General features: G+C 36.3%; 156 protein-coding genes, 3 tRNA genes, 3 rRNA genes, 2 pseudogenes and 2 riboswitches (2 of these 166 cut by a window edge). Of the genes and pseudogenes, 122 read left to right on the top strand and 42 right to left on the bottom strand.

Going from position 1 to position 230,686, the window contains the following annotated elements; translation table 11 throughout:
* From EM308_RS01975 to EM308_RS01965, 3 genes are all read left to right on the top strand, one after another.
* On the top strand, positions 1-286 hold the 3' end of the coding sequence (locus EM308_RS01975; protein ID WP_035636496.1) for an electron transfer flavoprotein subunit alpha/FixB family protein. The gene continues 695 nt to the left of window position 1, outside the view; the window shows 286 of its 981 coding nt (coding positions 696-981); its start codon lies off the left edge, out of view; it ends in the stop codon at positions 284-286.
* A 163-nt stretch (positions 287-449) separates the two neighbouring features.
* Positions 450-1,067, top strand: coding sequence for a bifunctional nuclease family protein (locus EM308_RS01970; protein ID WP_035636500.1), 618 nt, complete (start codon positions 450-452; stop codon positions 1,065-1,067).
* A 117-nt stretch (positions 1,068-1,184) separates the two neighbouring features.
* Entirely contained in the window at positions 1,185-2,036 is an 852-nt protein-coding gene (locus EM308_RS01965; RefSeq protein WP_035636502.1) for a thymidylate synthase, read from the top strand.
* Positions 2,037-2,076: 40 nt separating this feature from the next.
* Here EM308_RS01965 and EM308_RS01960 read toward each other — a convergent pair whose 3' ends face one another.
* On the bottom strand, positions 2,077-2,373 hold the full coding sequence (locus tag EM308_RS01960; RefSeq protein ID WP_035636505.1) for an isoamylase early set domain-containing protein: 297 nt from the start codon (positions 2,371-2,373) through the stop codon (positions 2,077-2,079).
* Between the two features lie 233 nt (positions 2,374-2,606).
* On the opposite strand from EM308_RS01960, the gene EM308_RS01955 reads away from it, so the two are divergent.
* From EM308_RS01955 to EM308_RS01945, 3 genes are all read left to right on the top strand, one after another.
* Positions 2,607-2,936, top strand: a complete 330-nt coding sequence (locus EM308_RS01955) for a 2TM domain-containing protein (protein ID WP_035639641.1) — start codon at positions 2,607-2,609, stop codon at positions 2,934-2,936.
* A 14-nt stretch (positions 2,937-2,950) separates the two neighbouring features.
* Positions 2,951-3,433: a dihydrofolate reductase gene (locus tag EM308_RS01950; protein WP_035639643.1), complete on the top strand. Its 483-nt coding sequence runs from the start codon at positions 2,951-2,953 to the stop codon at positions 3,431-3,433.
* Positions 3,434-3,650: 217 nt separating this feature from the next.
* Positions 3,651-4,769, top strand: coding sequence for a pectate lyase family protein (locus tag EM308_RS01945; RefSeq protein ID WP_035639729.1), 1,119 nt, complete (start codon positions 3,651-3,653; stop codon positions 4,767-4,769).
* A 73-nt stretch (positions 4,770-4,842) separates the two neighbouring features.
* Here the strand turns inward: EM308_RS01945 and EM308_RS01940 are convergent, their stop codons facing one another.
* A complete protein-coding gene (locus tag EM308_RS01940; protein WP_035639732.1) occupies positions 4,843-5,142 on the bottom strand; it encodes a hypothetical protein in 300 nt (99 codons plus the stop codon).
* A 231-nt stretch (positions 5,143-5,373) separates the two neighbouring features.
* Here EM308_RS01940 and ubiE point away from each other — a divergent pair, with 231 nt between their 5' ends.
* Positions 5,374-6,105: a bifunctional demethylmenaquinone methyltransferase/2-methoxy-6-polyprenyl-1,4-benzoquinol methylase UbiE gene (gene ubiE, locus EM308_RS01935; RefSeq protein ID WP_035639646.1), complete on the top strand. Its 732-nt coding sequence runs from the start codon at positions 5,374-5,376 to the stop codon at positions 6,103-6,105.
* A gap of 23 nt (positions 6,106-6,128) precedes the next feature.
* Positions 6,129-6,860, top strand: a complete 732-nt coding sequence (gene porT, locus EM308_RS01930) for a type IX secretion/gliding motility protein PorT/SprT (RefSeq protein WP_035639649.1) — start codon at positions 6,129-6,131, stop codon at positions 6,858-6,860.
* A gap of 14 nt (positions 6,861-6,874) precedes the next feature.
* Here the strand turns inward: porT and EM308_RS01925 are convergent, their stop codons facing one another.
* On the bottom strand, positions 6,875-7,603 hold the full coding sequence (locus tag EM308_RS01925) for a TrmH family RNA methyltransferase (RefSeq protein WP_035639651.1): 729 nt from the start codon (positions 7,601-7,603) through the stop codon (positions 6,875-6,877).
* Between the two features lie 47 nt (positions 7,604-7,650).
* Here EM308_RS01925 and tamL point away from each other — a divergent pair, with 47 nt between their 5' ends.
* From tamL to accD, 3 genes are all read left to right on the top strand, one after another.
* Positions 7,651-10,275 (top strand): translocation and assembly module lipoprotein TamL, encoded by a 2,625-nt coding sequence (gene tamL / locus EM308_RS01920; RefSeq protein ID WP_081907350.1) that lies wholly within the window; start codon positions 7,651-7,653, stop codon positions 10,273-10,275.
* A 70-nt stretch (positions 10,276-10,345) separates the two neighbouring features.
* Positions 10,346-11,413, top strand: coding sequence for a class II fructose-bisphosphate aldolase (fbaA, locus tag EM308_RS01915; protein WP_035639653.1), 1,068 nt, complete (start codon positions 10,346-10,348; stop codon positions 11,411-11,413).
* Between the two features lie 71 nt (positions 11,414-11,484).
* Positions 11,485-12,339, top strand: a complete 855-nt coding sequence (gene accD, locus EM308_RS01910; protein ID WP_035639655.1) for an acetyl-CoA carboxylase, carboxyltransferase subunit beta — start codon at positions 11,485-11,487, stop codon at positions 12,337-12,339.
* A gap of 43 nt (positions 12,340-12,382) precedes the next feature.
* Here the strand turns inward: accD and EM308_RS01905 are convergent, their stop codons facing one another.
* Both EM308_RS01905 and EM308_RS01900 read right to left on the bottom strand, forming a co-directional pair.
* Positions 12,383-13,264: a cupin-like domain-containing protein gene (locus EM308_RS01905; protein ID WP_035639660.1), complete on the bottom strand. Its 882-nt coding sequence runs from the start codon at positions 13,262-13,264 to the stop codon at positions 12,383-12,385.
* Between the two features lie 480 nt (positions 13,265-13,744).
* Positions 13,745-14,992: an ABC transporter permease gene (locus EM308_RS01900; protein ID WP_035639663.1), complete on the bottom strand. Its 1,248-nt coding sequence runs from the start codon at positions 14,990-14,992 to the stop codon at positions 13,745-13,747.
* 243 nt (positions 14,993-15,235) lie between these two features.
* On the opposite strand from EM308_RS01900, the gene purH reads away from it, so the two are divergent.
* The 6 genes from purH (at position 15,236) to rodA (ending at position 22,451) form a co-directional block, all read left to right on the top strand.
* The gene (gene purH, locus EM308_RS01895; protein WP_035639665.1) at positions 15,236-16,762 is read left to right on the top strand and encodes a bifunctional phosphoribosylaminoimidazolecarboxamide formyltransferase/IMP cyclohydrolase; all 1,527 of its coding nucleotides are present in this window, start codon (positions 15,236-15,238) and stop codon (positions 16,760-16,762) included.
* Between the two features lie 54 nt (positions 16,763-16,816).
* Positions 16,817-17,845 carry a rod shape-determining protein gene (locus EM308_RS01890; protein WP_035639667.1) on the top strand — a complete coding sequence of 343 codons (1,029 nt, stop codon included), beginning with the start codon at positions 16,817-16,819 and terminating at the stop codon, positions 17,843-17,845.
* 92 nt (positions 17,846-17,937) lie between these two features.
* Positions 17,938-18,762 carry a rod shape-determining protein MreC gene (gene mreC / locus EM308_RS01885; protein ID WP_035639668.1) on the top strand — a complete coding sequence of 275 codons (825 nt, stop codon included), beginning with the start codon at positions 17,938-17,940 and terminating at the stop codon, positions 18,760-18,762.
* Positions 18,755-19,261: a rod shape-determining protein MreD gene (mreD, locus tag EM308_RS01880; RefSeq protein ID WP_035639670.1), complete on the top strand. Its 507-nt coding sequence runs from the start codon at positions 18,755-18,757 to the stop codon at positions 19,259-19,261. Before mreC ends, mreD begins: the two co-directional genes overlap by 8 nt.
* Positions 19,262-19,263: 2 nt before the next feature.
* A complete protein-coding gene (mrdA, locus tag EM308_RS01875; RefSeq protein WP_035639672.1) occupies positions 19,264-21,201 on the top strand; it encodes a penicillin-binding protein 2 in 1,938 nt (645 codons plus the stop codon).
* A gap of 14 nt (positions 21,202-21,215) precedes the next feature.
* A complete protein-coding gene (rodA, locus tag EM308_RS01870; protein WP_035639674.1) occupies positions 21,216-22,451 on the top strand; it encodes a rod shape-determining protein RodA in 1,236 nt (411 codons plus the stop codon).
* A gap of 90 nt (positions 22,452-22,541) precedes the next feature.
* On the opposite strand, the gene metK is transcribed toward rodA, so the two are convergent.
* Positions 22,542-23,792, bottom strand: a complete 1,251-nt coding sequence (gene metK / locus EM308_RS01865) for a methionine adenosyltransferase (RefSeq protein WP_035639677.1) — start codon at positions 23,790-23,792, stop codon at positions 22,542-22,544.
* Positions 23,793-24,495: 703 nt separating this feature from the next.
* Between metK and EM308_RS01860 the strand changes: the two genes are divergently transcribed.
* The 20 genes and pseudogenes from EM308_RS01860 (at position 24,496) to metF (ending at position 50,926) form a co-directional block, all read left to right on the top strand.
* Positions 24,496-25,788 (top strand): O-acetylhomoserine aminocarboxypropyltransferase/cysteine synthase family protein, encoded by a 1,293-nt coding sequence (locus tag EM308_RS01860; protein ID WP_035639679.1) that lies wholly within the window; start codon positions 24,496-24,498, stop codon positions 25,786-25,788.
* A gap of 92 nt (positions 25,789-25,880) precedes the next feature.
* Complete coding sequence (locus EM308_RS01855; RefSeq protein WP_035639682.1) at positions 25,881-26,882, top strand: alpha/beta fold hydrolase; 1,002 nt, start codon at positions 25,881-25,883, stop codon at positions 26,880-26,882.
* A 932-nt stretch (positions 26,883-27,814) separates the two neighbouring features.
* Positions 27,815-28,024, top strand: coding sequence for a hypothetical protein (locus EM308_RS01850; protein ID WP_035639686.1), 210 nt, complete (start codon positions 27,815-27,817; stop codon positions 28,022-28,024).
* Between the two features lie 236 nt (positions 28,025-28,260).
* Positions 28,261-28,368, top strand: a riboswitch (SAM riboswitch).
* A 76-nt stretch (positions 28,369-28,444) separates the two neighbouring features.
* On the top strand, positions 28,445-29,407 hold the full coding sequence (locus EM308_RS18355) for an alpha/beta fold hydrolase (RefSeq protein ID WP_316930232.1): 963 nt from the start codon (positions 28,445-28,447) through the stop codon (positions 29,405-29,407).
* A gap of 19 nt (positions 29,408-29,426) precedes the next feature.
* Positions 29,427-31,841 carry a bifunctional aspartate kinase/homoserine dehydrogenase I gene (gene thrA / locus EM308_RS01840; RefSeq protein ID WP_035639692.1) on the top strand — a complete coding sequence of 805 codons (2,415 nt, stop codon included), beginning with the start codon at positions 29,427-29,429 and terminating at the stop codon, positions 31,839-31,841.
* A gap of 173 nt (positions 31,842-32,014) precedes the next feature.
* Positions 32,015-32,449 carry an OsmC family protein gene (locus EM308_RS01835; protein ID WP_035639694.1) on the top strand — a complete coding sequence of 145 codons (435 nt, stop codon included), beginning with the start codon at positions 32,015-32,017 and terminating at the stop codon, positions 32,447-32,449.
* Between the two features lie 45 nt (positions 32,450-32,494).
* Positions 32,495-33,667: a trans-sulfuration enzyme family protein gene (locus EM308_RS01830; RefSeq protein WP_035639696.1), complete on the top strand. Its 1,173-nt coding sequence runs from the start codon at positions 32,495-32,497 to the stop codon at positions 33,665-33,667.
* 140 nt (positions 33,668-33,807) lie between these two features.
* Positions 33,808-34,656 carry a GIY-YIG nuclease family protein gene (locus tag EM308_RS01825; RefSeq protein WP_035639699.1) on the top strand — a complete coding sequence of 283 codons (849 nt, stop codon included), beginning with the start codon at positions 33,808-33,810 and terminating at the stop codon, positions 34,654-34,656.
* A gap of 127 nt (positions 34,657-34,783) precedes the next feature.
* Positions 34,784-35,194 (top strand): RrF2 family transcriptional regulator, encoded by a 411-nt coding sequence (locus EM308_RS01820; RefSeq protein WP_035639702.1) that lies wholly within the window; start codon positions 34,784-34,786, stop codon positions 35,192-35,194.
* Between the two features lie 340 nt (positions 35,195-35,534).
* The gene (locus EM308_RS01815; RefSeq protein WP_035639705.1) at positions 35,535-36,869 is read left to right on the top strand and encodes a porin; all 1,335 of its coding nucleotides are present in this window, start codon (positions 35,535-35,537) and stop codon (positions 36,867-36,869) included.
* Between the two features lie 621 nt (positions 36,870-37,490).
* Complete coding sequence (locus tag EM308_RS01810) at positions 37,491-38,192, top strand: phosphoadenylyl-sulfate reductase (protein ID WP_035639708.1); 702 nt, start codon at positions 37,491-37,493, stop codon at positions 38,190-38,192.
* Between the two features lie 80 nt (positions 38,193-38,272).
* Positions 38,273-39,172, top strand: coding sequence for a sulfate adenylyltransferase subunit CysD (gene cysD, locus EM308_RS01805; protein WP_035639709.1), 900 nt, complete (start codon positions 38,273-38,275; stop codon positions 39,170-39,172).
* A 76-nt stretch (positions 39,173-39,248) separates the two neighbouring features.
* Positions 39,249-40,493 (top strand): sulfate adenylyltransferase subunit 1, encoded by a 1,245-nt coding sequence (locus EM308_RS01800; RefSeq protein WP_035639712.1) that lies wholly within the window; start codon positions 39,249-39,251, stop codon positions 40,491-40,493.
* Positions 40,494-40,573: 80 nt separating this feature from the next.
* On the top strand, positions 40,574-42,667 hold the full coding sequence (locus tag EM308_RS01795; protein WP_035639715.1) for a nitrite/sulfite reductase: 2,094 nt from the start codon (positions 40,574-40,576) through the stop codon (positions 42,665-42,667).
* Positions 42,660-43,439, top strand: a complete 780-nt coding sequence (gene cobA / locus EM308_RS01790; RefSeq protein WP_035639718.1) for a uroporphyrinogen-III C-methyltransferase — start codon at positions 42,660-42,662, stop codon at positions 43,437-43,439. Before EM308_RS01795 ends, cobA begins: the two co-directional genes overlap by 8 nt.
* Complete coding sequence (locus EM308_RS01785) at positions 43,439-44,020, top strand: precorrin-2 dehydrogenase/sirohydrochlorin ferrochelatase family protein (protein WP_035639720.1); 582 nt, start codon at positions 43,439-43,441, stop codon at positions 44,018-44,020. The genes cobA and EM308_RS01785 overlap by 1 nt, the downstream gene beginning before the upstream one ends.
* Positions 44,021-44,127: 107 nt before the next feature.
* Complete coding sequence (locus EM308_RS01780; RefSeq protein WP_035639723.1) at positions 44,128-45,180, top strand: NAD(P)/FAD-dependent oxidoreductase; 1,053 nt, start codon at positions 44,128-44,130, stop codon at positions 45,178-45,180.
* 201 nt (positions 45,181-45,381) lie between these two features.
* A riboswitch (SAM riboswitch) is annotated at positions 45,382-45,489 on the top strand.
* Between the two features lie 281 nt (positions 45,490-45,770).
* The gene (locus tag EM308_RS01775) at positions 45,771-46,772 is read left to right on the top strand and encodes a homocysteine S-methyltransferase family protein (protein ID WP_035639726.1); all 1,002 of its coding nucleotides are present in this window, start codon (positions 45,771-45,773) and stop codon (positions 46,770-46,772) included.
* Positions 46,773-47,173: 401 nt separating this feature from the next.
* Positions 47,174-49,891 (top strand): annotated as a pseudogene (gene metH, locus EM308_RS01770) (methionine synthase); the annotation flags it as partial.
* Between the two features lie 78 nt (positions 49,892-49,969).
* Positions 49,970-50,926, top strand: coding sequence for a methylenetetrahydrofolate reductase [NAD(P)H] (gene metF / locus EM308_RS01765; protein WP_035636962.1), 957 nt, complete (start codon positions 49,970-49,972; stop codon positions 50,924-50,926).
* A gap of 123 nt (positions 50,927-51,049) precedes the next feature.
* Here the strand turns inward: metF and gldA are convergent, their stop codons facing one another.
* Positions 51,050-51,946: a gliding motility-associated ABC transporter ATP-binding subunit GldA gene (gene gldA / locus EM308_RS01760; RefSeq protein WP_035636963.1), complete on the bottom strand. Its 897-nt coding sequence runs from the start codon at positions 51,944-51,946 to the stop codon at positions 51,050-51,052.
* A 579-nt stretch (positions 51,947-52,525) separates the two neighbouring features.
* On the opposite strand from gldA, the gene EM308_RS01755 reads away from it, so the two are divergent.
* From EM308_RS01755 to EM308_RS01740, 4 genes are all read left to right on the top strand, one after another.
* On the top strand, positions 52,526-53,353 hold the full coding sequence (locus EM308_RS01755; RefSeq protein WP_035636966.1) for a prephenate dehydratase: 828 nt from the start codon (positions 52,526-52,528) through the stop codon (positions 53,351-53,353).
* 110 nt (positions 53,354-53,463) lie between these two features.
* Positions 53,464-54,609 carry a pyridoxal phosphate-dependent aminotransferase gene (locus tag EM308_RS01750; protein ID WP_035636967.1) on the top strand — a complete coding sequence of 382 codons (1,146 nt, stop codon included), beginning with the start codon at positions 53,464-53,466 and terminating at the stop codon, positions 54,607-54,609.
* Between the two features lie 182 nt (positions 54,610-54,791).
* On the top strand, positions 54,792-55,649 hold the full coding sequence (locus tag EM308_RS01745; RefSeq protein ID WP_035636968.1) for a prephenate dehydrogenase: 858 nt from the start codon (positions 54,792-54,794) through the stop codon (positions 55,647-55,649).
* A gap of 147 nt (positions 55,650-55,796) precedes the next feature.
* Positions 55,797-56,876, top strand: a complete 1,080-nt coding sequence (locus EM308_RS01740) for a bifunctional 3-deoxy-7-phosphoheptulonate synthase/chorismate mutase type II (RefSeq protein WP_035636969.1) — start codon at positions 55,797-55,799, stop codon at positions 56,874-56,876.
* Between the two features lie 105 nt (positions 56,877-56,981).
* On the opposite strand, the gene EM308_RS01735 is transcribed toward EM308_RS01740, so the two are convergent.
* Entirely contained in the window at positions 56,982-57,488 is a 507-nt protein-coding gene (locus EM308_RS01735) for a hypothetical protein (RefSeq protein ID WP_051877771.1), read from the bottom strand.
* Positions 57,489-57,740: 252 nt separating this feature from the next.
* Between EM308_RS01735 and rsgA the strand changes: the two genes are divergently transcribed.
* The 8 genes from rsgA to queA all read left to right on the top strand — a co-directional run bounded on the left by rsgA (position 57,741) and on the right by queA (position 68,103).
* Positions 57,741-58,718, top strand: coding sequence for a ribosome small subunit-dependent GTPase A (rsgA, locus tag EM308_RS01730; protein ID WP_035636970.1), 978 nt, complete (start codon positions 57,741-57,743; stop codon positions 58,716-58,718).
* An 83-nt stretch (positions 58,719-58,801) separates the two neighbouring features.
* Positions 58,802-59,254 carry a D-aminoacyl-tRNA deacylase gene (dtd, locus tag EM308_RS01725; protein ID WP_035636973.1) on the top strand — a complete coding sequence of 151 codons (453 nt, stop codon included), beginning with the start codon at positions 58,802-58,804 and terminating at the stop codon, positions 59,252-59,254.
* A 65-nt stretch (positions 59,255-59,319) separates the two neighbouring features.
* Positions 59,320-61,224 (top strand): DUF3857 domain-containing protein, encoded by a 1,905-nt coding sequence (locus tag EM308_RS01720; RefSeq protein WP_035636976.1) that lies wholly within the window; start codon positions 59,320-59,322, stop codon positions 61,222-61,224.
* A 7-nt stretch (positions 61,225-61,231) separates the two neighbouring features.
* The gene (locus tag EM308_RS01715) at positions 61,232-63,244 is read left to right on the top strand and encodes a DUF3857 domain-containing protein (protein ID WP_035636977.1); all 2,013 of its coding nucleotides are present in this window, start codon (positions 61,232-61,234) and stop codon (positions 63,242-63,244) included.
* A gap of 1 nt (position 63,245) precedes the next feature.
* The gene (locus EM308_RS01710; protein ID WP_035636978.1) at positions 63,246-65,237 is read left to right on the top strand and encodes a DUF3857 domain-containing protein; all 1,992 of its coding nucleotides are present in this window, start codon (positions 63,246-63,248) and stop codon (positions 65,235-65,237) included.
* A gap of 2 nt (positions 65,238-65,239) precedes the next feature.
* Complete coding sequence (locus EM308_RS01705; protein ID WP_035636980.1) at positions 65,240-65,566, top strand: nucleotide pyrophosphohydrolase; 327 nt, start codon at positions 65,240-65,242, stop codon at positions 65,564-65,566.
* An 80-nt stretch (positions 65,567-65,646) separates the two neighbouring features.
* Complete coding sequence (aroA, locus tag EM308_RS01700; RefSeq protein WP_035636982.1) at positions 65,647-66,885, top strand: 3-phosphoshikimate 1-carboxyvinyltransferase; 1,239 nt, start codon at positions 65,647-65,649, stop codon at positions 66,883-66,885.
* A gap of 168 nt (positions 66,886-67,053) precedes the next feature.
* A complete protein-coding gene (gene queA / locus EM308_RS01695; protein ID WP_035636983.1) occupies positions 67,054-68,103 on the top strand; it encodes a tRNA preQ1(34) S-adenosylmethionine ribosyltransferase-isomerase QueA in 1,050 nt (349 codons plus the stop codon).
* 169 nt (positions 68,104-68,272) lie between these two features.
* Here the strand turns inward: queA and EM308_RS01690 are convergent, their stop codons facing one another.
* The 4 genes from EM308_RS01690 to EM308_RS01675 form a co-directional block, all read right to left on the bottom strand.
* Positions 68,273-68,917, bottom strand: coding sequence for a flavin reductase family protein (locus EM308_RS01690; protein ID WP_035636985.1), 645 nt, complete (start codon positions 68,915-68,917; stop codon positions 68,273-68,275).
* Positions 68,918-68,969: 52 nt separating this feature from the next.
* Entirely contained in the window at positions 68,970-69,416 is a 447-nt protein-coding gene (locus EM308_RS01685; protein WP_035636987.1) for a YybH family protein, read from the bottom strand.
* 6 nt (positions 69,417-69,422) lie between these two features.
* Positions 69,423-69,791, bottom strand: coding sequence for a DMT family protein (locus tag EM308_RS01680; protein ID WP_035636990.1), 369 nt, complete (start codon positions 69,789-69,791; stop codon positions 69,423-69,425).
* Between the two features lie 77 nt (positions 69,792-69,868).
* On the bottom strand, positions 69,869-71,377 hold the full coding sequence (locus EM308_RS01675) for a helicase HerA-like domain-containing protein (protein ID WP_035636994.1): 1,509 nt from the start codon (positions 71,375-71,377) through the stop codon (positions 69,869-69,871).
* A 362-nt stretch (positions 71,378-71,739) separates the two neighbouring features.
* Here EM308_RS01675 and EM308_RS01670 point away from each other — a divergent pair, with 362 nt between their 5' ends.
* From EM308_RS01670 to EM308_RS01630, 8 genes are all read left to right on the top strand, one after another.
* The gene (locus tag EM308_RS01670) at positions 71,740-72,564 is read left to right on the top strand and encodes a MotA/TolQ/ExbB proton channel family protein (protein ID WP_035640854.1); all 825 of its coding nucleotides are present in this window, start codon (positions 71,740-71,742) and stop codon (positions 72,562-72,564) included.
* Between the two features lie 42 nt (positions 72,565-72,606).
* A complete protein-coding gene (locus EM308_RS01665; protein WP_035640857.1) occupies positions 72,607-73,230 on the top strand; it encodes an ExbD/TolR family protein in 624 nt (207 codons plus the stop codon).
* A gap of 19 nt (positions 73,231-73,249) precedes the next feature.
* The gene (locus EM308_RS01660) at positions 73,250-73,813 is read left to right on the top strand and encodes an ExbD/TolR family protein (protein WP_035640858.1); all 564 of its coding nucleotides are present in this window, start codon (positions 73,250-73,252) and stop codon (positions 73,811-73,813) included.
* Positions 73,814-73,853: 40 nt separating this feature from the next.
* Entirely contained in the window at positions 73,854-74,660 is an 807-nt protein-coding gene (locus EM308_RS01655; RefSeq protein ID WP_035640861.1) for an energy transducer TonB, read from the top strand.
* A gap of 232 nt (positions 74,661-74,892) precedes the next feature.
* On the top strand, positions 74,893-75,816 hold the full coding sequence (locus EM308_RS01645) for a PstS family phosphate ABC transporter substrate-binding protein (RefSeq protein WP_035640865.1): 924 nt from the start codon (positions 74,893-74,895) through the stop codon (positions 75,814-75,816).
* Between the two features lie 19 nt (positions 75,817-75,835).
* Complete coding sequence (locus EM308_RS01640) at positions 75,836-77,509, top strand: tetratricopeptide repeat protein (protein WP_035640868.1); 1,674 nt, start codon at positions 75,836-75,838, stop codon at positions 77,507-77,509.
* Between the two features lie 149 nt (positions 77,510-77,658).
* Positions 77,659-78,291 (top strand): 7-carboxy-7-deazaguanine synthase QueE, encoded by a 633-nt coding sequence (locus tag EM308_RS01635; protein ID WP_035641397.1) that lies wholly within the window; start codon positions 77,659-77,661, stop codon positions 78,289-78,291.
* A 411-nt stretch (positions 78,292-78,702) separates the two neighbouring features.
* A complete protein-coding gene (locus tag EM308_RS01630) occupies positions 78,703-79,101 on the top strand; it encodes an energy transducer TonB (protein WP_051877908.1) in 399 nt (132 codons plus the stop codon).
* Between the two features lie 88 nt (positions 79,102-79,189).
* Here the strand turns inward: EM308_RS01630 and EM308_RS01625 are convergent, their stop codons facing one another.
* A complete protein-coding gene (locus tag EM308_RS01625) occupies positions 79,190-79,897 on the bottom strand; it encodes a class I SAM-dependent methyltransferase (protein ID WP_035640551.1) in 708 nt (235 codons plus the stop codon).
* Between the two features lie 74 nt (positions 79,898-79,971).
* Between EM308_RS01625 and EM308_RS01620 the strand changes: the two genes are divergently transcribed.
* The 7 genes from EM308_RS01620 to rrf all read left to right on the top strand — a co-directional run bounded on the left by EM308_RS01620 (position 79,972) and on the right by rrf (position 87,939).
* The gene (locus tag EM308_RS01620; protein WP_035640558.1) at positions 79,972-80,466 is read left to right on the top strand and encodes a YkgJ family cysteine cluster protein; all 495 of its coding nucleotides are present in this window, start codon (positions 79,972-79,974) and stop codon (positions 80,464-80,466) included.
* Positions 80,467-80,530: 64 nt separating this feature from the next.
* A complete protein-coding gene (locus tag EM308_RS01615) occupies positions 80,531-81,766 on the top strand; it encodes an ABC transporter permease (protein WP_035640554.1) in 1,236 nt (411 codons plus the stop codon).
* Positions 81,767-82,612: 846 nt separating this feature from the next.
* Positions 82,613-84,126, top strand: a 16S ribosomal RNA gene (locus tag EM308_RS01610).
* 130 nt (positions 84,127-84,256) lie between these two features.
* Positions 84,257-84,330, top strand: a tRNA-Ile gene (locus EM308_RS01605).
* A 138-nt stretch (positions 84,331-84,468) separates the two neighbouring features.
* Positions 84,469-84,542, top strand: a tRNA-Ala gene (locus EM308_RS01600).
* A 205-nt stretch (positions 84,543-84,747) separates the two neighbouring features.
* A 23S ribosomal RNA gene (locus EM308_RS01595) occupies positions 84,748-87,632 on the top strand.
* A 197-nt stretch (positions 87,633-87,829) separates the two neighbouring features.
* A 5S ribosomal RNA gene (gene rrf, locus EM308_RS01590) occupies positions 87,830-87,939 on the top strand.
* The 16S, 23S and 5S rRNA genes sit together here with 2 tRNA genes alongside, the layout of an rRNA operon.
* 137 nt (positions 87,940-88,076) lie before the next feature.
* Here rrf and EM308_RS01585 read toward each other — a convergent pair.
* The 8 genes and pseudogenes from EM308_RS01585 to porU form a co-directional block, all read right to left on the bottom strand.
* On the bottom strand, positions 88,077-89,030 hold the full coding sequence (locus EM308_RS01585; protein ID WP_197516509.1) for an ISAon1 family transposase: 954 nt from the start codon (positions 89,028-89,030) through the stop codon (positions 88,077-88,079).
* 10 nt (positions 89,031-89,040) lie between these two features.
* Complete coding sequence (locus tag EM308_RS01580; RefSeq protein WP_035640510.1) at positions 89,041-89,406, bottom strand: ISAon1 family transposase N-terminal region protein; 366 nt, start codon at positions 89,404-89,406, stop codon at positions 89,041-89,043.
* Between the two features lie 66 nt (positions 89,407-89,472).
* Positions 89,473-89,562, bottom strand: a pseudogene (locus tag EM308_RS18440) (transposase); the annotation flags it as partial.
* A gap of 509 nt (positions 89,563-90,071) precedes the next feature.
* Entirely contained in the window at positions 90,072-91,700 is a 1,629-nt protein-coding gene (locus EM308_RS01575) for a pyruvate dehydrogenase complex dihydrolipoamide acetyltransferase (protein ID WP_035639636.1), read from the bottom strand.
* 7 nt (positions 91,701-91,707) lie between these two features.
* Positions 91,708-92,706: a pyruvate dehydrogenase (acetyl-transferring) E1 component subunit alpha gene (gene pdhA / locus EM308_RS01570; protein WP_035639634.1), complete on the bottom strand. Its 999-nt coding sequence runs from the start codon at positions 92,704-92,706 to the stop codon at positions 91,708-91,710.
* Between the two features lie 160 nt (positions 92,707-92,866).
* Entirely contained in the window at positions 92,867-93,349 is a 483-nt protein-coding gene (cdd, locus tag EM308_RS01565) for a cytidine deaminase (protein WP_035639629.1), read from the bottom strand.
* 105 nt (positions 93,350-93,454) lie between these two features.
* Positions 93,455-94,618 (bottom strand): type IX secretion system outer membrane channel protein PorV, encoded by a 1,164-nt coding sequence (porV, locus tag EM308_RS01560; RefSeq protein ID WP_035639626.1) that lies wholly within the window; start codon positions 94,616-94,618, stop codon positions 93,455-93,457.
* Between the two features lie 43 nt (positions 94,619-94,661).
* Entirely contained in the window at positions 94,662-98,489 is a 3,828-nt protein-coding gene (gene porU / locus EM308_RS01555) for a type IX secretion system sortase PorU (protein ID WP_035639624.1), read from the bottom strand.
* Between the two features lie 214 nt (positions 98,490-98,703).
* Between porU and gldJ the strand changes: the two genes are divergently transcribed.
* From gldJ to EM308_RS01335, 41 genes are all read left to right on the top strand, one after another.
* Positions 98,704-100,398, top strand: coding sequence for a gliding motility lipoprotein GldJ (gene gldJ / locus EM308_RS01550; protein ID WP_035639622.1), 1,695 nt, complete (start codon positions 98,704-98,706; stop codon positions 100,396-100,398).
* A gap of 65 nt (positions 100,399-100,463) precedes the next feature.
* Positions 100,464-101,750, top strand: a complete 1,287-nt coding sequence (locus tag EM308_RS01545; protein ID WP_035639621.1) for a UDP-N-acetylmuramoyl-tripeptide--D-alanyl-D-alanine ligase — start codon at positions 100,464-100,466, stop codon at positions 101,748-101,750.
* A gap of 134 nt (positions 101,751-101,884) precedes the next feature.
* Positions 101,885-103,036, top strand: coding sequence for an acyltransferase family protein (locus tag EM308_RS01540; RefSeq protein WP_035639619.1), 1,152 nt, complete (start codon positions 101,885-101,887; stop codon positions 103,034-103,036).
* A 91-nt stretch (positions 103,037-103,127) separates the two neighbouring features.
* A protein-coding gene (locus tag EM308_RS18370; RefSeq protein WP_394332816.1) for an IS3 family transposase occupies positions 103,128-104,488 on the top strand; the annotation gives its coding sequence in 2 pieces (ribosomal slippage) (positions 103,128-103,605 and positions 103,605-104,488; 1,362 coding nt in all).
* 475 nt (positions 104,489-104,963) lie between these two features.
* Positions 104,964-106,121, top strand: coding sequence for a glycoside hydrolase family 88/105 protein (locus EM308_RS01525; protein ID WP_231560044.1), 1,158 nt, complete (start codon positions 104,964-104,966; stop codon positions 106,119-106,121).
* A gap of 56 nt (positions 106,122-106,177) precedes the next feature.
* A complete protein-coding gene (locus tag EM308_RS01520; RefSeq protein ID WP_035640436.1) occupies positions 106,178-107,191 on the top strand; it encodes a zinc-binding alcohol dehydrogenase family protein in 1,014 nt (337 codons plus the stop codon).
* 18 nt (positions 107,192-107,209) lie between these two features.
* The gene (locus EM308_RS01515; RefSeq protein ID WP_035640434.1) at positions 107,210-108,010 is read left to right on the top strand and encodes an SDR family oxidoreductase; all 801 of its coding nucleotides are present in this window, start codon (positions 107,210-107,212) and stop codon (positions 108,008-108,010) included.
* Between the two features lie 556 nt (positions 108,011-108,566).
* The gene (locus tag EM308_RS01505; protein WP_070261768.1) at positions 108,567-110,693 is read left to right on the top strand and encodes a bifunctional aldolase/short-chain dehydrogenase; all 2,127 of its coding nucleotides are present in this window, start codon (positions 108,567-108,569) and stop codon (positions 110,691-110,693) included.
* Between the two features lie 383 nt (positions 110,694-111,076).
* Positions 111,077-113,578 (top strand): L-rhamnose mutarotase, encoded by a 2,502-nt coding sequence (locus tag EM308_RS01495; protein ID WP_035638855.1) that lies wholly within the window; start codon positions 111,077-111,079, stop codon positions 113,576-113,578.
* A gap of 140 nt (positions 113,579-113,718) precedes the next feature.
* Entirely contained in the window at positions 113,719-114,783 is a 1,065-nt protein-coding gene (locus EM308_RS01490; protein WP_035638859.1) for a Gfo/Idh/MocA family protein, read from the top strand.
* Positions 114,780-116,360, top strand: coding sequence for a sodium:solute symporter (locus EM308_RS01485; RefSeq protein ID WP_035638862.1), 1,581 nt, complete (start codon positions 114,780-114,782; stop codon positions 116,358-116,360). The genes EM308_RS01490 and EM308_RS01485 overlap by 4 nt, the downstream gene beginning before the upstream one ends.
* A gap of 4 nt (positions 116,361-116,364) precedes the next feature.
* On the top strand, positions 116,365-118,545 hold the full coding sequence (locus EM308_RS01480) for an alpha-L-rhamnosidase-related protein (protein ID WP_035638864.1): 2,181 nt from the start codon (positions 116,365-116,367) through the stop codon (positions 118,543-118,545).
* A 160-nt stretch (positions 118,546-118,705) separates the two neighbouring features.
* Complete coding sequence (locus EM308_RS01475) at positions 118,706-120,385, top strand: hypothetical protein (RefSeq protein ID WP_035638872.1); 1,680 nt, start codon at positions 118,706-118,708, stop codon at positions 120,383-120,385.
* Between the two features lie 153 nt (positions 120,386-120,538).
* Positions 120,539-121,666, top strand: a complete 1,128-nt coding sequence (locus EM308_RS01470) for a glycoside hydrolase family protein (protein WP_035638875.1) — start codon at positions 120,539-120,541, stop codon at positions 121,664-121,666.
* Between the two features lie 143 nt (positions 121,667-121,809).
* On the top strand, positions 121,810-125,121 hold the full coding sequence (locus tag EM308_RS01465) for a glycoside hydrolase family 2 TIM barrel-domain containing protein (protein ID WP_035638866.1): 3,312 nt from the start codon (positions 121,810-121,812) through the stop codon (positions 125,119-125,121).
* 146 nt (positions 125,122-125,267) lie between these two features.
* Positions 125,268-128,705 (top strand): glycosyl hydrolase, encoded by a 3,438-nt coding sequence (locus EM308_RS01460; RefSeq protein ID WP_081907326.1) that lies wholly within the window; start codon positions 125,268-125,270, stop codon positions 128,703-128,705.
* A gap of 150 nt (positions 128,706-128,855) precedes the next feature.
* A complete protein-coding gene (locus EM308_RS01455; RefSeq protein WP_035638868.1) occupies positions 128,856-130,289 on the top strand; it encodes a sialate O-acetylesterase in 1,434 nt (477 codons plus the stop codon).
* Positions 130,290-130,443: 154 nt separating this feature from the next.
* Positions 130,444-132,774 carry a DUF5703 domain-containing protein gene (locus tag EM308_RS01450; RefSeq protein ID WP_035638870.1) on the top strand — a complete coding sequence of 777 codons (2,331 nt, stop codon included), beginning with the start codon at positions 130,444-130,446 and terminating at the stop codon, positions 132,772-132,774.
* Between the two features lie 11 nt (positions 132,775-132,785).
* Positions 132,786-135,239 (top strand): pectate lyase family protein, encoded by a 2,454-nt coding sequence (locus tag EM308_RS01445; protein ID WP_051877845.1) that lies wholly within the window; start codon positions 132,786-132,788, stop codon positions 135,237-135,239.
* Between the two features lie 137 nt (positions 135,240-135,376).
* Complete coding sequence (locus EM308_RS01440; RefSeq protein WP_051877846.1) at positions 135,377-137,401, top strand: aceric acid hydrolase; 2,025 nt, start codon at positions 135,377-135,379, stop codon at positions 137,399-137,401.
* Between the two features lie 86 nt (positions 137,402-137,487).
* Positions 137,488-138,480, top strand: coding sequence for a pectinesterase family protein (locus tag EM308_RS01435; protein WP_035638886.1), 993 nt, complete (start codon positions 137,488-137,490; stop codon positions 138,478-138,480).
* Between the two features lie 977 nt (positions 138,481-139,457).
* A complete protein-coding gene (locus EM308_RS01430; RefSeq protein WP_035637108.1) occupies positions 139,458-142,814 on the top strand; it encodes a SusC/RagA family TonB-linked outer membrane protein in 3,357 nt (1,118 codons plus the stop codon).
* Between the two features lie 17 nt (positions 142,815-142,831).
* Positions 142,832-144,802 (top strand): RagB/SusD family nutrient uptake outer membrane protein, encoded by a 1,971-nt coding sequence (locus EM308_RS01425; RefSeq protein WP_035637110.1) that lies wholly within the window; start codon positions 142,832-142,834, stop codon positions 144,800-144,802.
* A gap of 101 nt (positions 144,803-144,903) precedes the next feature.
* Positions 144,904-146,613, top strand: a complete 1,710-nt coding sequence (locus tag EM308_RS01420; protein WP_035637112.1) for a pectate lyase family protein — start codon at positions 144,904-144,906, stop codon at positions 146,611-146,613.
* Positions 146,614-146,692: 79 nt separating this feature from the next.
* Positions 146,693-147,364, top strand: coding sequence for a DUF3826 domain-containing protein (locus EM308_RS01415; protein ID WP_231560010.1), 672 nt, complete (start codon positions 146,693-146,695; stop codon positions 147,362-147,364).
* A gap of 158 nt (positions 147,365-147,522) precedes the next feature.
* Positions 147,523-149,187, top strand: a complete 1,665-nt coding sequence (locus EM308_RS01410; protein ID WP_035637114.1) for a polysaccharide lyase — start codon at positions 147,523-147,525, stop codon at positions 149,185-149,187.
* Between the two features lie 254 nt (positions 149,188-149,441).
* Positions 149,442-152,597, top strand: a complete 3,156-nt coding sequence (locus EM308_RS01405) for a DUF6298 domain-containing protein (protein WP_051877776.1) — start codon at positions 149,442-149,444, stop codon at positions 152,595-152,597.
* Between the two features lie 81 nt (positions 152,598-152,678).
* Complete coding sequence (locus tag EM308_RS01400; RefSeq protein WP_035637157.1) at positions 152,679-154,073, top strand: glycoside hydrolase family 140 protein; 1,395 nt, start codon at positions 152,679-152,681, stop codon at positions 154,071-154,073.
* A 79-nt stretch (positions 154,074-154,152) separates the two neighbouring features.
* Complete coding sequence (locus EM308_RS01395) at positions 154,153-155,727, top strand: glycoside hydrolase family 28 protein (protein WP_035637115.1); 1,575 nt, start codon at positions 154,153-154,155, stop codon at positions 155,725-155,727.
* A gap of 263 nt (positions 155,728-155,990) precedes the next feature.
* Positions 155,991-156,908, top strand: a complete 918-nt coding sequence (locus EM308_RS01390; RefSeq protein WP_035637117.1) for a glycoside hydrolase family 43 protein — start codon at positions 155,991-155,993, stop codon at positions 156,906-156,908.
* 77 nt (positions 156,909-156,985) lie between these two features.
* The gene (locus EM308_RS01385) at positions 156,986-158,863 is read left to right on the top strand and encodes a six-hairpin glycosidase (RefSeq protein WP_035637119.1); all 1,878 of its coding nucleotides are present in this window, start codon (positions 156,986-156,988) and stop codon (positions 158,861-158,863) included.
* Between the two features lie 181 nt (positions 158,864-159,044).
* The gene (locus tag EM308_RS01380; RefSeq protein ID WP_231560011.1) at positions 159,045-161,873 is read left to right on the top strand and encodes a glycoside hydrolase family 78 protein; all 2,829 of its coding nucleotides are present in this window, start codon (positions 159,045-159,047) and stop codon (positions 161,871-161,873) included.
* A 145-nt stretch (positions 161,874-162,018) separates the two neighbouring features.
* Positions 162,019-163,446: a glucuronyl esterase domain-containing protein gene (locus tag EM308_RS01375; protein ID WP_035637121.1), complete on the top strand. Its 1,428-nt coding sequence runs from the start codon at positions 162,019-162,021 to the stop codon at positions 163,444-163,446.
* A gap of 210 nt (positions 163,447-163,656) precedes the next feature.
* Positions 163,657-166,122 carry a glycoside hydrolase family 95 protein gene (locus EM308_RS01370; RefSeq protein WP_035637123.1) on the top strand — a complete coding sequence of 822 codons (2,466 nt, stop codon included), beginning with the start codon at positions 163,657-163,659 and terminating at the stop codon, positions 166,120-166,122.
* A gap of 415 nt (positions 166,123-166,537) precedes the next feature.
* The gene (locus EM308_RS01365) at positions 166,538-168,100 is read left to right on the top strand and encodes an MGH1-like glycoside hydrolase domain-containing protein (protein ID WP_035637126.1); all 1,563 of its coding nucleotides are present in this window, start codon (positions 166,538-166,540) and stop codon (positions 168,098-168,100) included.
* Between the two features lie 166 nt (positions 168,101-168,266).
* Positions 168,267-171,020 (top strand): glycoside hydrolase family 78 protein, encoded by a 2,754-nt coding sequence (locus EM308_RS01360; RefSeq protein ID WP_035637130.1) that lies wholly within the window; start codon positions 168,267-168,269, stop codon positions 171,018-171,020.
* A gap of 186 nt (positions 171,021-171,206) precedes the next feature.
* The gene (locus tag EM308_RS01355; RefSeq protein ID WP_035637132.1) at positions 171,207-172,355 is read left to right on the top strand and encodes a sialidase family protein; all 1,149 of its coding nucleotides are present in this window, start codon (positions 171,207-171,209) and stop codon (positions 172,353-172,355) included.
* Positions 172,356-172,527: 172 nt separating this feature from the next.
* Positions 172,528-173,421 (top strand): sugar phosphate isomerase/epimerase family protein, encoded by an 894-nt coding sequence (locus EM308_RS01350; protein WP_035637135.1) that lies wholly within the window; start codon positions 172,528-172,530, stop codon positions 173,419-173,421.
* Positions 173,422-173,564: 143 nt separating this feature from the next.
* Complete coding sequence (locus tag EM308_RS01345) at positions 173,565-176,297, top strand: alpha-d-galacturonidase (protein WP_051877777.1); 2,733 nt, start codon at positions 173,565-173,567, stop codon at positions 176,295-176,297.
* Positions 176,298-176,520: 223 nt separating this feature from the next.
* Positions 176,521-180,045, top strand: a complete 3,525-nt coding sequence (locus tag EM308_RS01340; RefSeq protein ID WP_035637138.1) for a malectin domain-containing carbohydrate-binding protein — start codon at positions 176,521-176,523, stop codon at positions 180,043-180,045.
* Positions 180,046-180,229: 184 nt separating this feature from the next.
* Positions 180,230-182,644: a sugar-binding domain-containing protein gene (locus tag EM308_RS01335; protein ID WP_035637140.1), complete on the top strand. Its 2,415-nt coding sequence runs from the start codon at positions 180,230-180,232 to the stop codon at positions 182,642-182,644.
* Between the two features lie 107 nt (positions 182,645-182,751).
* On the opposite strand, the gene EM308_RS01330 is transcribed toward EM308_RS01335, so the two are convergent.
* From EM308_RS01330 to EM308_RS01320, 3 genes are all read right to left on the bottom strand, one after another.
* Positions 182,752-183,414, bottom strand: coding sequence for a DUF3826 domain-containing protein (locus tag EM308_RS01330; protein ID WP_156101346.1), 663 nt, complete (start codon positions 183,412-183,414; stop codon positions 182,752-182,754).
* Positions 183,415-183,589: 175 nt separating this feature from the next.
* A tRNA-Val gene (locus EM308_RS01325) sits at positions 183,590-183,664 on the bottom strand.
* Positions 183,665-183,888: 224 nt separating this feature from the next.
* Positions 183,889-185,145 carry a glycosyltransferase family 4 protein gene (locus tag EM308_RS01320; RefSeq protein ID WP_035637144.1) on the bottom strand — a complete coding sequence of 419 codons (1,257 nt, stop codon included), beginning with the start codon at positions 185,143-185,145 and terminating at the stop codon, positions 183,889-183,891.
* Positions 185,146-185,254: 109 nt separating this feature from the next.
* Between EM308_RS01320 and miaE the strand changes: the two genes are divergently transcribed.
* Together miaE and EM308_RS01310 are read left to right on the top strand one after the other, a co-directional pair.
* A complete protein-coding gene (gene miaE, locus EM308_RS01315; RefSeq protein ID WP_035637146.1) occupies positions 185,255-185,836 on the top strand; it encodes a tRNA-(ms[2]io[6]A)-hydroxylase in 582 nt (193 codons plus the stop codon).
* 39 nt (positions 185,837-185,875) lie between these two features.
* A complete protein-coding gene (locus EM308_RS01310; protein WP_035637148.1) occupies positions 185,876-188,641 on the top strand; it encodes an AsmA family protein in 2,766 nt (921 codons plus the stop codon).
* A 227-nt stretch (positions 188,642-188,868) separates the two neighbouring features.
* Here the strand turns inward: EM308_RS01310 and EM308_RS01305 are convergent, their stop codons facing one another.
* Positions 188,869-189,567 carry a hypothetical protein gene (locus EM308_RS01305; RefSeq protein WP_051877778.1) on the bottom strand — a complete coding sequence of 233 codons (699 nt, stop codon included), beginning with the start codon at positions 189,565-189,567 and terminating at the stop codon, positions 188,869-188,871.
* A gap of 231 nt (positions 189,568-189,798) precedes the next feature.
* A complete protein-coding gene (locus EM308_RS01300; protein WP_035637150.1) occupies positions 189,799-191,034 on the bottom strand; it encodes a bifunctional folylpolyglutamate synthase/dihydrofolate synthase in 1,236 nt (411 codons plus the stop codon).
* A 130-nt stretch (positions 191,035-191,164) separates the two neighbouring features.
* On the opposite strand from EM308_RS01300, the gene EM308_RS01295 reads away from it, so the two are divergent.
* Both EM308_RS01295 and EM308_RS01290 read left to right on the top strand, forming a co-directional pair.
* Positions 191,165-191,863 (top strand): MotA/TolQ/ExbB proton channel family protein, encoded by a 699-nt coding sequence (locus EM308_RS01295; protein WP_035637152.1) that lies wholly within the window; start codon positions 191,165-191,167, stop codon positions 191,861-191,863.
* Positions 191,864-191,866: 3 nt separating this feature from the next.
* The gene (locus tag EM308_RS01290; protein ID WP_035637154.1) at positions 191,867-192,262 is read left to right on the top strand and encodes an ExbD/TolR family protein; all 396 of its coding nucleotides are present in this window, start codon (positions 191,867-191,869) and stop codon (positions 192,260-192,262) included.
* Between the two features lie 750 nt (positions 192,263-193,012).
* Here the strand turns inward: EM308_RS01290 and EM308_RS01285 are convergent.
* The gene (locus EM308_RS01285; protein ID WP_035637177.1) at positions 193,013-193,915 is read right to left on the bottom strand and encodes a hypothetical protein; all 903 of its coding nucleotides are present in this window, start codon (positions 193,913-193,915) and stop codon (positions 193,013-193,015) included.
* Positions 193,916-194,213: 298 nt separating this feature from the next.
* A complete protein-coding gene (locus tag EM308_RS01280) occupies positions 194,214-195,281 on the bottom strand; it encodes an anhydro-N-acetylmuramic acid kinase (protein ID WP_035637180.1) in 1,068 nt (355 codons plus the stop codon).
* A 96-nt stretch (positions 195,282-195,377) separates the two neighbouring features.
* On the opposite strand from EM308_RS01280, the gene EM308_RS01275 reads away from it, so the two are divergent.
* From EM308_RS01275 to EM308_RS01255, 5 genes are all read left to right on the top strand, one after another.
* Positions 195,378-196,517, top strand: a complete 1,140-nt coding sequence (locus EM308_RS01275; RefSeq protein ID WP_035637182.1) for an acyl-CoA dehydrogenase family protein — start codon at positions 195,378-195,380, stop codon at positions 196,515-196,517.
* 243 nt (positions 196,518-196,760) lie between these two features.
* The gene (locus tag EM308_RS01270) at positions 196,761-197,291 is read left to right on the top strand and encodes a hypothetical protein (protein WP_231926275.1); all 531 of its coding nucleotides are present in this window, start codon (positions 196,761-196,763) and stop codon (positions 197,289-197,291) included.
* 23 nt (positions 197,292-197,314) lie between these two features.
* The gene (locus EM308_RS01265) at positions 197,315-197,989 is read left to right on the top strand and encodes an SDR family NAD(P)-dependent oxidoreductase (protein ID WP_035637184.1); all 675 of its coding nucleotides are present in this window, start codon (positions 197,315-197,317) and stop codon (positions 197,987-197,989) included.
* 19 nt (positions 197,990-198,008) lie between these two features.
* Positions 198,009-198,611, top strand: coding sequence for a SprT-like domain-containing protein (locus EM308_RS01260; protein ID WP_035637187.1), 603 nt, complete (start codon positions 198,009-198,011; stop codon positions 198,609-198,611).
* 36 nt (positions 198,612-198,647) lie between these two features.
* Entirely contained in the window at positions 198,648-199,706 is a 1,059-nt protein-coding gene (locus EM308_RS01255) for a mannose-1-phosphate guanylyltransferase (protein WP_035637190.1), read from the top strand.
* A gap of 73 nt (positions 199,707-199,779) precedes the next feature.
* Here EM308_RS01255 and EM308_RS01250 read toward each other — a convergent pair whose 3' ends face one another.
* From EM308_RS01250 to gcvP, 6 genes are all read right to left on the bottom strand, one after another.
* Positions 199,780-200,541 carry an ABC transporter ATP-binding protein gene (locus EM308_RS01250; protein ID WP_035637193.1) on the bottom strand — a complete coding sequence of 254 codons (762 nt, stop codon included), beginning with the start codon at positions 200,539-200,541 and terminating at the stop codon, positions 199,780-199,782.
* Positions 200,538-201,287, bottom strand: a complete 750-nt coding sequence (locus tag EM308_RS01245; RefSeq protein ID WP_035637196.1) for an MlaE family ABC transporter permease — start codon at positions 201,285-201,287, stop codon at positions 200,538-200,540. The genes EM308_RS01250 and EM308_RS01245 overlap by 4 nt, the downstream gene beginning before the upstream one ends.
* 69 nt (positions 201,288-201,356) lie before the next feature.
* Entirely contained in the window at positions 201,357-202,205 is an 849-nt protein-coding gene (locus tag EM308_RS01240) for a glycosyltransferase (protein WP_035637199.1), read from the bottom strand.
* An 85-nt stretch (positions 202,206-202,290) separates the two neighbouring features.
* The gene (locus EM308_RS01235; RefSeq protein WP_035637202.1) at positions 202,291-202,812 is read right to left on the bottom strand and encodes a class I SAM-dependent methyltransferase; all 522 of its coding nucleotides are present in this window, start codon (positions 202,810-202,812) and stop codon (positions 202,291-202,293) included.
* Positions 202,813-203,164: 352 nt separating this feature from the next.
* On the bottom strand, positions 203,165-204,223 hold the full coding sequence (locus tag EM308_RS01230) for a 3-oxoacyl-ACP synthase III family protein (protein WP_035637205.1): 1,059 nt from the start codon (positions 204,221-204,223) through the stop codon (positions 203,165-203,167).
* A gap of 548 nt (positions 204,224-204,771) precedes the next feature.
* A complete protein-coding gene (gene gcvP / locus EM308_RS01225) occupies positions 204,772-207,621 on the bottom strand; it encodes an aminomethyl-transferring glycine dehydrogenase (protein WP_035637207.1) in 2,850 nt (949 codons plus the stop codon).
* Between the two features lie 243 nt (positions 207,622-207,864).
* Between gcvP and EM308_RS01220 the strand changes: the two genes are divergently transcribed.
* Together EM308_RS01220 and EM308_RS01215 are read left to right on the top strand one after the other, a co-directional pair.
* Positions 207,865-208,677 carry a UbiA prenyltransferase family protein gene (locus EM308_RS01220; protein ID WP_035637210.1) on the top strand — a complete coding sequence of 271 codons (813 nt, stop codon included), beginning with the start codon at positions 207,865-207,867 and terminating at the stop codon, positions 208,675-208,677.
* Positions 208,678-208,798: 121 nt separating this feature from the next.
* Positions 208,799-208,972, top strand: coding sequence for a hypothetical protein (locus tag EM308_RS01215; RefSeq protein WP_156101348.1), 174 nt, complete (start codon positions 208,799-208,801; stop codon positions 208,970-208,972).
* A gap of 63 nt (positions 208,973-209,035) precedes the next feature.
* On the opposite strand, the gene EM308_RS01210 is transcribed toward EM308_RS01215, so the two are convergent.
* From EM308_RS01210 to EM308_RS01195, 4 genes are all read right to left on the bottom strand, one after another.
* Positions 209,036-211,063 carry a M3 family metallopeptidase gene (locus tag EM308_RS01210; RefSeq protein ID WP_035637216.1) on the bottom strand — a complete coding sequence of 676 codons (2,028 nt, stop codon included), beginning with the start codon at positions 211,061-211,063 and terminating at the stop codon, positions 209,036-209,038.
* A 303-nt stretch (positions 211,064-211,366) separates the two neighbouring features.
* Complete coding sequence (gene purE, locus EM308_RS01205) at positions 211,367-211,852, bottom strand: 5-(carboxyamino)imidazole ribonucleotide mutase (RefSeq protein WP_035637219.1); 486 nt, start codon at positions 211,850-211,852, stop codon at positions 211,367-211,369.
* Between the two features lie 87 nt (positions 211,853-211,939).
* Positions 211,940-213,085 carry a 5-(carboxyamino)imidazole ribonucleotide synthase gene (locus EM308_RS01200; protein WP_035637222.1) on the bottom strand — a complete coding sequence of 382 codons (1,146 nt, stop codon included), beginning with the start codon at positions 213,083-213,085 and terminating at the stop codon, positions 211,940-211,942.
* An 81-nt stretch (positions 213,086-213,166) separates the two neighbouring features.
* Positions 213,167-213,715 (bottom strand): hypothetical protein, encoded by a 549-nt coding sequence (locus tag EM308_RS01195; RefSeq protein ID WP_035637224.1) that lies wholly within the window; start codon positions 213,713-213,715, stop codon positions 213,167-213,169.
* Positions 213,716-213,804: 89 nt separating this feature from the next.
* On the opposite strand from EM308_RS01195, the gene hpt reads away from it, so the two are divergent.
* From hpt to EM308_RS01170, 5 genes are all read left to right on the top strand, one after another.
* Complete coding sequence (gene hpt, locus EM308_RS01190; protein ID WP_035637226.1) at positions 213,805-214,338, top strand: hypoxanthine phosphoribosyltransferase; 534 nt, start codon at positions 213,805-213,807, stop codon at positions 214,336-214,338.
* Positions 214,339-214,366: 28 nt separating this feature from the next.
* On the top strand, positions 214,367-214,939 hold the full coding sequence (locus EM308_RS01185; protein ID WP_035637228.1) for an adenylate kinase: 573 nt from the start codon (positions 214,367-214,369) through the stop codon (positions 214,937-214,939).
* 258 nt (positions 214,940-215,197) lie between these two features.
* A complete protein-coding gene (locus EM308_RS01180; RefSeq protein WP_035637230.1) occupies positions 215,198-216,421 on the top strand; it encodes a hemolysin family protein in 1,224 nt (407 codons plus the stop codon).
* Positions 216,422-216,551: 130 nt separating this feature from the next.
* A complete protein-coding gene (gene obgE, locus EM308_RS01175) occupies positions 216,552-217,553 on the top strand; it encodes a GTPase ObgE (protein WP_035637232.1) in 1,002 nt (333 codons plus the stop codon).
* 277 nt (positions 217,554-217,830) lie between these two features.
* On the top strand, positions 217,831-219,975 hold the full coding sequence (locus tag EM308_RS01170) for a S46 family peptidase (RefSeq protein WP_035637423.1): 2,145 nt from the start codon (positions 217,831-217,833) through the stop codon (positions 219,973-219,975).
* Positions 219,976-220,106: 131 nt separating this feature from the next.
* Here the strand turns inward: EM308_RS01170 and EM308_RS01165 are convergent, their stop codons facing one another.
* From EM308_RS01165 to EM308_RS01150, 4 genes are all read right to left on the bottom strand, one after another.
* The gene (locus tag EM308_RS01165; protein WP_035637235.1) at positions 220,107-221,099 is read right to left on the bottom strand and encodes a glycosyltransferase family protein; all 993 of its coding nucleotides are present in this window, start codon (positions 221,097-221,099) and stop codon (positions 220,107-220,109) included.
* Positions 221,100-221,198: 99 nt separating this feature from the next.
* Complete coding sequence (locus EM308_RS01160) at positions 221,199-222,014, bottom strand: UDP-2,3-diacylglucosamine diphosphatase (protein ID WP_035637237.1); 816 nt, start codon at positions 222,012-222,014, stop codon at positions 221,199-221,201.
* A 245-nt stretch (positions 222,015-222,259) separates the two neighbouring features.
* Entirely contained in the window at positions 222,260-222,853 is a 594-nt protein-coding gene (locus EM308_RS01155; protein ID WP_197056131.1) for a Uma2 family endonuclease, read from the bottom strand.
* A 117-nt stretch (positions 222,854-222,970) separates the two neighbouring features.
* Positions 222,971-229,429: an alpha-2-macroglobulin family protein gene (locus tag EM308_RS01150; RefSeq protein ID WP_051877780.1), complete on the bottom strand. Its 6,459-nt coding sequence runs from the start codon at positions 229,427-229,429 to the stop codon at positions 222,971-222,973.
* 370 nt (positions 229,430-229,799) lie between these two features.
* Here EM308_RS01150 and EM308_RS01145 point away from each other — a divergent pair, with 370 nt between their 5' ends.
* Positions 229,800-230,686, top strand: partial view of a DUF1624 domain-containing protein gene (locus EM308_RS01145; RefSeq protein ID WP_035637239.1) — the 5' portion only. It continues 286 nt past the right edge of the window; only the first 887 of its 1,173 coding nucleotides appear in the window; its start codon is at positions 229,800-229,802; its stop codon lies off the right edge, out of view.

The raw sequence follows: 230,686 nt of genomic DNA, 5'->3' as shown, positions 1-230,686 counted from the left end.
AACGGCTTGTTCAAAACCGGTTTCAGATTTGGGATGGAGACCTCACGGAGAACACGTAGGACAAACGGGAAAACCTGTAGCGACCAATCTGTACATTGCTATCGGAATCTCCGGAGCCATACAACATATAGCAGGGATTAACTCCTCAAAGGTAAAAGTGGTGATTAACAGTGATCCTGAAGCTCCTTTCTTTAAAGTTGCTGATTACGGTGTAGTTGGTGATGCATTTGAAATTGTACCGCAGCTAACGGCCAAACTTAAAGCTTTCAAAGAACACCAATCTTAGGATCTAATTTCTCTTGGTAATTAAGCTATCTAAAAATAAGATAATTGTATCTTTGTATTAGGTAGCTTTTTTGTTCCATATATTTTGATTAAAATTGCACTAAATTTAAAACAAGGAAAAAGACACAATTAATAGAGTACTTGGTACTTTCCATTATATCAACATGAGCTTAGTTAAACTATCTATAAAAGGAATTTCATACAGTCAAACTCAAAATGGCGCTTATGCTTTAATCTTGAATGAGGTTGACGGAGAAAGGAAATTACCTATTGTTATCGGGGCATTTGAAGCTCAATCTATTGCAATTGCTTTGGAGAAAGAAATTAAACCGCCTCGTCCTTTGACTCATGATTTGTTCAAGAATTTTGCTGAACGATTTGATATTGTAGTGAAACAAGTGATTATTCACAAATTGGTAGACGGCGTTTTTTATTCCAGTATTATTTGCGAAAGAGACAAAATCGAAGAGATAATTGATGCCAGAACTTCGGATGCTATCGCGTTGGCGATTCGATTTAATGCACCTATTTTTACTTACAAAAATATTTTGGACAAAGCTGGTATTTACTTAAAGGCAAATCCACTTGAAACAGATACACCAAATGAAATGGAGGATATTTTGAGTAATCCTGAGACCTTTGGGAATGCTGAAAGTAATGAATCTGGCAGTACTTATACGAATCATACTTTGCAGGAATTAAACGAATTGCTGGAACAGGCGGTAGAGCAGGAAGACTATGAAAAAGCGGCAAAAATCCGTGATGAAATTTCCAAAAGATAATCTTAAGGCAATAAGCCATAGGTATTAGGCTGTAAGCTTAAGCCTAAAATATAAAAAAAATCAAGCTTTGAGCATTAGGAAAACGCCTAAAGCTTAAAGCCTAAAGCTTAAAGCACTATGAAACAATACCTAGATTTAGTGCAACATGTTATGACAAACGGTTGCCAAAAAGGAGATCGTACTGGAACTGGGACAAAAAGTGTATTTGGATACCAAATGCGATTTGATTTGAGTGAAGGTTTTCCAATGTTAACTACCAAAAAGTTGCATCTGAAATCAATTATATATGAATTGCTTTGGTTCCTTAAAGGAGATACCAATATTAAATACCTACAGGAAAACGGAGTAAAAATCTGGGATGCTTGGGCAGACAGCAATGGTGATTTAGGGCCTGTTTATGGGCACCAATGGCGCAATTGGAATAGTGAGGAAATTGACCAAATTAGTGAACTTATCACCGAATTAAAAACCAATCCAAATAGTAGAAGAATGTTGGTTTCGGCATGGAATCCATCCGTATTGCCAGATACCACAAAGTCGTTTGAGGAAAATGTTGCCAATAACAAAGCAGCCTTGCCACCTTGTCACGCTTTTTTTCAGTTTTATGTAGCTTCACCAGATGAGTCCAAAGGAGAAACTAAAGGAAAGCTTTCATGTCAATTGTACCAGCGTAGTGCCGACATTTTTTTGGGAGTTCCCTTTAATATTGCTTCGTATGCATTATTAACCATGATGATTGCACAAGTTTGTGATCTCGAAGTAGGTGAATTTATTCACACTTTTGGAGATGCACACATATACAATAACCATTTTGAGCAACTCGAGTTACAACTTAGTCGCGAACCGAGACCATTGCCAAAAATGATTTTAAATCCAAATGTAAAAAACATCTTCGATTTCGATTATGATGATTTTACGTTAGAGGGATATGAGCCACATGCCCTAATCAAAGGGAGTGTTGCTGTATAGAATAAAAAAAATCCGCTCGAAAGCGGATTTTTTATAATTGTTATACTGCCAGTACACTATTTTCTGTTCCTGCAAAATCGTTCCATCTGAAAGAATCGGCTTCAGGTTCGTTTACGTATTCTCCGTCGATAAAATATTTGAACTCATATTCTGAATCTTTGGCTAACTCGAAAGTTCCTTTAAAAGTTCCGTTTTTCAATTTACTTAAAGTTCCTTCTTCTGTTTTCCAATCATTAAAATCACCAATTACAGATACTTGGTTAGCCTCTTTTGCATCTACTGAAAAAGTGACTTTACAAACAGGCTTGGTTTTTATAAATTGTTTTTTTATTGACATAACTATTTCATTTTTAAAGTTGTAGCAAAGTAAATGAAATATTTTGAAGTTTTTAATAAAATGCCTCATTTTTAGCACAATAGCAAAAAACAACACTATTTTTTATTTTAACCAAAAAAAAAGAATCATTTAAATTTTGATTTAAAAAAAGAAAACGATTTTCAATTAAATATTCAAGATGCAATTTATTGATTTTTAAAAATAAATTTTACCTTTATGATAAAAATTAGAGCATGGAAAAAGAATTTCACGAACAATATGAGTATGCTAGGAATAGAATAAAGCAAAAGAAAAGATTGTATTACCATTTTGTTTTTTTTATGTTGGCGAGTATATTTTTGATTACGGGAGCATATTTTTTTAACTCGGGATTAAATATTCACTGGTGTATTTGGGGGATAACTTTGTGGGCATTCTTTTTTGTTTTGCATTTTATTAAAGTGTTTATCACCGATCGATTTATGAATAAGAATTGGGAGAGAGATCAAATTGAACGATTGGTAGCTTTGCAACAAAAAAAGATAGCTAAGTTGCAATCCAAAATAGAAGAAACAGATTCTTAATAGACCTTGAAATTATGATTATAATGATTGCTGCAGTAGCAGAAAACAATGCCCTTGGAAAAAATAATGAATTAGTTTGGCATTTGCCCAATGATTTTAAAAGGTTCAAAGCCCTTACTACCGGACACTATATAATTATGGGAAGAAAAACTTTTGAAAGTTTCCCAAAACCGCTTCCCAATAGGACTCATGTTGTTGTAACTAGAAACAAAGATTACAATCCCGGGGGATGTATTGTTGCAGAAAGTATTGAAAAAGCAATAGCCATTTGTCCAGAAAATGAAACATCTTTTATAATAGGTGGAGGGGAAATTTATAGTTTAGGACTTCCTTATGCAGATAAACTTGAAATTACAAAAGTGCATCACAGTTTTGAGGCTGATGCTTTTTTCCCTGAAATAAATTCTGATGATTGGAAAGAAATAGAAACCGAGTTCAATCCAATTGACGATAAACACCAATATGCCTATACCTATCAGACTTTTGTTAAGGTATAGTTTTTGAAGGAAATCTTTTTTTGAAATTATAATCAAATGAGGCTGTTCTAAAAGTATGGTCTCATTTTATTTTTGAGCAGTTTTGTTTTGTTCAAAATTATTTCAATGATTTTAGGTAGATTTCTGTATATTTTGTTTTGATATTGATTCAAAACAACTACTTTCGTGCAATCGATTACACAGTTGTAATTGTCTCAAGATTAATTGCCCAAATTTTATGAAAAAGATCTTATTCTTACTAGTATGTTTACAAATGGCAGTAAACATTTCGGCGCAAAATTATTGTATGTCCAGCCCAGAAGGATTTGGAGCTGCTGCTACAGGAGGAGGTGTGCCAACGTCATCAAATACAATAACCGTTACGAACTATAGTGAGTTAAAAAAGGCACTGACATCTACAGCAGTTTCTAATTCGGTAATTTTAGTATCCGGAGTTATTGATTGTCCATACACCAGTGTTTTGTTGAACAATAAAACTATTATAGGTCTTCCGGGAGCCAAACTTAGAAATACTAAGATAACGGTAACTTCAAATCCTCCGTCAGCTTCTGATGCTGCAACGTCAGCGTCAAATTCTGGGATACTATATATAAAACCAAACTCGAAGAACGTAATTATCCGAAATCTAATTTTTGAAGGTCCGGGAGCTTTTGATGTTGATGGTAGGGACAATCTTACCTCGGAAGGTACTGATATTTGGGTAGACCATTGTGAGTTTCAAGATGGAATAGATGGTAATTTTGACATAAAAGGGGCTGCTGATAATATAACGATTTCCTGGTGTAAATTTGGTTACTTAAAAACGCCTACCGCCGGAGGAACAGGGGGTTCTCCTGATCACCGTTTTTCAGATTTAATAGGATCTAGTATTAAGGATTTTCCTGCGGATGGAAGATATAGCGTGACTTTTAAAAACTGCTATTGGGCTGAAGGTTGTAAAATGAGAATGCCTAGAGTGAGAAATGCTGAATTACACTTGGTAAACTGCTATTACAAAACTAGTGTTCTTGGGTCAACGGCTATTAGTTTGGGGGCAGGAAACAAAGGAACTACCTGTTATGTAGAGAAATGTAATTTTGAACAAGTAGGAACAATTTTGGGATCTAAGACTGAAGGTTCTGGAACTACAAGTGTGAAATTTGATAATTGTGTTAAGGGAGGAACATTAACCGCGGTAACTGGTTTGGATTTGGGTACTATTTCAAAACCTTCCTATTCTTACAAAGCTTCAAATGTCGAAAATGTAGCTCAATATCTGTCTAATGCTTCTTGTGGAGCAGGAGCAACACTTCAAGTTAGTCCTTCTGGGGTTATATCATCAGGTTGCAAAAATTAGTTTTGTGTCCTGTCCTTAAAAAAAAAGCATCCTAAAATTAGGATGCTTTTTTTTTAATGATTAGCGGGATGACCTATTCCTGTACTAAGATTTGATAACATAATATACAAATCACAAATATCAATATTATCCCAGAAAAGAAGACAATATAATTTGATGATTTTTGAGAGTACAACTCAAAAAAGCCTTTAGTACCAAATACCACAAAGGTACTAAAGGCAAAGAAAATTAAAATTTCCAAAAACAAATTTAATCCTAAGAACGTGTTTTGCGCTTTTAATGAAATACTGCCATCGCTGGCGGTACTTTCAAAAATTAATACAAGAACAAATGAAATAAATAGCGCAAGAAGCATCCATTTGATTTGGGTCATTAATTCCCGTTTAATCATTAAAAAAATATTTAAATTTTAAAGTACAAACTTCAGTAATAAAAACAGTTTCCACAATACCCACTTTTAGTGATATTTTGATTAATTTTTAATTTTATTTACGTTTTTTGTAAGGAGTTTATTCCAAAACAATTATTTGAATAAAATAAGCGTCAAAAATAAAAACACATTCATAGTTGATTCAGTTTGATTATATTTGTACAAATTAAAAAAATGCCAAAAGAAATCACACCTTATAAAGACTCCTCACTTAGTAAAAAGGAACAGGTTGCTAAAATGTTTGATAACATTTCTGGGAACTATGATAACCTTAACCGAGTTATATCGTTTGGTATCGATGTAAAATGGAGAAGAAAAGTATTGCAATTGGTGGCCAAAACCCAACCTGAAAATGTATTGGATATTGCAACAGGAACAGGAGATCTGGCTATCCTTATGACACAAACAGGAGCCAAAAAAATTATTGGACTGGACATTTCCGAGGGAATGCTCGAGATAGGAAAGAGTAAAATTGAAGAAAAAAAATTGTCTCAGACTATTGAAATGGTTTTGGGTGATTCTGAAAATATTCCTTTTGAAGATAATTTTTTTGATGCTATAACCGTAGCATTTGGAGTTCGGAATTTCGAGCATCTCGAGAAAGGATTGTCTGAAATTTTAAGAGTTTTGAAGCCTGGAGGAATTTTTGTGGTTTTGGAAACATCCGTGCCCGAAAAAACGCCTTATAAACAAGGGTATAATTTTTACAGCAAAAACATTTTGCCTTTAATAGGGAAGCTATTCTCAAAAGACAATGTTGCTTATGGCTATTTGTCTGAATCTGCGGCTTCTTTTCCTTATGGCGAAGCATTCAACAATATTTTGAGGAAAACTGGGTTTATAAGTGTGGAAGCCTTACCGCAAACTTTTGGAGTTGCGACCATTTACTCAGCTTCTAAGAAATAATACTGAAAATATTAGGCATAAGTATGAAAAAAATAATTGTATTAATCCTATTGAGTATTGCCATAAAGGGAACTGCACAAAATTCGAAAGGGATTTTCAGTAAAGACCCTATCATTAACTTGGAAAATTGGCAAAAGAAAAGACTTTATTTTGGTTTCTTTTTAGGATTTAATTCTTATGATTTCAAAATTGACTATAAATATATGGAAACCAATCCTATGTATTCGACAGATATTCAGATTGATAAATCGGTTGGATTCAATGTTGGATTGGTAACAAATCTGAGATTGATGGAATATCTGGATTTGCGTTTTGAGCCAGGTCTTTATTATGGAAGCAGAACGCTGCATTACCCTCCAACAGTTGGTTTTGACAGTCCAAGCGATGCTATTCGGGAGATAAACAGTACTTATATCAATTTTCCGTTATTGCTTAAATTTTCTTCACTTCGAACAGGAAATGTTCGCCCTTATTTATTGGGGGGAGTTTCTGCAAATTTGAATCTCTCCAGTAATGCAAAGTCCGTAGAAGATAATCTTGATGAACGATTTAGGGTAAAATCATGGACTGCCAATTATGAATTGGGTTTTGGAATTGATATTTTTTCAGAATACTTTATATTTTCACCTTCCATAAGAGGGCAATTTGGAATAAATGATGAATTAATCCGAGACAAAGATCCAAACAGTCCTTGGACAGGAAATATTGAATCGTTTAAATCAAGAGGGTTTTTAATTAATTTTACTTTTCATTAAAAAAAAAGATTTTCTTAATTTAATCTTCGGAATTCACTTAGGATAATTGCTGTGGCTGTTGCCACATTCAGGCTTTCGGTGATTTGAATATTTCCAAAACGAGGAATAGTAAGTCTTTGGTTGATTAATTTTTCTATGTTTTCGGAAATCCCATTGGCTTCATTTCCCATGACGATAATGCCTTCTTGTGGCAAAGTGGTTTTGTAAATGTTTTGACTGTCCATAAAGGTTCCAAAAACAGGTAATTTAGTTTCTTTTATGAAAGTTTCTAAATCAATATAATTGACATTTACTCTCGCAATCGAACCCATTGTGGCCTGAACTACTTTTGGGTTGTAAATATCAACAGTTTCTTTTGAGCATATTAATTGCTGGATTCCGAACCAATCGCATAATCGGAGTATTGTACCCAAATTGCCGGGATCACGGATGGAATCGAGGGCAAGAACTAGTCCGGATTCTATGATTTTGCTTTCCAAAGGAATTTTGAAAACCGCCAAACAAGTATTTGGAGTGGATAAGGCACTGATTTTATTTAATTCATTTTCCGTAATAACGATTCTTTTGTTTTGGGCTACATCGTTAAAATCTTCTTTGGTTGTGTAAAGATGTTCTAGTTCAAAATTTGATTTTACTAATTCTTGAATTACTTTTACGCCCTCGGCAAAAAACAATTGATTAGCTTGACGATGTTTTTTTTGGTGTAAACTAGATATAAGCTTTATTTGGTTTTTACTAAGCATAAAAAGATGTATTTTTGAATTTAATAGTTTATAACAAGAGTCGCCTCATGAATAATTTTTTTTCTTCCTTTAAAATAAAAAAGCAATTTGCTGAATTTTTTGGGCAATTGTTATTTTTAGTGAAGAAAAAGAATTTTGCAAAAATATCATTATTTATCCTAATTAGTATTCTTTTGTATGCCTGTAATGCAGAAAAGAGAGTGCCAGCGAGAAAACAACTTCTGGTTAAAAACGAAATTTTCGAAAACGGAAAGTTACTTAAGAATCCCACGGTATATGAGCAATTGTACCAACAGCCCAACAGTTCTGTGCTTGGGTACAGAATGTTGCTGAATATTTATAATTTGGCAAACCCAAATCCCGATTCAACTTTTAATTTAAAATATTTAAACAATAAAAAGAAATATGATAGGGAAGTAAAATGGCTTTCGGCAAAGCAGGTTCAAGGACTGCGGAAATCCTTTTGGTATCTTGGGATTCATAATTTTTTGAAAGAAACGGGAGAAGCTCCTGTAATTTTGGATACTGTAAAGGCAAGAAAGTCATTGGCACGGCTTAAAAGTTATTATTTTAACAAAGGTTATTTCAATGTCAATGCCACTTATGAAAAAGACTCTTTGACTCCCAAACGCGGAGAGTTGAAATATAATTTAACCACTGGTAATCCTTATTTTATTGATTCGCTAAGAACGGTTATACAAACACCAGTTTTGGATTCTATTTATAAAACGGCACCCTCTTTAATTGTTCCTGGAAAGCAGTATAAGACAGAAGATTTTGAAGGTGAAAAAAATAGAATAACAACGCTTTTTAGAAATAATGGTGCTTTTCGCTTTCAAGCAAATTATGTGACTTTTGATATTGATACAATTAATAAGAAAGACAAAGCCAGTGTAATATTGAATGTTGGTAATTATTCCTATCAGGAAAATGACTCGACAAAAACGGAACCTTTTAAGTTGTATAAAATTAGTGAGATAAAAATCTATACAGATTATAAGGCAGAGCGTCACGATTTGTCAATTAAAGACAGCGTTACCTATAATAATATGAATTTGTATGGATTTGAAAAAATAAAATACAATCCACATGCCATAACTGACGCAGTTTTTCTTTCAAAAGGGGGGCTTTTTAATGATAATAAAACGGTTCTGACAACTCGGTATCTGAATAATTTAAAGATATTCAATTACCCAACGGTGCAATATGTGGTTGACAAAAGAGATACTTTGAGGGAATCTTTGGTTGCCAAAATTTATTTGAGTCCAAGGAAAAAATACAGTTTTGGTTATACTTTGGATGTAACTCATTCCAATATAGAAGATTTTGGGATTACCGGTAGTGTTACAGAAACAGTACGAAATGTTTTTAATGGAGCAGAGACCTTAGAGCTTTCGGCAAGGGGGAATATTGGTGCTTCCAATGATATTGCAAAATCCAATGATAGTTTTTTTAATGTGTCGGAATATGGTGTAGATGCCAAATTAAATTTTCCCCGAATTCTATTTCCTGTAAAAACGGAAAAAATAATTCCGAAGAGTATGATACCATCCACGGTGGTTAGTTTAGGGCTTTCGAAGCAAACCAATATCGGATTGGATAAAGAAAATTTTACGGGATCATTCTCTTATAACTGGACACCAAAATTCAATACAACGACAAAATTTGACCTATTAAATTTTCAGTACGTACGTAATTTAAATCCCGAAAATTATTTTCATGTTTATACCAGTTCCTACGATGCGCTAAATGATATCGGGAAAACGTACAATACAAATCCGACATATATTGACGAACATAATAATTTGATTATCGAAAGTGGTACTTCGGGTTTTACCAAGGATGTTTTAACTGGAAAGACCGTTTTGAGACCAGATGATCAGGAGTATCAGGATGTAAGTAATATTGAACAGCAAAGAATAAGGCTTACCGATAATGACTTTATTCTGGCAACTAATTTTAGTTTTACTAAAACCAGTAAGAAAGACTTGCAGGACAATAGTTTTTATACTTTTAGAACCAAAATTGAATCGGCGGGAACTATGTTGTCCTTGATTTCGAATGTTTCAAACATTCCAAAAAATGCCAATGGGAACTATGAAATTTTCAATTTGGAATATTCAGAATATATAAAAACAGAATTTGATTTTATTAAACACTGGAGTGTTGGCAAAACCAGTGTTTTTGCCATGAGAACTTTCTTTGGTATTGCCATACCTTATGGTAATTCAAATACTATTCCTTTTTCAAAGAGTTATTATGCCGGAGGAGCCAATGATAACAGGGCGTGGCAACCTTATAATTTAGGACCCGGTAGTAGTTCGTTTTCCAATGATTTTAACGAGGCCAATATGAAAATTGCCATGAGTGGGGAATACCGATTTATCATTACAGGAAAATGGAATGGCGCCCTTTTTGTTGATGCAGGAAATATCTGGAATGCTTTTGATGCCGTAAAGTATGAACCGGCAAAGTTTAATTCGGTTGAAGATTTAAAAGAAATAGCTTTGGGATCCGGATTTGGTATTCGGTATGATTTAGGTTTTTTTGCGGTTAGAGCAGATGTGGGGTTCAAAACATACAATCCTGCCTTAGAAATTGATAAAAGATGGTTTACACAATATAATTTTGCAAATTCAGTATTTAATTTTGGTATCAATTACCCTTTCTAAGTGCTAATTAATTCTTATTTTTGCAAATCGAAATCTAGAAATTTAAAAAACAATTAAAATAGAAATTACTATGGCACACAATATTAAACCAGGAGTGGCTACAGGAGATCAAGTACAAGAGATTTTCAATTATGCAAAAGAAAAGGGATTTGCTCTTCCTGCAGTAAACGTTGTTGGATCAGATACTATTAATGGGGTATTGGAAACAGCAGCAAAATTAAAGGCACCAGTTATTATACAATTTTCAAACGGTGGAGCACAGTTTGTCGCTGGAAAAGGACTTTCAAATGCTGGAGAAAAAGCCGCTATCGCTGGTGGTATTGCAGGAGCAAAACATATTCATACATTAGCTGAAGCTTATGGAGCAACAGTTATTTTGCATACTGACCATTGTGCAAAAAAATTATTGCCTTGGATTGATGGACTATTAGACGCATCAGAAAAGCATTTTGCAGAAACAGGAAAACCATTGTTCTCTTCTCACATGATTGATTTATCTGAAGAACCAATCGAAGAAAATATCGAAATCTGTAAAGGTTACCTTGAAAGAATGAGCAAAATGGGAATGACCCTTGAAATCGAACTTGGAATCACTGGTGGTGAAGAGGACGGTGTAGACAACTCAGATGTAGACAGCTCAAAATTATACACTCAACCTTCTGAAGTATCTTATGCTTATGAAGAATTATCAAAAGTAAGCCCAAGATTTACAATTGCAGCTTCTTTTGGAAATGTTCATGGTGTTTACAAACCAGGAAACGTGAAGTTGACTCCAAAAATCTTAAAAAATTCTCAAGATTACGTACAAAATAAATTCAATACAGGACACAATCCAGTTGATTTTGTTTTTCACGGAGGATCAGGTTCTACTTTGGAAGAAATCAGAGAAGGAATTAGCTACGGAGTTGTAAAAATGAACATTGATACTGATTTGCAATTTGCATTTACAGAAGGTATTCGTGATTTTATGGTAGGTAACATTGATTACCTTAAAACACAAATTGGTAACCCTACTGGTGCCGATGCTCCAAACAAAAAATTCTATGATCCAAGAAAATGGTTGCGTGAAGGAGAAGTAACTTTCAATGCAAGATTGGAGCAGGCATTTGCTGATTTGAATAATGTGAATACACTATAAATTTCAAATTACGAATTATGAATTACAAGTTCAACTTGTAATTCATAATTTATAATTCATAATTATATAATATGGCTTGGTTTAAAAGAAAAGAAAAAGGAATCACGACGGCGACCGAAGATAAAATGGATATCCCGAAAGGGCTTTGGTACAAATCACCTACAGGGAAAATTATTGATGCCGAAGAATTGGCACGCAATCTGTTTGTAAGCCCTGAAGATGGTTTCCATGTCAGAATTGGAAGTGAAGCCTATTTTGATATTTTATTTGACAACAATGAGTTTGTTGAGTTGGACAAAAACATGACTTCCAAAGATCCATTGCATTTTGTTGACACCAAAAAATATTCAGACCGACTAAAAGAGGTAATGGATAAAACCCAGCTAAAAGATGCAGTTCGTACTGGAGTTGGTAAATCCAAAGGAAGAGAACTAGTAATTTGCTGTATGGATTTTGCCTTTATTGGTGGTTCTATGGGAGCAGTTGTTGGAGAAAAAATTGCCAGAGGAATTGACCATGCAATCAAGAACAGATTGCCTTTTGTTATGATTTCCAAATCCGGTGGTGCTAGAATGATGGAAGCGGCTTATTCGCTGATGCAATTGGCAAAAACATCTGTAAAATTGGCGCAATTGGCCGAGGCAAAACTTCCTTATATTTCGCTTTGTACTGATCCGACCACCGGAGGAACAACAGCTTCTTATGCAATGTTGGGAGATATCAATATATCTGAACCCGGAGCTTTGATTGGTTTTGCAGGACCTCGTGTGGTAAGAGATACTACAGGTAAGGATTTGCCGGAAGGGTTTCAAACTGCCGAATTCCTTTTAGAGCACGGTTTCTTGGATTTTATCACGCCTAGAAAAGAATTGAAAGATAAGATTAACTTATATATTGATTTGATTCAGAATAATGAAATTAGATAAACAAACAAAATCCCGAGTAAAATCGGGATTTTTTGTTTTAGTATTAATTCGGTCTGTTTTTCCGAAGTTCTTTTTCGGCTATTTTAAAAACCAATTTTTCGCGCCAATTGGCATAACGTTCCCTGAAGATAACTTTTATGCCACTATCAACAGCGCCATGCATGAATAGACTCCAAATACTTGCTGTTTTTCGGATTATGGATTTATCCCATGCGCGAAGTGTCAACGAGAAAGAACCGTCTATATAGCGCATCCAGTGCCACATCCCAGTTGGCATAAACAAGGTGTCTCCATGCTCCAGAAAAACTTCATATCCCTCAACTCCTTTTAGAGCGGGAAATTTCTCAAAATCAGGATTGGCAACATCATAATCTTCCAGGGCATAAGTTGTATTGGGAATGCAATACAGTCTTTTTTTCCATTTGTTGTCAAATAATATAATGTGTTTTCGGCCTCCAAAATGAGTATGAAAAAGATGTGGCAAGTCGATATCATAATGCAGAAATGTGATTGCATTTGAACCTCCAAAAAACATGGCAGGCATGCTCTCGATAAAACCTCCCATCAAGTCTTTGGGAACTTTTACATCATTGACCAGCTCAGGTCTGTGTTTGAAAAGATTGAAGAAAAAAATACGTAAATCTGTAGGCTCTCTTTTTATTAAATCAAGATACTCTCCAAATTTCATGCTGCCAACAGATGCATTGATTACTTTGCTTGGGTCGGCTTTGGAATTGTCAACCAGTTTTACCTCAATATCGCCGGCTATTTCTTTGAAATAATCGGTGGACCATTTTTCTCTTGCAGGCCAGTCTTTAGTCAAGCCTTTTATGATTAAAGGTTTTTTTTTGTCTAAATAATTTTTTTTAAAATCTTCTCTGGTGATAGATTCGACTGTATCGACATTTTTAAGGTTAAAGCTCATTTATTTATTTTTTAGTTAAATAGGTCTGCTAACCAAAAATACCTAATTATTTTTTGTTCTCAAAATTTACAATTAAATAACAAAAAAGTGCTTTCCTTAAATATGAAAAAGCATATAAGTCATGTTAGTTTTTTTAAAGTTAATTGTCAAATAAGTCGTAAAAAAGGAAATATAAGTTAAAAATGTTTAAATGACTTTGCTTACATGAACCATTTATTTTGCTTGATTTTATTCAAATGAAGAACTTATATGACTTAGTATGTTTAAGAATGTATTTGATAAAATGCTGTTGTTGATTTAACATATAAGTTATTTGAGTTTTTTTTAAGTTAGATTGTCAAATAAGTGGTGAAAAAAGAAAATATAAGTTGAAAACGTTTAAGCGACTTTACTTAAATGAACTATTTGTTTTGCTTTATTTTATTCAAATTAAAAGCTTATATGACTTATATGTTTAATGATTTATTTGAAAAAATGTTGTTACATCCCGGTTCTGATGGCTTCAACAGGATCTAATTTGGATGCACTAATGGCGGGAAGAATTCCAGAAATAAGTCCGATTATTGCGGCAAGTCCCGTTCCCAAAAGAATGTTTCCAAGTCCCAATACAAATTCAAAATCCAATACTTTGGATAAAATCATAGCAATTGCCCAAACCATAATTAAACCAATTATTCCTCCCAAAACTGAAAGTATTATCGCTTCGAATAAAAACTGCAATAATATGAAGCGATTTTTTGCGCCCAATGATTTTTGAATTCCAATTAAATTTGTTCTTTCTTTTACGGATACAAACATAATATTGGCAATACCAAATCCTCCAACTAATAAAGAAAATCCGCTGATAATCCATCCCACCATATTCATTTGGCCTATAATGTTGTCGATGAGGTCCAGGAATCCGCTGAAAACATTAATAAAGAAATTATCAATTTCGCCAGCTTTGAGGCCTCTGAAATTTCTCAGCTTTTGGGATATTTCACTTTTGTATTCTTCCATATCCACCCCTTTTTCGGGTTTGAATATGATAACGTTTGTCAAATTTGGATTGTTGTCGCCGTATAGTCTTCTCACAAAATTAACCGGTATAATTGCAGCAGTGTCATTAGTTTCCCCAATTGAAGAGCCCTCTTTTTTCAATACACCAATAACAATAAATTTTTGACCATACAATCTTACTTTTTTACCAAGTGGTTCTGAATCTCCAAAAAGAGATTTCGCAATTTCGTAACCAAGAACAATTACGGGTGCACCAGAATTGGCTTCGGATTCATTATAAAATCGTCCTTTCTCGAATTTCAATCCTTGAATATCAATAAACTCATGTGATATGGGAACAATATTTACATCGCTTACCGTGTTGGATTCGTATTTTATGGTTTCTCTTTTGGTAAATATTTGGTATCCCAATTGTTCAGTATGGGTCATTGTATTTTTCAGGTAAACATATTCAGTGTATTTTACATTAGGGAATTGTTCTCTTTTCCATTGGGGGATATCCGATGGGCCAAAAGAAAATTTCATTAAATAAATAGTGTTTTTGTCTAGACTGCTTAATTCATCAGAGATTTTTCTATCTAAAGAATCTACAGCTGCCAATACCGCGATGATAGAGAATATACCGATAGTAACACCCAATAACGAAAGCAACGTTCTTAATTTATTGCTGCGTAGAGCATTCATGGCAAAGCCAAAACTCTCTTTTAATAATCTTAGGTAAACAATCATATTTTCTGAATTTACGTTATTGTAAAATTATTCTTTTTATTTCTTCCGAAAAGTATTCAAAATTCGGTTGTCAGGAACCACTTTTTTTATTTTAACAAGAATTAATTTCGTTGTAGCGGTTTCAAAACTTAGAAAAGCAGATGTAACGATTGGTGTGTTTTTTTATGAGATTGTTACATAATTTTTTATTGAATTATATTGTCAAAAAAAACTATTTTTGCGCTTTAAAATTATAACTACTAAATGAGCACAACAAAAAAAATCCAATCAGCATTAATTTCAGTCTTTTCAAAAGATGGTCTTGAACCAATTGTAAGAAAACTACACGAACAGAATGTGGTTTTTTATTCGACAGGAGGAACCGAAGAATTTATTAAGAATTTAGGGATTCCAGTTATACCAGTTGAAGATGTTACTTCTTATCCGTCAATTTTGGGAGGTCGAGTAAAAACATTACATCCAAAGGTTTTTGGAGGAATTTTGAATCGTCAGGACAACGAAAGTGATGTACAGCAAATGCAAGAATACAATATTCCGCAAATTGATTTGGTAATTGTTGACTTATATCCATTTGAAAAAACTGTGGCTTCAGGAGCCAGTGAAGAAGATATTATCGAAAAAATTGACATCGGCGGAATTTCTTTGATTCGTGCTGCTGCCAAAAACTTTAAGGATACTGTAATCGTTCCGTCTATGGATCAATACAGCATGTTTTTGGATATTATTTCAGCTCAGGATGGAGCGACAACTTTGGCTGATAGAAAATTATTGGCAACCAAAGCTTTCCACGTATCATCGCACTATGATGGAGCTATCTTTAATTATTTCAATACAGATGAAACCATTTACAAAGCAAGTATTGATAATGGACAAGTTTTGAGATATGGAGAAAATCCACATCAAAAAGGATTTTTCTTTGGAGACTTTGACGCAATGTTTACCAAAGTTCACGGAAAAGAATTATCTTATAACAATTTACTTGATGTTGATGCAGCGGTAAACTTAATTCATGAATTTAAGACTGACGGACCAACATTCGCAATTTTGAAACACAATAATGCCTGTGGTTTAGCAACGAGAAAAACGATTTGCGAGGCTTATAATGTGGCTTTGGCCTGTGATCCTACATCTGCTTTTGGAGGAGTATTAATTGCCAATGCCAAAATAGATGTTGAAACAGCTACCGAAATAAACAAATTGTTCTGCGAGGTTGTGATTGCTCCAGCTTATGATGTAGAGGCAATTGCTATTTTACAGGAAAAGAAAAACAGAATTATTTTAATTCAAAATGAGGTTGAATTGCCTCAAAAACAGGTAAGAACTTGTTTGAACGGGTTGCTTATTCAAGAAAGAAATAACATTACGGATACTAAAGCAGACCTAAAAACCGTTACTACAAAAACACCAACGGAACAGGAAATTGAAGATTTGATTTTTGCTTCCAAAGTGTGTAAGAATACTAAGTCAAATACGATTGTTTTTGCAAAAAATGGAACTTTGATTTCTTCAGGAACAGGGCAAACATCTCGAGTAGATGCCCTGATGCAAGCTGTAGAGAAAGCGAAATCTTTTGGATTTAGTCTAGAAGGAGCTTCAATGGCCAGCGATGCATTTTTTCCTTTCCCGGATTGCGTACAACTTGCAAAAGAAGCTGGAGTGACAGCTGTAATTCAGCCTGGAGGATCTATCAAGGATGAATTGAGTATCAATTATTGCAACGAAAACAATCTTGCTATGGTATTTACAGGAACACGTCATTTTAAACATTAATTTGTTTAACTTTGTGCGTAATTTATTTATAACTTTTTAACCCTTAAGAGGAATATGGGATTTTTTGATTTCATGACCGAGGATATTGCGATAGACCTTGGTACAGCAAACACTTTAATCATCCACAATGACAAAGTCGTAATTGACAGTCCGTCTATAGTTGCGCGTGATAGAATATCTGGCAAAATTATCGCTGTAGGTAAGGAAGCCAATATGATGCAAGGAAAGACGCATGAAAATATTAAGACTATTAGACCTCTAAAGGATGGTGTAATCGCCGATTTCGATGCATCCGAGAAAATGATTAGTATGTTTATCAAGAGCATACCAGCATTGAAAAAGAAGATGTTTACACCTGCTTTGAGAATGGTAGTTTGTATTCCTTCTGGTATTACCGAAGTAGAGATGAGAGCGGTAAAAGAGTCTTGTGAGAGAGTAAACGGTAAAGAGGTTTACTTGATACACGAACCTATGGCGGCAGCAATTGGTATCGGTATTGATATTATGCAGCCAAAAGGAAATATGATTGTTGATATAGGTGGTGGAACTACAGAAATTGCAGTTATTGCCTTAGGCGGTATTGTTTGTGACAAATCTGTAAAAATTGCAGGAGATGTTTTTACCAATGATATCGTTTATTATATGCGTACCCAACATAATTTATTTGTTGGAGAAAGTACTGCCGAAAAAATAAAGATTCAAATTGGTGCAGCTATCGAAGATTTGGAAACTCCTCCAGATGATATGTCGGTTCAAGGTCGAGATTTATTGACTGGAAAACCAAAACAGGTTGAGGTATCTTACAGAGAAATTGCAAAAGCATTGGATAAATCCATCCAGCGAATTGAAGATGCGGTTATGGAGACGTTATCACAAACACCTCCAGAGTTGGCCGCCGATATTTATAATACCGGTATTTATCTTGCAGGTGGAGGTTCTATGTTGAGAGGACTTGATAAGAGAATTTCACAAAAGACCGATTTGCCAGTTTATATTGCCGAAGATCCTTTGAGAGCTGTAGTTAGAGGGACAGGGATGGCTCTTAAGAACATTTCGAAATTTAAAAATATCCTTATAAAATAATAAAACAAACAAATTCCAAATTCCGGCAAAAGTCCAAGTAATTTGGAATTTGGTTTTTTTAAATTTGATTTTTAAAATTTTAATTTTATACAATGCAGCAAATATTCTCATTTATAATAAAAAACAGTAATCGGTTACTGTTTTTGCTGCTTTTGGGTATTGCGTTGTCCTTAACTATACAGTCTCATTCTTTTCACAGGAGTAAAATTATCAGTTCTGCCAACTTTCTAAGTGGAGGTGTGTATGAAAGGATTAATTCTTTTGAAGAATATCTTCATTTGAAAGAACAAAACGATGAACTCGCTCGGGAAAATGCAAACCTGAAGAGTTTACTTTTCAAAACACAGGATACTTCCAAGATTCCTAATTTGGATAGTCTTAAAGGGGTTTTGCCAAAAGATATTGTTGTTTCCAAAGTGATTCACAACTCTTATAATGTATATGAGAATTATTTAACTTTGAATTCGGGAGCAAAACAAGGAGTTAAATCTGATATGGGAGTTATCAACAGTTTGGGAGTTGTCGGTATAATCGATAATGTATCAACTAATTATTCAACAGTAATCAGTATTCTGAATGTTAAATCACAGATAAACGCAAAGATTAAACATTCTGATCATTTCGGAACTTTAAGTTGGGATGGTAAAAATACAGGATTTGTTCAATTGACCGATGTTCCGCGATTGGCAGCTATTCGAAAAGGTGATACAATTGTTACAGGTGGACAATCAGTAATTTTTCCTGAAAATATTGGTATTGGAACAATCGACAAAATTTACATTTCAGAGAAGACACATTATTATACTATCAATGTTAAGCTATTTAATGATATGACTAATTTGGGTCATGTATACATTATTAAGACTGAAAACAGTGAAGAAATTAGAAATTTAGAAAATCGAGAAAAAGATGAATAGCACGTTATTGGTGAACATTTTTCGTTTTGTACTCTTATTGGCTTTACAAATTCTAGTTTTTAATAATATGAATTTTTGGGGTTATGTAAGTGCATTCCCTTACATTCTTTTTATCATTCTTTATCCAGTAAACGGAAATAAATCAAATTTACTTTTAGCTAGTTTTTTTCTTGGCTTAATCGTGGATTTATTTTGTAATTCGGGAGGTGTGCATGCGACAGCCTGTGTTCTTTTGGCTTATTTAAGACCTTATTTTTTCAAATTTTCATTTGGAGTCAGTTACGAATACCAGACGATTAAACTAAATGATGTATTGACTCCAGAACGATTTACGTTTATATTATTAGCCGTTTCAACTCATCATATCGCTTTATTCTTGTTAGAATCTTTTCAAATTACATTCTTTTTTGATGTTTTGCTTAGGACGCTTTTAAGTACAGTGTTTACAATTTTGGTCTGTATTATTCTTATTTATTTAATAAAGCCTAATAAAAGATAAAAATGAGAAAGATTTTGCTGCCGGCTTTAATTATTATTGGGGCATCTTTGTTAATCATACGTGTTTTTTATCTGCAGATTATCGATGATTCGTTTAAATTAAAATCTGAAAATAACGCTATAAAAATTGAATATGATTACCCAGAGAGGGGTTATATTTATGATAGGAATGGAGTGTTATTGGTTGCCAATCAACCTTCCTATGACATCATGGTGATTCCTCGGGAACTTCACAACACAGATACGCTTGAATTTTGTAAACTGTTGAATATTACTAAAGAGGATTTTATCAAAAGAATAGAAAAAGCCAAAGTGTACAGTCCGAGGTTGCCTTCTGTTTTTTTAGCGCAATTGAATAAAACCGAATTTGCGGCTTTTCAGGAAAAAATAAGAAAATTTGAAGGTTTCTATTTTCAAAAACGTTCCTTACGTGATTATGAAGTAGATTATGGAGCCAATGTTTTTGGATTTATAACGCAAGTAAATGATAAACTTATCGAGAAAAACCATTATTATAAAAGTGGGGATTTAATCGGGAAACAAGGAGTTGAGGAGAGTTATGAAAAGATTCTTCGTGGTATAAAAGGAGTTAAATACTTTCAGAAAGACAAATTCAATAGAGAAATAGGATCGTACAAAGATGGGAAATATGACACTATTGCTGTTCAAGGGGAAGATATAAATCTTACTATTGATGCTGAAATTCAAAAATACGGTGAACAATTAATGGTCAATAAGCGAGGTGGGATTGTTGCCATCGAGCCCAAAACTGGTGAAATTTTGGCTCTTGTTACCGCCCCGTCTTATGATCCGGGAATTTTAGTTGGAAGACAGCGATCTAGGAATTATACCAAATTGTATCATGATTCGATTGCGAAGCCACTTTATGATAGAGGATTACTAGCCGAGTATCCACCGGGTTCTCCATTTAAAATAATGACAGGTCTTGTCGGATTACAGGAAGGTGTCATTGGTGAAGAAACCACTTTTGCCTGTCATCATGGTTTTTATTATGCACCGGGTCGTTTTCAAAAATGTCATTGCGGTGGTGGTAATTTGGATTTGCATACGGGGATTTTCAAATCCTGTAATGCTTATTTTTCAAATGCGTATTTGAGAGAAATGGCGAGATATAAGAGTACACCTTACGCTGTAGATGTTTGGAGTAATCATGTTAAAAGTTTTGGACTCGGAGATTTTATGGGTTACGATTTGCCAACAGGTAGAAGAGGAAAGATTCCTACGTCAAAAACCTATAAACGAATGTATCCGGGATGGGGCTATAGCGGGAAAACGATTATATCCAATGCCATCGGTCAAGGAGAGGTGTTGGCTACTCCAATCCAATTGGCAAATATGATGTCTGCTGTTGCAAATCACGGTTATTATTATACGCCTCATATCATTAAAAAGATAAAAGGGGAGAAAATTGATTCCAAGTTTACAACAAAACATGTTACAACTATTGATCCAAAATATTTTCCTCCAATGATAAGCGGACTTTTTGACGTTTATAATAGGGGGACGGCTTTTGCATTACGGGTTGAAGGAATCGATATATGCGGTAAGACTGGAACTGCGGAAAATTTCACCAAAATCGATGGGAAACGTGTTAAGTTGAAAGATCACTCTATCTTTGTTGCTTTTGCTCCAAAAGATGATCCTAAAATTGCCATTGCAGTATTGGTAGAAAATGGAGGTTTTGGTGCTACAATTGCCGGTCCCATTGCGAGTTTAATGATTGAAAAATACCTAAGAAAAAAAATCACAAGAACCGATTTGGAAACGAGAGTGTTAAATACGAGTTTACAAAGCCGATACGCCATATTGGGGGGACTTTCTGATGAGGTAAAAAAACAATTGATACTTCAGGATTCTATTACGCAAAGCAAAGTTAAGGCGGCTGCAAAAAAAATCGATTCAACCAAAACGAAAATATAAATATTCATATTCAAATGAAAAATCAAAGTTTGTCAAACAATATTGATTGGGTATGTATCATTATCTATATAGCACTTGTGTTTTTAGGTTGGTTGAATATATATTCATCTTCATTGTCTTCTACAGAAGGTACTTATGAAAAGCAAGCCATTTTTATTGCTTTATCCGTTCCTTTGATTTTTGTTCTCTTATATATAGATGGCAAATTTTATGAAAAATACGCCAGTATTATATTTGTCATTTCTTTGGTATCCCTGTTGGGGTTATTTGCTTTTGGTAAAACTATTGCCGGACAACGTTGTTGGTACGCATTTGGGAGTTTTACATTGCAGCCTTCAGAGTTTGCAAAAGCAGCTACTTCTTTGGCTTTGGCAAAATATCTTAGTGATACTCAGATTAATTTAAAAGAAATGAATCGACAGGTGCAGGCGTTGGCAATTGTTTTCTTGCCAGTTATGCTCATCTTACCGCAACCCGACCCTGGAAGTGCCTTGATATACAGTATTTTTATTATTGTTTTGTTTAGAGAAGGATTGCCATCCTGGTATGTGTGGACAGGTTTTTTGACCATATTGATTTTTATGTTAACATTGGTTTTAGAGCCTGAGTATGTTATTTTAATAGCGCTGTTGGTTATAGTTTTGGTACATTACAGATCTAGAATTGGTGATAGAAATATAGTATTGAGTACCATGCTTTTTGCGATAATTTCTGGTTTTGTATTATCTGTAAATTATGTTTTTACCCATGTGTTCAAGCAACATCATCGTGATCGTTTTAATATATTACTCGGGAAAGAGGTTGATATGAAAGGGATAGGATACAATACCAATCAATCTGAAATTGCTATTGGATCCGGTGGGTGGTTAGGAAAAGGATTTCTTGAGGGGACTCAAACCAAAGGGGGGTTTGTGCCCGAGCAACATACCGATTATATTTTTACAACGGTTGGTGAAGAATGGGGTTTTGTTGGCTCATTAGTTGTAATTGCTTTGTTTACAGGTTTGTTTCTCCGAGTAATTTATTTAGCCGAAAGACAAAAAACAAAATTTAGCAGGGTATATGGTTATTGTGTTGCTGGTATATTGTTTACCCATTTTTTTGTAAATATAGCAATGGTTGTTGGTGTATTTCCAACCATTGGTGTGCCGTTGCCTTTCTTTTCCTATGGGGGGTCTGGTTTATGGGGATTTACTATTTTGCTGTTTATTTTTATTAAAATGGATGCGAATAAAGTAAATGAATGGTAATTTTCGGAGTTGATTAAATTTTTTCATTCAAAATAGCGCATAAAAAAACCATTCAGAACGAATGGTTTTTTTATGCTTGATTTTTGGTTTTTATAAACCGAAAGCAGTTTTTATTTGATCTACAAAGTCTAATTTCTCCCAGGTAAATAAATCAACAGTTACTGTTTTAGACAAACCACCAGGAGCAGAGAATGTTTTTGTCACTGTTTCTGGAGTACGTCCCATGTGGCCGTAAGCAGCAGTTTCGCTATAGATTGGGTTTCTTAGTTTTAAACGTTGTTCGATGAAGTAAGGACGCATATCAAAAATTGATTCTACTTTTTTGGCTATTTCACCGTTTGTCAAATTTACTTTTGAAGTTCCGTAGGTTTCAATGAAAATTCCCATTGGTTTTGCAACCCCGATTGCATAAGATACCTGTACCAAAACTTCGTCGGCAACTCCGGCTGCAACAAGGTTTTTTGCAATATGGCGTGTTGCATAAGCAGCACTTCTGTCTACTTTACTAGGGTCTTTTCCGGAGAAAGCACCACCACCGTGAGCTCCTTTACCACCGTAAGTGTCAACAATGATTTTTCTACCTGTCAATCCAGTATCTCCGTGTGGTCCTCCAATTACGAATTTACCAGTTGGGTTGATATGGTATTGGATTTTATCATTGAATAAATGAGCGTGCTCAGGATTTTTTGCAATGATTCTAGGAATCAATATTTCTACAATGTCTTTTTTGATTTTGGCAAGCATTGTATTCTCTTCGTCAAAATCATCATGTTGTGTCGAAATTACGATAGCATCAATACGTGTAGGTTTGTTATCATCGCTGTATTCTAGTGTAACCTGAGATTTTGCATCTGGACGTAAATAAGTGATTTCTTTGTTTTCTCTTCTCAAAATTGCTAATTCCTGCAATAATTTATGAGATAAATCAAGAGCCAAAGGCATATAGTTCTCAGTCTCATTGGTTGCGTAACCAAACATCATACCTTGGTCACCAGCACCTTGTTCTTCTTTGCTTGCTCTGTCAACACCTTGATTGATATCTGCAGATTGTTCATGGATAGCAGAAAGAATACCGCAAGAATTTGCTTCAAACATATATTCACTTTTTGTATATCCAATTTTGCGAATTACTTCACGAGCAATTTGTTGTACGTCTAGGTAGGTATTCGATTTAACTTCCCCTGCCAATATTACCTGACCTGTGGTAACCAAAGTTTCACAGGCTACTTTTGATTCAGCGTCAAATGCCAAAAAGTTATCGATTAACGCATCCGAGATTTGATCCGCAACTTTGTCTGGGTGTCCTTCACTTACAGATTCTGACGTAAATAAATAAGCCATAATAATTATAAATTTTAAATATTAATCGAGGAAGGAAATTGCAGGAAAAGGCTAAAGGAGAGTTTCTGCTTTAGCATTTTTTTTCTGCTGAAAAATTTTCAGCATCCATAATGAATCTAGTTCATTATGAAGAGGTTGCAATCAGTCCAAATTTTTCCTCTTGTTTTCGCGTGCAAAGGTATGAAACCATTTTGAATTGCAAATTATTCTTTTGTTTTTTTTGATTTAATTAAGAGGAATTTAACAAACACTACTAATTCTATAGAGTTTATAAAAAATAATTTGAATTTTGCTTGGTGGTTTAAAAAATAGTTTGCACTTTTGCTCCAACAAAAAAAACGAAGTGAAAAATATAATGTACAATATGTGTTGTATGATGTGGAAAATTTCCGCAGAGTAAACTATTGTGTAATTTCAAAAAATACATCAATAAGAACCTCTGCCAATGGTAGAGGTCTTTTTTTGTAAAATTATTAAGATAGAAATAAAATGAAAATAATGGTAACGATAATGATGTGTTGTTGTATGATGTCTATGTGCATCCCATATTGTTATTGCCAAAAGAGGAGGATTTAATTCCGTAATAGTTTAAACTATAAGCCCTTTTGGTAACCGTTCCAAAAGGGCTTTTTTCATTCTTTCGAATACATAAAATTTTAAAAACATCATAAAAAAAATTAATAACATTTAAAAATTTACAATCATGAGCACACAAAAATTTGCAACAAACGCTTTACACGCAGGACACGACGTAACTAAAACTGGAGGAACAAGAGCTGTACCAATTTATCAGACTTCTTCGTATGTGTTTAACAATTCAGATCATGCAGCCAATTTATTTGGACTTGCAGAAGCAGGGTTTATTTACACCAGGCTGAATAATCCAACCAATGATATTCTGGAACAACGATTGGCGGCACTCGAAGGTGGAATTGGAGCAGTGGTAACCGCTTCTGGAACAGCGGCAATTACAACAGCTTTGTTGGTGTTGTTAAAAGCTGGGGATCATATTGTTGCTTCAAATAGCTTGTACGGAGGAACGTATAATTTGTTGAAAGTTACATTACCAAGATTGGGTATCACAACTACATTTATTGATCCGACAGATCCTAAAAATTTCGCAAAAGCTGCCAAAGAAAATACTAGAGCTTTTTTTGTTGAAAGTTTGGGAAATCCAAAATTGGATGTACTTGACCTGAAAGCAATTTCTGAAGAAGCCAAAACTTTCAAAGTGCCTTTTATTGTAGACAATACTGTGGCATCTCCTTATTTATTGAATCCAATTGAATACGGAGCAGATATCGTGATTCATTCTTTAACTAAATATATTTCCGGTAACGGAACCTCGTTGGGAGGTGTTATTATTGATGCAGGAAAATTTGATTGGAGCAATGGAAAATTTCCGGAGTTTACGGAACCTTCAGCGGGATATCATGGTTTGGTTTACCATGAAGCATTGGGGAATGCCGCTTTTATTGCCAAAGCCCGAATTGAAGGATTGCGAGATTTTGGCGCCGCTTTGAGTCCGTTTAATGCTTTTCAAATCATTCAGGGATTAGAAACTTTAGAAGTTCGTATCAACAGACATAGTCAAAATGCGTTGGCTTTGTCACAGTGGCTGGAGCAACAGGAAGAAGTCGCTTGGGTCAATTATCCTGGTCTGAAATCCAGCAAATATAATGATTTGGTTCAAAAATATTTGCCAAAAGGACAAAGCGGCGTTGTTACTTTTGGTCTTAAAGCTGGTTTTGAAGCCGCCAAAAAAGTAGCTGATAACACCAAGTTGTTTTCTTTATTAGCCAATATTGGAGACACCAAATCATTAATCATCCATCCGGCGAGCACCACGCATCAACAGTTGTCAGATGAGGAACAAATTGCGACTGGGGTGACCAAAGATTTAATCAGACTTTCAGTAGGATTAGAAGATATTGAGGATTTAAAAGCTGATTTGAAATCAGTTTTTGAGACTATTAAGTCGCCTCATTTAGTATAAGTTAGTTTTTGGTTTTGTTAGTTAAACTGCCTTTGTGATTTGGTTAATTATCTAAGGCAGTTTTTAAAAAAATAACCTTAAAAATATTCGAAATGGAAAATTTACAAAAAATAGATCTCTTTAATTTTGATTTGGAAACCGGTAAGCAGAAGTCGTATCTTCCGTTGTTTTATCAGGTTTTTGGGCAGCCTCTCGGCAGTGCGCCAATCGTGGTTGTGAATCATTCTTTGACGGGGAATTCAAATGTTACCGCCAAAAATGGTTGGTGGAACGGAATTGTAGGAGAGAAAAAAGTAATTGATACTGATTATTTTACAGTCATCGCATTCAATATTCCCGGAAATGGATTTGATGGTGATCTAGATAATTTGATTGATAATTATAAAGATTATACAATTCGTGACATAGCCCGAATTTTTTGGGAAGGATTATTACATTTGAAAGTAAAACATGTTTTTGCGGTAATTGGAGGAAGTCTTGGTGGGGCAATAACGTGGGAAATGGCAGCTTTACATCCTGATAAAATTGATAATCTGATTCCAATTGCTACCGACTGGAAAGCCACAGATTGGGTTATTGCCAACGTTTTGATTCAGGATCAAATTTTGAATCACTCAGATGATCCTATTGTTGACGCGCGTTTGCACGCGACATTGCTGTACAGAACACCCGAATATGTGAATCAAAGGTTCAGGAGAAGCAAACTGGATGAATTGTCTACTTTGCAGATAGAAAATTGGTTGCTGGATCATGGGGTTAAATTAAAAAATAGATACCGCTTGGCCGCTTATAAGTTGATGAACCATTTGCTCAAAACAAATGACATCACACGAAACAGACCCGATTTTCTAACAGTGGCTAATGAGATTGAGGCAAATATTCATTTAATTACCGTCGATACCGATTATTTGTTTATTGCTGAAGAAACGCGCAAAACGTATAGGGAATTGAGCGCTAAAAAGTTAAATGTATTTTATCATCAAATTCAGTCTATTCACGGGCATGATGCCTATCTGATTGAATTCAATCAGCTATCTGATATTTTGAGACCAATTTTTAATTATTATGGAGAACAAAGTTCAGTTAGTGCTTAGTTTTGGGCGTTTTTTGTAGTGTAAAAAGTAAATTCTTAATTAAATTATATGTCAGATTGCTATTTCAGGTTTATTTTATTGTTTTTTTTCGACTGTTAAAGAATAATATTTTGTTGAACAAACACAACAATTTGTTAAATTTATAACTTTTAGTTTTGTAAATTATTGATAATTAGGTTTTTTGATTTTAAGTATTTGTATCTTTATCATTAAATTTATGTTTCGGATTAGGATTTTTGAAAAAAAGTTTCGATATTTGCTCAACAGAATTAGAAAAGACAAAAAAAATGAAATTTAACCTTTGCAATATGTCAAAAAAAGCCATTCAGGTGAAAACCTGTAGGGGAGGTGTATAGCTTTATTTTAAATTAAAAAATATATAGCAAAACCTCCCAACATAATGGGAGGTTTTTTTTTGATATTAAAATGTTAAAGAAACAATAAGAAGAAGTAAAATAAGAATTAAGATTAACAATGAAACAACACTACACAATTAAGGTTACCATTTGCAAGGCGAAACAGAAGATGAAGCGTGACTATGCCATGGTGTGTGTTTGTATTTGCTGATTCCAAAAGTATAAGTTTGTTATATAACTTGAACCCTTTTGGATGCGTATCTAAAAGGGTTTTTTGTTTTTCAGGCCTTTTTCAGAATGAAAGTAAGAGTATAAAAGTTGAATAGAATTAATAACAATTAAAAAAGAGAAATTATGAGTTCAAAAGCGCAAAAAAGAATGAACCAGAAATCAAGTATGATTCTCGCCAAGACAATGAAGTTTCAGTGCCGGTCGAAGTTTCATTATTGTCAGGTCAAATTATAAAGCGCACAATTGATTTTTTTAGACAAAACTCGTTGTGCATAAGAAAACAAAATGTTGTAAAACATTTAAGCTATAAGCCACAGAAAATATTAATTACAAAAAGAAAGTATCATGAAAACTATAACATATATCACAAGCAGAGTAGAGTTGTTAAAAAAATCAATTTTGAAACTAATAAAAATTGAAACTTTTAACCCTATCAAAGAATTGAATCACCCAAGATTTCATATCGACAAAAATTTCGATTTGAAAGGAAAAAAAGGTAAAGGATCTTTATTGTTTCACATGTACTCTAAAGAAAATGACACTCTTTTTATTTAAGTCATAATATAAGTACCATAAGAAATACAGGGTACAAATTATTTGCCACGAATTGCACGGAATAAAAACACGGAATATTCTCTTTTGAAAAGAAATAAACCCGTGAGAATTAGTGCAATTCTTGGCAATTTTTTAATTGATGAATAACTATTGTTTAAAGGTTGACTCAAATATTAATTTGGTTGTTTCATAAAATTGTAGTTAATTTGCACCTTTAAGTTCAGAAACGTATTGAAATGTTATAAAGAAAGGTAGAGGGATTAGACCCGATGAAGCCTTAGCAACCCTTCGATTTATCGAAGAAGGTGCTGCATTCTACCACGCCAAACGTGGAAAGATAACACAAAGAATTCATTCGAGTTTTCTAGCTTTCTTCATAATATTTCCAGGTACAAATCAAAAAATCAAAAAGATTTGAAATTGGAAAATAAACCAAGCACAATTACAATACAAAATTTCACTACCGAAAGTGGTGCTTTTTATGCTACGCTCAATTTGAGTTATGACGTTTTTGGTCCTGCATTACATTCTGCACCTATCGTTTTGGTAAATCACGCCTTGACAGGAAATTCTCAGGTCGTAGGATTAAAAGGATGGTGGAATGTTTTGATTGGAGAAAACAGAACAATAGATACCAATAAATACACCATACTTGCTTTTAACGTACCCGGAAATGGTTTTGACGGTACAATTATCGAAAACTATTTGGATTTTACAGCTCGTGATGTGGCACGACTTTTTCTAGAAGGATTAAAAGAACTTCATGTTAATCAATTGTATGCTATTATCGGAGGGTCTGTAGGAGGAGGAATTGCTTGGGAAATTGCTGCATTGGCTCCAAAACTGACCAAACATTTAATCCCGATTGCAACTGATTGGAAATCTACAGATTGGTTAATTGCCAACTGTTTTCTGCAAGAACAAATTTTGAATAATTCGGCAAAGCCAATTGAAGATGCCCGTATTCATGCCATGTTGTGCTATAGAACACCAGAGTCTTTCAAAGCGAGATTTGACCGAACTACCAATGAAGAATTGGCTGTTTTTAATATCGAAAGTTGGTTGAATCATCACGGCAAAAAATTGCAAAAACGTTTTCAGCTTTCGGCATACAAGTTGATGAATCAGTTGCTGAAAACAATAGATATAGCCAGAAACAGGGAATCTTTCCTTGCTGTGGCGTCACAAATCGAGGCCGATATTCATATTATTGGAATCAATTCGGATTTGTTTTTTACGATAAGTGAAAATAAAGAAACCTACGAAACATTAAAAGCACACAAAAAGAACATAACTTTTCAGGAAATTGATTCCATTCACGGACACGATGCTTTCCTGATTGAATATAAACAATTGGACAATTTGCTTGAAGGAATATTTTAAGCTAAAAAATATATTAGATATGAAAATATTAAAATTTGGAGGAAAGTCTTTGTCAAACGGAGACGGAATCAATAAGGTCGTAGCGATTATTGAAGGGAAAGTAACCAAAGGGGAGCAGATTGCAGTCGTAGTTTCGGCACGCGGAAATGCAACAAACGAATTGGAGGATATATTGGCTTTGGCAGCCAAAAACGAGGATTTTAGAACACCTTTTGGGAATTTTAAAAAATACCAGCAAGACGTTTATAATGATGTCGATTTATCAGAAGAGTTTAATAAACTAGAAAAACTTTTTGAGGGTGTTAGCTTGATTGGAGATTATAGCATAAAAATTAAAGACGAAGTGCTTTCCAAAGGAGAGTTGATTTCGGCTAAATTGCTTACGGCTATTTTGATAAAAAATGGTATCAAAGCCAATTTTGCCGACACGAGAGAATTGATAAAAACAGATTCTAATTATGGTGATGCACAGCCAGTTGAACAGCTTTCGAAGAAAAATGTAGTAGCTTATTTCAAGGAACATAATGGAGAAACGGTAAATATTGTTACTGGCTTTATTGGTTCCAATAGCAAAAATGAAGCAACAACATTGGGGAGAAACGGAAGTAATTACACGGCTTCGTTACTGGCAAATTATTTGGATGCGACGGAACTTCAAAATTACACACACGTCGACGGAATTTACACAGCCAACCCTGATTTGGTTTTGGATGCCAAAAAAATTGATCATTTGACATTTAATGAAGCGAATGAGTTGGCCAACTTTGGCGCAACTATTTTACATGCAAAGACAATTATTCCTTTGTTGGAAAAAAATATTCCGCTTCGTATTTTGAATACTTTCAATCACGAAAATCAAGGAACATTAATAACATCAAATCCAAATAAAGAAGGAATCAAAACACTTTCGGTTCTTGAAAACGTGGCTTTGGTAAATCTGGAAGGAAGAGGATTATTAGGAAAAACAGGCGTTGATGCCCGTATTTTTAAAGTGATGGGCGACAACGAAATTAGCGTTAGTATCATTTCGCAAGGTTCGTCCGAAAGAGGAATTGGGATTGTGGTTGATGCAGACAAAGCTACTCGCGCGATGATTGAATTGGAACGAGAATTTGAAAATGACTTTTATTCAAAAGACGTTAATAAAATTACGGTTACCGATAATGTTTCGGTGATTTCGATTATTGGCCAGGATTTGAGTACCTTTCATAAACCTTACACAGCGTTAATCAAAAATAAAATCGTTCCGATTCTTTTTAACAACACGGTTACGGGTAAAAACGTGAGTTTGGTGGTGAAAAAATCAGAGTTGCATAGAGCTTTAAATGTGATTCATGGCGAGATTTTTGGGGTTTCCAAGAAAATAAATATTGCAATTTTCGGTCACGGATTGGTAGGAGGAACGTTGATTAACCAAATATTGGAATCAGCAAATGCTATTGAAAAACGCAAAGGAATCAAACTGAATGTTTTTGCAATTGCCAATTCCAAAAATATTCTTTTGAATAAAGACGGAGTTTCTCCAAACTGGAAAAATGAAATTCAGACTAATGGAATTTCCTATACAATTGATGATGTTATCGCTTACGCAAATAATAATCATCTAGAGAATTTAATTGCGATTGATAACTCGGCAAGTACATCATTTGTTGAGAATTATATCAAATTGGCTGAGAATAGTTTCGATTTGATTTCGTCTAATAAAGTGGCGAATACTTTGAGTTATTCGTTTTACAAAGAGTTGAGAGAGGTATTAGAAGCCAATCAAAAGACTTATTTGTATGAAACCAATGTTGGTGCCGGTTTGCCATTAATTGACACTATAAAATTATTGCACCTTTCGGGTGAAAATATTACCAAGATAAAAGGAGTTTTCTCGGGAACTTTGAGTTATTTGTTCAATAATTTCTCTGCAAAAGATGTCCCTTTTAGCGTAATACTAAAAGAAGCCATCGACAACGGTTACACTGAACCGGATCCCAGAGAAGACCTTTGTGGAAATGATGTTGGAAGAAAATTATTGATATTGGCGAGAGAATTGGATTTACAGAATGAATTTGAAGAAATTTCGATTCAAAATCTTATTCCAGAGCATTTGCGTGAAGGAGATGTTTCTGATTTCTTAAATAAATTGAAAGAATTTGATCCTATTTATGATAAAATAAAAGCAGAGCAAGAACCAAATCATGTGTTACGATATATTGGAGAATTGTCAGGAGATTTACAAAATGACAAAGGAAATCTGGAAGTAAAACTGGTTTCGGTGCCAAAAGAAACTGCTTTGGGCGGATTGAAAGGTTCTGATTCGTTCTTCGAAATTTATACAGAATCTTATGGAGACAGACCAATCGTGATTCAAGGAGCTGGTGCGGGATCAGCAGTAACGGCGAGAGGTGTTTTTGGTGATATTTTGAGATTATCGGATAAAGGGTAGGGATTTAAGATTTCAGAATTTAGATTTTTGGAGCTATAAATTTTAACCGCAAAGTACACAAAGAATTACGCAAGGGACACAAAGCTTTGCGAACTTCGCGTAATTCTTTGTGTACTTTACGGTAAATAAGACATTTGATTTAATATTTTTGAATTAGATTAAAAAAACAAACCATGAAAATAACATTAGACAGAGTAAACGAAAATTTCCATTTTGAATTAAAAAACGAACGTGGACATATAGTAAATGTAGATGCGCGTCCAGATTTTGGAGGAAATGATATGGGGCCAAGCCCTATGGAATTGGTATTGATGGGAGTAGCAGGTTGCAGCGGAATCGACATGATTTCGATTTTAAAGAAACAGCGCCAGGAAATCACCTCTTTCAAAGCAGAGGTTGAAGGTGAACGCGTGCAAGTGGGCGAGGCAAAACCATTCAAAAATATTTATGTGGTTTTTTCTCTAGAAGGAAACATCAAGGAAGACAAAGCGGCAAAAGCAGCGCAATTATCATTTGATAAATATTGCTCGGTTTCCAAAACGGTAGAGCCAACAGCAACGATACATTATAAAGTAGTTTTGAATGGAGTAGAATTAGCCAAAATCTAAGAGACACCATAAACTAAAAACTAAAAACAACAAACAAAAAAGACAATGAGCGAACAAGAATGTGGTTTTGAAACCCAAGCCATCCGTAGTCAAATCGAGAGAACACAATATTTGGAGCATTCAGTGCCCTTGTACATAACATCGAGTTTTGTTTTTGAAGATGCCGAAGATATGCGCGCTTCTTTTGCTGACGAAAAAGACAGAAATATTTACAGCCGATACAGCAATCCAAACACCAACGAATTTATAGAAAAGATTTGCAAAATGGAAGGTGCCGAGGCAGGTTTTGCATTTGCATCGGGTATGGCGGCGATTTATTCTACTTTTGCGGCCTTGCTAAAATCAGGGGATCATATCGTTTCTGCAGGCAGTGTTTTTGGGGCGACTCATTCTTTGTTTATGAATTATTTTCCGAAGTGGGGTATCGAAACTTCTTATTTCGATCTTAACAAACCAGAAACGATTGAGAGTTTTATAAAACCAAATACGAAGATACTTTTTGCGGAATCGCCAACAAATCCAGCTGTTGATATTATTGATTTGGAATTGTTGGGAGCTATCGCCAAAAAACACAATCTGATTTTGATTATCGACAACTGTTTTGCGACTCCGTACATTCAGCAACCGATAAAATGGGGGGCGCATTTGGTAGTGCATTCTGCAACCAAATTGATTGACGGACAAGGAAGAGTGTTGGGAGGAATCACCGTTGGAAATGAAGATTTGATAAAAGATATTTACTTGTTTTCTAGACTTACAGGGCCTTCATTATCACCATTTAATGCTTGGGTATTATCGAAAAGTTTGGAGACTTTGGCAATCCGTGTCGAGAGACATTGCGAAAATGCATTGAAAGTTGCTGAATTTTTAGAAAATCATCCAAATGTAAACAGCGTGAAATATCCGTTCCTGAAATCGCATCCGCAATATGAAATTGCTAAAAAGCAAATGAAATTAGGAGGAAATATTGTTGCTTTTGAAATCAAGGGCGGAATCGAAGCGGGAAGAGCATTTTTGGATAAAATAAAATTATGTTCGCTTTCGCCAAATTTGGGTGATACAAGAACGATTGTAACACATCCAGCATCAACAACACACAGTAAATTGACTGTTGAAGAACGTTTGGCAGTAAGCATTACTGATGGTTTGGTGCGTGTTTCGGTAGGAATAGAAACTGTTGAAGATGTAATTGCCGATTTGAATCAAGCACTTTCTTAAAGATTTAGAATTTCAAAATAGCCCACGGTTTCAACCGTGGGTTTTGTTTTTGTTACTATAAAGATTCTTTAATGGATTTTAGTCAATAGATTAATCGGATAATAAATTAAAGTATTATCTTAGTTTTTTAAATTAATGGTATGGCACACGGAAAGACTATAAAAATTTTTTTAATTGATGGAGATTCAAATGGTCGAATGAGTTGTGAACTTTCTAATTGGACTGGGAAAGCTTATAAAATTCCTCGAATTAAAATTAAAGACTGTTCGGATAGGTATGATTTGAATAATACTGGTATTTATTTGCTTTTTGGTAAAGACGATGAGAATGACGATTTGGTTTATATTGGAGAAGCAGAATCTGTTTTTAATAGGTTAAAGCAGCATCTAAGTGGAAAAGAATTTTGGAATGAAGCAATTGTTTTTATTTCTAAAGATGATAATCTAAATAAGGCTCACATTAAATATCTAGAAAACCGATTACATGATATCGCTGTAAGCGCTAAAAGATATAAAGTTGAAAATTCAATAACTCCTACACAATCTTCAATTTCAGAATCTGATAGGGCTGAAATGGAAGAGTTTATAGGTTACGTGAAAATATTAGTGAATACTTTGGGGCATAAAGTATTTGATGAAAAAAGAGTATTTAAGACAAAGCAAAAGCAAGATTTTTTCTTTATAAAAGCTGTAAGAGGTGCGGATGGACAAGGAGAACCAACGTCAGATGGTTTTTTAGTGTTTAAGGGTTCAAAAGCAGCACATGTAACAACTAATTCTTTGAGTTCAAATCTTGTGAATAATAGACAAAAGCTTATTGATGCTAAAATTCTAGTTGATAAACAGGATTATTATGAATTTACAGAAGATTATATATTTAGTAGCCCATCTACAGCAGCTGCTATCGTGATGGGTAGAAGTGCTAATGGACAAACGGAATGGAAGCTTAAAGAAGGTAAAACACTAAAAGATTTTGAAATGAATCCATAATGGAATTATTATTTTATAGTTAATTAGGGTGTTTACTTTCATTCAATCAAAAAAAATATTTTTGTAATAATTTTCGATTCCTAAAAATCATAAATCTACAATCGTTAATCCAAAATCTAAAATCATAATGCTTTCAAAGAAAACAAAATACGGAATAAAAGCACTTACCTTTTTGGCTCGTCAAAAAGATAATACACCTGTTCAAATTGCTGAAATTGCTAAAAATGAACATATTTCGATCAAGTTTTTGGAAAGTATTTTGTTATTGCTCAGAAACTCAGGGTTTTTGGGTGCCAAAAAAGGAAAAGGCGGTGGTTATTATTTGATAAAAGACCCAAAAGACATCAATATGGCCAAAGTTTATCGCATCCTCGAGGGGCCAATCGCTTTGCTGCCGTGTGCGAGTCATAATTTTTATGAAAAATGTGATGATTGTGATGACGAAACTACCTGTGCCGCAAGACGCTTAATGACTGAGGTCAGAGATAATACACTCAAAGTTTTGGAAAGTAACACTCTTGCTGATATTGCTTTTTAACAAAAGAGGTAACCTTTTTGAAGAAGCGTTTTAAGTACTTCATTTAGATTATTTTATTTTTTATTAGAAAAAAAACATAAAAAAGACCATTTCATTGATTTAGTTCAGTGGAATCGTCTTTTTTGTATTTCTAAATGGTATTTTCTTCAATAAAAATCCTAATACAGAATCACGATTTGTAAGTTAGTATGTAAAAAAAAGTCTTAATATCTTGATTTGAAAATAAATACGTATATTTATTGCTATGTATTCTAAAAAAATAATTCTTACTATTTTATTTCTTGGTAATGTTGGTTTAAAGTAATGACAATTTTGAAAAAAATTAAATAACTGACTGAATATGAAAAAAGTGTTATTTACAAGTTTACTTCTTGTTTCCTTCGTCGTTAATGCTCAAGATATAAACAATGGGACTAATAGTGCCAAAAATAAGGAGGAAATTAAGAAAGAGGTCATTCGCATTATGGACTCTATTAATTCGAAAGATCAAGCGCAGCGGGAAAAAGTAGAAGCTGCTGAAAAAGTCGCTTGGTACCGAAAGATTTCCTTCAGAGGTTATGTTCAGGTAAGATACAACGGATTGTTTTCTACAAACGACAGAGTTTCTTGTGATCAATGCGACAAATCCTGGGGGACAACTTCAACTGATCCCGATGCAGAATCGAATAACGGTTTTTTTATACGCCGTGCCCGATTGGTATTTTCAGGTCAAATTTTGCCAAATTTATATTTTTATTTTCAACCTGATTTTGCTAGTTCACCTTCCAGCGGGGTCAATAATTTTGCCCAATTGAGAGATGCTTATTTTGATTTGTCTTTTGATAAAAAAAGAGAATATCGGGTTAGAGTCGGTCAAAGTAAAGTGCCTTATGGATTTGAGAATTTGCAATCAAGTCAAAACCGTTTGACATTGGATCGCAATGATGGTTTTAATAGTGCTGTGGCAAATGAAAGAGATTTGGGTGTGTTTTTCTATTGGGCTCCTAGCGAAATTAGAGAACGTTTTGACATGCTTGTAAAGGATGGATATAAAGGTTCGGGGGATTATGGTGCATTTGCTTTTGGGGTTTACAACGGTCAGACTTCAAATAAATCTGAAGGAAATAGGAATTTGCACGTAGTAACACGATTTACGTATCCATTTGTAATAGGTGACCAAATAATAGAACCCGGAATCCAGGCTTATACCGGTAAATGGGCTTTTACCAGTGAAATATCCCCGGGAGTAATCACTGATTTCAGTAATCCAAAATACGTAACCGATGAAAGAATTGGTGCTTCTTTTGTTTTATATCCAAAACCATTCGGAATCCAAACCGAATATAATTTTGGAAAAGGGCCACGGTATAATAAAAACGATAATACCATTGAAGTTACCGATTTGAATGGAGGTTATATCACTCTGAATTACAAATGGGATGTGAATTTAGCCAAGCATCATTTATTGTATCCTTTTGCTAAGTTTCAATATTATGACGGTGGAAAAAAATTCGAAAAAGATGCTCGAAGTTACGTGGTTAGAGATTACGAATTAGGCGTAGAGTGGCAACCTTTTAAAGCATTCGAATTTACTGCCGAATGGGTAATTGCCGACCGAACATTTGAAGACAGTGTGCTTCCGGATAATAGACAACAAGGAAATTTGTTGAGGTTGCAGGCACAGTTCAATTTCTAAATTAAGTTATAATCGGCTTATAAATCGGAGTTCGATTATTGTTTTTTGGAGCAGAAACATTTGGTTTTTCAGGAAACATTGTTCCCGCTATCCGTTGCAATCTTTTTGTTTTTAAAGAAAAAACAAAAAGGATTTCCACTATTATCGGGGCTAATGAGAGAGATTTGGCTTTTTTATAATCATAAAAAAAAACAGTAATAATCGAACTCAGGTTATTAGTTTGTCATTTCGAGGCACGAGAAATCGCATTTTGTGAATTTATTAGGTAGTTCGCTATTGCTCGTGTCTGGATCCTACTCTTGACCGTTTTCAACATTCCAATAATCCTCAAGCTTGTCATGCTGACGAAGAAAGTATCTAAGTAAGTAGCTCGACAAAGTATTCGACTCACTTTTTGGAATTACTAGTTGGGATTCCTCGTTCCTCGGAATGACAATATCAGACCTTGGAGTTGCGTAAAATTATCGTTATCGAAACTAACTCTCTGACAGACATTGTATTTTAACTATTAAATTTTATCTAAAAATAATTTTGAATTTAAAAAAAAGTATTATTTTTGCAAAGTAATCTAGTAACCCGATAGGGTAATGGATTTTGAAATCAAAAAGAGAAAGAAAATAAATGAGCACAGCGATAGCAAATAGTTTATTGGAAAAAACGGCAGGTTTCTCAATTGAAGAAACTTTGTCATTTTTGGCTAATGAATATCAGGGGAAGGTGGTTTTTTCGACTTCTTTTGGTCAGGAAGATCAGGTGATAACAGCTTTAATTGCCAAAAATGAGTTGCCAATTACCATTTTTACATTGGATACCGGCAGATTGTTTCAAGAAACTTATGATGTTTTTCATAAAACGGTTAAGAAATACAAAGTGGCAATTCAAGCCTATTTTCCAGATGCGAATGACGTGGAAAATTTGTTGAATAAAAAAGGACCGAACAGTTTTTACGAATCGGTGGAGAACAGAAAAGAATGTTGTTTCATTCGAAAAGTAGCTCCGTTGACAAAAGCCTTGAAAGGAAATGAAATTTGGATTACAGGTTTGCGAGCCGAACAATCGGAAAACAGAAATAGTTTAGCCGCCTTTGAATATGATGCTCATTTTAATATCATCAAATTCAATCCGTTGTTGAAATGGAGTTTGGAAGACGTTCAAAAATATATTGATGAGAATAATGTGCCACAAAATGCCTTACACAAAAAGGGATTTGTAAGCATTGGTTGTGCACCTTGTACCAGAGCTATTGTAGAAGGAGAAGACATCAGAGCAGGAAGATGGTGGTGGGAGTCCAGTCATAAAGAATGTGGATTGCACCAAAAGTGATTTTAAATTATGAATTATGAATTATAAATGATTGTTGGAATCTTTAAATTTTTCAATCATTTAATCTTTAAATTAAAAAAATGAGTTCAGTATTAAAAACAAATGCTTTAGAAAGCGAAGCAATTTACATATTCAGGGAAGTAATTTCTCAATTTGACAAACCCGTTTTGCTTTTCTCAGGCGGTAAAGATTCTATTACATTGGTGCGTTTGGCACAAAAAGCATTTTTTCCTGCCAAAATTCCTTTTCCATTATTGCACGTAGATACAGGACATAATTTTCCTGAAACAATTGAGTTTAGAGACAAATTGGTTGCCGAATTGGGATTGGAATTAATCGTTCGTAATGTGCAGGATGCGATAGACGAAGGAAAAGTGGTTGAAGAAACAGGAAAATATTCCAGTAGAAACACCTTGCAAACGACTACGTTATTGGATGCTATCGAAGAATTCAAATTTGATGCTTGTATTGGTGGAGCACGTCGTGATGAGGAAAAAGCAAGAGCCAAAGAACGTATTTTTTCTGTTCGTGATGATTTTGGTCAATGGGACGAAAAAAACCAACGTCCTGAATTATTTGATTTATTGAACGGAAAAATTGAAATTGGACAAAATGTTCGTGTTTTCCCAATTTCAAACTGGACAGAATTAGATGTTTGGAGTTATATTGAGCAAGAACAAATAGAAATTCCATCCATTTATTTTTCGCATAAACGTAAAGTTTTTTTGAGAGACGGTTTAATTTGGTCACACTCTCCTTTTGTGTACCAAGAAGAAGACGAACAAATCGAGGAACGAATTGTTCGCTTCAGAACCGTTGGAGATATGAGTTGTACTGCCGCTGTTGAATCGTATGCGGCTACTATCCAGGAAGTAGTTGGAGAAATTCGTTCTTCGACCATTTCTGAAAGAGGAGCCAGAATCGATGACAAACGTTCTGAGGCTGCTATGGAAAAAAGAAAACAACAAGGATACTTTTAAGAGTTGATGGTTTTTCGTTTATAGTTAATGGCTATAAACCACAAACAAATAACTACAAACAATAAACAAAAACAGAATGGAAGTTTTAAAAATAGCAACAGCAGGAAGCGTAGATGACGGGAAAAGTACTTTAATCGGAAGATTATTGTATGATACAAAATCATTGACTACAGATAAAATTGAAGCAATAGAAAAAAGCAGCAAACAAAAAGGATACGATTATCTTGATTTTTCTTTGGCTACTGATGGTTTGGTTGCCGAAAGAGAACAGGGAATTACGATAGATGTGGCGCACATTTATTTTTCGACTGCGAAAAAAAGTTACATCATTGCCGATACTCCAGGACACGTAGAATATACTCGTAACATGGTTACAGGAGCTTCGACTTCTCAAGTGTCTATCATTTTGATTGATGCTCGTAAAGGAGTGATTGAGCAAACGTACCGTCACTTTTTTATCAATAATTTATTGAGAGTAAAAGACGTGATTGTTGCGATTAACAAAATGGACTTGGTTGATTATTCGGAAGAAGTTTTCAATAAAATCAAAGCCGATTTCCAAGCATTGAATGCTAAAAGTGCTTACAAAGAACAAAACGTAAGTTATATTCCTTTGAGTGCTATCAATGGAGGAAACGTAGCCGATAAATCTGAGAATATGCCTTGGTACACAGGGCAAACGGTTTTGGAACACTTAGAAGCTTTGGAACCAAAAGATATTTACGAAAACGGAAAAGCGCGTTTCCCGGTTCAGACAGTTATTCGTCCAAAAACAGAAGTATATCACGATTTTAGAGGTTATGCCGGAAAATTATCCGGAAACAATATCAAAGTGGGAGATGCCGTTACAGTATTGCCTTCTTTGACAGAATCAAAAGTGACCAACATTCACTTTTTTGACAAACAGTTTGATGAAGCAACTGCAGGTTCGTCAATTACTATCGAATTGGAAAATGACATCAATGTGACTAGGGGAGATATGATTGTAAAATCAAACGAACTTCCTAAAGTTGAAAAAGAAATCGAAACAACAGTTTGCTGGATGGACAGCAAAAAATTAGTTGCTGGCGCAAAATATTTTGTACAACACAACACAAACAGAGTTTTGGCCAAAATTGACAGTGTGAAAAATGTTATTGCAACGGATTATTCAGGAACAACTCCAGCTTCTCAATTGGCTATTAATGAAATTGGAGAAGTGACTATTAAATTGAGTAAAGCTATCTATTTCGATGCCTACACAGAAAACAAGTCGAATGGAGCTTTTATATTAATAGATGCCGCTACCAACACGACGGCAGGGGTTGGATTTATTAAATAGTTGATAGTTTTTGGTTTTTAGTTGATAGTTAAAATGTCATCAAAAAACATAAACGAGCAACCTAAATTTTAGACAAAAAAATGGAAAGTTACAGAACAGGAATAGAAAACCCGATAGTTGAAAAAGAAATCATTGAATTAGCAAAAAAGATTCAGTTATTTCGTGGCGGGAATATCGATGAAGAGCGTTTTCGTAGTCTTCGTCTAGCACGTGGAATTTACGGTCAGCGTCAGGAAGGCGTGCAAATGATTCGTATCAAATTGCCTTATGGTAAAGTAAGCGGTGAGCAATTGAGACGAATCACAGATGTGTCTGAGGAATATTCTACAGGACGTTTGCACATCACAACACGTCAGGATATTCAGATTCACTATGTGAGTTTGGACAGAACTCCGGAACTTTGGGAACAATTGGCTAAGGACGATATTACTTTGCGTGAAGCTTGTGGTAACACCGTTAGAAATATTACAGGAAGTGAGTTGGCGGGAATCGATGTAAACGAACCGTTTGATGTTACGCCTTATGCTCACGCCATGTTTCAATATTTGTTAAGAAATCCTATCTGTCAGGAAATGGGACGTAAATTCAAAATTTCGTTCTCGTCTTCAGACGAAGATACTGCTTTGAGTTATTTGCACGATTTAGGATTTATCCCGAAAATTGTGGATGGTCAACGCGGATTCAAAGTAGTTTTTGGTGGAGGTTTGGGTTCACAACCTTCTCACGCCGAATTGCTTTCAGAATTTATTCCGGTTAATAAAATCATTCCAACGGCAGAAGGAATCATCCGTGTGTTTGACAGATACGGAGAGCGTGTTAAGAGAATGAAAGCACGTATGAAGTTTTTGGTAAAAGAACTTGGAAAAGATGCATTTTTAGAATTAGTTGAGCAAGAGCAAAAAGCAATCGCTTTTGAAACTTACGAAATAGATACGACAGCATTTGATGGCCCAATTCCGGAACCATTGCTGGAAGCTCCAAAAGTTACCATCGAAGATACTACGGCTTACGAAACCTGGAAAGAATCTAATGTTATTGCCCAAAAACAAAAAGGGTATTTTGCGATTGGAATTAAAATTCTTTTAGGAGATTTTTATATTGACAAAGCCAGACAATTAGCTGATTTAATCAAGAATTATGCTGCTAATGAATTGCGTTTTTCATTGCGTCAAAATATAGTGATTCGTCATGTAAAAGAAGAAAACTTACCTTTCTTCTACCAAGAATTAGCCAAATTAGGAATGGTTGATTTGGGATACAATTCAACTGCCGATATCACAGCTTGTCCGGGTACAGATACTTGTAACTTAGGAATCGCGAGCAGTACAGGTATCGCCGAAGAATTGGAAAGAGTAATCAATGCCGAATATCCTCAGTACAAAAACAATCGCGAAATCGAAATCAAAATCAGTGGTTGTATGAACGCTTGCGGACAACACAATATGTCTGCGATTGGTTTCCAAGGAATGTCTATTAACTCTGGAAAATTGGTAGCTCCAGCTTTGCAGGTTTTATTGGGTGGAGGAAGATTAGGAAACGGAGAAGGACGTTTTGCCGATAAGGTAATCAAAATTCCAAGCCGTAGAGGACCAGAAGCATTGCGTACTATTTTAAATGATTTTGATGCTAATGCCAACGGACAAAAATTCCTTGATTATTATGATGCGAAAGGAGAGAAATATTTCTACGAAATACTAAAACCGTTGTCTGATACAAACAATTTGACCGAAGCCGATTTTGTAGATTGGGGGAATGCTGATAATTACGTAAAAGCGGTTGGTGTTGGAGAATGTGCCGGAGTTGTAATTGATTTGGTAGCTTCTTTATTATTTGAGGCTAAAGAAAAATTAACTTTTGCTCAAGAAGCAATCGATGAAGGAAAATGGGCTAATGCAATTTATCATACTTACGCCGGATTTGTAAACGGTGCAAAAGCATTGTTGCTTTCTGAAAACGAAAAAACAAACACTCACGTTGGAATTATCGATTTGTTTGAAAATGTTTTCATAGCTACCAAAAAAATCGAGTTGAATACAGCTTCTTTCAAAGAATTGGTATATCAAATCAATCAAGTAGAGCCTTCAGAAGCTTTTGCAAAACAATATATTAAAGAAGGAATTTCCTTTTTTGAAGAAATAGAAAAATACAGAGCCAAAGATTTAGCTAATGCTTAATAATAACATACAACCCAAAGTAACTTTAGTGGGTGCAGGACCCGGCGACCCGGACTTGCTTACGCTCAAAGGCGTAAAAGCGCTCGCTGAAGCCAATGTGGTTTTGTATGATGCCTTGGCCAATGAGGAAATAATGAAGCATGCCTCGCAGGATTGTATAAAAATTTTTGTGGGGAAAAGAGCCGGATGTCATGAATATTCGCAAGATCAAATCAATCAATTGATTGTGGACAATGCGCTTACTTACGGTCATGTGGTTCGGTTAAAAGGAGGTGATCCATTTATTTTTGGAAGAGGAAGCGAAGAAATAGATTACGTAGAAAGTTTTGGAATCCCTACATTTGTGGTTCCCGGAATTTCATCGGCGATTGCAGTTCCCGCTTATCAGGGAATTTCATTGACCAAAAGAGGAATTTCCGAAAGTTTTTGGGTAATCACAGGAACCACTTCCAATCGCAATTTGTCTAATGATATTGCACTCGCAGCACAATCATCTGCAACAGTGGTGATTTTGATGGGAATGAACAAGCTGAAGCAAATTGTGGAGTTATTTCAAAAAGAATCCAAAGGAGAAACCCCCGTTGCGATTATTCAAAACGGAACAATGCCTAATGAAAAAATTGGTGTGGGAACTATTGATACGATTCAGGAAGTCGTTACCGAAAGTAAATTAGCATCTCCTGCAATTATTGTAATTGGAGAAGTCGTTAAAGAGAGCAATAAATTAAAAGGTTTTTACGAGGAATTTGTGACTGCCGAATTGAAATTGTAATGGAAAGAAACGAATTATACCCAATTTTTTTAAAACTGCATAACATCAATGTACTTATTGTTGGTGGTGGCAATGTAGGTTTGGAAAAGTTGTCGTTTATGTTGAAATCCAGTCCAAATGCCAATGTTGAGGTAGTGGCGACAAAGTTCATTCCTGAGTTGGAAGCATTAGTCGAAAAACATCCTTCGGTAAAACTGACCCAATCGAAGTTCAAGAAAAAAATGCTTAAGAAACGCAATATGGTTATTGCTTGTACAGATGATTTAGAAGTCAACAAAAGGGTGTATAAACTTGCTCGAGAGTGTTACTTGATTTGCAATATTGCCGATACACCAGATTTATGCGATTATTATTTGGGAGGTATTGTAACCAAAGGAAACGTAAAAATTGCCATTTCGACCAACGGAAAATCGCCCACAACAGCCAAAAGGCTCAGGGAATTTTTCGAAGAGGTAATTCCGGAAGACATCAATAAAATGGTCGAAAACCTGAATGAATACCGCAAAACCCTAAAAGGTAATTTTGAAGAAAAAGTCCAAAGGATGAACGAAATTACCAAAGGGCTAAAAAATAATGAATAAAACAATTAAGGATAAAATTCTCTGATAATAGTCATATTTAGAAATTGAAATCATTCCTTCATTTGCAGATTAAAAATAAATATTAAAGAAGTTAAAATTTATACATAATGGTTAAAACAGACATACTTATTATAGGAGCCGGGCCAACAGGTCTTTTCGCCGTTTTCGAAGCAGGATTATTAAAATTAAAATGTCATATTTTGGACGCCTTACCACAACCGGGAGGACAACTTTCAGAATTATATCCAAAGAAACCAATTTATGATATTCCGGGGTTCCCAGAAGTATTGGCTGGAGATTTGGTGGATAATTTAATGGAACAAATCAAGCAATTTGAACCAGGATTTACACTTGGTGAGCGTGCGGAGACTATAGAAAAACAAGAGGATGGTAGTTTTATTGTAACTTCAAATAAAGGAAAAAAATTCCATGCGCCTGTTATAGCTATTGCTGGAGGATTGGGAAGTTTTGAACCTAGAAAACCACTTATCGAGGATATCGAATTTTACGAAAATAAAGGAGTGAAATACTTTATCAAAAATCCAGAGAAATTCAGAGACAAAAGAGTTGTGATTTCCGGAGGTGGTGATTCTGCTTTGGACTGGACTATTTTCCTGGCCAACGTGGCATCAGAAGTAACTTTAATTCACCGCAGAAACGAATTCAGAGGAGCTTTAGACTCTGTAGAAAAAGTGCAGGAATTAAAATCAGCCGGAAAAATCAAGATGATTACTCCTGGAGAAGTTGTTGGATTAAACGGAGCCGAACATTTAGAGTCTGTTGATGTTGATGAAGACGGCGCACACCAAAATATCAAATGTGATTTCTTTATTCCTCTTTTTGGGTTGACACCAAAATTAGGCCCAATCGCACATTGGGGATTAGAAATCGAAAAAAATGCTATCAAAGTAAACAACGCTTTGGATTATCAAACGAACATTCCTGGGATTTTCGCCATTGGTGACGTAAACACCTACCCAGGAAAATTAAAATTGATTCTTTGCGGATTCCACGAAGCCACATTAATGTGTCAGGCGGCTTACCAAATCATCAACCCGGGTAAAAAATACGTAATGAAATACACCACCGTTTCCGGAGTAGATGGATTCGACGGTACCCGTAAAGAAGCACCAAAAGCAGTTGTGAAAGCGATTGTTTAGTTTAGGGTTTAAAAAAGTTTAAAGGTTTAAATTGTTTAAAAGTTTAGAAAGGTTTGGGTGTCGATAGAGTGACAATCTTCAACTTTTTTAAACAACCTTAAACAATTTAAACCTTTTTTTTAAACAAAATTTCAAACCTTCAAAAATACTTGCAAGTCGCAAGGCTATTTCATAACTTTGCGCCGTTCCTAATTTTATTGAAAGTTATCACGAAAGGCGGAGGGAAAAGACCCAATGAAACCTTAGCAACCTCTCGTCCTTACGAGAAAGGTGCTACATTCTACCACGCATCGCGGGGATAGATAACACAAGATACATCTGTATTTTTGCAACTCTTTTCCTGATAACATATAGATAATTTAGCATACTGAATTTATTTCAGCATCAAGAGCGAAAGATTGGCGCATTTTTGCCATCAACGTTCCCGCTGTGCGCTATATCTTTTATTCTGAACCCCAGAATAAAAGGATATCGCTTCCATCGGGGCTAAAGAATAAACAATTGTGATTTTTTGGAGTCAAATTGAGAAAATGATTTTGAAACAATAATAAAAGCCAAGCGTCTTTGCGTCTTTGGGAGAAATAAAAAATATGTCAAAAATTCAAGAAGAAATAAAAAAGAGAATTCTCGTGCTCGATGGAGCAATGGGAACCATGCTGCAACGATATAATTTCTCCGAAGAAGATTTTCGAGGCGAACGATTCAAAGATTTTGCGCATCCGTTAAAAGGGAATAACGATTTGTTATCCATAACACAGCCAAAAGCTATAAAGGAAGTTCATGCCGCCTATTTTGAGGCAGGAGCCGATATAGTGGAAACCAACACTTTCTCGGGAACCACAATCGGTATGGCCGATTATCACTTGGAGGATTTGGTTTATGAATTGAACTACGAATCGGCAAAAATAGCCCGTGAAGTAGCCGATGAATTCACTGCCAAAAATCCAAACAAACCTCGTTTTGTTGCTGGTTCAATAGGCCCAACAAACCGTACAGCCAGCATGTCGCCAGACGTAAACGACCCAGGTTACAGAGCAGTAACTTTTGACGATTTACGCATTGCCTACAAACAACAAGTAGAAGCATTAATCGACGGAGGTTGTGACTTACTTTTGGTAGAAACTATTTTTGATACGTTGAATGCCAAAGCAGCACTTTTCGCAATCGAAGAAGTAAAAGAAGAACGCAATCTTGACATTCCAATCATGGTTTCAGGAACGATTACCGATGCTTCGGGAAGAACGCTTTCGGGACAAACGGTCGAGGCTTTCTTGATTTCAGTTTCGCACATTCCGTTGTTGAGCGTAGGATTCAATTGCGCTCTAGGAGCCGATTTATTGAAACCATATTTGCAGACATTGTCTTCGCATACGTCTTTCAACATATCAGCACATCCAAATGCCGGATTGCCAAACGCCTTTGGAGAATACGACGAAACACCGGAAGAAATGCAAGCCCAAATTAAAAGTTATTTAGACGATAATTTAATAAACATCATAGGAGGTTGTTGTGGAACAACCCCAAATCATATCAAGTTGATTGCCGATATTGCAAAGGATTATAAACCGAGGGTTTCGGTGGCGGTAATGTAATTTCGGTAGAGACGCGATTTATCGCGGCTAATACAATATTTGTCCACAAAGAGAATAACCCCTGCTAGCGCGAGCGTCCCGCTCGTGCCCGCAAAGTAAGTCTTGGAAAATTTAATGATTATATAAATTGGAATGGGCACGAGCGGGACGCTCGCGCTAGCGAAGGAAATTATGAAAATGAAATCATTTTATTAAATAAAAATGATGTTGAATTGCACAATGCACGCGTGAGGGATAGAAGTGGAGCTCTTTTTTCTTGATTTTTCATCAAGAAAAAAAGCGGGAACGGATAGCCCGACCCGACTTTTTTGGAGGGGCACGCCCAAAATAATAATAGAAATGTCTACAGAGTTTTGGAGACCTTGCAGGAATTATAAATAGAATAAAAAAACTTAGAATCTAAGCTACTTAGAAACTTAGTAACTCAAAATAAAAAAATGGGACACAATAAAAGCAGAAGAAACCTTGTATTATCGGGATTGGAACCTTTGATCATTACGCCGGACAGCGTATTTGTGAATGTTGGGGAGAGAACCAACGTAACTGGTTCGAGAAAGTTCCTTCGATTAATCAAGGAGGAAAAATACGAGGAAGCGCTGGATATTGCGAGACAGCAGGTAGAAGGTGGTGCGCAAATCATCGATATCAATATGGATGAGGGAATGCTTGACGGCGTTTATGCGATGACCAAATTCCTGAATTTGATTGCTGCCGAGCCGGATATTTCCCGTGTGCCCATTATGATTGACAGCTCAAAATGGGAAATCATTGAGGCTGGTTTGAAAGTCGTGCAGGGAAAATGCGTCGTAAACTCGATTTCGTTGAAAGAAGGAGAAGAAGCATTCATTCACCACGCCAAATTAATCAAACGATACGGTGCGGCTGTTATTGTGATGGCTTTTGATGAGGTAGGACAAGCCGATAATTATGAACGAAGAGTTGAGATATGTCAACGCTCGTATGATATTTTGGTAAACAAAGTTGATTTTCCTCCACAGGATATCATCTTCGATTTGAATATATTTCCTGTTGCGACAGGGATGGAAGAACACCGCTTGAATGCTTTGGATTTCTTTAGAGGAACCAAATGGGTTCGCGAAAATTTACCGCACGCACACATCAGCGGTGGGGTGAGTAACGTTTCGTTTTCGTTCAGAGGAAATGATGTGGTGAGAGAAGCGATGCACTCGGTTTTCCTGTACCACGCCATTAAAAACGGAATGACAATGGGAATTGTAAATCCGGAAATGCTTTCGATTTATGATGAAATTCCAAAAGATTTGTTGGAACACGTAGAGGACGTAATCTTGGACAGACGTGACGATGCGACGGAACGTTTGTTGGATTTTGCAGAAAATGTGAAAGGCGATGTAAAGAACAACGAAAAAGCGGTTCAGGAATGGCGTTCGGGAACGGTTCAGGAAAGAATTACGCATTCGTTGGTAAAAGGGGTGGATGAATTTATAGAAATTGATGTTGAAGAAGCTCGTCAAGCTGCCACAAAACCTATCGAAGTAATCGAAATCAACCTGATGGCCGGAATGAATGTCGTTGGAGATTTGTTTGGTTCGGGGAAAATGTTTTTGCCACAGGTGGTAAAATCGGCAAGGGTGATGAAAAAAGCCGTGGCTTATCTGTTGCCTTTTATTGAAGCGGCTAAGCAGGTAGGCGACAAATCAGGGAACGGAAAAATCTTGTTGGCAACTGTAAAAGGCGATGTGCACGACATTGGAAAAAATATTGTTGGAGTAGTATTAGCCTGTAATAATTACGAAATCGTAGATTTGGGAGTTATGGTAGCTCCCGAAAAAATTGTTGCCGCAGCTTTAGAACACAATGTAGATATTATTGGGTTGAGCGGATTGATTACGCCGTCGTTGGACGAAATGGTGTATCTCGCAAAAGAATTGGATAAAAAAGATATAAAAATTCCGGTAATGATTGGGGGAGCAACCACATCACGTGCGCATACTGCCGTGAAAATTGCACCGCAATACAAGGCAACTGTGGTTCACGTGAATGATGCATCGAGAGCGGTTACGGTGGCTGGAAATTTATTGGACGACAATAGAGAAAAATATGCAACTGATATTCGAGCTGAATACGATGCGTTTCGTGAGACATTCTTGAATCGTTCGCGTGACAAGAATTTCTTGACTATTGAGCAAGCTCGAAAAAATAAATTGCAATTGGATTGGAGGCATTTTGAACCTGTAAAACCAAAAGTTATTGGTGAGCAAATTGTTGAAGTAGATTTGGATGTATTGGTTCCGTACATTGACTGGACGCCGTTTTTCAGAACGTGGGAATTGTTCGGGAAGTATCCGGCGATTTTGACGGATGAAGTTGTGGGTGAACAAGCGACTTCTGTTTTTGCGGATGCGCAGGCAATGTTGGAAGTAATTTTGAAAGAGAAAAAATTACAAGCGAAAGGAATCTACGGAATTTTTCCTGCGAACCAAATCAATGATGACGATATCGAGTTGACAGATGAAAACGGAAAACCATTGCAGACATTCTTGACTTTGCGTCAGCAATCACAAAAAACAAAAGGAGCTCCGAATATTGCGCTAGCCGATTTTATTGCTCCGAAAGATAGCGGGAAAGTTGATTATATGGGAGCTTTTTGCGTAACTACCGGTTTTGGCGTTGACGAATGGGCGGCAGAATTTGAAAAGAATTTAGACGATTACAATTCGATTATGGTTAAAGCGCTGGCTGACCGTTTCGCAGAAGCATTCGCTGAATATTTACACGAAAAAATACGAAAAGAAATTTGGGGTTATGCATCGGATGAGGTTTTGAGTAAAGAGGCACTTATCGACGAAGATTATAAAGGAATTCGTCCGGCGCCTGGTTATCCAGCATGTCCTGACCACTTGGAGAAACCAACCATCTGGAAGTTATTAAACGTTGAAGAAAAAATAGGAGTTACCTTGACCGAAAGTATGGCAATGTGGCCGGCTTCATCAGTTTCGGGATACTATTTTGGAAATCCGGAAAGCAGGTATTTTGGTCTCGGAAAAATAAAAGAAGACCAAGTTATTGACTACGCCAAAAGAAGAAACGTTTCAACAGATGTGGCCATGAAATGGCTGAATCCTAATATAGCAGATTAAAAAAAATGTTTCAAGTTTAAAGTTTCAAGTTGCTCGGGAGAACTTTAAACTTTAAACTTGAAACTTGAAACAAATAAAATGAAAGTAACAGAACATATAGAAAAAGCCAAAGGAGAAACATTATTCTCTTTCGAAATTATTCCACCTCAAAAAGGGAAAAGCATTCAGGAATTATACGATAATATCGATCCGCTGATGGAGTTCAAACCGCCGTTTATTGATGTAACCACTTCTCGTGAAGAATATATTTATGTGGATAAAGGCAATGGGTTGCTGGACAAAAAACTAACGAGAATGCGTCCGGGGACTTTGGGAATTTGTGCTTCTATTAAACATAAGTACCAAGTAGACACTGTGCCTCACTTGCTTTGCGGAGGATTTACTCAAGAGGAAACAGAATATATGTTGGTGGATTGCCATTATCTTGGAATCAACAACGTGATGGCGCTTCGAGGTGATGCGATGAAAGACGAACAATCTTTTGTGCCGAAAGTGGGAGGGAATAATTATGCTGTTGATTTGGTTGCACAAATCAATCAATTGAATCACGGAAAATATTTGCACGATGTTATGGATATCGATAACAAAGCGGATTTTTGCATTGGTGTTGCGGGTTATCCTGAGAAACATTTGGAAGCTCCCTCTTTACAAACTGATTTGAAACGATTAAAAGAAAAAGTAGATGCCGGTGCTGATTATATTGTAACCCAAATGTTTTTTGATAATTCTAAATTTTTTGAATTTGTAAAAAAAGCAAGGGAAATGGGAATTACAGTTCCTATTATTCCAGGGATTAAGCCTATTGCGGTTCAAAAACATTTACAGATTTTGCCTCAAATCTTTCGTATCGATTTACCGGAGGATTTGATAAATGCCGTAGAAAAGTGCAAGAATAATGCAGAAATTCGTCAAGTAGGTATTGAATGGGCCATTCAACAATCCATAGAACTGAAAGCAGCCGGAGTTCCCGTTTTGCATTATTATTCGATGGGAAAATCAGAGAATATAAGGCAAATAGCCAGCAAGGTTTTTTAAAATTTCACCCCGTAGAGACGTTGCACTGCAACGTCACTCTTGTTTTGTTCGGGTTGTTTAGAAGTTGCACTGCAACGTCTCTCTTATTTTGTTCAGGATTGTAGACGTTGCAGTGCAACGTCTCTACTTCGTAATCTCCCTAAAAACCGTTTCGAGATTTTTATTCTTTTGGTTGAGTTGTAAAGTTTTTAAACCATTATCGTAAGCGAAATCAAACACTGTGGATCGCATATCTTTTTCGGATACAAAAGTCAATTCCCAAAAACAATCATTAATTTTTAGCGAAGATTTTAAATGCGGGATTTGAGTAATCAGTTCTTCGTCAACTTTTAAGTCAAATTCAACTTCTATTACTTGTTCTTTATTGGAAGAAATTAAATTATTCAGTTTCTTGTCGGCAACAATTTGTCCTTTGTCAATAATAATAACACGGTCGCAAATTGCTTCCACTTCCTGCATAATGTGAGTCGAAAGAAAAACCGTTTTGTCTTTCCCCACGTTTTTGATCACATTCCTGATTTCGACCAATTGATTTGGGTCTAATCCTGTTGTTGGTTCGTCAAGAATTAGAACATCAGGATTATGCAATAAAGCGTTGGCCAATCCCACACGCTGGCGATAACCTTTGGATAATTGTCCAATTTTTTTATGGCTTTCGGTTTGTAGGCCTGTCAATTGAATCACTTCTTCGATTCTGTTTTTATTTACCTTATATACATCGGCGTTAAAAGCCAAATATTCCCTCACGTACAAATCTAGATACAATGGGTTGTGTTCCGGCAAATAACCAATAGAAAGCTGTACCTGTTTTTCCTGGGAGTTTACGTCAAAGCCATTAACAAGAGCGACGCCAGAATCAGCATTAAGATAAGTTGTTAAAATTTTCATCAGGGTTGATTTTCCTGCTCCATTGGGCCCCAAAAAACCAACAATCTCTCCTTTTGCGACAGCAAATGAAATGTTGTCCAAAGCCTTTTGAGTACCGTAACTTTTCGAAATATTTTTTACTTCTATTGACATACCTTGATTATTTAATGCAAAAGTAAATAGAAAAAACTTTTATTTATTGTTTTTTGATGGATTACGAACTCGTTAAAGTCAAAAAAGATTGTCGAAACGATTCTATTGTATAGTTTATTCTCTGACATTTGAGAGAATAATTATATTACTAAACCGAACAGGTTAGGTTTTTTTTTAGCTCAAAAATAGGTTTTTAACTTAAAAAATATACTGATTTTTGGTTGTTTTGTAGATTGTACATATTACTTATTGTTTATCTTGTTTTGAAATTAATAATTCTAACGACTTATAAAGTGTCTTTTTTGTGAAATAATCAATTTTAACCCCGTTTATCAAACGAATCTTTTTTTGTTGCATAAAAGATTATTTTTATTTTGTCGACTCAAAATATGTTTTTAAATTTGCAGTAAATAATTGAAAAACAAATATCACAATGTCTAATAACCGTTTTTATTTTAGCAACTCTTTTTATTTCTTCTTTGGGGAGTAAGGGATTGTGCTATGGTTATTTGAAAAATAGAAAAAACAAATAAAAATAATATACAATCCTGATGAAAATCAGGATTTTTTTTTGACCCAATGAGAACGAAAATTGCAATACAAGGAATTAAAGGATCTTTCCACCATCAAGTGGCTCAAGAGTATTTTTATCAAAATATCGAAGTAGATGAATGTCTGTCTTTTGAGGAATTGGTAGCTAGTCTGCTGTCTGGGAAATCAGATCAGGCCGTGATGGCGATAGAAAATTCTATTGCAGGTCCGATAATTCCAAATTATGCATTGATTGACAAAAACAACCTGCATATTATAGGAGAACATTATTTGGATATTCATCAAAATTTGATGGCGCTAAAAGGGCAAAAAATAGAAGATATTCAAGAAGTACATTCTCATCCGATGGCTTTGTTGCAATGTATGGAATTTTTGAAGCAATACCCACACATAAAGATAGTTGAAGATAAAGATACAGCCGAAACCGCTAGAAGAATTCATGAAAAACAACTGAAAGGTATTGCGGCCATTGCAAGTAAAACAGCATCTGAAATGTATGATTTGGAAATTCTGGCTCCAGAAATCCAAACGATAAACAACAACATGACCCGTTTTGTAATTATCAAAAAAGAAGAAGATTTTGCAGACGAAAAGGAAATTAATAGAGCTTCAATCAAATTTGAATTGGATCATAAGAGAGGAAGTTTGGCAGCGGTATTGAATGTGATGAGTGACTGTAAACTGAATTTGACCAAAATCCAGTCGTTGCCAAAAATTGAAACTCCTTGGAAATATTCTTTTTTTGTTGATGTTACTTTTGAAAAATATGAAGATTATGCCAAAGCCAAAACCTTGTTGGAAATAATGGCAAATTATTTTAAAGTATTGGGAGAATATAAAAACACCAAACCTTAATTAGTCATAAAGTTGCAAAGTCGAAAGTCTTAAAGTCAAAAAAGAATAAAGCAAAAATAAAAGTTAAAATGTGCCTAAAGCTTACAGCTTAAAGCCTAAAGCGGAAAAAAATGATTACAACAGCAAAACGTCTCGATATTATTGAAGAATACTATTTCTCATCAAAGTTGAGGGAAGTGAGACAACTGGCCGCGGCGGGAAAACCAATTATCAATATGGGAATTGGTAGTCCGGATTTAAAACCATCCAAAGCCGTTATAGATGCCGTTATTTCGTCGATGCATGATGAGAATGCACATCAATATCAAAGTTATCAGGGCTTGCCAGAACTTAGAAATGGGATGGCCGATTTTTATAAAAATAACTTTGCGGTAACTTTAGATCCTAATGTTGAAATTTTGCCATTAATTGGATCCAAAGAAGGAATCATGCATATTTCGATGGCTTTCCTGAATGAGGGAGACCACGTTTTGATTCCGAATCCTGGTTATCCTACCTATACTTCGGTGACCAATTTGGTTGGAGCTGTTCCGGTTTATTATGATTTGAAAGAAGCGAATAGTTGGGAACCTGATTTTGAAGCTTTGGAGAAACTGGATTTGGCAAAAGTAAAAATCATGTGGATTGGTTACCCACACATGCCTACGGGAGCAAGAGGAAGTTTGGAATTGTTTGAGAAATTAGTCGCATTTGCCAAGAAACACCATATATTATTGATTAATGACAATCCTTATAGTTTTGTTTTAAACGATAAACCGATGAGTTTGTTGCAGGTGGATGGAGCCAAAGAAGTGGCACTCGAACTGAACTCTTTGAGTAAAACTTTCAATATGGCAGGCTGGAGAGTTGGTATGGTTTTGGGAAGTGCAAAACTGATTGATTCGGTTCTAAAAGTAAAAAGTAACATGGACAGTGGAATGTTCTACGGAATCCAAAAAGGGGCTGTGGAAGCATTGAAGAGCGATAAATCTTGGTTTGATTCAATGAACGAAGTTTACAAAAAACGTCGTGTGCTTGTAGAACAATTGGCCGAAAAATTGGGATGCGAAGTTTATAAAGAAGGTGTTGGACTTTTTGTTTGGGCCAAATTGCCTGCAGGAATCACGTCGGCTGAGGATTTTATTGATAAAATATTATACGAAAAAAATATTTTTATAGCTCCGGGAACGATTTTTGGGAGCAACGGAGAAGGTTATATCCGATTTGCACTTTGTGTAAAAGAAGAGAAAGTACAAGAAGCGATAGATAGATTTTAGATTGCTGATTATCGATTTTAGATTTATGATTTTAAAAGGCGAGTAGGTTTTAAATAAATTTTCTGAAAAAACGAAATGCCCTAGCCCTGATAGAAGCGGCATCCTTTTATGGTCTCGTTTTTTTCTAACGAGACCATAAAAGATATAGCGGATAGCAGGATTAGCTCCAAAAAAAATAGAATATGAATATATATGTAATAGGTGTTGGATTAATTGGGGGATCAATAGCATTGGACGCTAAAGATTTGAATCCAGACGCAAAGATTTTTGGAATCGACAGTAATGAAAAGCATTTGCAGGAAGCAAAAAAGCTTGGAGTTATTGACGAAGCAGCAACATTTGAGGATTTATCCAAAGCAGATTTTGTGATTGTTTCGGTTCCAGTAGATACAGCGATTGTTGTTTTGCCGACAGTATTGGATTTAATTTCGGATTCGGCTATTGTTTTTGATGTGGGATCAACCAAGGCGCCTATTTGCGAAGCGGTTGCCGGTCATCCAAAAAGAAGGAATTTTATCGCCACGCATCCTATTGCGGGTACTGAATTTTCGGGGCCATCGGCTGCTATCAGAGGGTTGTTTCAGGGAAAGACAAATATCATTTGTGAGGTTGAGAAAACGACTTTCAAATTGCAGGAAAAAGCATTGGATTTGTTTAAGAACATCGGAATGAGAATCCGTTATATGGATCCAAAATCGCATGACAAACATATTGCCTATGTGTCGCATTTATCGCATATCAGTTCGTTTATGCTTGGAAAAACGGTAATTAATAAAGAAAAAGACGAGCAGGATATTTTTGACATGGCGGGTTCCGGTTTTGAAAGTACGGTTCGTTTGGCAAAAAGTTCGCCGGCGATGTGGACACCTATTTTTAAACAAAACAAAAAACAGGTGATTAAAACATTGGAAGAATATATTTCGAATTTATCCAAGTTTAAAGAACTTATGCTGAATGATGATTATGATGCGATATATCACGAAATGGAAAGCGTAAACAGAATTAAGGAAATATTGAATGGGATGAATGCCAAAAAATAGGCAGTTAATCCATTAACGATAAAAAAGAACAACATATAAATAGTAGTAAGCAATTAATAATAAAGATCTCTCTTGCTCCCTCCGGTTGTTTGGGGAGTTCCGATAACCATCGGGAGGAGAGAGGAAAAGTAAAAAAAAATAGAAAAGATGGAAAACAAGAAAGAAATGAGAGATTGGTTGAACGAATTCAAATTGTCTCACCCATTTGTAATTGCAGGTCCTTGTAGTGCAGAAACAGAAGAGCAAGTTTTGAAAATTGCTCATGAATTGAAAGATTCTGATGTAAGCGTTTTTAGAGCAGGTATTTGGAAGCCAAGAACACGTCCAGGAGGATTTGAAGGTGTTGGTGAAATTGGATTGAAATGGTTGCAAAAAGCGAAAGCTGAAACCGGTTTATTGATGGGAACTGAGGTTGCAACTGCAGCTCACTGTAAATTGGCTTTGGAACACGATATTGATGTTTTATGGGTTGGTGCTCGTACAACGGCAAATCCATTTGCTGTTCAGGAAATTGCTGATACATTGGCAGGAACAGATAAAATCGTTTTGATTAAAAACCCAGTGAACCCAGATATGGCTTTATGGTTGGGAGGAGTTGAGCGTTTGTATGCTGCCGGAATCAAAAAATTGGGTGTAATCCATAGAGGTTTTTCTACTTACGAAAAAACAAAATACAGAAACATTCCAGAATGGCAGATTGCTATCGAATTGCAAAATAAATTCCCTGATTTACCTTTAATCATCGATCCTTCGCATATTACAGGAAACCGCAATATGATTCTTGAAGTGACTCAAGAGGCTTTGGATTTGAATTATGACGGTATGATTATCGAAACGCATATTGATCCAGACAATGCTTGGAGTGATGCTGCACAACAAGTAACACCAGATGCTTTGAAACAAATTTTCAAAGATTTGAAAGTTAGAAAAACGAGCGGGGACAATGATTTTGAACAAAAAATGACAAAATTAAGAGCAAACATCGACGTTTTGGATGCTAATTTGTTGGATTTGTTAGGAAAACGTATGAAAGTAGCTGACGAAATTGGTCAAGTGAAAAAAGATAACAACGTGGCTATTTTGCAAAACAATCGTTGGAACGAAATCCAAGCAAAAATGATTGCTGAAGGTGCCAAAAAAGGATTGACAGAAGAATTTATCATTAAATTATTTAAAGGTATCCACCAAGAAAGTATCGAACACCAAGAGAGAATCTTGAATTCGTAATTTCTAGTTAAAGTTTTAAATCCCTGCATTTTTTAATGTGGGGATTTTTTTTGTTTCATTGGAAGAAACGAATCAATCGCATGAAGCAAGTTTTCTTTAATTCAATCAATTTTGTTCCAAAGAGCTTTTGGTTTGATATTCGCTCTTATCCAAATCATTTTTATTTATTTTACTGAAAACAAATTCCGGATTTTTGAAATCTATGGGATATTCAGGTGAAAAATGAATCAACCCAAACAAGGTTATAGGAACTCCTTTTCCTGTTATCAGCTTATCATTGTGTTTTAGAAAAATAACAGGAATTGTAGTTACTCCTCCACCATACGTTCTGTATTTGAATTTCCCACGCAAAGTATCTCCAGAAATCTCCCCGTCAACAACACCAGAGTCTTTGATGGCTCTGCTTCCGTGATAGATTTGGTAATTTCCAAAAAAGCGTTCTTTATTTGTTCCAATTATAAGTAAGGCAGTGTCTTTGCCATTAATGGCCCGATAAAATGTGCGGTATTCTTGGGGTTCTCTTTTTTTACAGCTCATTATAAGTGAAATTAAAAACATAGTGGTTATCCCTATGCCAATTAATTTACCTAAATCTATTTTTAAAATTTGCATTTAATATTCTTTTGGTAATGGTTTTATTTTGTTCCAATGATTATGAATTCCCAAAGAAAAAGATATTTAGGATAACTTATGAAACAAAACAAATCTAGCAAAATTACTTCTGTAATACTGGGAAATAGTTGTGTTTATCTGTATATGAAAGAAAAAATATGTTTAATCTTTAAACCTAAAACAAAACTTTATCTTTGCAAAAGATTTAGGATTTAAATTCAAAATCTGTAATCGGATATCTAAAATTCAAAAATGACAGGACTCGTATACAAATCGACAGGTAGTTGGTACACCGTAAAATCCGAAAATGGAGATTTTATCGAATGCCGTATGAAAGGGAAATTCCGAATAAAAGGAATTAAAAGTACCAATCCAATTGCTGTGGGCGATATTGTCGATTATGAATTGGATGAAACGTCGGATACCATTACTGGGATGATTCATACTATTCACGACAGAAAAAATTACATTGTTCGTAAGGCGGTGAATTTGTCTCATCAAATGCATATTATTGCGGCCAATATCGATTGTGTTTTTCTTTTGATAACAGTCAATAATCCACCAACGACTTTTAGTTTTATCGATCGTTTTTTAGTCACAGCCGAAGCTTACGGAATAGAAACAATTTTGGTTTTCAATAAAATTGATACGCTAGACGAGGTTACTCTGGACGACCAGTTGTATATGCAGCATGTCTATCAGGAAATAGGGTATAAATGCCTTCGGGTTTCTGCTGTCGAAATGAAAGGGATTGATGAGTTGAAAGAGATAATGATTGGAAAAGTCAGCATGTTTTCTGGGCATTCAGGAGTTGGGAAATCAACTTTGGTAAATGCTTTGGAACCTTCTTTGCAATTAAAAACCAAGAATATTTCAGAGCAAAGCAAACAAGGACAACATACAACAACTTTTGCCGAAATGTACGATTTGAGTTTTAATGCTCGAATTATTGATACACCGGGGATAAAAGGTTTTGGAATTGTTGACATGGAAAAGGAGGAAATCAGTGATTATTTTCCGGAATTCTTCAAATTGAAAGACCAATGTAAATTCAACAATTGCTTACATAAAGAAGAGCCTAATTGTGCCATAAAATCCGCATTGGAAAGAGACGAAATCGCTTGGTCACGTTATAACAGTTACCTCAAAATACTCGAAGGAGATGACGAACATTACCGAACCGACACTTATGATGAAGAGCGAAAAGCAAGTGATAAAACAAGGGAATAAGTACAAATGTCAATTCTTAAAGAATAATAAATGATCGTAGAGATGCATTGCTGTGCATCTTTTTGTTTTAATTGAATTTTTAAATGAAAACAGTTATTCAAAGAGTTTCTTCTGCATCGGTTACCATCGATTCAAAAATCGTGGCCGATATCCAAAAAGGGTTAGTCGTTTTGGTCGGAATAGAAGATGCAGATACTCAGGAAGATATCAATTGGCTTTGCCAAAAAACAATAAACCTTCGCATTTTTGGTGACGAAAATGATGTGATGAACCTTTCGGTAAAAGATATTGACGGCGATATAATTGTTGTTAGTCAATTTACGCTTCATGCTTCAACCAAAAAAGGCAACCGTCCGTCTTACATAAAAGCTTCAAAACCAGATTTTGCTATTCCAACGTATGAGAATTTTATAAAAACTTTGGAAAAGGACTTTGGAAAAGGGGTGCAAACCGGAATTTTTGGTGCAGATATGAAAGTTGCCCTTGTAAATGATGGGCCTGTTACGATTGTAATTGACAGCAAAAATAGAGAGTAAAAATTATACTAAATAAATGTTAAGTTTTTCGTAAAAAAAATTATATTTGACGAAATTACTTACCGATGAAGACCCCAATTTTCACCTTTTATTTTGTTCTAATAGCCTACTTTGCGACCGCACAAAAAACGGATTATTCTAGTTTTACTATTACCGATAGTCTCAAGCAAAATGCTGATGCTGTAGTTCGTTTGAACCAGTTTGATATTGTAATTGCTTCTCAGCGTAGTATGAATATCAAGACAAAGAGAGTAGTGACTGTCCTGAATGAAAATGGTTTAGAAGCCATTGAAGCCTATAGCAATTATGATAAATCGAGTCCTGTCAAAAGTATATTGGCAACGGTTTATGATGCTTTTGGGAAAGAAATAAAAAAAATAAAAAGAGGCGATTTTAAAGATGTAAGCGCCGTAAGCGGTAGTACACTTTTTTCGGAGAGCCGTTATATTTATCTGGATTATACACCCATCCAATATCCATTTACAGTTGTTTTTGATTGTGAAATAGAAACTTCTAATACGGCTTTTATTCCGCAATGGATGCCTTTGCACGATTATGCAGTAAGTATCGAACAAAGTGTCCTCAATGTAAATTATCCTTCAAACCTTGGATTCAAATACAAAGAATTCAATTTTTTTAATAGCATTAAAAAAACAATTGACACTCCAACTCAATTATCGTATACAGCAACCAATATTCTAGCTCAGAAATATGAGAGTTATAGTCCAAATATTAGTAATCTTTTCCCTAGGGTAATGATGGGATTAGAATTGTTCAATCTAGAAGGTGTTGATGGTAATGCTAAAAGCTGGACAGAATTCGGAAAATGGTATAACGAAAAAATTCTGAAGGGGACAACAGATTTGCCTGAAGAAACCAAAAACAAAATTAAAACTTTGGTAGGAACTGAAACCGATCCAATCAAGAAAGCCCAAATTATTTATAAATACGTTCAGGGAAAAACAAGATATGTTAGTATTCAGGTAGGGATAGGAGGTTGGAAACCGATGCTAGCCAGTGATGTAGACCGTTTGGGTTATGGAGATTGTAAGGCTTTGAGCAATTATACGAAAGCGCTTCTTAGTGTGGTAGATGTGCCGTCTTACAATGTGGTTTTATATGGTAACCCAAAAAAACGAGATATAGAATCTGATTTTGTTTCGATGCAGGGGAATCACATGATTTTGGCAATACCCAATAAGAATAAATATGTTTTTTTGGAGTGTACCAATCAAGTTGATCCATTTGGTTATCAGGGAACGTTTACCGATGACAGAAATGTTTTGGTGGTAAAACCTGAAGGAGCGGAGATTGTAAGAACCAATATTTATGAGGACACAACTAATACCCAAATTACCAGGGGTACATATTCCATTGCGGAAAACGGTGATTTTTCTGGGAAAATAGGAATTGTTTCCGAGGGATCTCAATACAATCAAAAATTCAATAACGAGAGACTTTCGCCAACCGAAATGGAGAAATTCTACAAAGAGTATTGGAGCACAATTAATAATTTGAAAATAAAAAAAATTACTTTCAAAAATGATTCTGATAAAATAAATTTTACAGAAAATGCCGAGATAAGCGCGGCGAATTATGGTAATATGTCTGCAAATAAAATGATGTTTGCCGTAAATGCCTTTAATCAATTAACCGAAAGTGTTAAACGAATTCGGAACCGAAAAAATCCGATGGAAATTCAAAGAGGGTCTATGGATATCGATGAAATAGAAATCGCTTTGCCCGTTAATTTTTCGATAGAATTCCTTCCGCAGAATGTTGAAATCAGTGGGAAATTCGGGGAGTATAAGACAGAGATTATAAAAAAGGACAATACTAATCTTATATACAAGCGAAAGTTCTTTTTGAAAAAAGGTTTGTACACTAATAAAGAATACGATGAGTTCCGCCTTTTTATGGAACAAATTTCAAGAAATGATAACGCCAAAATAATATTAACCAAAAGCTAATTAAAAAATGAAAACTAAACACTTTGTTCTTTTATTATTAGTACTATTTTATTTCGATGGAAGAGCCCAGGAATTTAAGCTGGGAAAAGTCTCCATTGCTGAATTGGAGCAAAAAGTTCATCCAAAAGATACAGCCGCCGTCGCAGCAATATTGTTCAAAAAGGGGGAAGACAGATTTGAATATTTATCTGGCGAAGGTTTTAGGGTGATAACTGAAGTATCCATGCGTATTAAAATTTATAAAAAAGAAGGTTATGATTGGTCAAATTATGCCGTAAGATTTATACCTGGTTCCGGTTCTATGAAAGAAAGCGTCTCGTTTGATAATGCGGTAACTTATAATTTGGTAGGAGGAAAAATTGAAAAAACTAAGTTAAAAAGTGAAGGCGAATTTGAAGAAAAGCTTAATCGCTATTGGAACAGAAAGAAGATCACTATGCCAAATGTGAAAGAAGGATCAATAGTAGAGTTCAGTTATAGAATTGTGTCAAATAGGATTGGAACGCTTAGGGAATTTTATTTTCAAGGTAGTATCCCAGTGAACTATGCAGAATATAGGACTTATATCCCAGAGTATTTTATTTACAATACTAAAATGAAAGGATTCATTTCGCCGAAAGTTGTTGTCGAAAAAAATCCAAAATCAATCATTATTAATAGTAAAGAAAGATCTAATGGCCTTGTTTCAAAAACTGAATTTTCAAATGACAAAATCGAATATCAGGAAACAAAGACTACTTATACTGCGGTTAATCTGCCAGCCATGAAAGAGGAAGCATTTGTTAACAACATCGATAATTACACATCAAGTGTAATACAGGAATTATCTATGACAAAATATCCAAATGAAGCCATAAAACCTTATTCCACAGACTGGAATGCGGTAGTGAGAACTATTTATGATGACGGTGATTTTGGTGCTGAGCTCAACAAAACTGGTTATTTCGAGGATGATTTGAAAGCGGTAGTTAACGGATTGGCAAGTCAGGACGAGATTATTTTGGCTATTTTCAATCATGTGAAATCCATTGTAAAATGGAATGGCTATAATGGTTATTCCTGTATTGATGGTGTAAAAAAGGCCTATAAAGATAAAACGGGTAACGTAGCAGAGATTAACCTCATGCTTACGGCGATGCTAAGAACAGTGGGTTTAAAAGCAAATCCTGTCTTGATTAGTACTCGTGCCAATGGTATTTCATTTTTCCCCAATCATAGTGCCTTCAATTATGTAATAGCAGCAGTAGAAACATCTGAAGGTTTGATATTACTGGATGCAACAAGTAAATTTTCAAATCCAAATGTTTTGCCGTTTAGAGACCTAAATTGGATTGGAAGGTTAATCAGAAAAGACGGTACATCGGAAGAAGTTGACTTAATGCCAAAGAAATCTTCTAATAATAATGTGACAATGATGTATTCAATTGATGCTACCGGTAAAATTTCAGGTAAATTGAGACATCAGAGAACGGATCATAGGGCGATGAATTTTAGATCTGAGATTGAAAATATAAAGGAAGAAGATTATTTGGAAAAGTTGGAAAATGAAAACAAAAAAATTGAAATAGCAGACTATAAGAGAGCGAACGAAAAGGATATTAAAATGCCTATCGTGGAAAGCTGTTCTTTTACGGGTACTAATTTATGTGAAATTATAGGCGAAAAAATTTATGTTAATCCATTATTGTTTTTTACTGATGAGCAAAATCCATTCAAACAAGAGGTAAGAGAATACCCAATAGATTATGGTTTTCCGTTTAAAGATAATTATACAATAAATATTGATATTCCTGATGGGTACCGAATTGAGGCACTGCCAAAATCAGCTATATTTAATATAGAAAATAATATAGGAGATTTTAAATTTATAGCTCAAGCTTCTGAAAAAGATATACAGATTTCAGTTTCCCATCAGATTAATGTTTCAATTGTTTCTTCAGAGTATTATTCAACGCTAAAGGATTTTTATAATGCCTTGATAGCAAAAGAAACTGAGAAAATTATTTTAAAGAAAATATAAAATGTCATTGTATAGAGTAATTATCACAATACTATTAGTTTGTGTATTTATAAAAAGCGAAGCACAAAATTATCAATTGGGAAAAGTTACCAAAGCAGAATTGGAACAAAAAGTGCATCCAAAAGATTCATCTGCGGCAGCTGCAATTTTATTTAAAAAGGGAAGAACATATTTTAGTTATAATAAGGACGCTGGTTTTACTGCAAATCATGTATGCGAAGTAAAAATCAAAATTTATAAAAAAGAAGGATTAAATTGGGCGAATCAAAAAGTTAAGTTTTATATTGGATATGAAAAATTAAATAGTGATCAGTTGGATTTTTCAGATGCGGTGACTTATAATTTGGAAAACGGATCGATAGTAAAGACCAAGCTAGAAAATCAGGGAACGTTTAAAAATAAAATTAATAATTATTGGAAAGAAAAAACAATCACGCTGCCCAATGTAAAAGTTGGTTCAATCATTGAGTATAGATATGTTTTAAAGTCCGAAAACATTGTGAAATTTCCTGATTTTGATATTCAATACGATATTCCTGTTGATTATTTTTATTATAAAACAGAATTGCCAGAATATTATGTCTATAAGCCCATCTTGGTTGGGTATATTCATGTAGATGCAGAGGCCAAAATGGTAAATGGATCTCAAACTTACGATAACCAATACGGTCAAACAGCTGGTTTTACATACAAACAAATTGACTCATTCTATTCTGGGAAAGATATTCCAGCTCTAAAGCAAGAGCCATTTGTTGATAATATGGAAAATTATCGGGGCTGTATTAAACATGAGTTGGAACGTGTTCGTTATCCGGAACAGCCAGTTAAAGATTATGCGATGACTTGGGAAGGTGTTGCCTCAACTATTTTCAAGGATGAAAAGTTTGCAAAAGAATTCAAAGACACAAAATTTTTAGTTGATGATATTAATCGATTATTGGCTAATGTTGAGTCTCCAAACGAAAGATTAAAGATTATTTTTGGGTACGTTCAAAACAGAATGAATTGGAACGAGATATGTGATTATTACCCTGAGAAAGGTGTTGTCAAAGCATATATTGATCAAACGGGGAATGTTGCCGAAATTAATTTTATTTTGATTGACATGCTCAGATTGGCCGGTATAGAAACCAATCCGGTTTTGGTCAGTACAATCGAAAACGGGCTTCCGGTTTACCCAACTAGAACAGGGTTTAATTATGTAATTGCTGCAGCAGAGATTGACGGAAAACAAATTCTGTTAGACGCGTCTCATAAATTTACATCTCCTAATATCCTGCCTTTGAATGTTTTGAATTGGAAAGGCAGACTTATAAAGAACGACGGGACTTCTCAGGAAATTAATTTAGACCCTCCTAATCAATCCAAAGAAATTTTTAATTTATTAGCAAAAATAGATGGAGCCGGAAAAATTGATGGACAGTTAAGAATTCAGCGTAGCGATTATGATGCCTATCATTTTAGAGTCGAAAATAATACTAAAACCCAAGATAAGTACCTTGAAAAGATTGAAGAACAATTGGGTAATCTTTCCATTTCAAATTACAAAATCGAAAATCAAAAGGCTAATATAAAAGATCCAATTGTAGAGACTTTTGACTTTACTTCAAATGGGCAATTGGAAATTATTGGAGGTAAAATTTTTGTAAATCCACTTTTGTTTTTTACCAGAAGAAAAAATCCTTTTAATCAGGAAGAAAGAAAAATGCCTCTATATTTCGGTTATAAAAATGCGGAGCGATTTAATTTGAATATACAAATTCCTGAAGGTTATGAAATTGAATCAATGCCGAAACCAGTCAAAATTAGTTCAGAAGACAAACAGATTGTCTATACATTAAATTGTTCGGTTGATGGAGATAAAGTTCAAATTATAAGTACAAAAGAAATAAACAATAGTATTTTTGCAGCTGAGGGTTACGAAATGCTGAAAGACTTTTTTCAGAAGATAATAGTAAACCAAAACCAAAAAATTGTTCTTAAAAAAAAATAACAATGAACATAAAAAACGCACAACTAGACGTAGACACCTGGATAAAAGAACATGGAGTTCGCTATTTTAATGAGTTGACTAATATGGCTCAGCTTACTGAAGAAGTAGGCGAGGTGGCTAGAATTATTGCCCGCAGATACGGTGAACAATCTGAAAAAGAAAGTGATAAAAGCAAAGACCTTGGCGAAGAATTGGCTGATGTGGTTTTTGTGGTTTTGTGTCTTGCCAACCAAACCGGAATTGATTTGCAGGCTGCATTTGACAAAAAAATGGATTTGAAATCGGTTCGGGACAAAGACCGCCACAAAAACAACGATAAACTAAAATAATGTTATAAGTGAAGGCAAAGTTTTGGTACATCCTTTTTTTAAAATAAATTTGCCCAAATACACTTTTGATCCCGAATAAAATGAATTTACTGGTACAGACTTCCCAACTCGACTTAAACGAACAAATTGCAATTACAGGTTCCAAAAGCGAAACAAATCGATTATTGTTGCTTCAGGCTTTGTTTCCAAATATAACTTTGGCCAATACATCAAACTCTGATGATAGTGAAGTAATGCAAAAAGCCTTGGTAGGGAATGACGAAATAGTAGATATTCATCATGCCGGAACTGCGATGCGTTTTCTTACGGCTTATTTTGCTGTAAACGAAGGTCGTGAAGTGGTTTTGACAGGTTCTCAAAGAATGACTGAAAGACCAATAAAAGTTTTGGTTGAAGCTTTGCTGCAGCTAGGAGCTCAGATAACCTACGAAAAAGAAGAAGGTTATCCGCCGATTCGTATCAAAGGACAGAAAATAACTGCTTCGAAAGTAAGCATTCCAGCCAATGTAAGCAGTCAATATATTTCGGCATTGCTTTTGATTGCACCAAAATTGGAGAACGGAATCGAATTGACTTTGGTCGGTGAAATTACTTCTGTTCCATATATCAAAATGACTTTGGCATTGCTCAACGAAATAGGTGTTGAAACTAATTTTGAAGGGAATACCATTACAGTTAAACCATTAACAACAAACCCAAAACAACAAACTTTAACCGTAGAGTCTGACTGGAGTTCGGCGTCTTATTATTTCAGTTTGGTTGCTTTGGCAGAAACAGCTACAGTTTCTTTGACCAGTTACAAAGAAAGTAGTTTGCAGGGAGATTCGGCTTTGGTCGAATTATACAAGGAAATGGGGGTAACTTCTCATTTTGAAGGAAACAAACTTACATTGACAAAACAAGAGAATTTCGATTATAAAGACATTCGTTTTGATTTGAATAATACTCCTGATATAGCACAAACCATTGTGGTTACATGTTTAGGATTAGGAATTGGCTGTCATCTTACCGGTTTGCATACTTTAAAAATTAAAGAAACCGACAGATTGGAAGCACTCCGAATAGAATTGACAAAACTCGGTGCCAACATCTCGGTGACAAATGATAGTTTGACTTTGGTCGCAACAAACAATATTAATAGAGAGGTGCGAATTGATACTTATAATGACCACAGAATGGCGATGGCATTTGCTCCATTGGGATTAAAAGTGCCAATTATCATCAATAATGCCGATGTGGTGTCAAAATCATATCCTGATTTTTGGGATGATTTAAAAAAAATAGGTTTTTTTATGGTTAATAAATGGTCGTTTACATAGGATTTTGTTGCGTTTTTGTTCCTTCTGGTTTGGAAAGGATTGGGGTTTGGTGAAAATAAACTGCTAAACACTTGACAACGCCTGTTTCACAATCGTATATTTGCAAACGATTTTAAATTTTGATTTCAAAACTTATAATTTATAAATCATAACTCATAACTTTATCAGATGAAATTATCTCATTTCAATTTTAATTTACCAAAAGAACTTCTTGCAGAATACCCAGCCGAAAACAGAGATGAGTCTCGCTTGATGGTTGTTGATCGCAAGAAACAAACGATTGAACATAAAATGTTCAAAGACCTTATCGATTATTTCGATGATGGTGATGTTTTAATTTTGAATAATACCAAAGTTTTTCCAGCCCGTTTGTACGGAAATAAGGAAAAAACAGGAGCTAGAATTGAAGTGTTTTTACTTAGAGAACTAAACGCAGAACAAAGACTTTGGGATGTTTTGGTCGATCCGGCGCGTAAAATCAGAATTGGAAATAAATTGTACTTCGGAGATGACGATTCATTAGTGGCCGAGGTAATCGACAATACCACTTCACGTGGTAGAACTTTACGTTTTCTTTATGACGGTTCTTATGAAGAATTCAGAAATAAATTGACAGAACTAGGAGAAACTCCTATTCCTAAATATATTAATCGTGATGTAACTCCAGAAGATGCAGAGCGTTACCAAACAATTTATGCCAAAGAAGAAGGAGCTGTTGCAGCACCAACTGCAGGTTTGCACTTTTCTAAGCATTTATTGAAAAGATTGGAAATCAAAGGTGTGAAATTTGCCGAAGTGACACTTCACGTTGGTTTGGGAACATTCAATCCAGTTGAGGTTGAAGATTTATCAAAGCACAAAATGGATTCCGAAGAGTTGAAAATCACTCAGGAAGCCTGTGATATTGTGAACGCTGCCAAAGTAGCAAAGAAAAGAATCTGTACAGTAGGAACGACTTCTATGCGTGCTGTAGAGAGTTCTGTTTCTTCGCAAAATACTTTAAATCCTTATGACGGATGGACAAACAAATTTGTTTTCCCTCCACATGATTTTGCTATACCAAATTGTATGATTACCAATTTTCATACACCAAAATCAACTTTGTTGATGATGGTTTCTGCTTTCTGCGGACACGATTTAATGAAAAGAGCCTACGAAGAAGCAATCAAAGAACAATATAGATTCTATTCTTACGGAGACGCTATGTTGATTATCTAAGAATTCAATTTACATAAAATTTAAAACTCGTCAGCAATGGCGAGTTTTTTTATGGACAAATGAGAATAAAGGATATCGGTAATTTATGATTTATTGAAAACTCGTACAGGAACAACTAAGGTATCATTTATTTGTGAATAAGTTTTATGAGGTAGTAATAGAACTCAGGTTATTGGTCTTTTTTGTAAGGTTTTGTGAGGATGTCTTGCTGAGCTGGCTGAAAACGATCAATAAGTTTTGGTAAAAAGTAGCCGTCAATTCCGCTCAATGTAACAATATTTCCTTTGTCCAGTTGTAGCCAGCCATCTTTGTGTTTTAAATCTTCATCAAAAAAGATATGCTCAATTGACGCTATAATATGTATTGAATCATTTTCTTTGATGAGGTATTCGTTGACAAATTTACAATAGATCTGCACCGGACTTCCTTTTACAAAAGGAATATTGAAGCCTTCTTTGTATTCTTCCTCTAAATTTGTTTTGTCAAATTCAGAGGTTCCAGAATCATAGTTGGCGGAAGTATGATGTGCATCGGCAATCATGTCAATTGTAATGTGATTTATTGTAAAATAGCCAGTTTCCATTATGTTTATGTAAGTGTCTCTGGGAGCATTTGTTGGGCGAACAATAAATCCTATTAGAGAGGGGCTGTTGCCCAAGTGTGTAACGCTGCTGAATATGGCAACATTTGTCTGGCCATCAATTGATTTTGTAGCTATTAAATTGGCAGATTTATACCCTGTACATGAGTTAATTAGATTTAGTTTTTCAATCTTATCCATTAGTGTAATGGTTTCTTTTGAAATATTTTTCATGAGTTTTAAGTTTAACAGGCTTTGTTTTTAGTTTATGAAAAAAAAAGGGATTCTAGTCCCAAATGTATTTCCATGAACCATCTTTTTGTTTTTTCCAAACCGTATGGAAAACGCCTTTTGAGATTTGTTCGCTTCCTGAAGCGTCTTTAATAATCCAATTGTATTTGCCATAACTGGACGCCATATCTCCGCCATCAGAAACAGTTACAGACTCGGGTGACCAAGTTACCGTTGCGTTTTGGTATCTTGGGTTTGAATAATATTTTTTAATATTGTTTTTGCCAATAATTAATGTGTCGTTTTCTCTTTTGATAACAGCATTGGAATCGGCAAATTGATAAAACCCTTCTGCTAGTCCTTTTTGAGCAACTAATTTTTCAAACTCTTTTTCAGTTTTAACAATTTCCAACTTGACGTAAGTTAAATTTCTTGTTTCAGATTTTGGCGAACAGCTATTTAGAATAAATAGGACAACAAAGAGTTTGAGAAGGTTTTTCATCGAAAATTATTTTTTGAATATAAAATAAACTGCCAAAACCAAACATAAAAAACCAACAAAATGATTCCATCTGAAGGTTTCATTTTTGAAAAATAATAATGAAAACAGCACAAAGATGACCAACGTAATTACTTCTTGGATGACTTTTAACTGCATTAGTGAAAAAGGACCGCCATTTCCTTCGTAGCCTATTCTGTTTGCAGGGACCTGAAAACAATATTCAAATAAGGCAAGTCCCCAACTGATTAAGACGATGGTTATTAAACCTGCGTTTTCAAACCATTTTAATTCTTTGAATTTGAGATGGCCATACCATGCCAATGTCATAAAGATATTTGATAGGATTAATAATCCTATGGTAGCGTATGCTTTCATGTCTTTTTTAAACTAAAAAATAATAATTTTTAATGTTTGGATTTGTTGCTTCCTTATATACAGGAAGAGAGTCGTTATTACTTTTTAAACATTTTTGATAATATTCCAAATGCTCCTCTGATAAAAGTGGCACTGGTAACGACCTTCAAAACAGATTTGGTTACTATGCTTGCAGTACTAGGTTCGTTGCTTGCTTTTCTTTCCTCCTCAGGAGCAACAGCATTTTCTTGAGCCGATTCAATTTTTTTGGTGAGCATTTCATAAGCGCTTTCTCGATCAAGGACTTCACTGTATTTTTTTACCAATTTGGAATTAGCATTAATTTCTTGAATTTCAGTATCGCTTAAAATATCCATTCGACTCATTGGAGCACGCATCATTGTGGCTACAAGAGGCGTTGGGATTCCTTTTTCATTTAAAGCAGTCACAAAAGCTTCGCCAATTCCTAAGCTTGTTAATACTTCGTCAGTTTTGTAATATTCGGTAGTTGGATAATTGTCTGCAGATTGTTTGATGGCTTGTCTATCATTGGCGGTAAAAGCTCTCAATGCGTGTTGGATTTTTAATCCTAGTTGTGCCAGGACGCCACTAGGAACATCCATAGGATTTTGGGTGATAAAATACACACCGATTCCTTTGGAACGAATTAATTTTACGATGGTTTCTATTTGTTCCAATAGGACTTTGCTAGCTTCATTAAAAATCAAATGAGCTTCGTCAATAAAAATGACTAATTCAGGTTGGTCGACATCACCTTTTTCAGGCATTTGATGATAAATTTCGGCAAGTAAACTCAACATGAAAGTAGAGAATAATTTGGGTTTGTCTTGAATGTCTGTTAATCGTATAATATTAATGTAGCCTTTCCCGTTTTCGTCAAGGCGAAACAAGTCGTCTATTTCAAAGGAAAGTTCTCCAAAAAACAAATCTCCTCCTTGTTGTTCCAGTTCTATTATTTTTCTTAAGATAGTGCCTGTTGTCGAGGTTGAAATTTTGCCGTAACTCTCTTCAACTTCATCTTTTCCTTCATCGGTAATATAATTGATGACTTTTTTGAAGTCTTTTAAATCCAATAAAGGCATTTTGTTGTCATCACAATATTTGAATATTATGGAAACAACACCTGCTTGTGTATCGTTTAAATCCAAAATCCTGGAGAAAAGTACAGGTCCAAATTCCGAAATAGTAGAGCGAAGACGAACCCCATTTTGTTGTGAAAGCGTAAGTAATTCTACAGGAAACGCAGATACAGAATAAGGAATATTTAATTTAGCATGACGTTGTTTTATAAAATCTTTTTCTTCGCCTTCTTTAGCTATTCCGCTAAAATCACCTTTTATATCCATCATTAGTACTGGGATGCCAAATGTGGACAATTGTTCCGAAAGAACTTGGATTGTTTTTGTTTTTCCTGTTCCTGTAGCGCCGGCAATTAGTCCGTGTCTATTTAATGTTTTTAGTGGAATTTTGACGAAAGTATTGGGTAATGTCTCGCTGTCAAGAATGGCTCCGCCTAGTGTTATACTCTCACCTTGTGACAGATAGCTATCGTTTATTAGTTGGATAAAGTTTTCTTTTTTACTCATTTCTTGAGGAATATTAAAGTATGTAGCTAAGGTATTGATTTTTTTTGAATGATTCTGAAAGTTTTTTCTTTAAAAAAAGATCATAAATAATGCTAGATTCTTATTTTTATTGCCTTTTGGGAATAATTATTTTTTTGAATTATAATTTTAAGAATAGCTTAAAACACTTTTTTTTAAATTAATTATAGTGATTCATTGAGTAAAATTTTCAATTATTCTTAAAAAACAATGTACTTATATTTTGTTAACAAAATAAATTGTGAGATTACTAAAAAAAAAGTTTTTTTATTTCAACTAAAAAATTAAATTTGCTCCTATACAAGTTTATTAAAACTAAAATAAATATTTAAAATTTAAAAAAAATGGCAAACGTTAAAGTTAAAAAAGAAAGCACTTCGAATGGAGGAGGAATGGTTTCAGGAATTATTATTGCATTATGCATTTTTGTAGGTTGGTTGATTTGGTCTCAGGTGATGGGAGATCCTTCGAATTTTGAAGGTGGAGATACTGAAAAGGGACATCCATTAAATACGTTAGGACAAGTTTACAAAGGAGGATTTATAGTACCAGTGTTATTAGGTATGTTATTAATGGTTATTGTGTTTTCTCTTGAAAGATTTTTCGTTATCGCAAAAGCTGCTGGAAAAGGGAATTTGGATAAATTTATGAAAGCAGTTCAAACAAGTATCAAATCTGGTGATATTGATGGTGCGATTGCTTCATGTGACAAACAACAAGGTTCTGTTGCAAATGCTATTAAATCAGCATTAGTTAAATATCAAGATGTTAAAAAAGAAGGATTCAACAGTGAAGAGGCTTCAGAAGTAATTCATAAAGAAATTGAAGAGGTTACTTCTCTTGAAATGCCAATGTTAGAGAAAAACATGACTATCATTTCTTCTTTGGTATCTTTGGGAACACTTGGAGGATTATTAGGAACTGTATCGGGGATGATTAAAGCGTTTGGTGCTTTGGCAACTGCAGGTACGCCAGACCAAGCTGCTCTTGCGGTTGGTATCTCTGAGGCTTTGATTAACACGGCTACAGGTATCTCTACATCTATTACTGCAATTGTTGCTTACAATTTCTTTACTTCAAAAATTGATGATTTAACTTACTCTATTGACGAAGCAGGTACTACAATTGTAAACACTTACAGACACTTCAGAGGAAGTTTAAGACAATAATTAATTTTTGATAAATTTTTATCAAAATAATAGACATAAATAATGGCTAAAATAAAAATGAAAAAAAAGTCCACGTCGACCGATATGACGGCGATGTGTGATGTTGCGTTTCTTTTGCTTACGTTCTTTATTTTGACTGCCACTGCTAAAGTTCCTGAAGTATTACCTGTTGATACACCACAATCTACTGTGCAAACAAAATTGCCAGCTGAGAATTTGTCAACTTTGACAATTGGTAAAGTGGACGGAAAAAATGCTGTATTCTTTGACTTGCAAGATAGAGAAGTTCGTAAAAGAACTCTTGAATTGATGGGTGAAAAATACGGTGTTCAATTTTCAGATGATGATAAAGAAAAATTTGCATTAATGGAAAGTTTTGGGGTGCCAATTCAAAGTTTAAAGCAAATTATCGATATGAAATCGGCAGACAGAAACAAAGCAGGACAGCCTGGAATACCTCAAGATTCGTTGGATAATCAATTGAAAGACTGGGTTTTAAATGCTCGCAGAGCAACTAGAGATATTAATGACAAAGATTTGCAATTTGCAATAAAAGGAGATTCGAAAGAACAATATCCAGCGATTAAAAAAGTAATGGATATGCTACAGGATCAGAAAGTTAATAATTTTAGCTTGGTAACTGGTTTAAGAGGTAAGAATTTTTAATTAAAAAAGAGACACTAAAATGGCTGAATTAAATACCGGCGACGGTGGTGGAGGCAAAGGTGGCAAGGTAAGAAGTAAAAAGCAAAACTCAAAGGTAGATTTAACTGCCATGGTGGATTTGGCTTTCTTATTGATCACGTTCTTTATGCTTACTACTACCTTGTCTAAACCTCAATCCATGGATTTAACATTACCGGATAAAGAGGACGATAATAAAGATAATAAAGATGTAAAAGTTGATGAGAATCGTACCATGACTATTTTACTTGGCGAAAATGGTAAATTGGTAAGATATGTAGGGGTTCTTGGTCCTACTGTGATTGAAGCACCTAAAGATTTTACATACGGGAAAGATGGTATCCGTAAGGAGTTGATTGCTAGAAAAGAAAAAGTGAAACAATATTCTATATCTCAAGGCAAGCCTAAAAACGGAATGATTGTAATCATTAAACCAAGCAACAAATCAACTTATCGTAATTTAGTTGATGTTTTGGATGAAATGGCTATCGTTGGAGTAGATACTTATGCTATCGTAAATGATTTTCTTCCTGAAGAGAAAGTATTGTTAGAAGCAAAAAAATAGAGTTGTCTATTTTTTTCTAATAACCTAATAATTATAAAAAATGAAATTAGATTTAATAAAAAATCAATGGATAGAGATCGTTTTTGAAGGGCGTAATAAACTCTACGGAGCGTATGAGCTTAGAAAATCGAATCGTAAGACTTCTGTGAGGGCTCTTATCATTGGTAGTATTGCTTTTAGTCTTGCAGTCAGTGCTCCGCTTATTGCGAGTTACTTGCCAAAAGGAGGTGAGGATGATGCTGCTTTAGACAAAAAGATTGTTACTGTGAAGTTGCCACCTAAGAAGAAAGTGGAAGAGATTAAAAATCTGCCACCACCACCACCACCTCCACCAAGAGTGGATCAGGTTAAATTTGTGAAACCTGTAGTTGCAAAGGCAGATGAAGTTACTGAGGAGCCTCCAAAAATCGAAGATATCAAAGACAAAAAAATTGGTTCTGAGAATATTAAGGGAGATCCAAATGCTAAAATCACTATTGATGAGCCTGTAGGTAATGGGCCTGTTGTTCAGGAAGTTATCGAGGAAGATACTAGTGTTCACTCTTTGGCAGGTATTGAGCAAAAACCGGAGTTTCCAGGTGGTATTGAGAAATTTTATGCTTTTGTAGGTAAAAATTATCAAGCTCCAGAGGAAGAAGGTCTGAAAGGTAAGGTTTATGTAACTTTCGTTGTTGAGAAAGATGGTTCGTTAACAGATATCAAAGTTGTAAGAGATATAGGTTACGGTACTGGAAAAGAAGCTATCAGAGTTTTGAATAAATGTCCAAAATGGATCCCAGGTGAGCAAAATGGTAAAAAAGTGAGAGTATTGTATTCTCTACCAATTACTATTCAATCTGCAGAATAATGTTAAATAATTTATTTAACAATTTGAAGAAGAAATCGCTTATTGAGCGATTTCTTCTTGTTATAACGGTTTTGGTTTTTTGTGCTTATTTCTTTTTGGGTGTAATGGTTATTTTTTGGAAAAAATTTCCTTTCCAAATGGAAATGAAATATAGAATTGCGCTTGGAATTATTTTAATTGCATATTCGATTATTCGTTTCTTTCGGGTTTATAACGCTAATAAGGATTAAATATGTCTGGATATAAAAACTTTTTGATTTTGATGTCGGTTGTTTTCATTTTTTTTAGCTGTAAAAAAAATGAAAATGAAGTTGCAGGCGTTGAAACAATTTTAAAAGGTAAAGCAACTATTTATGTTGATGAGACTGTATTGCCTATAGTTGAAGACGAAGTAATGGTTTTTGAAAGTAAATATGATGCGGAATTTTCATTAGTTTCAAAATCTGAAGCCGAAGTTTTGAACTCTTTGTATAACGAAAAAGCTAAAATTGCAGTTTTGGCTAGGGATTTAACAAAAAAAGAGTTAAAATTGTTTGAACAAAAAAAGATAGTTCCTAAAATAACTAAATTTGCTATAGATGGAATTGCTTTTGTTTCCAATAAATCAAATAATGATACTTTAATTGCGTTAAAAGATGTAATTGGTTTCATGAAAGGCGAAAGAAATTCGAAAATTAAAGGACTTGTGTTCGATAACCCTAATTCAAGTACTGTCAGTTATATGAATAATTTAGCCGGATTAGATGCATTGTCGGATAAGGATATATATAGCTTGAAAACTAATAATGAAGTTTTGAAGTTTGTTTCTGAAAACGATGGAATGATTGGTGTTGTTGGAGTGAATTGGTTGTCACAGCCTGAACCGTCAATGGAGTCTGTTATAAGCAAAATAAATGTACTAAGTGTTCAAGGTCTTAATAAACCTGGGTATTATTCACCGTCGCAAAATGATTTTGCTGAAGGTACTTATCCTTTGCTAAGAGATTTGTATATTGTGAACTGTCAAGGGACTTCTGGTTTGGGAATGGGGATTGCTTCTTTTGCTGCTGGAGATATCGGACAAAGGATAGTTTTAAAATCGGGATTGCTTCCGAATAAAGTGCCTTCAAGGAGATTAAATATAATTAGTGGTAAGTCGAATAAAGAAAAAGAATAAATAAATTAATTTTAAAAAAATGAACAAAGTTAAAGTTTTAAGTATTGCTTTATTGGCTGTTGTTTCAGCTAGCCAGGCGCAAGATCTTAATCAAGCAAAAAAAGCTATTGATGGCGAGCAATTTGAAAGCGCAAAAAAAATTTTAAAATCCATAATAAATGCAAAGCCAACAAATGGTACAGCTGATTTTTATTTAGGAAATGTTTATTTATTGCAGAATAATAGTGATTCTGCTAAAGTTTTTTACCAAAAAGGACTTGCTGGTAGCGAGGGGGCAAGACTGAATAACATTGGTTTAGGGTTAATTGATCTAGACAATGGGAATACTACTGGTGCCGAAGAAAAATTTGCTTTAGCAACAAAAGATTTAAAAAAGAAAGATATTGAAGAGTTAATCTATATTGGTCGTGCTTACACTATTTCGACTAAGCCAGATTATAAAAAAGCACTTGAATATTTGAATAAAGCAAAATTAGTTAATCCAGAAGATGCGCAATTAAACCTAGCTTTTGGTAACGCATATTTTGGAGATAAAAATCAAAACGAGGCCTACTCTGCTTATCGTAAGGCTTATAATACTGATAATACTTTGATTAGAGCAAAAATGCAACTTGGTGTTTTACTTAAAGGGGCAAAAGCATATACTGAAGCAATAAAAGCTTTTGATGAAGTTATTGCCATCAATGGAACTTACGGTCCTGTTTACCGTGAATTGGCAGAAACTTATTATTTGTGGGGAAGAAATGAACCTTCAAAATATAGAATTTATGTAGAAAAGGCTCTTACAAATTATGAGAAATATTTGTCATTGACAGATTACTCTATTAGTTCCAGAATGCGTCATGCAGACTTTTTGGTGTTAGCAGGAGAGTACAAAGCTCTAGAAGTTGAAGCTAATAAAATGGTTGAGTTAGATAAAGTGAATCCTAGAATTATGCGTTATTTAGGATATTCTGCTTACCAAAATGGTAATTATGATGTTGCTATTAAATCGTTGGAAAATTTCGTTTCTGTGCCTACAAATAAAGTGATTGGGTTAGATTATCAAACACTTGGTTTTGCTAAAATCAAAAAAGCCGTAAGTGAAGATGGTAAAACTATTGATAATGCATTATTTGACAGTGCAGTTTTAGATATAAAAAAATCTGCTGAGATGGATGCTAATGGATTGGCAATTAATATTAGTGAGGTTGGAAAGAAATTATATGAGCAGAAAGCATACAAACAAGCGGCTGCAATATATGAAATTGCAGTAGCCAATAAAGAGTCTAAAAATTATGTTTTAGACAATTTCTACTTAGGAAATTGTATCTACTTTGACAATACCAGAAAAGATGTTGTTAAGCCAGATGTAGTTGCTTTACAGAAAGCTGATTTGGCTTACGGAGCAGTAATTGAAGCTTCACCAAAAACTCAAGATGCTTATTTGTACAGAGCAAGAACAAATAGTTTGATGGAAAATGACGCTATGACTATTAAGTACTATGATGATTTTGTGAGAGTTGTTACAGAAAAAGGTCCTGAGGAATTAGCAAAACCAGCAACTGTTAAAAAGATGGTTGAAAGTTATAATACTTCGGCTGCTAGTTACGCCAACAGCGACAAAGCAAAAGCTATTGAATATTTCAATAAAACTTTAGCTATTGATCCAACAAATGAGTATGCTTTAAATTCAATCAAAGCGTTGAAATAAAAGATATTAATCAATAATTTGAAGAAGGTAATCAGAAATGATTACCTTTTTTTGTATTTCGTATTCATTAAGCTAAAAATAAATTGGACTGTTGTCTGCATTCTTGACTTCTCTTTTATTTGCGTACCTTTGTGGCTTAATTTTATATAATGTTATCTAAAGAAATTCAATTAGAAGTCAATAAAGGAATCATGCTTCCACTTATGGAAGAATTTTATACAATTCAGGGTGAAGGATTTCATACGGGTACAGCCGCTTATTTTATCAGAGTTGGAGGTTGTGATGTTGGTTGTCATTGGTGTGATGTCAAAGAGAGTTGGAATGCAGAGTCGCATCCGCCTACCAATATTGATTTAATTGTTGATAATGCTACTAAGTACGCAAACACAATTGTTGTTACAGGAGGCGAGCCTTTGATGTGGGATATGGGGCCTTTGACCCAAAAATTAAAGCAAAATAATTTAAAAGTACATATAGAAACTTCCGGAGCTTATCCGTTAAGTGGAACGTGGGATTGGATTTGTCTTTCTCCTAAAAAAAATAAATTGCCTACTCAAACTGCTTATGATAATGCAGATGAACTTAAGGTTATTATTTACAACAAGCATGATTTTATATTTGCAGAAGAGCAAGCTGAAAAAGTAAACTCTAAAGCAATTCTTTTTCTTCAACCTGAGTGGAGTAAAAAAGAAGAAATGACTCCTTTAATTGTCGATTATGTTATGAATAACCCAAAATGGCGTGTGTCACTTCAAACTCATAAGTATCTGAATATTCCATAAGTAATTGTAAATATTTTTCAAGTTGAGTGATTATTATAATTGTAGCCAGATAACTTTTCTAAGTTGTTCTGGCTGTTTTTTTTGTGTTTTTGTCTTGTTTGTTGAATGATGTACAATGCATAATTTTGATTTTCAGCCTTTTTAATTTTTTTGACGTAAAAAAAAACTTATTTCTTTTTTTTGACTTTTTATTGTTTTTTAGGTATTTTCTTTCTGATTATTAGCTTTGATTTTTTAGTTAATTTTGTAACAATTTGCGTTTCAATTAATTGTATTTTTATTCGTAAGTGTGTTAATATTGCTGACAGATTTTAATGTATTTAGCTTTTATACTTCTGTTTTTTTATATATTTACAAAATAACCTACCGTATTTTGTTTTTTAGATTATTAAATAATTAAAAAAATAGCTTATGAATAAAAATTTACTTTTATTATTTGTTTTGTTTGTTGTTAATTTTGCCTCTGCTCAGGCTACGGCAACAATGGTTGATGATGCCCCTTATAATTATCAAGATGTTGAAGTTCGTCCAGAATTCCCAGGTGGGTATACTCAATTAATGGCTTTTATTGGTAAAAATTTTAAACTTGCCGATTATGAAGGTTTCGGAGGAATCATTAAAGTGGCCTTCGTTATTGAAATTGATGGTTCAATTACTAATGTCAAAGTGGTAAAAGATCTTGGTGATGGAACTGGAACTGAAGCAAAAAGAGTTGTTTCGATGTTTCCAAAGTGGTCTTCGGGAGAATTTGGTGGTAAAAAAGTCAGGGTTCTGTATGAATTACCAATAAAAGTTGCCAGCCAAGGTTAGTTGGGTAACTAGCTTACGAATACTAAAGCCAGATGTTGGTAGACATTTGGCTTTTTTTTTAGAAAAAGATTGTAGCTTTTAAATTTTTTTAAACAGAAAGCTTTGCTAAATAATCATAATGTTCACCCTCAAGGATTAGTTCGCATTGAAGTCCATTGGCATGAGCTGCATTTTGTAAGGTGTTGTAATCCAAAAATAACCAATCAAAGGGAACTTCTTTTTCTCCTTTATAGGTAATGTTAAAAATGGTTTCTCCGTAATAGTCATTATCCGATGGAATCCATTTGCCTCCGTCTTCATCTTCGTCAAACATATATATAATATCCGAAGAATCAATCAGAATTTGTCCATTTGGATTTAAAAGACTTCTTAGCTTTTGCAAAAAAGCGGATGTTTTTTTTAGTGTTCCAAATATTCCTGTGCCATTCATTAGAAGTAAAATGGTATCGAATTTTTCATTTTCCAACGTCATTATGTCTTGAACTCTTGCGTTTTTCAATCCGAGAAGTTTGCAGGCTTGAATTGCATTTTCCGAAATATCAATCGAAACAACTTCTAGATTTCTGTCGTTTTGCAAACTCAAACTATGGCTTCCTGCTCCACATCCTACGTCGAGAATTTTTCCTTTTGCCAGTTGTAATGCTTTCTGTTCAATTCCTGGCATTTCGTTGTAGTTTCTAAAAAGATAGGCAACACTCATTGCATCTTCTTCAGAAATACTCGTTTCGGTAATTAAGTCTTCCGGTTGGTTGTTGGTTTGGTAATCGAGTATGGCTTTTCCGAAAAGGTCTTTCATAAAAATAAGTTTCAAGTTTAAATTTCCCTGTTTAAAGTTTAGTACTTTTGTCAAATCACAAACACATTTCGGATTTGAAACCAGCTTTAAACGAATTAGGAAAACTTGCCAAAGATAAGCATATCGAAAACAAAAAGTATTTTGATAAATTAAAAAAGAAGACACCCAAGAATTTGGATTACATAATGCAAGACATTCATGATGCCGAATTCAAAAAAACTGATTGTTTACAATGTGCCAATTGTTGCAAAACCACAGGGCCATTATTCACTTTAGCGGATATTGAGCGTATTTCAAAATTTTTGAAACAAAAACCGCAACAATTTATCGATCAATATCTGCGCATCGATGAGGATAAAGATTATGTGTTGCAAAGTGTGCCGTGTACTTTTTTGGATAATGACAATACTTGTTTTATCTATGAGGTACGGCCAAAAGCCTGCCGGGAATTTCCTCATACAGACAGAAAGAAGTTCCAGCAAATTGCTGATTTAACCCTTAAGAATGTTGCAATTTGTCCAGCAGCCTTCAATATTGTTGAAGAAATGAAAAAGAGATTGCCGTTATAATAGATTGGCAAAATCTTAAATGAAACTTTATGTATATTTGTTGAGCTTCTCAAAATAAATTAATTTGAATTTAGAATACTTTATTGCCAAACGACTTATCACTGCCAAAGATTATAAGAGCAGCATATCGGCGCCTATTATAAATATTGCAATAGCTGCAATTGCAATTGGTATGATTATGATGATTGTATCTGTTGCTACCGGGATTGGCTTACAAAATAAAATAAGGGAAAAGATTGCTGCTTTCAATGGTCATATCATAATTTCAAATTACGACAACAACCAATCCGAAATCACATTATCGCCCATTTCAAAAAATCAAGATTTTTACCCAAATTTCAATTCTGTTCCGGGAATCGATCATATTCAGGCGATAGCCAGTAAAGCAGGAATAATAAGAACCGAAACAGCATTTGAAGGAATAATTTTCAAAGGAGTAGGAAAAGATTATCAATGGGGAAATATTAAAGAATATATTGTCTCTGGCAAATTGCCCGATTTCTCCAAGAACGTCACTCAAGAAGTTGTGATTTCTCAGTTCCTTGCAAACAGACTCAGTTTAAAGGTGGGTGATTCTTTTAATACTTTTTTTATAAAGGAAGAGCAAAATAAATTGCCAAATGTTCGCCGATTCAAAATAGTGGGGATTTTCAATTCGGGGTTTCAACAATTCGATGCTACTTATATAATAGGGGATATTCGTCACATACAGAAAATCAATAAATGGGCTCCAAGCCAAATTGGAGCTTTTGAGGTTTTTGTGAAAGATTTCAATACTATAAAAGAAGTCGGCGATCAAGTCTATAAAAAAACATCTTCAACCCTAGACAGTAAAACAATCATAGAAAAATACAGTTACATATTTGAGTGGTTGCAACTTTTTGATTTCAATATCATTGTGATATTAGTTGTGATGATACTCGTGGCGACTATAAATATGGTTGTTGCGTTGTTGGTTCTTATTTTGGAGCGAACTCAAATGATTGGAATACTAAAGTCATTGGGGGCTAATAATTGGTCAGTTAGAAAAATTTTCCTTTACAACGCTTTTTATCTTATAGTAAGAGGATTGTTTTGGGGGAATTTAATAGGAATCTCGTTGTTGTTAATACAGCAACATTTCGGAGTCATAAAGCTCAATCCCGAAAATTACTATGTTAATCAGGCTCCAGTATATCTTAATCTTGGATATATTTTGGCTCTTAATCTCCTTACGATTGTGATCTGTACATTAGTATTGCTAATCCCTTCGTATATAATCACAAAAATTTCTCCCGTAAAGGCGCTTCGTTTCGATTAAATTCATCCAAATAATTAGGAGCTATTTCCCGCTATCCGCTACAATCTTGTGTGTCTCGTCCGAAAAAGACGAGGCCCACAAGGATTTTCGCTTCTATCGGGGCTAGGGCATGGGTTTTCATAAGAGAGAAATCCAAAACGACACCATATTATATATAGGAAGGAATTATTTAAATGTGATATCTGTTCAATTCGTCATATTCCTAAAATAATTTAATTGGATAATCTGTGCGTAGAGACGCACTGCAGTGCGTCTCCTTATTGTGTGTTACCCTATCGCAAAAAAAGTTTTGCCTTTGCGTTTTCGCGTCTCTGCTAGAAAAAAGCCCTAATATTATATTCAAAAGGGAAAGCTAAAAACATCCAAAGCGAAGGAAAGGCATCTATAAACTCCTAAATACCGAATAATCCGAATGTGTAAATTTGGGCATATCAGTCAGTTAAAAAATAAATATAAAAAACTTCAAAAAAGCCATTGTCAAAACGAATAAACGCACTACTTTTGCACCCGCAACAGCACAAAAGTTCTTTTAAATATTGGCAAGCATTTGAATTAGAGGAGAAAATAAAATTTTCAAAAAAAGATTCAAAAAAGCTTGTGGGTAAAGAAAAAGCATTGTACTTTTGCACCCGCTTTGAGAGAGATTGAAAAGCGAAAAGTAGAGACAGCGATTTATCGCGTTTCGGGCAAAACAAAAGAAGAACACGTTCCTAGACATATTGAATTGACAGCCGTCTCGTTGCTTGCAACGAGACAAATAAAATAAGAGTAATAGAATCGGAAGATTTGAGAATAACCACTAGAATCGGAGTCGAAAATAAGACAAGCAGTAATGCTTAACAATATACGATGAAGAGTTTGATCCTGGCTCAGGATGAACGCTAGCGGCAGGCTTAACACATGCAAGTCGAGGGGTATAGTTTTTCGGAACTAGAGACCGGCGCACGGGTGCGTAACGCGTATGCAATCTACCTTTTACAGGGGGATAGCCCAGAGAAATTTGGATTAATACCCCATGGTATATGGACTTCGCATGAAGTTTATATTAAAGTTCCAACGGTAAAAGATGAGCATGCGTCCCATTAGCTAGATGGTAAGGTAACGGCTTACCATGGCGACGATGGGTAGGGGTCCTGAGAGGGAGATCCCCCACACTGGTACTGAGACACGGACCAGACTCCTACGGGAGGCAGCAGTGAGGAATATTGGTCAATGGGCGCAAGCCTGAACCAGCCATGCCGCGTGCAGGATGACGGTCCTATGGATTGTAAACTGCTTTTGTACGAGAAGAAACACTCCTTCGTGAAGGAGCTTGACGGTATCGTAAGAATAAGGATCGGCTAACTCCGTGCCAGCAGCCGCGGTAATACGGAGGATCCAAGCGTTATCCGGAATCATTGGGTTTAAAGGGTCCGTAGGCGGTTTAGTAAGTCAGTGGTGAAAGCCCATCGCTCAACGGTGGAACGGCCATTGATACTGCTGAACTTGAATTACTGGGAAGTAACTAGAATATGTAGTGTAGCGGTGAAATGCTTAGAGATTACATGGAATACCAATTGCGAAGGCAGGTTACTACCAGTGGATTGACGCTGATGGACGAAAGCGTGGGTAGCGAACAGGATTAGATACCCTGGTAGTCCACGCCGTAAACGATGGATACTAGCTGTTGGGAGCAATTTCAGTGGCTAAGCGAAAGTGATAAGTATCCCACCTGGGGAGTACGGGCGCAAGCCTGAAACTCAAAGGAATTGACGGGGGCCCGCACAAGCGGTGGAGCATGTGGTTTAATTCGATGATACGCGAGGAACCTTACCAAGGCTTAAATGTAGATTGACCGATTTGGAAACAGATCTTTCGCAAGACAATTTACAAGGTGCTGCATGGTTGTCGTCAGCTCGTGCCGTGAGGTGTCAGGTTAAGTCCTATAACGAGCGCAACCCCTGTTGTTAGTTGCCAGCGAGTCATGTCGGGAACTCTAACGAGACTGCCAGTGCAAACTGTGAGGAAGGTGGGGATGACGTCAAATCATCACGGCCCTTACGCCTTGGGCTACACACGTGCTACAATGGCCGGTACAGAGAGCAGCCACTTCGTGAGGAGGAGCGAATCTATAAAACCGGTCACAGTTCGGATCGGAGTCTGCAACTCGACTCCGTGAAGCTGGAATCGCTAGTAATCGGATATCAGCCATGATCCGGTGAATACGTTCCCGGGCCTTGTACACACCGCCCGTCAAGCCATGGAAGCTGGGGGTGCCTGAAGTCGGTGACCGCAAGGAGCTGCCTAGGGTAAAACTGGTAACTAGGGCTAAGTCGTAACAAGGTAGCCGTACCGGAAGGTGCGGCTGGAACACCTCCTTTCTAGAGCTTTAGTGTTAGCTGCAAGGCACGCTAAAGAGAGAAGACGAAGAGACAATTGGTTTCAAGACCGAAGATTATATTACTCTTGCTGTTAATTTAAAAAAAAGAATTAAAAATAAGTAAAAAACAGAGTCTCGTAGCTCAGCTGGTTAGAGTACTACACTGATAATGTAGGGGTCGGCAGTTCGAGTCTGCCCGGGACTACTTTTTTAGAGTTATAAGTTATGAATTATAAGTTATAAATTAAAAAAGACTGTAGAAAGCTTAAAAAAAGGAAATTCTAGAGTTGAGAGGTTGTGAATAATCATTCATAATTCATAATTCACAATTCATAATTAGATTGGGGGATTAGCTCAGCTGGCTAGAGCGCCTGCCTTGCACGCAGGAGGTCAACGGTTCGACTCCGTTATTCTCCACAGATAGTATCAAGATGATAGTATCAAGAATTAAGACAAAATCTTAATACTTAATACAAGAATCTTAATACATATTAAAGTTCATTGACATATTGAGATAAGAAATAATAAAAAGTAGAAAGAACAAATGCGTTTGTTGTTGATAGTTTTTAGTTTGTAGTTACAAAACGATAAGCGATAAACAAAAAACAATAAACCGTAAGTACAATAAGCAAAATAAGGGCGTATGGGGGATGCCTAGGCTCTCAGAGGCGAAGAAGGACGTGATAAGCTGCGAAAAGCTGCGGGGACGGGCACACACCGATTGATCCGCAGGTATCCGAATGGGGCAACCCACTATGTTGAAGACATAGTACACCGATAGGTGGGCAAACCCGCTGAACTGAAACATCTAAGTAGGCGGAGGAGAAGAAAACAAAAGTGATTCCGTAAGTAGTGGCGAGCGAACGCGGATTAGCCCAAACCAATGTTGTTACGGCAATGTTGGGGTTGTAGGACCACGATATTTTATGCAAACAGAACCGGAAGTTACTGGAAAGTGACGCCATAGAGGGTGATAGCCCCGTATGGGTAATGAATGTAATAGATAGTGGTATCCTGAGTAGGGCGGGGCACGTGAAACCCTGTCTGAATTTGGCGGGACCATCCGCTAAGGCTAAATACTCCTGAGAGACCGATAGTGAACCAGTACCGTGAGGGAAAGGTGAAAAGAACCGTGAATAACGGAGTGAAATAGATCCTGAAACCATACGCTTACAAGCGGTCGGAGCCCATTAGTTGGGTGACGGCGTGCCTTTTGCATAATGAGCCTACGAGTTAACGTTGCTGGCAAGGATAAGTGGTTAAGCCATGGATCCGTAGCGAAAGCGAGTCTGAATAGGGCGCTTTAGTCAGTAGTGTTAGACGCGAAACCGTGTGATCTACCCATGGGCAGGATGAAGCGCTGGTAACACAGTGTGGAGGTCCGAACCGGTTGACGTTGAAAAGTCTTCGGATGACCTGTGGGTAGGGGTGAAAGGCCAATCAAACTCGGAAATAGCTCGTACTCCCCGAAATGCATTTAGGTGCAGCGCATATTATAAGTTATATAGAGGTAGAGCTACTGATTGGATGCGGGGGCTTCACCGCCTACCAATTCCTGACAAACTCCGAATGCTATATAATGTTTTTATGCAGTGAGGGCTTGGGTGCTAAGGTCCAAGTCCGAGAGGGAAAGAACCCAGACCATCAGCTAAGGTCCCCAAATATATGTTAAGTTGAAAGAACGCGGTTTGTCTGCCCAGACAGCTAGGATGTTGGCTTGGAAGCAGCCATTCATTTAAAGAGTGCGTAACAGCTCACTAGTCGAGCGGACGAGCATGGATAATAATCGGGCATAAACATATTACCGAAGCTATGGATTTGCAGGCAACTGCAAGTGGTAGGGGAGCATTCTGTCAGGGTTGAAGGTTTTTCGTAAGGAGAGCTGGACTGGACAGAAAAGAAAATGTAGGCATAAGTAACGATAATGCGGGCGAGAAACCCGCACACCGAAAGACTAAGGTTTCCACAGCTATGCTAATCAGCTGTGGGTTAGTCGGGACCTAAGGCGAACCCGAAAGGGACAGTCGATGGCCAACGGGTTAATATTCCCGTACTACTGATTACTGTGATGGGGTGACGGAGTGATGAAAGCGCCGCGAACTGACGGAATAGTTCGTTGAAGTACCTAGCTATAAGATCTATAGGCAAATCCGTAGATTTTGGTGAAATACGATAGTACTCGGAGTCTTCGGACAAAGAGATAGTGCGCCTAAGGGCTTCCAAGAAAAACCTCTAAACTTCAGGTAATTAGTACCCGTACCGCAAACCGACACAGGTAGTCGAGGAGAGAATCCTAAGGTGCTCGAGAGATTCATGGCTAAGGAATTAGGCAAAATAGACCCGTAACTTCGGGAGAAGGGTCGCCTCGTCGTAAGACGAGGCCGCAGTGAAGAGGTCCAGGCGACTGTTTATCAAAAACACAGGGCTCTGCAAAATCGTAAGATGAAGTATAGGGCCTGACACCTGCCCGGTGCTGGAAGGTTAAGAGGAGATGTTATCTTCGGAGAAGCATTGAATTGAAGCCCCAGTAAACGGCGGCCGTAACTATAACGGTCCTAAGGTAGCGAAATTCCTTGTCGGGTAAGTTCCGACCTGCACGAATGGTGTAACGATCTGGACACTGTCTCAGCCATGAGCTCGGTGAAATTGTAGTAACGGTGAAGATGCCGTTTACCCGCAGTGGGACGAAAAGACCCTGTGCACCTTTACTATAGCTTAGTATTGACCTTGGATAAATGATGTGTAGGATAGGTTGGAGACTGTGAAGTGGCGTCGCCAGGCGTTGTGGAGTCATTGTTGAAATACAACCCTTTGTTTATCTGAGGCCTAACCCCATATTGTGGGGGACATTGCTTGGTGGGTAGTTTGACTGGGGTGGTCGCCTCCAAAAGAGTAACGGAGGCTTCTAAAGGTTCCCTCAGTACGCTTGGTAACCGTGCGAAGAGTGCAATGGCATAAGGGAGCTTGACTGAGAGACATACAGGTCGATCAGGTACGAAAGTAGAGCATAGTGATCCGGTGGTTCCGCATGGAAGGGCCATCGCTCAAAGGATAAAAGGTACGCCGGGGATAACAGGCTGATCTCCCCCAAGAGCTCATATCGACGGGGGGGTTTGGCACCTCGATGTCGGCTCGTCACATCCTGGGGCTGGAGAAGGTCCCAAGGGTTGGGCTGTTCGCCCATTAAAGTGGCACGCGAGCTGGGTTCAGAACGTCGTGAGACAGTTCGGTCTCTATCTACTGTGGGCGTTAGAAATTTGAGTGGATCTGATTCTAGTACGAGAGGACCGAATTGGACAAACCTCTAGTGTATCTGTTGTCCCGCCAGGGGCACCGCAGAGTAGCTACGTTTGGAAGGGATAAGCGCTGAAAGCATATAAGCGCGAAACCCACCACAAGATGAGATTTCTTTTAAGGGTCGTGGAAGATGACCACGTTGATAGGCTATAGGTGTAAAGGCAGTAATGTCATAGCCGAGTAGTACTAATAACCCGTAAGCTTATGTACACCCTTTTCTCTCTCTGGTCTCGTTCTAAACGAGACGAGAGAGAGAAGAAACTTTCTAAAACACTTTTTATGTTCTTTATCTCAGTATGTTAAAATATTTACAGCGTAGCTGTATTGAAAGTTTAACGTTTAAAGTTTGAGGTTGTTGGTTAAACAACTTTAAACAAAATTAAACCTTAAACCCTCAAGCAAAACCTTAAGGTGGTTATTGCGGCGGGGCTCACCTCTTCCCATCCCGAACAGAGTAGTTAAGCCCGCCTGCGCAGATGGTACTGCAATTTTGTGGGAGAGTATGTCGCTGCCTTTCTTTTAAAAAACCCGTCTCGTTTTTATTTCGAGACGGGATTTTTTATAAAATAGTTAAATAATATTGGTACCTTAGCTCAGATGGTAGAGCAATGGACTGAAAATGGATCAATCCCAAAACCTGTGGGGAAGTAAAATTTATGCATAGATATTGGTTAGCCTGAAAAGGAAGAATCCAATGTTTCTAACCCCTCTAAATTGAGATCTAAACGCTTTTATTTTTGCATTAAAAGATTCAGCGGAAGCATTGGTACTTCTGTTATCAAAATAATTCAAGATTGTTTGATAGTGATTCTCTATTGATCGTGAGATTGTGTTAAAGGATTTAAATCCGGATTGATTTACTTTCTCGTGCCATTTAGCCAATCTTGAGAGTCCAATAATTTTATTCTGTGTATTCTCGAAGATGTTTCTTAAGTCTTGAGCTAATTCATATGCTTTTTGGATTTCAGGATATAAATCGAACAATATTATAGCTCTAATTATTTGGCTTTTTGACCATTTAGACTTGTTTTTGTTGAGAAAGTGCCGGCTTCTGGCTAATAATTGCTTATTGGTATCTCCATTTGATAACATTTGAGATTCGTACTTAATTTTACTGCTTTTAGCCTTCTCAATAGCTTCGTTTTCTAGGTCTATCGCTTGCCAACGGTATTTTACTCTGATTTCTTGTAAAGCGTCTAGTGCTAGTTTTTGAACATGGAAACGGTCGGTGACTTGAATTGCATTTGGAAAACATTTCTTGGCTATTAATCCCATATTTGCTGCCATATCCAAAGTAATTTCTTTGACTTGCTTGCGCTGTTTGATTGGGATTTGTTCAATGAAAGATATTACCGTTTCCGCTTTAGTTCCAGCAATCATAGCAACTATGGTTCCTTTTCTTCCTTTAGCCGCTTTGTTGGTTACAACGGTATATAGTTCGCCATTGGAAAGGGAAGTTTCATCTATTGACAAGCGTTTGCCTATGTTTTGGGGAAAGAGAAGCCATTTTTCCGCATGTTTGAGTTGATCCCAAGCTTTGAAATTACTTAAAAACTCTTTGTATTGATATTGTAAATTTCTACCTGAAACTCCATAGAAAGAGGCAATGGCATTACAATCATTTGGTTTGGAATCTATTGATCTCTTTTAAAAAAGACGCAAACTCTTGTGTTACTCGAGTGCCGTCCGCTACTAAATTCCAATCTCTAAACACCACTTTTCCAGTGTCTTGGTTAAGCCATCTTCTGCGAGTGATATGCAAATACACTTGGTGTCCTCGGATAGGAAAATCCTGCACCGTTATCTCATCAAAGAATCCTTTTGAACTTAATTTAGACGCCCTGTATTCTTTAGGAACTGAATTAATCTCTCTAAGGTACAGATGAAGTATCTCATCTCCTTTTTCATAAGAAGTAAGTTCAAAATAATCTACAATTATTTCAGGTAATAACAATTTAAGTAAGTCGATAAAGGAATCTTGCATTGCATATAATATGAAATGACAAATGTCTAGATTTTTAAATTTCTCCACAACTTTTCGTCTTGATCCGAAATCTATTTTCCTGACGCCTCTAAATTGGCTTCTAAAAGCTTTTATTTTTGCATTAAAAGATTCAGCCGAAGCATTGGTACTTCTATTGGATCAATCCTAAAATTGATGTTTGGATGATCAGAAATGAATGCTTTTTTTAGTGACTGTGCTCGCGTGAGTGATGGAAGCAAGTTACCGAAGTAACGCGTACAGCACGACAGCATTAGGGAAAGGGGGCGAATATGCGTTACAATAAGTTGCCCCCTTTTCCTAATGGTGGCACGCCCAAATGCTTTTGAAGTAAATAATCCCGATTTAAGTTATTATTTTTTGAAAATGCTGTCTTGTTAGAGGGGAATTGTAAATAGTATTGATTAATTAGTAGATAGGGGTTTATTGTATTGGTTTTATTAATAAAGACTGTCTGAAAGTCTAATTATAATTTTATTAAGTTAATTTTTTTATGAAGAAGCTTAGTTTGAAGGTTTTGTTTTGATTCTTAGTGCTCCCTAAATTTGAATTAATGTTTTTTTTTAAACTTAACCAGATATTCAAATTATTTTAAAAAAATCCCGTCTAGTTTTGCTAGACGGGATTAAGAATATTAAATGCAGTGTTTATGCAAGCATGGTTACTGGATTTTCAATATATTGTTTTAATGTTTGTAAAAACTGTGCTCCTGTTGCACCGTCGATTGTTCGGTGATCGCAGGCTAATGAAAGCATCATTGTGTTTCCAACTACAATTTGACCATTTTTTACTACTGGTTTTTCAACAATAGCTCCAACAGATAAAATAGCTGAATTTGGTTGGTTGATGATGGAGTTGAATTCTGTTATTCCGAACATTCCGAGGTTAGAAACAGTAAATGTACTTCCTTCCATCTCTGCAGGACCTAATTTTTTGTTTTTGGCTCTTCCAGCAAGATCTCTTACGCTTGCTCCAATTTGTGAAAGGCTCATCGCATCAGTAAATCTTAAAACAGGAACTACTAATCCATCTTCAACAGCTACAGCCACTCCGATGTTCACGTGATGGTTGATGGTTATTGCATCATCTTTCCATTGAGAATTGATTTTTGGATGTTTTTTTAGTGCCAATGCGCAAGCTTTGATAACCATATCATTGAACGATACTTTTGTATCAGGTACAGTATTAATAACTGCTCTTGATTGCATAGCATCATCCATTGAAACTTCGATTACGAGATTGTAATGAGGTGCTGTGAATAATGATTCTGATAAACGTTTCGCAATGATTTTACGCATTTGCGAGTTTTTGATTTCTTCAGTGAAAACTTCTCCTGCTGGTACAAATACTTTTGGAGCTTCTGTTTTTACAGCTTCTGGAGCTTTTGCTTCTGGAGCTGCTACTGTAGCAGAAGGAGTGAAATTTTCGATATCGCTTTTTACGATACGACCATTTTCACCAGATCCTTTAACTTGTGTTAATTGAATTCCTTTTTCGCTTGCTATTTTTTTAGCCAATGGAGAAGCCAAAATTCTTTTTCCGTCACTAACTACTTCAACTGGTTCTGCTGTTTTTTCTGCTGGTGCGGATTTAGCTTCCTCTTTTGCTTGAGAAGCTGCAGGAGCGGCTCCACCAACTTTATAATTTTCAGCTATTCCATTGATGTCAGTTCCAGCTGGTCCAATGATAGCTAAAAGACTATCTACTGGCGCTGTGTTTCCTTCTTGAATTCCAATATATAATAGAGTACCTTCATTGAAAGATTCGAATTCCATTGTAGCTTTGTCGGTTTCGATTTCGGCAAGAATATCTCCTTCTGCAACTGAGTCTCCAACTTTTTTCAACCAAGAAGCTACTGTACCTTCGGTCATGGTGTCGCTTAGACGCGGCATAGTTACCACAACAACTCCTTTTGGGAGTGCTGCTGCTGGCGCTGCTACTAGAGTTTCAGAAGTGCTAGTTTCAGCTACTACTGGAGCTGATTCTGCTACTGCTGGTGCAGATGCGCCTCCTGCGATTAATGCAGAAACATCTTCACCTTCTTTTCCGATAATTGCTAATAATGAATCTACTGGAGCAGTTTCGCCTTCTGGGATTCCAATATATAAAAGTGTCCCTTCGTTGAAGGATTCAAATTCCATAGTTGCTTTGTCGGTTTCGATTTCGGCTAAGATATCTCCTTCGCTTACTTTATCACCTACTTTTTTAAGCCAAGCTGCTACCGTCCCTTCTGTCATAGTATCGCTCAAGCGAGGCATTGTTACAATTGTTGCCATATTTGATTTATAATTTATGAGGTGTGAATGGATAGTTTTCTTGTTCGTACACTACATCGTACAATTGTTGAATTTCTGGGTAAGGTGATTCTTCAGCAAATTGAGCACATTCTTCAACGTGATCTTTTACTCTTTGATCAATTACTTCAACTTCTTCTTGTGTAGCATATTTTTGATCTAAAATCACATCTAAAACCTGGGTGATTGGATCTATTTTTTTGTATTCTTCAACCTCTTCTTTTGAACGGTATAATTGCGCATCAGACATAGAGTGTCCTCTGTATCGGTATGTTTTCATTTCTAGGAAGGTAGGTCCATCACCGCGTCTTGCTCTTTCAATTGCTTCAGTCATTGCTTCGGCAACTTTTACAGGATTCATTCCGTCAACCGGTCCGCAAGGCATTTCATAACCAAGACCTAATTTCCAAATATCTGTATGGTTTGCAGTTCTTTCAACAGAAGTTCCCATTGCATATCCGTTATTTTCAACTATAAAAACAACTGGAAGTTTCCATAACATAGCCATGTTGAAAGCTTCGTGTAAAGAACCTTGACGAGCAGCTCCATCTCCGAAATAAGTCAATGTAACTCCACCCGTTTCGTTGTATTTATCTCCAAATGCCAAACCAGCTCCCAATGGAATTTGTCCACCAACAATACCGTGTCCTCCGTAAAAACGGTGTTCTTTGGAAAAAATGTGCATTGATCCCCCCATCCCTTTTGATGTTCCGGTGGCTTTCCCCAATAGTTCGGCCATTACACGTCTAGGATCAACTCCCATACCAATAGGTTGAACGTGATTTCTATAGGCAGTAATCATTTTGTCTTTTGTCAAATCCATAGCGTGTAAAGCTCCCGCTAATACAGCTTCTTGACCGTTATATAGGTGTAGAAAACCTCTAACTTTTTGTTGAATGTATAATGCCGCAAGTTTGTCCTCAAACTTTCTCCAAAATAGCATGTCTTCATACCACTTTAAATAGACTTCTTTTGTAACTTCTTTCATAGAAATAATTCTTTTGCTTAAGTGTTATAGTATTATCAATTATGACCTAGTAACGCAAAATAGTTTCCTCACCACAAATTTGCGCCCCGAAGGCGTCGGGATGCAAAATTAAGACATTCCTACTAAGAACTAAAAATTTAAAAGATAAATTTTAGTTTTTTTAAAGTAATTTTTTTTCAAACATGAAAGGGAGTAGATTTTTTAAGGATGCAGAGTGGTGAATTTCACCTGTTTCTCCCGTATAATATATTTCAATAGGGCTTTCTTGTCGAATTTCATATTCTGCGATGGATTGTCTGCAGGCACCACATGGAGGAACCGGAGTGGTAGTTTGATTGCGTTCTGAAGTGCCAGAAATAGTAATTTTGAGTATTCTTGCTTCGGGGTAAATGCTTCCTGCCTGAAAAATAGCGACTCTTTCGGCACAAAGTCCTGAAGGATACGCGGCATTTTCCTGATTGGAGCCAACAACTATTTTACCATTATCTAAAAGAATTGCTGCTCCTACGTTAAACTTTGAATACGGAGCGTATGCATTTTTTCTGACTTCAATTGCTTTTAGCATTAAATTTTGCTCAACTAAGGGGAGTTCTTGAATGTTTTCAAAAACAGTGATTTTTGAAGATGTTGTTATTTCTTTCATTAGTTGAATTTTTTGATGTAAATATAAGGAAGGGTCTCGAATAAAATCAAAAAAAAATCAATGTTATGAAGTTTGGATCTTTTGCTTTGTGGAAAAGGAATAATGTTAGTAATTCTCGTATTTATTTCCAAAATTGAACGTCAAAGAAAAACGTAAAGTGTTTTCTAATGGGTTCTGTACTTTGGAGGCAGAGAATAAGTAGGAAACATCAATTTTTAGTGAAGTGTATTTGAATCCTGCGCCAAGAGAGAAAAATTCTCTTGCTCCTTTTTCAGGACTTTCATAGAAATATCCTGCACGAAACGAAAAGGAATCCTGATAAACATATTCTGACCCTACTGAATAGGTGACTTCTTTTAATTCTTCACTAAAACCGCCAGGGGCATCGGTAAATGATTTGAACATTCCAGAGAACCAACCTATGGATTGGTAGTTGTCGCTATTTTGTTGCGCTTCTTCAGGGGTGACTGTTCCGTCTCCATTTAAATCTGGATTTTGCGGAGTTGGTACCATTAATTTGCTTATTTCCAAATTCAAAGCGATTTTATTGTATTCATCCAAAATAAAATCAAAACCGCCTCCCAATCTCATGTTTGCGGGCAAAAAGTTATTGTTGATGTCATCGTTATCATAACTCATTTTGGGTCCCATATTTTGGAAATTAAATCCCGCTCTCCATCTACCGTTGAAATTGCTATATGCGATTTCATTTGATTGAAAAAAACCGGCTACATCAACTCCAAAACTGCTTGAAGAAGAAGAGTCGTTATTTTCTGTGGCTACTTTTAGGTTTGAATTTATGAAGCGACCTGCGACTGCCATCGAAAATTTATCACTTAGTTTTAGGGAATACGAAAGATCTAATGCAAATTCGTTTGGAGATACCGTAAGTGGTTGACTATCGAAATCCTGGCGCAATTCTATGTCGCCCAATCCAAAATAACGAAAACTGGTTGCAAAAGCACTTCTTTCACTATATCTATTATAATAGTTTACTTGGGCTAATGAAATATCATTTACTAAATCGGTCAAATAAGGAGTATAGCTTACGGAAAATCCTTGTTGATCTGTGGCAAATGCATATTTTGAAGGATTCCATTGTTGTGAAAAACTATCCGTGGATGAGGCAACACCATTGTCTCCCATACCTGCCGACCGGGCATCGGCTGCGACTAAAAGAAAAGGAACAGCAGTTGTGATCACGCTTTCCTGTGCATGAATAAAATTTAATGAATATAATAGGGTAATGAGTAAAGTCGTTCTTTTCATTATATTTTAATAAAAAATTAGCAGGTATAAAGATACGATATTATTAAAGAATCACAAGCTTTTCAAACTTTTCAGCCTTTTGATTGGATAGGGTTGCCTTTACTGTTAGTTTGTAAACATAAACTCCTTTACCAATTTTATTTCCAAAATCATCACGAGTGTCCCATGAGATATCTCGTGATAAAAAACCCGAGGTTGTGATGGTTTGGTTTTTTGTCCAAACTATCTTCCCTGTTATTGTTAATATTTGAACCTGAACGTCTAAAGGTTCATTTGGTTTGTTGTGTGAGAACCAGAATTCGGTATAATTTACGCACGGATTAGGGTAATTTAAAACATTTGTCAATGTAATCGATTCATCTCCAATCACCAAAAATTGAATTTCGGCTGTCGTAGCATTATTATAAACATCCCAAACTGTAAAAGTAAGGGTGTGCATTCCTGTTTTTAAATTTCTGAAAGGAAAATGTAGGCTACCTTTTGTGAAATTATCCAACTCGGTTTGATAATAATCATTTAGAATGAATGGATTGGCAAAATCTCCATCTAAAACAGCTACAATATCATGACCGATGCCGCCTGCTGTATTGATGCCGCTTTCGTCCTCCATATAAGCAATTAATATTGGGGAATCGTTGCTTATACCTCCCGAAACAAAAGTTTGGTCGTTCATATATAACTTCACTTTTGGACTATTATTGTCTGCAACTGCATTTTTATTAACACCTCCTATTTTGATAGAAGTGTCGTAACCTGTAACATCACCTGTAGATTCAATTTTTTGAGCATAAAAGCTAAGTTTTCCATTATCTAAAGGAATTCGAATATCTTTTGGTACAATAAAACTATATTCAAATTGACCGTTTGTAACGGAAGCATTTCCTCTAAAAATGGCTTCTCCCAAAGTGGTGAAATTTATAGGAGGACTGTAGCCATCGTTGTTTAAAGTGCTTTTTGTTATTTTTTTATCAAATAAAATAGTTGCCAAAATACCGTTGTAATCTGTTAAAATTTGATTGTTTTCGTCTGTTATTTCTCCTGATATTTTCATTTTATCCAATGACTTAAAATCTGGAATTGATTGAGTTACCGGAATGTCATTTACTTTGGTCAGAATTACTTTTGGTTTTGGTATAGCCAGAAATAAAGCGGGGTCACCAAGATAAAGAATTACGTTTGTTGCGCTGTTTGGATTTTCGTTTTTTGAAATTCTGAGCGCTTCGGCAATAGAAACATATTGGTTGGAACCGTATGATAAAAGATTTTTTGTAAAAGTATCATTAAAATTTTCGGCGCTGAATTGTTCAATCGAACGAATTGTGGATACCAAAGAAATAGCCCCGCCTTTTGGGTTCCAATAAATGTATTCGCCGGCTGTAGGTCTAGTGGGATTGTCAAAACGGGAAAAGTCGCATGTAATTGTTGTAAATAATGGATATTTGTACTGATTGGTGAGGCTTTGACTATCGGCTTTGTCCCAAATTCTTTCGCTCGCGAGGCCATCTTCTCCGCCGTGTCCCAAATAGTTGAAAACTAAAGCGCCTTTTTCAAATTGGGTATAAAAATCAGATTTTGCTTTTGGATATCTTTCTCCTCCCGCGGAGGCCTCTTGAGTGTAAGCGTCCAAAAATATTTTGGTCACATTGAGAAAAGGTTTTTGGGTTGTAATTTCATCTGCAAGAGTGTTTTGTCTTGATTGTAACGAAGCATCAGTTGATTTGTCTGAGTCGTCAGAAAGTGTGATGTAATTGTTTCTCCAATTACCATAAGCTTTTTTGTCGTGATACTCGATAATTTTATTAATCATTTCGTCTGCTTGTGCACTATTATTGATCAGCATTCTGCCTACGGCGATATCTGTTCCTCCATAATTTGTAGTTATATTTCCTTCGGAATCATCCATTAGACAATAAAAATCATCCGAGGCAAATGATGCTTCGCCAATAGTGTTGCTGGTCAATGACTCGTATATGGGGACAATATTGGAGTTGTTGGTTATTCTTTTTTTATAGTCAAATGAGGCATCGCCAAATAGATTGACATATCGTATTCGTTTGTCTGGGGAAGAAGCGTTATCGTAAATGTATTTTATGCAGTTTCTTATGGCTGCAATATCTTGTTTGCCTGATGAAAATTCCTGATAGATGGATTCGAGAGTAATTGTTTTTACATTCAGGTTGGAGTTTATTCGATGAAAATTGGCAAGTTTTTCCGCATGTTGTCTCAAAACTTCAGGAGTGATAATTACATAATCAATATCCTGAAATTGACCCTGTGAATTTTGGAAAACGGTACCTTTAATATTAGTGTTGATTATTTTTGATTTGTTTTCTTTGGACGGAGAATAATAATCATTTGGATCAATGGCTATGTATTTTCTAAGTTCTCCAAGATTTGCTTTAAGCGAAAATGTATTTAGATTGTTGTTTTCTTTTTTGAATACATTATATAGGTCTGTTATATCCCAAATTTGCGAAATATTGGCAGCATTTGAGAAATCATAGGATATAATTCCCAAGCTTGAACCTGATTGGTCGTATTGAAAATGAAATTGTTTGCCAAAACCCAGTAGCTTACTTTTTACTTTTAATTGGATGTAGTCCAGAAAGCCTTTAGATCCGGGAACTCCATTGTTATTGTAGGATAATTTGATTTTTATATTTGATGTTCCTGTAAATGTGGTGTTGGTTGGAAGTGAAGCGTTAAAGTATTGTGTGTCTGAACTGGTACTTAATGCGTTAAATGAAACATTGCCAATTTCTAGTCCATTGGCCAGAACCTTAAATGAAGTTGGTGTATAGGCTGCAGATGCCAATGATATATTTAGTTTAACTAGTGTTGAGGAATCAATATTTGGAAAATCAAAAGTGAATTCCTGATCCTGATTAATGTCGAATGATTCGCCAACCCACTGACGGCCTACCTGAGCAATATTTGTAAGATCGACTTCGTGAAATTGATAATCGTTATAAGTTGAAATATTCAAAGTACTTGCCGATGTTGGTTCAGGTATATTCTGTATTCTCTTACCGTTATCATTTCCTATTGTTATGTAATAATAGGATTTTGAATCGTATAAATTTAGATTGGTTAGACTTTCGTCATTCCAGTTATAAATTCCTTCACCGTAAAATAAAATATAATCTTCATTGTTGAAAACACCATCGCTTTCTCCTTGGATTTGAATTGCGTTTTCGGTAAGATCTGTCGGATAGGAAACATCGTTAGCCAGTGGTAGCATTTTACCGCCATTACCATATAATTTTATTCTTTTAGGGTCAATTCCGTTTAAATTAATGCCTAAATCCTGTAAAAAAGTTTTAGAAATCTTGTACACTCCTGATTTTTCAATATAAAATCGATACCAATCCCCTGTAGACAAAACAGAATTTGTAATGTTGATTTTGTTTTTAATAGAAATAGTTTTTTTTGTAGGACTGCTATTGATGGAGTATGAAAAAGATTTGATCCTTTTGTAGCCGGAAGCTTCTTTGATTATTGGAGATATTTGAAGATAATTTTGAATAGTATTTCTTGATTTGATTGTGCGAAGTGTGGTTTTTACAGTAGAAGGAATATGAGAAGTGTTTAAATTTCCAAGGGCAGCTGAAGATATAGTTTCATAAAGGATATTTGAAATCTCAATGCTTTTTTCGTCTAAATCAGATGAGTTTTTTAAATTTAAGCTGTAATATAGTGATTGGCTAAAAGAGTTATAAAAATAACTATCACCTTTAAAAGTTGGTATTTTCGGTTTATTGGTTGTGTTTGAGATATCATTTTGAATCCAGTCAATTGTAATGTCTCCTTTTATTTGAGCAAAAGTTAAAATTGGCAATAAAAAAATAAAAACAAGTAATTGGTTTTTCATTATAATTTTGGTAAAGTGCTCTTTATAAGAGCTAAAATTAAATAAAAAATATTAAATTCGTTTTCGTTGTTTTGTATAATAAAAAATATATTTTTGCGTTTTTAATGCGTCAGTTGTTAAAACATTACAAATTAAAGTTAAAAATGGTTTTGCGATTTAATGTTTAATTGTTACATTGCGCTACCTAAATTTTAATAATCACCTACTAGAAACTATGAAAGTAAACAAAACTATTCCCCTCCAGATAATACTAGCCCTCACATTAGTATTAGGATTAGCTAGTTGTAGCAAAAAAACTAAAACCGAAAGTACTTCGAGAGGTACCGGTTGGAATGTAAACAGTTCTAAAGGTGGTTTTACCAAAGGAATTGCTCATAAGACACAGGAAACAGGACCAGGTTTGGTATTTATAGAAGGAGGAACTTTTACAAGAGGATTAGTTCAGGATGACGTAATGCGTGATTGGAATAATATTCCAAATCAGCAGCACGTTATGTCTTTTTATATGGACGAAACTGAAGTTACGAACTTAATGTACCTTGAATATCTTGAATGGTTGAAAAAGGTATATCCACCAACAGAAGAAAATTATAAAAACATTTATGAAGGAGCTTCTCCTGATACACTTGTTTGGAGAAATAGATTAGGTTATAATGAAACAATGACCAATAACTATTTAAGACATCCAGCTTATGCAAACTATCCTGTTGTTGGGGTAAATTGGGTACAGGCTGTGGAGTTCAGCAAGTGGAGAACAGATCGTGTAAATGAAGCGGTTCTTGAAAAAAATGGTTATTTGAAGAAAAACGCTAAAACATTGGATGTTTCTGCAGATAATAACTTTAACACCGAAACTTATTTGGCTGCTCCTACATTGACTTATGGAGGAAACGAAGAAATTCTTTTGCATGGAAAAGGAGCTTCTAAAAAAGCGCCAAGACCAGATAAAAACGGTAATGTTGTAGAAGAGAAAAACGTTTATGCTCAAAGATCAAGTGGGATTTTATTGCCAGAATATAGACTTCCGACTGAATCAGAGTGGGAATATGCTGCTGCTGCTGATGTAGGTCAGAGAGAATACAATATTTACAAAGGACAAAAGAAATATCCTTGGTCAGGAAGTTACACTCGTTCTGGAAAAAGATCAAACAAAGGTTTCCAATTGGCTAACTTTAAACAGGGTAACGGAGATTACGGAGGAATTGCAGGTTGGTCTGATGACGGAGCTGATATTACAAATGCAGTAAAAAGCTATCCAGCAAATGACTTTGGATTGTATGATATGGCAGGAAACGTAGCCGAGTGGGTTGCGGATGTTTACAGACCTATTGTTGATGTTGAAACTAATGATTTTAACTATTTCAGAGGTAACGTTTACACTAAAAATAAAATCGGAAAAGACGGAAAAATTGAAGTTATTAATAATAAAAATGTTGCTTACGATACATTAAGTAATGGGAAATTAGTACCGATAGCTTTACCAGGTGAAATTGCTCAAGTTCCTGTAGATGATAATGAAACTTATTTGAGACAAAACTTCAGTACAAGTAATAATATAAACTACAGAGATGGTGATAAACAATCTAGTAAGTATTATAAATTTGCTTCTTCTGATGCTGATAAAACTTCAGACAAAGAGATTATGTATAATGCCCCAAAACACAATGTGAGAATTGACAGTTTGGGTAATTTGGAAAGAAAATATGATAAGTCTAACAAAAGAACCACTTTGATTAACGATGCAGTTCGTGTATACAAAGGAGGATCTTGGAGAGACAGAGCTTATTGGTTGGATCCTGCACAAAGAAGATTCTTCCCTCAGGATATGGCAACAGATTATATCGGATTTAGATGTGCTATGTCTAGAGTAGGTTCTAAGTCGAACACAAAAAAATCACCAAGAAATTAATTTTTTATTATATCATACAATAAAAGCCCTTTCATTAGGGCTTTTATTTTTTAAACTATTTTTATATGGATATTCAGTACATTCATAGTCAGTTTTTGAAATGCAGTTCGGTTTCAATCGACACTCGAAAAATTGATAAAAATTCGTTTTTTGTAGCAATAAAAGGAGATAACTTTGATGCTAATACTTTTGCTCAGGAAGCACTTGATAAAGGGGCGTCCTATGTGATAATAGATAATAAAGAATATTACATTGACGAAAGAACGATTTTGGTACAAAACAGTTTGGCTGCTCTTCAGGAACTGGCTAAATATCACCGAAGCTATTTGAAACTACCAATAATTGCTCTTACGGGAAGTAATGGTAAGACCACTACCAAAGAGTTAATCAACGTAGTACTTTCTAAAAAATTCAAAACAAAAGCAACTGTCGGGAATCTAAATAATCATATTGGAGTGCCTTTAACGCTGCTGTCATTTAACGAAGAAACAGAAATGGGGATTGTTGAGATGGGAGCGAATCATCAAAAAGAAATTGAATTTTTGTGTGGTATAGCACAACCGGATTATGGATATATAACCAATTTTGGAAAAGCACATCTTGAAGGGTTTGGAGGTGTTGAAGGAGTGATTAAAGGAAAAAGTGAAATGTATCAATACCTTTCTGATAACGACAAATTAGCTTTTGTTAATCTTGAGGATCCTATTCAAATTGAAAAAACTAAAGCAATGAAGGTTTATTCTTTTGGAGTTAATAAAGATTTTGCTAACGTAAATATTACCAGTATTGCTGCTAATCCATTTGTTGCTGTTTCGTATTCTCAAAATATAATTTCGACACATTTGATAGGTTTGTACAATGCAAATAATGTTAATGCCGCAATTGCGATAGGAACTTATTTTGGTGTGCAAGAAAGTGATATAAAAAGCGCATTGGAAGGCTATATTCCCGAAAATAACAGATCGCAATTAATGACTAAAGGAACAAACGAAATAATTCTGGATGCATACAATGCCAATCCGAGCAGTATGAAAGTGGCTATTGAGAATTTTATTCTTTTAGACAAAAAAAACAAAATTGCATTTCTGGGAGATATGTTTGAATTAGGAGAGGAGAGTTTGTTGGAGCATAAGGGAGTTGTAGATTTGTTGATTAATCAAAAGGAAATTATTTGCTATTTTGTTGGAAAAGATTTTTATCAGAATAAAATAAATCAATCCAATTTATTTTTCTTTGAAAACTTTGATGTTTTTTCGGATTCGATTAAAAATAAAAAGTTTGATAATAATATGATACTCATCAAAGGTTCCAGAGGAATGGCTTTGGAACGGACATTAGAGTTTATAGTGTAATAAATTAAAAAACTCCTTTGGGAAATCCTAAAGGAGTTTTTTATTAATTAGTAAACAATTAATAGAAATTCTTTGTATCTATGTGGTAAAAAACTCACTAATGAGTTGAAAATAATTAAAAATTAGTTACCAATATGAATTTACTAAACTCAAAACCCCATTATCAGATTTTGGATGGCCTTCGAGGTGTTGCGGCCTTGCTAGTTGTTGCTTTTCATGTACTTGAGGCAAGTGCAACCAGTCATTTGGATCAAATAATCAATCATGGTTATCTGGCTGTAGATTTTTTCTTTTTACTTTCTGGATTTGTTATTGGCTATGCCTATGACGACCGCTGGAACAACATGAGTGTAGGTGATTTTTTCAAGCGAAGGCTGGTCCGTTTACAGCCAATGGTAATTTTGGGGATGATTATTGGGGCAATATGTTTCTATTTTCAAGATTCTGTTCTGTGGCCAATGATTCATGAAGTGCCAGTATGGAAGATGTTATTGGTAATGTTGGTAGGATGTACACTTCTTCCGTTGCCAGTATCGATGGATATAAGAGGCTGGACAGAAATGCATCCGCTAAATGGTCCAGGATGGTCATTGTTTTTTGAATATCTTGCCAATATATTTTATGCGTTGTTCGTCCGCAAGTTTTCCAAACTACTGTTGTCAATTTTAGTTTTTCTTTCAGCAGTATTTCTGATTCATTTGGCTTTAACGAGCAAACATGGTGATATCATTGGTGGTTGGGCACTTCAGCCAGACCAATTACATATTGGTTTTGCCCGAATGACCTATCCGTTTTTTGCAGGCTTATTATTATTTAGAGTGAGCAAAATAGTTTCCATAAAAAATACTTTTTTCCTATGCAGTTTACTTTTGATAATTGTTCTTGCGATGCCTAGAATTGGTGGGAAAGAAATGTTATGGGCCAATGGACTTTACGATTCATTAATTGTGATTTTTATTTTTCCGCTCATCGTTTTCCTGGGTGCGGGAGGCAAACCCGAAAACAAGTTTGCTTATAAAGTTTGCAAATTTTTTGGAGACATATCTTATCCGATTTACATTACGCATTATCCCTTAATTTATATTTATACAGGTTGGGTAGCAACAAATAAAATCCCTTTACAAGAAGCTTTACCGGTTGGGGTGCTGGTATTCTTTTCTTCGATAGCATTAGCTTATGGTTCGCTGAAATTATATGATGAACCGACACGAAAATGGTTGAAAGACAAAGTGTTCAGAAATCAAAAAGTGGAAGTTTCCACTATTGGAGCAGTTTCAAAAAATTAAACTCAAAAAAATAATTATAAACTAAAACCTCGTTTACAGACTTGTAATTGCACTGCCCCCAAAAAGTTAGACACTATTTGGGGGTATTTTTATGGAAAGAAAATCAAAATATGATTATGCATTTAAGAAAGAATGTGTTGAGTTAGTTTTAAATAATGGCTATTCAAGTAGACATGTTTCTAAATTGAAAGGTCCAGATGAATCTAATATTCGTAAATGGGTTAGTTTTTATAAGATCTATGGTGAATCTGGGTTGATTAGTTATAAGAACAAAAAATACGCTTTAGATATTAAGTTAAAAGTATTGCAATCTATTTATAAAGAATCACTTTCATTGAAAGAAACTGCTTTAAGATTTAATATTTCCGATTCATCTATAATAATCAAATGGCAAAAAGATTTTAGTAATTTTGGATTGAAAGGATTATATACTAAACCCAGAGGCAGACCAAAATCTATGAGCAATAATAAACCTAAAAAGCATACATCAGATAAACCATTAACTAGAGAAGAAGAACTACTTTTAGAAAACGAAGCATTACGTTGTGAACTTGATTATTTAAAAAAGTTACAAGCCTTAATTCAAGCAGAAGAGAAAGCCAAAAAGCGCAAGTCATAATGGAATTAAGGCATAAATATGATTTAAAACCACTTTTAAATCATGCTAATATGGCACGAAGTACTTTTTATTATCATCAAAAACAACCTGAAATACCAGATAAATACAAAGTAATTAAAGAGTTAATAAAATCTATTTATCACAGACATAAAGGGCGTTATGGGTATAGACGAATAACAGATGAACTTCAAAACAAAGGAATCGTTATTAATCACAAAACCGTTTTACGATTAATGAATTTGTTAGGGTTAAAAAGTATTATCAGGGTAAAGAAATACAAATCCTATAAAGGAGAAAATGGTAAAATTGCACCGAATCTGTTAAATCGTAATTTTAAAGCTACAGCTCCCAATCAAAAATGGGCAACCGATATAACAGAGTTCAATGTCTTTGGAAAAAAATTGTATTTATCACCGATTATAGATTTATTTAATCAAGAAATAATTAGTTATGAACTAACAGAACGACCAGTGTTTAATCAAGTGGTAACTATGCTTAAAAAAGCATTTAAGAAAATACCAAATAACGCTAATTTAACTCTTCATTCTGATCAAGGTTGGCAATATCAAATGAAACAATATCAACACTTATTAAAAGAAAAAGGAATTATACAGAGCATGTCAAGAAAAGGAAATTGTTTAGATAATGCCATTATTGAAAACTTCTTTGGAACATTAAAATCTGAACTTTTTTATATAACAAAGTTTAGAACAATAGAAGAATTAAAAACTGAAATTAAACAGTATATTAACTATTACAATAACGATAGAATCAAATCAAATTTAAACAAAATGAGCCCGATAAAATATCGAGCTCACTATTATAAAAATTAATTATAAATTTGTCCAAACTTTTGGGTGCAGTCTAAAGCGAGGTTTTTTTGTTGTTTGTAGTCTATAGAAAAAGCAATTTGTATTAAGTTTTGGTTAATGACTTTGCTTTTTCAAATATTTCACATTGTGTACTATCAGATTGCAACCATTGGCAATATGCTTAGAGTTTGATTTCGTATTACTTTTTTAGTTTTGTCTTTTTTTTATTACTAAATAATTTATACTATAATGCCAAAAAAATAATAAATGTAAAAAATACAATTACAATTGTATCGATTAAGTTTGAAATATAAATATTTAAAATTACATTTGTGTAATCGATTACATTTTGTGGAATTTCGTGTCGAAAAATACATTTAAAAGTAAATAGATTTTAACAATATTATTTGAAATACAGATGAATTACTTTCAAAAAATCAATTTTTTTAAGAGATTAAGTTTGCTACTTATCTTGTTAATATACGGTAGTCAATCTATGGCTCAAATAGGACCAGAAATTGCGGAGAACAAACACAATAATTCAATTTCAAACAAGTTAAAATGGTCTGAACGAATGGCCTTGACCTTAATGCAGCGTCATCCGCAATCTTATATGATTGATGATGCAAAAGTGGCGCATTGGAGCTATGTGCATGGTTTGGTTATGTATGCTTTTCAGGAATTGGATAAACAAAAAAAGAATGGCAAATATGAAGCCTACATCAAACAATACGCCGATGAATTGATTGATGCTGATGGAAATATCAAAACCTTCAAGCTTGATTCTTATAATATTGACAATATTCCTGGGGGAAGAATTTTGTTTGATTTGTATGCAAAAACAAAAGACAAGTGTTATTTAACCGCCATGCAAACTCTTCGCACACAGCTCGAAAAACAGCCAAGAACACCAAGTGGAGGATTTTGGCATAAGCAAATTTATCCAAACCAAATGTGGCTGGATGGCTTATATATGGGGGAACCTTTTTATGCGCAATATACAGCTACTTTCGAAAAAGGAGCTAAATTTGATGATATCGCCAAACAATTTGAGTTAATTCAATTACATGCTACAGATCTCAAAACAGGATTGTTGTATCACGCTTGGGACGAAAGTAGACAGATGCCATGGGCTAATAAAGAAACCGGAAATTCACCTAATTTCTGGTCCAGATCGATTGGCTGGTATGTAATGGCTCTGGTAGATGTTCTGGATTATTTCCCGAAGAATCACCCGAAACGTAAGGAATTGATAAAATATCTGAATAACGTTTCAACAGCTTTGGTAAAATTTCAGGACAAATCAGGAATGTGGTATCAGGTTACAGATATGGGAGGCAGAGAAGGTAATTATTTAGAATCTTCGGGAACTTCGATGTTTGCTTACGCTTTCGCAAAAGGGGTAAACAAGGGATATTTGCCAAAAGAGTTTAAAAAAGCTGCCAACAAAGCTTTTGATGCATTGACTACCATATCGATGAAAATAGATAGCAATGGGGAAATTGAACTAACAAATGCCTGTGCTGTTGCGGGCTTGGGTGGAAATCCTTACCGAGACGGTTCTTATGAATATTACATCAACGAGAGAAAGAAAAATAATGACCCAAAAGCGACTGGACCTTTTATTTTGGCCGCTTTAGAATTGAATAGATAAGATTCTCAGAATCTTAGAGTCTTAGCATCTAAAATAATAACTAAAAAAATACAGTGATGAAATTTATTGTGTGTGAAAAGCCTCATGAGTTTTTATTAAAAGAAAAACCCATGCCGGAGCCAAAAGAAGGCGAGGTTTTATTAAAAATTAAAAGAATTGGTGTTTGTGGAACCGATATTCATGCTTACGGAGGAACTCAGCCGTATTTTGAATACCCGAGAGTTTTGGGTCACGAGCTTGCTGCCGAATATATAAAAGGAAATGCCAAAGGTTTTCAGCCGGGCGATAAAGTGACTTTTATTCCTTATTTTAATTGTGGTACGTGTGTGGCTTGCCGAAACGGATTGACGAATTGTTGTGCCAATATAAAAGTGTTTGGTGTACATATTGATGGTGGAATGGCCGAGTATATTACAATCCCTGAACAGTATTTATTGCATGGTCAAGGTTTGGATTATGACGAACTCGCTTTGGTTGAACCGCTTGCAATTGCTGCACACGGTGTTCGTAGAGCTGCTGTAACTTCTACTGATACCGTTTTGGTAATGGGAGCTGGACCAATTGGAATTGGACTAATTCAGTTTGCCAAAATTGCCGGAGCCAAAGTAATCGTGATGGATATTAACGATTACCGATTAGGTTTTTGTAAAAATGAATTAAATGCCGACGAAACCATAAATCCGCTTAACGAAGATGTAGCCCAAAGACTTGCTGAAATCACTAACGGAGATATGGCTAATGTGGTTATTGATGCGACAGGAAACCAAAAAGTGATGAACAGTGCTTTCAACTACATTTCACACGGCGGCCGATTTGTTTTGGTGGGACTTCAAAAAGGGGAATTGAGTTTCAGTCATCCCGATTTTCATAAAAGAGAATCTACTTTGATGAGTAGCCGAAATGCGACCATCGAGGATTTTGAATATGTGATGAAATGTCTAAAATCCGGAAAAATCGATCCGAAGAAATACATCACCCACAGAGCTGATTTTACGGAGATGATTAATGAATTTGACAGTTGGATTGATCCAAAGAATAATGTAATCAAAGCGTTGATAGAATTAAATTAAGCTTGAAATAATAAGACTATGGATTTAAGATTAAAAGGCAAAGTTGTAGCCGTTTCTGGTTCTGCAGGAAAAGAAGGAAGCATTGGGGAAACAATTATCAAGCGATTGGCTGATGAAGGGGCTATTCCTGCACTTGTGGATAGAAACAGCAGAGGATTTGGTTATGTAGAAGAACTTCAAAAAAGAGGCGTCGATGCATTGTTTGTTCAGACTGATGTGACCAGTCCTGAAGCCATGGAAAATGCCGTAAATAAGATTGTTGAAAAATACGGAAGAATCGATGCTGTCATCAATAATGTTGGTGTAAACGACGGAGCTGGTTTGGAGTCAAGTTATGAGGAATTCATGAATTCGTTGAAACTAAACGTGGTTAGTTATTTTTTATTGGCAAAATATGCGCTTCCTCATTTGAAAAAATCAAAAGGAAACATTCTTAATATAGGTTCCAAAGTGGCTTTGACCGGACAAGGCGGGACATCAGGTTACGCTGCCGCAAAAGGTGGAGTGCTTGGGTTAACCAGAGAATGGGCAGTCGATTTGATTCAGTACGGAATTCGTTCCAATGCCATCATTATTGCAGAAAGTTACACTCCGGCATACGAAGATTGGATTAAAACTTTATCAGATGGTGAAGAAGTTTTGAAAAAAATCAATAAAAGTATTCCGTTTGAAGGCAGAATGACAAAGACTGAAGAAATTGCAGACACGGCTTTGTTTATTATTTCCGAACGTTCTTCGCACACTACAGGACAATTTGTTTTTGTTGATGGCGGATATGTGCATTTGGATCGAGCTTTAATCAATGACGTAAATCAATAAATTATAAAACGCTAGAGGATTATATTTCACAATTGCCAACTCAAGAACAAGATAAGATTCGGTATAAAAATGCCGCAACTTTTTATAATCTCGATTTATAAAATGAAATAAAGTGAAAATCCCAAAATAGTGGATTAAAGGAATTGCTTCCGGGAGTTTTTTATTTGAAAAAGGGTATTCAAATAAAAAGCTCCCGGAAGTTTTTTTTGTATAGGGTTTTATGGTTAATATAGTTATTAAAGGTTTCTCTTGATTATTTTTTTCGCACTTTTTTCGGAATTTAATGGGGTGATTCTCTGGTTTAATGATTGATGTGGTAGTTAAAAACAAATTCTTTTGTTAAAATGGCTTTTGAGAAAGGACAGTGCAGGACAGTTATATCTTCTCTATTCTCTTATTTTACAATCTGAAATGATTATTCAAACTGTTCAGAAACTGAAATTATTAAACAATTAATATGGATAATCTGGGAATCGGCTTAATCATGTTGTCGATAGTCTTGGTAGGAATTGGAAACTCATTATAATAGACATAAAAAACGATTTCAAATATAGATATGGAAAAAACGACTTTTCAACATGTAAGCTACCTTTGGGATGAAGCAAAAGCCGCGTCGTTGGCTGGAGATGAAGTAGCTCTTTTTATTTACCGCTCCAATTTATTGGGGGCTGATTTAAGATTAACAAACTACGGAGGCGGAAATACTTCGGTAAAAATAACAGACAAGGATCCGTTGACTGGATCCGATTCAGAAGTAATGTGGATCAAAGGTTCGGGAGGAGATATCGGGACTTTGACCAAATCGGGTTGTGCCGCACTTTATTTGGAGCGTTTGCGCAATCTGGAAAACGTGTACAGAGGAATTGAGTTTGAGGACGAAATGGTAGAGTTGTTCAATCACTGTATTTTTGATTTGGCTTCCAAAGCTCCGTCAATCGACACGCCATTGCACGGTTTTTTGCCTTTCAAACACATCGACCACCTGCATCCGGATGCGGCCATTGCTATTGCAGCGGCCAAAGACGGAAAGAAAATCACCGAAGAACTGTTCAATGGAGAAATCGGCTGGGTAGGCTGGCAGCGTCCAGGCTTTGACTTGGGACTTCAGCTAAGAGCCTGTCTGGAAGAAGCAGCGAAAAACGGAAAAAAATTAAGAGGAATCATGCTGGGCTCCCACGGATTGTTTACTTGGGGAGACACAGCCTATGAAAGCTACATTAACACGCTTGAAGTAATCGAAAAGTGTGCCGAATACTTGGAGAGCAACTACGGAAAAACGCGACCTGTTTTTGGTGGACAAAAAATAGAAAGTCTTACTGAGGCTGACCGAAAACTGAAAGCGGCCAAAGTAGCTCCTATTTTGAGAGGTTTCTGCTCATCGGAACGTCAAATGATCGGTCATTATACCGATGATGCGAGAGTTTTGGAATTCATCAATTCAAACGACCTTTCAAAACTGGCTCCATTGGGAACTTCTTGTCCGGATCACTTTTTGAGAACCAAAATCAGCCCGTTGGTACTGGAGTTGGATCCAAACGAAGATTTGTCGGACGTAGCGGCGGTAAAAGCCAAACTGGCTCCGGCCTTTGAAGCCTACCGTGCAATGTACAAAGACTATTACAACACCTGCAAAAAATCGAACTCACCGGCCATGCGTGACCCGAATCCGGTGGTGATTTTATACCCGGGAGTGGGAATGTTCACTTTTGCAAAAGACAAAACAATGGCCAGATTGGCATCGGAATATTATGTCAATGCGGTGAATGTGATGAAAGGAGCCGAAGCGGTTTCGGAGTACACTTCATTGCCGCATCAGGAAGCTTTCGACATCGAATATTGGTTGTTGGAAGAAGCCAAACTGCAGCGTATGCCAAAACCGAAAGCCCTCTCGGGAAGAATCGCTTTGGTGACAGGCTCAGGAGGCGGAATCGGAAAAGCCATTGCCAAGAAATTTGCTGAGGAAGGTGCCTGTGTTATCCTGAATGATATCGACGCGGAGCGTTTGCAGGGAACTTTTGAAGAATTCATCAAAAAATTCGGAAAGGATGCCGTAGCCAGCACTTTGTTGAATGTTACCGATACTGATAGCACGGTAAATGCATTGGATAATGCGAGCCTTGCATTTGGAGGCGTAGATATCCTGGTGAACAACGCCGGAATCAGTATTTCCAAATCGATAGCCGAGCATACTCTGGAAGAATGGGACAGACTGTATGATATTTTGGTAAAAGGACAATTTATTGTTTCCAAAGCCGGAATCGAAGTAATGCGCAAACAGGGCTTTGGTGGAGATATTGTAAACATCGTTTCGAAAAACGCGGTAGTTGCAGGACCAAACAATCCAGGTTACGGATCGGCCAAAGCAGCTCAGGCACACCTTACGCGTTTGATGGCAGCTGAATTGGGAGCGGACAAAATCCGTGTGAACACGGTAAATCCGGATGCAGTAATCTCGGATTCGAATATCTGGTCTGGAGGATGGGCCGAGGGACGCGCCAAAGCGTATGGCATCACGGTGGCAGAATTGCCGGCCTATTACGCCAAACGCACTTTATTGAATGAAATTATATTGCCGGATGACATTGCAAATGCTTGTTTTGCTTTCGTAGGCGGCCTGTTGGGTAAATCAACAGGAAATGCCTTGAATGTAGACGGCGGCGTGGCCATGGGCTTTTACAGATAATAGTATAATTAGGTTTTGGTTAAACAAAGTGGTTTTTGTTATAACGCTCGGCATTGCCGGGCGTTTTTTTTTTTTTAGTTAAAAACAAATGAGTTTTTTGTTAATGAAAAATATGAATTTAATTCATTTTGAAGTTTTTTGTTAAATTTTTTTGAGTCCCAAATGGAATAGGTAAAATTATTCTGATTCATAGTTTTGTTAAAAAAAAAGTTTAATGTGTAAAAATAACACTTATTTTTATAAAGAGCAGGTGGGTACAGGATGCTTTTGCTTTTCGCTTGCTTTAAATTGGTACGATATTTGAAATATTCCGCTAATTTTGAGTGTGATTTTTTCGGCAATTTAATTGATTTGCTACTTTTTTAACATAAAAAAAGAATAGAATGTTTTTGAAAAAACTGAATAGGATAGTTGTGATTTTTCTGATGGTGGTTACTTTTTTTTCGGCAAATGCAGCCGAAATTTGGGTTTCACCTCAGGGAAAAGATAGTAATACAGGAACAAAATTGAGTCCGTTGGCAACGGTACACATGGCAATCCGAAAAGCCAGAGAATTGCGTCGCTTGAAAGACTCATCTGTACAAGGAGGAATTCGTATTATCGTGATGGACGGAACCTATTATTTAAACGAACCTTTGTTTGTAAGACCAGAAGATTCTGGAACATCCGAAAGTCCTACCACGATTGAAGCCGATATAAATGCAAAACCCATTTTGAGCGGTGGATTTCAAATCAAAAATTGGAAAAAATCAACAACTCCTATCAATGGCTTAAAAGCGGGATTGGTTTGGGTAGCCGATGCTCCAGAGAAAGCAGGCGAAATTATCAATTACCGCCAATTATGGGTAAACGACAAAAAAGCTGTCAGAGCCAAAAGTACTTCTGGGAGCAAAATGGATCGTATTTTGTCTTGGGATTCGTCTACAGAAACCTGCTGGATTCCTTTCAAAGATAAGTCGGTTAAGTTCGAACCGGGAATGGAAATGTTCATTGTGCAATGGTGGTCTGTGGCCAATCTTCGAATCAAAAATATTGAAATCAAAAAAGACAGTGCCCGACTTTCATTTGAACAACCCGAAAGCCGAATCCAAAGCGAACATCCTTGGCCTGCTCCTTGGATATCCAAAAATAACGGAAATTCAGCCTTTTATTTAAACAACGGAATTTCAATGCTGAATGAGCCTGGAGAATGGTATTTGGACAAGAAAAAATCCAAAATCTATTATATTCCAAGGGCAGGAGAAAATATGAATTCGGCTAAAGTAATGGTTCCGGTTTTAGAAAATTTAGTTGAGGTTAAAGGCACATTGGATACACCTGTGAGTTATTTTAATTTCAAAGGAATATCGTTTCAATACAGCAATTGGCTTCGTCCGTCTCAGCAAGGACACGTTCCGTTGCAGGCCGGGATGTATTTATTGGATGCCTATAAATTAAAAATTCCAGGAACACCAAATCAGGATAATCTGGAAAATCAAGGCTGGGTTGGAAGACCGAGAGCAGCCGTTGAGGTAAATTATGCCAACAATAATCAATTTGAGAGTTGCACCTTTGAGCATTTATCTTCGACAGGATTGGACTTTCATAAAGGAACCAATCACAATACCATTAAAGGAAATTTATTCAAAGACATTGGAGGAACTGCCATCAATCTTGGCGTTTTCTCCGAAGAGCCTTTTGAAGCGCATTTGCCTTATACGGTGAAAGATGAAAGGGTAGTTTGTTCAGACGAATTGGTTGCCGATAATTTAATTACCAATGTTGCCAATGAAGATTGGGGATGTTTGGGAATTGCAGCTGGTTTCATAAAGAATCTTACTATTGAACACAACGAAATCTCGGATATTCCGTATAGCGGAATTTCGGTTGGATGGGGTTGGACACATACTGCCAATGTGATGCGAAATAATAAAATTTTGGCTAACAAAATTCATCATTATGCCAAACATTTACATGATGTGGCCGGAATTTACACATTATCCTCACAGCCAGACAGCCGAATGGAAGAAAATTATATCGACAAGGTGTATAACAGTCCTTATGCACACGATCCGTTCCTGTGGCTGTATTTATACACCGATGAAGGGACACAGGGTTACACTATTCAAAACAACTGGATTCCAATTCAGAAAACGCTCAAAAATCACAATGGTCCTGCAGGAAATGTGTGGAAAGATAACTATGCATTTGTGGATCCAAAAATCAAAGAGAACGCAGGAATTCGTGCGCCTTACAGCAATTTAAAGAAAGAGGTTGTTATCGACGAAGCTTGGGGATTGCAGGAAATGCCTAAACCTGTGGCAGTTGAAATTATAGGGAATGATTTGGATTTGGAAAAAATAAAATCGACTGTAAAGGGATTCCGAATTGTAGGGGAAGAATATTATAAATGGAAAAATCATTTGGTTATTTATGGATTAATGAACCAACCGGAAAGAACAAAACGTAAACTGGCTTTGGCTTTTCCCGCATTGGAAATAAAAATTTACGAAAATCCAATATATAACTTTCAGAATTTTGAAAGATGTAAAGATGCAAAAACCGTATCCGAGTGGGAGAATATTGTTTTGACAGCCAACTTGGTTTCCGATGAAAAAATGCAAAAAGAATATGTTGATTATCATGCTACTCAATTTGAAAAGTGGCCGGAAATAGCCAAAGGATTCTGCAATGCTGATTTCCAGCAATTACAGGTTTTTAAGTATGGAAGACAATTAATATTGATAATCAGTATTCCGAAAGGAGAAAGTCTGGATAAATTGAATCCAAAAACAACCGAAAACAATCCGCGTGTAAAAGATTGGAACGAACTGATGAAAAAATATCAAACCGGAATCGAAGGCGCCAAACCCGATGAAACCTGGATATTTTTGAATAAAATATAGATTTTAGAATGTAGATTAAGGATTTTAGAATTAAGATTTTGTGTCGATTAATAAAACATCTTTTTTTAGTGATTTTCACATCTGCAATCAAAAATCGTTAATCGAATATCATCAATCAAAAATAAATAAAATATAGAGCAATGTTAAAAATAGCTATTCTTGGACTTGGAGAAGGACGAAGTACGATGTCAGCCGCTATAGAAAGCTCAAAATTAGAGCTTGTAAAAATATGCGACAGAAATGAGGATTTGTGTAAGCAAAGAGCAAAGGAGTTTGATTTTCATTCTTATACCACCAATTACGATGATTTATTAAATGATAATTCAATAGATATAATTGCGATTTATACACCGGATCATTTGCATGCGCAACATGTAAAGCAGGCATTATTGCACGGAAAACATGTGGTTTGTACCAAACCTTTCATTGATGATCTTTCGGATGCCAAAGAACTATTGGAACTGAGCAAAACAACAGGAAAAAAAGTATTTATTGGTCAAAGTTCCCGTTTTTTTGAACCGGCAAAAAGACAAAGAGCCGATTTTGAAGCTGGATTAATAGGTGATTTAATTACAATTGAAGCACAATATCATGCTGACCATCGTTGGTTTTTGAAAAAAGAATGGTCTTTGCTACAATCTTTCAAATGGTTGTACGGAGGTTTGAGCCATCCTGTAGATTTTATCAGATGGTATTTGCCAAATATTGAGGAAGTGATGGGCTACGGAATGATTAGCAGTAATGGAAAATCAGCCGGATTAAAAAATGAGGATACCATGCATTTTATCTTCAAAGCAACTGACGGAAGAATTGCCCGAGTGAGTGGTGTTTATACTTCACCAACACAACCGGCACAACGCGACAGCGGAATGAGCACTATTTTAAGAGCAACTGAAGGCGCCAGCCAAGCCGATTATCATGAGTTACGATATGCTGTTACAGACAAAACCGGAGAAGAAAAAGTAATCACTTGGGGTGACAGCACGATAAAATATTATTTCCGTTTTGAAGGACAAAGTCATCATGGCGGAGAATATCAAAATTATCTTGAATATTTTGTCGATAGTATCGAGCAGGGTTTTACCGCTTATCCAGATATGGAAGAAGGCATCGGAACTGTAGCTTTATTGCAGGCGATGGATAAATCGTTACAAACCGGAATGCCTATTAAAATTGCTGATGTCCTTAACGAATACGGATTATGAATAGCATCTACGATAAATTAACGACTTTAGATTTTATCATTGTTGCTGTTTATTTGGTGACCTTATTGGTTATTGGTTATATAGTGAGCGTAAAGCAAAGCAAGAAGAACGAGACTCTTTTTATGGCAGGAAACTCACTTAACTGGTACAATATCGGGTTCAATATGTGGGGGACAAATGTTGGTCCTTCCTCCTTATTGGCGTTTGCCAGTATTGGTTATGCAACGGGAATCGTAGCCGGAAATTTTGAGTGGTATGCTTTCGTGTTTTTATTGTTGTTGGCCATCGTTTTTGCACCGCGATACATTGCCAGCAAGGTAAGCACGATGCCCGAATATATGGGAAAACGATATGGCGACAGCACCCAGAATATTTTGGCCTGGTACGCCATGGTGAAAATTTTGGTGAGTTGGTTGTCGTTGGGATTGTTTAGCGGAGGGGTTTTGGTACGTCAGATTTTAGGAATCCCAATGTGGCAAAGTGTTACTGTTTTAGTGATTTTTTCGGGGATTTTTACTTTTGCCGGAGGCTTGAAAGCTATTGCCAAAGTAAATGTTTTTCAGATGATTTTATTGATTGTCGTTTCGCTGACTCTTTCGTATTTGGGATTGCAAAAAGTAGGCGGAATAGATGTTTTAATTTCAAAAACGCCTTCCAATTTCTGGAATTTAGTTCGGCCTTCAGACGATGCAAGTTATCCATGGCCTGCCATTTTATTGGGATATCCGGTTGCGGCAGTAGCATTTTTCTGTACCGATCAATCGATGGTTCAGAGTGTTTTGGGCGCCAAAAATCTGGAACAGGGACAATTGGGAGTCAACTTTATAGGCTGGCTGAAAGTTATGGCTTTACCTCTGTTTATTTTGCCGGGAATTCTGTGTTCGGTTTTATTTCCGGAATTGGGTAAAAACTCGGATTTGGCCTATATGACCATGGTGACAAATTTATTTCCAAGCGGAATGAACGGGTTGGTAATTTGTGTGATGATTGCCGTTTTGGTGGGAACAATTGGTTCTTCTTTGAATGCGTTGAGTACGGTTTTTACAAATGATATTTATGTAAAAAAAATCAATCCGACAGCATCGATTAAAGAACAAATAAAAATTGGACGTATTACTGTTGCTGCGGGATGTTTGTTTGCCATACTTATTGCAGTTGCGATTGACAATATCAAAGGGCAAAATTTATTTAATATTTTTCAGGCGGTTTTGGGCTTTTTGGCACCATCATTGTCTGTTGTTTTTTTGTTGAGTATTTTTTGGAAACGTACGACAAAAAAAGCTGTAAATGGTATATTGTCTTGGGGTTCAGCCTTTAGCTTATTCATCGGGATTCTGTATTTATGGATTTTTCCTGCCGATGTTTACAAAATTTGGCCTCACTTTTTGTTGATATCCTTTTACATTTTTGTAGTTTTAATGATTGCGGCGATTGCCATTTCATTAATTGATAAAAATCCGGAAACTAATTTTGTTAGTGAAACCGATGTTCCAAAAACCAGTAAACGAGTGAAGGTATTATTCGTTTTGTTGGGATTGGTAATTTTGAGTTTATATCTCATTTTTAATTTTAATTAATTATATGAATTCATCTTCTACTTTGTTTCAAAAAATTAAGATGCTGGTTGGCATTTGTGCTTTTCTGTTTATGACCGAAAGTGCTTTGGCCCAAACCTGGATTTGGTATCCTGGAGATTTCGAAGTTTGGTTAAGCAATAAAATGCAGGTAAGACGTACAGAACGTGAAGCGGTTTTTCCACCGCTTTGGCAATATTACAGTCCTTATGCCTTGGTAACTTTTCAAACAGAAGTAGATATTCCAAAACCAGACGAGGTAAAAATCTACGCAGAAGGATCTTTTCAATTACTATTGGACGGTGTTCAAGTTTACGGACAACCAAAATCAATAATAATTCCTGCGGGAAAACACAAAATTTCATTTAAAGTTTATAATCAAGAAGTGTTGCCAGCTATTTATATTGCAGGTAAATATGTTAAATCTGATGCATCTTGGAAGGTGACCAATGAAGATAAACTTTGGATTGATGAAACCGGAAAAGCACAACAATCAGGAACACCATGGGTGCCTGTTGGTTCTTGGAATTTTGATTCACCAGAGAACAAACCTTCTGGATTTAAACTAACAACCAAACCCTGGAATGCAAAAAAAACAGAAAAAGTAGGAGCTGGTGAGTTGGTGGATTTTGGCAAAGAAACTTTTGGTTACATTAAAATTCACGGTTTAAAAGGAAAAGGTAAAGTAGCACTTTATTATGGTGAATCTCGTGAGGAAGCACTGGATACTGCCAAATGCGAAACATTAGACCACTTATCTTTTGATGGAAAACAGTCCGAAACATACACACATGATGGATCGAAAGCATTCCGCTATGTGCGAGTACAAGCAGATGCAACGGTAAAATATGATTCTATTTCGATGCTTTATGAATATTTGCCATTAGACTATCGTGGTGCATTTAAATCTTCAGATCAACAATTGAATAAAATTTGGGATGTGTCGGCTTACACTATGCATTTAACGTCTCGCGAATTTTTTATAGATGGGATTAAGCGCGACCGTTGGGTTTGGTCAGGCGACGCTTATCAAAGTTATTTAATGAATTATTATTTATTCTTTGATTCGGCTTCTGTTGAACGAACGCTGTTGGCGCTTCGTGGTAAAGAACCTGTGACGGCTCATATTAATATCATAATGGATTATTCGCTGTATTGGTTTGTTGGAGTTTATGATTATTATTTACACACGGGCGATACGAAATTTATCAAAACTTTTTATCCGCGAATGAAATCACTTATGGATTTCTGTTTAAAAAGAAGAAACACAAACGGATTCCTTGAACCATTAGAAGGTGATTGGGTTTTTATTGATTGGGCTGACGGATTACCCAAAACGGGCGAGGTTAGTTTTGAACAAATGCTTCTAGCGAGAAGTTTGGAAGCGATGGCTGTTAGTGCTGAAATTGCAGGTGAAAAGGAAGACCAAAAACAGTATCAAAAATTAGCTGTTGATTTAAAAACAAAATTATTTGATGTGTTTTGGGATAAAAAACAAAACGTCATGAAGCACCAACGCATTGACGGTAAAATGCAAGATATTGTAACTAGATACGCTAATATGTTCGGTATTTTCTTTAATTATTTTACTGAAGAACAAAAGCAAAGCATTAAAAATAAGGTGTTGCTCAATAATGATATTCTTAAAATCACAACACCGTATATGCGTTTTTATGAGTTGGAAGCCTTGTGTGCGATGGGCGAGCAATCTTATGTTCTGAAAGAAATGAAAGACTATTGGGGAGGAATGTTAAAAGAAGGCGCTACTTCTTTTTGGGAAGAATATAATCCAAACAAAAAGGGAGCAGAACATTTAGCGATGTATGGACGCCCTTATGGGAAAAGCCTTTGCCACGCCTGGGGTTCAAGCCCAATTTATTTGCTTGGAAAATATTATTTGGGCGTAAAACCAACAGCTCCGGGTTATGCTGAATACGAAATCAAACCGAATTTGGGTGGATTGGAATGGATGGAAGGTAAAGTGCCTACGCCAAAAGGAGAAGTAGCTTTACGTGTGAGCAAGTCTGAAATAAAAGTAAAAGCATCTGAAGGAGAAGGAAAATTGATTTTCGAAAGTCAAAATAAACCAAAATCAAGTTCAGGAACAATTACCCAATTGGCAAAAAATAAATACCAATTGGTTGTAAAACCAAATGTGGAATATAAAGTGAGTTATAAAGGGATTTAAGTCCTTAGTGATTAGTTCTTAGTTTGTAAACGTCCAGTCTGTCATTTCGAGGAACGAGGAATCACACGCGTAACCACAAAGATTGTCGATTATGATTGCGGAATTTCTAGTGTGATTTCTCCCTTCGGTCGAAATGACAAAAGTAAAAAATAAAAAACCAATGTTTTTAAATAACACAAAATACAATTCGTTTCTAAGAAAAGTTTTTTTACTAATGTTCTTAGTGTGCTTTCAATTTTCTGTTTTGGCGCAAAACCAAACTTGGAAACCTGCTTCTTTTGAAGTCCTAAAATCAAATTACAAAACCTTCAAAACATCACAATATGCACATGTTTTTTCGGGAAGTAAACATAATATTGTTCGATTGGCGACGGAATTGCAAGGATTGACAGGTGTAGAACTTCCTTTGGAACAATATAAAAAAGGAACAAATGGGCCAATAAAATTAAAATTCAATGAATCTGTTCAGGTTTTGGTTGGCATTTTTCAGGAAAACAATTCAGAATATCTTCCGGCAGATAAACTTCCAAATGCAAAATTAATTCTTGAAAAAGGCGTGACAATTACAGGTTTGCCTTCGGTAAATGTATATGCGATTTCTTTTTCAAAAGGGACACAAATCATAAATCCCGGCAAAGGATTATTCGTCATTTTGGGAGTGGTAAAAAGCAGTCAGAAATTGGAATTTAGAAATGCAGAATTCCCTGATGGGAAATTGTGGAATCCAACTTTTATAGTTGAAGGATTTTCGGATGAGAAACCGCTTTTCGAAATTATCGGCGGAGAAAATAAACCCGTTATCGATCAAGGAATGTCAGGAACTGAAGAAATTCAGGGAGGTTTTGAAGGGGGCCGCGTGGTGAAAGTTGGCGATACTTATCATATGTTTCCAACCGAAAGAGCTGGCGAAAAAGGAGTGGAAATGTATTATGACCGAGTGAAAACTAAAATTGGGCATTGGACAAGTAAAGATGCAATTCACTGGAAACGAGAATCGACTATTTACCAAGCAAGCGGAGTTTATGCCATCACCGAAGATGACAATCCGATGAACGATCGTCGTTCTGCAATTTGGTCGTATATGCCGGTTTTCAACGAAAAAGCAAACAAATGGTACGGCTATTATTTGGCTTACACGGTTCACAAAGAAATCGAACCGAACCATTCTTTTGGTAGAATCTGGCGTTGCGAATCAACTGTAGATGGAATCAACGGAATTGGCGGACCTTATAAAGATGTGGGAATCATTATGGAACCAGGCTTGGATTCACAGCCATGGGAAGGACGTCAGGGAGTGGCTTCTTTTTTTCCATATAAAGTTGGCGATAAATATTTTGGTTTTTACAGCGGTGCTTTTCCATTTGCTTCTTGGGCAGATTATCCGAAGAAATCCGGGAAAGGCTGGTTTGTAGCTTTGGCAGAATCAAATAGTCTGGAAGGCCCTTGGAAGCGATTAAATAGAGGTTTAGAACCTATAAAAACGATACATCCGCAATTTGTAGAAAACCCGATTGTGAGTCAGTTGCCAAATGGTTTGTATATCGCCATTTTTGATGGAGGCCCTGACGGTTGGGGGCATCATTTGCCAAATATGATTGGATATACGCTTTCAAAAGACGGAATTAATTGGGGAGAAGCGCACTATCTGCCAATAGAAACTAAGGTTAATAAATGGTGGGACATTATGCGAACGCCATTGTGTTTAATTCCTGAAGGAAATGATGTTTATACAATCGTATATAATGCCATTGATCTCAAAAAAAGGTTTCATCCTACCGGAATGGTAAAAGTAAAATTGAACAAAGATGTAATGGAATCTCGATTGAAAGAGTTGAAATAGAGTCAAGAAGCAAGAACCAAGATTATAGAGAATAGAATATAGATAAAAAATTTTGCGGCTCTGCGACTTTGCGAGATTATTTCGCCAGCTTAGATTCACAAAGATTTAAAAAAACTTAGTGCCTTCGTGCCTTCGTGGCTAAAACAAAAAGAAATGAAAATTAAATACTTAATTATTACCATTACTGCCCTTTTCATAGCGAGTTGTGCAACCACTAAATTTAAAAAGCGTGACATTACAGATGCTGTAATGAACGAGATTTACAACGAGGTAAAAACGCCATACAAATACGGTTTGGTAATGGTGCCAACGGACAACTCATATAAAATGGATTGCCCATCGGTTTTTAGAAAAGACAATAAATGGTTTATGACCTATCTGATTTATGATGGAAGAGGTTACGAAACTTGGTTAGCAGAAAGCAATGATTTATTACATTGGAAACATCTTGGAAAAGTAATGTCTTTTTCTACCGATGAAACCCATTGGGATGTCAACCAAAAAGCAGGATACATTTCCTTGCAGGACTATACTTGGGACGGAAGCTACGAATGGAAAAAATATGATGACAAATATTGGATGAGTTATTTTGGTGGAAATACAAAAGGTTACGAAGCGGGGATTTTGTCAATTGGGATGGCATATACTAAAGAATCACCAACAAAGCCGCATGAATTTGAGCGTTTACCAAAACCTATTTTAACGCCAAAAGATGCCGATGTGAGTTTTTGGGATAATAGTACCATGTACAAAAACTCGGTTATCGAAGACAAAGAACGCATTACTGGCAGTAAATTTATCATGTATTACAATGCTCGTGGCGATAGTTTGAAACCGGCAAAGGGAGCCGAACGTATCGGAATGGCGGTTTCTAACGACATGGTTCACTGGAAACGCTACGGCAAAAAAGCCTTATTGAATCACCACAAAGGAATTACGGGCGATGCTTTTATTCAGCGAATTAATGATACTTGGGTGATGTTCTATTTTGGAGCTTTTTGGACGGGCTGGGATCAAGGTGCATTCAACCGTTTTGCGGTTTCAAATGATTTGGTGAATTGGAAAGAGTGGAAAGGGGATAATTTAATAGAATCATCAGAACCTTATGACGACAAGTTCGCTCATAAGTCATTTGTGGTAAAACACAACGGCGTGGTGTATCATTTTTATTGCGCGGTGAACAAAGCCGATCAACGCGGAATTGCAGTTGCCACATCAAGAGACATTGGTAAAAGCAGTCTGAATTTTGTGGCTCCGCCGGAGAAGGTTAAAAAGAATTAAGTAGTAAGACAGAGTTTGTCATTCCGACGAAGGAGGACACGAGCGATAGCGAACTGGCGAAGCAATCACCACTATGTGAGCAACCAACGAAGATTCCTCTTTCGTCGGAATGACAAAAAAAGTAAAAAATAAAATACAAATAAATGTTTAAGTCAATTCATATTTATCATCTTTCAAAGTTTCGATTTTCGATAGTATTTTTCTTGTTTAGCATTTGCGTCAGCCAGGCGCAATCTGTGACTGGAGAACCTGCGGGCGTTCCCGAATTGCATAAAAAGTATGAATTTGCGCCTTGGGAAGATCCAACGGTAACGAGTATAAATAGACAACCATCACGAGCAACTGCATATTCATACACCAATATTGAAGATGCCTTAAAGGGAGACCGAACTAAGAGCCGAATCCAAATGCTAAACGGCGATTGGAACTTCAAATATGCGGTAAATCTCAAAGAAGCGTCTAAAGATTTTTATAAAACAAATGTATCAGGATGGGACAAAATCGAAGTGCCTTCCAATTGGGAAATGAAAGGTTATGACAACCCTATTTATAAAAGTGCCGTTTATCCTTTCAGACCAATAAATCCTCCTTATATCCCGAAAGATTATAACGGAATAGGTTCGTATCAACGCAGTTTTACAGTTCCTGCAAACTGGAAAGATATGACCGTTACGCTGCATTTTGGCGGAGTAAGTTCTGGTTTTCAGGTTTGGTTGAATGGTGAATTTTTGGGTTATGGAGAGGATAGTTGTTTGCCGTCAGAATTTGATATTACGCCTTATTTAAAAGAAGGAGAAAATGTAGTTTCGGTACAGGTGATCCGTTGGGCAGACGGTTCGTATCTGGAAGATCAGGACCATTGGCGCGTGAGCGGAATCCAACGCGAAGTTTTTATTATGGCAGAGCCAAAACTACGCATTCAGGATTTCTTTGTTCAAACCAAATTAGACAAAGAATACAAAGACGCGATTTTTAAACTACGCCCAAAAGTTGAAAATCTGACAGGAGAAAAAATCAAAGGTTATACGTTTAACGTTCAATTGTACGATGACAATAATGTGGCGATGTTCAAAGAACCGCTGAAAAGACCTGTTATAGATTTAATCAACGAAAGTTATCCCCGTTTGGATAATGTTCGTTTTGGATTTTTTCAGGAAACGATAAAAAACCCCAAGAAATGGAGTTCCGAAGAACCTAATTTGTACACTTTAGTTGTTTCGATAAAAGATAAAAATGGGAACATTACCGAAGCCAAAAGTTGTAAAGTAGGTTTTCGTTCGATTGAATTCTCTAAAGAGAACGGCAAAATGCTCATCAACGGAAAAGAAACTCATGTGTATGGTGTAAACCGTCACGATCATAATCCTACAAGAGGAAAAGCGGTTACAAGAGAAGATATCAAACAAGATATTACGACGATTAAAAAGTTTAATTTCAACTTTATACGTACAAGCCATTATCCAAATGATCCTTATTTTTATGAATTATGTGATCAGTATGGAATCATGGTAATGGACGAAGCCAATCAGGAAACACACGGAATTGGCGGGAAATTAAGCAATGATCCGCTTTGGACAAATGCCTATATGGAACGAATGACCCGAATGGTAGAAAGAGATAAAAATCATCCATCAGTCGTGATGTGGAGTTTGGGTAATGAAGGTGGAAAAGGACCGAACCACGCTGCAATGTCGGGTTGGGTTCATGATTTTGATATCACGCGTCCGGTACATTATGAACCGGCGCAGGGAAATGCAAAATTAGACGGTTACATCGATCCGCTTGATCCAAGATATCCAAAAACCATTGATCACGCTTATCGTTACGAGAATCCGCAGGATGACTCGTATGTCGATATGGTCAGCCGTTTTTATCCAGGTGTTTTTACTCCGAAATTTTTAGTGGATCAAAAGAAAGATACGCGACCAATTATTTTTGTGGAATACTCACACGCAATGGGAAATTCGGTTGGAAATTTAAAAGAATTATGGGATGAATTCCGCTCGCTTCCAAGAGTTATTGGCGGTTGTATTTGGGAATTTAAAGATCAGGGATTGGTAAAATTCGATTCAAGATCAGGTCAGCAATATTTTGCGCATGGCGGTGATTTTGGCGAAAAATACCATGACGGAAATTTCAATACGAAAGGTCTTGTCGATTCCAACGGAAAACCAAAAGGGTCGATTTTTGAAAATAAATGGGTATATCAGCCAGCAACTTCGACTTTGAAAGACGGTAATCAATTGGAAATTAAAAACCGTCAAGCCGTTAAATCATTAGAGGGATATATTCCGGTCATAAAAATTCTGGAAAACGGAAATGTAATCAAAACGCAGGTTTTAAAACCGTTTAATTTGGAAGCAGGACAATCGACAACTTTGAATGTTAACCCGTATTTACCAAAAATGAAATCGGATGCCGAGTATATTTTAAATATCGAATTTCAGCTTTCAAAAGAGGAGCTTTGGGCTTCAAAAGGTTATGTTGTTGCCGAAGATCAATTTTTGCTGAAAAAGAAAGAAGCGGTTTCATTGGTTTCCAAAAAAGAAAATCTAAATGTTGCCGAAACCGATGCTGATTTTAAAATAAAAGGAAAAACTTTTGATATCACAATCGGTAAAACAAACGGAGCGTTGACTTCGTATGTTTTCAATGGCGAAGAACAGGTTTTTGCTCCTTTGCTTCCAAATTTCGTACGACCACTTACCGATAATGATAAACGAGGTTGGAAACCACAAAAAAACATGAAACAATGGTATCGGGCAAAACCAAAACTGACGAATATCAAAATGGACAAATCAGCTTCTGAAATTAAAATCACTAGCGATTATGAAATTATAAAAGATAGTGCCAATGTTAGCGTGGTGTACAACATCAAGCAAGACGGAACCATAAAAGTGGATTACAGTTTAAAAGCTTCCAATAAATTACCAAACATTCCGAAAATTGGTATGCAAATGGGCGTTCAAAGAAAGTTTGATCAAATTTCGTGGTACGGAAAAGGAGAATTGGAAAATTACAGCGACCGAAGTTTTGGTTCGTTTGTTGGGAAATATTCGTTGTCAATTAATGACTTTGTAGAGCATTACGTAAAACCACAAGAAAACGGAAATCGATGCGATGTAAGATGGATGGCTTTGACAACACCTCAAAAAAATAAAGGGTTTCTGGTTGTCAACGATAACAAAGTTTTAAGCATGAGTGCGTGGCCGTATACACAGGAAAATTTGGCCGCTGCGGTTCATACTTTTGACCTAAAAGACCCCGGATTTTTGACGGTAAATATTGATTTAATCCAAATGGGAGTGGGAGGAAATGACAGTTGGACATCGGTTTCGCAACCATTGGAAAAATACCAAATTAAATCGGGGGATTATCAGTATAGTTTTTATTTGGTTCCATTTTTTGGTTCAAAAGAGGAACTGGAAAACAGTTTGAAGAAGTTTAAGTATTAACGATCCTAGCAGGTTTCCAAAACCTGTTAGGTATAATTGAGTATAGTTTGTCATTCCGACGGAGGAGGAATCTCCATAACGTGAGCAACCAACTGAGATTCCTCCTTCGTCGGAATGACAAAGCAAACGGATAAACAATAACAGAAATGCCTTGTAATAAACCATTTTTTCTTTTTAGAATAGATTTTCGACTTTCGATAGTCTTGTTTTTACTTCTTGCGGGACTCGTTTCCGCACAGGAAAACCCTAAAAAAGAAAATACATTTTTTCAGCCAACGATAGAATCCTCAAGACCTTGGGTGTATTGGTATTGGATGCAAAGTGCCTATTCCAAAGAAGGCATCACAGCCGATTTGGAAGCCATGAAGCGAGCCGGAATTGGAGGAGCTTATTTAATGACGATTAAAGGCCCTGCAAATCCGCCGTTGATCGATCCACCGGTATTGCAATTGAGTAAAGAATTTTGGCAACTTGTTCATTGGGCTTTGACCGAAGCCGACCGTGTGGGCGTAAAGATTGCCTTTCATCCCGCCGATGGTTTTGCCGTTGCCGGAGGGCCTTGGATTACGCCCGAAATGTCCATGCAAAAAGTCGTTTGGAAAGATACCGTTGTCAGCGGAAACAGTTTTAAAAACCTGAAATTAGCAGTTTCAAATCATTACAAAGATTATTATAAAGACATTGCAACTTTTGCGATTCCCGTAAAAGAAAGCTTTATTACTTCGGATAAAAAACGACCAAAAATAACATCAACTTTAGCCGATTTTGATGCTTCGTTTTTGAGTGATTCAAAAAAAGATGATCAGTTTCGATTGAAAGAAAAAGGGTGGATTCAATACGAATTTGAACAGCCATTTTTGTGTAAATCAATTCAAATAGAAACCAAAGGAAATAATTACCAAGCGCATCGTTTAATTGTTGAAGTTAGCGATGACGGCGTAAATTTTAGAAGCCTCGGAAGATTAACAACGACACGTCACGGTTGGCAGGATGTTGATGCATTTTATACACACAGTATTGTTCCGACAAAAGCAAAATATTTCCGTTTTGTTTACGATCCCGAAGGGTCTGAACCTGGAGCCGAAGACCTGGATCCTGCAAAATGGAATCAGGGATTGAAAGTGGCCAAAATCTATTTGTCCAATGAACCATTAATTGAAAATTATCAGGGAAAATCAGGTGCAATTTGGCGATTGAGTCCACAGATTACCGAAAAAGAAATCAGCAATTCCGATTGTGTTGATCCTTCAAAAATGGTCAACATTTCGAATTTTGTTGATGCAAATGGCGTTTTAAACTGGAAAGCTTCCGCTAAAGGAAATTGGAGAATCATCCGTTTTGGTTATACATCTACAGGTCATGAAAACGCTACCGGGGGCGCAGGAAAAGGATTGGAAGTAGACAAATTTAATACCGAAGCCATTCGTTTTCAGCTTGATCATTGGTATGGCGAGATGTTAAGAACTGCAGGCCCAGAATTGGCATCCAAAGTGGTGAAAATCCTCCATATGGACAGTTGGGAATGCGGAAGCCAAAACTGGTCGCCTGTTTTCAGAGCCGAATTTAAAAAACGCAGAGGCTACGATATTGTCGATTATTTGCCGGTTATGGCAGGGATTCCTGTGAAAAATATTCAAACGTCTGAAAAAGTTTTGTACGATGTCCGAAAAACTATTGCTGAATTGGTTGCTGATAATTTTTTTGGCACACTGAAAGATATTGCCAAAGAGTCTAATGTAAAATTCAGTTCCGAGAATGTGGCGCCAACAATGATGAGCGACGGACTTTTGCATTTTAAATATGTTGATTATCCAAGCGGCGAATTTTGGCTGAAAAGCCCAACACACGACAAACCAAATGATATGTTGGATGCCATTTCGGGCGGGCATATTTATGGAAAAGATATTATTCAGGCCGAAGCTTTTACGGCTTTGAAAATGGATTGGGACGAACAACCCGGAAATCTGAAAACTTTGGCGGATAGGAATTATGCGCTCGGAATCAACCGTTTTTTCTACCACGTTTTTGTTCATAATCCTTGGTTGCATAGAAAACCCGGTATGACTTTGGACGGGATTGGAACGTATTTTCAGCGTGACCAAACTTGGTGGGATTCGGGAAAAGCATGGTTTGATTATTGCCAAAGAGTGCAGTTGCAGTTGCAAAAAGGAAAACCGGTAATTGATTTGGCAGTTTTTATTGGCGAAGATTTGCCTTCCCGCTCGATGCTTCCGGATCGATTGGTGCCTTTTATTCCGAATGTTTTTGGGAAAGAAAGGATAGAAAGCGAGGCTATCCGATTGAAAAATGAAGGACAGCCAAGTGTCAAAATGCCCAAAGAAGTTTCTTCCTCAAAAAATTCAACCGATTTGTCAAAATGGATAAATGCGATGAACGGTTATCAATACGATTCATTCAACTCGGATGTTTTAATTAATCGTGCCAAAGTTGAGAACGGAAAAGTCACTTTTGGAGGAGGAATTCAATATGGAGCTTTACTGTTTCCGGGAAGTCACAAAATGGCTCCGAACAAAATGATTTCTTTGGCTTCCGCCGAAAAAATATTAGAGTTGTTAAAAGGCGGCGCAACCATTTTTGTTGATGAAAAACCAGATTTAGAACCCGGTTTGCAATCGGAGGAAGCGTATAAAAAATGGCAGAATGTTGTGAACGAAATTTGGATCAATTCCAATGCATCAACATGGAAAATAGGAAAAGGAACGGTTATTAAATTACCGTATTTGGAAAATGATTTTGCTTCAATCGGTATCACGCAAGACGTTTATTTTCCAAAATTAAACCGAGCCGAATCGGAAACTATTGCTTGGGCACACCGCAAATCAGAAACGGAAGATATTTATTTTATTTCGAATCAAAAACAAGAAAAAAGACAGTTCGAAGCTTCGTTTCGAATATCAGGAAAAATTCCGGTTTGGTACAATCCGGTGACGGAGATAACTTTGGCTTTGGCCAATTGGAAGATCGAAAACGGAAGAACAATTGTTGCGATAAATTTGGATGCAAACGAATCCGGTTTTGTGATTTTTAAAGAAGAAACAAAAGAAATTCTGGCAAGCGGAAAGCAAAAAGGTTTGGAATTTGAAACCGTTCAAACTTTGGATGAAAATTGGGAATTGCAATTCAATCCTGATTTTAAAGGACCCAAAGAACCCGTGAAAATCAATAAACTTTTCGATTTGAGCACTTCTGAGAACAATCAGATTAAATATTATTCGGGTACGGTTGTTTATAAAAAGGATTTTGTTTGGAAAGGAAAAGATGCCGATAAAATTTGGTTGGATTTGGGTGAAATTGCTAATATCGCCGAAATCAGTATCAATGGAAAAGACTGCGGAACGCTTTGGACTTTTCCTTATAAAGTTGATATTTCAAAGGCTTTGCAAAAAGGAAAAAATACGGTTGTTATTAAAATCACCAATACTTGGGCAAACCGATTAATTGGTGACCAAAAATTACCAAAAGAAGAAAAATTAATATGGACAAACGCCAGTTTCAGATTGGAAGGTGAACCGTTGTTGAAAGCGGGATTGTTGGGGCCAGTTACGATTGTAAAAGAGAAATAGATATAATGAATAGCGTCCAGCTTAAGCTGGAGATTTAGAGAGTAGATAAGAATTAGGCTTTAGCCAAAAAGTTAATTTGACTAAAGTCTGAGAAGATAATAGATTTTATAACCTCCAGCTAAAGCTGGAGGCAATTGAAAAACAAAAAATATGAGAAATTTTAGAAATGTTTTTATTGCCCTTTTTGTTGTTTTAGTAAGCTTCCAAACCAATGCCAAAATCAAATTGCCCGCATTGTTTACCGACAATATGATGCTACAGCAAAAATCAAATGCACCCATTTGGGGTTGGGCAGAAAAGAACTCGAATGTTACCGTAAAAACTTCTTGGGATGCTAAGATTTACAAAGTAAAAGCAGATGCTTCCGGTAAGTGGAGAACTGAATTGAAAACACCTTCATTTGGCGGGCCATTTATGATTGAAGTGGTTGAAGGAACTGAAAAAGTAATCATTAAAAATATATTAATAGGTGAGGTTTGGCTTTGTTCCGGTCAGTCGAATATGGAAATGCCTTTGAAAGGTTTTCCGGGACAGCCTGTGAGAAACGGCAACGAAATCATAGTTAAATCTACAAACAAAAACATCCGTTTGATAACGATTCCTCGAGCTACAGTTCTAGAACCCTTGGGTAATTTTGAAGGGAAATGGGAAGAAGCTTCGCCAAAATCGACAGCTAATTTCAGCGCAACGGCTTGGTATTTTGGGTCGCTTTTGCAGGAAGTGTTACAGGTTCCGGTGGGATTGATTCATGTGGCTTACGGCGGTTCGAGTATGGAAGCCTGGATGAATAGGGAAATGCTGAAAGATTTTACAAGTGCCAAGATTCCGACCACAAAAGAAGATTTGGCTAAAGACCCAAACCGTGTACCGACGACTTTGTTCAACGGAATGCTTTCGCCTGTGATTGGTTACGGAATAAAAGGTTGTATCTGGTACCAAGGCGAATCGAATTACGAAAGAGCTTCGGAATATACTGCTTTGATGAAAAAGATGGTCAGCAGTTGGAGAACTTTATGGAAACAAGGTGATTTCCCTTTTTATTATTGCCAAATCGCTCCGTTTAATTACAAACAATTTCACCTGAACGATTATGTTGAAAAATACAATTCGGCTTATATTAGAGAAGCGCAACTAAAAGCTACTAAAGAAATTCCGAATTCGGGAATGGCAGTTTTGATGGATATTGGCGAAGAAAATAATATTCATCCAATGGACAAGGAAAAAGGCGGAAACCGATTGGCTTTTCAGGCTTTGGCAAAAACCTACGGAATGGAAGGTTTTGAATTCGAAAGCCCAAAATACAAATCGATGGAAATAAAAGATAATTCGGTTACGGTTTCTTTTGATGAAGTGCCAAACGGAATTACCGCTTACGCAAAAGAGGTAACCGGTTTTGAAATCGCGGGAGAAGACAAAGTTTTTTATCCAGCCAAAGCCGAAGTCCGTAGAAAATCCGTGGTTTTGACTTCGGATAAAGTGGCAAAACCCGTTGCGGTTCGCTATTTATGGAAAGATTTTGCAAAAGCCGAATTGTTCAGTACGGGAGGTTTGCCGGTTTCGTCTTTCAGGACGGATGAATGGTAGTTAGTATAGAAATTTATAGATAAAGTTGTCATTCCGACGAAGGAGGAATCTCCGTTTACAGCATCGACAAAGATTGGCACTTTTGATTGTGGAGTTACTTGCGGAGATTCCTCCTTCGTCGGAATGACAAACAAGACTAAAAAAATAAATAGAATTGAAATACATAAAATACATATTTTTTCTTCTTTTCACGCTTTTAGCGAAAGCGCAAATTCCTATGCTTGATAATTACAATCAAGTTTGGACTACGCAAAGTGCAAATTCATCCGAATCGATGCCGTTGGGCGGAGGCGATATTGGCTTGAATGTCTGGGTTGAAAAAGGTGATTTGTATTTTTATTTTTCGCGAAGCGGAACTTTTGACGAACACAATACGTTATTGAAATTGGGTCGTGTAAAAGTGGCTTTAAGCCCGAATCCATTTGAAGGGAAAGAAGGTTTTTATCAGGAATTAAAACTGAAAGATGGCTATATTTTGATTGCTCAAAACGATACCAAAATCAAACTCTGGGTGGATGTTTTCAAGCCGATTATCTATTTGGATTTAGACAGTAAAACACCTTTGAAAATGACGGCTTCCTATGAAAGTTGGCGTCATAAAAATAGAGATTCCAAGGGGAAAGCCAATAATGCCAATTCGTATAAATGGGCTCCTCAGGGTGAAATTATAACGTTCAAAGATTCTATTTCATTTGAAAATAATGGCATCAAATTTTACCATAGAAATAGAGAACAAACTGTTTTTGACGTAGTCGTAAAACAACAAAAAATGGAATCGGCAAAAGACCAAATGCTAAATCCGTTGGCAAATTTGACTTTCGGTGGATTGATGACAGGCGATAATTTGAAACCTGATGGAACGTATTTGGGAACTTATCAAAATGCAGATTTCAAGGGCTTTAGTCTGTCGAGTGTGAAACCTTCAAAAAAACAATCTTTACAGCTTTATCTGAATACAAGCCAATTGGATTATACTACTTGGAATAATGGGTTGAAAAATCAGGTTTCGGCAAATAAAAGCACTTCAAAAGAAGCTGAAAAAAACACGATAAAATGGTGGAACAATTTCTGGAATCGCAGTTTTATTTATACGCAAAAAAACAATGCTGAAGCAAAAGATTCGGTGTATCAAATCGGACAGAATTATCAATTGTTTCGGTATATGTTGGGCTGTAATGCATACGGAAAATATCCAACAAAATTCAACGGCGGATTGTTTACGGTAGACCCTGTTTTTACCAATCCGGATTTGAATTTTACACCCGATTTCAGGAATTGGGGAGGAGGAACAATGACAGCTCAAAATCAGCGATTGGTTTATTTTCCGATGGTGAAAAGCGGTGATTTTGACATGATGAAATCACAATTGGATTATTATTTGAGTTTACAGAAAAATGCCGAATTGCGTTCGCAGGTCTATTGGAAACACGGCGGAGCATCGTTTACGGAACAACTGGAAAATTTCGGATTACCGAATCCGGCTGAATACGAATGGAAACGCCCCGCAGATTATGATCCAGGAATGGAATACAACGCTTGGTTGGAATACGAATGGGACACGGTTTTTGAGTTTTGTCAAATGATGTTGCAGCAGAAAGAATATGCTGGGGAAGACATTCAGAAATATAATTCATTTATCATCAGTTGTCTTCGTTTTTTTGATGAGCATTATCAATATTTGGCAAAACAAAGAGGACGAAAAGCGCTGGACGGAAACGGACATTTGATTCTCTATCCGGGCTCTGGGGCAGAAACGTATAAAATGGCGAATAATGGCAACAGCACCATTTCGGCTTTGACCGTAATCACAGAAAAACTTTTAAACCTTTCGTCAGCACAATTGTCTAAGGAAGACTTGGAATATCTGAAAAGCTTTCAGACACGCATCCCGCCTTTGAATTTTAGAAATTTTGAAGGTTTTAAAACATTGGCTCCAGCCAAATCCTGGGAACGCATCAATAATTCCGAATTGCCACAATTGTACCCTGTGTATCCTTGGGGCATTTACGGCATTGGCAAACCCGATTTACAAACCGCTTTGAATACCTGGAAATACGATACGGATGCAATAAAATTCAGAAGTCATATTGGGTGGAAACAAGACAATATTTTTTCGGCTCGATTAGGTTTAACCGATGAGGCAGCGAAATACAATTTGTTGAAAATGGCGAATTCCGACCGAAGATTTCCTGCCTTTTGGGGACCGGGTTTTGATTGGGTTCCCGATCACAATTGGGGTGGTTCCGGAATGATTGGAATGCAGGAAATGCTTTTGCAGGAAGCCAACGGCAAAATTTATCTTTTTCCTTCTTGGCCAAAAGACTGGAATGTACATTTCAAATTGCATGCAAAGCAGAATACCACAGTTGAGGTTGAACTGGTAAACGGCGAAATGAAAATTTTGAAAATAATTCCCGAAGAAAGAAAAAAAGATGTGATTAACCTGCTCGGAAAATCGGAAGCAGAAAAAATAAATTTAAATTAAAATAAAGTAAAATGTTCAAAAAATTAGTTAGTTCCTTTGCCTTGGCAATGCTTTTAGCAACAAATGGGCAGGCGCAGAATGCGGAGAAACAAATTGTAAAAGTTGATTTTGATTTTTTCCAAAGAAGACTGGAAGAAGTGCATGATCCAAGTTATGAATCTTGGGTAGTAAACGAGCAAAAAGAAGCTGAAAAAACATTCAATAATGTGACGTTCAAATTGAAAGGGAACTTCTCTTCCAAATGGAATAAAGTTGGAATGAGTGCTCCGTTTTACAATAAATTGGCAAGCGACGGATTGGTTACATCCGAAAATTTAGAATTAAAAATTAGTGGTTTAAAAGAAGGGAAACACACGCTATTGACCTTTCATAATGCCTTTGATGTGATTACTGGAAAGACTTTTTCCCCTATTAAAATTTATGTAAACGGAAAATTAGCCGAAACCGTAAATGCAAGCCAAAGAGCCAACATAAAAACAGATGCGACAATGGCGTATCTGACTTTCACTGCCGTAAAAGCTCAAGATGTAATTATCCGTTTTGAAATCGACCCGACTACAAATCCCAATATTGTAAAACAAATTGTTATCAATGGTTTTGAGCTGGATACGCCAAACTTAATGAACCAAGCTCGTTCTCCAAAACCTGAAGATCGTAATGAACATATTGTAGCAGTTGATAAAAAAGTAGTTTTGGAATGGGAAGGTTCTAAGGGAGCTGTAGCACATAAATTATATTTTGGTACAGATAAAAATGCTGTAGCAAATGCAACAGAAACTTCGAAGGAATTCAAAACCAAATCAACAGAAACAACATTCTCTGTTTCTGATTTGTATAGCGGTACAACGTACTATTGGAGAGTGGATGAAATTGATGCTAATGGCGAAGTGACTTTAGGAAATGTTTGGTCATTCAAGCCAGCACAATTAGCTTTTCCAGGTGCTGAAGGATATGGAAGATTTGCTGTGGGAGGCCGTGGCGGAAAAGTGGTAGAGGTAACCAACTTAAACGATGATGGTCCAGGAAGTTTGCGTGATGCCATCAACCAAGAAATTGGACCAAAAACCATTGTTTTTAATGTTTCTGGAAATATTCAATTGAAATCGAGATTAGTGGTAAACCAACCTTATATTACAATTGCCGGACAAACCGCTCCGGGAGAAGGAATTACGATTACGAGAGCACCTATAGGATTGACAGGAAATGATGGGATTATCCGCTTTTTGAAAGTTCGCATTGGTGGCGGAACTACTTATGACGGAATGGGATTGACCGGAGCCAATTTTAGTATTATTGACCATTGTTCTATCAGTTGGACAATCGATGAATCGTTCAGTTCAAGAGGATCGCATAACATAACTTTGCAAAATACCTTAATTTCAGAAGCCTTAAACGTGGCTGGTCATGATAAATATGGAACAGGAAAAATGCATGGTTATGCCGCTAGTATTGGTGGTGATGTTGGTAGTTTTCATCACAATTTATTAGCGCATAACGAAGGCCGCAATTGGAGTATTGCCGGAGGTTTAAGCGGTGAAGGATTTTATACCGGAAGATTGGATATTCGAAACAATGTGGTGTACAATTGGGGCGAAAGGGCTACAGATGGTGGTGCTAATGAAGTAAATTTTGTAGGTAATTATTATAAACCTGGTGTTTCAACAACGATTTTCGTAGCATTGAATGCACAACACGAAGGAGTTGGAAAAGGAATGCAACGTTATTATTTTGATGGAAATATAATGCCGGGTTATTTTGATGAAAAAAATCAGGAAAAAGGAAGAAAGATGACCATTACCCATAATGAAATGGTGAATTATCAAACATTTGTAGATAAACCTTTTTTTGAGTCGTATGTGGAAACACAATCAGCGAAAGCGGCTTACAAAAAAGTATTGTCAGACGTGGGTGCAAATCAGCCGTTTTTTGATAAGCATGATAACCGAATCATAGATGAAACCTTAAAAGGAACATTTACTTACAAAGGAAGCAAAAGTGGTTTGGGTGGTATGATTGATAACGAATCCGATCAGGGAGGTTGGCCAAATTTTGCATCGGAAATTCGTTCCGCCAATTGGGATACGGATCATGATGGATTGCCGAATTGGTGGGAAAAAGCTTTTGGTTTAAACGAAAATTCAAAAGCGGGAGATTTCTCGGATGCTAATTTAGATGCTGATAAAGACGGATTTACGCAACTGGATAATTACTTGGATTGGCTGGCACAACCTCATTATTTTGTAAATTTGGGGGACAAAGTTGTTCTGCCTGCTGCAGTTTTTTTCAAAGGATATGAAAAGCAACCAGTTTATACTTTTACCGAATTGAAAAATGGCTCTGTAGTTTTAAAAGGAAAAGATATTCAGTTTACAACCGTTGAAAAAGGATTCTCATCATTTGTAATCACTGTAAAAGATGCTGATGGTGATTCGATGAGCCGTAAGATTAATTTCTTTGTGAAATAAGTAAGATGGCACGCAGACTTCGCAGATTTATGCAGATAATTTTTCAAATGTAGTCTAAAAAAAATCTGCGTAAATCTGCGAAGTCTGCGTGCTAAAATTTTCATTCAGATTTTAGAATTTTAAAATAAAATAAAAAAATGAAAAAGAACATCATCCTATTTTCAGCCCTATTGTTTTCGACTGTTTTTGTGGCTCAAAACAAAGGTTTGATAGCCAATTTAAATAGTCCTTACTCAAAATTACAGAGTCTGGGTTTGCAGGATGTGCAATGGACAGACGGTTTCTGGAAGGAACAATTTGATGTAGAAACCAAAAATACGTTGCCGTATATGTGGGATTTGTATCATAACGATGAGGTGTCTCACGCTTATGCGAATTTTAAAATTGCAGCGGGCGAAAGCAAAGGAACTTTCAAAGGGCCTTCTTTTCATGATGGTGATTTTTACAAGATTTTTGAAGGAATGGCTGCGACTTACGCGGTTACAAAAGATAAGAAACTAGATGCCGAAATGGATGAGGCGATTGCGCTTTTCGCAAAAGTACAACGCAAAGACGGTTACCTTCATACTCCTGTTTTGATTGATGAACGCTGGGGAACTTTAGGCCCAGAAGAAGTGAAAAAACAATTGGGTTTCGAGAAATACAATATGGGACACTTAATGACTGCTGCCTGCATTCATTATCGTGCAACTGGAAAAACCAATTTTTTGAATATTGCCAAATGTGTTGCTGATTTTTTATATGATTTCTACAAAAAAGCATCTCCAGAATTGGCTCGTAATGCTATTTGCCCATCACATTATATGGGAATTGTCGAAATGTACCGCACGACTAAAAATCCAAAATATCTGGAATTAGCCAATAATTTGATTGATATTAGAGGAACAACCGATGACGGAACTGATGACAATCAAGACAGGATTCCGTTCAGGCAACAAACCACTGCAATGGGGCATGCTGTAAGGGCGAATTATTTATACGCCGGTGTAGCCGATTTATATGCAGAAACTGGAGAGAAAAAGTTGTTGGATAATCTGGAATCCATTTGGGATGATGTAACGTACACAAAAATGTATATCACGGGAGCCTGTGGCGCTTTGTATGATGGTGTTTCGCCAGATGGAACTTCCTACGATCCTACGGTTGTTCAAAAAATTCATCAGGCATATGGAAGACCTTTTCAACTGCCAAACGCTACAGCCCATACCGAAACGTGTGCCAATATTGGGAATGTTTTGTGGAATTGGCGAATGCTGCAAATTACCGGCGATGCCAAATATGCCGATATTGTTGAGTTGGCATTGTATAATAGTGTTTTGTCTGGGGTAAGTTTGGAGGGTACGGAATTCTTTTATAACAATCCGCTGAATGTTTCCAAGGATTTACCGTTTAAACAAAGATGGAGTAAGGAACGCGAAGGGTATATTGCTTTGTCCAACTGTTGTGCGCCAAACGTAACAAGAACTGTTGCCGAGGTGAGTAATTATGCATATAGTTTTTCAAAAGAAGGATTGTATGTCAATTTATACGGCAGTAATAATTTGAATTCAACTACACTTTCGGGAGAGAAAATCGTAATAGAACAGCAAACCAATTATCCTTGGTATGGGAAAGTTATTTTGAAAATTGTCAAAGCTCCAAAGAAAGATTTTGCTTTTTTCCTTCGAATTCCGGGTTGGAGCCAAGGAATAACAGTTTTTGTTAATTCAAATGGGGTTACAGAGAAAATCATTTCGGGTACTTATTTGAAACTAACTCAAAAATGGAAAAAAGGTGATGTTATCGAATTGAATATTCCAATGCCAATAGAATTGATGGAAGCCAATCCATTGGTGGAAGAAACTAAAAATCAGGTTGCCGTAAAAAGAGGCCCGATAGTGTATTGTTTAGAATCCAATCAACTTCCGGAAAACACCAGCATAAATGATGTTCTTTTGAATATTACTACCACTTTTAGTACCGATTTTATAAAAATTAATAATAGAAATATCCTTAGTATTAATGCCAGTTCATCAATTTTTGATAAAAACTATTGGAACAAAAAACTCTATATGCCTTTGTCCTCAAAACAAGGGGGGCAGGAATATGACATAAAGTTAATTCCTTATTTTGCATGGGGAAATCAAGGCAAAGGAGAAATGTCTGTTTGGTTATCCCATTAAATTGCTAGTTTAGTATATAAGTCATATAAGCCGTGTTTGCCAGGTATAACCATCTTATATGACTTTCAATGTTTAAAATAAACCCTATGAAATACATTCTTATTTTATTGCTAGCTGTTAGTCCTTTAATAGTATCGGCACAAACAATAGACAATCGATTTGAATTGACCGTTGCCCAAGACGGTTCGGGCGATTTTAAAACCATACAGGAAGCTATCAATACGGTGAGAGATCATGCCGAAATTAGGGTAATAATCAGTATTAAACCAGGGGTTTATAATGAAAAGGTGGTTATTCCTTCTTTTAAAAGAAATATCACTTTAAAAGGTTTGGACAAAGAAAAAACGATAATTTCATACGATGATTATTCAGGAAAGCCATTCCGTGGAATTGATGTGACAGGAAACCCAAAGTTCAGCACCTATACTTCCTATACCTTATTGGTTCAGGGAAATGACTGTTTGATAGAAAACCTAATTATAGAGAATACAGCCGGTAGAGTTGGACAGGCAGTGGCTTTGCACACCGAAGGAGACAGAGTAGCTGTGAAAAACTGCTCTATTTTGGGCAATCAGGATACCTTGTATTTGGCCAAAGGAGGAACTCGTAACTATTTTGAAAACTGTTTTATCAACGGGACAGTTGATTTTATTTTTGGGGCAGCTACAGCCTATTTTTACAATTGTACTATCGAAAGCCTTAGTAATGCTTATGTTACGGCTGCATCTACCACAAAGGAAGATTTATATGGTTTTGTATTTGTAGATTGCAAATTGACTGCAAAAGACAAAACAGTTGATAAAGTTTTTCTGGGACGTCCTTGGCGGCCTTATGCAAAAACGGTTATCATCAATACAGAAATGGGTACGCATATTGTTCCCGAAGGTTGGAATCCGTGGGCTGGGGACAAAAATTTTCCTGACAAAGAAAAAACAGTCTATTATGCCGAATACAGCAGTAAAGGTGAAGGGGCGAAAGATTTATCCAAAAGAGCTGTTTGGTCACATCAATTAAAAAAATCCGAACGCAATAAATACAATCTTGATAAGGTGTTAAGCGGTTGGAATCCTTCATTATAAATTCGAAAAAATCTAAATGTTTTAAACTTAAAGCAATTATTTTATTTCAAATTTAAAAGGAACAAACCCCGGATTGCTCAAAAAGCGGCTAAGAGGGGTTTTCTTTTTTTGGATAAGCTTTTGAAAAGATAGTTAATCCGAATTGAATGGTTTTGTTCGGAATGGCCATTTATCATAGAATCCGCTATAGGATTTAAAGAATTTTTAATAACTAAAAAGAAAAAATTCGTGATAATTAGTATAATTCATAATTAATACGTGAATTGAGTTTGTACAGCTTATTAATTCTACAAAACTCCCTTTTTCCTAAATTTACCCATTCTTTTCTGGTTAAAATTAGAAAAAAATCTTTTTCAAAAATTTAAATTTAACAGTCTAATTCTTGATAATTTCTTTATTATTCTTATTATAAAAGCACATGTTCTGTTTTTTAGTGTTTTAAGTGCTTGATTTTTAATAATTTTTATGATAAATTTACTTTGCAGGTATTGATAAGAATTGTGATTTAAAGGTTTTTTTGTATCAAAAAAGATAGTTTTTTTAATTTTTTTTTAACAGGACAAAAAAAATAGAAATAAGGTCTTTTTAATTTTTTTTTCAATTTGTTTATCAAGATAATTTTTTCAGACAGGATCTTTATGTAGGGCTTTTTATTGATTAACCGTGCTTATATAAAGAGTTTTTTAATCTGTTATTTTTTTGAACTATCCTTTTTATTTTTTTGTTTTTTGTATTTAATGTTTCTGTTTTTTAGGAATACCATTTTTTATTTTAATTTTTTTTTAAGATTTGTTTTTTAAAACAGGATAGTACAGGACGGTTGCCAATTGTTATCATCATAATTTTGGCATAAATGTATTTTTAACATTTAATATTTAAAATTGAATTTTGGTGATAGTCAAATTTTATTTTTGTTAAAAACCAAAAAGTATTTTTTAAAGCTAACTAATTTATAACCTAATTAAAATCAAACATTTATGAAACAAGCATTTATCAAGAGATGTAGTTTTCTTTTGTTTACGCTGATGAGTATGGTAATTTATGCTCAAAAAAGCGGTCAAGTAACTATTACAGGTATCGTTACGGATAATACCGGGATACCAGTGTCTGGAGCGAATGTAACAGAGAAGTCGACTAAAAATTCTGCTGTTACAGATTTCTCTGGTCACTATAAAATTAAAGTGAACCCTGGAGCAACATTGGTTTATTCATTTATAGGGATGAAAAAAATGGAAATTCCGGTGGGAGGACGTTCTGCAATTGATGTAAAAATGCAGGATGACTCAAATCAATTAGAGAATGTAGTAGTAGTAGGGTACGGTACTCAGAAAAAGAGAAACTTAACTGGTGCCATCGAAACTATTAAGACGCAAGACATTCAGGATTTACCATCTACAAACTTATCAGAGTCTTTAAAAGGTTTGGTACCAGGTTTATCAGTAACGGGTAACACGACCCGTCCTGGATCTGCTGCCTCTATACAAATTCGTCAAACTTTTGGATTTTCCAAAGACGGTTCTACTACCAATCCACTGGTAGTGATCGATGATATGGTGCAGATTGATCCATCCAATGGACAACCTACTATGGATTCTTTTAATAGATTGGACCCTTCTGAGATTGAAAGCATCACAGTGCTTAAGGATGCATCTGCTGCTATCTATGGATCACGTGCTTCTCAAGGAGCCATCGTGGTGAAAACCAAAAGAGGGAAAGCTGGAAAAACCAAGTTTAGCTACAATAGCCAGTTTACTGTAAATGATGCGGTAAGTCATTCTAAAGTAATGAATGCCTATGAGCATGGGATTTTCAACAACCGTTTCTTGGTGAATCAAACGCCCACCATCTCACAAGCGAGTTTGTTTTCTACATCGGAGTTGGAAGAAATGAAAACTTTGGATTACAACTGGTTGGAAGAATCTTGGAAAGCGGCCATTCAACAAAAACACTCTTTGAATATCACTGGAGGATCTGAGGATATTACCTATTTTGCAGGTGCTACTTATCTTACACAAGGTGCGAATTTAGGAAATCAAGATTACAACAAATGGAACATCCGTCTAGGTGTCAATGCTAAAATTGCTAAAGGATTGGATTTCTCGGCTTCGATTTCTAGTAACTCAGGACAAATTGAAAAATCCTTTACCAAAGCTTCCGCCAACCTCAATGATAGTAGTTTTGGAAACCTTACCAAAGGAAGTGGGGAACAAGCGGATTACGGATACTTACTTCACATGCCACAGTACGTGCCATGGGAAACTACCGTTGGAGGAAAACAATATTATATGTCTCCTTTCCCACGTACAGACCGTAATTTAGGAAGTGCTAATACCAATGCAAACATCGCTGGATGGAACTACTTTGCTACCTTGAACAATGGTTCCAAACAAGTAAGTGATGATTTTGCATACAATATCAACACCTCTTTGACTTATAAGATTGCCGCTGTAAAAGGATTGTCCGTAAAAGGATCCTTTTCAAGAAACCAATTCTCTTCTTATACTGAACAAATCGCTTTGCCTTATGATTTGGCTCGTATTACGAACTATAACAGCCAAGACTCGCACTTGGCTTCTGAGGCAACCGATTCAGAATATATAATTGATACCAACAAAACCGGTGCAAGGGTATATTACACCAATAGTGATAATAAAAGTACACAAGTCAATGGCTTTGTTAACTACGACAGAACTTTTGGAAACCATGAAATCGGTGCCATGTTAGGGATGGAGGCTTCTGAGTCTTACTCTACAGGAACACGTTTGGCGTATGAAGATACACCAAAGGATTACGCAGGAGATTATAGAACTGCCGGTACCTTGACTACCAATTCAACGGCTACTAAAGTAGAGTCTGGAGCACTTTCTTACTTAGGGCGTTTTAACTATGCCTACGATGGAAAATACTTGGCACAATTCTTATTTCGTTCTGATGCTTCAACCAAGTTTGCACCAGACAACTACTGGGGCTTCTTCCCATCATTACAATTAGGATGGATCATGAGTAAAGAAGAGTGGTTCCAAAATAGTCTTCCATGGGTAGATTTCTTTAAAATCCGTTATTCTATTGGTAAAACTGGTAAGGACAACGTACAATATTGGAGATGGGGTCAGTACTATGACGTAATCAATGACAAAGGATATACCTTCGGATCTGGAGGAGGAACTCTAGGTAGTGGTGTAACTCCAAGAGTATCTCCTAATCCAGACTTAAGATGGGATTCAACCTTGAAAAACAACGTGGGTATTGACCTTAATGTTTTGTCAAACAGATTGACCTTGGGTTTTGATTACTATTATGACAAAACAACTGATATGTTGACTGATATGTCTTCTACAGCAGGAGTACCTGTATCTGTAGGAGGAGGATTTGCAGAGGTAAACTATTCGGATGTAGATGCTTGGGGAACGGAGGTTTCACTAGCTTGGAGTGATAAAATCCACGGAAAATTCTCTTATAATATTGGAATGAACTTCTCTTATGCTAATAACGAGGTTAAAAAATATCCAGAGCAAGCCATAGATTATCCATCGGTGATGACTACCACCACTAGAATGGGAAGCTCTATCGGATTTGGACCCGTTTGGGGATTCAGAACTTGGAAAGGAACTTCAACAGGAGATGGTATCTTACGTACCGATGCGGATGTGGATGCTTACTGGAACTACTTAACACAAAATGCAAACGCAGTGGGTGGTCAACCTGAATATTTGGGAATCACTGATAAAACCAAAATGCCAAAAGGAACGTTGGCTTATGAAGATGTGGCCGGTCAGTTGAATGCAACTGATGGTACGATGGCGGGAGCTGATGGAAAGGTAATTGACAAAAACGATTATGTGAAATTGGCCAATAGCTCTAGAGTTTGGGGTATTTCTACAAATTTAGGGTTTAAATACGAAGGATTCTCTTTTAGAACTCAAATCGCAACCTCATGGGGAGGAGCTCGTTTTGTAGATGTAGTTGGACAAGGAACTGCTTCAGCACACAATATGTGGGCACACGAAAGTTTCTGGACTGATATGTACGGAGCAGACAACCTTATGGGTAAATATCCTAACCTAGCACAACAATCGTATATCAAAACCAATTCTGATTTTTGGCAACTCGACACGTTCCGTTGTTTTGTTAGAAACTTGACTATTGCGTATGATTTACCAAAACAAATATTTGCAAACTCTAAAGTCAATGGATTGTCTTTAGGGCTTACAGGTACCAACCTTTGGGATATTTACAATCCTTATCCAGATAAGTATCGCAATATGTATGACACTTCTTATGAGAACTACCCAACTCTTAGATCTTGGACGATTAACTTAAACATTTCATTCTAATTAAATTCGAAGGAAAAATGAAAACAAAATTGAAATCATATATCGCTATAGGAATGCTTGCCTTGCTAAGTGGAGCTTGTACTGAGAATATTTTGGAGGACAAAAAACCTTACGGGATCCTAGAAGATTCGTTCTTTCAAAGTTCCCAGCGTGTGGAATCATACATTAACAATATGTATTATGATTATTTCACTGCACAAAAATCGCCAACTGCGTATTTGATTGGTTCGTATTCGGATACGTACACCAAATCCACAGAGGAATTAGGAGGGGTACAGGATTTAACCAATCCAAACAAAAACCTTTTTACCTCAGACAATGGGAATGGATATTATGGAAACAAGCCTTCTACAAGTATCACCAATAATCCCTACACCAGAATTAGAGAGTGTAATGAGATCTTGGAAAACATCGATGTGAAAGGGGCTGTTTTGGATAAAACCTTCCGCGATCAAATCAAAGGACAAGTATACTATTTAAGAGCTGTTCAATATTTTGATTTGATGCGTGTATACGGTGGGGTTCCCATTGTATTGACCGTGCAAGATGCAGATTGGGATAATCCAGATATCAAGCTTCCAAGAGCTAAGACGTCTGAAGTAGTAGCGCAAATTGTAAAAGATTTGGACTTGGCAGCCAGCCTTTTACCTTCGAATTGGCCATCGGCTTGGGGACGTTTTACAAAAGGGGCAGCTTTGGCACAAAAATTGCGTGTACTTTTAACGTATGCTAGTCCTTTGTTTAACAAAAACTGGGATTCGTCTACTGAGCGTTGGAATGCAGCTTTGCAAGCTGGATTGGCAGCAGAGAGCGAATTGACCTCTGCAGGATACGGATTGTATGGTTCTAATGCTAAAGATTGGTCTTTGATGTATTCAGCCAATGACAATAAATTTTGTAAAGAAGCTATTGTAGTGAATATGATGTCCAATGCTACAATCGGTAACTTTATGAGTAATGGTTGGGAAAAAGGAATTCGTCCGGCGAGTCAAGGAGGCGCAAGCGCTTTGGAAGCACCAAAAGAAATGATCGATTTGTTTCCAATGGCCAATGGGACTAGACCTACAACGGCTAATGGATATAATGATTTTACGTTCTTCATAAATAGGGATCCAAGGTTTTATAGAACTTTTGCTTTCTCAGGTATGAGATGGCCTTACAAAGAAAATCTAAATCCAGTAGTTTGGGCTTACCGTTGGGTGGACAATGCCAACAAGAAGTATTTTGCTGATAACAACCAGGAAACATCTACTGCTTTTGTTAGAAAGTTTACAGACATCAACGCAACCAACTCTAGTAGCTACCAATTCTCTGGTACTGATATTTATGAATATCGTTATGCAGAGTTATTGCTAAGCATTGCGGAGTGTTATGCGGCGCTAGGACAAACTTCCAATACCATTGCGTATATCGGAAAAGTAAGAGCTCGTGTGGGAATTCCATCGGCCAATAATTACGGTCTTGGAACCTTGGCTGATAAGTATGCCGCCATTGAGGCTTGTTTGTACGAGCGTCGTGTAGAGTTGGCTTATGAAGCAAAACGTTATTGGGATGTTCAAAGATGGAGATTGTATTCGGATGAAGCTACTGCAGGGATTATCACTTCAAACAGCTGTTCAAAATTGGGCTTGACCCCAATTAATGGAACCCAACGTACAGGTAACCATATGGAATACCGTGTAAAAACCACAGGTTCTGCTGACCCGTTAGCAACTGCTCGTCAGGGGGTATATGCGGATCCAGATGATGCGAATTTCACAGCGGAACTTGCAACATTGGCTACGTTTTATACAACAAATTTTGTTCGTACAAACCCAGACACGCCTATGGATAACGTTAGTGGACAAGCAGTTAAAATTTTGTATAGACCAAATTATTATATTCAAGGATTACAGACATCTGTCTTGAATCAAAATACCTGGATTCCTCAAACTATTGGGTGGAATGATCCTAGCGGAGGAGCTGGAACTTTCAACTATCAAGAATAAATTTTAATAGTATTTGATTTTTTAAATCACAAAAGAAATCACCTGTATTTACCAAAATACAGGTGATTTAGTTATAACAATCACTGTAACAAAAAATTAACATGAAAAATGCCATCTTGCCTGTATTAGCACTTGTGCTGTTAGGGAATGCAAAGTGCTTTGCTCAATACCCAAAAATTAGTCCAGAAGTTCAGGCGCAACAGGACGCAATTATTAAAGAAGCCAACAAACTTTCTGACCAAGCCTGGGAAAAAGCGCTTTTAGTTATAGAAGAACAAGCCAAACAAGGAAAACCATTTATTCCATGGGCCTCTAGACCAGATGATTTACCTCAGGCAAAAATTCCTGCTTTCCCAGGAGCCGAAGGAGGAGGAATGTACAGTTTTGGTGGTCGTGGTGGTAAAGTATATACAGTAACAAGTCTGGAAGACAGAGGGCCTGGAACTTTACGTGAAGCTCTTGAACAAGGTGGTGCCAGAATTATTGTTTTCAATGTTGCTGGGATAATCAAGTTAAAAAGCCCACTAATCGTGCGTGCACCTTATGTAACTATTGCCGGGCAAACAGCACCTGGAGACGGAATTTGCGTTGCGGGTGAAACCATCTGGATCGACACACATGATGTGGTTATTCGTCACATGCGTTTTCGTAGAGGAGAAACATTTGTTGGGCGTCGCGATGATGCAATTGGCGGAAACCCTGTAGGAAATATTATTATCGACCACGTTTCGGCTACATGGGGATTAGACGAAAACATGTCTTTTTACAGACATATGTATAACGATGGGACCGGAAAGCCTGAAAGTAAATTTCCTACCGTAAATGTTACCATTCAAAACAGTTTATTTGCCGAAGGACTGGATACTTACAATCATGCTTTTGGTAGTACTCTTGGTGGAGAAAATTGTTCTTTTTTAAGAAATATGTGGTCTTCAAACACGGGTAGAAATCCTTCTATTGGTTGGAATGGTGTTTTCAATTTTGTTAACAATGTGGTATTTAACTGGGTAAACCGCTCAATCGATGGTGGAGATTATACTGCCAAATACAACATCATTAATAATTATTTCAAACCAGGTCCGGCAACAAACCTTAACGAGCCTATCAGTTACCGAATCCTAAAACCAGAATCAGGCCGTAGTAAATTGTCTTATATGGTTTTTGGTAGAGCTTACGTAAATGGAAATGTTGTTGAAGGTAATGCCAAAGTATCTAAAGATAACTGGGACGGTGGTGTGCAAATGGAAAACAAAAAAGGAGAGCAAATGAGTTTTGAAGAAGCTTCAACTTATTTCCCTAAAATGAGAGTAAATGATCCAATGCCAATGCCTTGGTTTGACAAAGTTATGACTGCTGAGGAAACGTATGCGTATGTTACAAAAAATGCAGGGGCAACTTTCCCAATAAGAGACAAAGTTGACACTAGAATTGTGAGAGTTGTTCAGACAGGAAAACCAGAATACAACAAAGCAATTGAAGGAAAAACATTCTATCAATTTGAACACCGTCGTCTACCGATGGATTCGTATAAGCTTGGTATCATTACTGATATTTCACAAGTTGGCGGATATCCAGAATACAAAGGTAAACCGTATGTTGATACAGACAAAGACGGTATTCCAGATGTTTGGGAGAAAAAATATGGTTTGAATCCAAAAGATCCTTCCGATGCTCAAGGAGATTTAAACGGAGATGGTTATTCTAATATCGAAGACTACATCAACGGTGTAAACCCTGCCATAAAAGTTGATTGGAAAGATTTAGCCAATAACAAAGAAACATTGGTTAGACCTTTATTAGACTTAAACTAAAAAAGTAATTTTTGGAAACATTCTTGTTGCACGGTTTTTGTTATGGGATGAGAATGTTTTCAAATACTAAAAAATAAAGATGATGTCAATAAAAAAATTAAGTGTATTGTTTTTGCTTTTTGCTTTTTGCACGATTAGCGCACAACAATATAAGAATCCTGAATATATTAAAGTGACCAATGAAAGAGCAGCAAAAATTGTTGCCAAATTAGAATTGGCAAATCCAGCAAAAGAAAAAGCGGTTACTGATGTAATCGCACAGCAATTTCGTGATTTGAGCAAAATTCAGGATGAAAGAGATGCCGAAATTAAAAAAGTAAAAGAAGACAGCTCTTTATCCAAAGAAAAGCAAAATGAGAAAATTGATAAGCAGAAAGAAGATGCTACCAAGTCAATTGACAAATTGCACGCCTCCTATTTGAAAAAATTAGGCAAACACTTAAATGAAGATAAAATTACTGGCGTAAAAGACGGGATGACTTACGGAGTTCTTCCAATTACAGTTACTGCTTATAACGATATGATACCAACTTTGACTAAGGAGGAAAAAGAATTTATCTACAATGCATTGGTTGAAGCTCGCGAACATGCAATGGATGGAGGTTCTTCTGATGAAAAACATGCCTGGTTTGGTAAATACAAAGGAAGAATCAACAATTATTTGTCTAAACGTGGATATGATTTAAACAAAGAACGTGAGGGCTGGAATAAACGTATCGAAGAACGCAAAAAAGCTGAAGCCGCTAAGTAGTTTATAGTACCTAGTCCTTAGTCACTTGCTTTTTAGATAAAAATAATAAATCTTAATAACTAAGGACTAATTACTAAGAACTAACCACTAATCATTAATTTCAAATAAAAAAATCAATGCTCACTATTTTTCAGAATAACATTAAGAATAGGTTTTTTATGGCAGTTGCTCTTTGCCTCTCTTTTTCTTCGGTATTTGCACAATATCCGGAAATCCCAAAAGAAGTTCAGGCTAAAGCAGACACTATTTTAGCCAGAGAAGAAAAACGTTTGAAAGATATATGGACAAAAAATGCAGACATCCTAAAGGAAGAAGCAAAACACGGCAGACCTTATTTACCTTGGGCTTCCTATCCTAAAGATTTTGTACCTGCCGATATTCCTGCCTTTCCGGGAGCTGAAGGTGGCGGTGCTTTTACACAAGGTGGAAGAGGTGGAAAAATATTCGTAGTGACCAGTTTGGAAGATAGCGGGAAAGGAACTTTTCGTGAAGCTTGTGAAGCTGTTGGCGCCAGAACAATTGTATTTAATGTTTCAGGAGTTATTCGATTAAAAAACCGTATCAGTATGCGTGCACCTTACATAACGATTGCAGGGCAAACTGCTCCGGGTGACGGAATTTGCATCGCCGGAGAAACGCTGGAAATCGATACGCACGATGTTATTATCAGACATATGCGTTTCCGCAGAGGTGCAACCGATGTAGCCCGTAGAGACGATGCATTGGGCGGAAACCCAATTGGGAATATTATCATCGATCACTGTTCGGTGAGTTGGGGATTGGATGAAAATATTTCTATTTACAGACACCAATTTAGAGCCAATGAAAAATCAACTTTGGATAAATTACCAGCGGTAAATATTACGATTCAAAATACAATTTCTTCTGAAGGTTTGGATACTTATAACCATGCTTTTGGTAGTACAATTGGAGGGTTAAACAGTACTTTTATGAGAAATTTATGGGCTGATAATATTTCTAGAAATTGTTCTATCGGAATGTATGGCGACTTCAATTTTGTAAATAACGTGGTATTCAACTGGTGGAACCGTTCTTTGGATGGAGGCGATTATCGCTCGTTGTTTAATATCATCAATAATTATTTTAAACCGGGGCCAATTACTCCAAAAAATGAACCAATTCGTTACAGAATCCTGAAACCAGAATCGGGTTATATGAAACCAAAAACTTTCGGAAGAGCGTATATTTCTGGAAACTATATTGTAGATGCTCCCGAAGTTACAGCTGATAACTGGAATGGTGGTGTACAATTGGAAGACCTTTCATTGGAACAATCCAAAGAATATTTAGAATTAATCAAACAGCCAAAACCTTTTTTAATGCCGGATATTACCATTATGAAGGCTGAAGAAGCTTATGAGTTTGTATTGAATAATGTTGGGGCAAATATTCCAAAAAGAGACGCGGTTGACGAACGCATTGTCAAACAAGTTCGCACCGGAAAAATTGAAGTCAAAGACGGATTGGAAAATTCAATTGGTAAAGAATATATCAAAAGAAGATTGCCTGCAGATTCGTATAAAAAAGGAATTATAACACATCCTGATCAAGTGGGCGGTTATCCTGATTATAAAGGAAAAGCCTATAAAGATACCGATGGTGATGGAATTCCAGATGCTTGGGAAAATAAATATGGTTTGAATCCAAAAGATGCTTCCGATGCCAGTAAAGACTTAAACGGTGACGGTTATACCAATATCGAGAAATATTTTAACGGTATTGATCCAAGCAAAAAAACAGATTGGAAGAAAACTGAAAATAACACGGATACATTGGCACAGTTAAAAGGATTATTGCAGTAAAGAGCAAAGAAGAAAGAGTGTAGACTTGAGTTCTATTATTATTTAAAATCAATTCAATTGATTTTTAGCTCCGTTAGGAGCGTAATGTTTGTAGAAAGCGTAAATGTTGCTGAATTTGAGCTCCATCGGAGCGGTATATGTTTTAGCAATCGAGCTTACATTATAGAAAAAAATGTTTTTTTGGAAAAGTCTATGTTCTTTACTCTTTCTTCTATATTCTAAAAATTCAATGAAAATCTAAAAAGAAAACAGAAGTGAATTTTATCCAATTAAAAAATAGAATAATAAAACAGGATTTACTCGTTTTATCCTGTTTTGTTGTTTTCTTTTGTGCCAATATAAGCGTGGCGCAAAATACATTTCCTGATATTGTAAAAAACAAAGAAGGGAAACTTTCTTTTACGGCTGATAGCCAAGGAAACCAAATTCCTGATTTTTCGTATGCCGGTTATATGGCTTCGGAAAAAACGATTCCAAATTTGGACAATAAAATTTTTGTGCCAAAACAAGAAGAGGATGCTACCCAAAAAATACAAGCTGCAATTGATTATGTAAGTAATCTAAAACCGGACAAATCGGGTTTTAGAGGCGCAGTTCTTTTGGATAAAGGAATTTTCAAAATTAGTGGAACTTTATATATAAAAAAATCGGGTGTGGTTCTTCGCGGAAGCGGAAATACAGAAAACGGAACCGTACTGTTGGGAACCGGAGTAAAGAGAGAATCTGTAATCCGAATTTTGGGTGCGGATGATAAAAAACTTGGCGAGACATTAGAAATAGGAAATTCCTATACGCCGCTAGGCACACAAAAAATTCAATTGAAAAATGCTTCCAAATTAAAACCTTCCGATGAAATTATCATCAGCAAAGCTTTAACCGATAATTGGATTAAAGAATTGAAAATGGATGATTTTGGTGCAGAAACAGCTTGGGTTGGCTGGAAAAAAAATGATTGGGATATAACCTGGAATAGGGTAGTTGCCAAAATCAATGGCAATGAAGTAACATTGAACGCACCATTGACAATGGCTTTGGATGATAAATACGGAACTGCAAAAGTTACTGTATATTCTTGGCCGGGTAGAATTGAACAAATCGGGATTGAAAACATCCTGATGAAATCGACTTATGATACATCAAATCCTAAAGATGAAGAGCACAGATGGCAGGGAATCAGCATCGAAAACACGAAAAATGCTTGGGTAAAACAAGTGAATTTTAAGCATTTTTCAGGTGGTGCAGTTGCTGCATTAAAATCAGCTCAACAAATTACGGTTGAAGATTGTATTGCAACCGAACCAATTTCAGAAATAGGAGGTTTTAGACGACATACTTTTTATACCGAAGGCCAACAAACTTTGTTTCAGCGTTGTTATTCTGAAAATGGTTACCACGATTTTTCGGTAGGCGGATTTGGAACTGCGGGGCCAAATGTTTTTGTGCAATGCGAATCGTTTCAGCCTTTCAATAATAGCGGAGCGATAGGCAGTTGGGCTACAGGAATACTCTTTGAAGTATCGTATGTTGATGGACACGCTTTAAGTTATAACAACAGAGAACAGAACGGCAGAGGTGCAGGTTGGACTGCCGCCAATAGCGTAATCTGGGAAACATCTGCTTCAAAAATTGAATGTTACAGTCCGCCAACAGCTCAAAATTGGGCTTTTGGAACTTGGGGCGGAATTATGGCTGGTGACGGTCACTGGAAAGATGTAAACGGCCACATTAGTCCGCGAAGTTTGTTTTATACGCAGTTGGAAAACAGATTAGGAAAACTACCTGTTGACCCTCATATTTATGATTTAGGTTCGGAACCTTCCTCAAGTCCTTCTGTCGAAGTGGCGCAGCAATTAACTAAGGAGTCAGTTAGCAGAAAGGAAAATTTAGTTGAATGGATTTTAGAAGTTTCTAAATTGAATCCAATTAATACTAATGCTTCGGGACTTAAAAATGCCAATGATTTAAAAATAAATTCGACAGTTGCGGACAACAAATCCAAAGTAATTGTAAAGAACGGTTGGTTGACTTTTGAGGATAAATTAATTGCCGGAGACCGATTGAATGTGCCATGGTGGAGAGGAAGTCTTCGAGACAGCGATATTTCAAAATCTTTGCCGGACGTTACAAGATTTGTTCCCGGCAGAAGAGGTACCGGATTTACAGACAATATCAACGAAGTGGTAGATTATTTGAGTACCAATAATATGGTCGCTTTGGAACATAATTATGGATTGTGGTACGAGCGTCGCATGGATGATCACGAACGCGTTCGCCGTTTTGATGCCGATGTTTGGCCGCCGTTTTACGAACAACCTTTTGCCCGCAGTGGTCAGGATTTGGCTTGGGACCAATTGAGTAAATACGATTTGACAAAATTCAATGACTGGTACTGGGATCGCCTGTCGCGTTTTGCGAATTTGGCGGAAGCCAAAGGACAATTATTGGTCAATCAGCAGTATTTTCAACACAATATTATTGAGGCTGGAGCGCATTGGGCGAGTTCACCTTGGCGTTCAGCCAATAATATAAACAGTACTGGTTTTCCAGAACCACCACCGTATGCAGGAGACAAGCGTATTTTTATGGCAGAACAGTTTTATGATGTTACCAATGCTGCAAGAAAAAAATTGCATCAAGGTTTCATCCGGAAATCATTGGAAAACTTTCAGGAAAACAGCAACGTCATTCAGTTGACGAGTGCCGAATATACAGGACCACTTCATTTTATGCAATTTTGGTTGGATGAAGTTCAAAAATGGAAAAACGAAACGGGCAAAAAAGGAATTATTGGTTTAAGTGCAACCAAAGATGTTCAGGATGCCATTTTGAACGATGCGAACAGAGCCAAAACTGTCGATGCTATTGATATTCGTTATTGGTATTACAAAGAAGACGGTTCGGCGTATGCACCCGAAGGAGGTGTCAATTTGGCGCCACGTCAGCACGCTCGAAAATTGAAAGTAGGTAAAGAAACGGATGGTCAGGTGTATAGAGCAGTTCGTGAATATCGTGAAAAATATCCTGAGAAAGTTATTTTGTATTCTACAGATGGTTCTCCACGTTTTGGATGGGCGGCTTTAATGGCCGGAGCTTCATTACCAAATATTCCTAAAATTGAACTTCCTGCGTTTTATTCGGCTCTCATTGGTATGAATTTTGTAGAGGGGACTTCGTTTTCAGACAATCTTTGGAAAATGGAAAACAAAGGAAATGCCTATCTTTTTTATCTGAAAAACAACCAAGATGTTTCAGTTGATTTGTCAAATTACAAAGGAACTTTCGAAGTGTATGTAATTAATGGAGCTACCGGAAGTGTTGTCAAAAAAGCAACTATCAGCGGAGGAAAGAACGTAACTATTCCTCAAGCTGAAATCAAAGAAAAAGTAGTATTTGTAGTGAAAAAAAAATAACCACAGATTATAACAATCGGTGAGAATCCGTTTAATCCGTAAAATCGGTGGCCATAAATCATAATTCAAAATAAAATGAAAATGAGTATAAAAATTAAATATCTATTAGCACTTAGCATAAGCTTTATATTTATTACACAAAGTGGATTTTCACAATCTGCAAAGTTACCTCAAATAAAAGTTTCAAAAAATCAGCATTATTTTGTTACCGAAGATGGAAAACCTTTTTTCTGGTTGGGTGATACAGGTTGGCTGACATTCGGAAAATTGGACAGAGCTGGAGTCGAAAAGTATTTTGCCGATAGAAAAGCCAAAGGATTCAACGTAGTACAGGTTATGGTTTTGCATAACATAAATGCGGTAAACGTTTATGGAGCCAAAGCTTTAGTAGACGAAGACGTTTCAAAACCAATTACAACTCCTGGAAATAACTTCAATAATAAGGAGGAATACGATTATTGGGATCATGTAGATTTCACTTTGGATGTGGCTCAGAAAAACGGAATTTACCTTGCAATGGTTCCGGTTTGGGGAACCAATGTTTCAAAAGGAGATAAAGTGAATAAAGAACAGGCAATTCAATATGCGAAATTTTTGGCTGACCGATATAAAAACAGAACCAATGTGATTTGGTTAAACGGTGGAGACACACGCGGAAATGAATTTCAGGACATCTGGAATGCTATCGGGAATACTTTAAAAACAAATAATCCGAATCAATTGGTGACGTTCCATCCTTTCGGAAGAACAGATTCTTCGGACGATTATAACAATGCGTCCTGGCTGGATTTCAATATGTTTCAATCTGGTCACAAAAGATACGATCAGGATACAGTGAAAACCGCTTTCAAAGAAGATAATTACAAATTTATCCATAGAGATTGGAATTTAAAACCAACAAAACCTACGCTTGACGGAGAACCTTCTTACGAAGGAATTCCTCACGGTTTGCACGATACTTTGCAACCAAAATGGACAGCAAATGATGTAAGACGCTACGGATATTGGTCGGTTTTTGCAGGAGGAGCAGGTTATACTTATGGAAACAATGCTGTAATGCAAATGTTCAGAAAAGGGGATAAACCTGCTTACGGAAACAAAGAATTATGGACTACAGCAATCAATTCACTCGGAGCTGGACAAATGATTTATATTAAAAAACTGATGTTGGAATTTCCATATTTAGAAAGAGTTCCTGACCAATCATTAGTTGCCAATCAAGGTGAAAAATACGATTATATTGTAGCGACCAAAGGGAAAAATTATGCTTTGATTTATACCTATACTGGAAGAGAAATTGCCGTTAATATGGGCAAAATTGGCGGAACCAAAGTAACCGCGAGTTGGTACAATCCAAGAAACGGTCAAAAAACTAAAATCGGAATTTTTGATAACAAAGGAATAAAGAAATTCAAGCCATCCGGCATAAAAGAAGACGGAAACGACTGGGTATTGATTTTAACGTCGAACAAATAAAAAATCCGAATTAATCCGTTTAATCTGTGAAATCCGTGGCCAAAAAAAGTGTCTTTGTGCCCAAAAAAATAACAGCACTATGAAAATTAAAAACATACTAATCGCTTTCTGTTTTATTATCGGATTGAATACCGCTTTCGCAAATGACGGGTGGTTAAACATTCTAAACGAAGGTGGAAACAACAAAGGAATAAAATGTACCGAAGCGATACAAAAAGCAATAGAAAAAGCTGCTGCAAACGGAGGCGGAACTATTTTTTTTCCCGCTGGTGAATATTTAACGGGAGCTTTAAAATTAAGAAGTAACATTACCATCCATTTAGATTCGGGTGCAATCTTGAAATTTTCGGAGAATTTTGACGATTTTTTACCGTATGTGGAAATGCGTTACGAGGGAATCGTAATGAAAAGTTTTTCACCATTATTCTATGCCAAAGATGCAGAGAATATTACCATTACAGGTAGAGGAATTATCGACGGACAAGGTAAAGCCTGGTGGAATGAAGTGTACCGAATTGAAACTGCAAAAACGCCTATTCCGTTGACAAAATACCAAACTATGTGGGTAGAGCAAAATCCGGGAATTCAATATGAGCCGTATTACAAAAGAACGATTGACAAAAAGTTTTTTAGGCCATCTTTCTTTCAGGCATACAACTGCAAAAATATTTTGATTGAAGGCGTTACGTTCAAAAACTCCCCTTTCTGGACAATAAATCCGGAATTTTGTGATAATGTAACCGTAACCGGAATTTCGATTTTTAATCCCTATTCGCCAAATACAGACGGAATCAATCCTTCGTCCTGTACAAACGTTCATATTTCAAATTGCCATATTAGTGTTGGTGATGATTGTATTACCATCAAATCAGGAAGGGACGCAGATGGGCGCAAATACGGAAAAGCAACCGAGAACGTAACCATTACAAACTGCACGATGTTAAGCGGTCACGGAGGTGTTGTTATCGGAAGCGAAATGTCGGGAGGAATCAAAAAAGTAACTATTTCAAACTGTGTTTTTGATGGAACCGATAGAGGAATCCGAATCAAATCGGCTCGTGGTCGTGGCGGAGTTGTCGAGGATATTCGTGTGGATAATATCGTGATGAAAAACATCAAAGAAGAAGCTATTATTCTTGATTTGTTTTATGATAAAGACAATGCGGCTGAGCCTGTTACGGAGCGTACGCCAATTTTTAGAAATATGCACATCAGCAATGTCACTGGTGGAAATGTAAACAAGGCCGGTTTTGTACGCGGAATTTCCGAAATGCCAATTCAAAACATTACTTTTTCAGACATCAATATGGATGGAAAAGAAGGTTTTACGGTAATCACCGCTTCAGACATCGAGTTTCACGATGTAAAAGTAAACGCATCAATCGGTTCGTCTTTCAAAATCAGTGATTCCAAAAACCTGATTCTGGACAACGTAGGTTCTTCGACGCCAATCAAAGGAGTTCCGGTTATCAAAATCGATAATGCTTCGAATATTATGATCAACAACAATTTTCCATTCAATTCAACGGATGTTTTCCTTGAAGCCGATGGAAAAGAAACCAAAAATATTTTCCTCAAAAATAATGTGTTCAACAACGTAACGACAACCGTTAAAAAAGGAAAAGATCTGGATAAAAAAGCAATTACAGAATAGGACATTGAGCAATCCTGCAAGGTTTCCAAAACATAAATTTCGGAAGATGAGCAAGACAATATTCGGCTGATTTTTTCCACAATATTGTCATTCCGACGGAGGAGGAATCTCCGTTAGAAGCTCGACCAAGATTTGTGGATTATGATTGCGGAGATTCCTCCTCCGTCGGAATGACAAAACAAGTCGGTTTAGACACGATAAAATAATTGCTGCATTCTTTCGAAATTTATGTTTTGGAAACCTTGCAGAATAAAAACATAACGATGAGAAAAATATTTATTATACTAACGCTTTCACTTTTTGCGGTAAGCTACTCCCAGAAAAAAAAGGAAATTTTTCTTTTCACATCTTTCAGGGAACCAGCGACCGAAGGTTTATATCTTGCCTACAGTGAAGATGGCTACAACTGGAAAGGTTTGCAGGGTTCATTTCTAAAACCCGAAATTGGTGCCAGCAAAATAATGCGTGACCCATCAATCACCAAAGGAGGAGATGGAACCTATCATTTGGTTTGGACAACCGACTGGAAAGGCGGAAACGGTTTTGGATACGCGAGTTCCAAAGATTTGATTCATTGGTCAAAACAAGAATATATTCCCGTGATGAAAAACGAGCCTGATGTTGTAAACGTTTGGGCACCGGAGATTTTTTATGATGATGTAAAAAAAGAATACATCATTATTTGGGCATCGACAATTCCATTCCGATTTCCTAAAGGGGTCGAAGAAGAAAAAAACAACCACCGAATGTATTACGTAACTACCAAGGATTTCAAAACCTTTTCGGATACAAAATTGTATTATGATCCCGGATTTAGTGTGATTGACTGTGTGATTGTCAAAAAAGGGAAAAAGGATTATGTCTTGGTTCTAAAAGATAATACGAGACCAATGCGAAACATAAAAGTAGCTTTCGGAAAATCGCCTTTGGGGCCTTTCGAAAAAAGTTCACAGCCATTGACAGAATATTTATCTGAAGGACCAACGGTGGTAAAAGTCGGTAAAAATTGGCTGCTGTATTACGATAATTACGGCTCCAAAAATTACAAAGCTTTAAGCACTTCGGATTTTGTGCATTTCGAAGATGTGTCATCAAAAATAAGCCTTCCCGAAGGACACAAACACGGAACGATTACAACCATTTCCGAAGACGTTTTAAAAGGATTAATTGAAAAGAAATAATTTATTTTCAGTAGACCTAACAGGTTTCAAAAACATGTTAGGTCTCATAAAAGTTATCAAAAAAACACTTAAGAACAATGATCGCTTTACAAAAAATTAAAACCAATGTCGTAACAGCAACAACCATTTTGTTAAGCTGTGTTGCAGTCAATTCGGCGCAAGCCCAACAAGACACCATTCGTTATACCGGCAAAACGTTGTCCAATGTTGATTACCATCACGGGCAGTTAAGTCCTGCCGTTGGAGTTCATGCCACGCAGATTATGCGTGCGAGTAGAGAGCATAAAGAAAAAGCCGATGATTTTGGATGGACATACAACCACCAACCTATGATGGCGTATTGGAATAATACTTTTTATCTGCATTATTTAAGCGACCCATCGGGAGAACACATTCCGCCGAGTCAGACTTTTTTGATGACTTCTAAGGATGGAGTAACCTGGACAAAACCGAAAGTTCTTTTCCCGATTTACCGAGTTCCAGACGGATTTAAAAAAGAAGGAGTTGAAGGAGTTGCCAAAGACTTGGACGCTATTATGCATCAGCGAATGGGATTTTATGTTTCATCGGATAACAGATTGTTGTCTTTGGGGTATTATGGAGTGGCATTGGACAAAAAAGATGATCCAAACGACGGAAAAGGAATTGGTCGTGTTGTGAGAGAAATTTATAAGAATGGATCTTTTGGACCAATTTATTATATCCGATATAATAAAACGGTAAACCCAATTCCGGCAACTTATCCTTTTTATAAAGAAAGCAAAGACAAGAAATTCATCAAAGCTTGTGATGAGTTATTGTCCAAACCTTTGATGATGCAGCAATGGGTCGAAGAAGCAGATAGAGACGATGAATTGATTCCCCTAAAAAAGCAATACAAAGCCTTTAGTTATTACCATTTGCCAAACGGAAACGTAGTTGGTTTATGGAAATTTGCCTTGACTTCGATAAGTAAGGACGAAGGGAAAACCTGGGAATACACGCCACTGAGAGCTCCTGGTTTTGTAAACAGTAATGCCAAAATATGGGGACAAAAAACATCTGATAATCGTTTTGCAACTGTTTATAACCCATCCGAATACCGTTGGCCATTGGCAATTTCAACTAGTGATGACGGATTGAATTATAAAGATTTATTGCTTGTTCATGGCGAAATCAGTCCGATGCGTTACGGAGGAAATTATAAATCGGCTGGACCGCAATACGTTCGTGGAATTCTCGAAGGAAACGGAACTCCGCCAGACGGAAAACTGTGGGTGGGTTACAGCATGAACAAAGAAGATATTTGGGTGGCTTCTATTCCGGTTCCTGTAACCAGCGAAGTCAAAGAAAATGTAAATGATGTTTTTAATGATTTGCCAAACGGTGATGAATTAAAATTATGGAATACCTATGATTTGTCTTGGGCATCGACTAAAATAGAAAAGAAAAAAGACGGTCAAAAATGGCTGACGCTAAGAGATCAGGACTATTTTGATTATTCTCGAGCAGAGCGTGTGATACCTTTTGCCAAAAAAATGGAAGCGACTTTTACCATAAAACCGGAACAAAATAATCACGGATTGCTTCAGGTTGAATTCCAAAACAAACAAGGACTTCCTGCGATTCGTATTGTTTTCGATTCGGATGGGGAAATAAAAGTTAAACACGGTGCCCGTCATGGCGGAATAGGCAAATATGAAGCTGGAAAAGAATACACCGTTACAGTAAAACTAGATGTCACTTCCCGTTCTTATACAGTGAAAGTGAATGATGGCAAAGAAACACCTAAGATATTTTATGCACCGGTAGATGGCATTTCGCGCATTATGTTCCGTACGGGTGAACAACGTTATACGCCAAATGCCGACACTGAACCTGACACACCAGATTTTACAGATTTACCGGACACCGGAAAATTAATCCCAGAAGCTGTTTTTAATATTAAATCGTTGGTTACTAAAAAAATACAATAGTTTTTACCATTAAGAAATTAAGGAAATTAAGTTGAATGCTTAATACAAACATAATTTTTAGAATAAAGAAGCTGACTCTTAATATGACTTAATCTCTTAATGGTTCAATAAAAAATATTAAGAAAATTTAGTTGAAAGCTTAATGGAACTTAATTATAAGAAATAAAAAAGTCAACGCTTAATGCAACTTAATATCTTAATGGTTCAATTAAAAATACACGGAGTGAATAGTTCAAAAACCATATTATCCTTCATTTTTCTTTTTTTTGTTTTCGTTTCTAACGGACAAATTTCTGCTGAACATTTAAAGTGCGAAATGGACGTAAATCCTTTGGCAGTAAACACAAACCAACCGAGATTAAGCTGGCAATTGGTTTCCAAGGAATCAAATGTGTCGCAAACCGCCTATCAAATTTTGGTTGCTTCATCGGCAGAAAAACTGCAGAAAAATAAAGCCGATGTTTGGAATAGCGGAAAAGTAATTTCCAATAAAAATCTTCAGATAACTTTTGGTGGAAGCCCATTAAAAAGCGAAACCAAATACTTCTGGAAAGTCAAAGTTTGGAATCAAAAAGATAAGGCTTCGATCTGGAGCAAAACAGCTTCTTTTCGAATTGCACCTTCAGAAACGGAATTGAAACCCATTTGGATTGGAGCGATTACCAAAGCGGATAGTCATTTGCCGGAAGGCCGAAATTACCATACAGCTACTTTCAACAAAGAGAAAAAAGCCTCTCTTATCAATGCTTCAGATTCGTTGTCACGAAGAAGTATTATGCTTCGAAAACCATTTTTGGTAAGCAAAAAAATCAAAGAAGCTGTAGTTTATATTTCTGGTTTGGGTCATTACGAATTAACCATTAACGGAAAAAAAGTTGGTAACAGCGAGTTTGCACCGTTATGGACAGATTACGATAAAACGGTTAATTACAACACTTATGAATTATCGGCAAATCAATTAAAGAAAGGCGAAAATGTAGTTGGTGTTTTGTTAGGCAACGGAATGTACAATACGCTTGCCGAACGTTACTCGAAGTTTTATGTAAGTTTTGGTCCACCGACTTTATTTTTCAAAATGAAAGTTGTCTATAAAGACGGTTCTGAGGAAATCATAAAATCCGATGAAAGCTGGAAATACAGCAAAAGCCCAATTACGTACAACAGCATTTTTGGAGGCGAGGATTATAACGCCAATTTGGAACAAAAAGGTTGGGATTCTAAAGGATTTAATGATGCTAGTTGGAAAAAAGTTATCGTTCAGGAAGCGCCAAAAGGGACTTTAAGACCTCAGACGACTTCACCAATTATTGTGCAAAAAAAGTACGAAGTCAAAGACGCCAAAGAGCTGAAACCTAATTTCTATATTTTTAATATGGGGCAAAATCTTTCGGGATTTACCAGTATAAAAGTCAAAGGAAAGAAAGGTCAAACTGTTCGTGTTTGGGTTGGAGAAAGCCTAAATGAAGACGGAACTGTCGGACAGGGAAAAACTGGAAAACCGTATTATTACGACTATACGTTGAAAGGCGAAGGTGTTGAAGAATGGACGCCAAAATTCAGTTATTACGGTTTTCAATATGTGCAGATTGAAAACATCAATTATAAAGATACCAAAGACGCAAATCTGCCAACCTTACTAGATTTAAAATCAAATTTTATTTATAATTCAGCTGGAGAAGCGGGAACTTTTGAGTGTTCAAATGACATTTACAATAAAACCCACATACTGATTAATAATGCCATAAAAAGTAATTTTCAAAGTGTTTTTACCGATTGTCCGCAACGCGAAAAATTAGGTTGGATAGAGGAAATTCATTTGAATGGTCCGGGATTATTTTTCAATTACAATCTCGAAAGTTTTATTCCGGCGACAATGCAAAACATTTCGGATTCACAGCGTGATACTGGTTTGATTCCAACGATTGTTCCTGAATATGTAGTTTTTGGGGGTGATTTCACTGATTCACCAGAATGGGGAGTGACCGGTGTAATTTTGCCTTGGATGTACTACGAGTATTATGGCGATGCTTCTTTGCTCGAAAAATATTATTCTGTAATGAAAAAATATGTGGATTATTTGGGAACAAAAGCCACCAATCACATCGTTTCGCACGGATTGGGCGATTGGTACGATTATGGGACACACGCGGCAGGATATTCAAAAAACAGTCCGATAGCGCTTTCGGCGACTTCGCATTATTTTTATGGGGCAAGTTTGGTTGCAAAAGCTGCAAAATTGCTGAATAAAACAGAAGATATTTCAAAATATGAAACTTTGACTTCAGACATAAAAAAGGCATTTAACGACAAATTTTTTAATCCCGAAACCAAACAATACGGGACAAACAGCCAATTCTGTAATGCCGTTCCCATTTTTATGGACATCGTAGAACCGAAGTACAAACAGGCAGTGATGCAAAATTTATTGGCAGACATCAAAGCAAAAGGCGACCGATTGACAACGGGCGATGTTGGAAATCGTTATTTGTTTCAGGCTTTGGCACAAAACGGAGAAAACGAAACGATGTACAAAATGACCAATCATTATGATGCGCCGGGTTATGGTTTTCAGATAAAATTTGGCTTGACGACTTTGACTGAGCAATGGGATCCACGCAAAGGAAATTCGTGGAATCATTTTATGATGGGACAAATTGAAGAATGGTTTTATCAAAGTCTTGCCGGAATTGTTGCGGATGAAGAAAATCCGGGGTTCAAACATTTCTTTATTCAGCCGGAAATTGTGGGAGATATGACTTTTGCGAAAGCGACTTACCAATCGATTTACGGAAAAATTGCATCGGCTTGGGAGAAAAAAGATGGAAAATTAATCCTGAAAGTGGAGATTCCCGCCAATACATCGGCGACGATAAAATTGCCTGTTTCTAAGGATACAACGATTATGGTAAACGGGAAATTGGCAGAGAAAACCAATCAAGGTTTTGATGAAAATCAAAAGAAATCCACCTTGAAATTAGGATCAGGAATTTATACAATAGAATGTAAATAAAAATTGAATTGCCTCCAGCTTTAGCTGGATGGCTAAAAAATATCAGAGAATAAGGCTTTAGCCAAATTGAGTTTTGGCTAAAGCCAATTTTAGAAATCAATTAGTTTCCTCCAGCTAAAGCAGGAGGCAAATAAAAAAAACAGTAATGAAAAATTTAAAAAACCTAACACTTATTTTACTTGTCTCAATCTTTAGTTTGACGTTTTCGAATGCTCAAAGCACATCGGATACTAATTTTAGAAAACCGGTGACTGAAACCATCAAAAAGATTGAAACTGTTTTTCATATAACCGTTGTCGATGACAGAGGTTTATTGAAAGGAAAAGAATTGGATTATGCCGATTGGCGAATTGAACAAGGGAATTTGGAAGTTTCTTTGGCTAATATTTTGGTTCCTTTTGAATTGACTTATTTCAAACAACCCGATGGAACGTATCAAATCCGAAAATATGAAAATCATAAAGTTTCGGTCGATAAAGGAAAAGAACGTTTACAATATTTAACGACTTTGTATTCGAATGTTTCCGATTGGGAAGCACGCAAAAAAGAAATAAAAGCCTGTATGATTACGTCTTTTGGTTTGGACAAAACGCCGGCAATGCCAAAGTCAAAGCCCATTTTGACTCCAAAAAGAATTTACAAAGATTACAGCGTAGAGAATATCGCGTTGGAAATTCTTCCGGGCGTTTACACAACGGGTTCTATTTATAAGCCGTATCCTTTAGACAAAAAATCAGCGGTTATCTTAACTCCCGATGGACATTTTGGCGACGGAAGATACCGAAAAGACGAGCAGTATCGTTGTGCTATGATGGCCAAAATGGGAGCCATCGTAGTGAGTTACGATTTGTTTGCTTGGGGCGAATCATTGCTTCAATTTCCAACTGAAACGCACCGAAACAGTATTGCATCTACCGTTCAGGTGTTGAGTGGAATGCGATTGTTGGATTATTTATCGACTCAAAAAAATGTGGATATGTCCCGTGTAGGCGTTACTGGAGGTTCCGGCGGAGGTTCGCATACCATGTTTTTGGGCGCTTTAGACGACAGGGTTACGGTTACTGCTCCGGTGGTGATGGTTTCCTGTCATTTCTCCGGTGGATGTCCTTGCGAAAGCGGTCGCGGTATTCACCTTTGCGGAAGCGGAACCAATAATGCCGAAATCTCAGCAATGATGGCTCCAAAACCACAATTGATTGTTTCTGATGGAAAAGACTGGACGCTGGCTGTTCCCGAATTGGAATTTCCTTTTATTCAGAGAACTTACGGATTGTACGGAAAAAAAGATTTGGTTGAAAATGTTCATTTACCGAATGAAGGGCATGATTTTGGTGTTTCAAAACGCATGGCTTTGTATCCGTTTATGGCAAAGTATTTAGGTTTGGATTTGAATAAAGTGAAAAATGCCAAAGGCGAAATCGACGAGTCAACTTGTGTGATTGAGCCTTACGATAAATTATATGTTTTTGGCAACAAAGCCGAAAATTTGCCTAAAAATGCTCTGAAAGACATTAATAAATTATATGAAATGTTCGGAGAAAAAAATGAAAAAGTTTACGAGGTTAAGAAGTAAATTGATAGCCACGACTCGAGCGTTAGCGAATAGGCGTAGCAATTCACGAATTTTATTTTTAACCACAGATTAATAAGATTCACACAGATTTATTTAAGTATAAAAAAAATCCAAATAATCCTTTTAATCTGTGGCTAAACAAATTTGAGAAATTAAACACAATCTCGAATTAGAATCAATTCGTGAATTCGTGGCAAAAAAAAATAAAATATGAAATTGAAAAATAAAATAACCGCAATCTGTTTCGGAATTGTTTCATTTGCGACAACGGCGCAAAACAACAGCGAACTAAAACTTTGGTACGATAAACCGGCAACCATTTGGAACGAAGCTTTGCCTTTGGGTAATGGTCGATTGGGTGCTATGGTCTTTGGAGATCCATCGGTAGAGCGTTTGCAATTGAACGAAGAAACCATTTGGGCAGGCTCGCCAAACAGCAATGCACATACAAAATCAATTGAAGCTTTGCCAAAAGTAAGACAACTTATTTTTGAAAGTAAATTTGATGAAGCACAGGATTTGGCTACTCGTGATATCATGTCGCAAACTAATGACGGAATGCCGTATCAAACTTTTGGGAGCGTTTATATTTCGTTTCTGGGACATCAGAAATACACCAATTATTACCGCGATTTAAATATTGGTGATGCTACGGCAAAAGTAAAATACACGGTAAACGGAGTTGAGTTTACAAGAGAAATATTGACTGATTTTTCCAATCAGGTGATTGCAGTAAAATTATCGGCGAGTCAGCCGGGACAAATTACCTGTAATGTTTTTATGAACAGCCCGATTGACAAAACAGTTTCCTCGACCGAAGGGAACCAAATAATCCTTTCTGGTGTTGGAACCAATTTTGAAGGCGTAAAAGGAAAAGTAAAATTTCAAGGAAGATTGGCTGCACAAAATAGAGGCGGTGAAGTTTCGGCAAGCAATGGAATTTTGAGCATCAACAAAGCCGATGAGGTGACATTGTACATTTCGATAGCAACTAATTTCAAAAATTATCAGGACATCAGCGAAGATGAAGTGGTGAAAAGCAAATCGTATTTGGAGAAAGCATTACCAAAAAGTTTTGATGAAATTAAAAAAGCGCACGTAGCCTATTACCAAAAATTCTTCAACAGAGTTTCATTGGATTTAGGCGTTAATGATTTGGTTGCCAAACCAACAAACGAGCGAATTCGTGATTTCTCAAAACAATATGATCCACAATTGGCGAGTTTGTATTTTCAGTTTGGACGTTATTTATTGATTTCTAGTTCGCAACCGGGTGGTCAGCCTGCCAATTTACAAGGGATTTGGAACGATATGGTGACTCCGCCTTGGGACAGTAAATACACAACTAATATCAATGCCGAGATGAATTATTGGCCGGCTGAGGTAACAAATCTTTCCGAAATGCACGAGCCTTTTATACAAATGGCAAAAGAGTTGAGTATAACAGGTGCCGAAACTGCAAAAATGATGTACAATGCGAGCGGTTGGGTTTTGCATCACAACACCGATATTTGGCGCGTAACAGCTCCCGTGGATTCCGCCGCTTCAGGAATGTGGCCTACAGGTGGCGCTTGGGTTTGTCAGGATTTATGGGAAAGATATTTGTACACCGGGGATAAAAAATACTTAGCAGAAATTTATCCAATTATTAAAGGAGCGGCAAGTTTCTTTTTGGATTTCATGATTATGGATCCAAACACGGGTTATTTGGTAGTTGTCCCGTCAGTTTCTCCTGAGAACACGCACGCCGGAGGTACTGGAAAAGCAACGATTGCATCGGGAACTACGATGGATAATCAGTTGGTTTTTGATTTGTTTACCCATACAATGGAAGCTTCGGCTTTGGTTTCGCCAGATCCGGCTTTTACAAAAAAAATAAGTGATGCTTTGGCAAAAATGCCTCCGATGAGAATAGGGCAATACAATCAATTACAGGAATGGCAGAACGATTGGGATAACCCAAAAGACAATCACCGACACGTTTCGCATTTGTACGGATTGTTTCCGAGTAATCAAATTTCGCCAATTAAAACTCCTGAATTATTTGAAGCGGCCAAGCAATCGCTGATTTACAGAACCGATGAATCTACAGGTTGGTCTATGGGGTGGAAAGTGAATTTATGGGCTCGTTTATTGGACGGAAACCATGCTTATAAATTGATTCAAGATCAGTTGCATTTGGTTACTGCAGAGCAAAAAAAGGGTGGCGGAACGTATCCGAATATGCTTGATGCACACCAACCTTTTCAGATTGACGGAAACTTTGGCTGTACTGCTGGAATTGCCGAAATGCTGATGCAGTCTCAGGAAGATGCAATTCAGTTATTACCAGCTTTACCAAGTGTTTGGAAAAACGGAAGCATCAAAGGTTTGGTAGCCAGAGGAGGATTTGTGATTGATATGACTTGGAAAAATAATAAGGTTTCGACGTTAAAAATTTATTCTAAAATAGGAGGAAACTGCCGATTGAAATTGGAAAACAATTTAAAAGCCCAAAAAGGGACATCGATAAAAAAAGCCAACGGCAAAAACCCGAATCCGTTGTTTTATGATGTAGAAGTGAAAAAACCGATTATTTCGGATAAAGCTAGTTTGAAACAAGTTGAGTTGCCGAAGTATAATGTTTATGATGTGAATATGAAAGCGGGTCAGACGTATAGTTTTTCGGCGAATTAAAAAAAGGAAACACAAATTACACAGATTTATACAAATTGTTGAATCTGTTGATTTCGTAATCCTAACAGGTTTTTAAAACCTGTTAGGTCTAGATGTTGAGTCTAGTTTGTCATTCCGACGGAGGAGGAATCACACAAGTTGAGCACTCATTGTTGTGGAATATGGGATGCGATTCCTCCTCCGTCGGAATGACAAAAAGGGAAGAAAAAATATCAAACCTACAAGGTCAAAAAAGACCTTGCAGGAGAAGAAATAGGATTGTTAGTCCGCGTGAGTGATGGCAGTGGAGCTCTTTTTTCTTTGCATAGCCCAGGGTTTAAACCCTGGGCTATGCAAAGAAAAAAAGCGGGAACGTACAGCACGACCCGAAGTTTTTCACGAAGGGGCACGCCCAAAAAATTAAAATAATTTGAATATGAATTTTAAATACAAAATAATAGCTTTTGTAATTCTGATTTCTGCTTTGAACAGCAGTTGTAAATCAGGATCAGGACATTCGCAAAAAAGCCAAGCAGTCATTTTAAAAGCCGAAAATTACAAGCATTATGTTGATTATTTCAACGCGATGGAAGACGAGAATTTGAAATTTGTGATTCCAAATGACAGTGCGTGGACTTGGATGAAAAAGAACGTTCCGTTGTTTGAATGTCCACAGCAAAACTTTGAGGAGATTTATTATTTCCGTTGGTGGAGCGCACGTAAACACATCAAGAAAACGCCACAGGGATTTGCAATTACTGAGTTTTTGGTGGACCGTTCCTATGCCGACAAGTATAATATGATTGCCTGTGCGGTTGGACATCACATCAATGAGTTCCGTTGGGTGCACGACCCGCAATACATTGAGCAAGATGTAAAATTATGGTACCGCGGGAACGACGGAAAACCAATGAACAAATTATACAAATTTAGCAGCTGGACAGCCGATGCTTTGTACAACCGATATTTGGTGAATTATGACAAAACGTTTTTGTTGGACATGTATCCGGACATGATTACCGATTATGCGGTTTGGGAAAAAGACCGTCAGCGCAAAGATGGTTTGTTTTGGCAACATGATGTAAAAGACGGAATGGAAGAATCCTTGAGTGGCGGGCGAAAAGTACAAAATGCGCGTCCGACGATCAACAGTTATATGTATGGAAATGCTGTGGCGATTGCAAAAATGGCCGAAATGAAAGGTGATAAAGATGTGAAAGCAAAATTTGAAGTCAAAGCAAATGACTTGAAACAATTGGTTGAAACCAAATTATGGAATTCGAAAGCGGAGTTTTTTGAAACTTTTACAGAGAAAGATACTTTGGCTCAGGTGAGAGAAGCGATTGGATTTATTCCTTGGTATTTTAATTTACCAGAAAAAAACAAAGGTTTCGAAAAAGCTTGGGAACAAATTAAGGATGAAAAAGGGTTTTCGGCGCCTTTTGGTTTGACAACAGCAGAACGAAGAAGTCCACGTTTTAGAACGCACGGAACCGGAACTTGTGAATGGGACGGAGCGATTTGGCCTTTTGCGAGTTCGCAGACTTTGACGGCTCTGGCAAATGTTTTGAATAATTACGATCAGAATTTTGTTGCCAAAACCGATTATTTTAAGCAAATGAGTTTGTATGTAGAATCACAGTATTTTCACGGAAAACCTTATTTGGGAGAGTATCTAGATGAAACCACAGGTTATTGGTTAATGGGCGAAAGGGAGCGAAGCCGTTATTATAATCACTCAACTTTTAATGATTTGGTGATTACGGGATTGGTTGGTTTACGCCCGAGAGCCGATGAAAAAATTGAGGCAAATCCGTTGATTCCGCAGGACAAATGGGATTGGTTTTGTTTGGATAATGTCTTGTACCACGGAAATATCATCACAATTCTTTGGGATAAAACCGGAGAGAAATATCATAAAGGAAAAGGCTTTAGAATTTTTAAAAACGGAAAGGAAATTGCTGTTTCTGAGAAATTGGAGCGAATAGTTTCGAATTAAATTGTTTACGGGTTTTCCTTCCCATTTGTATGAATTGACAAAAATGAGAATAAAAAATCTGCGTAAATCTGCGAAGTCTGTGCGAAAAAATTTAGCACGCAGACTTCGCAGACTTTCTCAGAAAAAAGTATAAGAATCTTTTAAAGCAGTGACAAAAAATACAACTATGAAAAAAATATTTTTATCTACATTCATTCTAATTGCGTCGGTCTGTTTTTCTTTGGCGAAAGCCCAAAACAAAATCAGCGTTACCAATCTGCAATGCGAAATGCTGAACAATCCCGAAGGCATTGATGTTTTGCGACCTCGTTTGAGCTGGCAGATAAAGTCGGATGTGAATGATGTAAAACAAACCGCCTATCAAATTCTAATCGCTTCGACATTGGAAAACCTGAACGCGAACAAAGCCGATTTATGGGATAGCGGAAAAGTAAACAGCGATGAATCGGTTAATGTTGTTTATAAAGGAAAAAAGTTAAAAGATAGACAAAATGCGTTTTGGAAAGTAATCGTTTTTACGAATAAAGGAGAAGCAAAATCAATAGAAAATGCACATTTCAGCATCGGGATTTTAACCTATGCCGACTGGAAATCGACTCGTTGGATTGGGTATGAAAAATTGTCGAAAGACGATAGTATTTCTCAATTCTCAAAGTTGTCAGCACGTTATTTGAGAAAAGAAATCAATCTAAAAAAACAGGTCAAAAACGCCAAGGTGTATATTATGGGGATGGGCTTGTACGAGCTGTATATTAACGGAAATAAAATTGGTGACCAAGTTTTGGCGCCTGTTCCGACGGATTACACCAAAAACGTAAAATACAATGTTTTTGATGTGACTTCTCAACTGAAAGAAGGCAAAAATATGTTGGGAACGATTTTAGGAAACGGACGATTTTTTGCGATGCGTCAGGATTACAAGCCGTATAAAATCAAATCATTTGGTTTGCCAAAAATGGCTTTGCAGTTGTTTGTCGAATATACCGACGGAACGAGTGAAGTCATTAGAACAGATGACACTTGGAAACTGACCACCGAAGGACCGATTTTGGCTAACAATGAATATGACGGCGAGGAATACGATGCCCGCAAGGAAATGAAAGGCTGGAACACGACCAATTTTGATGATAAAAACTGGGTAAATGCGAGATATGTTCAGGAACCGGGCGGTTTTTATGAAGCGCAAATGACGCCGAATATGAAAATTAAAGGCGAGGTAAAACCAATTTCGATTAAAGCGACTGCGAAAGGAACTTACATTCTTGATATGGGGCAGAATATGGTGGGCTGGTTGCAACTGAAAATAAAAGGAAAAAGTGGCGACCAAGTCACGATGAAATTTGCCGAGTCGTTGCAGGCCGATGGTTCGTTGTACATTGCCAATTTGCGTGATGCAAAAACGACTGATATTTATACGCTGAAAGGTGAAGGTGAAGAAATTTGGGAGCCGAGATTTATATTTCACGGTTTTAGATTTGTAGAAATTTCTGGTTTTCCGGGTAAGCCAACTTTGGATAATTTCGTTGGAAAAGTGGTTTACGATGATATGAAAACCACCGGAACTTTTGAATCTTCAAATGCGACTATGAACCAGATTTTCAAAAATGCATGGTGGGGAATCAGCGGAAATTACAAAGGAATGCCTCTCGATTGTCCGCAACGAAACGAGCGTCAGCCTTGGTTGGGAGACAGAACGACGGGTGCTTATGGAGAAAGTTTTCTGTTCAACAACCAAACGTTGTATGCCAAATGGCTTGATGATATTAAATATTCTCAAACGCAAGACGGAGGGTTGCCTGATGTGGCGCCGGCTTTTTGGCGTTATTACGGTGATAATGTGACCTGGCCGGGAACGTATATCACGGTTGCCGATATGTTGTATCAGCAATTTGGTGATCAGGAAGTGATTAAAAAACAATATCATTCCATGAAAAAATGGATGGTGTACATGGAGGAAAATTATCTGCAAAATGATTTAATGGACAAGGATAAATATGGCGATTGGTGCGTTCCGCCGGAATCATTAGAGTTGATTCGTTCCAAAGATCCAGCCCGCTTAACGGACGGACAATTGTTGTCGAGTGCGTTTTATTATCAGCTTTTAGGCATCATGAAAAAGTTTGCCAAGATCTCAAATGCCGAATCCGATATTGCGTATTACGATGATTTGGCAGTGCGAATCAAAAAAGCTTTTAATACCAAATTTTTTAATGCTGCGACCAATACGTATGCGAATAATACGGTTACAGCCAATTTGTTGCCGTTGTATTTCGGAATCGTTCCTGAAGATATAAAAGAGAAAGTTTTCCAAAATATGGTACACGAAATTGAAGTAAACAAAAACGGGCACATCAGTACGGGAGTAATCGGAACGCAGTTTTTGATGCGAACACTGACAAATTTTGGCAGAGGAGATTTGGCCTTCAAATTAGCTTCGAATAAAACGTATCCAAGTTGGGGATTTATGGTCGAAAATGGAGCTACGACCATTTGGGAATTATGGAACGGAAACACCGCAGACCCATCAATGAATTCGCAAAATCACGTAATGCTTTTGGGTGATTTATTGATTTGGTACTACGAAAATATGGCGGGAATCAAGAGCAATCCCGAAACGCCGGGCTTTAAACAAATCATTATGAAACCGGATTTCAATGCGGGACTGACTTATGTAAATGCTTCTTATGAATCGATTTACGGTCTGATAAAAAGTGATTGGAAGAAAAATAAAAGTGCTTTAGAATGGAAAATTACCATTCCAGCAAACAGTTCTGCGGTAGTTTATTTGCCAACAAATAATGCTTCATCTGTGATGGTGAATAATCAAAAACTAACTCAGCTTTCAACTTTTTTTAAAATTGAAAAAAATAATCTTGTCTTGAATTTACCGTCTGGCACCTATATTTTGAATGTAAAATAATTTATAAAACTTTGTGTATTTTATTGTAAATCAAAGTTTTGATGTTAAATTTATGTCAATTTTTTTCAACACAGGACGGTACAGGTTACTTCGTTATTTTTTTAGTGTTATTTTTACACTTAATATGTAGAAGTGCACCATTTTTTTGGTGTTTAATTTTATCTGATAATATAAAAAAAATAAATAATGAAACTCAAACACATAACTATTACCCTTTTTGGACTGTTGCTTTTGGGAAGTTGTAAACCTTCTTTGGAAAAAAAGACATGGAAAGAAGGAATTCTGGTAGATGAATTTATATACGACAAAGCACCTTATCCATCCTGTCATGCAGTGACGATTGTGGAAGCGACCAATGGAGATTTAGTGGCTTCCTGGTTTGGAGGAACTGCAGAAAGAAATCCGGATGTATGTATTTATGTAGCTATAAAACCCAAAGGGACTGATAAATGGACTGAAGGAGTGAAAGTAGCCGATGGAGTAATGCCAGACGGCACACGATTTCCAACTTGGAATCCTGTTTTGTACCAAATTCCGGGTGGAGATTTGATGTTGTTTTATAAAATAGGACCAAAACCAGCGGAATGGTGGGGTGTAATTAGAACTTCTTCAGATGGTGGAAAAACCTGGTCTGAAGCCAAAAATATGCCAAGCAAAGATTTCTTGGGGCCAATCAAAAACAAACCGGTTTTATTGAGCAACGGAACGCTTTTGTGTCCTTCCAGTATAGAAGGCGATGGATGGAGACTCCGTATGGAATTTACTCCAGATTTCGGAAAGACTTGGGTTATGGGCGATACTTTGTCAAGAGGAAAACAAAAAATCAATGCCATCCAGCCTAGTATTCTGTTCCATAAAGACGGAAGTATTCAGGCGATTGGAAGAACCAGAAACAGAGCTATTTTCAGCACTTTTTCTAAAGATAACGGAAAAACCTGGTCAGATTTAGAGTTGATTGGGTTGCCAAATAACAACTCTGGAACGGATGCTGTAACGCTTAAAAACGGAAAGCATTTATTGGTTTACAACCACGTTTTGCCTCCCGGAACCGAAGCCAAAGGGCCAAGAACACCACTTAATGTTTCGATTTCTAATGATGGAATCCATTGGAATGCTGCTTTGGTTTTGGAAGATTCAAAAATCAGTCAATATTCTTATCCATCTATGATTCAGAGTTCAGACGGAATGGTTCATATTGTTTACACCTGGAGAAGAGAAAAACTGAAATATGTAAAAATTGATCCAAGCAAATTGGTGGCTCTTCCAATCAAAAACGGAATCTGGCCTGGTGAAGAAGGAAAGGTTGTGAAAGCTGTGAAAGCAGAGGAAGATTAAATTATAAATGAACTATTAAGATATTAAGAAGATTAAGTGTAAGGCTTGATTTTCTAAATGTCTTAAAGTCAAAAATAAGAAGAGTAAAATTATAAATGAACCATTAAGATATTAAGTTTTATTAAGTGTAACGCTTAATTTTCTTAATATCTTAATGGTAAAATAAAGGAATATGAAGTCAACTTATTTTAAAAGAAACGATATTGTTTTATTTCTTGCTGTTTTGTGCGGTACTTTCAATGGTACAATTTCTGCACAATCATCAAAAAAGCAACAATATAAAGTGGCAGTTTGCGATTGGATGATTTTAAAAAGGCAAAAACTCGGCGCTTTTGCATTAGCTGGCGAAATAAAGGCAGACGGAATTGAACTCGATATGGGAGGTTTGGGAAATCGTCCCACTTTTGATAGCAAATTGGGTGACCCTGTAGAAAGACAAAAGTTTTTGGATGCATCCAAAGAATTGAATGTTGGCATCAGTTCGATTGCGATGTCCGGTTTTTATGCACAGTCTTTTGCAAAAAGAGAAACAGTGACTCAAATGGTTGATGACTGTATCATGACCATGAAAAACATGAATGTCAAAGTCGCTTACCTGCCATTGGGGACTCAATGTGATTTGTCTAAAAATCCAGAATTGCGTCCAATAGTTGTTGAAAGACTAAAATGGGCTGGAAAACAAGTCGGGAAAATTGGAGGCGTTATCGCTATTGAAACGTCACTGAACGCGACGGAGGAGAAAAAACTATTGGAAGAAATAGGTTCAAAACACATTAAAAGTTCGTTCAATTTTGCGAATGCGGTTGATAATGGAAGGGACATTGCCACCGAGTTAAAGATTTTGGGCAAAAAACATTTGGCACAAATTCACGCTTCCAATACGGATAATGTCTGGTTAGAAAATGATAAAGCCATTGATATCCCAAAAATCAAAAAAACACTAGACGAAATGAAATGGAGTGGCTGGCTTATTGTAGAGCGTTCGCGAGATGTGACACAAGTGCACAACGTAAAGGTAAATTACGGTGCAAATGTTGCTTATTTGAAGAAAATTTTTCAGAATTAGAAAATATGTTTCCTCATTTTTGTCATTTCGACGAAGGAGAAATCTCAGTATGCTGAATCCTTAATACTTGATTAACTGTGATGAGATTCCTCGTTCCTCGGAATGACAAACTTGGCGGGATTGTTTAATAAAATAAAAACACAATGAAATATTTAAGCTTACTTTTTTTAGGATTATGTGCCACTTTTGCTACAGCGCAAAACATCACAATCGTTCGTGATGCCAATGCGCCAAGAACAGAATTCGGAGCACAAAAATTGTCAGAAGCGGTAACTGCCAAAGGGTTCAAAGTGGCTTTTGTAGACAAAGCACCAAAAAAATCGAACGACAAAGTAATCATTATTGGTGAAAAAGGAACCGATTTTTGGAAACAAAATTCCAAAAATACTGTTATTGATGACAGCAAGTTGACAAAAAAAGAAGGTTTCCAAATCCGTTCTAATAAGAACTTTATTTTCATCGAAGGAACAGATGCTACTGGCGTGTTATATGGTGCTTTAGAATTGACTGACCGTATTAAATCTTCAGGCGAAATTCCATCAGAAATAAATATAGAAGACAGTCCCGAAATGGTGCTGAGAGGTTCTTGCATCGGACTCCAAAAACCGGTTTATCTTCCCGGAAGAGATGTTTATGAATATCCATATACACCAGAATCTTTTCCTTGGTTTTATGATAAAAAACTCTGGACAGAATATCTGGATATGATGGTCGAAAACCGTCTGAATTCTTTGTATTTGTGGAATGGACACCCTTTTGCTTCTTTGGTGAAACTAAAAGATTATCCCTTTGCGCTTGAAGTAAGTGAAGAGGATTTCAAAAAAAATGAAGAAATCTTCAAATTCCTAACCGAAGAAGCCAACAAAAGAGGAATTTGGGTAATTCAAATGTTTTATAACATCATCGTTTCAAAACCTTTTGCGGAGCATTATGGTATAAAAACGCAGGATCGTTCACGTCCAATCACTCCCGAAATAGCCGATTACACAAGGAAATCAATCGCCGCTTTTATAGAGAAATACCCAAATGTAGGATTGTTGGTTTGTCTGGGAGAAGCCATCAACACTATTGATGATGATGTGGAATGGTTCACCAAAACCATTATTCCGGGCGTTCAGGATGGAATGAAAGCCTTAGGACAAACGCAGGAACCGCCAATTATTTTGAGATCTCACGATACCGATGCGCCTGCTGTAATGGCAAAAGCATTGCCTATTTACAAAAATTTGTATACGATGAGTAAGTATAATGGCGAGTCTTTGACCACTTATACGCCTGGCGGGCCTTGGGGAGAAACGCATAAACAGCTGAGTTCGTTGGGTTCTATTCATATCGAAAACGTACATATTTTGGCAAATTTGGAACCTTTCCGTTACGGATCTCCGGACTTTATCCAGAAAACGGTGAATGCAATGCACACTGCCCACGGAGCCAATGCGTTGCATTTATATCCCCAAGCATCTTACTGGGACTGGCCTTACACGGCAGATAAAACCAAAACAGGCGAACGATTACTTGAAATGGATCGCGATTGGATTTGGTACAAAGCCTGGGCAAGATACGCTTGGAATTGCAAAAGAGATAGAGATCAGGAAATTAAGTATTGGGCTCAGTTGCTGACAGATAAATATGGAACCAATGAAGAAGCTTCAAATAACATCCGAAAAGCTTATGAAGAAGCGGGAGAAATTGCTCCAAAAACGTTAAGACGTTTTGGAATCACCGAAGGAAACCGTCAGACTTTATTATTAGGAATGTTTGAAAGCCAACTAGTGAATCCGTCGAAATGGCGTGTATATCCAGGTTTCCACGAATCTTGTGGGCCAGTGGGCGAATTACTTTTGGAGTATGCCAAAAAAGAATGGAACAAAGAACCGCATGTGGGTGAATTACCAACGCAAATTATTGCCGAAATCACAGAACACGGAAGATTGGCAGTTGAAGCAATTGACAAAGCCGAAGCAAGCGTAACCAGAGACAAAGAAGAATTTCTGCGTCTGAAAAACGATATGCATGCTTATAAAGCTTTTGCCGATTTCTTTTCGGAAAAAGTAAAAGCGGCCATATTGGTTTTGCGTTACAGTTATTCTAATGATATTTCGGATTTGGACAAAGCCTTGCCACATTTGGAAAAAAGCATTGAATGTTATCAAACTTTGGTTAATTTGACCAAAGATCATTATTTGTACGCCAACAGTATGCAGACCGCACAACGCCGAATCCCAATTGGAGGAGACGATGGAAATAACAAAACCTGGGCCGAATTACTGCCACATTACGAACGTGAGTTGGCTAATTTTAAACGAAATCTAGAGCTGCTGAAATCCTCAAAAGACGGTAAAATTGTAACCAAAGATGGCAAACCTTGGAAAACTGCCGAAGTGACTTTGTTGAGCGAAAGCAAAGGAGCTTATGCAGTCAAAAATGGAACAAAAGTATATAACACACCAATTTCGGAATTTACAAAAGTAGCTCCCGAATTGCAGAATCTAAAAGGAATTGCATTCGACGAAACGGAGCAAAACGAAAAAGGAACGCATCTGAAATTCAAAAACACTAAAGCGGTAAAACTGGTTGTTGGTTATTTCAATTCTGACCAAAAAAGATTTTTATTTCCGCCAAGTTTGGAGACCGATGCCGCCGGAAATGCTTATGGTCAGGCCGAAGTGATTTTGGCAAGCGCAATGAATTTAAAAGAATTACCACGAATAAACGTTCACACTTATACCTTTCAGCCCGGTGAAAACAAATTGGATTTGGGCAAAGGAAGAGTCTTGATTTTAGGCTTTATAGATGCGAACCAAACCATTACAACCCGGGATGTGGGTTATATTGACGAAGGCGAAAAAGGAGCAGTAGATTGGTTGTTTTATTAGAATAATGTGGGCGTGACCCTCCGTAAAAACTACGGGTCCGGGCTATTCGCTATTTCTTTTGTGGCGAACCCCGCCACAAAAGGATGCCGCTACTATCCCTCACGCAAACCAATAAGTAAAGTTAGACCTAACAGGTTTTAAAAACCTGTTAGGTCTGTTTTGAGGAAACACTTAAATGACCTTATATGCCTTATATGGTTAAAAAATAGGTTCAGGAAAAAGTATGAAGAAAGCAGTTTTTTTTATAGTTAGTTTTTTTTCAAGTTTTTGCATGGTATTTAGCCAAAGCAATAAGGAATCAGCGGGATTCCGTAAAGAAGTTTCGCTTAATTCTTCTTGGGAAACAATCATTTTAGATAATCCGTCACAAGAAGAAACATTTGTAAAAAACCTAAAGACAAACGCCGACTGGGAAAAAGTAAACGTTCCTCACAATTGGGATCAGTATTACGGATTCCGAAGAACAAAACATGGCAATCTGCATGGAATAGCCTGGTATCACAAAACATTAAAACTAGACAAAGAATATGCTTCAAAAAAGCTTTTCCTTTTTTTTGAAGGAGTAAGTTCCTATGCTACTGTTTGGGTAAACGGAAAAAAAGTTGGTGAACATAAAGGCGGGAGAACCACTTTTACACTAAATATAACCAATGCTGTTTCTTTCGAAAAAGAAAATAATATAGTAGTCAAAGCTTCACATCCGTCATTTATCGCCGATTTGCCTTGGGTTTGCGGAGGTTGTTCAGGCGAGTGGGGATTTTCAGAAGGTTCACAACCGATGGGGATTTTCAGACCGGTGACTTTGGTCGTTACCAATGCCATTCGGATAGAACCTTTTGGTGTCCATATTTGGAATGACAAAGCAACTTCCAAAGAAAAAGCTGTTTTAAATGTTACCGCCGAAATCAAAAACTACGGAAAATCGGACAGGTATTTAACAATAGTAAATACTCTTTATGACAAAGACGGAAAAAAAGTTGCTACTTCAAAAAGTGAAACGAACAGCTTTGTAGGTAAAACAAACGAAATAGCACAATCGCTCCCCGAAATTTTACAGCCAAAATTATGGTCGCCAGCCAATCCTTATTTGTACCAATTGGTTACCACTATTTTAGAAAAAGGGAAAAAAATTGATGAGCTAAAAACACCTTACGGAATTCGTTGGGTAAGCTGGCCGGTGAGCAGAGATGGAAAAGACAATCGTTTTTTTATCAACGATGAGCCATTGTTTATTAACGGAACCTGTGAATACGAACATTTAATAGGGAACAGTCATTCGTTTTCGAAAGAACAAATCCATTCGAGAATTGAACAAATAAAAGCCAGCGGATTCAATGCCTTTCGCGAAGCGCATCAACCACATAATTTGGAATATCAGAAGGAATTAGACGAAAATGGTATTTTGTTTTGGAGCCAGTTTTCGGCGCATATTTGGTACGATACTCCCGAATTCAAAGAGAATTTCAAAACCTTATTGCGTGAATGGATTAAAGAACGCAGAAACAGTCCTTCAGTTGTGATGTGGGGATTGCAAAACGAGAGCACGATTCCGGCTGCATTTGCCGAAGAATGCACCAAAATCATTCGAGAAATGGATCCGATGTCAGCTTCACAACGCATTGTTACAACCTGCAACGGAGGAGAAGGAACCGACTGGAATGTCGTGCAAAACTGGTCGGGAACCTATGGTGGCGATCCGTTTAATTACGATGTCGAAATGAGCAAACAATTATTAAATGGAGAATACGGCGCATGGCGTTCACACGATTTACATACCGAAGGCGAATTTGACCAAAAAGGGACATTGAGCGAAAACCGTTTTTCCCAATTAATGGAAATAAAAGTTCGCGAAGCCGAGTCGGTTAAAGATAAAATCGCTGGGCAATTCAACTGGCTTTTTGCCTCGCACGAAAATCCGGGACGCGTTCAAAACGGCGAAGGATTCAGGGATATAGACAAAGTGGGGCCTGTAAATTACAAAGGACTTTTCAGTATTTGGGGAGAACCTCTGGACGCTTATTATATGTACCGAGCCAATTATGTTTCGAACAAAACCAACCCGATGGTGTATATCGTTTCGCATACTTGGACAAATCGTTGGGCTTCTGCCGGAATTAAAAGCGGAATTGATGTGTATTCCAATTGTGATGAGGTGGAATTGTTCAATAATGTGGATAAAACATCACTGGGCAGACTTAAAAATCCAGGCTTGGGTCAGCATTTTCAATGGAATAATGTCATGATTAAGTATAATGTTTTATACGCTGTTGGTTATTTAAACGGAAAAGCTGTGGCCAAAGATTATATCATATTGAACGGTTTACCGAAAGCACCTAATTTCAGCGTATTGGAAACAGAGAATGATGTGTTTTTAAAACCAGCAAAAGACTATAATTATATCTACAGAGTAAATTGCGGAGGTGGCCAAATGACAGATGCTTTTGGGAATACCTGGCAGGCGGATGTGCATAAAAGTGGCGATGGGACTTGGGGTTCTTTGTCTTGGACAGATAATTTCAAACAGCTTCCTGATTTTTATGCGAGTCAAAGAAGTACTTTCGATCCAATTGCGGGGACAAATGATTGGAAATTATTTCAGGATTTTAGATATGGAATCGACAAACTGCGTTACGAATTTCCAGCTCCAGATGGAGAATATTTGGTGGAATTGTATTTCATCGAACCTTGGTACGGAACTGGTGGCGGATTGGATTGCAAAGGCTGGCGTTTGTTTGATGTGGCTATTAATGATAAAGTGGTTTTAAAAGATTTTGATATTTGGAATCAGGTTGGGCACGACAAGGCATTGAAGAAAACTTTTGTTGTAAAAAGTAAAAATGGGAAAATTGTGATTTCGTTTCCAAATGTAAAAGCGAGTCAGGCAATTATTTCGGCAATAGCCATTGCGACCAAAGACAAAACAGTGAAAGGAGCGCCTGCATCTTCAGGAAATATTCAGAATGTCGTTATTGATACAGAGGATAAAACAGCTTGCAAAATAGATTCTTGGCTTGATATAAATTCGGTGCAATATTCGAATGGGAATGTTTTTTTTACAAAATTACCTTCGGAGGTTTTTGGTGCCGAGTATTTGCAGTTTCCTGTCAATGCAAAAACAACAGGTTCTTTTGAGACCAAAGAAGATTCTGATATTTATCTTTTAGTGCCTCGGAAACCAAAAGATTCAATTCCTGGATATAAAGAAATAGAAGGTTCGGCTAGAAATTCAGAAGGTATTGAGTTTACTGTTTTTCAGAAAAAAGTAAAAAAGGGCGAAAAAGTATTTTTCGAAAATTTTGAAAGTTTGAGTTCTGTTGCTGTGGTTCCAACGTATGATATGGGCGAAAAAGACGATTCGCGTCCTGTGGTGCTTATTGAAGCCGAAACTGCCAAAACGGATGGATCGGGAATTCAGAAGGCTAATTTTAAAAAGAGCGATTATGTTGAGTTTACACAAAAAACAAAAAACAGCATTCAGTTTGAAGTAAAACCTGGAGTAGCCGGGATTTACCTGATGCGTTTCCGATATATGAATCGAAATGAAACACCATTAAAAGTCAAATTCAAAATGGAAGATGCTTACGGAATTTTGATGAGAAACGATACGATTGAGTTTCCTCCTTCGCCCGAAAAATGGAAAGTTTTGAATACAACATCAGGCGGTTATATCAACGCAGGGACGTACACAATCACATTAGAATCAGAGGATATGCAGGGATTGTTACTAGATTCTTTTGAGTTTCAGTAAATATTTAAAAACATATAAGTCATATAAGTTTTTAAAATAAATCGGCTCTATTTGAGTGTACAAAATAATTAAAAATTGAGATGGATTTAAACCATATAAGGCATATAAGTTCATATAAGTTATATGTTTAAGTTTTCCTTAAATGACCTTATATGCCTTATATGGTTGAAAAAAAATAATTACAATGGTAAAAAAAACAGGAATCGTATTGGTATTATTGCTTTCAATAGCAAGTTTTTCCCAAACTAAAAAAGCCCGAATCGTTGAGGATTTTAATAAAAACTGGAATTTTAAACTAGGGGATTATCCTCAGGCAATAAATGCTAATTTCAATATCGCTGATTGGAGAACTTTGAATTTGCCTCACGATTGGAGCATTGAAGGAGCATTTGATAAAGACAGTAAAACAAAACAAGCGCAAGGATTCTTGCCAGCTGGAAAAGGTTGGTACCGCAAAGTTTTTACCATTCCTGCCAATTGGAAAAACAAAGCCATTTCAATCGAATTTGATGGTGTTTTCAAAAACAGTGAAGTATTCATAAATGGACATTCGTTGGGAATTCGCCCGAACGGATATATTTCTTTCGGTTATGAATTATCCCAATATTTGTATTTTGGAAAACCAAATGTTATCGCTGTCAAAGTTGATAATGATGCGCAGCCCAATTCAAGATGGTACACGGGATCGGGAATTTACAGAAATGTGCGATTAGTTGTCAGCGAGAAACTGCACGTGGCCAAATGGGGAACTTATGTAACGACTCCGGAGGTTTCTGCACAAAAAGCAAGCGTTAATTGTGAGGTTACTATTGACAATGAAAACGCTTCCGCAAAAGAATTCAAACTGGTAACTTCAATAGTAAATGCAAACAATGTTGAGGTTGCAAACAGCACTTCTATAGAAAAATTTGAGCCAAAAACTTCTGCAAAAAAGGTTCATAATTTAACCGTTAATCAGCCAAAATTATGGGATACTGAAAATCCATATATGTACAAAGTGCTGACGAGAATCTATGAAAATTCAAAATTAATCGACAATTATGAAACTCCATTGGGTTTCCGATTCTTCAGTTTTGATGCCGAAAAAGGATTTTCATTGAATGGAAAACCAACAAAGATATTAGGCGTTTGTCTGCATCACGACAACGGCGCTTTGGGGGCTGTGGAAAATATTCACGCCGTAAAAAGAAAACTGAAAATCCTGAAAGAAATGGGAGCTAATGCCATCCGAATGGCACATAATCCACATTCGTTGGAAATGATGCAGTTGTGCGACGAGATGGGATTTATTGTTCAGGACGAAGCTTTTGATGTTTGGAAAAAGAAAAAAGTAACCAACGATTACCACAAAGATTGGGATGCGTGGCACAAACAGGATTTGGAAGATTTTATCAAAAGAGACCGCAACCATCCGTCGGTGATGATGTGGAGTATCGGAAATGAAATCCGTGAGCAATTTGACAGCACCGGAATTGCGATTACTAGAGAATTGGCACAAATTGTTAAATCGCTAGACAAAACGCGTCCCGTAACGAGCGCTTTGACTGAAAATGTTATTGAGAAAAATTTTATTTACCAATCGGGTGCTTTGGATTTGTTGGGATTCAATTATAAACACGAAGATTACAAAGATTTTCCAGTTCGTTTCAAAGGGCAAAAGATACTCGCTTCCGAGAGTGTTTCGGCGCTCGAAACCCGTGGACATTATGACCAACCTTCGGATGTGATAAAAACTTGGCCACCCAAATATGGTGCTCCGTTTGATGGCAATGCCGATTGGACTGTTTCGGCTTACGATCAGGTGAAATCCTATTGGGGAGCGACTCACGAAGACAATTGGAAAACCATCAAAAAACAGGATTTTATGGCGGGAACTTTCATCTGGACAGGATTCGATTATATTGGGGAACCCGATCCGTATCCTTATCCTGCAAGGAGTTCGTACTTCGGAATTATTGATTTGGCTGGCTTTCCCAAAGATGTGTATTATATGTACCAAAGTGAATGGACGACCAAACCCGTTTTGCATATTTTTCCTCACTGGAATTGGACGGCTGGACAGGAAGTCGATGTTTGGGCGTATTACAACAATGCCGATGAAGTCGAATTGTTCCTTAACGGAAAATCATTGGGTAAAAAATCCAAGCAAAATGACGATTTACACATTTCATGGCGTGTAAAATTCGAACCCGGAACAATAAAAGCCATTTCTAGAAAAGGGGGAAAAGTTGTTTTGGAAAAAGAAATCAAAACAGCTGGAGAAGCTTCGAAAATTGCTTTAGTAGCCAACAAGAAAACCCTGAAAAATGACAGTTATGATTTGGTTTACGTAACCGTTTCTATAACTGATAAAGACGGAAACTTAGTGCCAAACGCCAATAATCTAATCGATTTTGAAGTGATAGGTGGCGGAAAATTAGTTGGAGTTGACAATGGTTATCAGGCAGGTTGGGATTCGTTCAAAGCCAATTCTTGCAAAGTATTTAATGGTAAATGTATCGCCATTATTCAATCTAACGGAAAGAAAGAAAATATTCAGTTAAAAGCTTCAACGGGGATCGATATTTTGGCGAAAGCCATAGAAATAAAAGTGGAATAGAGGCAGTTTAGGGAAAAATTATACTCAAGGCCTTATTAGATATCACATCAAGAGGCTGTCCGGAAAATTACTTTTGGACAGCCCTTTTTTGGTTTTGAGACAAAAGTCTACTTTTGTTTCTTGGCTTCTTTTTCTGCCTTAATTTTTTTGGTATAATCACCATACATCTGACGCCAATTACGACCGTGGTTGTTTAAATATTGTTCAGCTTGGGTTTTATAAATTTCAAAAATAGCCGATATCTCTTTCATGCTCTTATAATCCACTGCCTGTTCACGAGCCTTTTCTAATAATTTTTGAATTTCAGCAGTTTCTGTAGCTGTCATATCAGGAACAATAGATTGGTAGCCTTTCATCGTGAAAGCTACTTTTCCAATAGTGTATTTGTCTAAAACCAAAGCTACTTGGTCTTCGCTTAAATCTTTTCTTAACCCACTCATTAAACTTTCATGAGTTGTAGAAGGTATTGCCGAATCTGCAATAATTTGCCGATGAAGTTCTGAAAGAGGCTTCCCGTCCAGAGGATTAATTCCCGCAGGAACTGTAGAGGCGGGGTGGGTATTATGCCAATCTTTTATTGTGGAAAGATGAGTAGCAACTACTTGTATTAATCTATTTTCCTTCGAGCTGTCATTTAATGATAAAGAGGTAATCCACTCTTTTGCTTTTGTAATATCCTCTTCGGCCGTTGAAACAGATTGCGCTCTGATGACAGTGTTTATAATTAGAAATCCAATGAGCAATAATGCTTTCATTCTTTTATTTTTCATAAAAATTGATGTTAATTTATGTCAGTACTTTTATTTTATTTGAGTTTAAAAGTACGAAACACAATCTCAATTTTTTACAAGTTAAGTGTGTATTTAACAATTATTTATTTTCGACAAATAAAAGTAAGAAAAATTTACCGCAAAAAAAAACTTCTCAATTCCTTGAGAAGTTTTGTGGGCGATGAGGGGTTCGAACCCCCGACCCCCTCGGTGTAAACGAGGTGCTCTGAACCAGCTGAGCTAATCGCCCTATTTTATTGGATTGCTATCATTTCGTGATTGCGAGTGCAAATATAGGCAGGTTTTTCGCTTATGCAAAACATTTCGAAAGTTTTTTTGATTTTTATTTTAAAAAAATAGTCAGCGCTCTAATATTTAGTGTTTTAAGAAAATAAAAAAAAATGAAAAAATAATTTATTGAGACACGGATTAAAATGATTACATATCGATTTTTCTGAAGGCTGACTCTTTTGGCTAATTTTTTTTCTCTTTACTGTTTTTTGTTTCAATCCACCTTGACATGTATTTGGTGCTGGTCAAAGTGTGATGCTGTAATAATGCTCCCATGAAGTTATCCAAACGGTGTTGGGATAAGTTGGCGAGTAAAAACTGAATTTTTGCGGCAAAATCATTTTCAAACTTTTCTTTTGAATAGCGTTGATTGATGATGGCAATTCCGTTTTGTTGAGCAGTTGTCCAAAGCTGTTTATCCATGTACAATTCTGCTGCGGCTTTGGTGAATTCGGTCACATCATCTGTAATAAAACCATTCCAAGGCAAATTTCCCTGCATCGACTCGGCACCGATGCTAGTCGTAATACTGGGAGTCCCGCATTGTATGGCTTCAATCAGTTTTCCCTTTATGCCTGCGCCAAAACGCAATGGTGCTAAAACGATTCTTGCATTTTGGACTACTTCATTGGCATCATTTGCACGACCTTTTATATAAAAACCATCTTTTGGTTGGTGTAATTGTAATGCTTTTTGGGAAGGATAAGCGCCATAAATATTTAGATTGGTATTTGGTAATTGCTTTCTTATCAGTGGCCAGATGCTTTCTTTTAGATATTGTACCGCATTCCAATTGGGTTCGTGCAGAAAGTTGCCTATGAAAACAAAATCGTTTCTTTCTTCAAAAGAGGGGAGTTTTTCAAAGGTAGATTGTGAAATTGGTTCGAGTAAAAAAGGTAGATAATACAATAATTGTGAATCTATTTTAAAGATTTTTTCTAATAATTCCATTTCAAATTCGGAAATAATTAGAGACAAGTCGCATCGCAAAATACTAGCGATTTCTCTCTTGGCGACTTCTTCTTTTAATGTATCTGTAATTACAAAATCGCGATGTGCTTTAAACGCCTTTTGCCTTGCAGACCGTAGACAGTGTAAATCCTCAGTATCCAATATTCGCAGGGCATTCGGGCAATTTTCGGCAACGCGCCAGCCAAATTGCTCTTCAATCATAAATCGGTCAAATAATACAATGGCTGGGTTCAGTTCTTTGACAAAAATGTCAAAACTGGAACAATTCAGTGCAATTGTTTTTTTGTCCACATTCAGGGCGGCCAAATCAACCATAAAATCACTGTCCATGGCAGGGCTGGCAAACGTAATGGAATAGCCCTGTTGCTGAAATTGTGTGATTAACTGTAACATTCTGCCACCTGCTGCCGAAGAATTGGGCTCGGGCCAAACGAAACCTATGATTAAAACCGTTTGAATATGATTCATGATTATTTATGATAATGGTGCAAAATAATGCAATTTGTATGGTTAAAACATTATTTTCAAGGGAAAATCGACAAGAAAACACTAATTTTGTAGGATTAAATTAGTTGTCATGCTTGGATTGAAATTAGCCACAGACCCACGTTGGGTAAATATAGTAGAAACCAATATCGAAGAAATATTAACTGACCACGCTTGGTGTGAACAAAAAGCAGCCTCTAATGCTATTAGTTTGATAGCTTATAATTCTGAGTTAGAGGAATTAGTGACCGAGTTGTTGGTGATTGCTAGAGAAGAATTGGAGCATTTTCAATTGGTTCATAATTTAATAAAAAGCAGAGGGCTGACCTTGGGTAGGGAGCGAAAGGATCATTATGTAAATGAATTGTTTAAATTCATGAAAAAAGACGGCAGCCGCAAAGATGCTTTGGTGGATCGATTGCTGTTTTCGGCTATGATTGAAGCCAGAAGTTGTGAGCGTTTCAAAGTGTTATCAGAGAATATTGAAGATCCAGAATTGGCCAAATTTTATAGAGATTTAATGATTTCTGAAGCGGGACATTATACTACTTTCCTTGGCTTTGCCAGAAAATATGTAGACAATTTTGATGTAGACAAGCGTTGGAAAGAATGGATTGAGTATGAAACTTCGATCATTGTTAATTACGGTAAAAATGAAACCGTACACGGGTAAAACTTCTTTTTAATTTAATTAATTTATATCACAATAAATATGGCAGCTACCAATTATAAATCAATAGGTTTAAAGATTCTAAAATATGTGGGTATTACTCTTGTTGTTTTATTGGCTCTGATGTTTATCGTGCCATTGGCTTTTTCGGATAAAATAAGGGACCAGGTAAAGAAAACAGCCAATGAAAGACTCAATGGCGAGTTGAATTATACAGATGCCAATGTTTCTTTTTTTACTCATTTCCCCTCATTAACGCTTTCGTTAACCGATTTCAAATTAAACGGGTCGGCTCCTTTTCAAAATGAAAAATTTATTGCCGCCGATGAAGTTGCTTTCGGAATCAATTTGAGCAGTCTCGTTTTTGGAAAAACCATCAAAATTGACGAAATTTTTCTTTCCAATTCTTTGATTAATGTGAAAGTGAATGAAAAAGGAGAAGCCAATTATAATGTTTATAAAGGCGAAAAAGAAACAGGTGCAAAAGAAAAAGAGTCTGAAACAGGAATCAAATTAGAAGAAATTCAAATCAATAACAGTAAGCTCGTTTATGACGATCAGTCTACAGATGTTCATATTGATGCTTTCGGGTTTGATTATTTAGGAAATGGAGATTTGAGTCAGGCTATATTTGAATTACATTCGAAAATTAAAATCGGTAAGTTGAATTTAATTTACGCCAAAGAGCCTTATTTGATGAATAAAAAAGTCGATGGGGAATTGATTACCAAAATTAATACCAATTCGCTTTCTTTTGTTTTTGAAGAAAATGACTTATCAATTAATAAACTTTTGGTCGATTTTAAAGGGAAATTTGATTTCCTAAAAGATGGATACAATATGGATTTTGTTGTAAAATCATACAAAAGTGATCTTTATGAGCTTTTCACAGCTTTTCCGCCAAAATATATTACTTGGTTGAAAGATGCAGAATTAAATGGTAAAATAGATTTATTGCTTACGCTCAAAGGGGAATACATTGCATCAAAAAAAATTGCACCAGATTTGAATTTGGATTTTAAAGTAAAAGATGGATTTGTAAATTATAAAAAAAGTGCTTTTCCCGTTTCCAACTTAAATATGGATATTTCGACCAAAGTACCTTCTTTAAATCCTGAACTTTTGATTGTGGATGCCAGAAATTTATCTTTAAATATTGAGAAAAATTATCTGAAAACTCAATTAAAAATGAATGGATTGTCTGCTCCGGACGTTGATTTGGTTTTGGATTCCAAAATTGATTTGGAGAAATTAAATCGCGCACTTGGAGTTTCGAATATAGAATTAAAAGGAATGTTGGTAAGTGATTTGAAAGCCAAAGGGAAATTCGATAAAAAACAAAGACTTTTTCCAAATGCGAATGGAACGGTGGATTTGAAAAATGGATTTGTGAAAACACCGTATTACCCAAATCCGATTACTGATATCAATGTCGTTTCCAAAATAAACAATCAAAAAGGAACTTATGATGGCCTTTCAGTTGTATTGGATCCGGCAGGTTTTACTTTTGAAGGGGAACCTTTTTGGGTAAAAGCAGATTTGAAAAATTTTGATAATCTAAATTATGATATTAAAGCCAAAGGGGTTTTGAATATCAGCAAAATATACAAGGTGTTTTCTCAAAAAGGATTGGATGTAGATGGTTATGTCAAAGCCGATTTGGAATTAACTGGAAACCAAAGTGATGCTGAAAAAGGGAATTACGCCAAATTGAATAATAAAGGAACGCTTGAAGTTCGAAACATTAATGTCGTTACAGAGTATTTGCCTAAATCATTACTGATTAAAGAAGGGATATTTAGATTCAATCAGGATAAAATGTCTTTCAATACGTTTTTGGCATCCTATGGAGAGTCTGATTTTAAAATGAATGGTTATTTGCAAAATGTATTTAATTTCATTTCGTCTAAAAATGGAGTTTTAAGAGGGGCATTTACGTTAAATTCAAAATACATTAATGTAGATGAGTTTATGTCAAGTACAGCCGTTGCGACAGCTCCGGAAGCTTCGACAAATGGAACACCAAATGCAACTCCACCGCCAACTGCTCAACAGAGCGGAGTGATTTTGGTTCCGCATAATCTGGATTTACAATTTTATGCCACTGCTCATAAAATAAATTATCAGGGACTGACTTTACAGGACGGAAAAGGAGCTGTAAAAATGAAAAACGGAAAAATATTGATGCAAAATACCGGCTTCAATTTAATTGGTTGTAATGTGATGATGAATGCCGCTTACGAAGGACTCACTCCACAAAAAGCACTTTTTGAATATCAAATCAATGCAAAAGAATTTGATATAAAACGAGCTTATAAACAAGTGAAAATGTTTAGAGAAATGGCCAGTGCCGCCGAAAATGCCGAAGGAATTGTTTCGTTGGATTACAAAATAAAAGGAAGGCTGGATCAGCAAATGATGCCTGTTTATCCTTCGCTGATAGGTGGTGGTGTTATTTCTGTGAAAAATGTGAAAGTAAAAGGAATGAAAATGTTTGGTGCGGTTAGTAGTAAAACGGATCACGAGGAAATGAAAAACCCCGAATTGTCAAATGTTAATATCAAAACAACAGTAAAAAACAACATCATTACCATTGAAAGATTTAAGTTTAAGTTTGCCGGTTTCAGACCAAGAATTGAGGGAACATCAAGTTTAGACGGTAAATTAAATATCAAAATGCGATTGGGATTACCTCCGTTTGGAATTATCGGAGTTCCGCTGACGGTAACAGGAACTAAGGATAATCCAAAAGTGAAAGTAGGAAAACAAGGAGAAGAAATTGAGGAAACAAAAGACATAGAAGAGTAAGTTTTTTACTCATGTAGAGATTTATAAACAATCAGCACAAATTGCATTACTGATAGAACAGTGTAATTTGTGCTGATTGTTTTTTATGGCAGTCATTAAAAGTGTGCTAAGATTTTTTTGCCACAGATTAAAAAGATTCACACTGATTTTATACATAAGTGTTAAAGAAATCTGTGTGAATCTTTTTAATCTGTGGCTGTTTTTTGTATTATTTGCGTATAGTTTTTTTATTTGGAAGCTTCTGGTAAATTATGGTAGATATAGTCTCCGTGAACACCTGTGAATGCTAATTTTAATTCATCAAAAAAAGCTTTGCTGTCAGCTTCTTTAGGCCAGGCCGTTTTTTCTAGTTCGTCTTGCTTTTTGTTGGATTTTTCTATGTCTGCGAATGAGTCAAAGTAATAAGCCTCCATAAAATCCCTGCTATCAGATCCCCAGGCGTGGCGGAAAGGATAATATCCTTTGATGGTAGGATCTTTTAGGGTAACCTTTTCGTTAAATTCCTTCATACCTTTCCCTTTACCGCTCATTGATAGCTGCGATTTTCTTATATAAATAATCATGGGTTCTTTTGATGAAGGTTTGAACTCTTTGTGACCAATCGTTTCAATCGAAGAGTAGATTTCGTCTGAGTGGAAAGGAGTGTAATAACTTTTTCGCTTGTCAAAAAAAGCGGTTCTTGCTTTTTCGTCAGGCCAGGCTTTTTTGGCGAGTTCGTCGTCTATTTCTTGGGCTTTTTCGATGTCTTCCCAAGTTTTGTAAACATCAACCAAAATGACCTCAGTATTGTTGCTGGTGTAATAATGGGTAAGGATTTCTGAACCGAGAACTAAATCATTTTTGCTTGTTATTTTGTCAAAGTACTCTTGTTCCGTTGCCTTCCAATCCTTAGGATCAATATCCAAATTTCTGTGTAGGGTTGTCATTGTGATAAATACAGGTTGGGGGGATCTTGTTTTGGGGCATCCTGAGCATAACTGTTTACGCTTAGGCAGAATGTTAAAATCAACATTCTCAACGAAAAAAAAGTTTTCTTTTTCATAATAAATTAAAAATTAAGTGATTAATTAACAAAAAACACATATAAATTTAGTTAATTGTTAATCAAGTAGTTATGAAATTTTAATTTATTTTTTTAAGAAAAAAAATAGTGATTGCTAAACCTCTTTATTTAATGGCAATTCAGCCACTACAAAGGTGCTCCCGCCCACATAGATAAAATCGTTTTTTGTAGCATTATTCTGTGCAGAAGCAAAAGCTTCTAAAACAGAATTATAAGTATTCCCAATAAGTGAAAATTGCGATGATTTTTCTTGTAATAAGTTTGCATCCAGACCTCTTGGGATATTTGGTTTGCAAAAGTAATAGGTTGCATTTTTTGGAAATAACGCTAAAACTTCACCCAGTTCTTTGTCGTTTACGACCCCCAGAAGGATATGTAAGTTTTCGAAAGTTTCTTTTTGAATTTGTTCCAAAACAATCTCGAGCCCGTTTTTGTTGTGTGCCGTGTCGCAAATAATTTTTGGATTTACGCCCAATTGTTGCCATCGACCCAGTAATCCGGTGTTTTTGACTACTTGGAGTAATCCTGATTTTAGGCTTTGTTCACTTACTTTAAAATTAGTTTGCTCGTTCAGAATTTTAAAAGTTTGGATGACAGTTTTTTTGTTGTGTTCCTGATAATCACCAATTAAATCGGAAGGGAACGTTTCTGGAATCAAATCAGAAGCAAAATAAATTTCAGCTTTGTTTGTTTCGGCTTTCGCCAAAAATACAGGCTTTGTTTCAGGGGTATATTCACCAATAACCACAGGTATTTTGGGTTTGATAATTCCGGCTTTTTCCGTCGCGATAGATTCCAGCGTGTTGCCCAGGAACTGAACGTGGTCAATGCCAATATTGGTTATTACAGAAACCAATGGCGTGATAATATTAGTGGCATCGAGTCTTCCACCCAATCCCACTTCTATAATAGCGATATCCACTTTTTCTTTGGCAAAATATTCAAAAGCCAAGCCAACAGTCATTTCAAAGAAACTCATGTCATTGGCTTCAAAAAAAGATTTATGCTTTTGGATAAATTCACAAACAAAATCTTCGGAGATTTCCTTGCCGTCAATTTTTATTCGTTCCCGAAAATCTTTCAAATGCGGGGAAGTGTATAGCCCAACTTTATATCCGGCTTCCTGTAAAACAGAAGCCAGCATGTGTGAGGTTGAACCCTTGCCGTTGGTACCCGCAACGTGTATGCATTTTATTTTTTTATGAGGATTATCAAGATGATCCGCAAGCAAAATAACATTGGTCAAGTCTTTTTTGTAAGCCGAAGCGCCTTGATGCTGATACATTGGAAGTTGGTTAAACATCCAGTTTGTCGTTTCTTGATAGTTCATTTATTTTTGATAAAATAGTTTGAAATTGAAATATTTTTCGCTTTTTTTAGTTTAATATTACAGCGCAAAAAAGTAAACCACAAAATTCAAATATTTTTTGCAATTAATGATTATAAACCAAAAATAAAATATGTTTAGTTTTATACAATTACAGGCCGATACCCTTGCTAATGCAGCATCCAATGTTGTTGTCGAAAAAGTGGCAACTACCAATAATGAAATCTCCGTTCTGGAATTTATTTTTAAAGGAGGATTTTTTTTAATACCTATTGCGATACTGTTATTTTATACTTTTTATGTGATTATTGAACGCTATTTGTATATCAATAAAAAAGCAAAGGTTGATCCGCTTTTGATGCGTGATGTCAAAGATCATTTGACCTCAGGAAATTTTGAGCTGGCTCGTTCCATAACCGAGCGAACCAACACGGCTTCCGGAAACGTAATAAAAGAAGGGATTACATTGATTGGTCGTCCTATTGCCGAAATTGAATCGAATATGGATCGCGCCGCCGATATCGAAATTGCCGAAATGGAACAACATCTTGGACAATTGGGACTTATCGCCGGTATCGCGCCCACACTAGGATTTATCGGAACGATTTCTGGGGTTATCAAGATTTTCTACAGTATTTCGGTAACCGAAAACATCAGTATCGGAAATATTTCGGGAGGTTTGTATGAAAAAATGATCAGTAGTGGTTCTGGATTAATTGTGGGAATCATTGCCTACAGCGCTTACCACTTGCTCAACGGAAAGATTGATAATTATGCACTGAAAGTGCAAAAACAAATATTGGAATTCGTAAACATTATTCAAAAAGCGTAAACCATGTCCATCAAAAGAAAAAGAAGATTTCATGCCGAAGTCGCCACTTCCTCCTTGAGTGACATCATGTTCTTTTTGTTGCTTTTTTTCCTGATTATCTCCACTTTGGCCAATCCAAACGTGATAAAAATGACGTTGCCAAAGGCAAAATCACATGAAAAAACCAACAAGCAGTTCATCAGTTTATCGGTTACTGAGGACAAAAAATTCTATATTGACAAACAGCCCGTTGCTTTCGAAGAACTCGAGACTACTTTGATGTCCAAAATAAACACGGAAAAAGACCAAACGGTAATCGTCCGAATTCCGTTCAATCTTCAAGTGCAAGATTTGGTCGATGTATTGCAAATAGGAGTGAAGAACAACCTGAAATTTGTCATCGCTACAAGTCCAAAGTAATATTAAAAATAATTGGGGCGCGCCACCATAAAGAAAAGGAGCCAAATCATCGCAACGGTGATTCGGCTCCTTTCCTTTATGCTGTCGGGCTGTCCGCGTTACTTCGGTAACTTGCTTCCATCCCTCACGCGCAATGTCATTAAGTTAAGGATATAAAACCATCGTTTTGTCATTCCGAGGCACGAGGAATCTCACTAGTGACTCACGTTATGTGATTTGCTTCGCCTGTTCGCTGTCGCTCGAGTCTCCTTCGTCGAAATGACATAAAAAACGCTTAACTTAATGACATTGCCTTCACGCGGGTCGGAGGGAACACGAGATGTTATGGATTATTAATTGATTTTTTTTGATATTGATTGTGAAGTTTCTTTTGTATTCTATAATCAATCGCCGTTTTTTTTTTTTTTTTTTCATACAGCTTTGCCACAATATTGTCCCCGCTCGTGAACACAATCTAAATCTGCTTTTCTGTATGACTATTTGTAGATGGTATTACTTTGTGGGCACGAGCGGGACGCTCGCGCTAGCACGGGTAGCACGGGGTATATGCGTAATGAGATTGCTTCGTTCCTCGCAAAGACTTATGAAAAACTAAACTTGTAAAATAGCCCCGATGGGAGGGAATATCCTTTTTAAAAAATACCCCTTTCACGATCTAAAACTCGGAAAGGGGTATTTTTTAAAAAGATAGGAAGGACAGCGGGACTACCGTTGATGAAATGCACAAAAGTTGTGCTCCTAATTATCGGATTAATTCAAGCTGAAATTATAAATAATTTTTCCAATTTGTTTTATTGGGGCGTTGCTGTCAGATTCCCATTTGGTGTTCATAGCAGCAATTCTGGCCTGATCGAGAAGGCAACTTGCCGTATTGGTTGTTCCTTTTACTCCGGGTGTTGCAGTTATGGTTTTTCCGGTTTGGTCAACAGTCACTTCTACGACCACTTTTCCGGATTCGTTGCAGGTATATTTTGGAGCGGGTTTCGAGAGTGCTTTTCGGTTACCGAGGGAATAGCCGGAACCACCGCCATTACCTCCACCAGAGCCGCCACCGCTTCCCGGGCCGTAACCGCTTCCGTTGCCAATTCCAGTTCCAGTTCCGTTTCCGCCACCAGTACCACCGCCGGAACCGCCTGTGCCATAATAACCTGTTGCGGTCAAACTTCCGTTGGATTTTCCTTTGTTTCCTGCGGTTTTGTCATCGCCGTCACCGCCTTTGTTGGAACCTTTGAGGATGCTGGCCAAAGCGTCATTGGTCGAATTGGATACTTTTGGTTTAACCACTTCGGGTTTGGGTTCTGGTTTTACAACTACTTCCTGTTTTTTAGGTTTTTCTTTTTGAGGGATTACTGCGCTTTCTTCGGTGCTGTTTTCTTGAGCCAAAGTGGCTTCATCTGGCGTACTTTTTACAGGAACTGCTTTGGCGTGGTTTTGCACATTCAGGACTTTGCTGTTTGTATTCTTTCCAGAGCCCAAATCACTATCTCCAAAATTTATGGTAACGCCGCCACCGCCACCGCCACTTCCGATAAGTTGTTCGAGATTGGATGGTGGCCAAAACCGAATGAAAAACAACAGTATCAACAAAGAGGCATAAATGAGTATGGATAAGGCTAGTGATTTCTTTTGATCGTTGGAAAGGGCAAAACTCATTGTGAAAATGGATTTTAAAGTGTATTTATAAAACGCCGAAAAGTAGTAAAAATTGTCTAGACAAAAAAACGGCAGGGGTCTAATTCAAGGGAAACATATTTTTTAATTAACCATATAAGACATATAAGGGCATATAAGTTTTATAAAACAAGGGAAAGAAGCAAAATGTTGACTGCGTTAACACATCAGCTTTAAATGACCTTATATGCCTTATATGGTAAAAAAAAACGGCTCCAATTATTTTGAAGCCGTTTAATCCGTGTCGTTTATGGCAATCTTAAAAATAGTTGCATTGCTATTAATAGTCATAAATCACTCCGGAACTGTGGTCGTATTTTGCTCCCGTAACACTATGAAGCGCATTGATTTCTTCCCGCATTTTTAAAACGCCCAATAAGGCAAAGATTAATGCTTCTTTGAATTCCAGAATTTTTTTCGAAGGAATGATAATATTCATTTCGGGTAAGTGAAACTGAATTCTTTCCATCAGGAATTCATTGTATGCGCCTCCTCCGGTTGTAAGCATACTTCCGTTTTTCTTTGGCAAAGCCAAGGCGATTTGAATTGAAATATGTTCGGTATAAGTGCGTAATTTATCTTCTGTAGAAATGTGATAACGCTCTATAATCGGGAAAATGATTTCTTTTACAAATTCAAAACCTAACGATTTTGGGTGTTTTTTTTGATAAAAGTTCAAAGCGTTCAACTCATCGAGTAATTCAGTATTACAATTTCCAGTTTTTGAAATTTGACCTTTGTTGTCATAATCCAGTCCCAATAGATTGGCGTAAAAATTAAGAACTGTATTTACTGCTGAAATGTCAAATGCGATTCGGCTATTATTTTCTTCAAATGAAACATTTGAAAAACCGCCAAGATTCATACAGTAATCATATTCTGCAAATAAAATGTGATCACCAATAGGAACCAAAGGCGCACCTTGCCCTCCTAATTGAACATCCTGAACTCTGAAGTCGCAAACCACTTTTTGCTGGGTCAGTTTTGCAATTTCGGGCAGATTTCCAATTTGAAGCGTAAATCCGTTTTGGGGCTGGTGCAAAATGGTGTGTCCGTGTGAACAAACGGCGTCCAGATTTTCAAGCTTATGTTTTTGAATGAAATCAATAATTATTGAAGATAATAATTTGGTGTAGTTTTCGTTCAAAGCAGTTAGTTGATTTTTTTCGTAATTTACAGCTGCTTTTAAGTTGGAAATCCAATCAGGGGTATAAGAAATAGTTTCGCATTCGAGTATCTCAAAAGCCCATTTACCATTTTTTATTTCGAATTGAATATGAGCCAAATCAACTCCATCCAACGATGTACCTGACATCACTCCGATAACGTTATAGTTGTCTTTTTTCATGACGCAAATTTACGATTCAAAATTAAATATTTGATAATTTAAGAGTATCTTTGAATATATTTTTTAAACAAAAAACAACTTTTATTTTATATTATTATGGATTTCACTCTAACCGAAGAACAATTAATGATACAGCAAGCAGCGAGAGATTTTGCTCAAACTGAATTGTTGGAAGGGGTAATAGAAAGAGATGAACACTCGAAATTCCCTACAGAACAGGTCAAAAAAATGGGCGAACTTGGTTTTCTGGGCATGATGGTTGATCCCAAATATGGAGGATCAGGTCTGGATAGCGTTTCCTATGTCTTGGCCATTAGTGAAATTGCCAAAGTGGATGCTTCGGCAGCAGTTATTATGTCTGTAAATAATTCATTGGTTTGTGCGGGATTGGAAAAATATTGTAATGAAGAGCAAAAGATGAAATATTTGGTGCCACTTGCCAAAGGTGAGGTGATTGGAGCATTTTGTTTGTCGGAACCAGAAGCGGGGTCGGATGCGACTTCACAAAAAACCACCGCGATTGACAAAGGAGATTATTATTTGTTGAACGGAATGAAAAATTGGATTACCAATGGGGCTTCGGCTTCAACATATATAGTAATGGCCCAAACCGATATTGAAAAAGGGCATAAAGGAATTAATGCTTTTATTGTAGAAAAAGGATGGGCGGGTTTTGATATTGGTCCGAAAGAAAAGAAAATGGGAATTCGCGGTTCTGATACCCATTCTTTATTATTTAATGATGTAAAAGTGCCAAAAGAAAACAGAATTGGGGTCGATGGTTTTGGATTTAATTTTGCAATGGCCGTTTTGAACGGAGGGCGCATTGGTATTGCCTCGCAGGCTTTGGGGATTGCTGTTGGAGCTTATGAATTATCTTTGAAATATGCGCAGGAGCGAAAAGCGTTTGGAAAGGAAATTTTCAATCATCAAGCAATTGCTTTTAAACTGGCAGATATGGCAACCCAAATTAGCGCAGCAAGATTACTGTGTTATAATGCTGCTTTTCAAAAAGATGCTGGAATGGATATTTCGCAATCTGGGGCGATGGCCAAACTTTTTGCTTCTCAAACGGCAATGGATACCACAATAGAAGCGGTGCAAATTCATGGTGGGAATGGTTATGTTGCCGAGTATCATGTGGAGCGCATGATGCGTGATGCCAAAATCACTCAAATCTATGAAGGGACTTCCGAAATTCAACGAATTGTAATTTCGAGAACATTAAAGGCATAATTGATTTTATTAAAAAAAGATGAGAATCCAAACTTGAATTACGAGTTTGGATTTTTTTTATCCCTAGTTGCAATTTTTTCATTTGGAGTTTGTTTACTTTTGTGGATTGCTTACTCAAAAGAAATAATAAAAAAGATGAGGCCCTTTAAGAACATAGCGGTTGGGTTTATTGTGAGCTTCGTAGGATCGTTACCACTGAGTTACTTGAATATTATTGGGGTAGAGGTGTTCTCTAAATTTGGAATGAATTCACTTGTTTCTTATTTGGTGGGAGTGATTATTGCGCAGACGATAGTAGTTTATTTTACGATAATTTTTGCCAATCGGTTGATAAGTAATAAAAAACTGATAAAGGGAATTGATTTTTTCGCAGTTTTTTTTCTTTTGTTATTGGCGTATTTGTTTTACGCTCATTCAAATATAACTGTCGAGGAACATAATTATCTTGAAGAGTATGTTCGATATTCTCCATTACTGATTGGAGTTGTTTTATGTACGTTGAATTTTCTGCAAATCCCTTTTTGGGTGGCATGGAATTTGTATTTGATGAACGCCAATCACATATCATTGGTCAGTAAGCTGAAGTTTCATTATCTATTGGGAACCATAGTAGGGACTTTTTGGGGAATGTTTGTAGTAATATTGGTGTTCGATTCTTTGTCGGGGAATACAATTCCTTTTTCCAAGTACATAATGCCGGTTTTTATTCCATTATTTTTTGTGATTTTGGCCTTTTGGCAGGCTTTTAAAGTTTATAAAAAATATATTAAATAGCGAGTTTTCATTATTTTTGCTGAATGAAGAATATTGTAATTACAGGAACAAGCAGGGGAATAGGTCTTGAATTAGCCTTGCAATTTGCGAATGCAGGACATCAGGTGCTTGCTTTGTCAAGAAAATCAAATCAGAGACTTTCTCATAAAAACATCACTTTTTTATCGGTTGATTTGTCCAATGAAGATGAGTTGCAAAAAGTAACCGATTTTCTTTCTACAAGTTGGAATAACATCGATGCTGTTGTCCATAATGCGGGCAGTTTATTATTGAAACCATTTGCCGAAATAACCCAACAGGATTTCGAAAACATTTATAAAGTCAATGTTTTTGGCGTTGCCAATTTAACCCGAATCTGTTTGCCTTATTTAAAAAAAGGCAGTCATGTAGTAACCATCAGTTCTATGGGTGGTGTGCAGGGAAGTTTGAAGTTTGCAGGATTGGCAGCCTACAGTTCCAGCAAAGGAGCCGTAATTACGCTGTCTGAATTATTGGCCGAAGAATATAAAGAACAAGGAATTTCTTTTAATGTTTTGGCTTTGGGTTCTGTTCAAACCGAAATGCTTCAAGAAGCTTTTCCAGGTTATCAAGCGCCTCTTTCGGCAGCTGAGATGGCCAATTATATTTTTGATTTCACGCTTTCAGGACATAAATATTTTAACGGTAAAGTCTTGCCGGTTTCTTCTACAAATCCGTAACTCATAATTCATAATTAACTTGTCCGAAACACTTTTGAAATATTTGCCTGAACATGCCGTAAAACCAGTTTTTGAACTGATTGTTACACATGGAGTGCATCTAAAAATTGTCAACGAAAGGCAGACCCGTCACGGTGATTATAGAAAAGGACCAAATGGCAAACATGAGATTACTGTGAATGCAAGCCTAAATAAATACCGATTTTTGATTACGCTGATTCATGAAATATCGCATTTGGTTGCTTTTGAAAAGTTTGGCCGTAATATAAAACCCCACGGAAATGAGTGGAAATATTCTTTTCAAAGAATGATGGTGCCGTTTATTCGGCCGGAGATTTTCCCGAACCATTTACTACCGTTGTTAGCAAGGCATTTTAGAAATCCTTCGGCAAGTAGCGACACGGATGCCACATTGGCATTGGCACTAAAACAGTACGATAAACCAAATGATAAAAACTATATCTTTGAAATCCCTTATGGCAGTGTTTTTAGAATTTCAAATGGAAAGATTTTTAAGAAAATTGCAATCCGGACTAAACGCTATGAGTGTTTGGAAATAAGTTCCGGACGATTATATTTATTTAATCCAAATGCTGAGGTTGAACTATTACCCAGTCAATAAAAGGTTTGCTGTAATAGTAAACAAAAATTAAACGAAATGAACAAAAATTATTATGCAATATTAATGGCTGGTGGAATCGGTTCACGATTTTGGCCGGTTAGTACCAAAGAAACGCCAAAACAGTTTCACGATATGTTGGGTGCAGGTCAGACCTTGATCCAGAAAACTTTTAGCAGATTATCAAAATTGATTCCTGTAGAAAACATTTTGATTTTGACCAATGAAAACTATAATGCGATTGTTTTAGAGCAATTGCCAATGGTGAAACAGGAGCAGGTTATATTGGAGCCGGCAATGAGAAACACAGCTCCTTGCATTTTGTATGCGTCTTTGAAAATTCAAAAAGAAAACCCGAATGCGGTTATGGTTGTTGCTCCGAGCGATCATTGGATTGAGGATGAAAATGCTTTTACTCAAAATTTGCAACAGTGTTTTGATTTTTGTTCCAATGAAAATGCATTGATGACACTTGGAATTCAGCCTACTTTCCCAAATACAGGTTTTGGATATATAGAATATGATAAAAAGGATACTAATTCTGTGAAAAAAGTTTCGCAATTTCGTGAAAAACCAGATTATGAAACAGCCAAATCATTCCTGAAAAGAGGTAATTTTCTTTGGAATGGCGGTATTTTTATATGGAGTGTTAAATCCATTACCGATGCTTTCGAAAAATTTCAACCACAAATGAATTCTTTGTTCCAAAAAGGTTTTGAAAGTTATAATACCGCCAATGAAAAATCTTTTATAGCCGAAAATTATGCCTTGGCCGAAAATATTTCTATCGATTATGCCGTCATGGAAAATGCCAAGAATGTTTACGTGTTACTGGCTACTTTTGATTGGAATGATTTAGGGACTTGGGGTTCTCTTTATGAAAAATTACCAAAAGATGATAATAATAATGCAGTGGTAAATGCCAAGGTGTTATTGCAAAATTCTTCTAGCAATATTATCAGTGCATCCAAAGAAAAGCTAGTAATTATTGACGGTTTGGAAGATTTTATAATTGTAGACAAAGACAATGTCCTGTTGATTTATCCTAAAAGCAAGGAACAGGAAATAAAAGGAATTGTTGCTCAATTGCAGAATTGATAACCGATTTTATTAACAAAAAAAGCCAGAATATTTTTAAAATATTCTGGCTTTTTTATTGAATGGTATAGTTTTATCCTTTTAGATAAGACTCTCTAACTTTTTTGAATAAGTTGGATGAATATACAAATTCAACGATGGCTTCATTCTCAGTAAGGAAAATTTCTTCTTTGTTCCCTTGCCAAGCTTTAACGCCATTTTTTAGAAACAAAATATTGTCACCAATTTCCATTACAGAGTTCATGTCGTGAGTGTTTACAACGGTTGTAATGTTGTATTCTTCAGTAATTTCTTTGATGAGGTTGTCAATTAATATTGCGGTATTGGGATCCAAACCAGAATTTGGTTCGTCACAAAATAAATATTTAGGATTGTTTACAATGGCTCTTGCAATGGCTACCCTTTTTTGCATTCCTCCTGAAATTTCTGAGGGAAGTTTTTTGTGGGCTCCCACAAGATTTACTCTTTCCAAAACAAAATCAACTCGTTTCATGATTTTGTAATTACTGTCATTGGTGAACATTCTTAATGGGAAAGCTACATTTTCGGCAACGGTCATACTGTCAAATAACGCGCTTCCTTGAAAAAGCATACCAATTTCGGTGCGTAGTTCTCTTTTTTCATCGGTGTTCAAATCCGAGTAAATACGTCCGTCAAACGAAATAGTTCCTACTTCGGGTGTATGAATTCCTAATAATGATTTTAATAAAACGGTTTTACCAGAGCCACTTTGCCCAATTATCAAATTGGTTTTGCCGGATTCAAAAACACTCGAAACGCCTTTTAGGATTTTGACACCGTTAAACGATTTTTCTATTTTTTTTACTTCTATCATTTTGTTAATAGTAATTGGGTAATAACATAATTGAGAACAATAATGGTAACCGAAGTCCAAACAAAGGATACGGTACTGGCTTTACCTACTTCAAGCGCTCCTCCTTTCATGTAATATCCATGAAATGAGGGTATAGTAGCCAAAAGCATACCGAAAATAAACGTCTTTGTAAAAGAATAGATGATATGAAATGGAAAAAAGTCTCTTTGAATTCCTTCGACAAAATCGACATCGGCGCCAAAACCACCATAAACCGTTGCCAGATAACCGCCGGCTATACCCAGAAACATTCCGATTCCGATGAGAAAAGGATACAAAAGCAATGCAATGATTTTTGGAAAAACCAAATAATTAAGAGAGTTAACCCCCATTACTTCGAGTGCGTCAATTTGTTCGGTTACTCTCATCGACCCGATGCTCGATGTTATGAAAGAACCCATTTTTCCTGCCATGATGATGGACATGAAAGTAGGGGCAAATTCCAAAATCACCGACTGGCGTGTCGCGTATCCGATAAGGTATTTTGGAATAAAGGAGTTAGTTAGGTTCAAAGCTGTCTGAATGGAAACAACCCCACCAACGAAGAAAGAAATGAAAGAAACAATTCCTAATGAATCAATGATTAAATCATCAATTTCCTTGAAGATTAAACCTTTCATAACCGACCATTTTGTTGGTTTTTTGAAGATTTCCCTCCACATCAAAAAATATTTTCCGATTTGGTTTATATAGCGAATGAGCATCATAATTGTATAGAATATGGGCTAAATTACAAACTTGTTGTGAGTTATAAGTTATGAGTTATGAGTTTTTCCTTAGAAAAGTTTTTGTTTCATTTTCTGTAAACGATAATTTCGTATAAAACGAGCCTGTTCTTCGGTAACCAATAAAGGAGTTTTGGCCTTTTTGGCTTTCCAAAAACCATTTATATAATCCAAAAAAAGCAATGGTTTCTTTTTCATCATGGCTAGTTTTACCGAAGCGATTGTGGTAATCCAAAAACCGTATCCAAGTGTATAAAAAGCTTCTCCTTGCTTGTAACGAGCTGTTTTGTTGTAACTTGCGCCAGTTGGTTTAAGGTGTTTTACGTGTAAAGAGGAATCGGTTACCACTTTCCAATTGTAGAATTTACAGAGCAATTCGTCTACTGTATCCCATCCCATAGCCGGTTTTAAACCACCTATTTGTTGGAAAGTTTCTTTTCGGTACGCTTTCAATGCGCCACGAATATGATCTTTGTCGGTTAAGTTTTCTAAAACCCAGTCTCCGTTTTTTTCAATGTAGCAAAATCCTCCTGCCATTCCAATTCTTGAATCTGATTTAAAATGATTGATAATGGTTTCAAAATAATTGGGAGGAAAAATTAAATCGCCATCGATTTTTACAATAATATCGTAATTAGAATCCAGCGTTTCAAAACCTTTTTGAAAGGCTTGAATCACTTTGCTTCCGGGCATGTGAATTGCATCCGAGGTTTTATTTACAATCGAAATAAAAGGATTTTCTTTGGCAAAACCCAATACAACTTCTTCCGTTTTATCGGTAGAATTGTCGTTGACAACCACAACTTTTGAAGGTAAAACGGTTTGCGAAACCAAAGACTGTAAAGTAAGACCAATTAGGTCTTGTTCGTTGTGCGCTGGAATGACAATGTAGTAATTCATCTTAAAAAATTAAATTCCAAATGGTGAAACTCCAAATTCCAACAAGGAGATTGGAATTTGGAATTTTTATTTTGTCTTTTATTGTTTATACTCTCTCTGCGTAAACTATGTAATATCTTGGAGTAAAGAGTCGCAATAAAGGACGCAGTCCAAGTTTTTTGACAGGATGTGTGAATTTTTCCCTGTCGATGATTTTCCAACCCGTTTTTTCCAATAACCAATCTAATTGCCAATCTTCAAACTCATGATAATGTCTGTCCCACATATCTGTTTTACTTCTATAGGCCGAAGAAAACCATAGGCGCAAAGGAATGGAGATTAGTAATTTATCTGATTTTATTTCGGTTAAAATAGTGTAGGGATTCAGTAAATGCTCAAAAATTTCGAAAGCAGTAACCACATCTTGTTTCTCTTCCGAAAAAACGTTTTGGTTAATATCCAAATCTTCGCCAGTTGTGTTTTTAACAGTATAACCTTCCTCTTTCATGATTTTGGAAAAAGGATTGTCGACTCCCAAATCCAAAATGGTTTGGGAAGTAGGAACGTGTTTTTTTAAAAATTCTAAAGTATGCTTGAACCTTTTATTGGGAAACGTTTTTTCGTACATGATTTTTATTTTTAACTATCGCTTTTGCTTTAGCGTTTGCAAATATAAAGATTCTGTTTCTTATACGGTTTGTTATTCCAAATTTGTCGAGAGGAAATATTTGGTTTTTTTTACCGCAAATTCCCAAATTTTTTAAGTCAGTTTGGGATGATTTATTAGTTTTTAAATGAATCAGAATATATTGTCTTTTGCAAATTCTAAATACAAATTTGCGAATTTGCAGTCATCTCTTAGCTCAAAAATTACTTATGTAAATATTTGAACTTATGATTTTGTGTTCATTTTAGGGAAAAACAAAAGCCCACTTCCTTAAAAAAGGGAAGTGGGCTTCAAAAAAAGCGTACGGTTAATCTTAATATCGATAAACAAAGGCATTGATGTTCATTCCGGCTCCAACAGAAGCAAAAATAAGGACATCCCCTTTTTGTATTTGGTGATTTTCAATTTGATTTCTTACGAGCAAATCAAAAAGCGTAGGAACAGTTGCAACACTGCTGTTTCCAAGATCGTGTATGCTCATCGGCATAATGTTTTCCGGGGGTGTCTGACCGTATAATTTGTAAAAACGATGAATAATAGCTTCGTCCATTTTTTCATTGGCCTGATGGATAAGGATTTTCTTGACATCCTCAATCGCAATACCGCTTTGATCCAGACAGCTTTTCATTGCTGTAGGTACATGGCTTAAAGCAAATTCATAAATTTTTCGACCGTACATTTTGATATACTTGGTATCCGGATTCAAATCGGGATTGTATGATTTTCCGAAGAAAAGGAAATTGGCTTCTTCGGCGGCATAGGTGGCACTTTCATAGGACAACATTCCGGTTTCATCCTCGGAGGCTTCTATAATAGTGGCTCCGGCTCCATCCGAGTAAATCATAGAATCTCTATCGTGTGCATCTACAACGCGGGATAAGGTTTCGCCTCCTATGACAAGGCATCTTTTTGCCATGCCTGATTTTATGAATGCATTGGCTTGCAATACCCCTTCAATCCATCCCGGACAACCAAAGAGGATGTCGTAGGCCACACATTTTGGGTTTTTTATTTGCAGTTGATGTTTTACTCTTGTGGCTAAACTAGGTATGATATCCGATTGAACCGTTCCGTGTTTTACATCGCCAAAATTGTGTGCAAAAATGATATAATCAAGAGTTTCAGGGTCTATTCCTGCGTTTTCGATTGCTTTTTGAGAAGCAAAAAAGGCTAAGTCCGAAGCGGTAAAATGATCTTCGGCATATCTTCTTTTTTCGATTCCTGTAATTCCTTTGAATTTGGTAATAACCACTTCGTTTGGATATGCAAATGGAGTCCCGTCTTCGTTTAGGAAAACGTGATCGCCAAAGTCGGTGTTGCTTATATTTTTCTCAGGAATGTAGCTTCCTATTCCAGTTATTTTTATTTTCATTTTATGATATTCGCCAAATATATTTTGGCTAAATTAATTATAATAAATGTATAAATCACAAATTATTTGCTATGCATGCATATAATTATGAAATATTGAACGTGTTGTAAAAATATCGAATATATTTTATTGAATATCGCAAAAACCAGACCTATATTTTTTGAATTATTATTAATAACAAAGTGACTGTTTTTTGTTATAAAAAATAAAAAACCTTTTTAATCCTTGATTTTTGGGGTGAAATTGAAAGTAAAAATTTGTTTGAAATTGATGGTTTTTGAGAAAAGAGGTTTTAAGAACAAAAGCTGTAAACTAGCCCTGATGGAAGCGACAGCTCCCGATTTAGAAAACAAGGCTTTTTTGCTGCAGTTTTCTAAATCGGGACTATAGCGGACAGCAGGAGTGTGGTGAATCGAAGTGGAAAACGTCTGCTCCTTATTATTTTGATATTTTTTTCATGCAGATTGTCGCAGTTTTTTTGATAAGCAAAAGAAAACCCTTTCAGATTTAATACTGAAAGGGTTTTATGTAATCTGCAATATAAAATATTAACTCTCCATATACGCTTCGATAGGTGCGCAGGAACAAACCAAGTTTCTGTCACCATACGCATCGTCTACACGACGAACAGATGGCCAGAATTTGTTATCGGCAATATATTCTAATGGATAAGCGGCTGTTTCTCTGCTGTATGGGAAATTCCAAGTGTCGGCAGTTAACATTGTTAATGTATGAGGCGCATTTTTTAAAACGTTGTTTTTGTCATCTGCAGAGGCTGTTTCGATTTCTTTTCGAATGGCGATAAGCGCATCACAGAAACGGTCTAATTCGGCCAAATCTTCAGACTCGGTTGGTTCAATCATTAATGTTCCGGCAACCGGGAAAGAAACTGTTGGTGCGTGGAAGCCGTAATCCATCAAACGTTTGGCGATATCGCCAACTTCGATTCCGTTTTCTTTGAACGAACGACAATCCAAAATCATTTCGTGAGCGGCTCTTCCGCATTCTCCGGTATAAAGAATTGGGTAATGCCCCTCGAAACGGGATTTCATATAATTGGCATTCAAAATGGCGTGCTCGGTAGCGCTTTTTAATCCATCGGCACCCATCATTGTGATGTATCCGTAAGAAATCAAACATACCAAAGCAGATCCATAAGGAGCTGAGGAAATTGCCGTAATTGCTTGCTCTCCGCCTACATTTAGAATTGGGTTTGTTGGCAAAAACGGAACTAATTTTTCATTTACACAAATTGGCCCAACACCAGGTCCGCCACCTCCGTGAGGAATTGCGAATGTTTTGTGTAAGTTTAAGTGACAAACATCAGCACCGATAGTGGCAGGGTTTGTCAAGCCTACTTGGGCGTTCATATTGGCACCGTCCATATATACTAATCCTCCGTTTTCGTGAATTAGTTTTGTGACTTCGATAATCGAAGATTCGTAAACTCCGTGAGTCGAAGGGTAAGTTACCATCAGGCAAGATAAATCGTCTTTGTGTTCAATGGCTTTTTCACTTAAATCTTCAACGTCAATATTTCCTTCGGGAGTAGTTTTGGTAACAATGATTTTCATTCCCGCCATAGCCGCCGAAGCCGGATTGGTTCCGTGAGCCGAAGCCGGAATCAAACATACATTACGGTATCCTTCGCCACGTGAAATATGATAAGCGCGGATGGCCATTAAGCCTGCATATTCGCCTTGTGCTCCCGAGTTGGGTTGCAAAGTAGTTCCGGAAAATCCTGTAATTACGTTTAATTGTTCCTCTAATTTTTTAAGCATGGTAATGTAACCTTCAGCTTGTTCTATTGGTGCAAAAGGGTGAATACTGTTCCAGTTTGGCATTGATAAAGGCAACATTTCGGAAGCAGCGTTTAATTTCATCGTACAAGAACCCAATGAAATCATCGAATGATTTAACGATAAATCTTTACGTTCTAATTTTTTGATGTAGCGCATCAACTGGCTTTCAGAATGATGGTTGTTGAATACATCATGCGTTAAGAAAGAAGAAGTTCTTTCTAACGAAGCCGGTAATTGAGAAGCTGTTGCAAGTTCTGAAACGGTGAAAGTTTCTTTTCCTGTCGCTTCCGCAAAAATGGAAATGATTTGGTTGATGTCTGCAATTGAAGTCGTTTCGTTCAACGAAATTGAAATCGTTTCGGCATCAACATAGAAGAAGTTTACCTCATTTCTTTCGGCAATGGCTTTTACTTTTTGAGCATCGGCTTTAACCAAAATCGTATCAAAGAAAGCTGAGTTGGTTTGGTAAACGCCTAATTTATTTAAAGCTTCAGAAGTTGTAACTGCAGAAGCATGAACTTTGTTGGCGATGTATCGTAATCCTTTTGGCCCGTGATACACAGCATACATACCGGCCATAACTGCAAGTAAAACCTGAGCGGTACAAATGTTTGAAGTTGCTTTTTCACGTTTGATATGTTGTTCACGAGTTCCCAAAGCCATACGCAAAGCACGGTTTCCGTTCGCATCGATAGAAACCCCAATGATACGTCCCGGCATAGAACGTTTGTATTCTTCTTTGGTTGCAAAGAAAGCTGCGTGAGGACCGCCGTAACCCATTGGAATACCGAAACGCTGTGTGGTTCCAACTACTACAGCAGCTCCCATTTCTCCCGGAGAAGTCAAAGTTGCCAATGATAAGATATCTGCAGCAACAGCTACTTTGATTTCGTTTTCTTTTGCTTTTGCAATAAAAGCAGAATAATCGTTTACCTGACCGTATTTTCCAGGGTATTGAAGAATAGCTCCGAAAAATTCATTTGAAAAGTCGAAAGTTTCGTGATTTCCAACAACCAATTCGATTCCGATTGGAGTGGAACGGGTTTGTAAAACCGATAAAGTTTGTGGTAATATTTCTTCGGAAACGAAGAATTTATTGGTGTTGTTTTTCTTTTGATCGCGTGTCCTTACGTCAAACAATAAAGCCATTGCTTCGGCAGCGGCAGTACCTTCGTCAAGCAAAGAAGCGTTGGCAATTTCCATTCCGGAAAGTTCGGTAACTACAGTTTGGAAGTTCAGGATAGCCTCCAGACGACCTTGGGCAATTTCGGCTTGGTAAGGCGTATAAGCAGTGTACCATCCTGGGTTTTCAAAAATATTTCTTTGAATAGGAGCAGGAATAATTGTTGGGTGATATCCTAAACCGATATAGGATTTGAATACTTTATTTTTATTTCCTAATTGTTGAATATGATTGGCAAATTCGTATTCCGTCATTGCGGGGTCAAGATTCAAAGGTGCTTTTAGTCGAATATCGTCCGGAAGTGTTTCGTAGATAAGTTGGTCTATCGATTCAACTCCAATTGTTTTCAACATGTGTTGAAGGTCTGTTTCATTAGGACCGATGTGTCTTAAAGCAAATGCATCTGTTTTCATATTGTGTTTTGTGTAGCTACAGTTTATTTTTTATGTCTAAAGGAAAAGCCAGATTTCATAAATATTCATCTATATTTGAATTTCGTTCGAATCAGGACAATTTAGTGTAGAAATAAAAAGTGTTGTGATTTTTTGTGGTGCAAAAATAAATATTAATCTCAAAATATTACCCTTTTTTAACTTGATTTTATAGGGATTTTTCAACTAATAGACTGGTTTATTAACAATTGATTAAATATTTTGATGAAGGTTTTGAAAAACATTCTCCGGTTCTATGTAAACAGTAGCATTCATGTTGCCTTGTCGTGCTTTGCTTTGGTGCAGATTACGTTTCATGTTTTTCATATTCCGTATGACCAAGCCATGGCATTGTTTGTTTTTTTTGGAGCAATTGTCGGTTATAATTTTGTTAAATACGATGCATTGGTTCGGGTAAAAAGAAAACTGGTCAGGAATCAATTGAAAACTATTGCTGTTTTGAGTTTTGTTTCGGTGCTTTTAGTTGGATATTATTTTTTTCATTTAAAAAGGATTACCCAAGTTGTCGCTGTCGTTATTCTCGCAATAACAGCGCTTTATACTTTGCCCTTTTTTCCAAATAGAAAAAACGCCAGAAATTGGGCAGGAGTAAAAATTTATATCGTATCACTTTGCTGGGTTGGGGCAACTTTGGTTTTACCTTTAATAAATGCCGAAATCGCTGTTACATCAGATTTTTTTATAAAATGCATACAGCGTTTTATTTTGGTTTTTGTACTGATTTTAGTTTTTGAAATAATCGATTTGGCAAATGATGATCCGCATTTAAAAACAGTTCCACAGACAATTGGCGTAAAAAAAACCAAGCTTTTAGGGTTTTTGCTATTAATCCCATTTTGGTTTTTGGAAGTTTTTATATCGACATTTAATTATCATGATGCCGTCATAAACCTTATTATGGTAATAACCCTAATGTTATTTATCTTTTTTGCCAACACAAATCGATCCAAATATTATACTTCTTTTTGGGTCGAAGCTGTGCCTATTTTTTGGTGGCTGATGGTTGTTTTTTTATGAGTTGCTGAGTTACTTTATGAGTTGCTGAGTTTCTAAGAAGCTGAGATTCTAAGTTTTTTGGACTCAGAATCTTAGCAACTTAGAGTCTTAGAATCTTACTTCTTCTTTAAAAAGTATGATTTTGGTGAATATATTCACCGAATTTGGTGTAAAATTGGTGAATAGGAATAGAACTGCTTTCGAATTCAAATGGGCATCTTTAAAGAAAGTCAAATTGCCAAAACCATTTGAGGAAGCCTATCAACCAAAATTTTTGATGGTTACGAAAGAAAATTTCAGGGAGTTTTTGAAATGAAAAAACCGAAGCATTACAACTTCGGTTTCTCTAATAATCTAAGATTCTAACAATCTAATTAATTTACAATAACCCCGCTCTTTTCAGCAATGCATCCGGTTTTGGTTCCTGTCCTCTAAAGCGTTTGTAGAGTAACATAGGATGTTCGGTTCCACCTTTGGAAAGTATGTTTTCTTTGAATTTTTCAGCTATTTCCTCGTTGAAAATGCCATTTTCTTTGAAATATTCAAAAGCATCTGCATCGAGAACTTCGGCCCATTTATAACTGTAATAACCGGAAGAATATCCGCCTTGAAAAATATGAGAAAAGGCAGTACTCATAGCGTTTTCGGCAACATCAGGATACAATTTGGTAGAAGCGAAATGCTCTGTTTCAAAAGTTTTTATATCAGTAATGTTTGTTGGGTCTTGCCCGTGCCAACCCATGTCAAGCAATCCAAAACTCAATTGACGCATTGTTGCCATTCCTTCCAAGAAACTGGCGCTCTCTTTGATTTTTTGAACGTATTCTTGGGGAATAACTTCGCCGGTTTCGTAATGGTGTGCAAACAGAGCCAAGGCTTCCGGTTCGTAGCACCAGTTTTCCATAATTTGGCTTGGTAATTCCACAAAATCCCAGTAAACAGATGTTCCCGAAAGATTTGGGTAAACGGTATTGGCCAACATTCCGTGCAATCCATGCCCAAATTCATGAAATAAGGTTGTTACTTCGTTGAATGTCAAAAGCGATGGTTTGGTTTCTGTAGGTCTGGTAAAGTTGCAGACATTCGAAATGTGCGGCCTTTCGTTTACGCCATCTTTTACATATTGTGATTTGAATGATGTCATCCAAGCCCCGTTTCGTTTTCCTTTTCTTGGGAAAAAATCGGCATAGAAAACTGCAACCAATTCGTTGTTTTTGTCTTTTACTTCATAAGTGCTAACTTCTTCGTGGTATTTGTCGATGTCAAAAACTTCGGTAAAAGTCAATCCGTATAGTTTTCCTGCAATAGTGAAAGCACCGTTTAATACTTTCTCCAATTGGAAATAAGGCTTCAATTTTTCATCATCCAAATTGAATAATTGTTGTTTCAGTTTTTCTGAATAATAAGCGCCGTCCCATTTTTCTAATTGTTCGATACCGTCCAGTTTTTTGGCGAAAGCCGATAATTCTGCAAATTCCTTTTGAGCAGCTGGTTTGGCTTTGGCTAATAAATCATTAGAAAAAGACAAAACTTTTTCTGGACTTTCGGCCATTCGTTCTTCAAGGACAAAGTGAGCGTGGGTTTTGTAACCCAAAAGATTGGCTCTTTCAAAACGCAGTTTGGCGATTTTTAAAACAATTTCCTGATTGTCAAATTCGTTATTTTGAAAGCCTTTGGCACCAAAAGCAATTGTAATTTTTTTGCGTAATTCACGGTTGTCCGCATAAGTCACAAACGGAAGGTAACTCGGGTGGTCCAAAGTAAAAATCCAGCCTTCTTTTTCTTGCGCTTTCGCTAATGAGCGGGCGGCTTCGATAGTTCCTTCAGGCAAACCGGCCAAATGGTTGTAGTCTGTAAGATGCATTTCGAAAGCATTGGTTTCGGCCAAAACATTTTCGCCGAATTTAAGACTTAACGAGGATAATTCTTTGTCAATTTCACGCAGTTTATTTTTCTTGTCTTCTGGTAAATTAGCACCATTTCTAGAAAAACTTTTGTATTGTTTATCCAAAAGGGTTTCTTGCTCAGGATTCAAATTCAAAGACTCTCTCTGGTCATAAACCGATTTTACTCGGGCAAATAAATCGGCATTTAGACGAATGTCATTTCCAAATTCAGATAACAATGGAGAAACATCTTGAGCTATTTTTTGCATTTCGTCGCTCGTTTCTGCCGAGTTCAAATTGAAAAAGATATTTGAAATTCTGTCAAGTGTGTCTCCGCTAAAAGATAGAGCTTCAATCGTGTTCTTAAAAGTAGGATTTTCTGTATTTTTTACAATTACGTCAATTTCTGCTTTTGCTAAAAGAATTGCTTCTTGAAAAGCGGGTAGGTAATCATCGTTTTTTATTTTAGAAAATGGCGCTGTGTCTAGCTTCGTGTCAAATTTTTGAAGTAGTATATTCATGATTTTATTCTGTTTTGTTGCAAATAATTGGTTGCTTGTGGCTTGTTTTTTGAATTTTAACAGAAAAATTAATGAGGAAAAATATGTTAAAATTTAAAATATATATGTTTTTTATCGATTATTTGTGTACTTTAGTCGAGAAATTAATTAGAAAGCGAATTAGTTCATCGAAAATATAAACTCTTTTTGCCCCAAAAAAAAAGATACTATATTAAATACCACAAAGATTATTGTTAAAATTAATCTCCCCCAAGTTTAGATTTAACAATATCAAAAAAGCTCCTTTTTCAGGGAGCTTTTTCTTTATTTATTCAAATTTTCAGAGGATTTATAAACTGCTTCTTTGAGTCCTTCTTTATAAGAAATAATGCTGTCCAAAACATTTCTGTCGGCGCTTCCTATAATTTGTGCAGCAAGAATTCCGGCATTTTTAGCACCGTTCAAAGCTACAGTTGCTACAGGAACTCCACCTGGCATTTGAAGAATCGATAATACCGAATCCCAACCGTCAATAGAGTTACTTGATTTTACAGGAACTCCAATTACAGGAAGAGGCGACATCGATGCTACCATTCCCGGCAAATGAGCAGCACCACCAGCTCCGGCAATGATTACCGAAATACCACGATTGTGTGCATTTTTACTAAAATCAAATAACTTTTCTGGTGTTCTGTGCGCCGAAACGATATCGACTTCAACTTCTATACTGAATTGTTTTAATATGTCTATCGCATCCTGCATGACCGGCATGTCTGAGATACTTCCCATTATAACTGCTACTTTGCTCATTTATTTTTTATTTAAAGATTAAATGATTGAAAAATTTAAAAATAGGTAACACGATCTTTTAAATTTTTCAAGCTTTAAATTTTTTAATTATGAAATCACTCTAATCGTATTCTTAACTTCCTCGGCAATACGTCTGGCCTCTGCCATATTTTCATTGACAATAGTCACGTGTCCCATTTTTCGGAAAGGGCGTGTTTGTTTTTTTCCGTAAATGTGCGGAGTAACACCATTCCAGCCCAAAATGGTTTCGATATTTTCGTAAACAACATCTCCCGAAAATCCTTCGGCTCCTACAAGATTCACCATAATTCCAGCAACTTTGCTGTCTGTGTTTCCAAGAGGCAAATCCAAAATGGCGCGCAAATGGTTTTCAAATTGCGAAGTATAACTGGCTTCGATGCTGTAATGACCAGAATTGTGAGGACGCGGCGCTACTTCGTTTACCAAGATTTCGTCATCTTCGGTTTGGAACATCTCCACCGCCAAAAGTCCCACATGGTTGAACTGTTGCGAAACATTCAGTGCAATGGCTCTTGCTTTCTCGGCAACCTTTTCGTCAATTCTCGCTGGACAAATTACATATTCCACCTGATTGGCTTCGGGGTGAAATTCCATTTCTACCACTGGATAGGTTTTGATTTCGCCTGATGGATTGCGGCAAACAATTACAGCCAATTCATTTTTGAAAGGCACCATCGTTTCTGCAATACATTCTACATTTGGCAAATTTTCCAAATCAGCTGTTTGACGAATGATTTTTACTCCGTTTCCGTCGTATCCAAATTCGGTGCATTTCCAGACAAACGGTAATTTTAGATTTTGGATTTTAGATTTTAGATTATCGAGATTCTCAAATTTCTCAAAAGGCGCAGTCGGAATGTTGTTCTTGGTATAAAATTCTTTTTGAACTCCTTTGTTTTGAATAAGTTTCAATGTTTTTGGAGAAGGGTAAACTTTTTTTCCTTCGTTTTCTAGTTTTTCCAAAGCATCGAGATTCACCAATTCGATTTCAAAAGTTAATACATCAACTTTTTTACCAAAATTATATACGGTTTCAAAATCCATCAAATCACCTTGAACAAAATGGTTGCAGGCGATTTTGCAAGGAGCTTCATCACTTGGGTCTAAAACATAAGTTTGGATGTCAAATTTTCGGGTGTCAAACAAAAGCATTTTGCCTAATTGCCCGCCACCGAGGATTCCTAATTTAAAAGAGGACGAAAAATAATTCATTTGTGATTGTGTTTACTTTGCCGTTTTAGCATATTGCCAAGGCTTTGCAAAGATACTTTTTCCTAATCGAATAGGAAAATGCTATTTTATTTTCTTCAAAACTTCTTTGGCGACTGCCTTATAAGACGCACTATGATTTGGAAAATCTTTGGTGATTATGGTTTTTAATTCGGGATGAATCCAATCATAATGTTTCCCCAAAAGATATAAAGTTCGTATCGAATAGGCTTTGGAAGCGACTTTGGTGTCGTTGATTAGCCAGTCAAAACCGGTTTCTGTTATTTCTTCTAAATGTTTTTCTGAAAGCTGTATTTCTCCTTTTTTATAATGTGATTTTATCAAAAGCTGGCAGATTTTTGCAACGGGACGAATAGCACTTTCTTCTTTAATGTTTTTTATTTGGGAACAAAAAAAATCCAAATATTCTTTCATCCATTCCAATTTTTGGTAACACACAAATTCCAAAATCCAGCAGGCTTTAGGATGATTTTTGTCTGAAGTCTCAAAACAAAGCCGAACCAACTCTGGAAAAAGATCGTGATTATGCAGAACTTCATCGGCAAATCTTTGTCTGCTGGCTCTGTACGCGCTTACATAATCTAAGTTTTTTTGAAATTCGGCTGCTATCATTTTTTTTTTTTGATTTAAAAGTACAAATCAATTGACAATTGTCAAAAGTGAAATTCCTATCTTTGTCAAATATTTAAAAATATCAAGCTGTGATACAACTACACGATAAACAATTTGTTCCGTTTATTTCGGCCAAAGAAATAAACTTTGCCCTAGAAAAAATGGCTGCTCAGATAGAGGACGACTTTTTTGACGAAACTCCTATTTTTATTGGAGTATTAAATGGTTCTTTTATGGTGGTTTCCGATTTTTTGAAGTTATACAAGAAACCCTGTGAAGTATCATTTATCAAATTGGCTTCCTACGAAGGGACTTCCTCAACAGAATCGGTTAAGCAGTTAATAGGTTTAAATCAGGATTTAACCGGGCGTACCGTAGTTGTTCTCGAAGATATCATCGATACGGGAAACACTTTGGAAGAATTGAAAAAATTGTTCAAAAGTCAAAATGTCAAACATTTTAAGATAGCAACATTATTTTTTAAACCTGATGCTTTCAAAAAAGATTTGAAAATTGATTACATAGGTATTCGTATTCCAAACAAATTTATCGTTGGTTATGGATTGGATTACGATGGATTGGGAAGGAATTTACCCGAAGTATATCAGTTGAAGGAAGAATAATTAATTAAAAACCATTATATAGTAAGGAATGATCAATATAGTTTTATTTGGTAAGCCAGGAGCAGGAAAAGGAACTCAGGCAGAGTTTTTAAAAGAAAAATATAATTTAACTCACATTTCAACAGGAGATGTTTTTCGTTACAACCTGAAAAACGATACCCCATTGGGAAAAGAAGCTAGAGTGTATATGGATGCCGGCGACTTGGTTCCAGATGAGTTGACTACCAAAATGCTTATCGATGAAGTAAATAAAAATTTGGATTCCAAAGGATTTTTATTCGATGGATATCCAAGAACAATTTCCCAAGCCGAAGCATTGGATGCATTTTTGCCAACAATCGGTTCAAATGTGGCTGCAACAATAGCATTGGAAGCTGATGACAATATTTTGGTAGCCCGATTATTAGAAAGAGGAAAAACTAGCGGAAGAGCAGATGATCAGGACGAAGACAAAATCAGAAATCGTTACCAAGAATACAACGAAAAAACAGCTCCTTTAGTAGGATATTATAAAGATCAAAATAAATTTCACGCCGTAAACGGAATAGGAAGTATTCAGGAAATTACGGAAAGATTAACGACAGTTATCGATAATTTATAGAAGCTATTTCCAGCTGTACGTTTCAAGTCCGCGCCCCGTTGTTTATTTTTCTAAAGCGTCTCATAAGCTTCTTCCAGTTGCTTTTGAGTCACTCATAAAAATTAAACAACGGGACTGTGGGCTTTTCACTTCCATCTGGGCTATGAAGAAGAGGTGTTGCAATAACAAGGTTCTAATAATCAAAAACATAAACGAATTTTCTAAACATTGGAGATATTAATTATATTTTTTCTGATACTCTTAAATGGGGTTTTCTCTATGTCGGAAATCGCATTGATTTCTGCCAGAAAAAACAGATTGGAAACCGCAGCCAAAAAAGGGAACAAAAGTGCCCAGACGGCTTTGGATTTGGCCAATTCCCCAAATAAGTTTCTGTCAACAGTACAAATCGGAATAACGCTTATCGGGATACTTACAGGTATTTACAGCGGTGACAAAATTACTGCCGATGTAGAGGCTTTTGTAAAAACTTTTCAGGTATTGATTCCGTTTGCACATTCCATCGCTGTTGGTATTGTTGTTGTGATATTGACGTTTTTTTCTTTGGTTTTAGGAGAATTGCTGCCCAAACGAATAGGACTGAACCATCCCGAAGGAATTGCAAAGGCAGTTGCTGTGCCAATGAAAATTATTTCGATAATAACAGCTCCTTTTATTTGGTTGCTAACAACTTCGACCGAATTTTTATTAGACGTTTTGCAAATAAAACCTACCGCTGACGGAAAAGTAACAGAAGAAGAAATTAAAGCCATCATCAAGGAAGGAACCGAGGTTGGAGAAGTTCAGGAAATCGAGCAGGATATCGTTGAGCGTGTTTTTCATATTGGAGACCGAAAAATCAATTCGTTGATGACACACCGAAAGTCGGTTATACTATTGCCTTTACATGCCGGTAAGAGTACGGTAAAGGATTTTATGCTAAAAGAGCTGCATTCTATTTATCCTGTTTATGGCGAAAATCACGATGATATTGTTGGGGTTGTAAATCTGAAAAATATATTCTCGCATTTTGATAACGATAATTTCAATTTGGCGGAGATTATGACCGAAGCCCCTTTCATGATGGAGCAAACCACTGCCTACAAAGCATTGGAACAATTCAAGGAAACAGGGATTCATTATGCGTTGGTTTCGGATGAGTACGGTGTTTTTCAAGGAGTAATTACGTTGAATGATATTCTTGAAGCATTGGTTGGTAACGCATCCGATTTTTATAAAGACGATTTCCAGTTAATAGAAAGAGAGGATGGAACTTGGATGGTAGACGGACATTATTCGTTGCACGATTTCCTTACGTATTTCGAGTTGGATGATTTGATAAATGATTATGAAGTAACCACAGTAAGTGGGTTGATAATGACCGAATTGTCTCGTATTCCAAAAGAAGGAGAAAAGTTGATTTGGCAAAAATTTGAGTTGGAGGTCATCGATATGGATGGCGTGAAGATTGATAAAGTGTTGGTTAAGGCCTTAAAGGTTTAAAAAATTGGTTTAAAGGTTTAAAAAGTTGGTTTAAAAGTTTAAAATAGTTTAAAGTTAGTTGGAAGTCAGCTAAGTCCTTAAACTCTTAAACCCTTAAACTCTTAAACCTTTAAACTTTAAACAAAAGAATATGACAGAGGGGAATTTTGTAGATTACGTAAAAATTTATGTTTCTTCAGGAAAAGGAGGAAAAGGATCTACGCATTTGCATAGAGAAAAATTTATTGAAAAAGGTGGGCCAGACGGTGGTGACGGTGGTCGCGGAGGACACGTTTATTTGGTGGGCAGCAAAGGACTCTGGACTTTGTTTCACTTGAAATTTGCCCGACATATCAAAGCAGGACATGGTGGAGACGGAGGCTCAGACCGAAGCACCGGCGCCGATGGAGAGGATAAATATATCGAAGTTCCGTTGGGGACTGTCGTAAAAGATAAAGAAACAGGCGAAACGCTTTTTGAAATTACCGAAGAAGGAGAGAAAAAAATATTAGCCAAAGGAGGTAAAGGAGGTCTTGGAAACTGGCATTTCAGAAGTCCGACGAATCAAACACCAAGATATGCACAGCCAGGGTTGCCAGGTTTGGAAATGGATGTTATTTTGGAATTAAAAGTTCTGGCCGATGTAGGTTTGGTAGGTTTTCCAAATGCAGGAAAATCAACTTTATTGTCGGTTTTGACTTCGGCGAAGCCAAAAATTGCCGATTATCCGTTTACCACATTAAAACCAAATCTTGGAATTGTGGCTTACAGAGATTTTCAGTCATTTGTAATTGCAGATATTCCTGGAATTATTGAAGGTGCCGCCGAAGGTAAAGGTTTGGGGCATTATTTCCTGCGTCATATCGAGCGTAACTCGACTTTATTGTTTTTAGTTCCTGTGGATACACCAAACATCAAGGAAGAATATGATATTTTGGTAAACGAATTGACCAAATACAATCCCGAAATGCTGGATAAAGAACGTTTGGTTGTGATTTCAAAATGTGATATGCTTGATGATGAATTGAAAGCCGAATTGAAAACTGAACTGGATGTTTCTTTCAAAGGTGTTCCGTATATGTTTATTTCCTCGGTTGCACAGCAAGGCTTGACCGAATTGAAAGACAAATTGTGGAAAATGCTGAATGAATAAAAAAATGTTTTTCTGTACGTAGAGACGCACTGCAGTGCGTCTCTACGGCAATGACAATAAAAATATTTCAAAAAGATGTTCTGGTAACGGGACATCTTTTTTTGTTTATGTTAAAGAAAATTCTGGGGTTTATAATTTTTAGTGCGAAATTTTAATTAATAATGTTAAATTCATAATAAACTGTCTAAAATAATTAAGTATATTTATTTTGAAAGGTGTTTTTGAGGTTATAATTGTGAAAATGAATTATATTCGCATTACTAATTCAAAATATAATATGAAAAAGATAATTTTATTTTTAACCGTTTGCTTATTAGCAATCCCGGTAAGAGCCGATGAAGGAATGTGGTTCTTAATGTTTATTGAAAGACTCAACCATAGGGATATGGAGAAAATGGGACTTCAATTGACAGCCGAAGAAATTTACAGCATTAATCATCATAGTTTAAAAGATGCAATTGTGCAATTCAATGGTGGATGTACAGCCGAGATTGTTTCAAATAGCGGTTTGGTACTTACAAACCACCATTGTGGATATAGTGCCATAGCTGAACTTTCGACAGCAGAACAAAATCATTTGAGAGATGGTTTTTGGGCCAAAAATCGTTCGGAGGAATTGAAACCAAAATCGTTATACGTGCGTTTCTTTGTTCGTATGGATGATGTTTCGAAACGAATTTTATCAAAAGTGAATGATAAAATGACCGAAACAGAACGTAATAAAGTAATTCAGCAAGAAATTGCTTTGATCGAAAAAGAAAATAGCGAAGGTGGAAAATACACTGTTTCTGTTCGTCCGTTTTTTCAGGGAAATGAATATTACTATTTTGTTTACCAGGATTATACAGATGTTCGTTTAGTAGGAACACCTCCGGAAAGTGTTGGTAAATTTGGTGGAGACACTGATAACTGGGAATGGCCTCGTCAAACGGGAGATTTCTCAATGTTTAGAGTATATGCGGATAAAAATGGAAATCCAGCCGAATATTCTAAAGACAATGTGCCTTTGCAGCCAAAACATTATTTGCCTGTAAGTATCAAAGGGGTAAAAGAAAATGATTTTGCCATGATTCTTGGTTATCCGGGGCGTACCAACCGTTGGATGCCGGCGGGCGGAATTGAGCAAAACATAAAATATGCTTATCCTGCCTGGGTTGAAGGTGCAAAAACCGGAATGGATCAAATGAAAAAGTATATGGATAAAGATGTTGCAGTTCGTTTGCAATACGCATCTAAATATGCTTCAACAGCAAATTACTGGAAAAATCGACAGGGGATGATTGATGCTTTAACAAAAGCAGGTACAGTGGCAACCAAAACTAAACAGGAAGTTGCATTTAGCCAGTGGGCAGCAAAACCGGAAAATAAAGGTAAGTACGGAAATATAATTTCGACAATTAATGATTATTATAAAAATACGGATCTAAAAGCACGTCATGATAATTATCTGACTCAGCTTTTGCGTACTTCAAATTATGCAGTTGGACCGACCAATTTAGGAAATGCTTTACTTTCTTACTATAAAGAAAATGACGCTAAAAAAGCCGAAATGCTTCCTAAGATTAACGCATTGATTGGGACTATTTATGGTAGTTTTTATGCGCCATTAGAAAAAGATGTATTGACTGCTCAATTGAATTTATATGCTTCTAAAGCCATTGAATTCGGCTTGGCTCCTGAAATTGCTAAAATGAAATCAGCAAATAATGGTGATTTTACTGCAGATGTAAACAAGGCAATTGGCACTAGTATTTTTGCTTCGAAAGAATCGGTTGCGGCTTTTATGAATAATCCAAAAGCAGAATTAATTGCAGCTGATCCTTTGTTTATTATTTCGAATGATTTGTTGGCAAAATATAGAGCGAAAACTGATGATCAGGCAAAAGCAGATGATAATTTTGCAACAGCTTATCGCTTATTGGTTGAAGGTTTGAGAGAGTCTAAATTGAATACTATTAAGTATCCAGACGCAAACTCAACTTTAAGACTTACTTACGGAAAAGTTCGTGCTTTGCCTGCGGACAAACGCAATGATGCCAAAATAAATAACTATACCTCTATGGAAAGTATGGTTAAAAAGTACAAAGCAGGAGACCAGGAATTTGATTTACCGGCTCGTTTACTTGAATTAAATAAAGCAAAAGATTTTGGTCAATATGCTGATAAAGCAGGTTATATGCCAGTAAATTTCCTGACAGATAATGATATTACGGGAGGAAATTCTGGTTCACCGGTTCTTAACGGAAAAGGAGAATTAATCGGAATTGCTTTTGACGGAAATATCGAAGCTATGGCAGGAGACGTTATTTTTGATCCTAAATTGCAAAGAACAATCAACGTGGACATTCGTTATGTACTTTGGTTAATCGATAAATACGCCGGAGCCAAAAATATTATTGATGAATTGACGATTAAAAAATAATCGAAATTTGATTTTAAATCAAGTGAGGCTGTCTTTTTTGGACAGCCTCGCTTTGTTTTTTATAGTTTTTTTTTAAGTAGATTATCTCAAATTTTTAATAGCCTGAAAAGGAGAATCGTGAAAATTCGTGTTTATTTTTGGTGATAGGTGTCAAATAAAAATTGCAGGGTTTCGGGAATATTATTGGCTTTTATGGTTGGATATTTTATTCGGGAATCCAGCCAGTTTTCGATGGTTAAGTGAAAATCTTTGTCCACATCGTACAAAACGGGGACACCCAGTTTTTTGAGTGCAGCGGCATTGCATTCTTGTTCGTAATGTTTACGAATTGGGATTGAAAGCAATTTTTTTCCAAGATATAAAGCTTCGGCTGGTGTTTCAAAACCACCACCGGTAATAATCCCCTCGCATTTTATAAGGCTCTTGTTGAAATATTCTTGATTTACGGGAAAATAAGTGATGTTCTTAACGGTGTGTTTGGCAATTGTGCCATTCAGAAACCAGTGAAATTTTATGTTCGGAAGTTTATTGAAGGCTTTCTCTAGGCAATCTTGCTGAAAGGAAGGCAGATAAACAGTGATGTGTTCTGAGTTTTTTGGGTCGGCGTTTACGATTTCGTCTTTGATGATAGGAGGAAGAATAAAGTCATCGTATTTGTCAAAATGCAGTCCGATGTTTTTAGGAGAAGGAGCATAATGTTTGAGAATCATTTCGCCCATAACACTTTTCTTTTCGGGTCTTGGCGTATTTGGAGAAATAAAACTGGCTTGGTGTCCTAGTTGTATTGAATGTACTTTTTGCATTTTGCAGGCCAGTGAAGTAATCGAATCAAAATCATTGATAATTACATCGTAGTTTTTCAGAGGCAGCGATTCGGCGTCTTTGTAAATCTGTCGGGGCTTTATGTTTTTGGCAATGTCCCAATAATTCAAACCGCCACATTTGCTGTAATGCAGACTACAGCCTTCACTTCTGAATTTTATAGGCAAATTAATATCCAGAGTCGCATTGTTGCCGCTTAAGAAAAAATCAATTTCACCAAATTTTTGCAGATAAGGATACAATTGCACCGCCCTGCTGATGTGTCCGTTGCCTGTGGCCTGTATAGCGTAAAATATTTTCATATATAGATACTATTTGTTTTTTTGAAATATGGAATTCACATAAAAAAGATTAGTGGTTTTGGCCAATTTATGGTTATGATCATTTCATTTTTTACTTTTTTAAGAGAGAATTTTGTTGACAATATCATTAACTACTTTTTCCTCATTATTGTCGGCGTCATTGTAATGGTCTTTTTTATACTGATAAAGGCTCCATTTTTGTTTTTTGTATTCTAATGCAGTGAGGTTTTCAATCCAATCTCCGCTATTGAGGTACGTAACAGTTCCGTGTTCGTTTTTTACTTCTTTTATTTGGGGTTTGTGAATGTGTCCGCAAACTACATAACTGTATTTTTTTTGAATAGCAACTTCGGCAGCTGTAGTTTCAAAATTGGAGATAAAGGAAACTGCTTTCTTGACGCTGTCTTTTATCATTTTGGAATAGCTTCTTTTTTCTTTACCCAAAATAGTCAGAAACCAATTGATGAAGCTGTTTATTAAAATTAATAAATCGTAGCTTTTTCCGCCAATTTTGGCTAGTATTTTGGCAAATCCCTGAGTTGAGGAATCGAAAATATCACCATGAAAAATCCATGCTTTTTTGCCGTCCAAGTCCAAAGTTAACTTGTCGACCAATTCAAAATTTCCTAAAATAAAATCGGAATATTTGCGTAAAGCTTCGTCGTGATTTCCGGTAATGTAGATGACGCGAGTCCCGAGATTCGACATTTTAATAATCTGTCTCAAAACATTCATGTGGGCGGCAGGGAAATAACTTTTGGAGAAACTCCAAATGTCTATAATGTCACCATTGAGAACTAATGTTTGTGGCTGAATCGATTTTAAGTACTGTAATAATTCTTTGGCGTGGCAGCCATAAGTACCTAAGTGAACATCACTTAAAACAACGAGAGGAATTTTTCTTTTTCTTTTCATTTTTAGTTTTTACGAAGGTAAAAACGCTATGTTATTTCAATGTTTAGTTAGTATTATTTGTGTATAAAAAAACCATCGAGTTACTAGAACATGATGGTTGTATAAATATTTGATTTTTTAAACTGAACTTGCAGGTATATTATACCATTCACAAATATAAAATAATCCAATCTTTACTCCCTCTCCTTTTGGAGAGGGCTGGGGTGAGGTTAAACAAAAGGACTATTTTATATTTGTGAATGGTATTATTTGAAAATTTCTTCCAAAACAAAATCCAATTGAGGAAATAATGGGCTTTTTATTTGGTCTTCTTCGATTAAAGGATGTAATCCTATGAATTGATTGTCTTTCAAAACATATATTAAAAATGTTTTGTCTTCGGGATTTACTATCCAATATTCTAAAACTCCTGCTTCTTCGTATAAATCAAACTTATATTTTAATTCTTTTTTTGAATTTCCCGGAGAAAGTATTTCGATAACCAAGTCGGGAGCACCAAAAGCACCCCTCTGGTCAAGCTTGTTTTCATCACAAATAACACACAAATCGGGTTGAACCACCGTGAAAATTTCGCTGTCATTTGTGGTTTTCTTTTTGTCTAATAATCGGACATCAAAAGGAGCAGCAAATAAATTGCAGGGATGATTGCTGAATTTTTGCAATATAAATTTGGTCAGCTTCATTGACACTTTTTGATGAGAAGTGCTTGGAGCAGGACTCATTTTGAAAAGTTTTCCCTTAAAGATCTCCACCCTTTCCTGAAATTTCCAAGTAAGATAATCGGCGTAGGAATAGGTTTTGTCAAAATCCAATTCATTGATATTCGTTATCATAATCATTTTTATTTACTACAAATATAAGAAAATTAAATGCAGAATCCAGGTTATAAGGGCTTGTCGTGTTAACTGTGATTTCAATAGCCAACGGTTGAAACTGTCGGCTATGGTATGATTTTTTTACTCAACTTTTAATCGAATTCCTTTGCTATGTCCCGAAAATTCCGGTGCATACATACTTTCAATCGTTGAAATTCCGTTGGAGAAATCCCCGGTGTTATTCACCCGAATGTCGTATTCCAATACATAAGTTCCCTTGTTTATCCGGTCAAAGAAGAAATGGGTTGCTACGTCTTTGGTACTTTTATAAAATCCCAGACCCGCTTTATATTGATAGGACGAAATCACATCTACAGGTTCAAAACAAGCTGCCCGCATATCTTTTAAGTGTACAAATTCCATGTCTTCCTTGGCAGAAATAACAATTCTTACGGTCACTAAATCTCCCGTTTTCAGCGGATTGTTCGAAGAGATTTTTTCCAGGTTTTCTCCTTTATTGGTGGATTTCTTCAGATACAATTCTTTTGTAATGGATAAATTATCTCCCGAATTGCTTTTGATTTTATCCAAATCCTCAAAATATTGCCAATAAATACCTCCGAAACCCGGAACTTTCGATTTGTTTTCGACTGAGATTGTTGCCATTTCTTTTTTGATTTCATCGGCTTTCCAGTTGAGTTTTAGATACCCGGTTTCGGCTTCTTTTTCGTTTTCAGACAGTTTTTTGGTCAGGATTTTTTCAGCTCCAATTTTAAAAACAGTATTGTCTTTTACACTCATCCAATCGGTTCCCTGCATCAGCAGCGCATAAATTGCTTCGGTGGTGGATTTTGTGGTGGGCCAGTTTTTGGTTTGCTTGTTTTTTAACAACCAAACTTTCATCGCGTCTACAGATTTGGTGTCGTTGGAAACTTCGGCAAAAGCTTCAATCAACAGTGCCTGAGTTTCTATCGGCGCCTGATACCAATACCAGCCCGATTTGTTGGCAATCCAATACATTCCCCAGTCTTCGTTGTTGGAAGCGGTTTCTTTCAGACTTTCAATAATTTTTTTGGCAGTTTCTTTTTCGCCAAAACGATTCAATACCAAAGCCGTCATTCCTTTTTCATACAACGAATAGTTGAGCCAATCTTTTTTGGCAGTTTCGAGATATAATTTGGTTGCTTTTTTCAATGTATCCGAAAGCGGATAATTTTCTAAATAAAAACTTCGGGTGTATAAATAATGCAAATCAGAATAAGGGTTTATCCAGATTAATTTATCAGTTGTTTTTAAATTTTGAATTCTTCTTTTGAGGTATTCCAAAAACTTTTGGTCTAAAAACGGAATTCCGGTCGTAGCAATTTCTTTGATTTTAGCATTGTTATTTTCGGTTGGACTTAATTTGGAAAGATGACCCAAACCGGCAAGAATATGTCGGGTAATGTATTCGTTTTCCTCGCTTCCATCAAACCAGGCAAATCCTCCTGACGGTTTTTGTTTTTGTTTTAATTTATCAAAAGTGGCTTCCTGCGAAGTTTTCATTTTCTCCAAATCAAAAAGCAAAGCCAGATTCTTTTTCTTTTCGTCTTCGCTTTGAGCATCATTCAGCCAAGGTGTTTCCGCAAGAATAATCGATTTTAATTCCTCGTTTTCTTCGAGTTTGGAATTCAACTTTCCGTTTTTTCTCCAAGTTTCAAAAACAGCGGCTATTTTTGGATTACTTGCAATGATTTCAGTAGCCAAGGCATTGGCATAAAATCTTGCGAAAGTCTGCTCCGCACATTCGTGTTCGTACTCCATCAAATAAGGTAAGGACTGAATGGCAATCCAGGAAGGATTCGAAGTGTATTCCAACGTAAATTGATGGTTTTTTAAAGTGGTCGAAGTATTGTTTTTCAGATTTTCAAAAGTGTATTCCTTTTTTGAATTTTCTCTAACCCAAATCGGAATACTTTCGGTAACGAGCATATTGTTTGTTAGTACAGGCAAGATATTTTCTTCCCCATCCGAGAAATTGCCTGCTTTGGCCAAAACTTTGTATTGAACACCTTGCAAACCTTCGGGAATATAGATTTTCCAACTTACCGAAGTATTGCCGTGCGGAGGAATAGTGAAGTTTTTGGTAGTGTTTGTATTGTTCATTTTGGCATCAATTGCCTGCATTGTTGTGGCGTCAAAAAGTTGCAGTATCGCAATGCCGGTTTTGGCTTCGTTAGTAACATTTGCCACTTTTGTGGTGATTACAATACTGTCTTTTTCCCTAAAGAATCTCGGGAAATTAGGTGTTACCATCAGGTCTTTTTGAGTAATGACGCTTTTTTCAAGATAACCCGAAACCGCATTTTTGTTATGTGCCAATAAACGAAGTTTCCATGCAGTCAATGCTTCCGGAGAAGTGAAATTAAAACTCACTTTTCCTTTGGCATCTGTTTTTAGATTTGGGAAAAAGAAAGCTGTTTCAGATAAATTGGCTCTTGCTTTTACTTGAGTTAATGCTTCTAAAGATTTTTTTGTTGTGATTATGATGACTCCATTTTTGCCTTTTTCTCCATATAAAGAGGTGGCTTTTCCGTCTTTTAAAACATCCATTGAAAGGATATCAGACGGTGAGATTGATTGAACTTGTTCAAAAGCCATAGGTTCTCCATCTACAATGTACAGCGGATTGGCGGTTTTTCCATTAATGGATCCTCTGATCATAATTCCTGGGGGTTTATCATCAAGATTCATTTCTATACCGGCTAGGCTGTGAACAGATGTGTCTTCTTCAATTACTTCATTAGTGCCTGTGAAGCTTTTCTTTTTCATTGCCCCATAACCTATAACAGTGACTTCATTCAAGGAATTGTCTTCTTGATCAAGCTGAATATCCTGTCGTTTGGAATTAATGCGAATGTTTTTTGTTTTAAGACCTATGTAGGAAACTTTCAAAATTTCACCAATTGCAGCTTCAATCTCATAATGACCCTCAAAATCAGTGGAAGCGACTCTTTGTGTTCCGCCTATTGAGAGACTTACTCCAGGTAGGAGGTGTAGGTCTTTGTCTGTAATATAACCCGAAATTAATTTGGCATTAAGCGGTTTTTTACTTTTTTTGGAGATTTGTTTTAAGTATTCTTGTTGCTTATGAAGGGAATAAGGTTCATTGAAGTCAAATCCAAACCACATTAAATTTATGTTTTCATTATTTAATTCCAATGCTTTTTGAAAAGGATTGAGATTTTGGATTGACGAATACGTTCTATCAAATCCCAAAGAAGAGCTATAATTTATTCCATTATAGTTGTATTTGTTAAAAGCCAAACTCTGCCAATTTTCCTTCGTAAATTGATCCAGCGAGCTATCATACATCGATGCCAGTATTTCTGATTCTTTTACAGTGTTGGATGCATTCAATTTAAAAGACCAATTTTCGGTGCTTCCGGGTTCTATTTTGTTTCTGAAACTTTCAACCTCAAATTGTAATTTGGGTGTATCCTCTTTTAAATCTACCTCTAAATTTTGAGTAAAGGTTTGGTTTTCGAAAATACATTCAAATCCTATGTTTATGGCTTTTTTAAATGATGGATTCAGCGGTATTTTTACAAGAGCCTTATTGTTTTTCAGTATAGTATTCTCCTCAAAAAACTGTTTTGTTTCATAATTTCCGGTTGTGGTAATGAAAAGTTCGGGAATAGCAGATTGTAACTGCACCATTACAAATCCGTCCTTTTTAGGGTCATTATTGAGTTGTTTTGCAATGATAAGGTTGTTTGAGTTTATGGTATCTTTACTTTGAATGACTTCAAAAATTGTGCTGACTGTAATTGGGTTGTCAAACTTGTCCTTTGCTGTAAAATCGACTTTGTAATTTCCGGATTTATAATCAGAAATGAAATCAAGAGGAATCGATTTGTCTTTTTCTGTATTTACAGATTTTGTAAAAAGCAAATTGCCTTGAGCTAATCGTAAGTCTGTTTGTTCGTTATTTTCATATGGAAAAAAACGATTAAAATCCTGATCGGAAATACTTTTAATTTCAGGGATTTGCCAAACTCTAGGCTTGAATTTTAAACTATTTTCTTTAAGATGATACAATTTTATTTCACCATTTACAGCTATAAATTGGTCATTTAGATTAGAGCTATTGAGCTGGATTTCATTTTTGTCTTTTGTTTCAATTCTTCGAGGTATTGAAGCTTTTAGTTTCAAAGCGTGATATCCTATGTTAATTTCGAAAACGGAGGAACGTGTTTCTCCATTCAAATCAGTAACAGCTGCTTTTACTCGATATACAAAAATTGGCAGACTTTCTTTGCTCACCTGGTCATCTGGTACTGCATTAAATTTGATACTGAATTTACCAGAATCATCCGTTTTCGTTTCTCCTGTATCTATAGTTGTCCAACTACCCCATGTAGCATAACCCAGCCCATTTGAAGTATAAGTTTCCCTAAATACTTGATATTTTACTTTGGCATCTGTTATGTTACTTCCTGAAAATGCTTTTGCATTTCCATTTACGGTAATTATTTGATTAACTAGATAGCTTTCTTTGTTTGGGTCAAATGTAATTTCAAACTTTGGGCGCTTGTATTCTTCGACTTTGAATCGGATGCTAGAATATTCATAAACTACGTTATCCGAAAACGAGTTTTTATTTTTGTTGACAATAAGATAATTTCCGGGGTTTTCAGGTTTAGTAGCTTCGATGCTAAAATTTCCTGTCAAACCTGTTTTAGGTAAAACAAATTCTCCCGAAAAAGAACCGAATTCATTGGTTGTAACTTCAATTGTTTTAATGCTTTTATTGTTGGTATCTTTTAATGTAATCTTGAATTTTGTTTTTGGAACAACAGTTATAGTATCTTGTTTTTTCTGAATAGTTATTCCTTTATAATAGACGGTTTGTCCTGGACGATAAATGGCACGATCTAGAAAAAACTGAACTTTTCCTTCAAATTTATCGTTTTTATCATCTGAATAATCAGCACTATTATTAATGTAATTTTTTGCAATTTGTATCGAATCATTTGCGGAAGTTACCTTGAAGGTTTCATATCCATAGTAATAATTTGTTTTGCCTTTTCTTTCAAATGTGGCTACTCCTTTATTATTGGTTTTTATTGAAAAAGAAGGAGATTCAATCGCAATATTTTCCAATGGTTTTCCTGTTTTTCGATCCAAAACCTGATAATATTCAATTTGGTCTTTTGAATTGGCCAAAAGACATAAATTGGAAACTGTGATGAATTCATGCCCAAATCCCTTTTTGCCTTTGGAGTCTATTTCACTTTCAAAATAAACCAAATAACTCCCTTTTTCCAATTGAGGTAATAACACTTCGGTTGTGTGTTCTAGATAATCTTTTTTGTTAATTAAAGACGTAGTGACAGATTGGATTGCTTTTGTTTTGCCGACAAGCGAATCCTTTATAACATTGTTAAAGTTCGAAACGGTTGCTTGATTGATTTTGAAAAATGAAATTTTCAGGTTGTCTATGTTTTTATAACGTATAAAAGCTCTGGTGTTTTCTTTGTCGTAAGTGTATTTTTGAAGTTGAACAGTAAGTGATTTGGAGTTGATTTCTTGTTTTTTTTGTTGTGCTAATTTATAAGCATTCGATTGATTCTGAAATGACAAAATAGTGTCAATTGTGCTAATGGCCTTTATATTATAGTCGGGATGTGTTTCTTTTGATGCTTCTTTGGCATAAATGTTGGCTTTGGCTAGCAGAATTTTTTGTAACAGTATTTCATCTTTGATGGTTTTTTGAAGAACATTCAAAGTTTGTAAAAACTCCGAATCTGATTTTAAAAGATAATCATTGCAAAAAGTAATCCTATCCAGTTGATTTTCGGCAGTAGGACTAATCGTTTCTTTTTTTTGGTATAAAGAAAGAACTTTTTTGAGGATAGTATCTTTTGCAAAATCTAATTTTAGAGAAGTAAATTCATTAGAATTACCCAAAAGTGTTTTTTTATATTCCTTAAAATCTTTCGGTTGAAAACGCCATTGATTTATCTTTTGGGTATAAAAAGAAATGTTTTCGCTCAGCAGATAATCTAAAAGATTTGTTTTTTTAAATTTTTCCAAGGCGACAAAATCAAATACAAGTTCATAATTGATTAATGGTGTGTTTTTTAAAATAGCTTCGTTTTCCAGCGTTTTTTCAAATGCAATATTCGTTTGGGTATTAAACTCATTTTGACTCCAAGTCAAGAAGTTATCATCCAGAATGGTGGTGTTGGTTCTGCTTTGTATATTGTAGCTTTTTTCCCTAAAATAATCATCCAAACATTTTCCGTAAACAAAATTCAATATCGCTTGAGATGGAATGCTGACTTGTTTGATTTGTTTTTTTAGATTATTCAAAATTTTGGTTTGTGCATTCTCATCGACCACTTGTAAATACTTGGAAGAATAAAAAAAACATTTGATAATCTGATTTTCATCTTTTTTAGAAACCGCTTTCTTGTAGATTTCAGCAACAATTTTATTGGCGGTTTTTATTTTGCCTTCATTTTCGTTCGTGATAACCCTGTTCCAATCCTTTTCGTATTGTTGAGCAAACAGAGAAGTTGAGAATAATAGGAGAGCCAAATAAATTTTCTTCATGATAAATAGAATTCGGGTTGTATCGAAAATAATCACCTGACAAAGTACGGAATTTTTCTTATAAATAGTAATATTGGTTGAGTTTTCTTATTTTTTAAACTACTAGTGTTGTTTAAGGCTATTCTGATATTTAGTGGGATTGTCGAGTTGGTTATTATGTGTTTTTGCCAAAACTCAAAAGCACAAAACTTCATCTTTTTACATTAAAGATTTTAATATGTTTAGGTATTAAGTGATAATCAAAAATAAATTATTAAATTAGTGTTAAAAATCTAGTAAAAAGAATGTTGTGTTTTTTTACTGCGTTTAAATAATAAGGAATACAAAACATAAATTTTTATTGGAAATCACAATTTAAACAAGCTAATTTATGACATCACCTATCAATACAAGAATTGAATCCATTGACTTACTAAAAGGGTTGGTGATGATTTTGATGGCTCTCGACCATGTGAGGGATTATTTTCATTATTCGGCTTTTTTATTTGATCCGGCAGATCCGGTCCATACCACTTTGCCTTTGTTTTTTACGCGATGGGTAACTCATTTCTGTGCGCCTATTTTCAGTTTTTTGGCGGGATTGTCTGCCTGTATGGCCGGGAGAAGACGAACACGGATTGAATTGATGGATTTTTTATTAAAGCGAGGGCTGTGGCTGATTTTTGTGGAGCTGACGATCGTAGGTTTTGCATGGTCTTTTGATGTTCACTTTAGCTCTTTTGGCTTACGTGTGATTTGGTCTTTAGGAATCAGCATGTTTGTTTTGGCGGGTCTGATTTATTTGCCTCGGGTCGGCATTCTTCTTTTTAGTTTGGTACTTATTTGTTGCCACAACCTTTTTGATAATTTGCATTTTCCGGGAAATATTTGGTGGGACCTTATTCATGAACAAGCAGTTTATCAAGTTACTGCCGATACTCAATTAGTGATTGGATATCCGCTTGTTCCGTGGGTTGCTGTAATGTCATTGGGATATTATTTTGGTGGATTCTATGATAAAACCTATGATGCCGAAAAGCGCAAAAAACTATTCAATTGGATTGGAGCGATTGCCATTGCTACTTTTGTTGTATTGCGCTTGACAAATTTCTACGGAGATTCAACACCATTTACACATTACCCAACTTTTTCGCAAGACTTGATGTCTTTTCTAAATCCAAATAAATATCCACCTTCATTTTTGTATTTATTAATGACTTTGGGAGGAGCTTTCTTGTTTTTGGCAAACTCAGAAAAATTCAAAGGAAAGTTTGTAGA

The organism is Flavobacterium gilvum, from assembly GCF_001761465.1.
GTDB lineage: Bacteria > Bacteroidota > Bacteroidia > Flavobacteriales > Flavobacteriaceae > Flavobacterium > Flavobacterium gilvum.
This window is presented reverse-complemented; position numbering and strand designations above follow the sequence as displayed.

Coding starts and splice junctions, on each gene's coding strand:
- EM308_RS01970 (WP_035636500.1), top strand. CDS start 450: ATGAGCTTAGTTAAACTATCTATAAAAGGAATTTCATACAGTCAAACT.
- EM308_RS01965 (WP_035636502.1), top strand. CDS start 1,185: ATGAAACAATACCTAGATTTAGTGCAACATGTTATGACAAACGGTTGC.
- EM308_RS01960 (WP_035636505.1), bottom strand. CDS start 2,373: ATGTCAATAAAAAAACAATTTATAAAAACCAAGCCTGTTTGTAAAGTC.
- EM308_RS01955 (WP_035639641.1), top strand. CDS start 2,607: ATGGAAAAAGAATTTCACGAACAATATGAGTATGCTAGGAATAGAATA.
- EM308_RS01950 (WP_035639643.1), top strand. CDS start 2,951: ATGATTATAATGATTGCTGCAGTAGCAGAAAACAATGCCCTTGGAAAA.
- EM308_RS01945 (WP_035639729.1), top strand. CDS start 3,651: ATGAAAAAGATCTTATTCTTACTAGTATGTTTACAAATGGCAGTAAAC.
- EM308_RS01940 (WP_035639732.1), bottom strand. CDS start 5,142: ATGACCCAAATCAAATGGATGCTTCTTGCGCTATTTATTTCATTTGTT.
- ubiE (WP_035639646.1), top strand. CDS start 5,374: ATGCCAAAAGAAATCACACCTTATAAAGACTCCTCACTTAGTAAAAAG.
- porT (WP_035639649.1), top strand. CDS start 6,129: ATGAAAAAAATAATTGTATTAATCCTATTGAGTATTGCCATAAAGGGA.
- EM308_RS01925 (WP_035639651.1), bottom strand. CDS start 7,603: ATGCTTAGTAAAAACCAAATAAAGCTTATATCTAGTTTACACCAAAAA.
- tamL (WP_081907350.1), top strand. CDS start 7,651: ATGAATAATTTTTTTTCTTCCTTTAAAATAAAAAAGCAATTTGCTGAA.
- fbaA (WP_035639653.1), top strand. CDS start 10,346: ATGGCACACAATATTAAACCAGGAGTGGCTACAGGAGATCAAGTACAA.
- accD (WP_035639655.1), top strand. CDS start 11,485: ATGGCTTGGTTTAAAAGAAAAGAAAAAGGAATCACGACGGCGACCGAA.
- EM308_RS01905 (WP_035639660.1), bottom strand. CDS start 13,264: ATGAGCTTTAACCTTAAAAATGTCGATACAGTCGAATCTATCACCAGA.
- EM308_RS01900 (WP_035639663.1), bottom strand. CDS start 14,992: ATGATTGTTTACCTAAGATTATTAAAAGAGAGTTTTGGCTTTGCCATG.
- purH (WP_035639665.1), top strand. CDS start 15,236: ATGAGCACAACAAAAAAAATCCAATCAGCATTAATTTCAGTCTTTTCA.
- EM308_RS01890 (WP_035639667.1), top strand. CDS start 16,817: ATGGGATTTTTTGATTTCATGACCGAGGATATTGCGATAGACCTTGGT.
- mreC (WP_035639668.1), top strand. CDS start 17,938: ATGCAGCAAATATTCTCATTTATAATAAAAAACAGTAATCGGTTACTG.
- mreD (WP_035639670.1), top strand. CDS start 18,755: ATGAATAGCACGTTATTGGTGAACATTTTTCGTTTTGTACTCTTATTG.
- mrdA (WP_035639672.1), top strand. CDS start 19,264: ATGAGAAAGATTTTGCTGCCGGCTTTAATTATTATTGGGGCATCTTTG.
- rodA (WP_035639674.1), top strand. CDS start 21,216: ATGAAAAATCAAAGTTTGTCAAACAATATTGATTGGGTATGTATCATT.
- metK (WP_035639677.1), bottom strand. CDS start 23,792: ATGGCTTATTTATTTACGTCAGAATCTGTAAGTGAAGGACACCCAGAC.
- EM308_RS01860 (WP_035639679.1), top strand. CDS start 24,496: ATGAGCACACAAAAATTTGCAACAAACGCTTTACACGCAGGACACGAC.
- EM308_RS01855 (WP_035639682.1), top strand. CDS start 25,881: ATGGAAAATTTACAAAAAATAGATCTCTTTAATTTTGATTTGGAAACC.
- EM308_RS01850 (WP_035639686.1), top strand. CDS start 27,815: ATGAAAACTATAACATATATCACAAGCAGAGTAGAGTTGTTAAAAAAA.
- thrA (WP_035639692.1), top strand. CDS start 29,427: ATGAAAATATTAAAATTTGGAGGAAAGTCTTTGTCAAACGGAGACGGA.
- EM308_RS01835 (WP_035639694.1), top strand. CDS start 32,015: ATGAAAATAACATTAGACAGAGTAAACGAAAATTTCCATTTTGAATTA.
- EM308_RS01830 (WP_035639696.1), top strand. CDS start 32,495: ATGAGCGAACAAGAATGTGGTTTTGAAACCCAAGCCATCCGTAGTCAA.
- EM308_RS01825 (WP_035639699.1), top strand. CDS start 33,808: ATGGCACACGGAAAGACTATAAAAATTTTTTTAATTGATGGAGATTCA.
- EM308_RS01820 (WP_035639702.1), top strand. CDS start 34,784: ATGCTTTCAAAGAAAACAAAATACGGAATAAAAGCACTTACCTTTTTG.
- EM308_RS01815 (WP_035639705.1), top strand. CDS start 35,535: ATGAAAAAAGTGTTATTTACAAGTTTACTTCTTGTTTCCTTCGTCGTT.
- EM308_RS01810 (WP_035639708.1), top strand. CDS start 37,491: ATGAGCACAGCGATAGCAAATAGTTTATTGGAAAAAACGGCAGGTTTC.
- cysD (WP_035639709.1), top strand. CDS start 38,273: ATGAGTTCAGTATTAAAAACAAATGCTTTAGAAAGCGAAGCAATTTAC.
- EM308_RS01800 (WP_035639712.1), top strand. CDS start 39,249: ATGGAAGTTTTAAAAATAGCAACAGCAGGAAGCGTAGATGACGGGAAA.
- EM308_RS01795 (WP_035639715.1), top strand. CDS start 40,574: ATGGAAAGTTACAGAACAGGAATAGAAAACCCGATAGTTGAAAAAGAA.
- cobA (WP_035639718.1), top strand. CDS start 42,660: ATGCTTAATAATAACATACAACCCAAAGTAACTTTAGTGGGTGCAGGA.
- EM308_RS01785 (WP_035639720.1), top strand. CDS start 43,439: ATGGAAAGAAACGAATTATACCCAATTTTTTTAAAACTGCATAACATC.
- EM308_RS01780 (WP_035639723.1), top strand. CDS start 44,128: ATGGTTAAAACAGACATACTTATTATAGGAGCCGGGCCAACAGGTCTT.
- EM308_RS01775 (WP_035639726.1), top strand. CDS start 45,771: ATGTCAAAAATTCAAGAAGAAATAAAAAAGAGAATTCTCGTGCTCGAT.
- metF (WP_035636962.1), top strand. CDS start 49,970: ATGAAAGTAACAGAACATATAGAAAAAGCCAAAGGAGAAACATTATTC.
- gldA (WP_035636963.1), bottom strand. CDS start 51,946: ATGTCAATAGAAGTAAAAAATATTTCGAAAAGTTACGGTACTCAAAAG.
- EM308_RS01755 (WP_035636966.1), top strand. CDS start 52,526: ATGAGAACGAAAATTGCAATACAAGGAATTAAAGGATCTTTCCACCAT.
- EM308_RS01750 (WP_035636967.1), top strand. CDS start 53,464: ATGATTACAACAGCAAAACGTCTCGATATTATTGAAGAATACTATTTC.
- EM308_RS01745 (WP_035636968.1), top strand. CDS start 54,792: ATGAATATATATGTAATAGGTGTTGGATTAATTGGGGGATCAATAGCA.
- EM308_RS01740 (WP_035636969.1), top strand. CDS start 55,797: ATGGAAAACAAGAAAGAAATGAGAGATTGGTTGAACGAATTCAAATTG.
- EM308_RS01735 (WP_051877771.1), bottom strand. CDS start 57,488: ATGCAAATTTTAAAAATAGATTTAGGTAAATTAATTGGCATAGGGATA.
- rsgA (WP_035636970.1), top strand. CDS start 57,741: ATGACAGGACTCGTATACAAATCGACAGGTAGTTGGTACACCGTAAAA.
- dtd (WP_035636973.1), top strand. CDS start 58,802: ATGAAAACAGTTATTCAAAGAGTTTCTTCTGCATCGGTTACCATCGAT.
- EM308_RS01720 (WP_035636976.1), top strand. CDS start 59,320: ATGAAGACCCCAATTTTCACCTTTTATTTTGTTCTAATAGCCTACTTT.
- EM308_RS01715 (WP_035636977.1), top strand. CDS start 61,232: ATGAAAACTAAACACTTTGTTCTTTTATTATTAGTACTATTTTATTTC.
- EM308_RS01710 (WP_035636978.1), top strand. CDS start 63,246: ATGTCATTGTATAGAGTAATTATCACAATACTATTAGTTTGTGTATTT.
- EM308_RS01705 (WP_035636980.1), top strand. CDS start 65,240: ATGAACATAAAAAACGCACAACTAGACGTAGACACCTGGATAAAAGAA.
- aroA (WP_035636982.1), top strand. CDS start 65,647: ATGAATTTACTGGTACAGACTTCCCAACTCGACTTAAACGAACAAATT.
- queA (WP_035636983.1), top strand. CDS start 67,054: ATGAAATTATCTCATTTCAATTTTAATTTACCAAAAGAACTTCTTGCA.
- EM308_RS01690 (WP_035636985.1), bottom strand. CDS start 68,917: ATGAAAAATATTTCAAAAGAAACCATTACACTAATGGATAAGATTGAA.
- EM308_RS01685 (WP_035636987.1), bottom strand. CDS start 69,416: ATGAAAAACCTTCTCAAACTCTTTGTTGTCCTATTTATTCTAAATAGC.
- EM308_RS01680 (WP_035636990.1), bottom strand. CDS start 69,791: ATGAAAGCATACGCTACCATAGGATTATTAATCCTATCAAATATCTTT.
- EM308_RS01675 (WP_035636994.1), bottom strand. CDS start 71,377: ATGAGTAAAAAAGAAAACTTTATCCAACTAATAAACGATAGCTATCTG.
- EM308_RS01670 (WP_035640854.1), top strand. CDS start 71,740: ATGGCAAACGTTAAAGTTAAAAAAGAAAGCACTTCGAATGGAGGAGGA.
- EM308_RS01665 (WP_035640857.1), top strand. CDS start 72,607: ATGGCTAAAATAAAAATGAAAAAAAAGTCCACGTCGACCGATATGACG.
- EM308_RS01660 (WP_035640858.1), top strand. CDS start 73,250: ATGGCTGAATTAAATACCGGCGACGGTGGTGGAGGCAAAGGTGGCAAG.
- EM308_RS01655 (WP_035640861.1), top strand. CDS start 73,854: ATGAAATTAGATTTAATAAAAAATCAATGGATAGAGATCGTTTTTGAA.
- EM308_RS01645 (WP_035640865.1), top strand. CDS start 74,893: ATGTCTGGATATAAAAACTTTTTGATTTTGATGTCGGTTGTTTTCATT.
- EM308_RS01640 (WP_035640868.1), top strand. CDS start 75,836: ATGAACAAAGTTAAAGTTTTAAGTATTGCTTTATTGGCTGTTGTTTCA.
- EM308_RS01635 (WP_035641397.1), top strand. CDS start 77,659: ATGTTATCTAAAGAAATTCAATTAGAAGTCAATAAAGGAATCATGCTT.
- EM308_RS01630 (WP_051877908.1), top strand. CDS start 78,703: ATGAATAAAAATTTACTTTTATTATTTGTTTTGTTTGTTGTTAATTTT.
- EM308_RS01625 (WP_035640551.1), bottom strand. CDS start 79,897: ATGAAAGACCTTTTCGGAAAAGCCATACTCGATTACCAAACCAACAAC.
- EM308_RS01580 (WP_035640510.1), bottom strand. CDS start 89,406: ATGCAAGATTCCTTTATCGACTTACTTAAATTGTTATTACCTGAAATA.
- EM308_RS01575 (WP_035639636.1), bottom strand. CDS start 91,700: ATGGCAACAATTGTAACAATGCCTCGCTTGAGCGATACTATGACAGAA.
- pdhA (WP_035639634.1), bottom strand. CDS start 92,706: ATGAAAGAAGTTACAAAAGAAGTCTATTTAAAGTGGTATGAAGACATG.
- cdd (WP_035639629.1), bottom strand. CDS start 93,349: ATGAAAGAAATAACAACATCTTCAAAAATCACTGTTTTTGAAAACATT.
- porV (WP_035639626.1), bottom strand. CDS start 94,618: ATGAAAAGAACGACTTTACTCATTACCCTATTATATTCATTAAATTTT.
- porU (WP_035639624.1), bottom strand. CDS start 98,489: ATGAAAAACCAATTACTTGTTTTTATTTTTTTATTGCCAATTTTAACT.
- gldJ (WP_035639622.1), top strand. CDS start 98,704: ATGAAAGTAAACAAAACTATTCCCCTCCAGATAATACTAGCCCTCACA.
- EM308_RS01545 (WP_035639621.1), top strand. CDS start 100,464: ATGGATATTCAGTACATTCATAGTCAGTTTTTGAAATGCAGTTCGGTT.
- EM308_RS01540 (WP_035639619.1), top strand. CDS start 101,885: ATGAATTTACTAAACTCAAAACCCCATTATCAGATTTTGGATGGCCTT.
- EM308_RS01525 (WP_231560044.1), top strand. CDS start 104,964: ATGGCTCAAATAGGACCAGAAATTGCGGAGAACAAACACAATAATTCA.
- EM308_RS01520 (WP_035640436.1), top strand. CDS start 106,178: ATGAAATTTATTGTGTGTGAAAAGCCTCATGAGTTTTTATTAAAAGAA.
- EM308_RS01515 (WP_035640434.1), top strand. CDS start 107,210: ATGGATTTAAGATTAAAAGGCAAAGTTGTAGCCGTTTCTGGTTCTGCA.
- EM308_RS01505 (WP_070261768.1), top strand. CDS start 108,567: ATGGAAAAAACGACTTTTCAACATGTAAGCTACCTTTGGGATGAAGCA.
- EM308_RS01495 (WP_035638855.1), top strand. CDS start 111,077: ATGTTTTTGAAAAAACTGAATAGGATAGTTGTGATTTTTCTGATGGTG.
- EM308_RS01490 (WP_035638859.1), top strand. CDS start 113,719: ATGTTAAAAATAGCTATTCTTGGACTTGGAGAAGGACGAAGTACGATG.
- EM308_RS01485 (WP_035638862.1), top strand. CDS start 114,780: ATGAATAGCATCTACGATAAATTAACGACTTTAGATTTTATCATTGTT.
- EM308_RS01480 (WP_035638864.1), top strand. CDS start 116,365: ATGAATTCATCTTCTACTTTGTTTCAAAAAATTAAGATGCTGGTTGGC.
- EM308_RS01475 (WP_035638872.1), top strand. CDS start 118,706: ATGTTTTTAAATAACACAAAATACAATTCGTTTCTAAGAAAAGTTTTT.
- EM308_RS01470 (WP_035638875.1), top strand. CDS start 120,539: ATGAAAATTAAATACTTAATTATTACCATTACTGCCCTTTTCATAGCG.
- EM308_RS01465 (WP_035638866.1), top strand. CDS start 121,810: ATGTTTAAGTCAATTCATATTTATCATCTTTCAAAGTTTCGATTTTCG.
- EM308_RS01460 (WP_081907326.1), top strand. CDS start 125,268: ATGCCTTGTAATAAACCATTTTTTCTTTTTAGAATAGATTTTCGACTT.
- EM308_RS01455 (WP_035638868.1), top strand. CDS start 128,856: ATGAGAAATTTTAGAAATGTTTTTATTGCCCTTTTTGTTGTTTTAGTA.
- EM308_RS01445 (WP_051877845.1), top strand. CDS start 132,786: ATGTTCAAAAAATTAGTTAGTTCCTTTGCCTTGGCAATGCTTTTAGCA.
- EM308_RS01440 (WP_051877846.1), top strand. CDS start 135,377: ATGAAAAAGAACATCATCCTATTTTCAGCCCTATTGTTTTCGACTGTT.
- EM308_RS01435 (WP_035638886.1), top strand. CDS start 137,488: ATGAAATACATTCTTATTTTATTGCTAGCTGTTAGTCCTTTAATAGTA.
- EM308_RS01430 (WP_035637108.1), top strand. CDS start 139,458: ATGAAACAAGCATTTATCAAGAGATGTAGTTTTCTTTTGTTTACGCTG.
- EM308_RS01425 (WP_035637110.1), top strand. CDS start 142,832: ATGAAAACAAAATTGAAATCATATATCGCTATAGGAATGCTTGCCTTG.
- EM308_RS01420 (WP_035637112.1), top strand. CDS start 144,904: ATGAAAAATGCCATCTTGCCTGTATTAGCACTTGTGCTGTTAGGGAAT.
- EM308_RS01415 (WP_231560010.1), top strand. CDS start 146,693: ATGATGTCAATAAAAAAATTAAGTGTATTGTTTTTGCTTTTTGCTTTT.
- EM308_RS01410 (WP_035637114.1), top strand. CDS start 147,523: ATGGCAGTTGCTCTTTGCCTCTCTTTTTCTTCGGTATTTGCACAATAT.
- EM308_RS01400 (WP_035637157.1), top strand. CDS start 152,679: ATGAGTATAAAAATTAAATATCTATTAGCACTTAGCATAAGCTTTATA.
- EM308_RS01395 (WP_035637115.1), top strand. CDS start 154,153: ATGAAAATTAAAAACATACTAATCGCTTTCTGTTTTATTATCGGATTG.
- EM308_RS01390 (WP_035637117.1), top strand. CDS start 155,991: ATGAGAAAAATATTTATTATACTAACGCTTTCACTTTTTGCGGTAAGC.
- EM308_RS01385 (WP_035637119.1), top strand. CDS start 156,986: ATGATCGCTTTACAAAAAATTAAAACCAATGTCGTAACAGCAACAACC.
- EM308_RS01380 (WP_231560011.1), top strand. CDS start 159,045: ATGCAACTTAATATCTTAATGGTTCAATTAAAAATACACGGAGTGAAT.
- EM308_RS01375 (WP_035637121.1), top strand. CDS start 162,019: ATGAAAAATTTAAAAAACCTAACACTTATTTTACTTGTCTCAATCTTT.
- EM308_RS01370 (WP_035637123.1), top strand. CDS start 163,657: ATGAAATTGAAAAATAAAATAACCGCAATCTGTTTCGGAATTGTTTCA.
- EM308_RS01365 (WP_035637126.1), top strand. CDS start 166,538: ATGAATTTTAAATACAAAATAATAGCTTTTGTAATTCTGATTTCTGCT.
- EM308_RS01360 (WP_035637130.1), top strand. CDS start 168,267: ATGAAAAAAATATTTTTATCTACATTCATTCTAATTGCGTCGGTCTGT.
- EM308_RS01355 (WP_035637132.1), top strand. CDS start 171,207: ATGAAACTCAAACACATAACTATTACCCTTTTTGGACTGTTGCTTTTG.
- EM308_RS01350 (WP_035637135.1), top strand. CDS start 172,528: ATGAAGTCAACTTATTTTAAAAGAAACGATATTGTTTTATTTCTTGCT.
- EM308_RS01345 (WP_051877777.1), top strand. CDS start 173,565: ATGAAATATTTAAGCTTACTTTTTTTAGGATTATGTGCCACTTTTGCT.
- EM308_RS01340 (WP_035637138.1), top strand. CDS start 176,521: ATGAAGAAAGCAGTTTTTTTTATAGTTAGTTTTTTTTCAAGTTTTTGC.
- EM308_RS01335 (WP_035637140.1), top strand. CDS start 180,230: ATGGTAAAAAAAACAGGAATCGTATTGGTATTATTGCTTTCAATAGCA.
- EM308_RS01330 (WP_156101346.1), bottom strand. CDS start 183,414: ATGAAAAATAAAAGAATGAAAGCATTATTGCTCATTGGATTTCTAATT.
- EM308_RS01320 (WP_035637144.1), bottom strand. CDS start 185,145: ATGAATCATATTCAAACGGTTTTAATCATAGGTTTCGTTTGGCCCGAG.
- miaE (WP_035637146.1), top strand. CDS start 185,255: ATGCTTGGATTGAAATTAGCCACAGACCCACGTTGGGTAAATATAGTA.
- EM308_RS01310 (WP_035637148.1), top strand. CDS start 185,876: ATGGCAGCTACCAATTATAAATCAATAGGTTTAAAGATTCTAAAATAT.
- EM308_RS01305 (WP_051877778.1), bottom strand. CDS start 189,567: ATGACAACCCTACACAGAAATTTGGATATTGATCCTAAGGATTGGAAG.
- EM308_RS01300 (WP_035637150.1), bottom strand. CDS start 191,034: ATGAACTATCAAGAAACGACAAACTGGATGTTTAACCAACTTCCAATG.
- EM308_RS01295 (WP_035637152.1), top strand. CDS start 191,165: ATGTTTAGTTTTATACAATTACAGGCCGATACCCTTGCTAATGCAGCA.
- EM308_RS01290 (WP_035637154.1), top strand. CDS start 191,867: ATGTCCATCAAAAGAAAAAGAAGATTTCATGCCGAAGTCGCCACTTCC.
- EM308_RS01285 (WP_035637177.1), bottom strand. CDS start 193,915: ATGAGTTTTGCCCTTTCCAACGATCAAAAGAAATCACTAGCCTTATCC.
- EM308_RS01280 (WP_035637180.1), bottom strand. CDS start 195,281: ATGAAAAAAGACAACTATAACGTTATCGGAGTGATGTCAGGTACATCG.
- EM308_RS01275 (WP_035637182.1), top strand. CDS start 195,378: ATGGATTTCACTCTAACCGAAGAACAATTAATGATACAGCAAGCAGCG.
- EM308_RS01270 (WP_231926275.1), top strand. CDS start 196,761: ATGAATTCACTTGTTTCTTATTTGGTGGGAGTGATTATTGCGCAGACG.
- EM308_RS01265 (WP_035637184.1), top strand. CDS start 197,315: ATGAAGAATATTGTAATTACAGGAACAAGCAGGGGAATAGGTCTTGAA.
- EM308_RS01255 (WP_035637190.1), top strand. CDS start 198,648: ATGAACAAAAATTATTATGCAATATTAATGGCTGGTGGAATCGGTTCA.
- EM308_RS01250 (WP_035637193.1), bottom strand. CDS start 200,541: ATGATAGAAGTAAAAAAAATAGAAAAATCGTTTAACGGTGTCAAAATC.
- EM308_RS01245 (WP_035637196.1), bottom strand. CDS start 201,287: ATGATGCTCATTCGCTATATAAACCAAATCGGAAAATATTTTTTGATG.
- EM308_RS01240 (WP_035637199.1), bottom strand. CDS start 202,205: ATGAATTACTACATTGTCATTCCAGCGCACAACGAACAAGACCTAATT.
- EM308_RS01235 (WP_035637202.1), bottom strand. CDS start 202,812: ATGTACGAAAAAACGTTTCCCAATAAAAGGTTCAAGCATACTTTAGAA.
- EM308_RS01230 (WP_035637205.1), bottom strand. CDS start 204,223: ATGAAAATAAAAATAACTGGAATAGGAAGCTACATTCCTGAGAAAAAT.
- gcvP (WP_035637207.1), bottom strand. CDS start 207,621: ATGAAAACAGATGCATTTGCTTTAAGACACATCGGTCCTAATGAAACA.
- EM308_RS01220 (WP_035637210.1), top strand. CDS start 207,865: ATGAAGGTTTTGAAAAACATTCTCCGGTTCTATGTAAACAGTAGCATT.
- EM308_RS01210 (WP_035637216.1), bottom strand. CDS start 211,063: ATGAATATACTACTTCAAAAATTTGACACGAAGCTAGACACAGCGCCA.
- purE (WP_035637219.1), bottom strand. CDS start 211,852: ATGAGCAAAGTAGCAGTTATAATGGGAAGTATCTCAGACATGCCGGTC.
- EM308_RS01200 (WP_035637222.1), bottom strand. CDS start 213,085: ATGAATTATTTTTCGTCCTCTTTTAAATTAGGAATCCTCGGTGGCGGG.
- EM308_RS01195 (WP_035637224.1), bottom strand. CDS start 213,715: ATGATAGCAGCCGAATTTCAAAAAAACTTAGATTATGTAAGCGCGTAC.
- EM308_RS01185 (WP_035637228.1), top strand. CDS start 214,367: ATGATCAATATAGTTTTATTTGGTAAGCCAGGAGCAGGAAAAGGAACT.
- EM308_RS01180 (WP_035637230.1), top strand. CDS start 215,198: ATGTCGGAAATCGCATTGATTTCTGCCAGAAAAAACAGATTGGAAACC.
- obgE (WP_035637232.1), top strand. CDS start 216,552: ATGACAGAGGGGAATTTTGTAGATTACGTAAAAATTTATGTTTCTTCA.
- EM308_RS01170 (WP_035637423.1), top strand. CDS start 217,831: ATGAAAAAGATAATTTTATTTTTAACCGTTTGCTTATTAGCAATCCCG.
- EM308_RS01165 (WP_035637235.1), bottom strand. CDS start 221,099: ATGAAAATATTTTACGCTATACAGGCCACAGGCAACGGACACATCAGC.
- EM308_RS01160 (WP_035637237.1), bottom strand. CDS start 222,014: ATGAAAAGAAAAAGAAAAATTCCTCTCGTTGTTTTAAGTGATGTTCAC.
- EM308_RS01155 (WP_197056131.1), bottom strand. CDS start 222,853: ATGATTATGATAACGAATATCAATGAATTGGATTTTGACAAAACCTAT.
- EM308_RS01150 (WP_051877780.1), bottom strand. CDS start 229,429: ATGAAGAAAATTTATTTGGCTCTCCTATTATTCTCAACTTCTCTGTTT.